The organism is Pontibacter korlensis (assembly GCF_000973725.1).
Classification (GTDB): Bacteria; Bacteroidota; Bacteroidia; order Cytophagales; family Hymenobacteraceae; genus Pontibacter; species Pontibacter korlensis.
Map to the genome: position 1 here is coordinate 4,041,717 of NZ_CP009621.1, position 230,686 is coordinate 4,272,402.

Below are 230,686 nucleotides of genomic sequence, written 5' to 3' on the forward strand. Positions count from 1 at the left end.
ACCTGTTTGAAATTAGAACAAGCGAAGTAACTGTAGACGATGCAGAGACAGCTGAAGTTCGCCAATTTGCGGAGCAAATGATAGCAGATCATACAGCCGCCACAAACGAATTGAAAGCTCTTGCTGATGCTAAAGGCTTGACCGTGCCGACATCACTTCCACAAGACAGACAAGCAATAGTGCAGAGATTAGAAGGTAAGGAAGGCGTGCCTCTTGATCAAGACTATATGGATGTTCAGGTTCAGTCGCATATAGAGTCAGTTGCACTTTTTGAGCAGGCTGCAGATGAGCTGGATGATGAAGAATTAAGAAACTTTGCCGAACAAACTCTTCCGTTACTCGAGGCGCACCTTGAAATGGCACGTGAAATAGAAGAAATGACGAACGAGCTGGAGTAAAACAACTTAAAATTGACACTCCCACGCCTAAAGGCAGTAGGATTCTTGGGCTACCGAACCATTGTCCTTGTATATCTCCCAAGCTGAAACGGTCTGCCCGACCGCCTTATTTCTTATATTACTAGCTGCGTTCACATCCCTGTCCAGGACGTGTCCGTTAACACAGGTCCAATACCTGTCTGATAGCTGCAGGTCGGTGTTGCGCCAACCACAAACCCAGCAGTCCTGGGAGGTATGGTTGGGGGCTACTTTATGAAACTCCCGACCATACCACCTGGACTTGTAGGCTAACATCTGCACGAACTGATACCATCCAGCGTCCGATATTGATTTGGCTAACTTGTGGTTCTTGAGCATATGCTGCACTTGCAGGTTCTCAACTACAATCGCTTGGTTCTCGCGAATGAGTTGCGTGGTCAGCTGGTGGTGGAAGTCCTTGCGGGTGTTGCTCACTTTCAGGTGCAGCCTGGCCAGCTTTGCGACAGCCTTGCGCCTGTTGCTGCCACCTTTCTTCTTCCTCGATACAGCACGTTGCGCTCTCCTTAACTGGTGCTGGTAGCGATACAGGTGCCTGGGATTATCCACCACCTGACCGTCTGAGGTGACCACAAAGGACTTGATACCCATGTCCAGCCCCAACACGTTTGTCACTGGTGGAAGCGGTGCTATCTCCACCTCACAGCACAGGGCCACATGCCACCCATCAGCTTCCCTGACCACGCTGGCTGTCCTGATAACCCCCTGCACATCCTGTGACTTGCGGTACTTGACTTTGCCGATTTTCGGTAGCTGGACTGTACAGGTATTCTCGTGCAGCTTCACCCCCTGCTTGTAGGTGAAGGAGCGATACTGGCCTCGCCTGGCGAACCTGGGGAATCCCTTGCCCTGCTTGAAGAAACCATCGTAGGACCTGAACAATCTATCTGTCACCTCCTGTAAAGTTTGTGAGTGTACGCACCCGATCCATTCCACGTCCCTGGCGATAGCAGAGAGCTCTTGCTGCATCTGGTTCTTGCCGATGGAAAGCCGGTGGTTTGTGTACAACTGCTTCTTATAGTCCAGGCAGAGGTTGTAGACATACCGGCACGAGCCAAGCCACTGTGCGAAAGCCTGAGCTTGCGCCCTGGTGGGTTTGAGTCGGAAGCGGTATGTCTTGATCTGGTTCACGGCTGCTTTTGGCGCCTTGCCCGGTGCAGGGCATGTTTGCTGCAGCAAAGGTAACAGCCGGCAAGTGCAGGCGGTAGAACATAGGGTAAAATCGAACCCAGCAAAAGTGAAGGGATGCTGCACCACATCGAGTGGTTCAAAAAGAAAACCAAATTCATCCCTTGGCTAAAGCCCCAAGTGTTAGGGCTTTCTTTGGCATTTTCTCGTAAATAAATTCTTGGCACCCGTATGAATAGGTACGGGTGCTTTTTTATGAGTTATTTTGTTCGATAGCCTTTGTATCTAAAATACCACCGAAGATAATCTTCACCAAACCGTCGAAAACAGCTCCAGGCGTTTTGGGCATATCCTGCAGTAGCTCTGCTGGCACTTGCTCGGTGAAGTCAGGGTTCAGGATAGTCTCTAAGGCGCTGGCATAAAGTAACACAGCCATAGTGCGGCTAATATCTGTGCGTACATAGCCCTTTCTGTAGCCTTCATCTAAGAGGGTGGTAAAGCGAAGGAAAGCCGCATCTGCCTTATATTTTTGTAATTGCTGCCAGGCAGAAGGAGCATTTTTCTTTATGTCCAGCACGAATCCCGGGTTTATGTCATGGAGTTTAGTAGCTACATAACTGAAAATATGACTGATCTTTTCAGGAAAGGGCATTTGCTCATTGGCTAAAGTATGCTCCACCTCGTGCTGTATATCCTGACCATGCTGCTTGATAATCACATTCAGAATATCCTCCTTGCCAGAAAAATATTGGTACAGCGTCTTTTTGCTCATGCCAAGCCTTTTTGCCAGGTCGGCCATAAGCACCTTGCTGTAGCCATGAGTAAAGAACATAACTTTTGCTTCGGCTATGATTCTGTCGCGGGGATTATCAGGATTTACCATAGGGAGTAAGCTTTTAGGGGAAATTTTACTGGCAGTGTCTTTCATGCCTTTTGAGAGCATTGAGTAATACTACTGTCGCAAATATATATATTAACTTATTAAACTAGTGGTTTTACACACAAGTTATACCACCTGGCTTAGTTGCTTCTGCCACAAAAGCTAATTTGCCGTAATTCAAAAATAAATGTACCTGTTGCACTAATTCCCTTATACATATGTTCTGCATGCAGCGCAAACTTTAGCAGGCCTGCTTTTGCAATACACCTACTTGGATTAAATTAGGTGAAGCAGAAAGAGATACTGAAATTTATCCTGTTGAAGAATAGATCATAAAATTCATATATATCTGAAAGCTAATTTATAAGGATTCTTTTTCAAGGAAATTTTATTAAATGTAATTTGTATTTTCAGCAGTAGTCTTCTAACTTGCGTCAAGCAATCCAGGATAAGACAACTGGGAAATGCTACATAAACAGACGACAGTTAGTTAAAACATTTAAAATAATGCTGAACAAAGTACAGATGCTTACTACTTGTGCAGCCTTCAGCCTTTATAAGACAATCTAACTTTTAGCCAATGCTAGACATTATCAACTTAATTGCATTCTCCGGTATTTTTAATGTATTGTTCTTTTGGTATGCATCTACCAAAATGAGCTCAAAGCCGGATCCAATTAAAACTTTGATTGTATCGTTTGTTTTCTCAATACCGCTTAGCTTCTTATTGATTGGTGTTTATACAACTATGCTAATTTACGCGGTTAAGAACGGAGCCAGCGAAGATGCCATGTGGGAATACATGGAGCAAGAGGAACTACAATAGCTTGAATTACTTTATTAATATACTTCTGAAACAAGAAAGCCACCCATGCAGGTGGCTTTCTTGTTTCAGGTAATTTATTTTGCTAGTAGCCTAACCCTAGTGGCTGCCTGCGCTGCTTCCAATATCAGAGCCGCCGTCCTGAACATCGGCGCTACCTCGGCTACCACTTTTTTGAGAAGGAGCCCCACCAAACTCTCCCCTAAGCACATCGTCATTGTCTACTTTTTTGCGCTCACCAGTAGGGTTGATGTGAGGTACTTTGTTTCCCTCATTGATGGTTTTGTTTAGATCTTCGTTCTTGAGCTTGTCTTTATTTCTATCGTTGGTGTTCATAATTATTAGTTTTAAAAGTTATTATACTTCTTAGGGTGTCCGCGTATAGCCTTAACCTATGGCTTAGTAGCGGTCATCCTTGTTATTTCTGTTTCTTTCATTCTGCTCCGGATGCCGACTGGTATAATTGCCATGGTAGCTATGTCTGCGTCCTGTCAATGGGTCATAATGTCTGTTCCAATCTCTGTCGTAGTTGCTGGACCCATCATATCCAAAGCTAAGGGAACCTGCCTGGTTGCCATAGTTTGCGCCGCCGCCTTGTCCGTAATAATCAGGACCGTAATCTGGATTAAAGTTACCTGAAGCGCTATATCCGTCGCGGTCACTTATGCGATCGTGTACACTGCGATGTTGTTGATTTGAATCACCGCCAAATCGGGTGCCATAACCACCAGTTGAACGATAATGCTCATCCCTGTTGTTAGAATCGCGGTACCGGCTGTTCATGTTATAGTTATCATGGTCGTAACCACGGTTGCGGTCGTTGCCGCGGCTATAGCTGTTGTAATCCTGGTTATAGTTGCGGTTGTAGTCGTTGTTATAGTTTTGATTATAGTCATTGCCTCTGCGGCGATTTTGATCACGGCTATCGAAACCATCCCAGGTAGACTCATTTCTGTGGTCGCTGGTAGTGTCTAAGCGGTAAGCGCCACGGTAACTATCCTCATCTGTCCTTTGCCGGTTATCGTAGCGATCCCTGTTATCTCTATCATCGTCTCGATTCCAATAGTTTCCTTCCATAATTAATAGCGTTTTGGTTGAATTGTATACTTTTTAACGCATGTCATGCCCTGAGGTTTAGGACATGCTTAACCTATTGGCAGGTCAATACCGTAATAACATATAGAAGTAATTTCATACTGTTAAACCTATTCAAGCTATGAGAGACGAGAGAAGAGATAATTACAGAGACAGAGATAGAGATAACTACCATACCGATCCGGATGCTCGCTGGCTGCATGGGCACCACCATGGGCAAAACTCAGACCGCGGAAATTTCACTGTAGATACCCATTTTAACCGTGGCTATGGTACTAATAGAGCTAGCCAGTATGGCGATCCTACAAGTTTTAATAGTAACGCCGATCAGTGGCAGATGTATCCACAGGGGCGTTTCCAGTCTGGTGGCGCCCAATATAGTGGCAAGGACTATACACGCAACAACAACAGCGACAATCCATATGGTATGACTTACGTGCCGAACGATGACCATAATTCCGGCCGACATTATGATCCACAAGCAGATTATTCAGATAGAGATTATGATGATCTGAGTAGAAGAGGTCAGTCAGACTACCGCTATGGCTTAGCGGACGAGCGGTTCGGCCATGATGTGCGCAGAGGAGACAATGAAGGCAATTGGGCCCGCGGATCACGTGGGGATGATGAATCGTATCGTCGCTATGAGCATCGCAACCGCATGTATGATAATGACTATAGTACAGGCTTTGCCGGCCGTAACTATGCTCGCGGTGAGCAACACTACCGTGAAGGACAGCACTATAGCGATATGGACACTTGGCAGGGGCAAAGCGACCAGAACTACGAGCGCTATATGCGAGACCGTGACAGACGCTAAAGCAGAATATTAGATTATGTAACTAATAGCGGCAGTGGGCTCATGCCCGCAGCCGCTCATACTTTTTAACTATGAGAAACGACAGAGATAATATGCATTACGGCGACTTTAGCCGACAGTACAGGCAGGAAGGCCATGATAATCACAACCATTGGCGCTTCCATGGTCGTGAACATGCCCACCTTGGTGATACCCGAAACGAGCCCGGAGAACGTTATCGCATTCAACACAGCGATGACTATGGTCGTAGGGGAGGCCCAGCAGGCACACGTGAAGACGCCTATAACGAAACTTATGGCATCTCTAACTATACGGACAATCCACGGTCAGTCGACTATGGCTTACCTAGAGGTGCAGAAAATGATTTAGATTATGTAGGTAACTTCCCTTACAACGAGGGTCCTTATGCTGGACGCCCGCGCCATTACGCTTACAACATGGGCTACAACCCTAATTACGATAATCCCGAGGAAGGTGACATGTACCGCGATTTTGATAGCCGGGGCAACCATGGTTACCGTCATGATCCAGGCTATGGCAACATGGACCAGTTCAGAGATTTCGGCGACGATCATTATGGCAGCCGGGACAAAACAGACAACAACTACTATGGCCACTTTGGAGGCTATAACAGGTAATTGCATCACTATTATGTAACCATTCTGAATGAGAAGGGGTACATTGTATAAATTTCCATCTGAGAAAAAGGCCGCAGCAGGAGCTGTGGCTTTTTTTATGCCTTTATTTTCTACCAAATCTGCCTACGGGAAAACAAGAGGTAAGAAAAAAGATTCTAATGTCCTTGACATCGGGAAAACTATGTCGTATGTTTACGTCATACTACACAATGTATGACTTATACTAAAGCCACACAGTTCAGCCAAGAGCAGCAGGAGGTAGCACGTATTGCCAAAGTACTGTCTCACCCGGCCCGTATTGCTATACTACAGCACCTTGCAGAAACCAAAACCTGTATATCAGGCGACATTTCAAATGCATTGCCGCTAAGCCGCACTACTGTATCGCAGCATCTGCAGGAGCTTAAAAATGCAGGACTGATAAAAGGAGAGATAGATGGCCTTACAGTTTGTTATTGCATCGACCAGGATCAATTTGAAAAGGCAAAGCATTTATTAGAAGCAATACTCTCAAATATAAAGAGTACATGCTGCGCAGATGGGTGTGGTTGCTAAACATAAGGAATCAACCAGAGTAAAAATTATGACTACTTCAGTTTTCCCTCGCATGCACGTGAGCCTCTACGTGTCCGACATAAGCAAAACAGCTGAGTTCTATACCGCATTCTTCGGGCAGGAGCCAGTTAAAGTTAAGCCACATTACGCTAAGTTTGTTCTCGATAATCCTTCACTTATTATCTCCTTTGTAGAGAACCCTGAAAGGGTACAGCAGAACTTCGGCCACTTAGGTTTCCAGGTTGAGACAAAGCAAGAGCTGGAGGAGCGACTGGAGGTAGCAAGAACCAATGGCCTTCTTTCGAAGGAGGAGATTGGCACCGCTTGCTGCTATGCTGTTCAAGACAAGTTTTGGGTTAATGACCCGGACGGGGTGCAGTGGGAGGTATACTACCTTCATGAAGATGCCGAATTCAACGACCCGCACTACGAGCTCTCAGATGCAAGTGCTTGCTGTATGCCACCAGCTAAGGATGAAAAGCCTAAGGTGCAGCTAACAGATATCAGCTTTATGTTTGACGATAATATTTCTTGCTGCGCACCTGATAGTGGCTGCTGCTAATCCTGTGATAACATTCGATTACCACTGATAAATAAACGATATCTCTTAGTCATACTTGAAATATGAAAATTGCTTTCTTTAGTGACGTACATGCTAATTTGCCTGCTCTTGAGGCTATACTACAAGATATGAATCAGAAGCAGCCTGACATGGTATACTGCCTCGGCGACCTAGTGGGGTATAATGTTTGGGCAAACGAAGTGGTTGAGCTTATCCGGCAACACCGTATTCCAACAATAGCAGGTAATTACGATGAGGGAGTGGGGCTAAACAGCGGTGACTGTGGCTGTGCCTACAAAACTGAAGAAGACAAAGACAGAGGTAACCAATCTATTGCCTATACTAACAGCATAATAAGTGAGGATAACAGAAGCTATCTTCGTCAGTTACCGCGCCACTTAAGAATTGAGTTTCAGCCTCAGGAGGGAGAAAAGCTAAGTATACTACTGGTGCATGGCAGTCCTCGCAAGATTAACGAGTACTTGTTTGAAGACAGGCCGGAGAAAAGCCTGCTTCGAATGATGGAGGAGGCTAATGCCGACATCATGCTCTTTGGGCATACGCACAAACCCTTTCACCGTCAGTTAGCATCTGAAGGGGGAGTATTTAGGCACGCCATAAACTTAGGTTCTGTGGGCAAACCAAAAGACGGTGACACCCGTGCCTGTTATGTTATGCTAGAGCTGGATGAGCGTAGTAGCTCTGCCGTGGCAGAAAGTATTAAAGCAGACTTTGTGCGAGTACCTTACGATGTGGAGCAGGCTGCTAAGGCTGTAGAAGACAGCCCGCTGCCTAATGCCTTTGCCGATATGCTACGGCAGGCATATTAATCTTTACCTCTTTTATTTCTGTGTCATGTCTACTTGTAACCCAACATACAAACGCAAGCGCCTTTCCTTTTTAGACCGCTACCTCACCCTTTGGATATTTCTGGCTATGGGAGTGGGCGTGGCATTTGGCTATCTTATACCAGGTGTAGAAGGCTTTATTAACCAATTCCAGCGCGGGACGACAAATGTTCCCATCGCACTTGGCTTAATCCTGATGATGTACCCGCCGCTGGCAAAAGTAAGGTACGAGCAGTTGGGGAAAGTATTCCGAAATTTTAAGGTACTATCTGTCTCGCTGGTGCTAAACTGGCTCGTGGGGCCTGTACTAATGTTTGCTCTGGCTGTTCTGTTTCTGCGCGAATACCCTGAGTACATGGTAGGCCTAATCATGATTGGCTTGGCGCGTTGTATTGCCATGGTAATAGTATGGAATGAACTGGCTGAGGGTGACAGGGAATATGCTGCAGGATTGGTTGCCTTTAACAGCATATTTCAGGTGTTGTTCTATAGTTTATTTGCCTATCTGTTTATCACAGTACTGCCACCTTATTTAGGAATCAAAGCGGAGGAGATAAGCATAAGTATGGGAGAAGTGGCAGAGAGTGTGGCCATATACTTAGGCATACCTTTCGCTGCAGGCTTTATTTCAAGACTTGTGCTCAAGAACTTGAGAGGTGAGGAGTGGTATCAGCAAAAGTTCTTACCAGCCATTAGTCCCATCACTTTGGTTGCCTTACTGTTTACTATAGTGGTCATGTTCAGCCTTAAGGGCAATACTATTGTAAGTATACCTTTCGATGTGCTGCTACTTGCTGTGCCGCTGTGTATCTACTTTGCAGTTATGTTTCTGGTAAGCTTTTTTGCAGGTAAAGCCGTGGGAGCAGACTATTCTCAGAACGCGGCCATTTCCTTCACAGCAGCAGGTAACAATTTTGAACTAGCTATTGCAGTGGCGATAGGTGTCTTTGGAATTGATTCAGGCCAGGCTTTTGCCGGAGTGGTAGGGCCACTGGTAGAGGTCCCGGCACTTATCCTTCTGGTAAACGTAGCCCAATGGCTTCGCAAACGTTTTTACACTCCTAAAGAGGGTGAAGTTTATACTTCATAAAGCTCCTGCATAGAATAAGCATTGAGTGGGTATCATCAATCTCCTAAATATAGGAGGTAGCTAAAATCTCTCCTTGTACAGAATTCCTTCAGACTTCTTCAGTAAATTACCGTTTCTGAAGAAATCTATGAAAGTACTTGTTATAGAAGACGAGGAGGCTCTAAAAGAATCTATTGTGGCCTACCTGCGGCAGGAGGGCTATCTCTGTGATGCTGCAGTAGATTATAAGAGTGCACTTCTTAAAACAGCTTCCCACCACTACGCCTGTGTGGTGGTCGATCTCACCCTACCTGACGGTAACGGTCTTAATATTGTCCGTTCACTTAAAGAAAACTACGAAAACACAGGAATTATAATCATTTCGGCTAAGAATGCGCTGGATGATAAAATAACTGGGTTGGAAGTAGGAGCAGACGACTATCTCACAAAGCCATTCCACTTATCTGAGCTCAATGCAAGGATAAAATCTGTGCTACGCCGAAGAAACTTTAACGGGCATAAAGTGCTGCGCGTAGGGGAAGTAGAGGTGCAGCCTGATGCAGCCGAGGCGACAGTAGCAGGAAAGCCTCTTACACTTACCCGCAAAGAGTATGATCTGCTGCTATACTTTGTGTCAAACCGCAACCGCGTTCTCACAAAAGAGTCTATTGCTGAGTACCTCTGGGGGGACCACATAGAAATGCTGGATTCTCTGGATTTCGTGTACACGCATATCAAAAATTTGCGTCGCAAAATAGTAGAGGCAGGCGGCGCAGACTATATTCATACCGTTTATGGGCTAGGGTATAAGTTTACGAGCCCATGAGAGTACTAACCAAGACCAGTTTATACTATCTGTTAGTGTCGTTGGTGGTATTTGCAGTAGGCGGTACCTCTTTCTACCTCATGCTTCGCGAGGAAATTTACGATGAGGTAGATGACCAGCTCTTCACGGATAAAGAAAACATCATTTCTTACATCCGGCAGCACAACAGACTACCAAATGTGACCTCTGGTATTTCCGAGGCTATACTTGTAAGGGACGCTGATCCAGATAACCTGATCATGGAGCAGCTTTCCGATACCCTCATTTATAGCTCCTATGATGAGGAGGATATTCCCTTCCGGCAATTGACGTTTACGGTGTACCGTCAGGGAAAACCTTATGAGTACACCATCTTTAAATCTTTGATGGATTTTCAGGACCTGACCGAAAGTACCGTTTTGGCTATGTTCTGGATTTTCCTGTTGCTGCTGGTGGGTTTGGTTTATGTAAACTACTACATTAACAAGTATACCTGGCGCCACTTTTACGATACACTGGCAAAGATAAAAAGTTATACCTTAAGCAGGCAGAAGCCTCTTGAGCTGCAGCCTAGTAGTACGAAGGAGTTTGAAGAGCTGAATCAGGTGCTTCAAAGCATGACAGGTAAAATCCATAGTGATTACCTGAATCTGAAGGAGTTTACAGAAAATGTGTCGCACGAGATTCAAACGCCTTTAGCCATAGTTAGCAGTAAGGTGGAGCTGTTTATGCAGTCAGAAAACTTGACGGAGGAGCAGGCCAAACTCTTATCGGATATGTATGGTGCTGTAAACCGCCTGGCCCGCCTGAACAAATCCCTTATTCTGCTTACCCGCATCGAAAACAGGGAGTTTAAAAGCAAAGAGCAAGTGCCTCTACACAGGCTATTGCAAGAGCAACTTACGCATTTACAGGACATCATAAGTATGCGCGGCCTAACGGTAGAGCTTGAGGCATTGGAGGAAGTATACTTGTACATGAATAGCGGACTGGCAGATATACTGCTTCAGAACCTCCTCAATAATGCAATCAAGCATAATCATCAAGGCGGCAGCATTAAGGTTATACTTACATCACATAAGCTCTGTATCAAGAACACAGGCGAAGCCCCACAGGATCAGCCCGAAAGGTTGTTCAACCGTTTTCATACCGGCCACGATACAGTAGAGTCGCTAGGAATCGGTCTTGCCCTGGTAAAAAAAATCTGTAACCTGTACGGCCATATTCCGAAGTATAGCTTTTCTGCTGGGGAGCATAGCTTGTGTGTTTATTTTACCTAAATGCTACTATAGCTCAATATCCTTCAGAATTTCTTCAAAATCTTCGCGTATACCCAATTACGAAGATAATCAAGAGTATGAGACTACAATGAAAACGAAAAAACTAAAGATAATATTAGGCTTATCCTTGGCACTTAGCACTACTGCCTGCGATAGCTTTCAGGAAAGCGTGGATGTGCCGGAAGTAGTGCAAACGCAGTTTGACAATTTGTACCCTGCAGTAGATAAGCTGAAGTGGGATGAGAACCCAGGTGGCTACCAAGCAGCTTTTGAGCTGAGCGGGAGATCCAGAACAGCACATTTTGACGCGCAGGGGAAGCTGCTAAAAATAGACGAGGAGATAGAAAGTCAAGGCCTTCCAGAGGAGGCGTTAGCACTTATGCAGCGCCAATACGACAAGTATGAACTGGAAGAAGCCCGCAGGGTTCAGACAGGAGAGCAGACTACCTATGTGGTTGAACTGGATTACCAGAAAGATAAGCTGGAGTTGACTTTCAATGAAAAAGGACAGCTGCTAAAGCAGGAAGAAATAGAAAACAGTAAAGTCTCTGCCCAATTTGCTTCTATTGCAGACTCTTTTGGTGCTGCCACGCTTAATGAAAATGCCTTTGCTAAGCCCGTAACAAAATGGGAGCTGCCGTCTAGGCTGAAGGAAGTATCAGGTATAGCCTTCTTGCCAGATGGCCGTATGGCCTGTGTGCAGGATGAACAGGGTACCATATTTATCTTTAACCTGGACTCTAAGAAAATTGAGGGCCAAGTCAGGTTCGGCAGCCCTGGAGACTATGAAGGTATAGCCGTAGATGGTAAAAAGGCTTATATCCTACGGAGTGATGGTACTGTGTTCGAGGTAGCTGACCTTACTACTAACGAGCCACAGGTAAAGAAATATGCTTCCGTTTTGGCTGGTAGCCAGAACACTGAAGGGCTGGCACTTGATAAGGAAAATAACCGGCTCTTGATTGCCTGTAAGGGCTATGATAAACGTCTTGGCCAAAACAAAGGTATCTATGCCATCGATTTAGCCTCTGGTAAAATGAATCCGAAGCCAGTGGTTACAATTCCGATGGACCAGGAGGTGCTGAAAAAATCAGCTGGAAAGAAGAAGAAAGGCTATGATTTACTACAGCCTTCCTCTTTGGAGGTGCACCCACAGACAGGCGATTATTACCTGCTAGATGCTGTGAACCAAAAAATCATGGTAGTGGAGAAAAATGGCAAAATAAGTCGTGCAGCTACTTTAGATAAAGACCTGCTCAGGCAGCCAGAAGGCTTGGCCATTACTCAGAACGGAGAGTTATACATCGCCAGCGAGGGTAATAAGAACAGCAGTGGCGTCATTCTTAAGTATGAAGGAGGCCTTTAACAGGATAGGTTTTTGTGTTGTTGAAAGCGGGATAAGAGAAGCTAATTCTCTTATCCCGCTTTTACTTTTATAAATCCAGCCACTGCTTGAAATCAGCCGCACGGCTACTGCTGACAGTTTGTTCGCTGTTTACTTTAGGGTGTAGTTCCAGCGCCAGGCGACCTTTGAAATAGGGTTTTACTTCCTGCACTGCATTTATGTGTACCATCAGGTGCCTGTTTGCCCTGAAAAAATCAGAAGAATTTAACTGCTCCTCCAATAGATCTAAAGTGTAGTTGATGATGTGGCGCTTTCCTGCATGTGTCACCAGGAAAACAACACCCTCTTCAGCTAAGAAATAAGCTACTTCCTCTACCGGTACTGCTTTGATAGATTGCCCAATTTTAACAAGGAAGCGAGAGCGGTTCTGCTGTTGTGATGGTTGCTGAACCAACTGGTTTAAATTGCTCAATTGCTGTGTCAGAGCCTGGTGCTGCAACTCCTCATGTTTTTTAAGTGCTTTGGCAACATCAACTGGCTTAATTGGCTTAAGTAAATAGTCGATGCTGTTTACCTTAAATGCCTCTATAGCATACTGGTTATAGGCCGTCGTAAAGATGACTGAACATTTGACCTCCACTTGCCGGAAGATTTCAAAGCTGTTGCCATCTGAAAGGTGTATGTCACAAAAGAGGAGGTCGGGGCTAGGCTGAAGCGTTAGCCATTCTACTGCTTCCTCTACGGAGGGAAGTATGGCCAGCACCTCAGCCTGTGGGCGTAACTTCTCTATGATTGCACCCAACGCTTCGGCTGCAATATCCTCATCCTCGATGATAGCTATTTTCATACTGCTCAATTTTTAGCAAAGGAAGTTTAACAATAAATTCATCCTCATTCTGTATTATTTCTACCTCTCGATCAGTCAGGAAAGCATAGCGCTTTTTTATATTTTCCAGCCCTAACTGAGTTGATTTAACTTCTTCGAGGCGTGGCTGCAGGTTGTTTTGGACAACAAGGGCTTCCTCTGAGGTATAGATATGTATATGTAGAGGTCTCTGAGCGGTTGAGCCGTTATGCTTGATAGCGTTCTCCAGGAGCATCTGTAAAGAAGTAGGCGGAAGTGATAAATGCATCCTTTCCTGCGGAACATCTAAATGAAATTCAACTTTACTTCCAAAGCGGGTTTTCATTAAGTACATGTATGCTTCCGCTAATTTCAACTCCGTTTGTAAAGACACCAGTGTTTTCTGTCCGTTATCCAGCAGCGCCCGGTATACCTCCGATAGCTGCTCCAGAAACTGTGCTGCCTGGTTCTGGTTTTTATAAATTAAAGAGTTTAATATATTTAAGCTATTAAACAGAAAGTGTGGATTTACCTGAGTCTTTAACGTTTCCAGCTGTGCCTTAAAGCTTTCCTTCTGCAACTGTTCTGACCTTATAAACTCTTCCTGAAGCTGCTTTCGCTCCCGATGCCGTTGTACAAAGTAGTAGAAGAATAAAGATATGATAGCACCTACTGTAGTACCGATCCTTACCCGAATTGGCAAGATCTCCATCTCAGGGTACAACACATAGGTGGGTATGTAGACAACCACTAAACACAGCAGCAGGCATACAGCTATAACAGTTGCTGCTTCAATAGCATCACTTAGGTAGGATGGGAGTCCAGGAAAAAGTTTTGAGCTGAAGAACCTAGAAATATGCTCATGCATCCAGAAGGTGGATAGTAAAAACAGGAATACTAGTATGAGTTCTTTCAAGATGCCCATATTTAAAACCCAAATGGTGCCAAGGTTTATAAAAACAAAGGTATAGTAGAAGGCTATAGCTGTAAGTGCTGCTATCCCTGCTTTTCTACCAACTGAGCTGAATTTTAAAGGCATTCCTGAATCCTTTTTATTTTGTGGTTTCTGCTGTACAAGTAAAGAATTCTACAGCTTATTACAAACCAACCATAAGGTATACAAGTAGCTTTGCTGCTCTCTGTTGCTTCTATATCAATCAAGCTAAAAACCGTATCTCCGTTTCATCTACCCGATATCCCATTTCAGTAGGCACTTATCCCATTTCATCAGAACCTGATTTCATATAGGCTTTGGGTACCACACCTTTGTACTGTCGGCAGCAAAACTGCCTTACAGGTTGTAAATCCTTAAAGCTATATAACTATGAAATCTTTACACATTTTGATTTTCCTTTTACTTCTCAGCCTGACCAATCAGGCACTTGCGGCAAAGGATGGCTCCTTGAAAGGGCAGGTTTTGGATGGTAGAAATCAGCCCCTTGGTTTTGTTAATGTAGCCGTGGTTAAGGCTGCGGACAGTGCCGTAGTGACAGGGGCAATTGCCGATATAGAGGGACGCTTTGTAATTGCAACTCCGTCTCCTGGCAAGTATAAATTAAAGATCAGCATGGTCGGGTATCAAACATTACTAACTGCCGGGTTTGAGATTACTGCTGCGAGTCCTGGCAGAGACTTCGGTACGCTGATAATGCAAGAGGATGCACAGCTGCTGCAAGAGGTAACAGTCCAGGCCATGCGCCCAACAGTAGTAGCCTATGCCGATAAAGTTGTGGTTAGTGTTGAGAATACTGCACTTGCAGGTGGCAGTACCGCTTACGAAGTACTCTCCAAGTCTCCAGGTGTGTGGGTAGACCAGGACGGAAACATAAAGCTGAACGGTAAGGCCGGAGTACAAATCATGATCAACGGTAAAATGTCTTACCTAAGCGGAAAAGAGCTGCAAAACCTGCTACAGAGCATGTCAGCCGATAACATCAAGGATCTGGAGATTAGAGCAAACACTTCTGCTAAGTATGATGCTGAAGGTGGAGCCGGTGTCATTAACATCAACCTGAAAAAACATGAAGGGACAGGGTTTAATGGCAGTGTGTATGGTGGCTACAGGTACAGTGAGTTGCATGGTTACACGGCAGGGGCTGAGATCAACTATAAGCTTAAAGCCTGGAGTTCTTATGCTACTGTAGATGTTGCAGAAAGAACCCACTTCCGCACAAATCTAATGCAGCGTGAGTTTGATGGGCAAAAAGACAGCCGTTTGAACCAGAACATACGTGAAGAAGGTACTCGTTTTGTTCCAACCATGCGTTTCGGAACAGACTATGAGCTGAACAAAAACCACTCCCTGGGACTACTCGCAGGTATTTCTATTTATAAGACGGAGGATAATCTGAGAACAAAAGCACTGCTGCATAATGGTGACACAGCGGAGGATATCTTTATTGATGCACGAAATATTTCCAAGTCTGCTAATACCAACAGCACGATTAACCTACACTACCTAGGCAAGCTTGACACATTGGGATCAATCCTTTTGTTTGATCTGGACTATGTGAGGCTAAAGAGCCAAGATAGAGCATCCTTCCTGAACCATTGGGATAGCCTGGGCACCGACTCTTTCGTGTTGGTGGAGCAACTGTTAACTGATAACCCTAATAGCTACGATATATACTCTGCCAAAGCTGATTTCTCTAAACGGATAGGTAAGGCGGGCAAATTAGATCTGGGTGCCAAGGTTAGCCATGTGGTTGCTGATAATGAGCTACAGTTCTATAGTGTATTTGATGGCAAAAAAACATTGAATGATACTAAAAGCAGCCATTTCATCTATAAAGAGAACATTTACGCGGCATACGCTTCTTATGCAACACAGCTAGGAGAGAAGTGGAAAATAAATGCCGGCTTACGTGCTGAGCAGACAAAGGCCACAGGAAACTCAACTACTTTAAATCAGAAGTCTGAAAGATCGTACCTCGACTTGTTCCCAAGCCTTTCTTTTCAACAGACGATAAGCAACAACTACCAGATCAATTACAGCTACAACAGAAGTATAAACAGGCCACGCTATGGCGCCCTGAACCCCTTCATATTTTACCTGGACCCATATACCTGGGTTACTGGCAACACAGGCTTAAAGCCGCAGTATACTAACTCTTTTGCAGTAACACAGGTAGTAAATCAAGCCTACAGTTTTACACTTGGCTATGCTGTCACTAAAGATTACATGACTGAGATTCCCGAGCAGGATCCTGAAGCTAAAACAACAGTTTTTATGCAGCAGAATGTAGAGGACCTGAAAACATGGAACGCGACACTGGTGGCACCTATACAGGTTTCCGTGAGATGGCAGATGAACAACAGTGCTACTCTTGCTTACCAGCACTTTAGCAAAGAAATAGAAGACATGACGCTGGAAAATGAGCAGCTCACATTCTCTGTGCAATCGAGCCACCATGTTCAATTGCCTAAAGAAGTACGGCTGGAGCTAAATGCTGCTTATCAGGGTCCCGTAGCCTATGGTATGTATCATATCGATGCTAATTGGGGTATAGATGCTGGTTTGAAGCGATCCTTCTTTAATGATAAACTGGATGTTGGCTTAAGTATAACGGACATCTTTAAGACACGCAGAATTAAGGGCGGTACGAACATCAATGGGAACATTATAGCCTCCAAACAATACACAGGTTCACAAAGCTTCAGGGTAAATCTTCGCTATCGTTTTAGTAAGGGGGCAGAGTTCAAAGCTAGTAAGAGGAACGTTAATCTAGACGAGGTAAATAGAGCAGGAGGTAATTGACATTCCCACCGCTAAAGCAGGTGGGATTCTTGGGCTACCTGGCTACTGCGACCGTATATCTCCCAAGCTGAAACGGTCTGCCCGACCGCCTTATTTCTTATATTACTAGCTGCGTTCACATCCCTGTCCAGGACATGTCCGTTAGCTCTGGGTCCAATACCTGTCTGATAGTTTCAGGTCGGTGTTACGCCAACCACAAACCCAGCAATCCTGAGAAGTATGGTTTGGGGCTACCTTCACAAGCTCCCGACCATACCACTCAGGACTTGTATTCCAGCATCTGCACGAACTGATACCATCCAGCGTCCGATATTGATTTGGCTAACTTGTGGTTCTGAACCATATGCTGTATTTGAAGCTGTTCAACAACAATCGCTTGGCTCTCGCGAATGAGTTGCGTGCTGAGTTTATGGTGGAAGTCCTTGCGGGTGTTGCTGACTTTCAGGTGCAACCTGGCCAGCTTTGCGGCAGCCTTTCGCCTGTTGCTACTACCTTTCTTCTTCCTCGATACAGCACGTTGCGCTCTCCTTAACTGGTGCTGATAGCGGTATAGGTGTTTAGGATTGTCTACAACAACACCATCAGACGTGACAACGAAGGATTTTATACCAACATCCAAACCTACCACGCTATCGGTTTGTGGAAGCGGTGCTATCTCCACCTCACAGCACAGGGTCACATGCCACCCATCTGCTTCCTTGACAACGCTGCCTGTCCTGATAACCCCCTGCACATCCTGTGACTTGCGGTATTTCACCTTCCCGATCTTAGGTAGCTGGACTGTACAGGTATTCTCGTGCAGCTTCACCCCCTGCTTGTAGGTGAAGGAGCGATACTGGCGAACCTGGGGAACCTGGGGAATCCCTTGCCCTGCTTGAAGAAACCTTCGTAGGATTTGAAGAGCCTATCGGTCACTTCCTGCAGTGTCTAAAGAGTGCACGCACCCGATCCATTCCACGTCCCTGGCGATAGCAGAGAGCTCTTGCTGCATCTGGTTCTTGCTGATGGAAAGCTGGTGGTTCGAGTAGAGTTGCCTCTTGTAGTCCAGACACAGGTTGTAGACATACCGGCACGAACCGAGCCACTGGGCGAAAGTCTGTGCCTGCGCCCTGGTGGGTTTGAGTTTGAAACGGTATGTCTTGATCTGGTTCACTGGTTCTTCTGGCGCCTTGCCCGGTGCAGGGCATGTTTGCTGCAGCAAAGGTAACAGCCGGCAAGTGCAGGCGGTAGAACATAGGGTAAGATCGAACCCAACAAAAGTGAAGGAATGCTGCACCACATCAAGCGTTGGGGAATAAAGCCGAATTCATCCCTTGGCTAAAGACCCAAGTGCGAGGGCTTTCTTTGGCATTTAATCGTAATATTTTATAATCTAAAAAAGGCGAGCTACTGCTAAAGTGGCTCGCCTTTTAAGGCATTAAATCAAGCTAAAACACAACCTTACTGCAACTATTGCTGATGGTTCTGCTCATCATTAACAACAAAGAGGGTACGGGTAGGATAGGCGAACTCAATTCCTCTGTGCTGAAACTCCTCAAATATGCGCAGGTTAATGCTTTGCTGTGTATCCATATAGACATTGTAGTCAGATGATAGCACATAATAAACTACCTCAAAGTCGAGGCTGGAATCACCATAGGAGGCAAAATGAGCTCTGTCGAAGCGGGTAAGCTGCTGCTCTTCCACAATTTGCCGCAACAAACCTGGAATGGTTTTTACCTGCTCATAGGAAGTTTGATAAATCACATTGATCTTAAAGACCACCCGGCGTTGCTGCATCTGCTTATAATTGTGGATCCGGGAGTTTGTAAGGTCTGAATTTGCAAACACCAGCTGTTCTCCAGATAAGCTTTTGATGCGGGTTGTTTTAACTCCGATCTTATCTACTACTCCCATCTTATCATCTATAATAATGAAATCCCCAACCTCAAATGGCCTATCGAAGAAGATTACAAAGTAGTTGAAAAGGTCGCCAAGTATGTTCTGAGCGGCTAAGGCCACAGCTATACCACCAATACCTAAACCAGCCACGACTGTCGTAACATCATAGCCAAGGTTATCGAGTAACGTAAGTAAGCCAATGCCCCAGACAATTATGTTAATGACCAGTATGACACCACCTAATTGTTTAACTTTTTCTTCGCCGTTTTCTTGCCGGCCAACGTAGGAGCGTAGCAAGAGCAGAATAGTATTAGATACAAACTGTATTGCCAGAATGGTAAGGGCTACTGTAGTGGCAAACTGTATAATGTTGTTAACCCTTACAGGAAGAGCCAGGTAATCTAGTGCCGCAAAGACTAAAGCTATATAGAGTGCAGGTACACCAAAGCGATCTATACTTTCTATAAGGTGGTTATCAAAGTTTGAGCTGGTTTTCTCGGTAAGTCGAGCAACACGTGTTAAGACACTGTTTTTAAAAAAGTTGATGAGCGCAACACCAATAATAATGAAGGCTATCAAAATCAAGTATGTCTGTAGAGAGTTGTGAAAAAATTCCCTTTCCAAAATGTCATTCATGAAGCATTCTGTTTTTTTAGTGAGGACGGATACCACCAAACAGGTAGTGGTGTAACAACAAGTAAGGCATACGGACAAAACTGTGAAAAGATAGTAACAGCTCTATGTTGATGTGCATAGTTGCAACTACGGCAAACTGTATATCCACACATTGTTGCTCCCAAAGCTGTTAAATATATTATTTTACCCAAAACAGATAAGTGTATAAGTTGTAGCTATTTAAACAAACAACCCTGGCTTATTTGCCGGAGTTGTTGAGATGCTTAAGCTATTTCAGTTCCAGGATAAGAGGTGCCTTGATCGGTAAGGCTAACTTTGACTGGTTAAGGTTATAAGCCTTGCCCGAAATTACATCGGTGGTTTGTTTGACGCCCTGCAGTTGCGGAGCAAACTTCTCCAGCTCCAACTCATATGGCAGCTCGTTCTTGTTCAAGATAACCATTACTTTTTCAGGGCCGTTGTGGCGGAAGTATACATATACACCTTTGTATGGTGCGTAGTGCGTCAGTTTTCCTGTATGGATTACCTTCGCATCCTTTCGCCAGTTAAGTAGCTTCTTCATATACTGCTGCATATCCAGCTGCTCCTTTGTTAAGCCTTTGCCTGTGAAAGCATTTACCTTGTCTCCAGACCATCCCCCAGGAAAATCCGTCCGGATAATACCATGGTCGCCTTTCTCGCTGTTGTGCATCAGAATCTCAGTACCATAGTATAGTTGTGGAATGCCTCGTGTTGTAAGAATATAGGCAATGGCTTGTTTAGTCAAATCTGCATCCTGGTTAAGCTGGGTGTATATTCGGTCCATGTCGTGGTTGTCAGGAAATACTACCAGGTTCTCCGGCTCTGGGTACAGGAAATCGGTTGCTAATGTATTGTAAAGCTTTAACCAGCCAGTGTCCCAGCTCTTTTCATCGTCTCGCAGAGCCTCAACCATTGCATTCTGCACAGGAAAGTCCATCAGGCTTGGTAGGTAAGACACATAACCGTTGTAATTCTTTTTGCCCCGCTGCCAGTAAGAAACAATGGCTGGGTTTAAAGACCACTCTTCGCCCACGATGTTGAAGTTAGGATACTCGTCCATTACGCGTCGGGTCCATTCGCTCATAAACTCCGGGTCAGGATAGGAGTAGGTATCCATTCTTATACCTCCCAAGTCTGCATATTCTATCCACCACAGCGTGTTCTGGATAAGGTATGTTGCCAAAAGCTCATTTTCCTGGTTCAGGTCTGGCATCGATTCCACAAACCAGCCCTCTGTTTGCAGCTGGTAATCATACTCAGAGGCATGCGGGTCTTGAATGGCCTCGCGGCGGTGGTTGGTGGTTTTATACTCATCCTGGAAGTTCAACCAATCTTCAGTGGGTAGGTCATCCATCCACCAGTGCTTAGAGCCAATGTGGTTTAAAACCATGTCCATTACCAACTTTATATCACGTTGCTTTGCTTGTTTAGAAAGCTCAAGGTACTCTTCATTGCTTCCAAAACGTGGGTCCACCTTATAATAGTCTGTGGTAGAGTAACCGTGGTAAGAAACTTTTGGCTGATCATTTTCGAGTACAGGGTTCACCCATAGCGCTGTAAAGCCCATATCTTTTATATAGTCCAAGTTCTGGATGATACCAGCAATGTCACCACCATGCCTACCACTTCTGTCGTTGCGGTTAAGCTTGTCCGCCATATCCTTTACAGAATCGTTCTTAGGGTTGCCGTTGGCAAAACGATCCGGAGTAATCAGGTACATAACATCTGAGCTTGTGAAGCCTTGCCGATTAGCAGATCCGGCAGCCCTTTGCTTCAGCTCATATGAATAGCGGTGAACAGTTTTGTTGCCTTGCTTGAGCTGAATGTTAAACTTTCCTGGTTTAGCACCAGAAATATTTAAGTTAAGGAACAAGTAGTTAGGGCTGTTTACTTTGACTACATCTTTAACTTCAACACCTGCGTAATTGAAGACAGGCTGCATAGTACTGATGTTATTGCCGTGCAGCATCAGTTGCAGGTTTGAATCTTTCATTCCGGTCCACCAAAATGATGGCTCAACGCGAAGCTTATTATTTTGGGCAAAAGCTGCTGTTTGCAGCAGCATGAGTAGTAGGGAAAGTAAAAATAACTGTTTCCGGTACATAAATAGAGTTGTTATAAATAAGGTTTAGTAAAAGCTGCATACGCTTAAACGTGCAGTTTTAAATACATAGCTGCAAAAAAGCTATTTTATCCCCTTAGAGAAAAGAAGCCTCATGCAGAACATGGGGGAAGAATTGTTACCCAGCACATTAATGCCGATAATTTTTCACCAGTATTTCAGATCTGCCTAAATAAAAACAGGCTTACCGATCTGGAAGCCTGTTCATTTAGTCTGTTCAGTAGCTACTTGAGTATAATTCCGTCTGCAATAAAACGAAGCTCTTCTTTAGGTGCTGTTATGGCAGCAATCTCAGCCTCCGATTTTCCGGCATCCTTAGCATAATGACGCTGGTCTTCTACTGAAATTACCTCTCTCTTTGCCGTTCCTGTAAACACCACTTGTCGCCCCTCCAGGTTCTCTAACGGTACAAAGAAACCATAGTCGCGGAAGGTAACTTTCATGTTGCTGCTATCGGCAAGCTTAACATCCATCCAACAGCCCTTGGCCTGGCAGCTTTCCTTTATCTCTGCCGCTACGGTAGCCTGTAAAGAGTCTTTGTCAGCTACAGCCTTTACCAGCTCAGAGGCAGGAATCACATTTTCTTCTTCGAAGGCGGCCCCATACGTAGTGCTAGTGTTGGCTGCTTGTTCTATTGTTCCTTCCTCTGCTATAGGCTGCTTCTGATTACAACCTTGTAGTAGAGCAATTGCAAGTAAAAGACAGAGATTTTTTTTCATTATAGCCGTTTTAGATTGTTAGTTAATCAAAATTAAGCCATCCTCTTGATAGAACAAGGGGCTGTGCAGATACTCTTTAAGATTTGTTGAATTTAGAGCAGAATAGATTGTAAGGGTTTTTATTTTGGGGTAACATGAACATATAGATCATGAAGATAAATGCTTACGCTTTTTTTGATTAAGTATAGCTTCAAGAGTACAAAATCATTTATTAACGTGGTTCGAGGTCTACCAGCCTAGCCCGATCAATGGTAATGAATATACGCCCTGTTAGAAGTGGCAGGTATGCAACAGGGAGTGAAGCCTGAAAATTATCCAGCATCAGGTCGAAAGAGGTAGAAAAGTACAAGGACCGGCTTTCGGTTATAAAGCTTACAGGAAGAACAGCCTGGTTTGTGATGCCCTGAAGTCTAATGGAAGTGGTGCGTCTCATTGTTTCGGGGGAGAGATTTCCTGCGTTGATCTCCTGAACGGGTGCTGCCATACTTATAAACAGCTGAGGATACTTCGCCTCAAATAACACTTCATTTGCCATGTTGGCAGGTATGGTATCATGAAGCGGCACCAGGGTAGAGACAGGTAAAATGCATTCTAGTTGTTGATTCTCCCTGTTGTAGCGTACCAACATCTGGTCAGACATAAACTCGTACCGACTCTCTGTACCCTCTAATGCCACTAAAACTCTGTTGCTGCCGGTATAAGGTGTCCGGTTTATTTGTGCTTCTGCCTGGTTATTTTGCAGGATTAGTAATGACAATAACAGGAGGTATATCGGGTGTAACTTTTGCTTCATAAGGAATGTGTTTAGTGGTAATAATCAATCCTATAACGCAAAAGATGTTACAATGGTGGTATGCAATTGGCTATACTTTAACTGTAAGATTTGGTACAACAAAAGGTTTCTTCAGTTGTTAAACAAGAGGATAAGGTAGCAGCATAAATTAACATGCCTTTTACAAAACTATAACTGGGCTGTAAAAGTATAAATTACTACACTTAAACAGGGTACAGCATGTGTTTTGGCTAAAGTAGCTGTAGTAGCGCATGATAACGGAGCAGAGGATGAACCAGGATAAAAAGAATCAAGTAAACCATAAGCAGCGATCAGCCTTTAAGAGGATTGAGAAAATGCATCCTATCCGGATGCTGCTGTACCTAAGTATGGTTGGCATTGGTGTACTATTTTTCATTTTGGTAGTTGCCTTTGCCCGCACAGGAGGTTTCCCCGAAGGGCAGTTTGAACTGCCAAAGTTTTTTAGCATCAGCACTGTCATTCTCTTATTTAGCAGCTATACTATCTCTAAAGTTCCCAGATTTTACAAGAAGGAAAAGCTTAAAAAAATGGCCCGTTATCTTAGTATTACCTTGGGCTTAGGTGTACTGTTTATTGGAGCGCAACTAATAGGCTGGAATGAGATGTCGAGTTCGGGGGTATACTTTACTGGTAAGTCCTCAGGTACCTATCTTTATTTGATATCTGCTTTGCACATTCTCCACCTGTTAGGAGGCATCATCTTCCTGTCTTTCATGGTATTTAAGACCATATACGTAAACAGCGATGGAGTGCGTAGCCTCATTTTTATCCGCGACCCCTACAGGCGCCTTCAACTCTCTATGCTGAACAGCTACTGGCATTTTATGGATTTCCTCTGGCTCGGCCTTTACCTTGTTCTCCTTTTTGTTGCTTAACTCTTGAGCTCAGAGGCCACTGCCTTGTTCCCTATAAAGTTTTAGGTTGGTGCATGAGGTAGTTAGCTAATTTATAATCTTATGTGCTATCACATGTAAAGCTTTACTGCCATCCATCTATGTATCATTTCCAACTAGCGTAGTAACGTTACACTTCCTTTATAGGATGTAGTGCCATAGTCGATGACGTAGAAGTAAACACCGTCATTTACAGCGCTTCCATCCCATTTAAAGTTACTGTTTGTACTCCTGTATACTTCGCGGCCCCAGCGGTTAAAGATACTAATGCTGGTAAAAGTGGCAGAGCAGAACTCTGGAGGCAGACCAGGAATCTCAAAGAAGTCGTTTTTGCCATCTCCATTTGGGGTAAAAATATTGGGTGGTATGTAGTCTGCCACCTTAGGTGTTTCCACTTTAAACTCCATCGTGATACGTTGCGGTCTAGGATCACATGCATCCTCCTGGAGTAAGAAGTTTACGCGTAGCACCTCATCCTCAGAAGCAGGGCAAATAGCTGTCCAGGTAAAAAGGCCTTTCGCCTGCCCAGCTCCATTTGTGCCGGTAAACTGCATTCCATAATCAGCTAAGTTGAACCCGTCACCTTCCGCAGTTATGATCAGGTTATTCAAGTCAATGTCTAAGCCATCAAAGTTAGCCTCGAAGGCTTCGTTCAACTGAAGTGTAAAGGCATTAAGAGACTGATCAGAGGTAAGTGTTGGTGCACTGTTTTGCGTCTTCACTACAAATTCCAGTGTCAGCTCCTTGTCAGGTGAGGAGTCGCAGGCATCTTCTGCCAGCGTAAACTTTACCCGCAGGTTGTTGTTCTGAAATGCTTCACAGGTCGGCGTCCAGGTGAAAATGCCATCTGCTTCTCCAGCTCCGGTTGAGCTGTTAAAGACCATTCCGTATTGCTCCAAAGTATAACCTTCGCCTGCTGCAGAAAGAGTAAGCATGTCCAGGTCTATATCACGGCCGAATACATTCGCCGTAAAAGGCTGGCCAACCACAAGTTCGATGGTAGTTACGGCTTGATCAGAACCTATGGTAGGTTCATTGTTGTCCGACCTGGTCCTAACCTCTATAGTTTCGGTTCTGGTTATCTCTTTATCACAAACCATACTCTTGACGACAAAGTCTAAAGTATAGTTTTCCTTCTTCAAGGTTTCACAGCCTATATCCCAGCTAAAAGGAGAGCTAACCTCACCAGGTGCACTTGTATTCTCGAAGTTGATTTGTTCAGACGCTACATCAAAGTCTCTTCCTTGTGCAGTCAGCGAAACAATATCTTCATCCGGGTCTAGACCTAGGACATCAAAGCTAATACGGTCCCCTTCCTGCACCTCGAAAACACGCCTGTTCGTTGAAAGTGAAATGGAAGGAGGTGCATCGGGTGCTGGCTCGATCACGAAGCTTACCCTAACAGTATCTTGGCGCGGGAGACTACAGCCATCATCTTTCACTATAAAGTCGATCATGTATACTTTCCCCTCGGTGTTAAAGCACTCGTTAAAGCATACTGTGGCACTTAATGTATCCTGACTAGAAGCCTGATTTATTGTGCCTCTTGTGGCACCTGAAAAGGAGTATTGGTTAGAAGAGAAATTTACCGGCCTTGCACGTAGCTCCACGTATTCCCCTCTGTCTGGGTCAGTGAATAAGACGTTAAGGCAGCGGTTTGTGTCCGAAGAGTTGATGCGTATTACCTGTCCTTCTTGGTAGAGGTTCTTTTTACCTTGCTCCTGAGCCACGACAACAGGTGTTTGGTTTTTAGGGCAGTCAAGCACCAGTACCTGGAAATCTCGACGCACTTCGCCCAGTTTTACCCCATTCCGGTACTCCTGAACCCTAATACCAAACACGAACAATCCTTTCTGCGATGGCCGCATAGTTAGCAACCCAGATTGCTTGTCAATGTCGATAGCCGGGCTGCCTTGTATTTGGTTCTCGGTGTTGTAACCGGTTAACCAGCGTATGGTGGCATACGGAGCTGGCATTGGAGGTGTACTATAAGCTGGTGGAAACGCCAAGGTATAATAATAGGCTGGCATGGCTGGAGTAGTATATCCATTCAATGGCGTAACCATGTCATAGACCAGAGAGTCACCATCTGGGTCTGTACCGTTAAACTCAAAGTAAAACAGCTCACCTACGCAGGCATAATCACTTAAAGGAGGAAAAAGAATAGGAGAGGAGTTCTGAAAGAACTGACCAGTTTTGATTACAGGCGGAAACTCCATATAGAACACCTGTGCAGCGTCCTGTGGGCGAATAATATTGTTGATGGTACTATTGCGGCAACATCTTTCCCAAGTTACATAATATCCGGCAGGATCATTATAAATGCTCGGGTCTAAGTATATATTTGAACTATAAATTAACTTATCTGTAACCAGTTGACCAACGGTACAATCTATGTTGGTGTAAGGTACCCTATTAGAGCTGGTAAGAGGCAGGTTTTGCCGGGATATATATCTATTGTTAGCTTTGCTGAAGATGTTTACTGAAACGTAGTTATCGCGGGCTCCCGGACTACCATTCACTACATCGAAATAGAGATTAAGGTTGAGCTTGTAGTTATAGCCACTCACGTGTTGCATCTCAAATTCTCCGCCCACAATATGCGTGGCACTTGCTGTAAGGGAGGTGCAAACAAACAAGAAGAACAGGAGTAGTATACGGTGCTGCATAGGCTTAACCAAGCATTAAGTATAATTCAGTGTTAAATATAACCTTATTCGGGAATTTATAACACTAATAACCAAAAGATTATACTTGACTGCGGTTGCTCCTGTTGCAGAAGGTGAGCTACTTCTTTTTCTCTTGTGGCCGTAAGATTTTTTCCAACAACTCCTCGAATGGGAGTGGCTTGGAGAAAAAGGTATCCTGGTAGCTGTTGGTAGCAAAACGGATATAGCCAGGATAGTTATTCACCTGTACATAATCGAGCAGAACATTGCCATAAAGCTGGTTGCATAAGCTGGAGCCAGGTACATCTGAAGCCGGAGGAGTAAACAAAAGCTTTTTTACTTGTTCAGTGTACCTTTCGTGGCGCACCTGCAGTTCATTCTCGCTATGCAAGGTGTATCCGTGCTGTTTTACACGGTCGCTCAGAAGTTCGAAGAAGAAGCCGAAGTTATGCGCTCCTATGGAAGGATCATAAAAAAAAACGGCCCCCCTCAGGCTTTCTACCTCAATCAGTTGAACTCTCAGTTTACAGGGTAAGCCAGCTTTTTTATAGTGGTAAGCCGTGTAAAACGGAGCAGTCCAGTTTAAATACGTTTGTGCTTCTACCCACTTGTGGTAGGTGGCTACATATTTAGCTGAACGCTTCACGGGGCTACACGTGAGTTTATTCCTTTTTAAGCCCAACAATCGCTTGAAAAAATCGTTAAATGGCATCTGATAATTTACCTGTTAAACACATGTCGCCCAAAATAGTTTACTGCTGTATTGATACCATTGCTTGTTCGGGCGGTATTACCTGTAAGAATCTTAGTTAATAACAGCTTAAAATCTATATATTAATGCCAGCTGCGTGCTTAATTGCCGGACAATTACCTGCGGCCGTGGCTAACGCTGCTGCAAACGCTGAAAAGAAATGGAAATACTGACACAAGAACTCGAGACAAAGAAGCGCCTGTTACAGGAGTGTACCAAGCTGCTTAGTGCGCAAATAAAGGCGGCAAAAGATGCGATGAATGAGGCCCAAGAGAGCGCGAATGACCACCAAGGGGCGATGGAAGACAAATTTGAGTCATTCCGGGAGAATTGTCAGATACAGCGCGACTTGTACGCAAGGCAGCTTGATGAACTGATGACTACACAGAGCATACTACGCCGAATCAATGCTACAAAGATAAATACAGATGTGTCGCCTGGGGCAGTAGTGCATACTGAGTTGCAGAATTATTTTATCGGCGTGAGTTTGGGTGAGATAAAACTCGATGGAGAGTCTTATTATGCTATCTCTGGCATGTCTCCATTATTTAAAGCAATGGTTGGCAAAACTGCAGGTGAAACCTTCACTTTCAGAGACAAAAGCTATAAGGTATTGCAGGTTTTCTAGAAAATTATTCTAATCTTATTTAATGCACAACCCAAAACCTCGATTTGGAGTTTAAAGGAAGGTAAAGGGTTAATAAAAAAAGGGTTAGCGAGGCTGTAAAATAAACTGTGTCAAAGGATTAGCAGTATTACCTTTAACACAGTCAACATGGAAGAGAAAAACGAGCTGGATCTGGAGAGGATCAAGCGCCAGTTCCTGGAGGAGTTCCGGAGCGGCAAACCCACCTTCGGCAAAGACGGCGCCCTGGGCCCTCTGCTGAAACACTTCTTAGAGGCCGCCCTGGATGCGGAGATGGACCTGCACCTGAATGCTGAGCAGCGCCAGCAAGGCAACCGCCGCAACGGAAAGGTGAGCAAGCAGGTCCGCACCTCAGACGGCGTGATCGAGGTGGAATCATCCCGCGACCGCTCGGCAAGCTTCGAGCCGCAGATCATCAAGAAACGGGAAACGGTGCTGGCCGAGAACCTCGAGCCCCGCATCCTGAGCATGTACGGTCTGGGGATGAGCTTGCGGGACATCTCTGCTCATCTCAAGGAGATGTACGACATGGACATCTCCCACGACACCCTGGCCGCCCTCACCGAGAAGATCGTGCCCCAGGTCAAGGAGTGGCAGGCAAGGCCGCTGGACAGGCTCTACTGCATCGTCTGGCTGGACGCCATGCACTATAAGGTGCGGCAGGAAGGGCGGACCGTCTCCAAGGCCGTCTACAATATTTTAGGCATTGACCGCCACGGCCACAAGGAGCTGCTGGGCGTGTACGTCTCGGAAAGCGAGGGGGCTACCTTCTGGCTCAGTGTGCTTACGGACCTGCAGCAGCGGGGCGTCGCCGATATGCTCATCGCCTGCATTGATAATCTCAAGGGCTTTGCCGAGGCCATTACCAGTGTCTTTCCAAAAACTGAAGTGCAGAGCTGCATCGTGCATCAGATCAGAAACAGCCTCAAGTATGTGGCCTCCAAGGACCAGAAGGAGTTCATGCGGGACCTCAAGCCCGTCTACCGGGCAGAGTCAAAGGAACTGGCCGAGCTGCGGCTGCTGGAGCTGGAGGAGAAGTGGGGCAAGAAATACCCCAAGGTGCTCGAGAGCTGGCAGCGGAACTGGGACAAGCTCTCCACGTACTTTAAGTACACCGAGCCGATTCGCCACCTGATCTACACCACCAACACCATCGAGGGCTTTCACCGCCAGGTGCGCAAGGTGACCAAAACGAAGGGAGCTTTCCCCTCCGACATGGCCCTGTTGAAGCTGATTTACCTCTCGCACCAGAACATCAGCCGAAAGTGGGTCATGCCCCTTGCCAACTGGAGCCAGACAGCCCAGCAGTTGTCAATCTGGTTTGGGGACAGGATGCAGCTGGACTTGAAGTGAGACGCACTTCAAAAGTTTGGCCCTGTTGCTGTAAGGATTCACACCAGTACACCAACAGGGCCAGTAAACGATATGATAAGGAAATGACACAGTTTAGATTACACTCCCGGGTTAGCTGTTCGGTTAACCCTTTTCATTTTTTGTATGGGAGGCTATTCTACTCTTGTCCAGTTTTGAGTGCGGCCAATAAGGGAAATGCCAATATATCCTTTTACCTCCATCTTATCTTTTCCTGTCATTTTCATGTAGCAGGAGTAAGTTTTGCCACTCTCCGGGTCATAAATAGTACCATCATCCCATTTGTTGTCACCTTCATACTCAAAACCCTGCATAAACCGTAAGCCAACCAGTGGTCTGTTGCGTAACTTTTTATCAGGGTTGTTCTCGTCAAGCTTTGGCTTTCCGTTGCGGAGCGGCTCTTTTAACGTTACAATCTTGCCACATAGTTTGTCACCGCATTTAAAGATTTCGAAACGCGCTTTACCTTCCTCATTTGTCCAGGTTCCAACAGGTGAAAGTTGCTGAGCCCATGCGCCTGAAGAAAACAACATGAGCATTACCAGAAGTAATAGGTGCTTTTTCATGGGAAATAGTTTTGATGTTTGTCTGCAACGAAATATAGGAAAAATAACGAGATGTTTTTTGCCTTAAGGTCCTGGGTAAACAAAATTTTCATTTATTTTCCAGGGCTTTCAAAGACCATCTCAGATCGATTTGAATTTGCACTTATTTATAGGCTTCTGCTAATCAGTAGGTTGAGGTTGCGTTCGATAACCCATATAATCATATGTCCATGATGTACAGGAGAAGGTCTTGCGAAAGGGTAAAAACAAAGCCCAACTTTGTGAACTTTTAACCGTTTTTTTAACTTTATACAAAAGTAAGTGGCGAGTGCCACGGCCTTCATACCTTAAACTGGTCAACAGATACAGTGGCAGGTTGTGAGGTTTATGTCGGACTAAAGAGAAAGGAGGTGCTATGTCTAATCCATCGGTCGTCTTAGTAAGCCAAGGTAATAATGTTCACGTAAAAGGTGAGCTGGCTTAGTAAGCAGTACTGGCTACTGCTTACGCAGATAGCGATTTACCTTTGGTCTTCTTAAGAAGATGGTAAACTGAAAAACAGGGCGCCGCTTGCTGAGAAATTGAAGGATTCCTGAAACACCTGGTGTACTTTGACGGGCTACACCAGGTGTTTCTTTTTTTCTGTCCAACTTAGGAGTTAAAGAGCGCCATTTAAAGAGAACTACGACTACAAATCATCCTTGTAAATGCTGTTATTGCGCATGCGCCGCTCTTGCACAAAGGTACCCACATAAAAGGCTACAGCAATAAAGCTGCTGAACCCCATCAGTAGCAGCAGGATACTCTGTCGATTCCACTCAAAATTTTCTGGCTCTATTTGCCACACCACCAGCAGACCTACAAGAAGGGTTAAGGCCGTAACCGTGTTGAACACAAAGCGATTGTGCTTTCGCAGGTGATGCGTACAAGCCAACAGTAAGAGTCCTATAAAAGGAGCAGTTAAATATGTTGGTGATCGGGCAGGATCTCCGAAATATAGAATGAGACCAGCCACTACCAGCACCAGTGCGTTGAAAGTATTAATTACGTAAGGATGTACCATAGCCAATAATATTTTACTGCCAGGCCTCTCTGCCTCTGCAAGCTATGATTGTTTGTACGAGAAAATAAAGAAGAGTTTTACAGACTACAATATGCGGCGTACTTGTAAGAAACGCAGATCATAACGGCTGCCCTCTACCTGGCTTACTTTTACACCACCATTAGAAGACGAATGCACAAACTCAATCGTGTCACTTGGCCCTGAGATCACTATACCAACATGCCCCGGTTCACGCACTTCTGGGTTAGTGCCTGTAAAGATAACCAGGTCCCCGGCGCGTGCCTCCTCCCTTGGCAGGTAGTTTCCTTCTTCAGCCTGTAGACCAGAAGAATGTGGTAAATCTATATTATACTTGTCATATACGTGGGTAATAAACCCTGAGCAGTCAAATCCCTCAGGAGTTTCCCCTGCCCAAACGTACGGAGATCCCACTAGCCTCATGGCATACTCAACAAGCTCTAATTGCTCAGGCTGATCTGGTTCTGCCGTTATATCAGCAATTGCTACTTCATTGCTGGGTGTGTATGGGGTAGTCAGGGTATCAGAAGAAGTTGCGGAAGTAAAATGGCTTGGCCTGAATAGTACAAGCAACGCCAGCAGGACTATAGGTGAGAGTATGATCAGCACGTTCTTTTTCATAGCAGTAGGTTTTTAGGAAGAAGTAAGAAAACTTCATGCCAATCAGATTTATGAAGAGCAAAAGTTCATACTTCCTGTTTCACTTCCATCATAACAGATTTCAGAAAGTATAAAGTTCTACCTACAGGTTTCCGGCATTGATAGTTAAAAGTTTAACGTTCACAAAGTAGCGCTATCAATAGCAAATAAAGAGAGTATACTACTATATAATATGACGTTTAAAATAGAGAGTATATGTTTCTTTCCAGCCTTAGTCATGAACGTCTACAAATCTGTCTCTCTTGAGGTAAGCACCGGCGAAAGCCACAGGCGACTGCTCCTGCGCTGTAGGGCCAAGCTGAATTCTATTGAGTTTAGAGAGGGAGTGGTAGAAGCGCTGCAGCATGCAGAGGCACACCAGATAAAACAATGGCTTCTGGACCTACGCGAGATAGGAGAGTTGGACGAGGAGGAAGAGGAGTGGCTTCAGCGCTACCTGTTTCCCTGTTTGATGAGTAAGTTAGGCACGGGTAATTACGTGGCTATGGTGCTTTCTAACAGATGCTACAGAAACATGGAAGAACAATCAGGTAGTTTTGGGTTAGAAAGCTATAATGAAATGGTCATTATCAAGGTTTTCTGTCATCTGGTTGATGCAGAAAGCTGGTTGGATGGTAAGGAAGCATCGCAGGCTTCTTAGGGCAGGGGAGCAGTTATAGCATTTTGAAAAGCACCGTAATTGTTGTAAAATGCCAGGCTATAACCAATCATCCTTAACTTAAACATGCTCAAACACAACCGATTTAAACTCCCGCTTTTAATAATCCTATTTATCTGTCTCGGCAACGCTGCCTCTGCTATTGCTGCAGAGTTGCGCTATACCTTATCTATGCCTGAGCCACACACTCATTACTTTGAAGTGGAGGCTGAGCTAAGTGGTACCCGTAAAAAATATATCGACTTTACTATGCCTGTTTGGGCGCCAGGCTCTTACCTGGTGCGCGAGTTTGCCAAAAACGTGGAAGACTTTAAGGCAACAGATGGCTCTGGAAAGGCGCTTAGAAGCGAGAAGATAGATAAGAACACCTGGCGCGTTTATAGCAATAAAGCTAACGTAGTACGTGCCTCTTATGATGTTTACGCCTACGAAATGAGCGTACGCACCAGCTTTTTAGATGCATCTCATGGCTATGTCAACGGCACGAGCATCTTTATGTACCCCGAAGGGTTCCAAAATCAGCACGGTACGCTTGTAGTAAAGCCATATAATGGCTGGGACAAAGTATCTACCGGCTTGAAGAGCACTGGCAAATTTACTTACACGTTCCCTAACTACGATATACTGGCAGACTCACCGCTAGAAATCGGCACCCACGAGGTGTATGAATTTACTGCTGCCGGAGTACCTCATGAAATAGCCATGTATGGTGGCGGCAACTATGAGCCTAAAAAACTGATGGCCGACATGACCAAAGTGATTGAGGAGGCTGTAAAGGTAATGGGAGAGCTACCTGTAGACCATTACGTGTTTATAGTGCATAACCTGGAGCGCGGTGGCGGTGGCCTTGAGCACCTGAACTCAACCACCCTGCAGACCTCCCGCTGGAATTATGGGAACGAGAGTAGCTACCATGGGTTTCTGGCATTAGTGGCACACGAGTATTTCCACCTCTGGAACGTAAAACGCCTTCGCCCTGAGCCACTTGGGCCATTTGACTATAATAAGGAAAACTACACACGCTTGCTGTGGGTTTCTGAAGGTATAACTAGTTACTACGATGACCTGATAGTTCGCCGTGCAGGTTTTTATTCTCCTGATCGTTATTTAGGTATAGTGGCCGGTAGCATCAACTCTGTGGAAAATACCCCTGGTAACAAAGTACAGACAGTGGCAGAATCTAGCTTTGATGCCTGGATTAAGTATTACCGCCGCAACGAAAATTCTAATAACGCTGAGGTATCTTACTACACTAAAGGTGGAGTGCTAGGGCACTTGCTGAACATGGAGGTAATGGAAGCGACCAAAGGGGAGAAGAGCCTTGATGACGTGATGCGCTTTATGTACCAGCGTTACTACAAAAAGCTAAATCGTGGGTTTACTGAAGCAGAGTTTAAAGAGGCAGTTGAGAAAATCTCCGGCCGTAACATGGACGAGTTCTTCCGCAGTTATATAAATGGCACAGAGACTCCTGATTATAACAAGTATTTTGATGCTGCCGGTCTGCAGTTGGTAAACTCAAATGAGGGCAGTACAGCTATCAACTGGGGAGCTTCTACCTCTATGTCTGGAGGAAAATTACTTGTTCGTGGTGTAAGCCGTGGCAGCAGCGCCTGGGAGGCCGGCCTCAACGTAAATGATGAGATAGTTGCTGTTAATGGTTACAGAGCAGGAGATGACCTGGAGCGACAAATTGCATCAATGAATGTGGGCGATACTGCCGAGGTTGTTGTAGCTCGCGATGGAAAGCTGATTACACTAAATGCTAAGATGCTGCAGGATAACAGTGTGCGCTATCATTTTGTACCTGTTGACAATCCTACACCTCTTCAGAAAAAAATTTTTACTACCTGGCTGAACTTAAGTAACAGCTAAATAAGGTTGAGCAAAACAAAAAGGCTGAAGTATCTACTTCAGCCTTTTTGTTTTAAGGCGGTTTTCTTACTCCAATCGAAAAGAAGCGCTTACGACAGCTGTAATCTCTTTATCAATCGAGGTAGCATCGTTGATGCCATAATCAGAGATCATGTTTGAGTTTGCTGGAGTAATTTGTATCACTCCCATTCGGGCATTGGTTATGGCTCCTAAATCACTGCCTGTTGCCTCAGCTATTTTCTGGGCACGATGCAAAGCGTCTTTTGCAGCATCAGCCTGTATCTCGATTTTCAAATCTGCTAATTTGGTGAAGTAGTATTCCGGTGGCATTACATTGATATCTATACCCTTGTTTACAAGAGAAGTCATATCCAGGGATACTTCTTTGATTTTCTGAACATCTGCAGAGGTAACTTCTACCATCTGATTAGCATTATACTGTATAATGTGGCTGGTGCTATAGCCTTGGCTTGTTATCTCATAAACAGGGTTCAGGTTGATTGTATTTAGGTTGATAGCGGTATCAGGAAACCCCTTTTCCTTTAGGTAGCTTAAAACAGCAGGCCGTTGCTCTAAAAGGCGCTGGTATGCAGCATCGGCAGTAGGGGCTGAAGCCTGGATACTGCTGCGAAGTATGCCCAAATCGGAAGTGATCTCCCGCTTAGCAGAGCCTGTTACATTGATGGTTTGGTTGGCCTGGTCGCGGGATTTAAGGAAAAGTGTTAGCAGGAGTGCACAGACAATAAAACTAATGCCTAGCACAAGCGATGGCAGCAAGAGGTTGTTTTTGTTCATAGTTTTTAAGGATAGTGAATAGTATAATACAAATAAGCAGGTATACCTCTGTATTTATAGGTGCTTCATCGCAAAGCTAACAATTTGCTGCACTGTAAGTATTTGTTTATTAATTTATAGGTATGTAAATTTAGACGTTATCAAGCTATAAATTAGCTATCATGGTAATATACGATACAGCTAGCGTCAATATTACTTTTCAAGAACAGGATAGCCTTATCCTGATTCGGTGGCTTCATCAGCCAGATATGGTTATGATGGCTGATGCATATCTTAATGGGTTGCAATTTGTATGCAAACACCCAAATACTTTATACTTCTGCACCGATCAATCTGTGATTGGGCCGTTAGACCGGGAGTTGGAAAACTGGCTACTTCACGACTTTTACCCCAGTGTATACCGATGCCTCGAAAGGGAAATATATGCTGCGGTTGTCTTTTCAGATGCACATTTCAAAGCCATTGTAACGCATTATCAAGCTACGACACCACTTCCACAACACTTCATTCATTTCAACTACTTTGCTTGCCTGCAGGAAGCTCTTCAGTGGTTATCAGACGTAAAAAAAGGCCAGGAGATAGCTGCACGTGCGCCATCTGCTGACCTTTTTAGAACTTCATACTAATCTACCTATACAGTATCAAGGGAAAATACCGAGCGCCTCATAGCTCACCCCAATTTTCTCTATTGCTGCTAGAAATGCTGCCGTACGTAAGCCTGGAGTGTTCTTCTGTATCATCACATCCCGTATCTCATGATAGGCGTTGATCATCGTGTCTTCTAAACCAGATCGTACTAGGCTAATTTCGTCCGCTCCCTGCGTTAGGAAGGCTCTTTCATTAGCCGTCATACTTTTTCCGGAGCTTGTTTCAATGGCATTTACCAAGCGGCGGTAGCTTGCTTCTTCTGCACGTTTGCCCATACGGCCAAAGCGTACATTAGACAGGTTCTTTAGCCACTCAAAGTATGATACGGTTACACCACCGGCATTTAAGTACAGATCGGGCAGTATTAGAATGTTATTTTGCAGTAGAACATCCTCCGCCTCACGTGTTACAGGCCCGTTTGCACCCTCTGCTACAATTTTGGCTTTTATGTTTCCTGCGTTGCCAATATGAATGACGTTTTCCAACGCAGCAGGTAGCAGTATATCACATTCAAGCTCCAGCATTTCCTCTGAGTTTTCGTAGTTCTTGCAGTCCTTGAAATTAAGTATAGAACCATTCTCACTACGGTGCTTAAATGCCTCCTTTACATCAATGCCGTTGTCGTTATAGATACCACCTTCGCGTTCGGCGATACCTGTTATAATCGCACCATCCTGCTGGCAGAAATACGCAGCATGATAGCCCACATTTCCCAAGCCCTGCACAATAATGCGCTTGCCTTCCATAGTGTTGCCGCTTAAGCCTCTTCCTTTCAGTATGTCAGAGTCGGCCAATAGCTCACGCAAGCCAAAGTATATACCCAAGCCAGTTGCTTCGGCTCTACCTCTTATACCTCCTTGCCCCACTGGCTTACCCGTTACACAGCCTAAAGCGTTGGTCTCACCATACTTAAGCGCCTGGTAGGTATCCGCTATCCAAGCCATTTCCCGGCTGCCTGTACCATAGTCAGGAGCTGGTACATCCATACCAGGTCCGATTAGGTTCTTTTTAATAAGCTCTGCTGCATAGCGACGCGTTACTTTCTCCAGTGTCTTTACAGAGCTGGTGCGAGGATTGATTTTTACGCCTCCTTTAGCGCCTCCAAAAGGAACATCCACTACAGCACATTTAAATGTCATAAGAGCAGCAAGGGCTTTCACCTCGTCCTCATCTACCTGCATGCTAAATCGAATACCACCCTTTGAGGGCAATTTGTGGTGACTATGCTGCACCCGTATTCCCTCAAACACCTCAATTCTTCCTTCTATCTCTACAGGAAATGAAACTTTGTATACACTGTTTGTTGCCTTTATCTGAGCCAGAATGCCTGGGCTAAGTTTAGAGTAACTGGCAGCGTGGTCGAAATACTGATGGACACTGTCTAAGAATTTTTTGCCTTCGTTAGCTGTATTTGCCATACAAGTGTTTTTTAAGGATGATAGATTAATGGGTTTATGAACGGTTGTGTACTTTATTTGTTCTATTCCCTTCTTTTCTTGTCACGAAAGAACCTATAGATCTTCTGTGTATGAATAAGTTAAGTCTATACTTTAAAATGCTTATATTATAATATTTAGCTAATAAATACAAAAAGCTTGTTTTATACATTTGTATTCCTCAATTTTACCGTACTTTCATTATATAATATCATCCCCGTGGTTACTTTTTAAGTAGCGGATGTTGTACAAAGCTTTCACAAAATTCCTGACGTTAATGTATCAAAGTAGTTAACTATGAAAAGTGTACATCCATATTGTTTTTCAGGAGTTGGGCCACTAGGTGAGACTCTTAAACTATTTAAGTCTGAAAAGCTGGTAGTGGAATACGTTGCAGAGGAAAAGACACTTATTGTGGGCTGGAAAGGCAAAGTTAAGTCAGAAGAACTGAGGAATGGGTATGATGAGCTGCTGGAACTTGTGCATAGGCTAAGACCACGAAAGTGGCAACTCGACTTAACCAAACGCGATAAGTTAAAGAAAAAGGATCAGCGCTGGATTTTTGAAAACTTCCTGCCTAAGGTACTTCGTGCTGTAAATGATGATGTCTTCATGGCTGTGATAGTCCCTGTTATTATGTTGAATGAACTTGTCAGTGAGTTGAGTGGTGATGAGTTAATGCATAAGGGTAACTTCCTGATTATGCAGAACTTTATGTATCGGGAGGAAGGACAGCGCTGGCTGAATGAAATGGAAATGATTAAGCTGGGGGCTAACAAAGTCTCCTAAAAAGATATAAATAAAGAAGCCCGGACCATTTAACTTGGTCCGGGCTATTATATAAAGTTTGTGTGGCTTACTTAACCTGAAGTAGCTCTACATCAAATATCAAAGTAGAGTGTGGCCCGATCACATCGCCAGCACCTTGTGCACCATAAGCCAGTTCTGCCGGAACGAAAAGTCTCCACTTAGCACCTTCTTTCATCTTCTGAAGAGCCTCAGTCCAACCTGCTATGACACCATTTACCGGGAAAGTAGCTGGCTGGCCACGCTCATAAGAAGAGTCAAAGGTGGTGCCATCAATCAAAGTACCGTGGTAGTGTGTTGTTACAGTATCGCTAGCTGATGGAGATTTACCCGTACCTTCTTTCAATACCATGTACTGCAGTCCGCTAGGCAGGGTTTGTACCCCTTCTTTGCCTTTGTTGTCAGCCAAGAACTGCTCACCGGCTTCTTTATTTGCGGAGCCAGCAGCACTTTGCTTTTGTGCCATTTCCTGTTGCAGCGCCATCATCGCCTCCTGAACCTCTTGCTGAGACAGGGCAGAAGCATTACCAGCCTGTATATCTTTCAGGCCTTTCATGAAAGACTCGGCTTCCACTTCAATGCCTTGTTTCTTCAGGTTGGTAGCCATGTCGCGGCCAATGATGTAGCTGATCTTTTCTTTTAAATCCATAATATGTGATTGTGCACCATTTGGTGCGGTTTAGTTTGAAAGTTCAAATGAAGTACGCAGTATATGCAAAGCTACCATTTTTGAGGCCGAACCCCAAGCCAGAACCAAAGTAGTGGCGGCTGTTGGCTAGCGTTGCTACACTAGAGTTTCTACGAAGAAATGTACGGGAGTGATATACAAGTAAGTATGCAGAGGTCGAATCTGCTATGTTGTTTAGAGGGTTACAAATAAAAAGAGCCGCAACAAGCAGTCGCGGCTCTTAGCATTTCTGCTTTGCTGTTGCTTACAAATACAGGTGATAATCTTCGTCTGATAAGTCAATGGATATATTAGAAGGCGCTAGCCAGTTTCTTACTACAAGCGCAACCGATGTGCTTAGTAAGAGCAGAGAGGAGATGGATGCGAACTGTCTCATAATTGTAGGAGTATAAGTGTTGAACTTGCATTTAGAACGCTTAACAGGTGCGAAGGTTGCTAAACCATATAACCTAGGTGTTACCATACAATTAAGCTTTTGTTTAGGGTGTTGAACCAGTGTTACCTGGTACTGAAAAGTAGAAAGCAACAATTATAAGTTTAGTGCGTCAGGCATGGTCTAATATTCCTAAAACATGCATAAAAGCTGGTTTTTAAAATATTTTGTGCAGCATTAACTGGTTTATCTCAGAAAGTTTATCATACCTTTGCAGCCTAAATCAGCTATGCATCCGCAGCGACTAAATATTGATAATATTAGTACTTGCCCCGCAAGTGCTACAGGTATGGTGTCTACCTCTCACCATGTGTCGCTTTGTGATAAGCTGAATGGTTATTGCCTACACTTCTACACTACCCCAAAAGACTTTAGCTGATATTTCCAGGGTTCCGTACAGCCGTATGTTGCATACGCTACTCTGGGTAAGGCATCTGATAAGAGATTATAAATACAAAGTCAGTTTTACATCCATTTTTATTTATGGCAACAAATATTAGCGTTAGGCGCACGTTTTCGTACGCCTTTGCAGGTGCTTACCTTGTGGCGCTTTTCCTTTCTATCTTCGACAGGCAGATGCTGTGGCTCCTGCTAGCAATAGTGCCTTTGCACCTGGTCTTCCAGTATAACTTGCGCCAGGCGAAGCACACTTTGCTGCGCAATTACCCGTTAATTGGTTACCTGCGGTACTTTTTTGAGAGTATCCGACCTGAGTTTCGCCAATACTTCTTCGAGTCTGACACAGATGGCAAACCTTTTAGCCGCCGTCAGCGCTCTATCGTGTATCAGCGTGCAAAAAATGTGCGTCAGACTGTGCCTTTCGGCATGCACAGTAATAGCTTGGAAGTAGGCTATGAGTGGATAGCGCATACCATGTTTCCAGTGCATGTAAAAGAGGAGAATCTTCGTGTGCTGGTAGGAAGCAGCCGCTGTAAGCACCCTTACAGTGCCAGTATTTATAACATCTCTGCTATGAGCTATGGCTCGCTGAGCAAGACTGCTGTTAGAGCTCTTAGTGCAGGTGCCAAATTGGGAGGCTTTGCTCATAACACAGGTGAGGGTGGTGTAAGCCCGTTCCATATCGAGGGCGGGGGTGACCTAATCTGGCAGATTGGTACTGGTTACTTTGGCTGCCGTGACAAGAAAGGCAACTTCTCAGAGGATTTGTTTAGAGAGCAGGTAGCACACCCGCAGATTAAGATGGTAGAGATAAAGCTGTCTCAAGGAGCCAAACCTGGTCACGGTGGTATACTTCCGGCAGCTAAAAACACGCCTGAGATTGCTGCCATCCGTAAGGTGGAGCCTCATACAACCGTTGCTTCGCCTCCGGCGCATTCAGCATTCAAAGATCAGTTCACCATGCTGCTTTTTATAGAGAAACTGCGTGTACTCTCAGACGGTAAGCCTATTGGCATAAAACTTTGTATTGGCAATAAGCAGGAGTTTGAGCGCCTTTGCCAGGAGATGATGCATAACAGAATACTTCCAGACTTTATCACTATTGACGGTGCAGAAGGAGGTACTGGTGCGGCACCACTAGAATTTACCGACAGCCTTGGAATGCCACTATACGATGCCTTGGCGTATGCTCAGTCTACGTTGCGCAAGTATGGTTTGCGTGATGAAATAAAGCTGATTGCGGCAGGTAAGATTATCACGGGAGTCGATATCATTAAAGCGGTGTCTTTAGGTGCTGATATCTGCTACAGTGCCCGAGGAATGATGTTCGCCTTAGGTTGTATTCAGGCGCTACAGTGTGACTCAGGACGTTGCCCTGTAGGAATTGCCACTCAAGATAAGAACCTGTACCAGGGGCTTGATGTAGCTGATAAGCGTGTGCGTGTTGCAAATTTCCATGGCAACACCATTAAGTCTACTGTAGAAGTAATGGAGGCATGTGGGTTTGAAAGCCTAGAAGGCATTACGCCAGATAAGATTTTCAGGAGGGTAGAGCAGGGAAGAAACATGAGCTTTAAAGAGCTGTACTTTCCTAAAAGGACAACAGCTGCTGATGTTAGCAGAAACTATGTTCTGAACTAAGGGGTTCAGTAACCTCAGTTTGGATATGACTTAAGAGCAGCCTGCCAGGTCACCAGCACCTGGCAGGCTGTGTTGTTTTTGGGAGATGCTTCTTCGCTCCACTTAATACAAAGAAGTTTTCAGAAGTCGCATTGTTAGAAGTAGTCTTCGGTATGCTCATCGTAAGTGTCGAACTCAAAGTCTTCTTCATCAAAGTACTTATAGATAAAAAAGTAGGCTGCCGTGCTTATTAGTAGGATAGTGCCGACAAAGTATAGGAGTGGGGCTTTTTCTGTTCTTTTCATAGTCGTAGAACTTTTAAACTGTTACTTACGACTACTGCAGCTTTCAGGTACAGCTGTTTAGTAACAAACTCAGGAGGTACACAAAAAGAAAAGCCGGATCTTTTGGTCCGGCTTTATACTTATGGTTTAACTGTAGGGCTACATATTTCTGCGGTACTGACCTCCTACCTCAAACAGAGCATTGGTGATTTGTCCAAGAGAGCAATACTTCACGGTTTCCATCATCTCTGCAAAGATGTTACCGTTCTCTATAGCCACTTGCTGTATTCTCTTCAGCATCTGAGCTGATTTATCGGCATTGCGCTCCTGCAGGGCACGCACCATCTTAATTTGGTACTGTTTCTCTTCTTCTGTAGCACGTATCACCTCAGTAGGTATGACCGTAGGTGAGCCTTTTGAAGAAAGGAAGGTGTTTACACCAATGATTGGATACTCGCCCGTATGCTTCAGCGTCTCGTAGTATAAACTTTCCTCTTGTATCTTACCGCGCTGGTACATAGTTTCCATAGCACCCAGTACACCGCCGCGCTCTGTGATGCGGTCAAACTCAGCCAGTACAGCTTCTTCCACCAGGTCGGTCAGCTCTTCAATGATGAAAGAACCTTGAAGTGGGTTCTCGTTTTTCGCCAAACCTAGTTCACGGTTAATGATCAGCTGAATGGCCATAGCACGGCGAACCGAGGCTTCAGTTGGTGTTGTAATAGCTTCGTCGTAAGCGTTTGTGTGCAGCGAGTTACAGTTGTCGTAGATCGCGTACAGCGCCTGCAACGTAGTACGGATATCGTTGAAGTCGATCTCTTGTGCGTGAAGTGAACGGCCGGACGTCTGGATGTGGTACTTCAGCATTTGCGAACGGGCGTCGGCACCGTACTTATGCTTCATTGCCTTCGCCCAGATACGGCGGGCAACACGACCGATTACCGCATACTCCGGATCAATACCGTTGGAGAAGAAGAAGCTCAGGTTTGGCGCAAACTTGTTGATATCCATGCCGCGGCTCACGTAGTACTCCACAAACGTGAAGCCATTAGCAAGCGTGAAGGCAAGCTGCGTGATTGGGTTGGCACCGGCCTCAGCAATGTGATAACCCGAGATGGACACCGAGTAGAAGTTGCGCACGTTCTTGTCGATGAAGTATTGCTGCACGTCACCCATCAGGCGCAGCGAGAACTCCGTGGAGAAGATACAGGTGTTCTGTGCCTGGTCTTCTTTTAAGATATCAGCCTGTACGGTTCCACGAACTGCAGCCAACGTACGTGTTTTGATTGGTTCGTATACTTCCGCCGGCAATACCTGGTCACCAGTCACGCCAAGTAGCATCAGGCCTAAGCCATCGTTCCCTTCCGGCAGGTTGCCCTGGTACTTCGGACGCTCAGCGCCTTTTTCTTTATAAATCGCCTCGATCTTCTGGTTCACCTCTTCCTCCAGGCCATTCTCTTTAATGTAGAGCTCGCACTGCTGGTCTATAGCAGCGTTCATGAAGAAGCCTGTTAGTATAGCAGCCGGACCATTGATCGTCATAGATACCGATGTCTTCGGATCAGCCAGGTTAAAGCCAGAATATAATTTCTTGGCATCGTCCAGGCAGCAGATGCTAACACCGGAGTTGCCAATCTTACCGTAAATATCTGGTCTGTAGTCAGGGTCTTCGCCGTAGAGGGTTACAGAGTCGAAAGCCGTAGAGAGGCGCTTGGCTGGCATGCCTAAGCTTACGTAGTGGAAGCGGCGATTCGTACGCTCGGGTCCACCTTCGCCGGCAAACATACGGGTAGGGTCTTCGCCTTCGCGCTTGAACGGGAACACACCAGCTGTGTATGGGAACTCGCCTGGCACGTTCTCCTGCAGGTTCCACTTCAGCAAGTCACCCCAAGCCTCATACTTGGGTGTAGCCACCTTCGGTAGCTGCAGGTGCGACAGCGACTCGGTGTGCGTCTTTATCTTAATCTCCTTGTCGCGTACTTTAAAGACATAGAACTCGTTCTTGTAGGCCTGTACTTTCTCTTTCCAGTTCTCCAGAATCTTTTTGTTCTGCCCGTCCAGGTTAAGCTCTACTTCGGCATAAGCATGCTCCAGCTGCTTCACCAGGCGGTCTTTATCTTCAACGTCTATACTTTGCACCGCCTCTATAGACTTTTTAATGCCGTACAGTTTCTGCGCTACCTCGGCCTGATCATTAGCCCATTTATCGTAGTTGCGGATGGTTTCAGAAATCTCAGAAAGGTAACGGGTGCGGCTAGGAGGGATGATAAACACCTTCTCCGACATCTCCTTAGAAGTATGCAGGTTAGAGTTAAATTCAACACCCGTTTTCTCAGAGATCTTCGCCATGATAGCACGGTATAGCTGATTCATGCCCGGGTCGTTGAACTGAGAAGCAATGGTACCGAATACCGGTATGTCATCGTCGTTCACATCCCACAGCTGGTGGTTGCGCTTGTACTGTTTTTTTACATCGCGCAGGGCATCCAGTGCGCCACGCTTGTCAAATTTGTTCAAGGCAATCACGTCGGCAAAGTCAAGCATGTCGATCTTCTCCAGCTGCGTAGCGGCACCGTACTCCGGTGTCATCACATACAGGCTCATGTCAGAGTGCTCGATGATCTCCGTGTCAGACTGACCAATACCGGAAGTTTCTAGGATAATCAGGTCAAAATCAGCAGCTTTTACAATATCCACAGCATCCTGTACATACTTGCTCAGGGCCAAATTGCTTTGGCGGGTTGCCAGCGAGCGCATGTATACTCTTTCGTTAGAGATGGAGTTCATACGGATTCTATCCCCCAGCAAGGCACCACCGGTTTTGCGCTTGGATGGGTCAACAGAGATAATAGCAATTTTCTTTTCTGGAAAGTCCAGCAGGAAGCGGCGCACCAGTTCATCCACCAAAGAAGACTTTCCAGCACCACCTGTACCAGTTATACCTAAAACAGGTGTCTTCACATCCTTAGCCTGTTCTTTTACTTCGTTAAGTATGGCTCTTGCCTCTTCCGAGAAGTTTTCGGCGGCTGAGATTAATTTGGCAATAGCTTTAGGATCCTTATCACGCAGATGCTTTGCTTCGCCGTTCAGGTCTTTGCCTGTTGGGAAGTCGCACTTCTGCAGCATATCGTTGATCATACCCTGCAGGCCCATGGCACGGCCGTCGTCAGGGGAGTAGATGCGGGCGATGCCGTATTCGTGCAATTCCTCAATCTCGGTTGGAAGTATAACACCACCGCCACCACCGAAGATGCGGATGTGTCCGCAGCCGCGCTCGCTGAGCAGGTCGTACATATACTTAAAATACTCCAGGTGTCCTCCCTGATAAGAAGTAATAGCGATGGCCTGTGCGTCTTCCTGAATGGCGCAGTCAACAATCTCCTGAACAGAGCGGTTGTGCCCCAGGTGAATTACCTCTGCGCCAGAGGCCTGTATGATACGACGCATGATATTGATCGAAGCATCGTGGCCATCAAACAGAGACGCGGCGGTAACAATACGGATATGGTTAACCGGCTTATATGGCTCTACTTTGGTAAATTGCATACTTATTTTAACAAGTTTTTTCCAGATTTGATGCGAATATAGTCATTTTGTAGCAGAATGCAGATGCTGCCAAAGGCATGGGAACTGCAGCATTTTGTACTCATTTATACTTACGCAGTAGCGAACAGGATAGGTAAGCCTCAGCTTTATGTCTAGTAAACAAGCGCACCAATTGAGGTAAAAAATTGGGTTCATATTTCAACTGGACTGAAAACCTGCAGCATGAGAGGTTGGATGTAAGTTGAAACCTAATAAAACAAAAAAGCCCGCTCCAGGGAGCAGGCGATATAAATTAATTAGTGATACTATATATTACTCTTTTGCCTTAGCGATGGCTCCGTAGAGCACAGGGCTAAAGAAACGGAGGTTCTCCAGGATACACGTCATACTGTAAAATTTATTCAGGTCAATTTCTGAGCTTTCTGCTATCGCCAGTAATAGCTCATCCAGCGTCTCCCTGAATCTTTCGTCAAACTCTTCTTGTGTCATGATGCTAATTTAGGATGCATTGCTTCATCTTAACCAATTTCAGGATGATTAAATTTCAAGAACTAGGCTTAACCTTGCTCTGGCACAGGTTGGTTTTAGAGGGATATTTGTCCTTGGATGCTCCTAAGCTATTTATTTGTTTTGATGTCGCTGCAAAATCTTCTGACAAGAGTAGAAGATTTCTTAACTTTGTTACTCGTATAAAGATTTATGAAGAACATTCGCAATTTCTGCATCATCGCCCACATCGACCATGGCAAGAGTACCCTGGCCGACCGCCTGCTGGAGTTTACCTCCACCGTGGCTGAGCGTGAAATGCAAAACCAGCTGCTCGATAACATGGACCTGGAGCGTGAGCGCGGTATTACCATTAAGAGCCACGCCATCCAGATGAACTATCATTATAAGGGAGAGGATTACGTGCTTAACCTGATCGATACACCAGGTCACGTAGACTTTTCTTATGAGGTTTCCCGTTCAATTGCCGCCTGTGAGGGCGCGCTCCTGATCGTGGACTCTTCCCAAGGTATAGAGGCTCAGACTATCTCTAACCTGTACCTGGCGATCGGAAATGACCTGGAGATCATACCGGTTCTGAACAAGATCGATTTGCCACACTCCATGCCGGAAGAGGTGTCTGACCAGATTATCGACCTAATCGGTTGCGACAGAGAAGACATTATCCATGCCTCCGGTAAGGCCGGTATCGGTATCGAGGAAATTCTGAATGCTATATGCGACCGTATCCCAGCTCCAAAGGGTGACCCTGAGGCTCCGTTACAAGCTTTGATCTTCGACTCTGTTTTTAACTCTTACAGAGGCATAGAAGTATACTTCCGAATCTTTAACGGAACGCTGAAGAAAGGGGAGAAGGTGAAGTTCATAAACACCGGTAAAACCTATGAGGCTGACGAGATTGGCGTACTGAAGCTGAACCAGGAGTCTCGCCAGGAAATGGCTGCCGGTAACGTAGGTTATCTGATTTCAGGTATCAAGAATGCCAAAGAAGTAAAAGTAGGTGATACCATCACGCACGTAGATCGTCCGGCTCAAGGTATTCAGGGCTTTGAGGATGTGAAGCCGATGGTATTTGCCGGTATCTACCCAGTAGAAACAAGCGAATACGAAGAGCTGCGAGCCTCTATGGAAAAACTGCAGCTGAATGATGCTTCGCTGGTTTGGGAGCCTGAAACTTCTGCTGCCCTAGGCTTTGGTTTCCGTTGCGGCTTCCTTGGCATGCTGCACATGGAGATCGTACAGGAGCGTCTGGAGCGCGAGTTCGACATGACGGTGATCACGACCGTGCCGTCGGTGCAGTTCCATGCCTATACTACTAAAGAGAAAATGGTGAAGGTAAATGCTCCATCGGAGATGCCGGACCCTAATTATATCGACCATATCGAAGAGCCTTTCATCAAAGCTCAAATCATTTCAAAGTCCGATTACGTGGGGCCAATCATTACCCTATGTATGGATAAGCGGGGTATTCTGAAGAACCAGACGTACCTAACCAGCGACCGTGTAGAAATGACTTTTGAGATGCCATTGGCAGAGATCGTGTTCGACTTCTTCGACAAGCTGAAAACTATTTCCCGTGGTTATGCCTCGCTTGACTATGAGCTGATCGGTTTTCGCGCGTCTAGCATGGTGAAATTAGACATCATGTTGAATGGTGAGAAAGTGGATGCTTTGAGTGCCATTGTTCACCGTGACAAAGCTTATGACTGGGGCAAGCGCCTGTGCGAAAAACTGCGCGAGCTGTTGCCACGTCAGATGTTCGAGATCGCCATACAGGCAGCTATTGGTCAAAAAATCATTGCCCGTGAGACAGTAAAAGCCATGCGTAAAAACGTATTGGCCAAGTGCTACGGCGGTGACATCTCTCGTAAGCGTAAGCTCCTCGAGAAACAGAAGAAAGGTAAGAAACGCATGCGCCAGGTAGGTAACGTGGAAATACCGCAAGAAGCCTTCTTAGCCGTGCTTAAGCTCGACTAACCTATAAACAAGCCCCGACGTGCCCCTGCGTGTCGGGGCTTTTTACTTAATATCAGTAAGTGTAGCACTGTGTATACCTCTGTTTCTTTCAAAGCCCGCCTATCTGATTTTGCTGAGGCCCAAACTATACTTCTGGAACAGGAGGTAAGGTTTTTGGATGCTGCTATGCAGTTAGAAACATATTATAAGGTGGAGCAGGGGAAGCTTAAGCTGATAAAAGGAGGTTTAGAAAACGCCTTAGTGCATTATCAGCAGCAAAAGCACCAGAATATGTTCTTCAATGAGGTGCTGCTATACTTAAAGCGTCCCTCTTCTGGTCTTGTGGAGACCTTGTACGGAAGTCCACAACCTGTAGTAGAGCTTAAAAAGCTACGGAAAACCTTTGTGTATGATAACCTGAAGGTACACCTGGACCAGCTTGAAACCCTTGGTTACTTTGTAGAGGTAGAGGCGCTGGATATAGACGGCTCCTATGGACTGGAGCACTTGCTGGAGCTGTGTGAAAGTAGGAAAGAGCTGCTTCAGCTGGAAGATGAGGACCTCGTACAGGAAGACTATCCTGTACTTCTTAACCAAATCACTAAATCAATCAATCCAAACAATAACTACAACAAATGACCCTGCTCGACGGAAAAAAGACATCCGAAGCCATTCAGAATGAAATTGCGGCCGAAGTTGCTGCCATTAAAGCAAAAGGAGGAAAGATACCTCATTTGGCTGCCGTACTTGTAGGTAACGATGGCGGCTCTGTTACCTATGTTACCAATAAAGTTGCTACCTGTGAGCGCATAGGTTTTGGCTCTTCACTTATTCGTTACGAAGACACAGTAACTGAAGAAGAACTCCTTAACAAAATCAAAGAGCTGAATGAGGATGAGGAGGTAGACGGGTTTATAGTACAGCTGCCCCTGCCAAAGCACATCGATACCGAAAAAGTGATCGAGGCAATTGACCCAAAGAAAGATGTTGATGGCTTCCACCCAACAAACGTAGGGCGTATGGTCGCTGGCTTGCCAGCTTACCTTCCGGCTACTCCTGCTGGTATTCTGCAATTGCTGCAGCGCTACGAAATCGATACCAAAGGCAAGCACTGCGTTGTTGTTGGACGCAGCAATATCGTAGGTACTCCTATGAGTATTTTGATGGCTAAGGGAGGTTACCCAGGCAATGCCACCGTTACGCTTTGCCACCGCAACACTGTTGATTTAGCTTATCATACCCGCCAAGCAGATATTATTATTGTTGCCGTTGGCCAGCCAGGCCTCATAACCGCTGACATGGTGAAAGAAGGAGCCGTGGTGATAGACGTTGGTACAACCCGCGTACCTGATGCTAGCCGCAAGTCAGGCTTCCGCTTGAGAGGTGACGTTGATTTTGATAATGTTGCAGAGAAGTGCAGCTACATAACGCCTGTACCAGGTGGTGTTGGACCACTCACCATTGCCATGCTGATGACAAATACCTTAAGAGCATCGAAAAAAGAAGTTTACGGGTAACCATTTCGAAGCCCTCTCTTTAAACAGGAGAGGGTTTTTTGTTGCCCCTACTTAACCAACTGTCATTGTACACGCTCATTCCAGCATCACCCCGGAACAGAACATACACTATGCCTTGTTGCTATTTTGATTAACTTTACGGGTTCTGCTTGGTTAAGCATAAATAAACTATATACACCACCAGAACAAGTATAAATGGCTGTACTTAACAAGTTAATACAGCCTGAGGAAGAATAGCATTGGAAGAGACAAAAACATTTAAGACCGCCTCTATACATCAGGTGCCGAAAGATGGCAGTCTGTTGCCACTAATGGAGGCTTTTTATACAATTCAGGGAGAAGGAGGTAACACTGGTACAGCTGCATACTTTATCCGTTTAGGAGGCTGTGACGTTGGTTGCCACTGGTGTGATGTAAAGGAAAGTTGGGATGCAGAACAGCACCCGCTTACACCTATAGAGGACATAGTGGAAACTGCAGCAGCATACCCTGGTAAGGCAGTTGTAATTACAGGTGGCGAGCCGTTGCTCTACAATTTGGCTCCTTTAACAGAGCAATTACAGGCACGGGGCATTAAAACGTTTATAGAGTCCTCAGGGGCATACGCTGTAAGCGGCAACTGGGACTGGTTCTGTCTTTCTCCTAAGAAATTTAAACAGCCTGACCCTTCTGTATATCCTTTTGCAGATGAGCTAAAAGTAGTTATCTTTAACAAGAGTGACTTTAAATGGGCTGAGGAGCATGCTGCCAAGGTAGGAGAGAGCTGTAGTCTTTACCTTCAGCCGGAGTGGAGCAAGGCCCAGGAAATAACGCCGCTCATTGTTGAGTACGTAAAAAACAATCCGAAATGGCGTGTCTCGCTGCAGACACACAAGTACATGGACATTCCGTAAATCCTGATGAAGTATAAACCGCTGCTAACCGCTTTCCTGCTGATGCTGGGAACAGCCTCCATGGCGCAAACATCAAAACTCAGCACCACCTCAGCTAAGGCAGAGCGTTTATACGAAAAAGCAGATGCCTATGTGCGGGCAAGAGATTTTGATAGAGCACTGCAGAGCCTGAACGAAGCTATTGAAAAGGATCCGAAGTTTGCAGAGGCATACATCCGCGCGGCCAGCTTATATAAGATTTTGGGCAACAAAGCAGCTGCATTTGAAAACCTGGAAAAAGGCCTGCCCTTGCTTCCATTTTCTAAGGGGCAGTCAAACAATTACTATGAGTTCGCTGAATTATATTTCGACAGAGGGAATTATCAGGCAGCGAAGGAATGGTATGAAACATTCCTGAAAACAGGCTCTACTAATGCAAAGCAAGTAGAGTGGGCGCGACGTCAGATTAAGACAGCCGCCTTTGCGCAGGAGGCAATGGAGCAGCCTGTACAGTTTAACCCGGAGCAGTTGCCAGGTACGCTGAACAGGTTTGGTCTTCAGTATTTCCCTTACACAACCGCCGATCAGCGTTATTTTATCTATACCGCCAGGCAAAGTGGACGCCCTGACCATGATGAGAATATTTATGTAAGCGAGAGGAAGGGAGAGGAGTGGCAGGCACCCGTTTCTATCTCTGATAATATTAACTCACCAGCTAACGAGGGTGCTGCTACAATTTCTGGCGATGGTAAAACACTGGTTTTTACTTCCTGCAACCGTCCTGATACCCAGGGTGACTGCGATCTCTATATTTCATTTAGAACAGGCAGTGAGTGGAGCAAGCCTCAGAATATGGGTAAGGCTGTAAATTCCAAAGCCTGGGATTCCCAGCCAAGTTTGTCTGCCGACGGAAGAACGTTATACTTTACCTCCACGCGCGGTGGCGGTGTAGGAAAAGAGGACATCTGGGTAACGCACCGCAACGATGATGGGTCTTGGCAGAAGCCGGTAAACCTTGGGAGAGAAGTTAACTCTACCGGGCGTGATATGGCTCCATCCATTCACATGAGTGGCTCAACTTTATACTTTGTAAGTGATGGCCACATTGGGCTGGGTGGGCTAGACATCTTTAAAACAAACCTAAAGGAGAACGGGAAGTGGACTGAACCACAAAATTTAGGCTATCCGTTGAATACCCATGCTGACGAGGGGTCCCTCTTCATTACTCCGGATAGTGAAATTGGTTATTACTCCAGGCAAGTAAACACAGATGCCGGTGTGCCAGGTATTCAGCTGTACCGCTTTGATGTGCCGACAGAATGGCGCAGCCGTGTTAACAGTACCTATGCCCAAGGCCGCGTATTTGATGCTGATTCAAAGAAACCTATTTCCGCACAAGTACAACTGTATGATGTAGAGGCAGATTCTCTGGTGCAGCAAGTTGGCTCAGATAAGGTTTCAGGCGAATATACTGTAGTACTAACGCAGGGTAAGCAGTATGCCTTATATGTGTCGGCTCCTAACTACCTGATGAATAGCCGAAGCTTCGATTATACTTCTTCCAAAGCTTTATCTCCTATAGCTTTGGATGTTTACCTGGAACCTATCAAATCAGGAGCTGCCATGGTGCTTAGTAATCTCTTTTTCGATACAGGTAAATATGCGCTTGAGAAAAAGTCTAAGACGGAGTTAGACAAGCTGGTTACCTTTTTGCAGCAAAACCCTAAAGTGAAGATTGAAATCTCTGGCCACACGGATAATGTTGGCTCCGATCAGGCTAACCAGGTCCTGTCAGAGCGTCGTGCCAAGTCTGTTGTAGACTACTTAGCCAGCCACGGTATCAGCAAAGAGCGCTTCCGACACAAAGGTTACGGCGAGACAAGGCCTGTAAAACCGAATAAATCCGAGGAAGATCGGCAGATGAATCGGCGGATAGAGATGAGAATACTATAAAACAGAAGGCGGTAAAGCATCAGATGCTTTACCGCCTTCTATTTTAAAAGTTCATATTTTAAACTATACTCCCCAGGTATTTGGAGATTTGCGCCATTCAGCCAAAGTATCCATAGCAGATTCCTGAATGTATCCTTGTTTAGCGGCAGCCTCTACTAATGCGCTGTAGTTGCTCAGGCAGTGCAGCGGAATACCAGCATTATGGAAGTTTTCTTCTGCCAGGGCAAAGCCATACGTAAATATAGCGGCCATGCCTACTACTTCAGCTCCTGCAGCTTTAACTGCTTCGGCAGCTTTGAGCGAACTGCCACCGGTAGAGATCAGGTCCTCGATCATTACCACCTTCTGGCCTTCCAGCAGGCGCCCTTCAATTTGATTACCCATTCCATGCTTCTTAGGCTCCGGACGAACGTAAAGAAAAGGCATTTCCAGTAAATCAGCTACCAGTGTACCCTGCGCAATGCCTGCAGTGGCTACACCAGCTATGGCTTCCGCATCGGGATACTGCTGTTTTACAAGCTCAGCTAGCTGTTGTTTAATGTAGCTGCGTATGTACGGGAAAGAAAGCGTAACGCGGTTATCACAGTAGATTGGGGAGTTCCAGCCGCTGCTCCATTTAAATGGCTGCTCCGGTCTTAACTTCACGGCCTCAGTTTCGAGCAGGAATGAGGCTACCTGATGTGCTGTTGTCGTAGAATCCATGGCCCGAAAATACATAAATAATCTTCCTTTTTAAGGCTGCGTATTTTGTTTGAGCCGATTTATTTTTTGTTTTGTATAAAATATGCTTCTGCTGAAGCACCCAAACTGAATGAACGTTTTTATCAACGATATTCCGCTAATCCTAAAAAAAGCTACGGACAAGGTTTATAAGCATGAGTATGACCTTATTCTTAAGTCCTCAGAACACTTTACCTCTAAAGACCTTGTAGGAGATGTGCTGATCAAAGATGCGGATCCGCAGCTGATAGACCGCCTGGTGCGGCTGATGGAAGTAAAGAAGCTAAAAAAGCTTCGGTCGCTTACGCTTGTGGCTGACAAGAAAAAGAAACTGATTGAGCACCTAAAAGATCAGTTTAAAATAGTAAAAGCTGCCGGAGGCTTGGTATTGAAAGACGGAAAGATTTTGATGATCTACCGCTTGGGCGTGTGGGACCTGCCAAAAGGAAAGCTAGAGAAGAAAGAGAAAGTACAACAAGGTGCCCTGCGAGAAGTAGAGGAGGAGTGTAATATAAAGGTTGAGATAGCAGAAAAGCTACCAAAGACCTGGCACTCTTATGCCTACAAGGGCAAAAAGATACTGAAGAAAACAAGCTGGTACCGGATGGAGTGTACCGACGACAGCTTAATGAAGCCGCAGGCGGAGGAGTTTATTGAGGAAGTACGTTGGATGAGTCCTGAAGAAGTGATGGAAGTGCTGCCAAAAGCCTATACTTCTATTGCCTTCATCATCCAACACTATCTGCAATCTCTGAAAACCGGAAAGGTATAAATTCGTCCACGTTGCCGCCAAAGCGATGAATCTCTCTGATGATTGATGAGCTGATGGCGGCAAGGTGTGGTGAAGTAATCAGAAATACACTCTCCAGGTCATGATTTACATGACGGTTTGCCTGCGCAATAGTGTTTTCATACTCAAAGTCGGTAGTGTTACGCAATCCGCGTAGCAAAAACTGAGCACCTATCTCACGGGCGTATTCAGCTGTCAATCCTTTGAAAGTCTCTACTTTGATGTTCGGCTGGTCTTCGAAAAGCCTTGTCATTACTTGGTGCATCCTCTCTATCGGGATGTATCGCTGCTTGCTGCTGTTATTACCTATAGCCACTACAACTTCGTCAAAAAGCTTCGCTCCACGCATTACCACATCATAATGACCATTAGTAAAAGGATCAAAGGAACCAGGAAAAAGGGCAATTCTTTTCATGAGCTAGGGTTTGTATGGAGCTAAAGCTGTTAAATCAGCATCTGCTACAAAAGCTTTAATTACTTAGAGGGTGATATTGTTTAAAAGGTTTCTCCTGTAACCTGAAAAGCATCAGCAGGCCTATTCACATAGATGAAGGCTGTAAAGCTCAAAGTACCGGTGCTCGAACAGGTCGTGAAACTTATAGCTATACTCTATATCTGAAGGTTTTTTGCCTAGCTTAATCTGGCGAATATACTTCTGCAGGATGTTGAACAGGGAAGAATCATGCGTGATGTCGCCCCAAACTGTTAAAGTCTCCTGCTCAGGGTTCATCTTCTGCTCCTGCATAATGAAGATGATATAGTATATAAAATCCTCAGGGCTTACATAATTGAAAATATTGCAAAACTCCAGTCCTCCCGGGCCAATCACCAGCAAGGTCACGTAGTTCCTCTCCACAAAGGCATACATGCTGCGAAGGTTAGTACGCGGTGTCTGGTGCAATATACTCCGGATTAGGGAGCTGGTGACGTGCACTATCTGCAGCGGCTGCTCCGGAAATAAATCCTGCAGTGCCTGGTGCAATCCTTTATCTATGGCAAAGATATTTATTGCCTCCAGGCCATTATGACGGTAGTAAAGCACCTCATCCTGCACAGGATTGATATCTGAATGCAGGCGCAGGTAGTCCTGCAGGTGTGCCGGGTCATAAAGGGTTTCCGGTACCAGGGTGAAATGCTGGTTACTCACCGAAACACGTACTAGGTTCCAGTTTTGCTCCTGTAGAAGTGGGTTTTCCTGCGCTATCAGGCGCAGCTGCTCGCCAATCTGCATTGGAGAAAAGATTGTTATCAACTCGTAATCCTCCAGCACCACAAACTTGTTACGCTCTGTGTTGGCTACTGCAATGCGTATTGCTTTTTGGCTGAGTGCTATGTAAAGATTACACTGACTCGCCTGTGAGGGCGAGAAAGCCTCATCTTGAATCTTGTGTGAGAGCCTGTAGTGTGTGTTGATGGTGTTCAAGGTATCCTGTCGTCCTGTGTAAGCGATGGTGGGCATAACCGCCCTAGTGCAAGTATATAAAAATTATGGCAAAAGGCAGCGGTAGGTATACTATGGCATAAAATTATGAGGCAATCCCAGTAAGTCGTCTAACGAAAGCAAGAGCTGCAGTACCCTGTGTTTGTCCTGTCTGGGTATGTTTTGTAGTTCTTTTACACTCATCCACTGCACATGTTCAATTAGCTGGCCTTCTGCTTGTGCCTCTGGGTCATAGCCAGTTGCCAGCTCGCCTTCAAGAGTCTGCACCTCGAAGAAAAATTCAACAGCGTGTAGCGGCGGGTGCAGAAATTCGTTCACATAAAGAAACCGGCCAACTTCTACCTGCAGTCCTGTTTCCTCTAAAAATTCACGTTTCAGGCAGTCCTGCATACTTTCGCCGTACTGTAGTCCACCTCCCGGTGGTGCCCAAAACGCATAGTTATCAATGGTTTTTCCGTGTCGTACTACTACTAATTTATCATCTTTAATGCAGATACCGCATACGCGTATTCTGAGTTTATCAGCATAGGCGGCAGCATTAGGGTTTAAATCTGGCATGGTTGGTTTACGGGTGTTTTGGTCGTAAATTTACAGTATGATTAAGACGTATAATCCAGAATTTGAAGCTGACATACGTGAGAAGCTAGAGCGGCAGGAATTTATGAAGCTCATGGGCTTTAACGTAACAAAGATAGAAGAAGGTAGGGTAGAAGGCGAATTAACACTGGAGCAAAAGCATCGGCAGCATAAAGGCTTTGCCCATGGCGGCGTAATTGCTACACTGGCAGACATTGTTGCAGGTTTTGCAGCTGTAAGCCTCGTGCCAAAGAATCACCATGTGGTAACTGCCGAAATCAAAGTTTCATACTTCCACCCAGGCCTGGGTGACAAATTGATAGCAAAAGGATACGTTGTGAAGCAAGGACGAAAGCTAAACTTTTGTGAAGCAGAGGTATACGCGGTTAAAGGCCAGGAGCAACCCTTACTGATAGCCAAGGCAAGTACAACTATGGCTACTATCACCCCTGAAGATATTGCGAGAGTTAAGAAGTCAGAAGGATAATTAAATAACATCTTTATAACAGGTTAAACTCCTTCTCCTGATTCTTTTAGTAACTAATTTTGTTGTACAGGCGAGGGTTCTATACTCAACTCTCTAACCCTTTAACTTTTTTAACTTACACCATGCGCCCGGTAGAAGCCTTACGAAATAATTTTCCGTTTGAACCGACTGAAGACCAGGCGAAGCTTTTTGCTAAACTCGATGAGTTCATTCTGAATAAAGGGGAGGAGCGACAGGTGTTCCTGCTGAAAGGATATGCCGGTACTGGTAAAACGACAGTTGTTACCTCCTTGGTAAAAATACTCAACTCGTTTGGGTATAAGTATGTGTTGCTTGCCCCAACTGGGCGTGCAGCTAAGGTAATGGCCAGCTATAGTGGCCGCGCGGCTTTTACGATCCACAAGAAGATCTATCGACAGACGGCTAATCCTTTTTCAGAAGGACTTTCCTTTACCCGCCAACCAAACAAGTCTGATAACACTGTTTATATAGTGGATGAGTCCTCTATGATATCTGATGAAAGTGGCTTCGGAGAAAACGGTTTACTGCAGGACTTGCTGCAATATGTATTCGACAAGAAGAACAATAAACTACTACTGATTGGCGACACAGCACAGTTGCCGCCGGTAGGGCAGGCCTTGAGTCCATCTTTAGATGCAGAGTACCTGAAGCAGAACTTCCGCTGCCATGTGCAGCAAATTGAACTGCGCCAGGTAATGCGTCAGGCTGAGGCATCGGGCATACTCATGAATGCGACGCAACTGCGCGACCGCATGAAGCAGGAAAAGCTGGATATAAAGCTCTTTACCAAGGGCTGGCGTGACATCTACCGGATGACTGGCGAGAAACTGGAAGACGGGCTCCGCTATGCTTATGACAAGTTCGGTATCGAGAACACCATTGTTATCTGCCGATCAAATAAAAATGCTAATCTCTATAACCAGCACATCCGCCGCAGAATCTTCTTTGCAGAAGATGAGTTAGGTGTAGGCGATTACCTGATGATTGTGCGGAACAACTATTTTTGGCTGCCAAAGGACTCTGATATTGGCTTTATGGCCAATGGAGACTTTGTAGAGGTAACCAAAATTATCCGCTACGAAGACATGTATGGCTTCCGGTTTGCCGATGTTCGTATTCGTTTTGTAGATTACCCTGATGCGCAGGAGGAAGAGGTGAAAATAATGCTTGATACGCTTTACTCTGACGCTCCTGCCTTGCCAGCTGACCAGAACAAGAAGCTCTATGAGGAAGTGCTGCAGGATTATATGGATATCAAGACGAAAAAAGAGCGGTATAAAGAGCTGAAGAAAAACCCGTACCTTAATGCATTACAGGTTAAGTTTGCCTATGCCCTCACCTGCCATAAAGCGCAGGGTGGTCAGTGGCAGGCCGTTTTTGTGGATCAGGGCTTTCTGAAAGAGGATATGGTGAACGAAGAGTTTGCCCGATGGCTTTACACAGCCCTTACTCGCTCATCAGAAGAGCTGTATCTGCTGAACTTTAACGAACAATTATTAGTTGACTGACAAAAGAAAATCTTATTTTGCATCGTTTTTGATATAAAACAAGTATATACTTTATCGCATAAACTTTAACCCTCTACATAGATGAAAAAAGTAATCCTTTCTTTTGCATTCGCAGCCCTTATTGCTGGTGGCGCTGTAGCGCAGGAAAAACCTAAGGCAACTGCCCCTCAGGAGCAAGCTACAAATGGCCCTGCCCTGACATTCGAAGAAAAAGAATTTAACTTTGGCGACATTACGCAAGGCGATGTAGTGGAGCACACTTTTAAGTTTAAGAACACAGGTACACAGCCTCTTGTAATTGAGCGTGTGGATGTCACCTGCGGTTGTACTACTCCAGCTTGGTCTAAAGAGCCAATTATGCCTGGTAAAACTGGTTATGTTACGGCTAAGTTTAACAGTGCAGGCAAATTAGGCCAGCAGAAGAAAGCGATTACAGTACACTCTAATGCCGCTGATGGCGCTAAGTACGTGTACATAGTAACGAACATCAAAGAAAAGACCACAGCTAGCGCTGCTAAGAACTAAGCCTCAAAGCTTATCAAAGTATAAAGGCCACCTGAAAGGGTGGCCTTTTCTTTTTCTTAACCTAGAGGTGACATACATATTGTTATCTTTATATAAACACAGTCCATCTCATGGTTAAGAACAGACTTATAACTGCCTTTCTATTCCTATCCTGTATCGCCACCAAGCCAGCCAAAGCTCAAAAAGCAGAACAGGACGTAAACATAGCCTATGGTTTTGCCTCTTCTCCACTTATTACTAATGCATTCTGGCACTTATTTAGTGACAATACAAGGTTAAAGGCACTAGGCCCAATTTCAGCAGAATATAAATACCATGTCTCTGACAGGATTGTAGTAGGAGTCACTGGTTCCTTTGTCCAGATCAGTACGCGGTATAAAACCTCTAACACGCTGAGCTATCGCAGCAAGTACTATACACTGATGCCACAGTGTCTCGTATTTTTTGGAAAAAAGAACAAAGTAGAGGCTTATAGTGGCATATCATTAGGTGTAAATTATGCTACGGCTGTCGATACAGATTATGAACATATAAGAGAAGAGGTAATACGTGCGTCTTATCACCTTACTGCTTTGGGAGTTAGAACGACAAAGCGCACCGGTCTTTTTGCTGAAATGGGCTATGGGTATAAAGGGCTACTGAACGTGGGGCTGAGCCACAGGCTGACAGGGAGCAAAAAAAAAGCAAAGTATGACGTACATACTTTGCCTTACAAGTGAAATCAGCAGCTTATGTTTAAAGTGCTTTCAAAATAGCATAAAACAACGCACCCCAGCCAACTATCAGGAGTGTTCCTCCAATAGGCGTGATGGCTCCCAGCCAGGTAATGCCTGTAGCGCATAGTACATAAAGAGAACCAGAGAATACCAGCACTCCAAGAAAGAAGCACCAAGCAGCTACCTGTAGCGCTGGCTGTTGTACCTGAAATAACAACAAACCTACCGCCAGGAGCGCCAAAGTATGGTACATCTGGTATTTTACGGCAGTCTCGAAGGTGTCAACGCGGTTGGTGGCTTGCAGCATAGGCGCAAGCGCATGAGCACCAAAAGCACCAATAGCAACAGTCAGTGCACCAAAGGCACTGGCAATAAGTAGTATAGTTTTCTGCGTCACTGTTTTAAATATTTGCGTATGCCTGCCTTATAACAGGTGCCTGTAAAGGTACAACAGTGAGGGCTAAAAAGCACCCAAAGCCTATTTATTACTCCGCCTCCAGGGCCTCAATCAGCTGTTCTTCAAACTCTTCCTGGCTATCGTACTGCGTAAACTCCAGTGTTTTGTTTTCTGCTTTGAGTTGTGTTACCACGTCCAAAGCTACTACAAGCGGTTCAGCTTCTTTTCCCGTTAGGTCACTGTCCCAATCGGTACCTACAAGCAGCTCATCGCCATACATGCCTACGCACCAGTTCTCCAGGAACTCAACCAGGGAAATTGACTCAGGTTTGTAGTCAGACCACTCATCATCGGCACAGGCTGCTGCACCATCTCTAGAAGACCAGAACAAAATTACTTCTGTATCCTCAAATTCTGAGGAGCTGGAAGTTGCCCATGTGTCATTCTTAGTTAAGCCCCACACCTCTTCTGTTTGTACAACATGCTGGATAAAGGCTTTATATTTTTGCTCAATTGTACTCGCATGCTGTGTCATGTTTGCGCTCTGTTTTTGGTGAGAAATTTTATTTGCAGGCAAAATACAAAAAATATATATACTTCAAACTTATGTGAAGGGGGAGTGGTTACAGCTGGCTGAACAAATTTGGATAGTCTGAGATGATTCCATCCACTCCTAACTGCTTTAATCGCTGCATTTCTTTGAGATCGTTCACCGTCCAAGGTACCAGCTTCATGCCTTGCTCATGTGTTGCCTTTATAAGGGAAGGAGTAACAAGTTTAAAGTATGGGCTGTAGATGGTAGGGGTAAACCCCAGCTGTTCCAGGTTCTTCTCTAGACCTTTCAGGTTCTCTACCAGTAAAGCCGTTTTTATATCCGGATGCTTCTGATGCAGCACTTTAAGCGTACGCGGATCAAAAGATTGAATGATGACATACGGTCTTATCCCTTTCTCATCAATAACAGCCACTAACTTATCTATAAATTCTTCAGGTGCTGGGTGGTATATTCCATCTCCGGAAGGTTTTGACTTGGTTTCAATGTTGTAGAATACCTGCGCTAGACCTTTTTCCTTAATGTATGCCTGAGCTGAATCAATCACCTCTGATAACAAAGGCTTGTATGCTTTCATCAGCTGTTGCTCCGGAAACTTGCTGTAGTATTTAGAGCCTACATCAAAAGTACGAATCTGGCTGTACGGCATTTGGTACAGCACATATTTTTTAGCGTCTGCAGCCGGAATCTCCGCACCCGAGGGCAGCAACTCATGCTCCGGATTTATGAAAGGGTCGTGGGAGAGAAGCACCTGCCCATCCTGGCTGATATGTGCATCCATTTCCAACGTAGTAACTCCTGAGTCCAAGGCCTTCAGCATGGCCGGAACGGTGTTTTCTGGCAACAGTCCACGCGCTCCACGGTGACCTTCCTTATCAAAGGCAGGTAACGCTACAGACGATTGCTGGGTTGGCTTGTTTTGTGACATACTACTGGTGGTGCATGCTATGAGCAGGAGTAGGGTAGCGAAAAAAAAGGATCTGATACGGCACATGGTTAAGAAGTTTGTTCTGGCACAAAAATGAGGTACTCTGCATCGAAATAAAACCTCAGGAGCTATACTTTACAATTACTTAACAAGTAGCAGTACCTATAGATATATCCTCGACTTCGCTGCTAAGTCCTTATTTCTTGCTGTAGTCTCTGGCACCAAAGATGCCGCTGCCTACCCGGATCATGGTGCTTCCTTCTTCAACTGCTATTCTCCAATCCGAAGTCATGCCCATAGATATCTCCTTAAAGTCGTTATTGGCGAAGAAGTAGGTTTCTTTTAAGCGGTCAAAGCAGCTACGCAATTGACGAAACTCCTGGCGAAGTTTCTCCTCATTGTCTGTGTTGGTTGCAATGCCCATCACACCCGTCAGGCGAATGTAGTGCATGCTGCGGAATTCTTCTGACTGTACTAGTGACTCGGCTTCTTTCAGTGTCATACCAAACTTTGTTTCCTCGTCAGCGATAGAAATTTGAAGCATACAGTTAATTGGATGTGTTCGGCCAAACATCTCAGCGCGCTTGTTTATCTCTTTCAGAAGCTTGAGGCTGTCAACAGACTGTATGGTATCAACAAACTCTGCAATGTACTTCACCTTATTTGTTTGCAGGTGGCCTATCAGGTGCCAGGCTATATCATGCGGAAGCTTTGCATATTTATCTATCAGTTCCTGTACCTTGTTTTCACCAAAAAGACGGTGTCCGGCATCATAAGCCTCTTTGATGACTTCTACAGGATGTGTTTTGGATACGCCCACCAGGCGGCAAGGAGTATTCTTTAGCTGTTCGTCGAAGTATAAAATGTTCTCTTTTATGCTCATAGTTTCTATAGGTTCTTTTTGTATCTCTGTAGTGCTTGGTTTAGTTAGTCTTCCAGCACATTGGCTAAAAAGGTGTTTTTCAGGAGCATCCAGATGAGTAGTAGTAGCAATGCCCATTTTAGGTACACCTGATAATAGTCACGGGTATCGCGGAAACGCTTTTCAGTAACCTCTGTTTTCTCCAGCCGGTTGATGTTTTGAAACACCTGCTGCAAGGCATCTTTAGAGTCTGCCCTAAAGAATTGCCCTTGGCCGATCTGTGCGATTTCTCGCAGGTTTGTTTCATCCATCAGCGTTTCTACATACAGTATCTGGCCAGAGCCATCAACGTCGTACGGTATCTGCCCATCTTTACCAATCCCAATGGTATAAAGTTTTATACCATATCCATAGGCCAACTGGGCGGCCAGCTCAGGGTCAAGACTCCCGGCTGTATTCTCTCCATCACTGATAAGAATAATCACCTTACTCTTGGCATCAGAATCCCGCATACGGTTAATGGCTACCGCCAGGGCACTACCGATAGCTGTACCATCATTTGGTATCATCTTAAAGCCAATAGAGTTTATACTTTCGCGCAGCAGGTCGTAGTCTGTTGTAAGTGGTGCAAGCGAATAGGCATCGCCGGCAAAAACAACCATACCGATCCTGTCCTGCACACGCCCATCTATAAAGTTGAGTGCCACTTCTTTAGCAGCTTCAAGGCGGTTTGGCTTAAAGTCCTGTAACTCCATAGAACCAGACACATCCAGTACCAGCACAATGTCGATACCTTCTGATGTAAGTTCCACCTGCTCATTTACCCGTTGAGGCCTTGCCAGCGCTAAAATTACCAGTATTGTAAAAAGCATGAAAATGATACGTGGCACAAAGCGCAACAGGCTGCTCCACTGCCAGCTTACCCGCCCCTCAAAAAGGGCCATATCAAGCTTAATGCGGGTGTTACGGCGCAGTATGGACTTCAGCAAGAACAGCAAAGGTATAGCCGGCAAAGCATAAAGTGCCACTGGGTATACCCAATCAAATGAAAGGAGTGTGCTTATACTAAACCATTCCGGGTTCAGCCATTCCCATAAATCACTATTTAGTTCTAGCATTCTTAATCTGTTCCCGGTGTAATTGGTACCGCTCTCGCGAGAAGCGGCGCAGCATACTTAGTGCAAGGTTGGCTTCACCTTCCGACTCTGTCTGTAGGTTACCATAGATGGCCTTATCGCAGATGCGGAGTGCTGTGTTCACTTCTTCATCGTCGTTATAAAATTCCACAATCTCTTTTGTTGTGAAGGAGTTGATGGCGCTTCGCTCCAGCTTCGTTAGATAGTTTTTCCAAAGCGACACGGCCTTTTCGAGGCTGGATTGTACTCCGGATTTCTGGAACCTGTCTTTATGAGAATTGAAGCGGGATGTATAGTAAATATGGTCTTTGCGTAAACGGTACAGCTTATACCTGCGCCTGATTGACTGTCCGAAAACAAGCCAAATTAAACCTACAAACGCTACAACTGTAACGAGCCACAGCAGCATTACAGGCCAGTTAAATCGCTCCTCAACCGGTAATAGCGTCGTGTCGGCACGAACGATTAGTGGCTCCTGGACAGACTGCACCATTTGCTGTAGATGAACTGCACGGGTAGGTGCGTAAAGGTGCAGCGTGTCCTGGTCGCGAAGTATATACACAGGTAACGATAGTTGCTGTACTGCATCTGTTTCGAAAGTTCGCAAAGTATAAACAGCACTATCAGTACTAAGTCCGTCCTTCGTTTTGGTAGGGAAATAGTTGTTTTGCACCAGCTCAAAAGGAGCGAAGTTGAACTTTGCGGAAGGCAGAACAACTTCCATAGAATCCGGGTGGCGGTGCACCAGCGTATACTGCACTAACTCTCCGAGCCGAACGGTATCCCGGCTAAAGCTGCCTGCAGGCTGTTGCGGCTGTTGTGCCATAGCTGCCGAGTAATAGAAACACAGCAGCAGAAGTATAAGCAGTTTATGCACTTTTCTTTGTAGACTTATTCCGTAACCTGAACAGGTTTACCAGCTGTGGCACATAATCTTCGTTTGTATCGATAGCAAGGTAATTTGCCTGGTACTTCTGGCAAAGGCGCATGAGTTGCTCCTGATTTTCCTGGTACTGCGCCAGGTATCTTTTCTGGAATTCCTCTCCCGATGTGTTTAGCCAGACGGTACGGCCAGTTTCTTTATCCAGTATAGGCACTATACCCATTGGCGGCAACTGCTGCTCCCGGATGTCGCGCAGGTGCAATACAATTAAGTCGTGGCGACGAGCCAGCATACTTAGCTCTTTTTCATAGTTGATGTCTATAAAGTCGGAGAGGAGCAGAATAATGCTGCGGCGCCTGATGATGTCGAGCGTGAGTTTTATACCAGCTGCCAGATCCGTTTTAGCAGATTTAGGCTCCAATTCGCTAACAGCTTTGATAATGGAATAAGCCTGCTGTATACCTTTGGCAGGTTTCAGGTACTTTTCTTTTCTGTCTGAGATACAGATTATGCCTATCTGGCTTTGCTGCCGTGCAGCTGACAGAGCCAGTACCCCGCAGATCTCTTTTCCCACATCCAGCTTTTGCTGCAGGCCAGTACCTATGCGCTGCGAAGCACTGACATCCAGCATCAGAAAAACAGACTGCTCTTTTTCCTCCCGATAAGTTTTCACGAAAGTACCATGGCCTTTGGCCGATACGTTCCAATCTATGGAGCGTACATCATCACCATACTGGTAAGATCTTACGTCATCAAACTCCAGGCCTGTACCTTTGAATACAGAATGAAAATCTCCCTGCATTTGAGTAGTGATGGCCTTTCGGATGCGTATTTCGTACTTTCGTAGCTTCTTTACAAGCTCTTTCATGAAAAGGTAAACTGCAGTCTGATTTTAAAATTAAGCTATAAACTCGTAATATGCATCCGTGAAAAAACTTTTCTACATACTTTTTTGCCTAAGCCTGCTTGGCTGCCAGAGCGAGAACGGACAAAAGCCGTCCAATAGGATACCAAAAGACAAAATGGTTAGCATACTGGCGGATATTCATACCATAGAGGCACTCATAGAAACCAAGGTAGTTTACCCAGATACGGCCCTGATGATATTCAACCAGGAGCAACAGGAAATATTTGAGAAGTATGATGTTACGCAACAACAGTTCAAGGATTCTTATAACTATTACCTGAAAAACCTGGCGGAAATGGATGCTCTTTACGAAACAGTAGTTGATACCTTGAGCATGCGCGAAACTAAGGCTCAGATCAAATCGGGTAGTAACCCTGAACAAGCCCAGCAGTAGTACCTCTTACATTAACTTACTGCCATTAGGCACTTTACTGGCAGGTTGAGCAAGTACAATAGCACCATTCTCATCAGCGAATCCTGTTACTAGTACCTCTGACATAAAGCTGCCAATCTGCTTCTTGCCCAGGTTGGTTACGCAAAGCACCTGTTTGCCTACGAGCTCATCTTTTGTATAGAGCTTGGTTATTTGTGCGCTCGACTTTTTTATCCCTAGTGGCCCTAAATCGACCTGTAGTTTATAGGCTGGCCTTCTCGCCCCCGGAAAGTCTTCTGCAGCTACAATAGTACCGACACGTATATCTGTTTTTTCAAATTCCTGCCAGCTTATCTGTTCCATCGTTTGTTCAGGTGCATGCATGTCTCAAATGGTTTAGTTATATCTCGGGATGAAGATAAGTATAAGTATGGAACGGCACCAAAAACACCTACTGATAATGCTTATCTACAGGTATAAAATATAAGCTTATTACTACTCAAAGCCTGTTTAGCAACATAAGCACCTCTGCATCGTAATCCTATGCATCCGGCTTTGCTGCCTAAGTAAAGCACTGTAATCTGCCATTTGTACAAAACAAAACTATGAAAAAGGAATCCGGAGCCACTCTACCTGTTTGGATGAACCATGAGCAAGCACCTGTCAGACAAGTGCTGCGCGAAAACATAGCCTGTGATGTTTGTGTGGTTGGCGGAGGTATAGCGGGGCTAACCACTGCCTACCTGCTGACAAGGGAAGGAAAAAAGGTCGTGGTGCTGGAATCAAAAGAAATAGGGGGTGGGGAAAGTAGTCGCACTACGGCTCACCTTTCAAATGCTTTAGACGAGCAGTATTACAACCTGATCAAGCTTTTTGGGAAGGATGGTGCCCGCCTTGCCTGCCAGAGCCATGCCCGTGCCATCGACAAAATTGAGCAGATTGCAAAAGAGGAAAATATAGACTGCGATTTTCACCGGGTTGATGGTTACCTGATTGCAACATCTCCGGAGGAACAGGATAAACTGATGCAGGAGTTAGAGGCGGTTCAGCAGATAGGGTGGCCAGAGGTTGTTTTGCGTAAGCATTGCCCTGTAGACTCCCTATCAACCTATCCTTGCCTGCATTTTCCTAACCAGGGCCGCTTTCATATTATGAAGTATTTGAATGGGCTGGCCAAATCGATTCAGGATAAAGGGGGGCAGATTTATTCCGGTGCACACGTTAAAGAATTCAAATCTGGTGCTGTCGCCACGGCTATTACAACAGAAGGTCATTCCATATCAGCAAATCATTTAGTGGTGGCGACTAATACACCTGTTAACGATAAGTTTGCTATTCATACTAAGCAAGCTCCTTACCGCACTTATGTAGTAGGAGTACAAGTTCCAAAAGACTCAGTTCCGGACGCGCTGTATTGGGATTTGAAAGATCCGTACCACTATGTGCGCTTGCAGAAAGAAACAGCGGGAGACGAGACCTTTGATTTGTTGATTGTAGGTGGTGCGGATCATAAGACAGGACAGCATGATAACCCGGCAGAATGTTTTGAAGAGCTAGAGCGCTGGACACGCCTAAAATTCCCGATGGCTGAACAGGTAATTTACCGCTGGTCTGGCCAAGTATATGAGCCTGTAGATGGGCTTGCTTTTATAGGCAGAAATCCTGGTGACGAAGATAACGTGTACATAGCAACAGGTGATTCTGGCCATGGTATGACACACGGTACCATCTCCGGCATGCTTATCACAGACCTGATTATGGAACGACCTAACCCTTGGGCAAAGTTGTATGATCCGGGTCGATCAGGACTTAAAGGTGTAGGGGAGTACTTGAAAGAGAACCTGAATGTAGCAGTTCAAATGAAGGACCATATTACCCCTGGTGAGGTAGATGATCAGATGGAGGTGCTACCAGGTACTGGTCGTATTTTAAGAAAAGGCGCTACTAAAGTTGCTGTCTACTGCGACCCAAATGGGGTACGTCATCAGCATTCAGCGGTATGTCCGCACTTAGGCTGCGTTGTTAGCTGGAACAGTGTAGAAAGCTCCTGGGATTGCCCATGCCATGGATCACGCTTTGATCCGTACGGGAAAGTAGTGACAGGCCCAGCCAATACCGATCTGGGCCCGGCTAAGTAATTTATTATAGAAGTTTGTGCAGCTAGAGGCTTATAGGTAGACCCTACTTGTAAGCCTCTAGCTTATTAAGACGCTCATTTATTGAGGCGGCCCAAGCTTGCTGTTGCTCTTTATCTAAACCGTGTCTGGAGGCTTCATCAAAAAGGTCCTGCTCTGCTTTCCACTTCTTAAAAGCATTGTTAACTACAGTGCTTAGGTTGCCTTTCAGGTTGGAGCAAGTAAGCTGTTGTAGGTCTTGGCGCAGTTGTCGGGCATGTACCTCGGTAAGATCGAAATGCAGTTGCTCATGCGCCAGTAATTTTTCAGATGTTTTGTTCTTGGTCCAGGACTGCTGTGGCAGGAAAACGCATTTAACTTCGTAGGTATACTGATTGTTTTTACACCCCGCATTAACAGCCAAGTTAGCAGCTGTGAGAGCGTGATGAGGGTTAGCATCATCGGGCATGCCTTTGAAATCGCTCCAGGTAAGCCTGCGATCTACAGACCATGTAACCTGCTCTGTAATAGCATTATCAAAGGAGGAGCTTGAAGTGTTACTTTTGTCAGTAGATGCATCCGCATGCAGTGCTGGTTGCAGTAATCTTGTCCATAAGGACAGGAAAAGGGTAATCGTAAACATCAGGACTTCGGCTAAAAGTTGATACTGTTTCTGGAGGGGGAACAGCAGCCAAATCTAAAAAGTGCCCTAAATTTGTACTTTACCTGACTAACAGTCTTTTGCTTAAAACTTTAAACCTTAGTGTAAGTAAAACGGCTGCTACGGAAAGCCCTACTAGCAAACCAAGCCAAATTCCGTTTACACCAAAGTCGGCTTTAAAACAAAGGATGTATCCCACTGGCAGTCCCACTCCCCAGTAAGCCAATAACGAAATTAAACTAGGAATTCGTACGTCTTCAAGGCCACGTAAGGCACCTAAGCCTACCACCTGAACTCCATCAGAGATTTGGAATAGAGCCGCTATGATAAGTAATCCTGATGCTAACTGTATTACTTCCTGATCATCTATATACAGTACCGGAATAACGTTTTTGAAGAGTATCATCAAAAGACCACTGCCTATCATAAAAATGATTCCCATCACCAGGTTGCTGTAGCCTGCCATGCGCATATCTTTATAGTTGCCCAGGCCTTTCTGATTCCCAACACGGATGGTTGCAGCAGCAGCTATGCCACTAGCCATCATGTAAGTAACAGAAGCCACGTTTATGGCAATCTGATGTGCTGCAAGCTCTTTGGCACCCAGCCAACCAATCATTACGGCCGAAAAGCTAAAAGCACCCATTTCAAAAATCATTTGTCCGGATATTGGAAGTCCCAGCTTAAATATCCGGTACATGTGGATGAACGAGAGGTGGCGCAGTTTTAAGAAGTGGCGGAAAACCTCAAAACGCTTTGCGTAAAGCACCCAAGCTGCCATGGCTATAGCCATTACTATTCTTGAGATTAAAGTTGCCCAGCCAGCTCCCAGGATACCCATGGGCTCAAAACCTAACTTACCAAAGATCAGGATATAATTAAGCACCACATTCAGACCATTCGCGATTATAGAAATATACATAGCCTGCCGCGTAAGCGATAAGCCTTCAGCAAATTGCCGAAAGGCCTGAAATACCATTAGCGGCACCATGGACAGGAACAGAATATTGATATAAGGAATCGCCAGCTCAACAACCTTTGGCGGCTGATCAAGCACCGTGATGTAAGGCGACAGAAAATACCCGGCAATGAACAGCAAAATCCCCAGCAGTATGTTTGATACTAGTCCATTTAAAAGCAGAAGAGATATGCGGGTGTAATTACGGCGGCCATCGGCAGCGGCAATCAAAGGTGTAATACTGTAGGAAACACCAAGGCCAAATACAAGGGTGATGGTAAAGATGCTATTGCCAAGTGAGGCCGCAGCAAGAGGCATAGTACCCGTTTGGCCTACCATCAAGCTGTCGAATACACTAACCAGTATATGCCCCAACTGGCTAAGCACAACTGGGTAGGCAAGTATAAAATTTCTGGAAAAGTGTTTTTTATATGCAACAGTATCCATGCGGCGCAAAATCTGGAGTAAATGGCCGCAAAATTAGCACAATTTACCGACACTAACCGCAGAAGAATAAAGATAAAGGGTATAGGCTTGATAGCTATGGTCTTATCTATACCCGAAATTTTAGCCCTAACCTGTTGTAGTTAATCCCTGCAAGTGCTTAATCTGCTAATAGAAGGGCAAGCCCCTGGCGGAGGCGTTGCATAGCATCCTTCACACGGTGTGTTTCAACGGCAAATGACATACGTACATGACCAGGCACACCGAAGCTATCTCCGGGAGCCAGTTCTAAATTGTAGCAAGTACGTAGATAGCGGCAGAGGTCAGGTGTTGTTTTAAGTTGTGCGCCGGTTATACTTGTTCGGTTTAGGTAGTAGCTCAGGTCCGGGAAAAAGTAATAGGCTCCTTCAGGTAAGAAGTATGTTACATGCGGTATTGCATCCAGGCCTTCTCGCATTATCTCTCGATTTTGCTCCAGCATTTCCAGCATCGGAGCCAACTCCTGATCACAGGCTTCTAAGGCGGCCAGAGCAGCCTCCTGTATAAAAGTACTCACCCCAGAGAGTGTAGCACCCTGAAAATCGATGCATTTATTTACCAAGTCCGCCGGGCCAAGTATAAAACCAAGCCTCCAGCCAGACATAGCGAAAGATTTTGAGAAGCCGTTTACGACGACTGTTCTCGCCGCTTTTGCCCCTTTACAGGTAAGGATACAAGTAACAGGGCTGCTGTAAGTAACAAGGTCATATATTTCATCGCAAATGACATAAAGGTTTGGGTACTGGTTAGTAACCTCTAACAAAGCTTCCAGTTCTTCTTTTGTATAAATACGGCCCGTAGGGTTTCCAGGGTTAGTTAACAGAAGTATACGAGAGCGCTCAGTAAGTACACTACTAAGCATCTCTGGCATAAGTTTATAGCCTTCCGCTAAGTGAGTAGGTAATGGAACAAGCTTACCTGGGCTGTACCTTATCAGTTCATGAAATCCAAACCAAGCGGGGGTAGGCACCACCACCTCATCACCCTGCCGAAGAAGTGTTATAAACAGGTTGTAAAGCGCCTGTTTGACACCCGGGGTTATCAGCACCTGCTCGGGCTGTACCTCTATGCCTTCTGCTTTATACTTGCTGCTAATGGCCCTGCGTAATTTTAGAATTCCTTCAGTTGGTCCGTAGGTTGTTTGGCCACTTTGTAAAGCCGTAATGGCAGCATTGGTAGCCGTGGTGGGTGATTTAAAATAACTGCTACCAGCAGCAAGTGAGATTATTTCCATGGTTTGCCTATAGCGTATTTGTGGTATAAGATAGGGTTTATGAGGTGAAAGATAGCAGAATACTATTTAAGGAATTAAACACCATGTGCATGAATTTCTTTACTGGTCAACAGCGAAAAGCACATCCGCAAAGAGCTGCTTACTGTCATAGAACACCTTCTCTATTCTGAAACCACACAACTGGCCCAGCATTTTGATCTGAGGGATTGTGTATTTATGGGAGTTCTCTGTATGTATGGCTTCCCAAGCATTAAAATGATACGTTTTGTTTGATCCCTGTATATGTACATCTTGATCTGACAGACTAATCAGGAAGCTGCGCATCACGCCCTCTAACGGGTTGTACATGGCATAATGTCGGAACTGATTGACGTTAAAATCTCCGCCCAACTCTTTATTTATGCGCTGCAACAGGTTAAGGTTGAAAGCAGCCGTGATACCCGAGGCATCGTCATAAGCTTTCAGTATCATCTCTGGATCCTTTCTTAGGTCAACACCCATAAGGAGCTGATCTCCGGGTTGCAGGTAACTGCGCACACTTGTCAGGAAACGTATACTTTCAGGTTCCTCAAAGTTGCCGATGTTGGAGCCTAAAAACAGTACGACTTTTCTTTCACTTTTATTTTCCTGTAGCCAATCCAGCGACTGAAAGTACTCACCAACTACTGCTTCCACTTTTAGGTTAGGAATTTCATTGTGCAGGCTTTTTGATAACTGCTGCATGGCATCGCCTGATATATCTACAGGAACATAATCAAAAGCCAGCTTTTGTTGCGTGAGCTCTGCTAAAAGTACTTTAGTTTTCAAGGCATCGCCAGCACCAAGGTCTATCAGGTGAAAATAACTCCCGCGGGCAAAGAGAGCCGCCATTGCCTGCTTGTTAGTTGTTAATACTTCCTGCTCGCATCGGGTAAGGTAATACTCAGGCAGCTCCATTATCTGCTGAAAAAGCCTGCTGCCAGTTCCATCATAAAAATAGCGGGAGGGAAGTGTTTTTTGCTCCTTGCTAAGACCTTCATCCACATCACGAGCAAAGGCAACCTTTGCCGGAATACTTACCTGCTGATTTACAAGTTCAGTAACACTCTCGTTTTTTATCATATTACCTTCTGGATGCTAGTCTTATGCCGCTGTATTGCCAGCGTTTGTCCGGGTGAAAAAAGTTACGGTAGGTGGTACGGATATGACTTTCTGGTGTGGCGCAGGAGCCACCTCGCAGCACCATCTGGTTAATCATAAACTTCCCATTGTATTCTCCCACGGCACCAAGCGCTTTGCTGTAACCAGGATAAGGGTGGTAAGCACTGTAAGTCCATTCCCACAGGTCACCGAAGAGCTGCTGCACCCCCTCAATAGCAGGGTTCGCTGCAGAAGGCTCCAGTAAGTCGGTTTCTACAAAGTTGCCCTCTTGCGGTGGGTATACTTGTGAGGCTGCCTCCCATTCAAATTCAGAAAGTAAGCGCTTTCCAGCCCAATTAGCATAAGCATCGGCTTCGTAAAAACTAATGTGGCAAACAGGGTCGTTCAGGTTAACTTTCTGTAGCCCATGCATGGTGAAACGGTGCCATTCATCATCCTGCTTCATCCAGTAGAGTGGCGCTTCTAGTTGATTTTGGTTTACCAGCGCAAATCCTTCATCCAACCAATGCCTGAAGTCTTTATAGCCACCGTCCTCCATAAACTCAAGGAACTCTCTATTGGTAACCAGGCGATTCATGATTTCGAAATCATCAATCTGAACCTCATGTACTCCTTGCTCATTATCAAAGCAAAAGCCCTCACCAGTATAGCCGATTGTATAGTGGCCGCCAGGCACTTCTAAAAACTTTCCCGGAGTAGCGTCTGAATTGATTGTTCCCGCTGGCTGCTCTTTATAAGTAGGGAGCAGAGGATTGGTGCCTAAAATATACTTTATATCAGTTATGAGCAGCTCCTGATGTTGCTGTTCATGCTGCAGCCCCAGCTCCAAGATAGGCAGAAACTTGACAAGCTCTTCCTCAGGTGTTTGCTGTAGTAGCTTATGTATATGCTCATCAACATGCTGACGGTAAGCATAAATATCTCGCAATGGCGGACGAGTAATAGTACTTCGCTGGTGGCGTAGTACTCGACTTCCGAGGCTGTTGTAGTAGGAGTTAAACAGGTAAGCGTATTGCGGGTGAAACACCTTGTATCCTGAAAGGTGAGGCAAAAGTATAAGTGTCTCGAAAAACCAGCTGGTGTGTGCCATGTGCCACTTGGGCGGGCTCACGTCCACCATAGGCTGCACAACTGTATCCTCAGGCTCCAGTGGTTTGCAAATTGCTTCTGTACGCGCACGTGTGTGGTGGTAACGCAGCAGAAGTGTTTGTGAGGCGGATGCGGTTAGCGTACTCATGGATGCTTAAGTTTAGGCCACAGTGGCGTGTGAATGGTTAGAGCAGACTTAAAGCTCTGAGTTAAAGTGAGGTTGAATATATAGTTTAGTAGCTGAATTTGTACTTCGTTCCTCATTTACGACAAATCCGGCAGGAATGGTTTATCTTGCCACCTCATATAGTATAAAAACATGAGCCTTCATCTTAGCTTTAGCCCGCATACTTTACAGTTTAAGTTTGATGCCCGTACATCCCGTGGAGCCATAAAAACGCACCAGGTATATTTCTTAAAAGTATGGAAACCTTCTATGCCCGGCGTTTATGGCTTGGGTGAATGTGCTCCTTTAGCGGGTTTAAGTATAGACTTTCGACCGGATTTGGAAGAGAAGCTTCAGCAGGTTGTTGACCTGGTGAATAAAGGTAAAGTAGCGCTGAAAGCAGGAGGGGAACTGCCAGAGGAATTAGAACTGCAGGAATGGCCAGCTTTGCGCTTTGCGCTTGAAACAGCATTGCTGGACCTTCAGCATGGCGGCAAACGCCAAATCTTTGATAATGCCTTCAGCCGTGGGGAGGTGGGAATACCTGTAAACGGGCTTATCTGGATGGGAGACAGGTCGTTTATGCAGGAGCAGATCGAAAAGAAACTGAAAGAAGGCTACAGTTGCCTGAAGCTCAAAATCGGTAGCCTCGACTTCAAGACAGAGCTTGAGATTTTGCAAAGTATAAGAGAAGTGGCAGGTGCAGATCAGTTAACAGTACGGGTAGATGCTAATGGTGCCTTTTCGCCTCAGGATGCTTACAAGAAACTGGAGCGTTTGGCAAAGTATGAGCTGCATTCAATAGAGCAACCCATCAAGCAGGGGCAGTTGCAAGAGATGGCGCAGCTCTGTGCTTATACCCCTGTACCTATTGCCTTGGACGAAGAGCTAATCGGGGTACAGGATGCACAGCTGCAGGCAGCACTATTGGAGACAGTTAAACCGCAGTACATCATCCTGAAACCAACTTTAGTAGGAGGATTCACGGCAAGTGCAGCATGGATACGAATGGCAGAAGAGCGCGGCATTGGCTGGTGGATGACCTCCGCCTTGGAGTCGAACATTGGGCTAAATGCCATTAGCCAGTTTGCTGCAGCGCACAACATTACTAAGCCCCAAGGCTTGGGTACAGGCCAACTTTATCACAATAACATTCCTTCGCCGCTGCATATTGTGAATGGAGAGCTGTGGTATGAGGATGAAAAAGAATGGGAGATAAGCCTATGATCTATTGAGCTATGGCTGTTTTACATAAACACCACTCTACAATGAAGGCTGAAAGCTTAGCTCACATTCGTCGTCTTGATCAGAAGCCTGCGATACTTGGTGAAAATACTGGATTTAGAAACAAAGCCCAGGTATTCATCTCCATGAAGTACAGGTAAGTTCCAGGCACCAGACTCATCGAATTTCTTCATTACATCGGCCATACTATCATCATACTGCACGGTGGCAGGAGGTTTCACCATCAGCTCCTTTACCTTTACCAGTTCATACTTTTCAGTCTTGAACATGATTTCCCGTACATTCTCAAGAAGTATAACACCATCCAGCTTTCCGCCTGCAGTTACGACCGGGAATAAATTACGGCGGGAGTGCGCAATAACCTCCACCAGTTCACCCAAAGTTGCCTCTGGCGAAACCGGCTGAAACTCAGTCTCTATCAGGTGCCGAATCTTCATGATGCGCAGGATGGTGCGGTCCTTATTGTGCGTGAGCAGCTGCCCCTTTTGAGCCAGCTTCTTCGTGTCGAGCGAGTAGGGCTCAAAATACTTCACCAGGGCAAAAGAAGAAGCTGCCACTATCATCAACGGAATCATTAAAGTATAACCACCGGTGATTTCAGCAATTAGAAAGACAGCAGTAAGCGGTGCATGCATAACCCCACTAAGTATGCCAGCCATCCCAACCATAGCAAAGCTGCTGGTAGGCAGATTGCTGATGTTAAGCAGGTTTACCAGACGGGAGAAAAAGAACCCGGTACTGGCCCCTACAAACATAGAAGGGGCAAAGTTTCCACCGTTACCACCTGAGGCAATGGTTATGGTAGTAGCAAAGACTTTAACCAGTGCCAATGCGCCAACAAAGCAAAGTATAAGCCACTCGTTTGTGCCGAAAAAAGCTAACCAGCTATCCTGTAAGAGTTGCTCTGCATGCCCAGCCTCCAGCAGTCGGATACTATCGTAGCCTTCTCCGAAAAGTGGCGGGAACAGCATAATAAGCAGGCCTAGTAAAGCACCACCTACAATGGCTCTGGTTAAAATTTTTGTTTGATACTCCTCAAATAGCTCCTCTACCCGTAGGGCTGTGCGGGTGTAATAGACTGATACCATGCCGCAAAGGATTCCCAGCAACACATAAAAAGGCACGTGCTCAGCAGCAAAAAATTCACGTTGGCCGATGTTGAAAAGAATGTCCTCCTGTAGAATTATCTTCGAGCAAAGAGCTCCGACCACTGCAGAGATAATCAGAGGAATGAATGCAGAAATACTAATATCGGTAAGCAGCACCTCGATGGCGAAGAGTACCCCTGCTATGGGAGCATTAAACACAGCAGCTATACCGGCTGCGGCACCAGATGCGAGTAATAAAGTTCTATCACGGTAATTTAAGTGGTACTCCCGCCCGTAGTTAGCACCAATTGCCGAACCAGTGACCACGATAGGAGACTCCAGACCAGCCGACCCCCCAAAGCCTGCTGTAATGGCACTGGTAAGTACATGAGAGTACATCTTGTGTCGCTCAACCAGGCTCGATTTTTGTGAAATATTGTAGAGTATATTAGCGGTACCCCGCCCAATACTTCCCCGGAAGAAAAAGGTCACCACCAGTACCGTCAGAAGAATTCCTATCAGCGGGAAAACAACCAGCCAGTAGGGTTGGTCTAACAAGCGGTTTCCGTAAGCGAGCAGAGCCTGTATGTAGTGCACCAGTGTTTTGAGCACAACAGCAGCAAAACCAGCTGTTAGCCCCACCAGCACACTCGACACTAGCATAAACTCTCTGTCGGAAGTATGGCGGCGAAGCCACAGTAAAGGAATCTTTATTTTTTTATAGGAATAAGGCATTTGGCAGGAGGACCTGATCTAATCGTGTACTTGATCCTACAAAATTAGGAAGAGCTAAGGCGAAGGCCAATTAATATTTGCACTCTTTTAACTTAAACCTACCAAAAAAATGTTTACCCGTAGCCTAACCTCAACCTCTATTTCACTGTTTAACTAAAGGCTACGTATATAAATGGGCATTTCAGGTGAGATATACTAATTTATGAATAATAATATAGAGCAAGAATTTTATAATCTCGAGCTCCCGGAGGAGCGTGGGCCTTTCCATATTATCGGCGATGTGCACGGCTGCTTTGAGGAGCTTGTTGAACTACTGGAGAATCTGGGGTACCAGATAGCTTTTGATAAGGATGAGGTAAAATACTTAGTCTCGTCCCCGGATAGCGGTAAAGCTGTTTTTGTAGGAGACTTAGTAGATAGAGGACCTAATTCCCCGGAAGTGTTGCGCCTAGTAATGGACATGGTGGAGCAAAAGGTTGCTTATTGTGTAACCGGTAATCATGACGATAAGCTACTTCGCATGCTTTTGGGAAGAAATGTGCAGATTAGACATGGACTGGAACTAACAAAGGCACAACTCGAGTCCTACGATGCCGTGTTTCGGGAGCGCGTAAAATACTTCCTTGCTAACCTGCCACACCACCTTGTTCTTGATGAAGGAAGACTTGTGGTTGCCCATGCAGGTTTAGAGGAAAGGCTGCACGGGCGCAATACAAAAGGAGTAAGAAACCTCTGCCTTTATGGCCCTACAACGGGAGAGTCAGATGAAAAAGGCCTTCCAGTGCGCTTAGACTGGGCAGCAGATTACTGTGGCAAAGCCATTGTAGTTTATGGCCATACGCCTGTGCATGAGCCTATTTGGCGGAATAATACGATTAACATTGATACCGGCTGCGTGTTTGGGGGTAGTCTTACTGCGCTTACCTATCCTGATCATGTTATTACCACTGTTGTATCACGCCATACCTATGCAGAGTCTGTAAGGCCATTTATTCGTTACCAGCAGCTTCATCCGCAGGCTTCTCCCTCTTAGGCGCCTCTTCCTTATACTTGTCGTGGCTAACTAGTTGCTCCAGGTGCTCTTTCGCTAAGTATTCTTCAAACTCACTGAGATCAGTTTTCTCCCAGAAGGGGATTTTGTTCTGTACAGCTGTGCGCCCTATAACATGAGCTGCCACAGGTGCCGTGATAGAGGTAAATACCCCGATAGCCACCACTTTCAATAAGATTCCGGGCTGATTAAAATAGATACCCATTCCTAGCAAAATCAAACCTAATCCCAGTGTTGCTCCCTTTGTGATGGCTGACATCCTGATGTAGAAATCAGGAAAGCGAAGCAAACCTATGGAGGCAATTAACATAAAGCATACGCCGGCCAGGATAAACACGCAGCTTATAATTTCTCTTACCAATTGCCAGTTTATACCTGTTTCCATTGCCTTATTTGGTTATCCTCATGATATAATACGCAAACGAGATAGAGCCCAGAAAGCCGAAAAGAGACAGGATCATTGCTACATCTATAAAGTCCTCATTTTGGGTTAGCTCTGTGTATATGATTATTATGCCAATGACATTGGCTACAAATAAGTCAAAAGCAGTTACGCGGTCAGGCAGGGTAGGGCCTATCGAGAAGCGGATGGCGGTGAGTAGCAAACAAATGCTGAGCATCACCATGGCAATGATCAAGGTAATATGAAATATGCTCATGCTGTCAGTTCTAAAATCTTTTTTTCAAACCCAAGCTTGATGTGCTGCTTTAGCTGCTCTATATCGTTATGCTTCAGGTACAAGGTGTGTACATAGAGTAGCTTTCGGTCTTCACTTACATCAATACTCAATGTACCGGGGGTAAGGCCTATAATGTTAGCCAGAATAGAAATTTCCAGGTCAGTAGTAACCTCAAGAGGCAATGCAAACACCGTGGGCTGTAACCGGTAACGAGGAGTTACGATGTCGTGTGCGATCTTAAGGTTAGCTAGCAGTAGTTCTTTCCAGAAGTACAGGATAAAAGAAATAAGCTTTGGGAGTTTAAAGAAATAGGAGCGATGGTAAAAGTATGAGCTGATCCAAAGCAAAGACATTAACAGCGAAAAAAGAATCAAGGTAGTGAGTGCATTGTACTCTATGCCTACATCAGCACGCTGGAAAAACGTGTAGGTAATAAGACCTGCAAGTATGCTATGGATGAGAAGTAACCTCATGTGCCTGCGCTTTATGTCTGTTTTGTTCAGTGCCTTTATTAGATAGTACTGTTTCTGTGTAGTTTTCGATGTGCAGCAGTCCCGCAGCTGCACGCTCAGACAAGCGAATGAGCGGACTTGCATAAATGCCAATAAACAAGATGAATACAAGTAGCATAACTATAGGCAGGTAGATCATACGTAGCCGTTGTGGGTTCACCGGGGTCATAGTTGTTTCTGCTTTATAGGTGTTTGGTCTTGGCTTCCAGAAAACCTCATTCCAAATTTTAGTCATTGAAAACAAGGTTATCAGGCTCACGCAGAGTGACACTGCTACCAACGTGAACTTCCCAGCCTCCAATCCCGCTCTGGCAAGCATCAGCTTTCCCCAAAAGCCAGAAAGTGGCGGTGTGCCTGCTAAGCTTAGTGCCGATAAGAGGAAAAGCAGGGCAAGTGTCGGCTGAAGCAGATACACTCCTCCGAGCCTTTTAAGGGAGAATGTACGGTGCCGCTGTGCCACCACACCGCTTATTAAAAACAGGTTGGTTTTTACCAGAATGTTGTGCACGATGAAGAAAATGCTTCCTGCTATGGCCAATGGTGTGTAAATGGCCAAACCCATAAGCATATAGCCAATCTGGCTGATGATATGAAATGATAGAATCTTCTTAAAATCAGTCTGGGCTGCAGCGCCAATCACACCAATCACCATTGTTAATCCGGACAAAACTGCCAGAAGTGGTAGAATAAAATCAGAGTTAGAAACAAAAAGCAGGGTAAATAGCCTGATCAGCGTGTACATTCCTACTTTAGTGATGAGCCCGGCTATAAAAGCCGAGATGGAAATGGGAGGCGTATGGTAGGAGGCAGGTAGCCAAAAAAACAAAGGAAAGATGCCAGACTTTATGCCAAAACCTACCAGGAAGAAAATGCTCGCCATGGAGAGCAGCGGCAGGTTCGGGTGGTCTGCTTGCCGCACGAGGACCGCTAGCTCAGCCAAGTTAAGCGAGCCATAAAGGCTGTACATAATACCTATACCGGTTAGCAGTAAGCCAGAGGCAATAAAGTTGATGGTGACATACTTTAGTGTACCCTCAAGCTGACCCTTTGTGCCACCCAGGCTTAACATTGCAAAGCAGCAGATAAGAATCACCTCAAACCAAACATACAGGTTAAAAAGGTCGCCAGTGAGGCAAACGCCGCTGACACCCATTTGCAGCAACAAGAGCAGCGGGAAATAGCCAAATCGCCTTCTGGTGACATCTAACCCTTGCAAGGAGTACAAGTAAACAGCAAACCCTATGATAGCGCCGCTCAGCAGGATAAGCACACTGAACATATCTGCCACTAACGTGATGCCATAAGGTGCAGGCCAATTACCAACTTGTGTGGAAACTACGTTTGTTTCTAACACCTGTCTCATGAGCAATAGGATTGAAGCAAGCCATAATACCTGCGACAGCCCCGCCGTAATTGCCTGCTTGCGTTCCTGCTGCCATAACATAAGGCACAACAGTGTCCCATAAAGGGGCACAAGCAAAGGCAGCATAAGTAGCAAGTCTGATGACATAAAAGGAGGGTGCTAGCTATCGTTTAATATTGCTTTTATCGGAGTCGAGAAAGTTAATGGAATTTGCATGACTAATGGTGCTCCTCATTTTCTTTCCTGAGCTCGTCTAAATTGTTGGATTTAAAGGTTTGGTATACCCGCCTAATAAGCACAATGGCAAAAGCCTGAATGCCGAATCCAATCACAATGGCGGTAAGTAGCAGGGCCTGTGTTACCGGATCAGCGTATGGCTCGGCTGCAACTTTTTGGTCTTCGCTGATGATAGCGCTACTGCCCCTGGTAATGCCCCCAATCACAAAAAGAAACAGGTTGGTGGCTAGTCCAAAAAGTATCAGGCCGAGTATAACTTTGAACAAGTGCCTGTGCAGAATAAAGTATAGCCCGGTGGCGAAAAGGGTGCCTATCATTATGGGGAGAAGTGTTTCCATGCTTATTCTTTAGACATTGTAAAGACCATCTTTAGCACCATACCCAGCACCAGTAGATACACACCCATGTCAAACAACAGGGGGGTTCCGAAGGCACCAATAATGGCTATTCCGTCTTCTGACCATAGAGCTGACATATAAGGCTTACCAAGGAACAAACCTACAACGCCACTTGTGGCAGCCAGAAATAAGCCTGCTGCCATCATGTAAGCTGGGCGCACTTTTATCAGGTGGTAGCGCCAAGGAATTTCCTTAAACCCTTTGGGTCGGTTCCAGGTGTTAGCCTTTAGCAGGTTCCATATATGCTCGGTGCGGTTGCGGTAAGCCTGCCTGCTTTTGTGGTACACATTCAACTGAAAGTAAGCATTAACTGTGCGCTCCGAACCATGAGCCAGTACATGAAACACAAATGCGATAGAACCAATTAACCCACCTATAAAGCCGCCGCCCGGGTGGTTGTGGCCCCTAAGCAGAATATAAACCGAGAATAACAGAAAGAGTGGGGTCAGGTATCGTATCGCGGTTGCTAGAATGATTGTTCTCATGGTTTATCTCCTTTCTCAGGGTTAAGGCGCAGAAGGGAGAAAATACCTAGTGCTGCTACGGCAAGTACTATTATCTCTCCGAGTGTATCTAATCCCCTAAAGTCTACCAGAATAACATTCACTATGTTGCGGCCATGCGCCTGCAGGTAACTTGCCTGCCCATAAAACTCCTTCAACTCAGAATCCACAGCTTGTTGCTGCACCAGCAACATAACGTAGGTCATCAGTCCACCAAAAAAGACAGAAATGGCAATAAACTTGTACTTCTTGAACTGATGTGACACATAGGTGAAAGCTGGAAGCCTGTGCAAGAGCAGCACAAATATTACCACCGTAAGCGTTTCGATAAGGAGCTGTGTGGTGGCAACGTCAGGAGCTCCAAACAGGATGTAAAATAAGGCTGCAGAGTAACCAATAAGCCCCATAACCACAATAGAGGTGAGGCGGGAGCGGGTACCGAGCAGGAAGAAGAGTGCTGCAATAACAAGAAACATCACTACCAGCTCATATAGCCGCATTTCGTGTAGCTGGTAAATCCGCTCTGTCATGTCTATACCAGGAGAGTGGAGCCAGAGCGTGTATAAAAGCAAACCGCAGAAAAAGTACATAATGTACATGACATAGCTGCGCAGGTAGCCATTCTGTAGCCAAAGAATAAACACTTTGGAGCTATGCAGAAAGAGCTCGAAAAGCTTATGGTATAAAGCATTTGGCCCATACCTGTAGATAGGTGCAAGAGCATTAGAACGCTGCTGTAGCCTTGGAAGCGCTAAGAAAAGTATGTATCCTAGTAGCAGTGTCAGCAAGCTTAAACCTAAAACAGGAGTAAAACCATGCCATAGGCTTAGTTCCATCTCTAAGGCAGGGTCGTCAAGAACATACCTATAGCTTTGCTGCAGCAGGGGCGCAGAAACAGAGCTGACCAATATCCCCAACAGTAATCCTCCCACTGATAGTACTACTGGCGGAAAGTATAAAGCAAAGGATGGATCATGTAGAAGCGGTGTTTTGTCTTGCCCTCTCTGCCAGAAAATACGGTAGCTCAGCAGCAGCGCTACAGTCACGAAGGTTATGCCCGTAAACATACTTACTGCAAGCAGAAGGTAATTAGAGAGCGACGCCTCGTACAGCAACTCCTTTCCTGTAAAGCCAAGAAAAGGTATAACACCTGCCATGGATAGAGCAGCTAAAGTGGCAGCCAAGCCCGAGATTTTCATATGGCTGCCCAGCCTGTGCAACTTATGCAGGTTTCTGGTGCCAGTGCTGTGGTCTACACCTCCTGCCACCAAGAATAAGGTTCCTTTATAGAGGGCATGCGCCAGCAAGAATACCAGCATGGCTTTTATGGCATAGTCTGAGCCAATGCCTATCATGATTACCATCAATCCCAGCGCACTAATGGTAGTATAAGCAAGTATAGCTTTCAGATCAGAATGTTGCAGCGCAAGCAGTGCGCCCAGTATAGCTGTGAGGCTTCCTGCTATCACCAGGGTGTAGTGCCATACATCAGGGCCTGCAAGTGCCGGCGAAAGTCTGGCAAGGAGATATATACCTGCTTTAACCATAGTGGCAGAGTGCAGGTAAGCGCTAACCGGTGTAGGGGCTGCCATAGCGTTAGGTAGCCAGAAGTGAAAAGGAAATTGAGCTGATTTGGTGAAGCAGCCCAGCAATATGAGCACCACGGCCGGCAGGTAGAAAGTGTGCTGCAGTAAAGCTGCACGCTGTTGTAGTAATTCTGTGAAGGTATAAGACCCGGCTGCAATACTTAATAAGAGAAGACCGCCCATCATGGCTAACCCACCACTACCTGTTACCAGCAGCGCTTGCCAGGCAGAAACACGCGCTTCCTTCTCTGCTTGTTTGTACCCAATCAGTAGATAAGAGCTAATACTGGTCAGTTCCCAAAAGACAAACAGGCCAAAGATATTGTCTGAGCTTACCAGCCCCAGCATAGCTGTCATGAACAAGGTTAGGTATAGGTAGAAGCGTCCAAGCAGCGGATCGTCACGCAGGTATCCGCTGGCGTAGAACATAACCAGCATTCCGAAAAAGGTGATAAGAAAGGCAAAGAGCAGGCTTAAGCCATCTATCCTGAACTGCAGGTTTATTCCCAGCTCCGGTACCCAGGTACATTGTTGAACCAGTGTATGACCTTGTAACACCTCGGGTAACAGGGTGCAGCAATAGACAAAAATACCAAGCGGGACAAGTACCATCGGAATCACGATTGCGCTTCTCAGGTAACGGTATAAAACCGGAGCAGAAAAGGCAGCGAAAAGTCCGATAAGGATAGCTAACAGCATCAAATAAAGTTTTTTAAATATATTTTAAGACAGTTGGCGTATGTACTAATAAACATACTTACCAGCCTGCGTTTATATAGTTACGGAGGTCGTACTGCCTCGGACAAGCCGACGGTGAATGAGGGAACCAAACCTACAAACGATATACTGCAATGAACACGATTAACCGACTGATGGTGGGGCTAGATCTCACTGCAATGGACCAGACAATGGTAGACTATGCGGCATTCCTAAGCCAGGTCTTGCAAATAGAAAAGGTGTACTTCATCCATGTGGAGAAGAGCCTTGAGGTTCCTGGCGAGTTAATGCGAAATCTACAGTTGAACAATGTGCCTGCCGATGAGGGAATCAGGGAAATGATCATGACGAAGGTAGGACCTGTATTCTCTCAGATACCTCATATAGAAGCTGAAGTGTTGGTAGAGGAAGGTACACCTGTGAAGGAGTTGCTACACTGGGCTAAAGTCAAGCACATAGACCTGATACTGATGGGGCGTAAACTACGCATGCGTGGCACAGGCGTTCTGGCCCAGAAGTTACTCCGTACAAGTAGAATAAGCGTGCTTTTTGTGCCTGAAACATTCCAGCCAAGGCTGAATAATGTCGTGGTAAGTGTCGATTTCTCAGAGTACAGCGAGATGGCACTTGAGCGGGTACTTAAGGTTGCAGCAGCAAAACCAGATATCAATGTGATATGCCTGCATGCTTACCAGGTGCCTACTGGGTATATTACCCTGGGTATGTCCTATGAAGCTTTTGATCAACGCATGCGTGATTTCGCACAGCAGAAGTATGATCAATTGCTTACACACTTTCCGGAGCTGCGTGAGCGCGCAAAGTTGGTGCTGGTGCGACAGGAAGGCGATGACGATATTGGCGAACTGGTAGTACTGGAGGCAAAGCGCCTACGAGCAGATATGCTCGTTATGGGAGCCAAGGGTATGTCGGCAGCGGCTCTCTTTGTTCTCGGTAGCGTTACCGAAAAGATCTTGCGACACGACATGGACATCCCACTGCTGGTATTCAAGAAGCGCAATGAAGATATGGGCTTTCTGGATGCGCTTTTATCACCTTGATATTCTTCCTATCACGAAAAGCCCTGGCTTTAGAGTTTAAAGCCAGGGCTTTTTTATACTGTGTCTGTTCTATTAGGTGATCTGCTGCCGGCATACCTTAATATGATGTAAGCTATAATTCCAGCTACAAGCGAAGCGCAGAGTATAGCTAACTTTGATAACGGCAGCATAGGGGAGTCGGCAAAGGCCAGGTTGGCTATAAAGATTGACATGGTAAAGCCAACGCCACCAAGCAAGCCTACACCTATCAGCTGTAGCCAGTTGAAAGACGTAGGTTTTGCAGCTATGCCTGTAGCCGAGGCGATCCAGGAAAACATCAAAATACCGATTGGCTTACCTAGTACAAGACCAAGTATAATTCCCATTGGGAGAGCTGCATTAAGGTTTTCTACTAAGTTTGCATCTATGGCAATACCTGCGTTAGCCAAGGCAAAAATTGGCATAATGGCGAAAGCTACCCATGGGTGTAGCGCATGTTCTAACCGGTGCATGGGTGAAAGCGCCTCCTCACAATTACTTTCTATGGTGTATACTGCCCCTTGATAATCCTCATCTGTGGGATTTGTATCAGGATCAGACATTTCGGCTTGCTGGCTAATTCGCAGCTCTTCCAGCACTTCATCAGTACTTGATACAAACTCTTCCTCCGATATTTTGGAACGTCCAGGTATAGTGATAGCTAATAATATACCTGCGATAGTGGCATGTACTCCGGATTTCAGAAAGGCAACCCACATAATCACCCCAATAAGTATGTATACCCAAATATTGCGCATCCGAAGTGCGTTTCCTATCAACAAAAGGCCAAACAACAGAAAGCCAATCCATAAGCTAAGAAAGTTAACTTCAGAAGTATAGAACAAAGCAATAACCAGTACAGCGCCAATGTCATCTACTATAGCATAGGCTATCAGAAAAAGCTTTAAGGACAAAGGTGCACGGTTTCCGAGTAGGGTAAGAATGCCTAAGGCAAAGGCGATATCGGTGGCCATAGGTATGCCCCAACCTGACAGCCCTTCGTCGCCTAAGTTAAGCAGCACGAAAACACCTGCCGGAACTATCATACCTCCCAATGCAGCCATAACAGGAAATGCGGCACCTTTTATGGAGGAAAGCTCACCTACCATTGTTTCCCGCTTTATCTCCAGGCCCACCACAAAAAAGAAGATAGCCATTAGGCCATCGTTAACCCAAAGTATCGTTGCCTTGGTAAGGCCATAGTCGCCTAAGGCAATGGTAAATGGGGTAGACCAGACCTTAGCATAGCTCTCTGCCCAGGGGGAGTTAGCCCAGGCAATTGCAATAATTGTGACCACCATCAGCAAAATGCCACTAAAAGACGCTGCCCTAATGAACTCCAGGAGTGGGTACAGAATGCGATTGTATAGTTTGGGTCTGGTTGTAGTTGTTTCGCTCAATTCTGCTTCTTTTAGTTGAACATGCACATAATGACGAGCCTGGTACTTTAAAAGTTATGCTACTCCCTTTAGTGAAGCACTCTGCCTGCATAAGGCTATTCTTCCGGTTGCCTTTAAAGCTCAACTAAACAAAACAGCCACAGCTCCTCTTGAAACTGTGGCTGTTGAATATGTATTACTCCTAGACTTTTATACTACCTCTTTGTTGATGTAGCGGGAGTTGAGCACACTTAGTGCGCCCATATAGCGCAGGTTAAACCTTAAGACATCACCCACTTTGTAATTGTCGCTGTTCACTCCCAACTCCACTACAAGCATATCAGAGCTTGCTCCAATTACTGAGATATTATCGTCTTTCGGGATCAAAAATTTCGGATTGATGTCTAGCAGACCTACGTCAATGATAGCACGGTGCGACTTTTTGCCGTAAAGGCTTTCATCAATCTCAAAGCTCTCGCCGCTTGGGTTCTCTGCCAATATGCCGCTTGGCACCATTGGCTTTTCCGTTAGCTCAATTATCTCAGTCTCCAGCTCGAATACATCATCTTGCATTCCTTCAAAAGTCTCGTTGGTGAACAGGTTAAGGCCAAAGAACAATGCCTCGCCAACCCTGAAATGGTTAACACCTTTAGGAAGTATGTGGTTGAAGAGAAGCGGGATTGTGACAGATGTGCCGCCTGAAACCCAAGGGATCTCACGGTTAAATTTAGCTTCGATAATCTGCTTGTACAGGCAAAGCTGAATCAGCTTGTCTTGGGTTGGCATTACACCGTGCAAACAGTTAAAATTAGCGCCTAAGCCAATGACAGAGATCCCCGGAAGCTCGAAGACCTTCTCGTAAAAGTCAACCAGCTCTTCGCCCATAACTCCCTCGCGCAGGTCGCCCATTTCGATCATGATGATGATTTTATGCAGCTTGTCCTGGCGCACCGCTTCCTCCGAAAGCATGTTGATGATATCCAGCTCTGTCTGAAAACTCACGTCCGCATACTGGATAATATCTGGTATACTTTTCTTTGGAGCTGGCTTGATGTACACGGTCTGTACATCAGGAGCCATCGTCTTGATAGTCTTCAGGTTTGTGACGCGGGAGTCGTGCACTTCTTTTAGGCCTAGCGCCAATACTTCCTTCAGGTATAGCTCATGGCCACACAACAGCTTTGTTACGATGCCCCAGCTAATATCGTGCTCCTTAAACACCTTGTTCAGGTGATTGTAGTTATGTTGTAGCTTCTGCCGGTATAGCTTCAGAACTGCCATCTTATCTAATTAGTCTATACTCTAAATACTTGTTCGTGAAGCCTACCTTCTCATAAAGGTGGCGAGCAGGGTTCTGCGGCTCTACGTGCAAGGCTATACTACCTTGTGAGTTATCAATAGCCATTTGCACCAGCTGTTTGCCCACGCCTTTTCCGCGGGTGCTGCCGTGCACAGCCACATACACAAGTATATTTTCAGGTATATAGCCGCTCATGCCGGTGTTGTTCAGAATCAGTGCGCCTACCACTTTACCATTCTCACGGGCAACGTGCACAGCACCGCCTTTACCTTCCGCATCAGATAAAGCATAATCCATGCACTTGGCTATGTCCTGGCGCTGATCGCCATATTCATCCAGATGCTCAAAAAGGAAGTCTAATACTTCGTCGCGGTTTAGCTCTTCGTGCTGGTTTGGGGTATAGGTGTGGTAGCTGACACCGTTGTTTTCTGCCATGTCTTCTTCTTAGTTTTATCAGGATATAAAAATGTTAACGAAATATAAAGCACTAGGGAAGCCGTAAGACCGAAAAGATTAGGATCCAGGTTGTACGGCAGGGCAAAAGTTACCTTAAGCCAGGGTATATGTACGATACTGTGGGCAGAAAGTGTATTTCCTACCAGTTCACGCAGTTCAAACTCATTCATTGCCAACCAGCTTTGATTTTCCGTCGCAGGGAAATATGGCTGTATTGCTTGCGCAAGGTTTATAATGTCTGACCCAGGAGCAGGCGTAGTTAGGGTAAAAACCTGCAGCACCACCGTTACGATACCTCCTACAAGCATGGCCCAAAATGCTGCAACACTACTACGGCGCTTCCAGAACAACGCACCTATCACTGGCACGAAGAGCCCGGACACCATAAAGGCATAGGAGTAAAGCATCAGGTCGAGCACGTTGGTCATCATGGTGGCCAGCCACAGGGCAAAGGCGCCAACCAGCAAGGTTACAAGCTGCGACAAACGCAAAGCTTTAGGAGAGTCCTGATCAAACTTAAAGAAGTGGCTTAGTACATCAGTTACAATATTACCAGAGGAAGCCATCAGGCAGCTGTCTGCCGTGGAGAGTATAGCAGAAAAGTAAGCTGAAAGCATCAGTCCCATCAACCCCACAGGTAATACAGAGCGAAGAAGCATCGGTAGCCCCGTCTCCGGGTCTACTACGGCACCAGCTCCCAGTGCTTCAAACATGCCTTGTTCTGCAGCAATACGTGCTAGTATACCCAAACTAACGCCCATAAAAGCCATGATAGGCCATTCAAACAGACCGGCTATATACCAGGCTTTCTTAGCCGTTTTTTCGTCGCGGCAGGCATAAATACGTTGGTACAGCGTCATCCCCACAAACCATATAGGAATGATGGTTATGCCCCAGTTTACCATTTGCTGCCAGGTAATGTTGGTAAGGCTAAGGAAATCTGGTGGCAGGGTGGTGCGTATGGCGGCTATACTTCTGGAGGACTGGTTGCTTAAATATTCAGGATTGAAAATTTGGGAGAAACTCAGCTTCTCCATCCCACCCACAGCCAGAAATGAAACCGGTATGCCAATAAATATAAGACCGCCCATCAGGATTGCCCACTGAACGGTATCGGTATAGATCACCGCCTTTAAGCCACCCATAACCGTGTAAACCACTGCAATAATCCCCATAATTAGCAGGGCTGTGTTCAAATCGAGGTTTATGAACGTACCGCTGGCAAGTTTGGCACCAGCCAAGATTTGCGAACTAGTAAAGCCGGTATAACCGATTGCGGAAATTATGCCTGCAAGTAGCGCTACTCTGGCATTAAAGTAGTAGCCGAAAATTTGTGGGAATGTAAGGAAACTAGCAAAAGCAGGATTGCTTTTAACCTTTGGGATAAGGAAAACTGCAGCTAACCAGGCTCCAAGCAGGCCTGTAAAAAGCATCCAGGACCCTGAGAGCCCCATGGCAAACCCAAGGCCGCCGAGGCCAATTGAGAAACCTCCACCCACATCTGTTGCCACCACAGACAAGCCTATATGCCCACTGCTCATGGAGCGGCCTCCTACATAATAATCTTCAGCACCTTCGTTCTTTTTCAGGAAATAAAAACCTACGCCAAGCATAGCCAGCATATAAAGGACGAAGATGGAAAGGTCTATGTAGTGCATCTATAAGAAAAGTCTAATTTAAAGATTAAGGGCAATTAAGGGTTATACGTCAATATAATAAATAAAAAAGGAATATTGAAGGTTTAAGCACGTTAACCTAGGCTTTCGGGAGAATTGGAAGAATCTAAAGTATAATTTTTGTGCAAAAAGCTGCTAACTGCCTTCTTCATTAGCTTTGTGCTTAGTTACAGCCAAGGCACTAACTTTATTAGATGAGTTCAATTATAATATAGGTTTAGCTAAATATTGATGCAGGGCTTAGAAGCCAATATAAAAGTCGATTCAAAAGGTCAGATTAAGTGATTAAATTGTAACTCAAGTGCTGCATTACTTTATCTGTTGCAACATCTTTTTTTTCAGGGTGTAAAATAGCCTGCATGAGAGGTAATATGCGTATACTTATAGTATGATGTAAGGAAAATTTTTACCCGTTACTTACTTGCCTATGAGGATAGCCGGTTATACGTCCCTGCTCTGCGCTTGCCTCTTGCTTTTGCTTACAGAAACTGTTGCGCAGGTGCAGCTCTCCCAATCCTCCGATACGGTTTACTTTACTTCTGACCGTAAGAAAATAACCATGCCGTTCCGGCTCGTGCACAACCTTGTTATTATACCTGTACAGATAAACAATTCTCAACCACTCAACTTCATCCTCGATTCCGGTGTCCGTAACACCCTCATCACGCAGTTATACTTCTCTGATTCGCTGGACCTGAAAGAGGCAAACCGAATCAAGATAAAAGGGCTAGGGCAGGGGCATAGCCTCGAAGCCATCCATAGCACCGGCAACAGCATGAGAATGCGTGGAATTCAGGGCGATCATCATACAGTATATGTGCTACTGGAGGATATTTTCAACCTATCACTGCGGATGGGAATGCCAGTGCATGGCATTATTGGATATGATATTTTCAAAAACTTTATAGTAAAGATTAACTATAGTACAGAAACCTTAACACTTTATAGGCCAGACCAAAAAGTTAAAAAGAAGAAACGTGCGGAAGAATACCCTTTGATTATAGAAGATGCCAAACCATACTTACATGCAACTGTAAAGCAGCACAACGGCGACTCACTAAACGTGAAGCTTATCGTAGACACGGGCGCAAGCAATAGTCTGTCATTATACCTGCCCTCAGACGAGCGTTTGAAACTACCTCCAAAGGTAATGCACGCTTACTTGGGCCGTGGTTTAGGAGGGGACATAAACGGTAAAATAGGGAGACTACCCAGTTTCAGGTTAGGCAAGTATGAGATGGAGAACCTTACGGCGTCTTACCCGGATGCTGAGGCTGTAAAGCTGGCTCTTAATGTGGCAGGGCGACATGGAAACATAGGGTCAGATATTCTAAAGCGCTTTACCGTGATTTTTGATTACCCGAACCAGCGCATCTCTTTGATACCGAACCGTAGGTTCAAGGAACCCTTCTACTTCAATATGGCTGGTTTTGAAGTAAGCACACCTCTTCCAGGCGCTAACTTTTACATCATCTCGAATGTGGTAGAGGACTCGCCGGCAAAAATGGTGGGCGTTCAACCCGGAGACCAGCTCTTGCACATAAACGGCCGCAACTGTAACGAACTCAAACTCTCCGAAGTGCTGCACATACTGGATAGCAAACCTGGTCGTAAGCTCCGATTACGACTTAAGCGGGAAGAAGAGATAATTGATGTAGACTTTGTGCTACAGAGCCGGATATGAACTAAACTGCCGCGCTACCACCAGCACGCTGCAAATCAAAAATAATCTGCACCCCCAAAAGCACAACCGCTAAAACTATCAGAAATATGGCGGTGTAGAGACGTGCTTTAGGTATTGGTTTCGCATATACATTTCCCTGTGCATCTGTTTCACTAAACCTCAAGTCAGAAAGAATTAACCCGTTGCCAAAGCTTAGCCATATGGCAGCAGTAAGAGCATCCTGTGTGATGAATAGTGAGACTAGTCCCACAGCAGAGAAAAGTAAACCGATGATTATTCTGATGGATAGGTTTTTCATGTGCGTATAACTTTGCAACCCTACCTGAAGGGATTAGCAGCTGCAAGTTACTCTTTTTGCCTTAAAAGCTAAGAAGAGAGCCTCCGGTATGTACACTATCGATCATTTAAACGCGTATATTATTGCATTATGCAGCGCAAACACATAAATTAATTATGAAGTTTAAGGTACGAGTTGGAATTATCAATTCTATTCTGAAACATTTGCATTGTAAATAAGGGTATAACAGAGACCCACTTTTCAAACAAGCAAATGAAAAAAAAGGCGTTTTTATCATCTGACGTGATAAAACACACTCCAACTACAGGGTGTGCGACTTTTTCTATCCTTTCTACAAGGGTAGTTTTGAGGGCTATCTCAACTGCGGTCCGCTACAGGCGGTAGCCTGCAGTTTTACCAACTGCCTATGCGGTAGTTATCATTCCACAAACCACTTATTGAATTCCGTAAATTATTGGCCGCGCTTTTAGCCTGAGCCACTTTTGCTGCATTCATTTTTTCTTCCGGTCAATTTTTACATGCTGATTCTTAGCTGTGCCCACACAAGCATAGCTGAACTTTTTATCTTTCAATGGATCAACCTGAATTCATCGTGACGGTTGCCCAAGGGCAACATATTATCCATGCACAGCAAATTTGCGACGAGATGGAGTCATCGGCTAAAGCACGCGGTACTGGCATTGCCAAGCGTTCACCGGATTATATTGCCCAGAAAATGCTGGAGGGTAAGGCCGTCATAGCTTTGCACCAAGACGGCACATGGGCTGGCTTCTGCTATATTGAAACCTGGGGCCACGGCAAGTATGTGGCAAACTCAGGTTTGATTGTAGCGCCCGAATTGCGTAAAAGCGGCTTAGCACGTCAAATTAAGAAGAAAATTTTTGAGCTTTCTCGTACTAAGTACCCGGATGCCAAAATATTTGGATTGACAACAGCCCTGGCTGTGATGCGCATTAACTCCAGCCTTGGCTATACGCCAGTTACTTACTCTGAGCTAACTGACGATGAGGAGTTCTGGAAAGGATGCCGCAGCTGTGTAAACTTTGATATACTGCAGAGCAAGAACCGCAGCAACTGCCTGTGCACCGCTATGCTCTATGACCCTGCTAAGGAAAAGGACTTTATGCCATTGCCAGTGGTAGAGAAAAAGGCTGCGCCTAAGCAGTACAGCGTAAATGAACGCTGGTTGCGCCACCGCAATAAACCTAACCGATTAGAACAACCGGGTTTCGGCAATTCAGCACAATTATAACTGTAACATCAGCAAAGATCATAAGAAATGAAAAAAGTAGTTTTAGCCTTTAGCGGCGGCCTCGACACTTCTTACTGCGCCATTTACCTGGCTCAGGAACTTGGCCTGGAAGTATATTCAGCCATTGTAGATACTGGCGGTTTTTCGGAAGAAGAGCTGCAGGAAATTGAGCGCCGCGCCTATGCTATGGGCGTAAAACAGCACACGCACCTCAACGAGACAGATAATTTCTATAATAGCTGCATCCGTTACCTAGTGTTTGGCAACATTCTTAAGAACAATACTTACCCCTTAAGTGTGAGTGCCGAGCGCGTAACGCAAGCTATCTCTATTGCTAACCATGCTAAAACTATCGGTGCTGATTACGTAGCACACGGTAGTACAGGTGCCGGGAACGACCAGGTGCGTTTTGACATGGTGTTTCAGGCGCTAATCCCGGAGGTAGAAATCATTACACCGATTCGAGACAAGCGCTTGTCTCGCGAAAAGGAGATCGCTTATCTGAAAGAGCATGGTGTGGAAATGGACTTCCAAAAGGCGCAGTATTCTATTAATAAAGGCATCTGGGGAACATCAGTGGGTGGTAAAGAAACACTGACATCACACTTGCCACTACCTGAAGAGGCGTACCCAACCCAGTTAAGCAAAACAGAGCCAGAGCGCGTAACGCTCTACTTTGAAAAGGGCGAACTAAAAGGTATAAATGAGCAGACATTTTCTAATCCGGTAGAGGCAATTCAGCACCTGCAGGAAATGGCTGCTCCTTTTGCTATTGGCCGCGACATCCACGTAGGCGACACTATAATTGGTATAAAAGGTCGTGTTGGCTTTGAGGCTGCCGCGCCTATGGTTATTATCAAGGCGCACCACACTCTAGAAAAGCATGTGCTAACAAAGTGGCAGCTGTATTGGAAAGATCAACTATCTGCTTGGTACGGTAACTGGCTGCACGAAGGACAACTGCTGGATCCAACTATGCGCGACATGGAAGCATTCCTGGAGAGCACACAGCAAAACGTTACAGGAAAAGTGTTCGTGCTGCTGGCGCCTTACCGCTTCCAGGTAGAGGGCATCGAGAGTGCACACGACCTGATGAGCGACAAGTTCGGAAGCTATGGCGAAATGAACCGTGCCTGGACCTCCGATGATGTGAAAGGCTTTGCCAAAATATTCGGAAACCAAACCAAATTGTATCACAGCGTAAACAGCACCGAGGAATGGGCGAAGTAAGAATTAAAGCAGGCGTAGTAGGCGGAGCCGGTTATACCGGAGGCGAGCTACTGCGCCTGCTTCTTAACCACCCGAATGTGGAAATTGCTTTCATTCATAGTAACAGCCAGGTTGGCAAACCGGTGTACGAGGTGCACAAAGACCTGCTCGGTGATACCGAGCTTCGGTTTACGGGGGAGTTGCAGCAGGATGTAGATGTACTGTTTCTGTGCGTGGGGCATGGTGCGGCCAAAGAGTTTCTGGAAGCACAGCAACTGGAGCCAAATATAAAAATCATTGATCTAAGCCAGGATTTCCGTTGGAATGAAAGCTTGAAAGAATCTGTGGTAACAGGCTGTGGGAGAGAGTTCTTATACGGTTTGCCAGAACTGCAGCGCAAAGCTATAAAAGAGGCACATAACATTGCCAACCCAGGTTGTTTTGCGACTGCCATTCAGCTGGCACTACTTCCATTAGCTGCTCAGAACCTGCTGACTGCTGAAGTGCATGTTAGTGGCATCACCGGTAGTACCGGTGCCGGGCAGAGCTTAAGCGCAACCTCACATTACAGCTGGCGCAGCGGCAATATCTCTAATTACAAAGTGCTAAGCCATCAGCACCTGCATGAAATTCGCCGCACCCTACAAAGTATGCAGCAACAGGAGCTTCAAAATATAAATTTTGTGCCTTATCGCGGGCCCTTTACCCGGGGTATACTTTCTACCAGCTATACTCTGAGCAACCTAAGCCAGGAAGAGGCAGAAGAACTGTACACTAACTACTACAGCGAGCATCCGTTTGTTAGCCTTAGCAAGAGTATACCAGACCTGAAGCAGGTAGTAAACACAAATAAATGCCTGCTGCATGTACAGAAGCAGGGTGATTACCTCGTAATTACGAGCCTGATCGATAATCTGCTGAAAGGTGCTTCTGGGCAGGCAGTACAGAATATGAACCTGATGTTTGGCCTGGATGAGCAAGCTGGGCTTAGGTTGAAAGCTTCTGCCTTTTAAAGTATAAAATATTAATTCATAACGATATGTACGTTAAGTATTTCATCTATTGTTTAACATCCTATCTCTAACTATACATCTCAGAAATGAACGTATTTGATGTTTATCCGCTCTTCGATATCACACCTGTCCGTGCACAGGGATCCTATGTTTGGGACGACAAGGGCAAGCGTTATCTCGACCTCTACGGCGGCCATGCCGTTATCTCCATAGGTCACTCTCATCCTCATTATGTAAAGCGCATTGCGCGCCAGCTATACGATATCGGCTTTTACTCCAACTCGGTTCAAATGCCCCTGCAGCACGAACTGGCCGAGAAGCTTGGTGAGCTAAGTGGCTACGAAGATTATAGCCTGTTCCTGTGTAACTCTGGCGCCGAGGCCAATGAAAATGCCCTTAAGCTGGCATCTTTCCATACTGGGCGCAAGAAAGTAATTGCTTTCAAAGGCGCTTTCCATGGGCGCACATCAGCGGCTGTAGCTGCCACGGACGATGAAAAGATACAGGCGCCGATAAATAAGACGGATAACATCATTTTCCTGCCCCTAAACGACTTGTCTGCTTTTGCCAACGCCCTGCAGCAACATGGCAATGACGTGGCCGCTGTTATAGTGGAAGGTATACAAGGAGTAGGTGGCGTACAAATACCTGAGCCTGCCTTCCTGAAGGCTCTTGCTGCAGGTTGTGAGCGTATAGGTGCCCTTCTGATTCTGGACGAGGTACAGTCTGGCTACGGCCGTTCTGGCAAGTTCTTCGCCCATCAGCATGCCGAAGTTAAACCACACCTGATAACCATGGCGAAAGGCATGGGTAATGGTTTCCCTGTGGGTGGTGTGCTGGTTCATCCTAGTATAGAAGCTAAACATGGCATGCTAGGCACCACTTTTGGCGGTAATTACCTTGCTTGTGTAGCCTCGTTGGCAGTGTTAGAGGTGATGAAAGATGAAAACCTGATGGAAAACGCCCGCAATATTGGTCAGCGCCTGATGAAGGAGCTGCGTAAATTGCCTTCAGTAAAAGAAGTGCGCGGCCAGGGGCTCATGATCGGTGTTGAGTTGGACAAACCTTGTGCTGGCATACGCAAGCAGTTGCTTCAGGATTACCAGATATTCACCGGGTCTTCATCAGATAAAAATACACTGCGCCTGCTTCCGCCACTTTGCATCGGCGCACGCGAAGTAGACAAATTCCTACAAGCTTTCGAAGCCATCCTTTACCAAACAGAACCGCAATCCATCTAATGAAAAAGTACACCTCAGTGCATGATGTTGCCGACCTTGACCAATTGGTTGAGGAGGCGCTGCACTTGAAAGCTAATCCATACAAGTATAAAAACCTTGGTGAAAATAAGACACTGGGGCTAATTTTCCTGAACCCGAGCCTTCGTACACGCCTGAGTACACAAAAAGCTGGTCAGAACCTGGGCATGAACGTGATAGTGATGAACCTTGACAAGGAAGGTTGGGCACTGGAGACACAGCAGGGGGCTATCATGAACGGCAGTACAGTAGAGCACATCAAAGAAGCTGCCGCTGTAATGGGCGAGTACTGTGACATTATTGGTATACGTTCTTTCCCAAAGCTGCAAAACCGAGAAGAAGATTATAATGAGGAGCTGCTGCAACAGTTTATACAATACAGCAAGAAGCCAATCGTAAGCCTGGAGTCTGCCACACGGCACCCGCTTCAAAGCCTGGCTGACCTGCTGACTATCAAGGAAAATAAAGTTGAAGGTAAGCGCCCCAAAGTAGTGCTAAGCTGGGCACCACATATCAAGCCTATACCTCAGTGTGTGGCAAATTCTTTTGCCGAGTGGATGGGGCAGGCTGACGTCGATTTTGTGATCACACATCCGGAAGGATATGGACTGGCAGATGAATTTTCCGCAGGTGCTACTGTGACCACAAATCAGCAGGAGGCGCTGGAAGGAGCGGATTTTGTGTACGTGAAGAATTGGTCTAGCTACACAAACTATGGGCAGGTTTTAACTGATGGAGAAGGCTGGATGCTGACTAATGAAAGGCTACAGGTAAGTAACAATGCCAAAGTAATGCACTGCCTACCGGTGCGTCGCAATGTAGAACTAAGCGATGAAATACTGGACGGACCAAACTCGCTGGTACTTGAGCAGGCTAACAACAGAACATACGCAGCCCAGGCAGTGCTAAAACGTATGCTGGAAGCTAAGTAGAGACAATCATACAGAATTTACGGGCACCAGTCTTCTTTTTCACCTGGACAAGCTGAAAGAAACCTTGTTCTTTGTCTTATAAGATTTGTCCATTGTCAAACCTTTCCTTGTCAACAAACATGTTTGTAGTAAAAATAGGAGGTAACATTTTAGATAGTCCGGAGCGGCTGCAAGCTTTTTTGGTTGATTTTGCGCAGCTGCCCGGGCCAAAACTGTTGGTGCATGGCGGGGGCAAAATTGCTTCCGCTTTTGGCCAACGTTTGGGCATTACCCCTCGAATGGTTGAAGGCCGCCGCATAACCGATGCAGAAACTCTTGAGCTGGTTACCATGGTGTATGGTGGCCTTGTTAATAAACAGGTAGTAGCCAAGTTACAGGCACTGGGCTGTAATGCCATTGGTCTTACAGGAGCAGATGCCAACATAATACCAGCACACTTACGGCCAGTCAGAACTATTGATTATGGCTTTGCGGGTGATGTAGAAGGACCAGAAACTATCAATGTGCAGGCCTTAGAGGCCTTCTTTCAGGTAGGGCTTACGCCTGTGGTGGCACCTCTGACGCATGATACACAGGGCAGTATGCTCAATACTAATGCCGATACAATAGCTTCAGTCTTGGCAACAGCTCTGGCTCAAAATCACAGCGTACAATTGATCTACTGTTTCGAAAAGAAAGGCGTACTACAAAATGCCGAAGATGAAGACTCTGTTATTCCACACATAAACGCTGAAAAATATCAGGCTCTTAAAGAGGATGGAGTGGTGAACGCAGGTATGGTGCCAAAACTTGATAATGCTTTTGCTGCTTTACAGCAAGGCGTGCAGGCTGTTCAAATATGTGATGCTGCAGCAATTAAGCAGTTGGTTGAAGGTAACAACGCTGGTACGCTCATCACTTTTTCGTAGTTCCTGTATTTACTTCTCATTCAATGAGAAAAGCTGCATTATAATAGCTATATTGCTTTAAGTAGATTTACTGGATCTTATTCAGATCTGGTGTTCTCTCAGCAATATAAAGACATTATAAACCAGCTAAATAAGTTTGGGCATGAGAAAAGTAGCAATTATCGGCAGTGGAAACATGGGAGTAGCACTTGCCAAGGGCATGGTGGCATCTGGTAAGCATCAGGCAAAAGATATAACACTTACCCGCCGTAACACCCGTGCGCTTGAGAACCTGTCTCGGGAAGGGTTTCAGGTTAGCAGCGACAATGCTAAAGCCGTTGCAGAAGCCGAGATTGTGGTGCTAAGTATCCTGCCCCAGCAGCTAAATGGAGTGCTGGATGCTATTGCTGCTAATATAGACCCAAAGAAGCATCTCCTTATCTCTATAGTAACCGGGGTTACTGTTGCTGATATTCAGCAGCGCCTGGGCAAGGAGGTTCAGGTGGTTCGGGCAATGCCTAATACAGCTATTGCTATCAGAGAGTCTATGACGTGTATTGCCGGCAGCAAGGCATCAGAGGAGAACCAGGAGCTGGTACGGGATATATTTGCAGCGGTGGGAGAAACAGTTGAGATCGAGGAAGAGCTCATGACTTCTGCTACGGCGCTTTGCGCCTGCGGCATTGCCTTTTTTCTACGCTCTATCAGGGCAGCTACACAGGGTGGCACCGAAATTGGTTTTCATGCCGCGGATGCACTTCGCATGGCTGCACAAACAGCGAAAGGTGCTGCTTCGCTGCTGCTGCACTTCCAAAGCCACCCAGAAAACGAGATAGACAAAGTAACTTCCCCGAAAGGATGTACCATCGCAGGATTAAATGAGATGGAGCATCACGGCTTCAGTTCAGCTTTGATCAAGGGCATCAAAACATCGTCCACCAAGGCTGAGCAACTGTACCAAAAGGATAATTAAGATATATCAAATAGAAATGACTGACGGAAACCTTTACAGTGAGGCTGTAGAACTGCTAAAATCATTGATCCAAACTCCTTCTTTTAGCAAGGAAGAAGACAAAACAGCTGATCTGATAGCGCAGTTTCTCAAAAGGCATGGCGTGGTGGAGGTGCACCGGCAGCTAAATAACGTCTGGGCTTTTAACCAGAATTATAATCCTCAGTTGCCAACGCTACTGCTCAATTCGCACCACGATACAGTTAAGCCGAACGCCAGCTATACCCGCAACCCCTTTGAAGCGAGTGTAGAGGATGGCAAGCTATACGGTTTGGGCAGTAACGATGCTGGTGGTTGCCTGGTGTCGCTTATTGCTACCTTTCTGCACTTCTACCACCAGCAAGACCTAAAGTATAACCTGGTTTTGGCAGCAACTGCTGAGGAAGAAATCAGTGGCCAAAATGGTCTGGAAGTCATACTCTCTCAGCTAGGAAACCTGGAGGCAGCCATAGTAGGTGAGCCAACAGAAATGCATTTGGCAGTTGCAGAGAAAGGACTGATGGTTCTAGACTGCACAGCCAAGGGCAAAGCAGGACATGCTGCCCGCGAGGAAGGTATAAATGCTATTTATGAGGCACTCACAGATATTGAGTGGTTCCGGAACTATACTTTCCCGGAAGTATCAGAGCACTTGGGGCCTGTTAAAATGAGTGTGACAATAGTGCAGGCAGGCTCACAACATAATGTAGTACCAGACTCCTGTACCTTCACCGTTGATGTTCGCCTTACAGATGCTTATACTATGGAAGAAGTGCTGGAGACAATACAGCAACATGTGAAGGCGGAGGTAAAGCCTCGCTCTATGCGCTTAAGGCCATCGAGTATACCCATGGAGCATCCGTTGGTGCAGACAGGTATAATCATGGGCCGACAAACTTACGGCTCGCCTACTACTTCCGATCAGGCGCTACTGCCTATACCTTCGCTTAAGATGGGACCAGGCTTCTCGGGCCGTTCGCACATGGCTGACGAGTTCATCTACCTCAGGGAGATCGAAGAAGGTATTCAGCTTTACATTCAGTTGCTGGAACAGGTCCTTGTCAATAAATAGCAATCCTGCTACTAGAAATAAATACTTTCAGAATTACTCATCCCAAACATTAGCATGAAACTTTGGCAAAAAGACACGGCTGTAGCCGCTGAGATAGAAAAATTTACTGTTGGCCGCGATGCAGAGCTCGATCTGGAGTTAGCCCGTTTTGATGTGCTAGGTTCACTAGCTCATACCAGGATGTTGCAAAGCATTGGTCTGTTATCTGAAGACGAGCTAGCGGTACTTCAGGCTGAATTGAAAAACATCTACCAAAGTATAGAAGCTGGTGAATTCACCATTGAGCCTGGTGTAGAGGATATCCATTCTCAGGTAGAGCTAGAGTTAACTAGAAGGGTAGGAGATGCCGGCAAAAAGATTCACAGTGGCCGCTCTCGCAACGACCAAGTTCTTGTAGACCTGAAGCTATACTTTCGTCACCAGCTAAAGGAAATAGTACAGGAGGTGCAGGCATTGTTTAATGTGCTGCAGGCACAGAGCGAAAAGTATAAGCATGTGCTGCTGCCGGGTTACACACACCTGCAGGTGGCCATGCCATCCTCTTTTGGTCTCTGGTTCGGTGCCTATGCCGAGAGCTTGGTTGATGACGTTCAGATGCTCTTAGCCGCCTATAAGATCACAGACAAAAACCCTTTAGGCTCTGCTGCTGGCTACGGTTCTTCATTCCCGCTAGACCGCCAGATGACCACCGACCTGCTAGGTTTTGAAGCTTTGAACTACAATGTAGTTTACGCACAGATGGGTCGAGGTAAAACGGAGCGCACCGTTGCCACAGCATTAGCGGCCGTGGCTGCTACTGTAGCCCGTATGAGCATGGACCTTTGCCTGTACATGAGCCAGAACTTTGGCTTTATTACGTTGCCCGACCAGCTGACTACAGGCTCCAGCATTATGCCACACAAAAAGAATCCGGATGTTTTTGAGCTGTTACGCGGTAAATGCAATAAGCTCCAGGCTTTGCCAACAGACATCAGCATGCTCCTGATCAACCTGCCATCAGGCTACCACCGTGATCTGCAGCTATTAAAGGAGAATCTTTTCCCGGCCTTTCAGGAGCTAAAAAGCTGCCTGCAAATGATGACCTATATGGCAGAGCAGGTGCAAGTACGAAAAGACATACTGCAGGAGGAGAAGTACAAATACCTCTTTAGTGTGGATGCTGTAAATGAACTGGTGCTACAGGGAGTGCCTTTCCGGGATGCATACAAAGCCATAGGTGAAAAAATTGAGGCGGGCACTTTTGAAGCACCTGCTGAAGCAACACATACCCATGAGGGAAGTATTGGCAACCTATGCAACGACAAAGTTGCAGAGCAAATGCAGCGCCTGGTGCAAAGCTTCCGTTTCGAGCGTGTGCAACAGGCTTATGAAAACCTAACCGCTTCCTAAACTCACTTATACCTGCGGGTTATACAGGCTACTCTAGAAGGTAATGTATGACCCGCAGGGTAATTCCCCTTTTAATTAAGGTGATATTTCTGCGGCTTAATGTTCTTCATCTTTCTGGAGGATTGTAGCAGAGTTCCAACCAGTAGAGCAAGTATAACTGCCAGGGCAATCACGAGGTAGGAGAGAACCTTCAGGATTTTCATGTGCTGATCAGCATTGGCATACAGCTCATGTCCCACTTTTTCCTGTAGCTGGCTAAGTGCATGCAGTGGCAGCAAGAGCTCCTGAAAGGCTTGCATGCCTTCCTGTTTATACATCCTCATTGCGGCAGCTTTATCGCCCGTGTGGCTAAGTACAAGTATTGTTTGCTGTACCTTAGTGTACCGTTCCCCCGCTTGCAGGTAGTTCTGCAGGTCTATGCCTTCCTGATTTGTTAGTAAAGTACCTTTAAACTTTTGTTCCAGGGAGTCCAGGTCAGCCTCGTTCTGCTCTATAGCCTGCAGTATGCGCTGCTGCTCTTGCTCCGATTCTGCCAAAAGATGCTCCTCCAATAGCAGACGGTTCTGGTAATAGCGTTCCTGTATAGTGGAGATATCCAGCGAGGGTACCAGCCTGTCCTCATAAACAGACCTAAACTGGGTACTGACCTTCGTCATGCTGTAACTTACAAACCAATTAGTCAGCACAATTATCAGAAAGACTGCACCCAGGACAAGGGCAATTCTGTCTCGGTTTCCAACTCTGAAGCTCCAACTCATAGGATCAGCTGCTTAATCAGTTTAAGTTAGCAAAAACTAATATAATTTACTAATGACTAGCCACTTACTTCTTTAGAAAAAAGACTGTCCTTTAACACGTTTTATCTTTATAATATTCAAGAACTTCTGAGTGCTACAGCGTATATAAGACACACTGTTGTACCATCATAACTCAGAAGCGATAGGTGATCCCGATAAAGATACATACCCAGCCCGACGACTCTACCTGTGGGCCTACAAGTTTACACGCCGTCTACCGCTACTTTAAAGATCCTATTGCGCTAAGTGATGTGATAAAGGAGGTGCCTTCTTTAGATGAAGGAGGTACTCTTGAAGTGCTTCTTGCTTGCCATGCCCTTAAGCGTGGGTATCGAGCCCGAATTTATACGTACAACATGTTCATCTTCGACCCAACCTGGATTGGGCTAAGTAATGAAGAGATCATCGAGAGACTTGAAGAACAGCTAAAGTATAAGAAAGGACAGAAACTACACCGAGCTACGCATGCCTACATAGAGTACCTGCGACTTGGTGGGGAGTTGCGGTGCAGGGATTTGAACAAGCACCTGCTGCGTGGCTTCTTTGAGCAAGGGATACCGCTGCTTACAGGCTTGAGTGCCACTTATCTTTATCAAAGTGCCCGAGAATATGCCGATGAGGCCGGTAACTCAATTTATGACGATGTCAGGGGGTATCCTATGGGACATTTTGTGGTGCTGTGCGGATTTGCCGAAGACCAGAAAAGTATAGTAGTAGCCGACCCTTATCCTGATAATCCTTATTTTAAAGACAACTACTACGAAGTAAAAGCAACACACCTGATCAATTCCATAATGCTTGGAATGGCTACCTACGATGCCAATTTACTTGCCATACTGCCCGCACACTATGAACCCCTGCAGGACTAAAACATGCGTAAAATAATTATTGTGGACTATCCCAAAGATTGGGAGGAAGCAATTGAAGATACAGAGGTGGTTGATGCCCAAACGTACCTCACCAACTCAACCTACACCGACATCCGGAGTGCCAGGATTTTTAACCTTTGCCGCTCGCACCGTTACCAAAGCGCCGGTTATTACGTGTCGTTGTTGGCAGAAGCCCGGGGTCATAAACCAATACCGAGTGTCACCACGATGCAGGACCTTAAAAGCCCAACCATTGTGCGTGCCATCACCGTGGAGATAGAGGACCTGATACAGAAAAGCCTTGCCGGGCTTAAATCGAAGAGCTTTACACTGAGTATTTACTTTGGCCAAAACCTGGCCTTAAAGTATGAGAAGCTCTCTAAAGCCTTGCACGATCATTTCCAGGCACCGTTACTCAAGGCGCAGTTTGTGTACAAGGACCATTGGGTGCTACAGAGCATCTCACAAGTACCGATCAATGAGGTGCCCGAAGACCATAAGAAATACCTAAAGAGTTTTGCCAAAGCCTACTTTGCACGACACAGGTTCTCCGGTGCCCGCAGATCCCGAAAGGCATACGACCTGGCAATTCTGGTAGATCCTCAAGAGAAAGCACCGCCCTCTAATAATAAGGCTATTCAGCAGTTTGTAGAGGCTGCCGAAAGCCTGGGCTTCTATACAGAACTCATCACAAAAGACGATTACCGCCGCCTGCCGGAATTTGATGCCCTTTTTATAAGGGAGACAACAGCCGTTAACCACCATACCTACCGCTTTGCCCGTAAAGCCTTTGCCGATGGACTGGTGGTGATAGATGATCCCGTATCTATACTAAGGTGTACAAACAAGGTGTACTTAGCCGAACTCCTGACGAAGGCGAGGGTAACAGTGCCTAAAACGATGATCATCCACAAGGATAACAGGTGCAAGGTTGAGACAGAACTCGGTTTGCCTTGTGTGCTCAAGAAGCCTGATAGCTCTTTTTCGCAGGGTGTGGTAAAGGCGAAAGACCAGGAAAGCCTAAAGCAGGAATTAGATAAGCTACTTGATGATTCAGAGCTTATCATAGGGCAGGAGTATATCCCTACAGATTTTGACTGGAGAATAGGTATTCTGGACAAGCAGCCGCTTTACGCCTGCAAGTACTACATGGCTAAAGGGCACTGGCAAATCTATAACTGGAACGGCAAAAGGAAGCAGGATGAGGAAGGAGCCGGCGAAGTAATTCCTTTTGAACAGGTTCCATTTCACGTACTCCATACTGCTCTGAAGGCTGCCAATTTAATTGGCAACGGTTTATATGGCGTGGACCTGAAGGAGATAAATGGCAAAGCCTATGTGATCGAGGTGAATGATAATCCAAGTATTGATGCCGGAGTAGAAGACCGCATCCTGAAAAAGGATCTCTATACATCCATCATGAAAACAATAAAACAACGCATAGATAACCAAAAAACCGGAAACGGCAGAACTGATGGATAGCCCAAGAACACCACTACACCTGTTCAAAGGATTTGGTGTAGAGCTTGAGTACATGATCGTGCACCGCCAGACTCTGCAGGTGCAGCCCATCACAGATAAGCTCATTTATGATGAGGTGGGAGAGTATTTATCAGATGTTGAGTTCGGGGATATAGCTTGGAGTAATGAGCTGGTACTGCATGTGGTGGAGCTAAAAACGCAGGGGCCGGTGAAGACCCTGGAGCACCTGCACCACAACTTTCAGGAGCATGTGCGTAAGATCAACGACATGCTTGAGAAGCATAACGCTATGCTACTCCCGACAGGAGCACATCCGCTCATGAATCCCTACACCGATACAAAGCTGTGGCCACACGAACACAATGCGGTTTACGAGGCATACAATCGTATTTTCGACTGCCGGGGCCATGGGTGGGCAAATCTGCAAAGCACACACTTGAACCTGCCATTCTACAATGACAAGGAGTTTGAAAAGTTGCATGCTGCTATCAGGGTGCTGCTACCCATAATGCCTGCCCTTAGTGCTTCCACACCGATACTGGATGGCAAAGTAACCGGTCTGGCAGATTCTCGCCTTGAGGTGTACCGCCATAACCAGGAAAAAATACCTGCCATAACAGGCAAAGTGGTACCGGAGGCCGTGTTTACAAAAGAAGCTTACGAGCAGCAGATACTACAGCAGATGTATCAGCAGGTAGCTCCATACGATCCGGAGGGTACTTTGCAGGAGGAATTTTTGAATTCGCGGGGAGCCATTGCCAGATTTGAGCGCAATACCATTGAAATCAGGCTACTGGATATACAGGAAAGCCCTGTGGCTGATCTGGCTATACTTCAGGCGGTGGTAGCGGTGCTTCAGGCGCTTGTTTCGGGGCGGTGGGTAAAACTGCAGGAGCTAAAGGAGTGGCACGAAGACCGTTTAGCTGCCATTTTGCTTCAGGTTATAGAGAAGGGGCAGGAGGCTGTGCTGCGGGATCATGAGTACGTTAGCTTGTTTGGCTATAACTGTGAAGAAGATTGCACCGCAGGCGAGCTTTGGAAACACCTGGTGCAAGAAGTAATGGCGCTGGAAGAACAGCCAGAAATAGAAAATGCACTAAATGTTATCATATCCAGAGGCAACCTATCTAAGCGAATTCTGGAAGCAATAAACCATGAACCTTCTGAAAACCAAATAAGGCAAGTATACCATCAGCTTGCAGTATGCCTGCAGCACGGTGGTTTATTCTTACCCAAGGAACCATGCTAAAACTACTGATTACCTGCGAGCATGGCGGCAACCAGATCCCTTCCGCCTATGCAGCACTATTTGAAAACAAACAAGAAATACTCCAGTCCCACAGAGGCTATGATATAGGCGCACTGGAGCTTTATGAGAAACTGGAAGATATGGCAGATAAGGCTTTTTGTTCCACCACTTCCAGGTTGCTGGTAGAGTTGAACCGGTCGCAGCACCACAAAAGCCTTTTTTCGGCTATCACCCAATCTTTACCAGACAAAGAGAAGAAAACGATACTGAAGAATTATTACTTCCCGTACCGGAACAGGATTGAGGAGCTGATTCAGGACCTTGTAATGGTAGGGCATAGGGTGCTGCACATCTCTTTGCACAGTTTTACCCCGATTTTGGATGGAGAGGTGCGAAAAGCCGATATTGGATTACTTTATGATCCTAAACGATCAGGAGAACATACTTTTTGCCGTCTCTGGAAGAAAGAGCTTCAGGACCAGCAAAAAGAATTACTAGTTCGGTTTAATTACCCATACTTGGGTATAGCAGATGGTTTTGCGACATATCTGCGTAAAAAGTTTACTGATGAACAGTATATAGGTATTGAACTGGAGGTGAATCAGAAGTATGCCGAGGAGGGAGGAGAGGCCTGGCTGAAGCTGCAACAGCTTATACGGCGTAGCTTGAAAAATGCACTTTTACAATTCAGTCCTGAAGAAAAGAATCGTGCATCAGCTTAAAAGTGCTATATAGCAAAACAAAATATGTTCGTTTAAAGTATCATATCAAGAATCAGCCTTCCAGAAAAAGGTTATACCTTTGCGCGTGGTTGAGACCATTCATTATTCCGACACATTAATAAAAACAAAACTATGAGAATCAAGAGTTTACTCCATTTGGTTGTGGTACTGGCACTAGGACAATTCCTCTTTTCCTGTAGCTCAGCAGAATACTACAAATTTTCTCCAGACAAACCGGAAGCTTATAATACAGTAAAGCAAAAGCCTGCTCCTGTTGTTGAGGAAGTTGAAGAGGTAGAGCCGACCATAGCTGAAATAGCGCTTGCCGCTAATGAAGAAAAAGAGGCTAAGGCTGCTGCTGAGCCTATCTTAGAAGCAAATGCCAAAACTACACCAGCAGTGGCGCCTCGTAAAAGTGCTGATGTAGCAGCAGCTCCTGTTGCCAAGGAAGAAGTAAGATTTGAGAAGCGCGAAATGACTGTGGCAGAAGCTGAGGCACTGGCCATGGCAAAGGAGCGGCTATCAAAAATGACTAAGGCTGAGAAGAAAGAACTGAAGAAAGAGGTGAAGGAAATGATGCGCCAGAGCGGTTCACGTACCTCGGTGGTAGAAATCATCCTGGCTATCCTGCTTCCACCTTTGGCCGTATTCCTGCACGATGGTATCGGAACTTCTTTCTGGATCAACATTATCCTGACGCTACTGTTTGTGCTGCCAGGTATTATACATGCCCTGTTAGTTGTAACAGATACAATTTAAAGAATCCTTTAACTTAACTATAAAAAAAGAAGCCCTGCGTTCTCAGGGCTTCTTTTTTTATAGTATACGATCTCTTTCTAAATCAGCACCTACTGTATGGCGTTCAGATCTTTGGAATCTCAATGTAGAACGTGGTGCCTTTGTTTTCTTCGCTTTCAAACCAGATTTTCCCATTATGCCACTCTATAATGGTCTTGATGATGGACATACCCAGTCCAGTTGATGGTTCGCCTCTAAGCCCTTCGCGCCTGGCCCTTGTAAACTTATCGAAAAGCTCGTCGTGGTAACGCTTTGGTATACCTATACCATTGTCCTTCACAGTAATCAGTACAGAGTCCTCTTGTTCAACCAGGTCGATACCGATGATACCATTCTCAGGCGTGAATTTTATAGCGTTAGAAAACAGGTTGTTGATTACCTGCATAAATTTATTCTCATCTATATAAACATAGAACTTATCTGTGGATGAGGTAAACCTGATATCCTTCTTTATGTGGTTTTTGCCCTCCTTATACTGCTCAATAATGTCTTGTATTCTCTTTACAAGGTCAACGCGTCTTTTTACCATATCTGTGTTAGACGATTCCAGAAACTCCTGCTGTACAAAGTCTCTGATAAGGCGTACACTTCTGGCACTACTCTCCCTGATTATGCGAATCACATTGTCGAGTTCGGCGTTGGCATATTCAGCTGTAGTTTCTGATAATATGTCTGTAAGCGACTGAATATTTGCCAGAGGGCCAGCCAGGTCGTGCGAAAGAATCTCGAGAACCGAATTTTTCTTTGCACCAAATTTCTCAAGGTTGCTGATATTGTTTTTAACAGAAGTTATGTCATCAACTAGTCCGGCTATGTAAGTTCTGCCTTTTCCTAAAAACACAAGATAAGGGTCTAATATCAGCCATCTTGTTGTTCTATCAGGTTTTAGTATCCTGAACTCTACATTATGCTTAATGATGCCGTGCAGTAGTTGAGAATACTCTTGCAGAATATACTCCTTATCATCAGGGTGTATGGAATCCAAAATCAGGGCTGGGTTAGCCATAACACTTTCTTTTGTGCGCCCCCACATTCTGTTGAAAGCATTGTTCAGGAAAGTTATTTCATCAGTTTCAACGTGGTAGCAAAAGAACACCTTGTTTGTCTGTCTTGTTAGGCTTTCAAATACTTCAAGTTTATCTTTCTCGTCCATGTTCAATTCTCAGTATATCAACTCTTTTACTGGAATCACATACACAACGTTATCAAGCTGCAGGCAAAGGTTTGCACGCTAGCGATAATTCCTTACATGTCTGTAAACTTGAGGTTAAGCTAAAAACTGCTGCATTTTAAAACTAAGGGCATCAAACATCTGAAGCAGGATAATACCAGGTGGAGCAGCAGGATGTGGTTATATTTGTACTTACAACAATCTAAAACCAGATGATTCTGTTTGAGAACGGGGTGATAAAATTAGAATACCTGCCTGCTTCTGATATACTGGAGCTTGCTTATCCTGATTTGCACGAATTTATTCTGCCAGAAATAAAAAACAGTGTTGATGTTCTGGTGGGGAATGCCATCAACTATGATGTAAAGAAAGTTCTTCCCGACTCGTCAAGAACTCTTGTTGAGGTGAACGATGAAAAGTCCAGAGAAACAACTGTTTATCTTATTGAGGGCCTGATGAAGACGCGCATTTCAAAATTGGCCAAGCTACAATCCGGTAATTCTGTTGTAGAAATCACGGCGCAGAATAATATAAGTCACGTATTACAGTCCATGCCGTTAACATTCGATCTCCGAAGCTTTTCAAATAAGGCAGATGCATTAAAATGGCTTGAGGGTTAGTACAGTTTTAGGCCCCTTCAGGTTATTATAATAGATTATAATAGATTATAATAGATTTTAATAGATAATTGAGTACAGTCAGCATATGATGATTGATAATACCACAGAGGATAAGATGCATGGCTCCATATTTGTCCTGCTGAAACGTTTTGTAGAAAGTACAGGAGATTACAGCACCTGGATCCGTTTACTGGAAGAAGCAGGTATAGAACGCTCCTCCTACCAAATGAATGAGATGTACCCTACTGAAGAGCTGTTTTCCATTGTGCGTAAAGCCTCTGAATTTACCGGTATACCTACATATGATCTGATGGAAAAATATGGAGAATTCCTGGTGCCTGACTTGCTTTTGGTTTACAAAAAGTACATCAACCCAAATTGGCGTACTTATGATATGCTGCTTAACACCGAATTATCCATGCATGGGGCCGTTAGGAGAGAGGATAGCAGAACAAATCCTCCTATGCTTGTGGTTACTGCAGAAGGGGATAACCAGCTGACAATTGAGTATAGCTCTAAGCGCAGAATGGCTGGCGTTGCAGTGGGTATCATCAGAGGAATAGCCAAGTACTACAACGAGAGCGACCTAGTAAAAGTAACTCGTCTATCTCCCGCTGACGAAGAAAAGGTACAGATTAGGGTTGATTTCGCAGGATTATAAGACCGACAACTGCTTTCGCCGCGTATCGCAAAAGGAGTATCAACTTACTTTGTTTGTTCAGCGGCTAGGGAAATACAGTATTGATTTAAACATACCCTACAACTTAATACTACCCTACGTTCTTATCGTATCATACTAGCAGGTAATAATGATCCACTACACATACTACAAAAATGGTGTAGTGGATATAGTCATACGGAGCCATATTTCTAAAACTAAAGTATATGGAGTACAAGGACTACTATAAGATTCTAGGTGTTGACAAGAAAGCATCGCAGGCCGATATCAAAAAGGCATACAGAGGCTTAGCCAAGAAGTATCACCCAGACAAAAACAAGGATAATCCAGGCGCTGAGGAAAAGTTTAAAGACATCAGCGAGGCTTATGAAGTGCTGGGAGATGAGGAAAAGCGTAAGCAGTATGATCAGTTAGGTGCTAACTGGAGGCAGTTTCAGCAAGCAGGCCCCGGTGGGCAGTATTATGGCCAACCTGGCGGAGGTTTCACAGGCAGTTACCAAACAACCGGAGGCTTCAGTGATATTTTTGGCAGCAGTGGAGGAGGCTTTTCCGACTTCTTTGAACAGTTCTTTGGTGGCGGAGCAGCTGGAAGCTTTGGTGGGCAACGTCGGGGCAGTGGAGCACATAAGGGGCAGGACTACCAGGCAGAGATGGAAATTACGCTGCAGGAAGCCTTTTCTGGTACAAGCCGACTGATAAACCTGGATAACCAACAGCTGCGCATTACCACAAAGCCAGGTGTAGCCGATGGGCAGGTGCTTCGTATCAGGGGCAAAGGCGCGGCATCACCTGCAGGAGGACAGGCTGGCGACTTATTTATCACCGTTCACATAAAGCCTGACCCTCGCTACGAGCGGCAGGGCGATGACCTTACCACCACCTTGCCGGTAGATATGTATACGGCTATTTTAGGAGGCGAGGCGCAAGTACAAACAATGAGTGGCCTGTTGAAACTTAAGATACCGGCTGGCACTCAAAACGGCAAAACACTGCGCCTGCGAGGTAAAGGCATGCCCAAGTATGGGCAGCCCGACCACTACGGCGATCTATACGTAAAGATAGAAGTATCCTTGCCTACAAACCTAAGTACGGAAGAGCGGCAACTGTTCGAACGCCTTCGTGATATGAGCAGAGCAAGGGTTGTTTAATTGATGTTTACCAGCAAATCCTTTACCCCATGTTAGTGACCATAGACCAAACCCGGACATCAACTCCACTGGAGAACTTTCTGGACAGCCTTGCCGACAGGCAGCTAACATGCTATGCATCGGACCTGCTGCAGCAACATGGTTGTGAAACCATGGATGAGCTGAGCCAGGCCGTAAAACGAGCTACCGAAGTATGTAACTGCATGCATTTGCCCCTGCGTGAAAACTTTAAGCCGGTTTATCGCTCCAAAAACGGAGAGGTAGTGCAGGATTGGCGTTTGTCTCCGATGGCCTACATGCTCACAGTGCTCAATGCTGATGCTAAAACAGATTTGGTTGCGCGTACACAAATAGAGATGGTGCGTCGCTTTTTCAATCAATAAGCTCAGGCAAGGGCTGTGGCAGCGTCTCCTGATCAGCCACTACATCATGCCAGCCGAAGTCTTTGCACAGGCGCAGCGTGTTCTGAGGCAGCTGTGCCTTTATACTTATATTTTCCCCTGTAAAAGGGTGCTGGAAGCGCAGTTCTGCTGCATGCAATAGCAGGTACGGACTTCCTAGCTCTTCCAGAAACATCTTATTGTGGCGCCAGTCGCCATGGCGCTTATCACCTACAATGTAGTGGCGTATGTGAGCAAAATGCTTTCTGATCTGGTGCATACGTCCTGTTTCGGGCTTTATTTTTACTAAGCTGTAGCGAGCTGTTTGGTAAGGGCCAACAGGAATAGGTAACTCCACTGTTGCCAAGCGCTCATAATGCGTAATAGCGTCTTGAGGCTCTTTATGCTTATGGTCTTTATCAGGCCGTATGGGGTTGTCGATGGTAGCAGCTTCAGGAGTATAACCTCGTACAACAGCAAAGTATGTTTTATCTGGTTCACGTGCCTCAAAAGCCTGCACAATAGGAGTAGCAGCCTCAGACGACTTTGCAAACAGCAATACACCTGATGTGCCACGGTCCAGGCGATGTACGGTGTACAAGTGATAACCCAGCTGGTCACGAAGCATTTGTAAGGCAAACTCCTTTTTTTCCTCTGCTATGCGCGTCCGGTGCACTAACAGGCCATTTGGCTTGTTAATAGCTACATAGTGCGCATCTTCATATATAATCTCTAGCACGCTTGATCCTTTTTTACAAAGATAGGCAAAGATGCTTCTAGAGGAAATTTGAACACAGGCGTGAGCTTTGGTCCTATAACTTAACCGGAGCGACCTCGATTAATTTCTACTGGCTACGCGTTTTTGCTTGGGAGGCGCGTATATTTGTTTCAATACACGATTCGCAGAGCAAGATTTATGGCAATTTCAATAGATAATCTCCGCAAGGGCAAAAAGTACAGATTAACCAATTTTGGGGAGAAATTTGACTTTCAGGTAATGGAAATGCTGGAGGAGAATGTGTTCCGGGTAAAAGACTTGCTTACGCTGGAAACATATTTTCTGAATGACCTGATCATGTATGGCAAAGGCAAAGATTTTGACCTGGAGGAGTTATAGCATTAGCTGCGGCTAACACTTCCTTTCTTTTCCCAGTGGCTTTTCAAGATCTTTTCACTTGCTGGCTGTCTTACGATTCTTCTTACAAACCTTTCCCCGGCAATACTGCCGTCTTCGTTTCGCCTTCCGATGAAAAGCGTAACTGGTTCTCCCAACTCATTAGTAATATAGGTGATGTCTTTGGTGCCGTATTTTTTGTCGTAGCGCTGCTTTGGCTCATACACCTTTTCCAGCAGCTGCTCTAGCTTAGGGTTTAGCGACATAGTTTAATTTATTTCTGTGATCAGTACTGAGGTACATTATTTGTACTTCCTGGATGGTTTATTAGCATGTTTCTGGTTTTCAAATAGCCATTTCTCCGCCTCATCCATGCGGTAAAATACTTTTAGCTCCAACTCTGCAGATGCCTGGTGCTGTGTTACGTAATCAAACATTTTGTACGACACCACCTCTTGCATGGCATCTGGTGGTATGACACGAGCATACCGTTCCAGCTTTAACTTATCCGATATTTCAGTTCCGAAATTTGCAGCCCATCGCTGCAGGGCCAGATCCATGTTAATGCCAACTCGGTTATCGGCCAGGAAAAACCTTAGCTCATTCTCGCGCACTGTTTCCATACTTACTGAAAAAGCTTCTTTAAACTCCTCCTCATTAGGTTGCCTTAGCCAGGTAAGCTTTAGCCGGCTCTTTTTTATATCAACCTCTGCGGTAGCATAATCTTTTTTCAGTACGAACATCGGGTGCTGCCTTTGGTATAGATTTTATACTTACGTAAGCCCGTAATGGATGGTGGCAGACATACTTGATCACTAGTGGTTAAGGTTGGAAAAATAATAATTGATTAAGACAGCTATGAAAAACGTAGCTGTTGCAGCATCGTATATGCATTATGCAAAGGAGGTAGAGTTATGGAAGCACAAGAGCCACATTATTTTGTATATATCTTTGGGGATCAGCCCCGTGAGGAGGTAGAGATTGGGGTAGCAGGAGACCTGTATCAACTAACACACTCTAAAGTAGTGTCAGCTGCACCTGACGGCAGCAGTGCGCATCATCCGGCTAAGCTGGTGTATTACGAGCACTACCAGGAAGAGGATGAAGCCCTTTCAAGAGAAAGGCAGCTAAAGGAGGAAAGCAGGGATATGACTATCAGCTTGATTGAATCCATGAATCCTAACTGGTTGGACCTGAGTGATACCTTAGACGATTGATAAATTTAAGCTAAAGAGGAATTTGTAAAAGAGCAGGAGAAGGAGTGAACTTTGAGCATATTCTATAGCCTGTTAGCATATCCTGTAGACTTTGGCGCCATAGATGTGTACCTTTGCACATGTCTCTAGGAAGAGGCTAACTGTACTTTTTGTACACCCACAAAGAAGCAACTAAACTTTTGATCAATAAAATCAATAACCTGAGCGAGAATATCCGGCTGCAGGTGTTTGTGGTGCTGGTAGGGGGGCTGTTGCTGGTGGCAAAGTTTATGGCGTTCTTGCTCACAAACTCCAATGCCATATTAACGGATGCCCTGGAGTCTATTATCAATGTAGTGGCTGGGGCTTTTTCATTGTACAGTCTGATGCTATCAGCACGTCCTCGCGATGAGAACCATCCTTATGGTCATGGTAAAATAGAGTTCGTGGCTGCTACCCTGGAAGGCTCTCTTATACTTGTAGCAGGAAGCGCCATCATTCTGAAGTCCGTTTTCAACCTCATAAAACCGATACCTCTGTACCAGCTGGACCTGGGTATTGTTTTAATTGCCGCCACAGGAGTAATAAACTATGGTGTAGGGTATGTAACAGAACGCAAAGGGAAACAGAACAACTCTCTGGTTTTAACTGCAGGCGGCAAGCACCTTAAAACAGATGCCTACTCAACCGCAGGTATATTGATTGGCCTTCTGCTCATCTACCTCACCGGCATGGTCTGGCTGGACAGTGTGGTAGCTATAGCTTTCGGGCTGATGATCGGTTATACTGGCTACCGTATCTTACGCTCCTCCATTGCTGGCATCATGGACGAAGCAGATTATGATCTGTTAAAACGGATCGTAAGCGTACTCAACGAAAATCGACGCGCAAACTGGATTGACATACATAACCTGCGGGTTATCAAGTATGGCTCAACCCTACATATCGACTGTCACCTTACTGTTCCTTGGTACCTGAATGTTATGGAGGCGCATGATGAGGTAGAGGCTGTGGCTACTGTCATTCGTGAAAAGATTGACCCAAGTATAGAACTGTTCGTCCACACTGATCCCTGTATTGCGCCCTCCTGTGCTGTTTGTACCAAAGATGGCTGCAACTCCCGTATTAAGCCTTTTCAGGAGAAGGTAGAGTGGGAGTTCGACAAAGTTATTGCAGATCGCAAGCACGGAACTTATTAGTAGAAACTGATCAAGGAAATCTTTACCTAACATGAGGTATAGATGGTGATTTCAGCATACTATGATATTTTTACATATACTAAAATCAGCAGATGACTTTGTTGCTTTTCTACTAAAACCTTCAATACGCTTTAAAAACAGATACACACTTGAACTATGGAAAAATTCAGAATAGCAGTTGTTGGCATGGGCGGGGTAGGCGGCTACTATGGTGGTAAACTTGCCCAACGTTTTGCCAGTGATGAGAATCATGAGGTTATTTTTATTGCCAGGGGTGCGCATAAACAAAGAATAGAACAAGAGGGGCTAAAGCTAAGGTTAGAGGGTGAGGTAGAAGCGATACGCCCTACAGTGGTAACTGATAAACTTGAAGACTTGGGGAAGCTTGACCTGATTCTGTTCTGTGTGAAGAGCTATGGTTTAAAGCAGGTGGCTGAGCAGCTGGCCCCAAGTATCACCTCTGACACTATATTGCTGCCACTGCTAAATGGCGTGAATGGTATAGAGTATTTGCAGCAGCGCTTCCAGGAGGCAAATACCTTGTGGGGATGCGTGTACATCATTTCCAGCATAAAAGAACCCGGCGTAGTGCAGGTTCAAGGTAAGTATAACAGGCTTGTTTGGGGAAATCCTAAAGTCTCAGAAAAGTTGCTGAAAAAGGTAAAGTTCTTGCTCGACGAGTCTGGTATCAACCATGAATATTATGAGCAGGAGGTAGAAGCAAGGGTTTGGGAAAAGTTCTCTTTTATATCACCAGTTGCCAGCCTTACCTCCCTTACTCATAAAACGATGGGAGAGATAGCAGCAAGTGCTGATTTAAAGAACCAGCTACAGCTACTCATTCAAGAGCTTGTTTCTGTTGCCAAGGCAAAAGATGTTATGTTGCCTGCGGATATGGTAGAAAGAAATCTTGAAGTGCTCCAAAGGCTCCCACAAAACGCTACTTCATCCATGGAGCGCGACTTTAGCAGTGGCAATGCTACTGAACTAGAAAACCTGACAGGCTATATCGTTAGAGAAGCTCAAAATTATGCTGTAGAAGTTCCGCAGTATCAGCAGGTATATCAGGAACTGCTACAAAAAGTGTAGATATTAAATCCAGAAAAAACAAAAAGGGGGACTGTAATTAGTACCCCTTTTTGTTTTAGTGAAGAAGCTCAGGCTACTGCCTCTACTGCCGGTTCGCTTCTAAAACGCTTCAGGTTTAAGAGTGTAGCTATCATAAGTATAAGAGCGACAGAAACACCCACTGTATAAGATATCTCTGGTGTTAAGCTAAAACCTTCCGGTGCCACTAGAATATAGGTTGTAGCCACAGCAGTCATAAAAACGGCAGGTACAAGCGTAATCCAGTAAGGTTTCCGCTCTTTAATAAGATAGGCTGTCACCGTCCAGAGCACCACTGTTGCTAACGATTGGTTTGTCCAGGCGAAATAGCGCCATATAATGCCGAAGTCTATCAAGGTAAGGCCATAGCCAATTACAAAAAGAGGAGCACTTATCAGCAGCCTGTTTTTAATGGAGCTTTGCTTTGACTTCATAAAGTCTGCTACTATCAGGCGGGCACTTCGAAAAGCCGTATCGCCGGAGGTTATTGGCGCAGCAACTACTCCGAGCAGTGCCAGTATGCCGCCTACCTTACCTAATAGAGAGTTGGAGATAAGATTAACCACGTAAGCTGCATTGCCGCTTTGGGCTACCAGGACATCATTCAACTCCCGAACACCACCAAAAAAGCTCATGCTAATGGCAGCCCATATAAGAGCCACAACACCTTCAGTTATCATAGCCCCGTAAAATATTGGTCTGCCCTGTTTTTCGCTAGTCATACAACGAGCCATCATAGGAGACTGAGAGGCATGGAAACCAGATATAGCACCACAAGCGATTGTAACAAACAGCATTGGAAACAACGGAAACTTTTCTGGGCTAGCATGCATGTTGCCCAAATTATCCCAAGTAAGTTCTGGTATAGGTAGCCCTCTACTGAACATTACAGTAGCAATACCAATGGCCATGAATAGCAAGGCTATGCCAAAAAGAGGATATATCTTCCCGATTACCTTATCAATGGGCAGCACAGTAGAGAGAACATAGTAGACGAATATGATCCAGACCCAGGTCGACACGCTAAAAAAGCCACCGGTCATGTCGTTCAGGATTTTTGCCGGCCCCATAATGAAGACTGCTCCAACCATTACCATTAGAAGGATGGTAAATACACGCATAAACTGCTTCATGCCTGTTCCGAGGTAACGACCAGTAATCTCCGTTATACTTTCTCCTTTATGTTTTAAGGAAAGCATGCCGGAAAAATAATCGTGCACACCACCCGCAAAGACCGACCCCAGCACAATCCATAGAAAAGCAGAAGGGCCCCACATGGCTCCAGCCACGGCCCCGAAAATTGGCCCAAGTCCTGCAATGTTCAGAAATTGTATCAGGAAGATCTTCCATACCGGCATGGGAACATAATCAACCCCATCCTGCATAGAAACAGCAGGAGTCACACGATTAGGGTCAATAACAAAAATCCTCTCCATCAGGCGGGAGTAGATCAAGTAGCCCAATAGAAGGGCTAATACAGACAGGCAAAAAGAAATCATGCGAAAACTAAGATTCAGGCGGAAATAAATTACGAGAGGTACTTTATATTCTCTTACAATACCAATGAAGAGGTAGCTTACTTCTTAACCTTCAAAAAAGCCAACAGAAGACCCTCTCCTAAGTAAATGTAAAGAAAAACAGTGAAGGAAGTTCGGGGAGGAGGAAAAATATCCCACAATGATTTGTGGAGGTATTCTCTATGCGCTCTTTTAGCTAAGAAGAACAAAGCGTTTACCTGGTAGAGCTTTCACTACTCCTTTAAACTCCAGCCCTAAAAGCACCGAAGCTAAGAGCCTTACAGGTACCTGGAATTTCCAGCTAAGATTATCTATGTGCTCCTCCCGGCTTTGCTGAAGCACCTGCAGTACTTTGTGTTCATCTGCGTTGAAGTCTGAGGGGTTGAATGCCTTTTTCTGATTTGCCTCATCCTCCAGATCCCAGTTCAAAAGCTCTACCCGGTCCTTTGCCGAAGTATAAGGCACAGCTTTCAAAGACTTGATAAGGTAATTAGTGCCTTGAGAAAGAGGGGAGGTGATGTTGCCAGGCACAGCCATCACTTCCTTGTCGTAGCTGTGCGCAATGTCGGCAGTAATAAGTGTACCGCTTTACCTGGCAGCCTCTACCACTATAGTGCAGTCGCTCATGCCGGCTATTATGCGGTTGCGGGCAGGAAACCGGGGTGCATCGGGTTTTGTGCCGAAAGGGTTCTCCGTAAGCAGACCTCCCTGCAGGAGCATACGCTCTGCATATTTCCGGTGCACTGCCGGGTATACTATGTCAGGGCCACTGGCCATCAAGCCGATAGTAGGTAAGCCTGACTGTAGTGCGGCACGGTGGGCAACTATATCCACGCCACTCACAATCATGACCTTATAAGGCCATAGCTCTTCAATAATGCGCTCTGTTACCCTTTACCCATAACTCGTTATCTGCCTGGTGCCTACCATGCTACTAATACGGCGATGATTGAGACTAACATTGCCTCTAAAGTATATCAGGGTAGGCGCATCTGGTATCTGCTTCAAGCGGTCAGGGAACTTCGGCCAAGTATAAACCAGCATCTGCAGATCCAGCTCCTCAGCCAGCTATAACCCACTCCTCTGCCTGTAAAAGCGCAGAGGTTTTACTCTCCTGTATGTTTTTTACCAGCTTGGGTCCTACACCCGGAATCTGAAGCAATCTGCCTGGGGGAGCCTCAAACACTGCTTTAGGTGAACCGCAGTAGCTGACCAGCATGCGGGTGAGCTACTGCCCCTACACCTGGGAGTTTTGTAATAGCTATCTCGTAGATGTTTTGATTCTCTACCATAGGTAAAGAACATACCGGGCTTTTAGTCTTTAGTATTCAGCTGTTCCTTTATGCCCAGCAAGAATGCCTTTACTTTCTCCAAAGACTCAATAATTTCCATCTTGTCCTTGGCCTGCACAGGCTTGTTTTTCATTACCTCGCGGGCACCCTGTATGGTGTAACCACGTTCTTTTACAAGATGGTAAATGGTGCGTAGCGTTTCAATGTCTTTAGGAGTGTACTGTCTGTTCCCTTTCTTATTCTTTTTCGGCTTTATCTGCTCAAATTCAGTCTCCCAAAAACGGATGAGTGATGGCGCTACATCAAACATAGTGGCCACCTCACCAATGGTGTAATACTGCTTCTCTATTTCTTTTTCTTTGTATGGCATAGTTTATGGCTGATTAGTTGGGCAAGGGCAGCAGTAATTTTCGGCTAAATGTTACTGATTACGGCTAAAAATGCTACTTTTGCCTCTAATGTGCTATCCGGACAGCGCTAAAAGTACAGCGTTACCGATTGGCAAAAATTAGATATTTTTCTCTCTTAAACAACAAGTATAGCACTTAGTATCTAAAGGCTTAACACTCATACATGAACTCAGCTGAAATAAGACAAAAGTTCCTGGACTTCTTTGCTTCAAAGCAGCACCAGGTTGTGCCTTCTGCTCCAATTGTGGTAAAGGATGACCCGACCCTGATGTTTATTAACTCAGGAATGGCGCCTTTCAAAGACTATTTTTTGGGCAACAAGCCCGCACCCTCTAAGCGTGTGGCCGATACGCAGAAGTGTCTCCGTGTGAGTGGCAAGCATAACGACCTGGAAGAGGTAGGCTATGACACCTACCACCACACCATGTTCGAGATGTTGGGTAACTGGTCGTTTGGTGACTACTTTAAGAAGGAAGCGCTGGAATGGTCTTGGGAACTTCTGACGGATGTATACAAACTGCCAAAGGACAGGCTGTATGTTTCTGTTTTCCAGGGAGACCAGGCTGAGAATTTGCCGATGGACCAGGATGCCTATAACATCTGGAAGACTATGATTTCTGAGGACCGTATCCTGATGGGTTCTAAGAAGGACAACTTCTGGGAGATGGGCGATACAGGTCCGTGTGGTCCGTGCTCAGAGATTCACATCGACTTACGTTCTGAGGAAGAGCGCGCCAAAGTGGATGGCAAAGAGCTCGTGAACAATGATCACCCGCAGGTAGTGGAGATCTGGAACAACGTATTCATGGAGTTTAACCGTTTGGCTGATGGCTCATTGGTTAAACTGCCTGCACAGCACGTGGACACAGGTATGGGCTTTGAGCGTTTGTGCATGGCCATACAGGGCAAGCAGTCTAACTACGATACCGATGTGTTCCAGCCGCTGATCCAGTATGTAGCTAATGAGGCAGGTATAAAGTATGGTGATGATGAGAAGAAAGATATTGCCATCCGCGTGATATCTGATCACATCCGTGCGATCTCCTTCACTATTGCTGACGGTCAGCTACCATCCAATAACAAGGCTGGATATGTAATCCGTCGTATCCTGCGTCGTGCGGTTCGATATGGATTCACTTTCCTGGATTTCAAAAAGCCTTTCCTGTACAAGCTGACAGAAGTACTGGCAGAGCAGACAGCACACGTATTCCCGGAGCTGAAGCAACAACTCGGCTTTGTGCAGCGCGTAATTGAGGAAGAAGAAAACGCCTTCCTGCGTACGCTGGAGAATGGCCTGAAGCGACTGGATGCACTTGAGGAGAGCTTTAAGCAGCACAACAATACTATCGACGGCAAAACCGCTTTCGAACTATACGATACTTTTGGCTTCCCGCTTGACCTGACTGCTTTGATTGCTCGTGAGAAGGGATTGAAAGTAGACGAGGAAGGCTTTGGCAAAGAAATGGAGCAGCAGAAAAACCGCTCCCGCAATGCCTCAGCCACTGAGCAAAGCGACTGGGTAATTCTTCAGCCGGACGTAGTAAACGAATTTATTGGTTACGACTGTGATGTGACTGATGCACAGATAGTACGCTACCGTCAGGTAAAGGCTAAAAACAATAGCGAGTACCACATCGTGCTTGATAAAACGCCTTTCTATGCTGAAAGCGGTGGTCAGGTTGGTGACGTAGGCTATCTTGTTGCTGATGGTGAGCGGGTAGAGGTGCTGGATACGAAGAAAGAGAACGACCTGATTCTTCATATCACCAAAAACCTTCCGAAGAACCTGGAGGCAGGCTTTAGTGCTGAAATAGATGCAGAGCGTCGCAACCTGATTCGTAAGAACCACTCTGCTACACACTTACTGCACGCTGCTTTAAGAACAGTGTTAGGCGACCACGTGCAACAGCGCGGTTCCTTGGTCAATGAGAAAGTGCTACGTTTTGACTTCTCTCACTTTGCCAAAGTTGAGGAGGCAGAACTGCGCCAGATTGAGCACATCGTAAATGAGCGTGTACGCCAGGCTATACCTCTGGATGAACGCCGCAATGTGCCTATTGATGAAGCAAAGGAGATGGGCGCAACTGCACTGTTTGGTGAGAAGTATGGCGACTTTGTTCGTGTGATTACCTTTGGCAGTGACTATTCAGTGGAGCTTTGCGGTGGTACGCATGTGTTCAACACAGGTAATATTGGTTACTTTAAGATCATTTCTGAAAGCTCTGTGGCAGCTGGTGTACGCCGCATTGAAGCAGTTACAGCAAGTGCCGCTGAAGAGTACATGCAGCAGCAGTTGAACGAACTGAACGCAGTGCGCGAAGTGCTGAATACGCAAAGTAATGTTTCGGGTGCTGTACAGAAGATGCAGGAAGACTTGAAAGTACTGCAAAAGCAGTTAGAGGCTTTCGAACTAAAGCAGCTAAGCAGCCTGAAAGATTCACTGGCACACAAAGCTCAGCAACTCGACGGCATCAACCTGATTACAGAGCGTGTGGAGTTGAGCTCTGCTGATTACCTTAAGAAGCTAGCGTTTGATATGCGTCAGGTAGTAGATAACCTGGTGCTGGTACTTGCAGCTGAGATAGATGGCAAACCACAAATTGCCGTGATGCTGTCTGATAACCTGGTGCAGGATAAGAACCTTAACGCAAGCCAGATGGTGCGTGAATTAGCCAAAGAGATCAAAGGCGGTGGCGGTGGCCAGCCATTCTATGCAACAGCCGGTGGTAAGGATGTTGCTGGTCTGGATGTGGTGCCAGGTAAAGCGCAGGAACTTGTAAAGTCGATTATTAAAGGATAATAATGCTAAACAAAATGGAGAGTAACTAATTTACCTTTGGTAGATGGGTTACCCTCCATCCCTCTATAAAGAAATGGATAAAGCAATAAGAGATAAGTATCAGGCCATTATTGGTTTAGAAGTACACGCACAGCTGCTTACCAACAGCAAAGCATACTCTTCTGACTCAACAGAGTATGGTATGCTTCCTAACACAAATCTGAGCGAAATAACATTAGCTCACCCAGGCACACTGCCGCGCGTAAATAAGCGTGTTGTGGAAATGGCTGTTAAGATGGGTTTGGCCACGAATAGCGAGATCACCAAGTATAATGTGTATGCTCGTAAAAACTATTTTTACCCAGACCTCCCAAAGGGTTACCAGATTACGCAGGACAAAACTCCTATCTGCACCAACGGTCATATCCTGATCAAAGACGCCGCTGGCGAGGGAAAGCGTATTGGCATTACCCGTATCCACATGGAGGAAGATGCTGGTAAATCCATGCACTTACCAGGTGAGGTAGAAACGCTGGTTGACTTTAACCGTGCAGGAGTACCTCTGATCGAGATTGTATCCGAACCAGATATCCGTGACTCGGAGGAAGCTTACAACTACCTGATTGAAATAAAGCGCCTGGTACGTTACCTGGATATTTGCGATGGTAACATGGAGGAAGGTTCACTGCGCTGCGATGCCAACATTTCGGTGATGCTGAAAGACTCATCGTTATGGGGTACCAAAGTGGAAGTGAAAAACATGAACTCCTTCCGCAACGTGCAGCGCGCCATTGAGCACGAAATCGAGCGCCAGATCATGGTGCTGGAGAACGGAGGCAAAGTAGAAGGCCAGACACGCAACTTCGATGCTAATACCGGTACTACTACGGCTATGCGTTCTAAGGAAACCCTGAACGATTACCGTTACTTCCCGGAGCCGGATCTTCCGCCATTAGTAATTGAGCAAGAATGGCTGGAAACCGTGAAAGCGGCAATGCCAAGCTTACCACAGGAACTGTACAACCGCTTCGTTAATGAGTTGGGTCTGCCTGAGTACGATGCAGCTGTTTTGACTGATGCGAAGGAGATTGCCCTATACTTTGAGGAGCTATCGCAGCACACTACCAACTATAAGGCAGCATCTAACTGGGTTATGGGACCCGTAAAGTCTTACCTAAACGAGCTTCAGCTGCACATTAAAGACTTCCCGTTAAAGCCGGAACAAATTGCGCAGTTAATCTCTTTAGTAGATGAGAACAAGGTAAGTCACTCTGTGGCTGCTAAAAAGATATTCCCGTTCATGCTGGAGCAACCGGAGTACACAGCTCAGCGTGTAGCCGAAGAGCAGAACTTGCTGCAGGAATCTAACGCTGATGAGCTGCTGCAGGTAGTTCAAGAAGTGTTAGCTGCAAATCCAGCCAAGGTTAAGGAATATAAAGCCGGTAAGCAGTCGCTGATTGGCATGTTTATGGGTGAGATCATGAAGAAAACAAAAGGAAAGGCTGACCCTAAAGCGACGAACCAATTGCTTCGTGAACAGTTAAACGCATAATGCTGATACTATGAATTTGAAAAACATGCTGGCGGTGGCTTCGGCTGCCGCTGTGCTTGCCAGTTGCCAGGGCAACAAGTCTGCCACTAACGGTGAAGACAGCTATACCATACAAGGTAAGCTTGATAACGCCACTGCAGGACAGGTATACCTGTTTGAGCTAGGAGAGCAGAACTTTGTGCCCCGCGATACTGCTGAAGTTAGCGATGACGGCACTTTTACTTTTACTGGTAAGATAAACGAGCCAACTTTTTACCGCATCACCATGGATCAGCAAAATGGACTGATGCTGGTTTTGGACCAGGGTAAAATTGCTGTAGAGGCCGATGCTGCAGATATAAATGGCACTGCTAAAATTGAGGGTTCTGAGGATTCACAGCTGTTTCAGGAGCTGAACAAGCTCGTGAATGAGAACCGCAAAAAGCAGATGGAACTGGAGCAAGCTTTTGCCCAGGCTATGCAGAATGGTAACGAGGCAGAGGCCGAGCGTTTAAGAGGCGAGTACTTTAAGCTGCAAAACCAGATAAAAGACTTTATTGCACAGCACCCTAAGTCTGTGGTTTCTGCTTTTGGTACAGCAAGCCTGGTAGATCTGGTAAATGATTTCGCTTTTGCAGATAGCATGGCCAATCTGTACAACCAGCATATTCCCAATTCAAAGTATACAGCCAAGCTGAATGAGCTCCTGAAGCCTCACCGTAGTACAGCCATTGGACAGACAGCACCAGACATTACTTTGCCAAGTCCGGATGGAGGTACTAAAACGCTTTCTTCCCTTCGAGGAAAGTATGTACTGATCGATTTTTGGGCAAGCTGGTGTGGTCCGTGCCGCAAAGAGAACCCCAATGTGGTAAAAATGTACAACAAGTATAAAGAAAAGGGTTTTGAGATCTTCGGCGTGTCTTTGGACCAGTCTGAAGAAAAGTGGCTGGCTGCCATTGAGAAGGATAAGCTAACCTGGCCACAAGTGTCTGACTTGAAGGGCTGGGAAAGCAGTGCTGCTCAACTTTATAATGTAACAGCAATCCCACAGACAGTATTGGTTGATCCGGAAGGAAAAATCATTGCTAAAGGCCTGAGAGGACCAGACCTTGAAAATAAACTAGCAGCGCTTCTTCCTTAAAAGCCACTGCTAAAACGTGCAAAAACAAAAAGAGCGGCCTTGTCAATCAAGGCCGCTCTTTTTGTTTTATTAGTAGTGACATTAGACGGTAAAGACCTTCTGAAGTGCTCCCCAAAGTAGCTTTTTATGCTCAACATTATGCTCCAACATATTTAGTGCCTGCGAGAACACGACCGGTATATTGCCCACCGTTACGGGGTTGTACAGTGTAAACTTCTCATGAGGCAGAGCAGTGTCGATGCGGCTGGCAAAGCTGATAATGTAGTTTACCTGCAAGTGCTGTAGCAGGTCTTCGAAAAGGGCGATAGATCCGGAAACATTGTTCACATACGCCACATCCTCTGGTCTAAGCCCAATAGCAGACAGTATTTTTTGAAGAAACTGCAACTGCGGAAGCTGAGCAAACTCATCATCAGGCAGGGTAACTAGTATGGCTACCCCTTTCTGATTCTGCCCCGTTATCTTATACTTCTGTTGCAGCGGCGAAGCCTCTTTCTTCGGAAACTTAGGCAGGGCAGGAGCAGGAGTTTTTCCTACAGGAGCCTCCGGCACGGCAGGAGCGGCAACGGTTGCCGGAGAAGTAGCATTTAGCTCAGTATGTACCTCAACTGGCTGAACAGGAACTGAGCTGGTTTCTTCAGGAGCGGATACAGGTATTTCACCCTCCACCAAATACACTGTTTCGGGTATAAAGTTTTTCAGAAACTCAGCTGATATATCTACTTCTAATCCTGCCATTTGTAATTCTATTCAGGTGCGTCTTCCTTGATATCAAATATAGAGCGCAGTTCGTTTGCTTCGCTAGGCTTCATACGGCCAGCCAATACAAGGCGAAGCTGGCGACGACGCAGTGCGCCATCATAAAGGCTAATCTCTTCTTCAGTTTCAGGTATCGCTTCTGGCACATCGATTGGATTTCCAAGTTGATCCACGGCTACAAAAGTGAAGAACGCCTGGTTCGATTTTACTTTCTTACCACTTGGAATGTCCTCGGCATACACAACAATATGTACCTCCATGGAGGAGTTGAAGGCGCGGGTAACCTTTGCCTCCAGGGTAACAACATTACCCAGTTTTATACTCTCTGCAAAAGATACATTGTCTACCGAAGCTGTTACCACAATGCGGTTAGAGTGCTTCTGAGCTGCAATAGCAGAAACAATGTCCATCCAGTGCATCATTTTGCCACCCATTAGGTTGTGCAGGGTGTTGGTGTCGTTTGGCAACACCAGTTCCGTCATAATTACGTAAGACTCAGATACTTTTTTTTGTTTACGCATTCTTGTTATGCTAAATGAGTCGCAAAGATACGCTACTGAGCCCAAAGGTTAAAATCTGACCGCAAGTAGCTGCTCCTGCAGAAGAGTTGAAGTGCGTTTTTGCAGGTGAAGCGCTGGATAGTTGTGTCTAGAATTTCTCGCCTCCGTCCCAGCCAGAACGGCCTAGCAGTGGAACGAACTTAAAATTGCTGAACTCCTCTTTTGTAAACTCATTTTCTTCCACACGTGTGATGCGCAGCATTTTCTGCGACTGTTCGTCACCGACTGGTATCACTAACACACCACCAATTGTGAGCTGTTTCAGGAGTTCTTTGGGTACAATAGGTGCACCTGCCGTCACGATAATCTTGTCAAAAGGCGCATGTGCTGGTAAGCCCTGTGAACCGTCTCCATGAAAAGTATGTGGGTTAAGACCATGCTTACGGAAGAAAATGCGCGCCTTTTCATAAAGAGGACGGTTGTACTCTATAGTATAGACATTGGGTGTAATCTGTAGCAGGATCGTACATTGATAACCTGAGCCTGTACCTATTTCCAAAACCTTATCAGTGGGCTTAAGTAGCAGTAGCTCCGTCTGGAAGGCAACAGTATAGGGCTGGGAGATAGTTTGCCCTTCACCAATCGGAAAAGCCTTGTCCTGGTAAGCCTGCTCCAGAAAAGCTTTGTCGAAAAAATAATGACGCGGTACAGTTTCGATGGCTGCAAGCACGCGCTCATCGCGTATGCCCTTCTCGCGAAGCAGTTTTACTAAAGCCCGGCGCATGCCTTTGTGCCTGTACGAGTCTGTTTGCATGTGGTAATTAGTAGGTGTTTCTAATTTGATGTACTACCTCTAAAGGAGGCAGGTTTGCGAAAATAAGCATCTAGCTTTAATAAAGCCCGCAAAAAGTGAGCTTTTCAGGTTCTTTATTTTAGCATAGTGCTGCGCCAAAGGCAGAATCTCTTAATTTTGATAATCAAATTACATTGAATGTGGTTATATACTAATTAGTATCTTACAGAGGATATAACTACCGCAGAAAAGAGAAAAGAATGTTTACAGGAATAATAGAAGCACTAGGTCGCGTGACCGATATACGTGAAGAGAACACGAACAAACATTTTACTATCACATCTCCATTCACAAATGAGCTGAAAATAGACCAAAGTGTGGCTCATAATGGCGTTTGTCTTACAGTAGTAAGTATAGACGGAGATAACTATACTGTTACAGCCATTGATGAGACGCTAAAGAAAACAAACCTTAATTACCTGAAAACAGGTGATGCTGTAAACCTGGAGCGTTGCATGCAGGCGAATGGCCGTTTTGATGGCCATGTGGTGCAGGGGCACGTAGACCAAACAGGCATATGCGAAGAGGTAAAGGATGAGAACGGGAGCTGGATCTTTACCTTCGGCTATGATGGCAACAAAGGCAACGTAACAGTAGAGAAAGGTTCTATTTGTGTAAATGGCATCAGCCTCACAGTGGTAAACTCAAGAGAGGATAGATTTTCTGTTGCTATCATTCCTTATACTTATGAGCATACAAACCTGCACCAGGTAAAACCAGGTGACACAGTAAACCTGGAGTTCGACATTATCGGCAAATATGTGGCAAGGCTGCTAGGAAAATAATAAAAGACACGGAAAAGCACAAAGTACAAGTCAGTCGATCTTTGCTTTGTGCTTTTTGGCTTTTTAGAACCTGCGCTCCTGGTTTGCCATACTTTGGTCAACGCTTAGCTTGCCAGCACCGCCCACCACCAAGGCCCAGGCCATGCCTATTACCAGCAGGTGGTATTCATAGCCTTCGCCCGCTTGGTTGCCGCCCCAGTTCATAAAGAACCCGTAGGGTAGTTGTATCGCCAGGATAATACCTGCAAAGAGACCGATGATGCAAAGTCCCCAAAACCGTACCCAAAAACCAAGTATGAGACAGAGGGCCCCGATAAACTCAATAATGATCACAAGCCAGCCCAGCCATCCTGGTAATCCAGACATCTGCTCAAACCCTTGCATAAACCCGGCAGCTCCTTGCCCACCAAACCAACCGAAGAGCTTTTGAGCGCCATGCGGAAGAATTACTAACCCCAGCATTACCCGTACAATGGTCAGGCCCCAGGTATCGTGCGTGAAGAGTAATCTGTCTTTGAAAAAGCCCATAGAGCAGCTATCTTGATAATTTCACATAACCACATTACGGAAGTTTCAACAAATAGATAAAAAGGCTCTTTGGCGCGAGAACTTTCAGTGCAAGCGGTAAAACTTAGGTAAGCTTAGATTATACTTGATAGCTATAAGCCTGATTGTCATAATCAGCAACACAGAGGCTATAAAGTTAGTATTCCGGTCAACCTGCAGATACTCGAGCCCAAGGTAAAATGTGGCACCAAGTATACAGGCACTGGCATAAAATTCTTTGCGGAGAAGCACAGGCACCTCATTGGTAAGTATATCTCTTATTGCGCCTCCCATCACAGCGGAGAACATACCCATGATGGCAGCTATTATTGGGCTCACCCCCAGGCTCAAAGCTTTTTCTGTGCCAACTATTGTAAACAGAGAGATGCCCAGCGTATCGAACAGCAGGAATGTGCGTCGCAAGCGAAGTAACACGCGGTAAAACAGTCCACAACAAACTACAGATGCTATAATGACATACAACACCATTGTGTCCTGAATCCAGACGAGCGGGTAGCTGCCAAGCATAATGTCCCGAAGGCTGCCCCCTCCAATGGCAGTTACAAACCCCGTAAATGCGGCACCAAACCAGTCCTGCTCTTTATCCCTTTCGCTTGCAGCCAAGGCACCCGACATGGCAAAAACCACTGTTCCTAATAATTCAAGTATATATTGTATGCTCACGTTGTAGGCTTAAGTACGCCACCAATATAAGCGGCTTGTATCACACAAGAAAATCTTAAGCTTTTATGAGGCACTTCTTCAAGTGAGTAAGTATAGTCCTCGTTTATGGTAGCCAATTAAAAAACTTCCTCTGCAGCAACATAAGCCATTTTAACAGATAAGAAGGTGCAAACTATAACAGGCCAAACTTAACCCCAAAAAAGAAAGTGCGCGGCCGTGCCGGACCATAAACATAGTTGCTGTCGCGGTAAGGACCCGTATCAAAATCCTTCTGGTACTGGTTAAACATGTTTTGTATACCGGTATTAAACTGCAGGTCCTGCTTTATACTTTTAAGGGGGATGCGGTAAGACAGTTTCAGGTTGTTCTCTATGAATGATGGCGAAGTATAAAGCTCGTCTTCCACCACACCGGGAGCACCAGCAAAGTGAGGTACTTCCATGGGCCCAGTAAGCACCCCAGATAGGGTAGCATTGAAACGCCCCTGCGGCAGTAATGTTAGCACATAGTAGCCATAGATGGCTGGTGTACGCAGGTATTGTCGGGTACCGGAAATTTCCGAGGACCAGGCAACCGGCTCATCGTAGCGGGAGCTCTGATAAGTCATACCTGCTTCTATCTGAAATCGCTGGTCATAATTTAGCCGCCCCTCCAGAGTAACTCCCTTTACTGTTGAGTGGCTTCCGTTTTTGCGCAGTAAGCGCTGATTACCCTGTTCATCTGTTCCAATCTCCTCCAGCACAAAAGCATTCTGCAAGCGGGTATAGAAAGCATCAACCGTAAACCCAAAGATCATGTGCTCGCTGGGCTTGTTAAAATCTACCGAGGCATTGTAAGCATTGGAGGTTTCCTCTTCCAGCTCCGGATCAATCTGTACATAAGAGATACCGCCTCCGGCAAAAGCGATGTGCATGTCTGCCTCAAAAGCCTGCGGTGCTCTGAAGCCACGGGCATAGGAGGCACGGAGCTGTGTGGTGCTGCCTAATTTGTATAAAGCACTGACTCGGGGCGTCAGTATAGTTTCATCTACGTTGTTGTGCTTATTTGCCCGCACACCGGAAAGTACAGTCAGGGCAGGAGTTAGATCCCAGTCGCTCTGCAGGAACAATCCTGTCAGGTTGTTCTCCTGGTCTATCAGGTAACTGTAGGCTTCAATTTCATCGAATGTGTAGTCGTATTGATGTTCGGCACCCAGTGTAAAAGTATTACTGCCTCCCAGAAAGTTGTGGGAGGTATAGTTGTACTGTAAGCCTCCCTGAAACGTATGGCTCTTTGTCTGGCCCCAACCATCTGATTGCTCCATTCCTGTATAATGTGTGCGCTTGGTGTTTTGGCCTGAGCCATAGACACTAAAGGAAGACCTGCCGTTTTTTAAGCTATGGTCCCAGTTAAAGCCGCCAACCAAAATGTTGTGCAGGCGGTACTCAGACTGATCAGCCTGGTCGGCGGGTTTATCAAGTTTATTCCCGCCTTTGCGCTCCTCATGTATGCTCCAGGCATTCACATCAATCTTATCTCGCTCTGTTGGCTTAAAGAAAGCGTTAAAGCCAAAGGAGTTATTCTTCAGCTGTGCCAGTTCCGAAAATCCGTCTTCGTTGGCGTCATAAGCTTCCCTGTCGCGGTGCGATGCAAAGAATGAAAGGCCTGCATTCTTAAGCTCATTAACTGTGTTCACGTTTGCATTCAGGAAATGATCCCATGCTTCGCCGTCCACTACTGATGAGCTTGTGGAAAGGGTGTAGGTGCTGCTGGTTGGTTCTTTGGTAATGATATTAACGGTACCTGCAATGGCACTGGAACCATATAATACAGAGCCTCCACCTCGAACTACTTCCACACGCTCTACCATATTAGCAGGAATCTGCTCCAGACCGTACAAACCCATGATCGAAGTGAATATAGGACGGCTATTCACCAGTATTTGAGAGTATGCACCTCCCAGTCCATTCATCCGCAGTTGGGTATAATTACAGGTTTGGCAGTCAGTTTCCATCCGGAGGCCAGGCTGAAAACAGAGCCCTTCGCTAAGTGTGTTGGATTGAGTGAACTCAAATGTGCGGCTGTCGAGTACATTAACAGCAACAGGACTCTCTAACCTGCGCCTCTCGGTACGGGTACCTGTTACCACCACCTCATTAAGAGTAGCGTGTGCTTCTTGTAAGGGTATAGTAAGAGTAGAGGTGGAGTCGGGTAACACCTGTACTGTGCTTTGCGTTGGCTTATAGCCTATTGCTGTTACCAATACGACATGGCTGCCTTCTGTAACGTCCTTAAGCATAAACTCTCCATACTCATTTGTAGGAGTGCCTTTCTGTGTTCCTTTCAGCATAACCGTAGCATAGGGTACAGTGGCTGTGCCTGCTGTAACTTTGCCCTTTATACTTCCATTATTCTGAGCAACAGCAATTATGGTAGTATAGCTAAATAACAGTAGAATTATGATTCTCATAGCATTGCGTAAGATGACACATATTTATTCGAAACGCTAAATTATAGATTTAGGTTTGTCTAAAATAATAATTAGATAATTTATGATCCCGATTGAGGTTTTAGCAACTAAAAAGCCCCCATGGTTTCATCCATAGGGGCTATAAAGCTTTAAGCAATTCAGCTAAGGCTATCAAAAACCAGGTAAGATGGTGGCGATTTATATATACTTCTCGCGGAGTAGTTGTGCTACCTTTTGCATACCTGTACTGGCTTTTTCTTCAAACCGATGTACGTTATCTCTTACACGCATACTAGGTAGGTTAGGGTCCACCACGAAAATTGGCGCATCAGAAGAGACATAGTCCACCAATCCGGCGGCAGGATAAACTATCAGAGATGTACCTACAACTAAAAAGATATCTGCCTGAAGAGTTTCCTCTATGGCTTTCTCCATCATTGGCACAGGTTCGCCAAACCACACAATATTCGGCCTGAGCTGAGAACCTCTTTCACATTTGTCACCTTTCTTCAGCTCCCATCCTTCTATAGGGTAGACCAGAGTCGGGTCTAAGGTGCTGCGGCTTTCAAATAACTTTCCGTGCAGGTGAATGACATTGGTAGAGCCAGCTCGCTCGTGCAAGTCATCTACGTTTTGGGTAATAATGCGCACGTCAAACTCTTTTTCCAGATCGGCCAGCGTTAGGTGGGCTGCGTTTGGCTCTACAGTATGTGCATTTTTACGGCGCTGGTTATAAAAGTCCAACACAAGCTCAGGGTTTCTGTGCCAGCCCTCAGGTGAGGCGACCTCCATTACATCATGGCCTTCCCAAAGACCGTCTGCGTCCCGGAATGTGGCAATACCGCTCTCTGCACTTATGCCTGCACCTGATAATACCACCAGTTTCTTCTTCATAAGTTTTATAGTTTATAGTAAGCTACTACTCCTGTAAAGTATATGCATTGCAGCTGTTAAAGTTACAGTAATAGCCTAAAGCACAACCCCAACACCAATGCTTGCTTATACTTTTAGAAAGCCGATACACTTACTATGCAAGCCATTATTTTTTGTGGAATTCAAGCCAGCGGGAAATCAACCTATTACCAAAGACATTTCTTTAACAGCCATGTGCGCATAAGTATGGATCTCCTGCGCACTCGTAACCGCGAGCGTCTGTTTCTGGAGGCTTGCCTGAAAAGCCAGATGAGATTTGTAGTTGACAATACTAACCCGACAAAAAATGATCGTGCAAAATATATCAGCATGGCACAACAGGCAAGGTATGAGGTAATAGGCTATTATTTTGAATCAACTTCCAGTGATGCTGTAAAGCGCAACAGCCAGCGCAGCGGGCGTTTTCTAGTACCTCTAAAGGGTATTTATGGTACAAACAAGAGGTTAGAGCCACCTGTACTGTCGGAAGGTTTTAGTAAGCTGTATATAGTCCGGCTACTGCCTTCCGGAGAGTATGATGTCAGGCTTGCAGATGGCAACGAAGACAAATGAGCGTGCACTCTGTTAAATTAAGTAGTAAACCTTGTACAGGGAATGTGCTACAATGTTATATTCGCTAAATTTTACCTGTATGATAAAGAGGAGCGAAAGACTGAACAATGTGTCTTATGACCTGTGCGGACCACTGTACGAGCGGGCAAAAGAACTTGAGAAACAGGGACACAAGGTTACAAAACTGAACATCGGTAACCCGGCACCTTTTGGTTTCCAGGCCCCACATGAGGTGGTGCAGCATGTTATCCGGAACCTAACGCATGCCCAAGGCTATTCAGACCATAAGGGGCTTGTGAGTGCCCGCGAGGCCGTAAAGCATCATTATGCAGCAAAGGGTATAAGCAGGATAAGTGCAGATGATATTTTCCTGGGCAATGGCCTTAGCGAACTGATTATGCACGCTGTGGAGGCATTGCTAAATGATGGAGATGAGGTGCTGATTCCGTCACCAGATTACCCACTCTGGACAGCTGCCGTGCGCTTTGCTGGCGGCAAGGCCGTTCATTATACCTGCGACGAAGAGTCTGACTGGAATCCAGATGTACAGGATATCCGAAACAAGCTAACCAGCCGCACAAAAGCTCTGGTGCTCATCAACCCAAACAACCCAACGGGTGCGGTATATGCCAAAGAACTGCTGCAGGAGCTGGTACAGTTAGCTGAGGAACATAACCTGGTTATTTTTTCTGACGAGATCTATGATAAGATCCTGTATGATGATACTGAATTCACCTCTGTAGCAACTCTGTCTGATACTGTGCTCTTTGTAACGTTCAGCGGTTTATCTAAGAACTACCTGGCTGCCGGTTTCAGGGCGGGCTGGATGCTGGTTAGCGGAGCAAAGCTAAAAGCCAAAGACTATCTTGATGGCTTAAATACCCTGGCAAGCCTGCGCGTATGCAGCAATGTGCCGGCACAGTTCGCGATTGAGGCAGCCTTAGAGGGACAGCAAAGTATACGTGAACTAACCAAACCAACAGGAAGGCTTGGGCAGCAACGGGCAATCTGCTATGAGAAGCTTACAGCCATACCAGGTATCACCTGTGTGAAGCCCAAAGGTGCCTTCTATATGTTCCCGAAGTTAGATACAGCAAAATTCGACGTAAAAAACGACCAACAGTTCGCGCTTGATCTGCTGTCGGAGCAACATGTGCTGCTAGTGCCCGGCTCAGGCTTTAATTATCAGCACCAGGATCACTTTAGAGTAGTATACCTCCCGGAGCCAGTAGAACTGAGCGATACGCTTGATAGAGTTCAGGTTTTTCTTCAGACCTATCAGCAACTTGAGTTAGAGAAGGCTTGAGTTGAGGAGTTAGAAGGTTAAGAAGTCAGAAGGTTAGAAAATAAGAAAGCCTCAGCAGATACATTTGCTGAGGCTTTCTTATTTGAGGATTATTGATAAACTCTGTAACTCCCAAACTCTTTAACTACAAAGTATACTTGCGGCCTTTGTTTTGCTCTTTCAGGTAGTCCATTAGCGGCTGGAAGTAATCTACCATGGCTCGGGCACTAAATTCTTCGCCTGTTTTGTCTTTCAGCATCTGGCGCCAATCTGCGGAGGCTCCTGGATACATGATGTCACGCAGGAAATTACCTACTTCTTTGCTGCCATAGTAATTGGTTGCGTGCGGGTCCTGCTTCAGAAAATTTTTAGCAATATGGTCGTGCAACTGGAACAGAATAACGTAGCTCATGGCATAGTCATAGTACTGTGCTGCATCGTCGTATATATGTGTTTTAGTGGCGGCATCCAGGTAGTTCTCGCCACGATCAGACGGTGGCACAATGCCTTGGTACTGCTTTTTGAGCTCCCACCAACGCTTGTTCAGCTGGTCTGCCGGTAAGCTCTTCGCATAGAAATCATGCTCCCACTCACTCATTACGCCCGAAGAAAAAGGTATGAACACCACATAGTTTAGCGCCTCCTTTAAAAGCGCCTGTACTTCGTCTGTTTGTGTGTTTTTATGGATCAGGTTGAGCTCAGCCAGGAAAGGCTTTTGCATAGCTGCCAAGCCCATCAATGAGCCAATACCTTCGTGATAAGCACGGTTAGCGCCTCCACGCAGCAGCACAGGTACATCAGGGTTAGTATAAGTCATGTAGTATTGACATTCCCACCGCTAAAGCAGGTTGGATTCTTGGGCTACCTGGCTACTGCGACCGTATATCTCCCAAGCTGAAACGGTCTGCCCGACCGCCTTATTTCTTATATTACTAGCTGCGTTCACATCCCGGTGCAGGGCATGTTTGCTGCAGCAAAGGTAACAGCCGGCAAGTGCAGGCGGTAGAACATAGGGTAAGATCGAACCCAGTAAAAGTGAAGGAATGCTGCACCACATCCAGGGCGTCTTTGCCCACATCGACGCCCAGGTTCTGACAGAGTAAATTCTTCATAACTGAAAGGGACTAAAGTGGACAAAAACATTCATCTTCCGGGCCTACACTCACTCATGCCTGCGGATGGGGCAGCCTCTAGGTACTGTCCAGGCTTTTAAGATGAAGAGAAAGGGAAGGGCTTGCTTGGGGGCGACATCATCAAAGTGTCTAGTGCAAGGGCTTTCTCCTTCCCTTTCTCTTAGCTTACGTTTAAGAGCTTGATAAAATTGCACATACGCTTATACTGCCAAAGATATGAGTGCCAGGGCTTTCTTTGGCATTTACTCGTAAATAAGCATTTACCCTATAACACAGAAGGAGGCGCTGTTATAGTGCCTCCTTCTGTGTTATACCTAGTCAGTTAAAACTATTCCTGTTCAGCCTCTTCAGGTAACTGCGCTTCCTGCAGTAGGTTCTCATCTATGGTTTTACTTGTTTTGGCTCCTAGCTCACGCAGTATTTCAACACGGCGGATTAAGTTGCCGCGCCCCTCCGTTAGCTTGTTCATAGCTGCATTATAAGAGCTTTGGCTGTTTTCAAGGTGCTTGCCTACAGTTTTCAAATCGTCTACAAAGCCCACAAACTTGTCGTATAGCTTACCGCTTTCCTCGGCTATTTTAAGCACATTGCGCTTCTGGTCTTCCTGTCGCCAAACACCGGCAACAGTGCGCAAGGTAGCCAAAAGGGTAGAGGTAGTTACCAGAACAATATTTTTATCAAAGGCATCTGTAAACAGATCGTGATCGTGCTGCACAGCCAGGTTAAAAGCCGGCTCTATCGGAATGTACATCAGCACAAAATCCGGTGAATTGATGCCATTCAAGCGATGGTAACTTTTACGACCTAGATCGGTATAATGGGTGCGTACAGAATTGATGTGGCTTCTCAGGTATACTTCCTGCTGGTGCTCGTCTTCGCAGCTGCAGAATGCCTCGTAGGCTACCAAAGACATTTTAGAGTCGATGATAAGGTGCTTGCCCTCTGGCAGCCGCACAATCACATCCGGGCGGTATACTTTACTTTCGTCGTTCTGGCGCACTTCTTCGCGCTCGTAATGCACCCCCTTACGCAAACCGGATTTTTCCAGCAGGCTTTCCAAGAGGTACTCACCCCAGTTACCCTGTGTCTTGCTTTCGCCCTTTAAGGCTTTGGTTAGGTTCACGGCATCCTGGCTCATCTGCTGATTCAGGGACGCAAGCTGGGTGATCTGCTCTTTCAGGGAGATACTATCCTTAAGGCTCTTCTCATACGTCTGCTCCACCTTGGTTTCAAATTCCTTGATGCGTTCTTTAAGCGGTGAAAGTATACGCTCCAGGTTCTCAGAAGAAGCCTTGTTGAAGTGCTCAGCATTAGTCATAAGCACCTGGTTTGAGATGCTCTGGAACTGCTGCAGAAATTTTTCGCGTAGCTGCTCCAGTTCACGCCCTTGCTCCTGCAGGCGAGCTTTCAGGTGCTCGTAGTCTGTTTCTGTTTTAGTAAGGGCATTTGTAAGGTCAAGCGTTTCTGTTTGTGCTTCCCGCAGCTGTGCCTTTAACTGCTCCAATTCCTGAGCTTTCTGCCTTGCCTGCCCCTCAAGTACCCCTTGCGTAACAGCTGCCTGATTGGCAACTTGCTGCAGGGCATTTAGTTTCCCCTTCAGCGCCAGGAAGGCAATCACTAATCCTCCCAAAAATGCTGCAATGCCTACAATGATCTCCATAGGAGTAAAGGTAAAGTTTTTTAGTATGGCAGCAAACGTATTTGCTAATGAAATTAGTTTTTTCAGCTATACGCTAAAATAAAGCCGCCATACTGGCAAAAGGTATGGCGGCTTTTAGTGTTTCGCAACAGCACATCTTTGGTATTTGCAGCAAGGCCTATCGCACAAAACTGACTTTATACTTTCTTCCTTTTATCTTAGCCTCATTCAGCTTGCGTACAGTTTGATTGGCAAACTCTTCTGGTATGGCTACAAAGCTATGCCGGTCCTGAATCTCAATCTTGCCTATTGCGGAAGCCTTCAGACCGACTTCCGCAATCAGTACACCTACAATATCCCGTGGACTTAATTTATCTTTTCGGCCTCCACTTATGTGCAATGTTGTGAACGTTGGTGTATAGGAGCTGGCCGAGGTATCAGCTGCTGTAAGTCTATTCAACTCAAGCCATTCATTTACCTGAACATCAGGCCACTGCTCTAGTTTACTAACTTCTCTGGCACTTAGAAGAGAATAAACTGTTCCAGATTTACCTGCCCGTCCGGTTCTGCCGCTTCGGTGCAGGTAGGCATCCTCATGTTGCGGTAGCTCATAATGAACGATCTGTTGTAGCACGTCGATGTCTAGTCCGCGGGCTGCAAGATCTGTGGCTACCAATACGGCAACTGTGCCATTACGGAAAAGCGTCATCGTTTTGTCCCGCTCCCGCTGATCAAGCTTGCCATGTAGAGCCCTGGCAGCAAAGCCCTGCTCTTGCAGTTGTTGTGCCACTTCTTCTGTAGTAAGGCGCGCATTCACAAAGACTACTGTTCCGGCAGAGTCTATACTTTGTAAGAGTCGTACCAGCGCCTTAGGCTTTTCCGGCTCCTGTACCTTTATGCCATAGTAAGTTATTCGCTCTGGCACGGCAGCTGCGGTAGCCTGCACAAACCTGGGGTCTTGCAACGAGTCTGCAATCAACTGCTTTACATCTTCTTCCATAGTGGCAGAGAAAAGTATCGTTTGCCGCTTGCCGGGAAGAGCTTTCATGACTTTATCCAGTTCCTCTTCAAATCCCATCTCCAACAGCTTGTCTGCCTCATCCAGCACAATCTTAGTGGTTTTGCTAAGGTTTAAGGCCTTACGGCCGAGGTGATCGGTTAAACGCCCAGGTGTGCCTATAAGCACCTGTGGGGGATGCTCTAATGAAGCTTCTTCTACTTTGTAAGAATGGCCACCGTAAAATGCACTTATCTTCAGGTTTGGTATATACCGAGCGTATTGTTTCAGTTCCTGCCTTACCTGCACTGCCAGTTCCCGTGTGGGTACCACTACCAAAGCCTGCACCTGCTGCAGATTAGGATCTACACCTTGTAAGAGAGGTAAACCAAAGGCTGCTGTTTTACCACTGCCTGTTTCTGCCTGCCCAGCAACATCAGCGCCCTGCAGTAACAGGGGAATTGCCTGCTCCTGAATAGGAGTTGGCGAAGAATATTGCAGTGCCTCCAGCGCCTGAAGCAGGGCTTGATTAAGTTTTAATTGCTGAAAAGTAGCCATGGTATGTTTGTACGTATGCTGCAAAGGTACGGCAATTCTTCTAGTATCAGGCTTTACCAAGGCTGCCCATGTATAGATAAACCTTAATTCTATAAAACTTAAACAGGCGCAACATCAGTAGTAAGAGTATGGAGAACAAGTACAGTAAGCTGCAGCATTACACGCTGGTGCTTCTTTTCGGTATTTTGTTGGTATTTGTATTGGTAGAGGCAAGGGAGTTTTTGTATCCTGTCTTTATGGCTATACTTTTTTCTTACCTGCTTTACCCTGTGGAGAATATGCTGGAAGGGTGGGGCCTGCCACGTATCCTGGCAAACTTTATAATTGTAATAGCAGCTATGGCGCTGTTTGTTGGGGCGCTTATACTGCTCTACAAGCAGCTGACTTCATTTATGGGAGACTTTCCGAGCCTACAGGAGGAGGCTATGAAAAACCTGGACCGCCTACAACATAGTATTGATGAACACTTTGGATCTACCAGCCCGGATAATGAGCACTGGTTGCAGATGCAGGTAAGCAATGCCTTAGAGTTCAGTGGCAATTTTCTTCGTGATATCTTAATGGCAACAACTGGTACTGTAGCGAAAATTGGTTTGATGCCGGTATACATCTTCCTGATACTCTATTACCGAAACAAATTTGAGAACTTTATTTACCGCCAGTTGCCACCTGCCAGACACCCTAGGGCAAAGCAGATAATCGATGAAATTTCCAATGTTACCAAGCATTACATGGCTGGAGTGGTGATCGTCATCCTTATACTTTGTGTGCTCAACTCAACAGGCTTGTATCTGATAGGAGTGGAGTACGCTTTGCTCCTGGGTATCATTTCTGCGTTCATCAACTTTATACCATACTTTGGTACACTTATCGGTGGTGCAGTGCCCCTGCTTTATACGCTAATGGTGCAGGGCGACCCAAATAAAGCACTCATGGTACTGATCTTTTTTCTGGCTGTGCAGTTTACAGAAAACAACATCCTCACGCCGAACATCACCGGGAGCAAGGTAAATATAAACCCGCTTTTCACCATCTTGAGCATTATTGTTGGCGGAATGATTTGGGGACTACCAGGCATGTTTCTAGCAGTCCCATATTTGGGTATGTTTAAGGTGTACTGCAACTACAATGAAAGCCTTTCTGGTTGGTCGTACATGCTGGGTACAGAAGGCACTGAGGAGCACGCACTGACCTTAGGCAAGATTAAACGCGCATTAGGGTTAGGTAAAGAAAACTAAGAGGATGCTCCCTTCTAATACTACTCTTCGTACTAGTGTGTTTCATCTATACTTTTGAGAATTTACGAGTAAATGCCAAAGAAAGCCCTCGCACTCATATCTTTGGCAGTATAAGCGTAAGTTCAATTTTATCAGGCTCTTAAACGTAAGCTAACAGAAAGGGAAGGAGAAAGCCCTTGCACTAGACACTTTGATGATGTCGCCCCCAAGGAATCCCTTCCCTTTCTCTTCTTCTTAAAAGCCTGGACAGTACCTAGAGGCTGCCCCATCCGCAGGCATGACCTCGTATCAGACGTGAGTGTAGGCCCGGAAGATGAATGTTTTTTGTCCACTTTAGTCCCTTTCAGCTATGAAGAATTTACTCTGTCAGAACCTGGGCGTCGATGTGAGCAAAGACGCCCTGGAGGTGGTCCTCTCCACCCTGGACATGGAGCGGCGGGTGAAGGTGAAAGCCTCCCGAAAATTCACCAACACCCCCACAGGCTTCAAGCAGCTGCAGCGCTGGCTGGAGGGCAAGCGCGCAGCGGACGTGGAGCTGCGCCTGCTCATGGAGGCCACGGGCGTGTACTACGAGCAGCTGGCCTGGTTCCTCTACCACGAGGGCTACCAGGTCTCGGTGGTGCTGCCCACCAAGGCCAAGCGCTACCTGCAGGCCCTGGGAAACAAGAGCAAGAACGACAGGATCGATGCCAGGGGCCTGGCGCAGATGGGCCTGGAGCAGCTCCTGGAGCTCTGGCAGCCCTTGTCGAAAAACATCTACCGGCTGCGCCTGCTGACCCGCCAGCTGGAGGACTTCTCCAACCAGCGCACCGTGTGCCTGAACCAGCTCCATGCCCTGCATCACGGTGCGCTGGTGGTCAAGCAGGTGGAGCGAAACCTCCAGAAGCTGGTCGGCACCCTGGACAAGAGCCTCCAGGAGCTGGAGGAGGCTATTGGGGAGCTGCTCTACCAGGATCCGCTGCTGGCTGAGCGGGTGGAGAAGATGCGCTCGGTCAAGGGGGTGGGGCTCAAGACGGTGGCCGTGCTCCTGGCCGAGACCAACGGCTTTGCCACCTTCGAGCGGCAGGGCCAGCTGGTCAGCTACGCCGGCTATGACGTGGTGGAGCACCAGTCGGGCCAGCGCTCGGGCAGAAGCAGAATATCAAAGAAAGGCAACGCCCACATCCGGCGGGCCATGCACCTGCCGGCCTTTACAGTAGTACGTTATAAAGAGCCTGTCTTTACTGCCCTCTACGAGCGGCTCGTGAAAAGGGGCAAGACCAAGATGCAGGCGTATGTGGCCGTGCAGCGCAAGCTGCTGATCCTGCTCTGGACGCTGTGGCGCAAGAATGAAGCCTATGATCCACGTTATGGGCAGCAGCCAGCGGAACCCAAAAATAACATCCAAATCCAGGAGGCCGGAGCCTCTCTTTCAGGTGTCAGCGCAGCTGACAAAGACGCAATAACGCAGGAAACGCAGCCAGAAACAGCAGAAAAAGAAATAGCCCCAGCTCAGGCCAGGGCTACGCAAGATGAACTTCCAGTACCAGTCGGCCCGGGAGCTCTCTTTCAGGTAGAGTGAAGATAAGAAACAAATAAGAAAAATGCAACCAAAATCCTTGACTTTGAAGACAGTACCTTGGGGCTTTAGCCAAGGGATGAATTTGGTTTTCTTTTTGAACCACTCGATGTGGTGCAGCATCCCTTCACTTTTGCTGGGTTCGATTTTACCCTATGTTCTACCGCCTGCACTTGCCGGCTGTTACCTTTGCTGCAGCAAACATGCCCTGCACCGGGCAAGGCGCCAAAAGCAGCCGTGAACCAGATCAAGACATACCGCTTCCGACTCAAACCCACCAGGGCGCAGGCACAGGTTTTCACTCAGTGGCTCGGTTCGTGCCGGTATGTCTACAACCTGTGTCTGGCCTACAAGAAACACCTCTGGACCAACTATCAAATCTCCGTATCGAAGAACCAGATGCAGCAAGAACTTGCAGCCATTGCCAAGGAGGTCGGGTGGATTGGCTGTGTTCACTCACAAACTTTACAGGAGGTGACAGATAGATTGTTCAGGTCCTACGATGGATTCTTTAAGCAAGGCAATGGATTCCCCAGGTTCGCCAAACGTAGCCTGTACAGGTCATTCACATTTAAACAGGGGGTGAAGCTGCACCAGAACACTTGTAAAATTCAACTACCTAAGATCGGCAAGGTCAAGTACCGCAAGTCACAGGATGTGCAGGGGGTTATCAGGACAGCCAGCGTTGTCAAGGAAGCCGATGGGTGGTATGTGACGCTGTGTTGCCAGGTGGATATTGAGCGACTACCACAGATAAGCAATGTGGTAGGCTTGGATGTCGGTATAAAATCCTTCGTTGTCACGTCTGATGGTGTTGTTGTAGACAATCCTAAACACCTATACCGCTACCAATACCAGCTAAGGAGAGCGCAACGTGCTGTATCAAGGAAGAAGAAAGGTGGCAGTAACAGGCGCAAGGCTGCCGCAAAGCTGGCCAGGCTGCACCTGAAAGTCAGGAATACCCGCAAGGACTTCCACCACCAGCTGACCACGCAACTCATTCGCGAAAGCCAAGCGATTGTCGTTGAGAACCTGCAAGTGCAGCATATGGTCAAAAACCACAAGTTAGCCAAATCAATATCGGACGCTGGATGGTATCAGTTTGTGCAGATGCTGGAATACAAGTCCTGAGTGGTATGGTCGGGAGTTTCACAGAGTAGCCCCCAACCATACCTCCCAGGACTGCTGGGTTTGTGGTTGGCGTAACACCGACCTGCAGCTATCAGACAGGTATTGGACCCAGAGCTAACGGACACGTCTTGGACAGGGATGTGAACGCAGCTAGAAATATAAGAAATAAGGCGGTCGGGCAGACCGTTTCAGCTTGGGAGATATACAAGGACAATGGTTCGGTAGCCCAAGAATCCTACTGCCTTTAGGCGTGGGAGTGTCAACACTTTGTTAGCTAGCCTACAGTTTTCAGGCCTGCTGCAGGTTCTGGAATATCTGCTATTGCTACAGCATGTTTTTCTTGTGCTTTCAAGCCAAAAGGAACCCGCAGCCAGTTTACCTGCATGATCACATACTTTATCAGCACAAAGCAGATCAAAAAGGTAATCAGGCTTATGAAGGTAAATTTGAGCCCGATACTCCAGTTCAGCTCACGCAGGTAGAACCCTAAGGCTACTATAATTGTCTGGTGCAGGATGTAGAAGGGATAAACCATTTCATTTGCCTGTGCGAGGTATTGGCTTCTTCTATTCAGGTGCTGCATGGCAAAACCGAGTATAGCCATTAACCAAAACCAGCGGTTGCTTTGCTTCAGCACATAGTATACATCCAATTCTAATCCTGCAATATCTACATCTTGCAGCCAGTAAAAAGCATAGAGTACAGACACAAAGACAACAGCGGCTGCCAGGCTGTACCAGCGGACCTGCCTCACTTTTTCCTGTAGTGAAGGGAGCTTCATCAGTAAAAAGCCAATCAGAAAAACTGTGATGTATAGAAAATGGTTTGCCCAATCGTTTACCAGCGCATTGGTAGCAGGAAAGCGCTCGTTCAGGAGTACACCACCTAAGCTAAGCCATAGCGCTGGCAGTACCAGTACCATCCAGCTCTTGATTCCTTCTGCACTAATACTGACACGACGGATGTACATTAGCGCAGGTATAAGAAGCAAGCTATAACAGAAGATGTAGGTCAGGTACCACAGGTGATGCCAGCTGAAGTTGCCCTCCGGATAGGGCACAAGCTCAAAAATAGAAGGATAGAAGCTAAAGTAACTGGAGACAGTGCCTTGCACAACACGCTCAAAATATACTTGTGGCGGCACCACAAGCAGCATACCAATTACCAACGGAAGCAGTATCCGTTTCACACGATCTTTGGCAAAAGTGCCAGCGCTGCGGTAGCCCATAGCAAAGTATACCCCAACACCCGAGACTAAGAATATTAGGGACATGCGCCACTGACTGAGGAACATCATGGGCCATTCCATGGTCTCGCTGAGCTCAGGGTTTTTAACATGCCAGTCCCAGCTGACAAAGTACATGCCTGTGTGGTAGAAGATGAGCAGTGAAAAGGCCAGCACGCGTAGCCAGTCGAACTCATAACGTCTGATTTTAACTTGTTTTTCCATAGCGTTTCGTTTTAAACAAACATCGCTCTAAATAGCCGCAAAAGAAGAATCTGCCGGTAAGAACGAGGTGCTAACTTATAGGGAAGTACTAAACAGCACCAGGAACAGCCATTTTTCGGTACTGACCCGGGGTTTGCCCTGTCTGTTTTTTGAAGGCAGCACTAAAAGCAGATTTAGAAAGATAGCCTACCTGCTCCGCCACTTCCTCAACTTTCATGTGCTGTTGGCTTGGGTCTGATAAGATTGTTTTAGCCTCTTGTATGCGTAGCTCAGCCAGGTACTCAAAAAAGCTTTTGCCCAGACACTCATTAAGACTCTGGGAAAGGTAGTGTGGCGAAGTATGCAGCTGTTTAGCTAAAGCCGGAAGAGAGGCAGATGGCTGTACGAAAAACTTATCAATCTCCGCATTTCTCAACTTCCGCAGCAGATCCTGTTTAGCCTCACTACTCAGCGCCGATTTCTCATACTTCACCTGTACTACCGGCTGGAAAAAGTTTGAACCCGTCAGCAGCCGGTAGGAGATAAAGAATAACTGCAGTACTACAAAAGCAGCCAGAAAATGGTCGCCCAAGTCATCTTTGAAAGTGAGCTTTACAAAAAGAAATATTGCAAGCGTGGCAGCATAAAAGTACAGTAGCTGCTTTGTCCAGGTGTAGAAGTAGGCGTTGGGAGCGTCTGCTACTTTAAATTTCTTTAATAGCAAGAATCCTAGCAGCATATACACAGCTATGTGTGTGAGTGTCAGCTCATTGATGTACCGTACTAGGTAAAGAGGATCAGGATTGATTATGTAATTACCAGCAATATGCTCTGCCTCCGGAAAATAAGCACCTAAATAGGCATTATACTTTACATCAACCGGTTGCACCATAAAAAGCAGGTGATAAATAAAGTAAAGACCGAATGCCAGCAAGTGCACCCAAAGCTTATTGTTCCAGTTTCTGCCAGTCAGGCTTCTCAACAACAGAAAACAAAGCGGACCAATAGCAAAGTTGAGCGGCTCTGAAAAGTCTACTATAGGCAGCATGCGGAACATCAGCCCTGTGTAGCATAAGAATATCTCCAGAACCACACTTGCAAAAGTAAATACCAACCCGGCTAATAACAGATGGTGGTAAGGCTGCCGGTGGGGGCGTTTGGCTAGGAACAAAAGTGACAGGAAATACCCCTGCACCACACCTGCCAAAAGTATGGCTGCATATAAATCAAACCTTAAAAAAGTCTCTGATAGGGGCATAGTATTTTCTTTGTACCTATGTTTAAGGCTCTAAAACTATGAAAATTCTTTAAAGATGTATATCCATCATATACTTATTCCAGATACACAAAAGCAAAAAAGCCCAGACCTAGAAGATCCGGGCTTTTACCTTAATCAAACACTATAAAATCATTTACTATGGGCGACCACCCCAGTTGCCACGGCCTTGGCCACTGTTCGGGTCTTCCGGCGCTTGTCCGGTAAACTTTTTAAGGTTGTAAGTAAAGGTGAGCATGAAGTAGCGCTGTAGCACTGAAGACTGTACATCCTCTACATAGTCTGATGCGATATTACGTTGTATGCTTAGGTTCTGCTTTAGCAGGTCGTTTACACTAAGGCTAATCTCACCCTGCTGATTTTTGAAGACTTTCTTGCCTAAGCTCATGTTCCAAAGCACATAGCTGTTATCCACGCCTTCAGAAAGGCCAGAGTTATACTGATGGTTTAGCTCTGTGCGGTACACCAGTCCTTTCCAGAAAATCGTGTTAAGGCGAAGGTTTGTACTATGGTTGTAGTAGTTGTTGTTTTGTGTGGTGCGCAGCGTATTCTCTACCAAGTTATAGCTACCAGTGGTAGATATGTTAAAATCTACCTTCTCACTAATGTTACTGCTCAGGTTCAAGCCCACTCTGAAGTTCGTGTTGTTTGCGTAGTTAATCAGCTCGTCGATCATACCAGGTGTTCTGGAGTAGCCTACTGAACCGTTCACGTTAAAGTTAGAGCTGATGATGTTGAGTGGCTGACCATAGTTAAAGAATGAGCGAACGCTCCAGTATCCATCCAGGTTTACCGGGCGGTAGAAACGTGCACCAGATTGTCTGTTATAGCTCTCTGGCAGCTCAAACGGTATATCTTTGGTGTAAATGCTGTTTGCTATGTAATTCTGCGTCATGGTACCGAAAATGCCCATGAAGAAAACTTTGTTAGTCTCCTGATTAAAGCTACGGAAACGCATAAACAGCCTGTTCTGATACTCCTGGTCCAGACGCGGATTACCTATACTTGGGTTCAGTGGGTTAGAAATGTCCAGCACGTTCTGCAGTTGCTCTACCGAAGGCACTTCGGTGCTGGTACGGTAGTTAATTCTTAAGTTGGTAGACTTAGAGAACTTATACTCATACTCCGCCGACGGAAGCACATTGTTGAAGCTTCTTTTCAGGCTGTAGTTTTCCGGAAATTCGCTTTGGCTTTGCAGCGTAGCATACTGGTACCTGGCGTTTACCTGCAGGCTAGACTTCTCTGACCTGTATTGGTAGCTAGGGCCAAAGCTCTGTGCCAGGTAATTACTCTGGAAGGTATTGCTAAGAGGAACATTAAAGTCGCTGTAGGTACCTTCGCCTTCTGCATAGTCATAGGTTCTTTTGTCGGAGTCGTTGTCCTGATTCCTGATGTTGTACTCCAACTGCAGGCGCGATTTCTCTCCCAGTCGCTGAGAATAATCAAGGTTACCAGACCACGCGAAGTTAGTCCTATCGAGGTTAATGTATTGGTTACGGCTTACGTTACGCTCTGAATCAATTAGGTTCTGCGTGTTCTCCAATTGGTAAGTATCACCATCGGTGTTATTGTAACTGGTGTTAATCTCTGTTGTCAGGATTCGTCCGGAATCTCCAAAACGGTGTGAATACAGTATGTTGTTGCTAAAGTTAAGGCTTGCATTATCAGCGTTGTTTGAGTTAAGCGAGTTACTGATCACGTCGCTATCAGCTATAGTGCTGGCATTACGATCCGTCAGGCTTTCTCTTCGCTCTAAGGTCAAACGCGGTGTTATAAGTAATCTGTTGTTTTCATTGATGTTGTACTGCAGCCTGAAATTCAGACGGTGGCTTTCTGTAATGTCTTTATTAATGCTATTTTCGGTGTAGGTTGTATCACTGTTTACAAAATCGCGGAATCGGTACTGGTTGTTAACTACATCGCGGTTAGAGTAGTCGTAGTTACCACCTACAACCATTTTCTTTCCCCAGTTGTCATTGTAGTTCAAGCCAAAATTGTTTGTGTTGATGATACCGTTTGGAGAGGCACCACCCCAGCCTCTGCGGCCACGCATACCCCCACCAGGTGTTTCCCCGATAGAGAAGTCGAACATGTTAATGTTGTTTGTTAAACCTGTGGCAGTGATGCGGCGGTCTCCGTTAAAGTAGTTCACGCTGGCGCCTACCATATATCGCTCATCAGTACCGTAGCCAGCAGATGCCTTGCCTATATAGCCTTGGCGCTTGTCTTTCTTCGTTACAAAATTGAGTGTTTTTATCCTGTTGCCATCGTCGAAGCCACTAAAGGCTGCTCTGTCGCTCTGCCCATCAAATACCTGTACACTTTCAACCATATCAGCTGACAGATTACGAACAGCAGAATTTACATCCTCGCCTGTATAGCGTTTTCCATCAATCATAACCTGCTGCACATCTTCACCTTGTGCTTGTATCTTGCCGTCCTGCACTGTCACACCTGGCATTTTTGTTACCAGGTCTTCGGCGCTGGCATCAGGAGCAGTCTTGAAGGCTTTCGCATTAAATTGAGAAGTATCTCCTTTCTGCTCGCCAAGCGGTGCTCGACCAATGATTTGTACTTCCTTTATGGCTGTGGCACCATCCTGCAAAAGCAGTGGCCCTAAGTTTACAGGAGAGCCGCTTACCTGAAAGGTGCGGGTAAAATTCTGAAAGCCCAGGTAGTTTATTTCTAAAGTGTATTGACCATTGGCTACCCGGTCGAAGCGGAAGTGGCCTTCGGCATCTGTGGCTGTTACCGATTTGGTGGCGTCAGCAACACGTGTCAGTACCACATTGGCAGCCGGAAGCGATGTTTTGTCGCTGCTGCTCTGCACTACTCCTGTGACTGTTGTCGTTTGAGCAAATGCCTGCGCTACTGCTACAAGCATTACAAGGATTGTAAAAAGCCTCTTCATGTTTTGGTTGTGAAGTCATATAGTATGTCGAGTGTTTAGACATAGGCTTTTTATAATGGTTTAAGTCACAAGCAAAATATTAGCATAAAATTTTTAAGATAATATTATCTGATAATGAATGTAAATACCCGAAACATTATCCGAAACAGCAGGTTACTTTTATGCCCGTATACGTATAAAGAGCAGCTACAGAAATTCTGACATGGCTGGCTTTCTGAGGTCATACTTTGCCATCTGCTTTATCCGTTTGTAGCAACAAATCCATACTTTAAGATTTAAAACATTTGTCTGCCCTAAGTGTCATATCTGCTTTTGTAAAGCGTAGGCTTGTACAGCCTGTTTCTAACCTGCTGCGGCAGGGTATGACACCCCGTAGCTTATCGGCTACGGTTGCTGTGGGCAGTGTAATAGGAGTGGTGCCTGCTATTGGTATTACTACCATTCTTAGCACTGCTGTTGCGGCAAGGTTCAGGCTGAATATTGCCGCAACAGTACTGGTAAGTTATCTGGTGCAGCCCCTGCAGTTTTTACTGGCCATACCTTTTATCAGGTTAGGCATTACCATTTTTGGGCTAGGGGAGTTACGCTTGACTTTGCCTGAAATGCAGGACATGTTCAGGAAAGACTGGGTAGATGCCATTAGTAAATTATGGATGGCAAACTTGGCAGGCATTGCAGCCTGGGCTATGTTGTCTGTTCCGTTGGGTGCAGCACTGTACTACATACTTTTACCTATTTTCCGGCGAGTGCTTCCTAAGCCAAAGTTGGTAGTAGTGGATGCTCCTGCTGCTACTGCAGAAGTATAAGTAGAAATCAGAACTTAAGTATAGTCTTTCCTTTCTGTGAAGATCATCTATAAATAAGAAGGCCAGCTTCTAGATTAGAGGCTGGCCTTCTTATTATTTACAGTTTCAGACGCTTAGGTGGTTTCTAAGATCTTGAACAGCTCGTCAAGCTTCGGAGTCAGGATGATTTCTGTACGGCGGTTCTTCTGGCGGGCTTCTTTGGTCTTCGCCTCATCCAATGGCACATACTTCGATCTACCTGAAGGTGTTACTCTTGTTGGGTCTACGCCAGCATTTGCCAAGATACGAGTGATTTCTGTGGCACGGAGTACGCTCAGGTCCCAGTTGTCCTGCATCCCTACAGTTCCTCTTGCTATCGGCACATCATCTGTGTGGCCCTCTACCAATACGTTAACATCCTGCTGCTCTTTCAGTACAGACGCCAGCTTACGCAGGGCATCAACACCTTTAGGGTCTACTTTGGTAGAGCCAGAGTTGAATAGCAGCTGCTCTGCCAGGGATACGTATACTTTACCGTTACGAACATCAATGGTCAGGTCCTTATCGTTAAAGCCAAGCAGGGCCTTGCTAACGCGGTTGCGCAGGTTAGTTACAGCAGCATCTTTCTCATCCAGAATTCGCTGCAGCTCTGCCAGTCTCGCCTCACGAGCTTTCAGGTCAGCGTTCAGGCGCTCGATCTGAGACTTGCTCATGTTCAGGTTCTCACCCAAGGTTTTACCTTCTTTCAGAGCTTTTGCAAGGCTTTCCTCATATTCACGCTTCTGTTGCTCCAGTTGCGCACGCTCTTCTTCGAGGCTTGCTTTAGCAGCTTCCAGATCAGCTTTCTGTTGCTCTAGTGTAGACTTTTCCTGCTGAAGCCCAGCTTTATCTACTTCCAGCGCGTTTTTACGAGCCATCAGGTCATCGTACTTCTTCTTAGAAACTACACACGACGAAAGCGACATGCTGCCAGCCAACAGAATAACTGAGGCTTTAAATAGATGTTTCTTCATATACTTAAGCTAAAAGTTTATTGCAAGGTTGTTAAGCAAATATAAGGAAAAACCGTAGACTGCATCCTTCTGTACAAGCTGTTTGGAGCCAGACAAAGGATTTCCTTTATAAATCTAAATCATTCAAGCTTAGATTATAGCAGTGCTAAAGCAGCTGTTTTTACTCAAGAATAGTTACTTGCAGTAAGCTTTTAGCACCCTCAGGCGAGTTCTTCGCTTTTTGTGTTGCTTGCAGCTTCCCAGCCAATCATCGCCATTTTGCGTTCGCTACCCCATCTGTATTCACCTATCCCGCCTACACTTTTGATTACCCTATGGCAGGGAATCAAAAAAGCAATAGGGTTGCTGCCAATAGCTGTTCCCACGGCCCGACCTGCTGTAGGGTGGTTTATCTGCCGGGCCAGGCTTGCATAGGAGCTAAGATGACCCTCCGGGATACGCAACAGTGCTTCCCATACTTTAAGCTGAAAAGGAGTCCCGCTTAGGTGCAGTTTAATTGGCTTTATATCCGGAGAGAGTGCATTATCAAAAAACGCCTTTACCTGCCGATGGGCGTCTACTTCCTGCTGGGAGATTATAGCTCTGGGCCAGACCTGCTGCAGCTCCTCTACCGCCTGAACCTCATCCTGGTAAAAGTGCAGGTAGCATATACCTACATCAGTAGAGGCTACTATGTACTTACCAAACTGGCAGGTACCAAAGCTATACCTCAGCAGCATCTGCTCACCCTGACTTTTGTACTGCCCTGGAGTCATGCCCTCTATGCTTATAAAAAGATCATGCAGACGGCTAGTACCGGAGAGGCCGGAGCTGTAAGCTGCTTCTAACACTGAAGCGCTCTGCTCTAATACCGCTTTAGCATGGTGCAGCGTTAGGTACTGCAGAAACTTTTTCGGACTTACGCCTGCCCACTCCGTAAACACCCGCTGCAGGTGGTGTGGGCTAAGACTTACCTGTGCTGCCACCTCATCCAGGCTGGGCTGAAGCCGGGCTTGTTGCCTTATATAGGCTAAAGCCTTTGCTATTGTCTCATAGTGATTCATGAAGGCAATTACTTAAAACAGCGCAATACTATCAACCCGATTCTTGCGGATTTTCTGACCTCCCCTAAAAGAAAAAATCCCCGGCCGGTAGGGCTGGGGATCTACTTTAGTTTGCTGTGCCTTCTGCTGAGGAGGCGTTGAAAAAGCCTTTCGGATCCGGCATCTGCGCTACCAACTCCATTATGTAGCCATAGTCGATTACAGACATATTGATGTTACGGCTCTTGTGCAGGTAATCCCATGCTTCTCCGTACTGCTTCTCGTAATATTTTACAACAGAGAGATTATAGAGCGCATACGCGTTAGATGAATCGGCAGAAGTTGCAGTATTTAGGTATGAGGAAGCCTTCTTCAGGTTCTTTTTCTTCTTCTTCTCTTTATAGACTGCCAAGTATGAAGAGGCCGCATCAGATAAAAGCAGCGAGTTTTTAGGATCCAAGGCAATGGCTTTCTCATACATGTCTACAGCAGTTTGATGGTCGCCTCTTGCTGAGGTAACTAAGCCAAATGCCCAGTAGGTATCTTTGTTGTCCGGGTTCAGCAGCCAAGCAAGGTTAAAGCGGTACATGGCAGTATCAACCTGTCCTTCGTTCAGATACTCCCAACCGCGTTCTAAAAAGAACTTACTTGCTTCCTTGCGGTCTCTGAAGTTCTTATCACAGCTTGTCAGGAACTTCTCATCCTGTTTTTGCTCTGCCTCTGTTTTTTGTTTCCCGCCAAACATAGGCAGTACTCTTGGGCTTAACTCTGCTGTTGCCTCTTGAGCCAAGCTTAGCGTGGTGGCACAGAAAAAGGCCAGCGCAGCTACTAATATTCTTTTCATAAAAAGGAGGTATTACGTACTATTCTTATCATGTTACCGGCCACTCCAGGACCAGGTATTGCTCAATCTTAAAGAATAAATGTAGCATAGTTACTTAATACTTGCAAGTTACTGTGCCTGCTGTTGTACATAAACACCCTGCGGGTCGCTTTCTTTCTCCAAAAGGGCTGAAATGAAGGTTCTATCTTCCTTATTCTTATCGTGTCTGATGCTTTGATGCAGGTAATCCCAGGCTTGCCCAAAATCAAGCAAGTAGTAACTGTTCACGGCCAGTTTGTAGTATGTATCAGCTGCATGGTCGGGGTTCAATTGCAGGGCACGCTCCAGTAGCTTTTTGCTTTGCTGCAGATCCTCCGGATTGCTGCGCTGGTAAAAGCGTGCCAGATGTGTGGTAGCTACATCAGTAAGCAGGCGCGGATTCTCCTTGTCCTTATCAAGTGCTCGGTAAAGTATATAAAGGGCCTTATCGTATTCTTCCTGTTGTCCATACACTAAGCCGTACCCCCAGTAAATACTGTTATTGCTTCTGTCCATTAACCAGGCACGGTTAAAGAAGATCATAGCCGAATCGAGCTTTTGCTCATTAAAAGTTCTTTTTGCCTGCAGCACGTAATACTCGCTGGCTAGCTGACGGCTTTTAAATCTATCCACGTTTTCTTGGAGAAACTTGTTCTGCTTAGCTACAGCCTCCGGTGTGGCTGGTGCCATAGGCGGAATTACCTCCTGCATTGTTAGCCTTGGTTGCTGTGGCTGCTGCTCTTCGGTGATGGCGTTTTGTGTGTTGCAACTGCTCAATCCTATAGCTACTACAGCTGCCGCTGCCTTCCACTGTCGCATGTTGTTTTATTCTTGTTTGGCTTAGTAACGCTTGGCTGTTGGCTTTAGTGCAAACCTGTGGCAGAGAGAGGATCGTAAAACTATTCCATGACAATTGGCGTTTTATTTCAGACAACTTTCGTATATTTGAAAGTATAAGCAATTAATGCCATGGGACAAGCCTTAAGCGTAGATAGTAGCCTGAGCTACAAACTAATAGATGATAAAGATGTATTTATGCTCATCAGCACGGTGCGCGAAGGTATAAAGTATGCCCTTTTTCAGAGCATTGCCGATAAGATACCTTTTAGCGTAAACGAGTGGTCAAACTTTCTGCACCTGTCAGAGCGTACTTTTCAGCGTTACAAAAAAGAGAAGCGCACATTCGACCCGCTACACTCTGAAAAGATTTTGGAGATAACACTGGTGTACAACAAGGGGATAGAGGTGTTTGGAGACAAGGCCAACTTCGATGCCTGGTTAGAAGCTAAAAATGTAGCCTTGGGAGGTCTTAAGCCCAAAGAATTGTTGGATAGCACCTTTGGTATTGGCCTGCTGCGTGACGAGCTCACGCGCATAGAGCACGGCGTGCTGGCATGATAGTGTACCGCCTCAGCAGAGGGCCATACCGAAATGACCTATCGGGCAAGGGAGCGGAGTTAGCAGGAGGTCGCTGGAACAGCAAAGGCACAGCCATACTTTATACCAGCGAGTCCATAGCACTATGCACTGTAGAGATAGCCGTACACATGCCACTGGGCATCGTACCGCGGGATTACCACCTGGTGCGGATACAGTTCCCGGATACGGCAAGTATAAAAGAATTTGCTGAAGATGAATTGCCTGAAGATTGGAAGTCCTTTCCGCATGCCAACAGCACACAGGAGTTAGGTGATGCCTTTGTGCAGGAGGCAGAGCACCTTGTTTTAAAGGTACCGTCTGCCACCGTACAAGGAAACTTTAACTACCTCCTGAACCCCCGCCACCCAGACTTCCGGCAGGTAACTGTTGTAGATACCGTACCATTTGATTTTGATAAACGGCTATTTGTAAAGTAGCCTCAAATAAAAGAGCCGCACCAGTTAAATTAGGTGCGGCTCTTTTATTTAATGTTATGGCTGTTCTAAGGAGCTATGTTATATACATTGTTCGACTTATTACTATCAGGAACATAAGTACCGCCTAACTCCAGCTTTTTCGCTTGTTTCTGTGCTGAAAAGCTTAGGACAACCGTACGGTTTCCTTTTTCCCACACCGATACATTACGCTGGATTTTTTCGGTAGAACCATCCGCATAAGTAACAAATAACTCTACCGGCACAGGCTTAGAGCCAACAGCTTCAACGGCAACTTCATACTTGCCATTCTGCTGCTTTACGTCTTTTATAGCCAGGTCAGGATATCCATCTTCGAAGAACCAGCGCTGCCAGAACCAGTTAAGGTTGCGGCCGGAGCCAGTGTTCATAGCATTAAAGAAGTCGTATGGCTGCGGGTGCTTTCCGTTCCATTGTTCAATGTAGAAGTGCAGTGCCTTTGTAAACAGTTTATCACCCAGCAAATCCTTCACATACAAATAACCCAAAGCAGGCTTAGGATAAGAGTTCAGGAACATGGTGGTGCCATTTTGCTGTGTTGTAAGCGTGCTGATTGGCAGGTCTATCTCTGTGCCAGCCAATGCTCCATAAGGAGCTACGCCATAATCATCCACAATGCTTGGGTCTATGATAGGTGTCACAATCCATTCTCCAATAGTTGCCCAGCCTTCGTCCATCCAGCCATACTTGGTTTCGTTGGTGCCCATGTAGAAAGGAAACATCGTATGGAAGATTTCATGATCTGTCAGCATAATCACATCTGCACGGTCCTCCAGTGGGTTATCATTTACCATCATGGGGTATTCCATCTGGTCCAAGCCATCAAAAACGCTGATGTGGCTGTAAGGGAAAGGCCATTTAGGGAAAGTATAGCTCATCGCCTCCACGGTTTTGCGCCCAAAGCTGGCTACTTCCTCAAAATCTTTGTGCTGCGGGTTATAAGCCACATCCACGCGTGTACGGCGTTTTGTTTTAGGGTCAACCACTAAACTGGTTGCTTGCCACAGATAATGGTCGCTGGTGGCAAAGGCAAAATCTACAACGTTTTTGGCATCGAACTTCCAGGTGTTGCTAGCCTGCTGTGCGGTAATGTTACCTTGCTTCAGGTCTGTAGAATCTACTACATAGATTATCGCGTCTTTCTTGCCAGCCTGCTCCAGTCGCTTTGCGTATTTTTTCTGCAATACTTCTTTTGCATTTACCAGATCACCAGTGGCCCATACTATAAAATCTTTTGGAACTGTAATCTCTGTATGGAAATTGCTGAAGTCGTTATAGAATTCTTGCGCACCATTGTAAGGGATGCGGTTCCAGCCATCTATATCATCATACACGGCAACTCTCGGGAAAAAATAAGCAATAAAGGCAGCGCCTTCTTCATTAACCTGTCCCGTTCGGTTATGGGAGCCTTCGTTCAAAGTATAGCTATAGGCAATGGAGATGTTTACTTTACCTTTAGGAGCCAAAGGCTGGATGCGCACGGGCACGGGTAAATTAGTGCCGTCCACGCGAAGTTTACTCAGATCTTCTGCCTGGTTATTTATGCTTAACTTCGAAAGTTGTACACCATCCGTTACATCTGTTGGAGCTATACTTCTGGCACGGGCGGCGCCTTTCTGATAAAAGTTGGGGTAAAGCTTAAACAGGATCTGCTTAAGCGTATCAGGGCTGTTGTTGGTATACGTAATGTCTACAGTGCCACTTAACAAGCGAGTATCAGGGTTGTAGCTTACTTTAATGTTGTAATCAGCCGCATTCTGCCAATAGTTTTTACCTGGTCGCCCGTCGGCAGAGCGAGTGCCTTTAGCATAAGCCTGCTCTATGTTGCGTGGCATTTGCAAATCCTGTGCAAAGGTGCCCAAGCTAGTGACAAGCAGAGCAGCAGTTAAAAAAGGTTTTAAGTTTAGCATAATAGATGTTGGATTTGGGTACAAAACTATGCTTTTATACTTTATGTCGTGATGAGGCAAATGGATGGCAGACGATGTCTTAACATTAAATTAAACATAAGCCATACTTCTTTTTTATCGGATGCGACTATCTTAGCAGCATGAAACGCATAAAGATATTTTTTGTAGCACTATTGTTAGCTGCACCTGCCTGGGCACAGGTAGATACCGCGCAGCGGGTAGAGGAGGGGCGCAGCAACAGCCCTGAGCAAATGCAGAAGCCTTACGTCATCATGATCTCGGCCGACGGCTTCCGGTATGACTACGCTGATAAGTTTGATGCAAAAAACTTAAAGGCTTTGCGGGCACAAGGTGTAGAGGCGGAATCAATGCTTGCGTCTTTCCCCTCAAAAACCTTCCCGAATCACTATACCCTGGTAACAGGCATGTACCCGGCTACGCATGGCCTTATCAATAACTACTTTTATGATCCGCAGCGTAAGGAGCATTATTCTATGCGCGACCGCGGTAAGGTAGAAGATGCCAGCTGGTATGGCGGTGTGCCGCTGTGGGTGCTTGCAGAGCAAAACCAGATGCTTACTGCAAGCTTTTACTGGGTAGGTTCTGAGGCCCCTGTTCAAGGTGTTCGACCAACTTATTGGTACAAGTACAACGAAAGCATTCCTTTTGAGGAGCGCGTACAGGTTGTTGTGGATTGGTTGAACTTACCTGAGGTGAAACGCCCACACCTGATTACCTTTTATTTGCCTGAAGTAGACCACGCCGGCCACCGCTTCGGACCGGATGCTCCAGAAACAAAGCAGGCAGTATTGGAGCTTGATCAACGGTTGAAAGAGCTTACAGAGGCTGTTGCCACAACAGGTCTTCCAGTAAACTACGTCTTCGTGTCAGACCACGGCATGACAAAAATTGACCAGAAAAACACCCTGCCCTTACCAGCAGCGATAGACACTGCGAAGTTTATGGTTTCAGGTGGCGGTATGGTAGTAGAACTACATTCTAAAGATAAAAGCGCCATAAAGCCAACTTATAAAGAGCTTAAGAAAGAAGCCAACGGCGCTTTCAAAGTATATACAAAAAACAAGCTGCCAAAGCACCTTCACTACGGCACGAAGGACGATAAGTATAATCGTGTTGGTGATATACTGCTGTTAACTGATGCACCTAAAATATTTCATTTCTCCGACTACAAACCTTCGCCAGGAACACATGGCTATGACCCTGCCACAGTAAAAGACATGCACGCCGTATTTTATACCTGGGGACCAGGAGTGAAGAAAGGAATCAAGATTCCTTCATTCCAGAACATACACGTTTACCCAATTGTGGCCGAGCTACTAGGTCTTAAGTACACGCACAAAATTGACGGAAACAGGAAAATAGCTGAGGAGATACTGTAACGCTAGCAATACACTTATAAAAGTAAAGGGAGCCGATTTACTGCATCGGTTCCCTTTTTTATTGATCAATGAGCATTTACCGGGTTCTGGAAGGCAAGTATACCTGCAAGCCTACAGCCAGGTTCAGGCCAGATTCGCCGCTGCCTACCGATATGTCAGCGCTTGTACGGGTGTAGCCAAGTATGCCCTCCAAAGCAACGTTCTGAGCCACAAAGTGGGCATATCCTGCGCGCAAACCTACAACGCCAGAGAATACCGAGTCGCCCTCACTGTCTTCTTCGGAGCTACCGCCAATACCTGCTAACAGTTCTCCAAACCATCGGTGTGTTGGGGCCGCACCTTCCGGAAAATAGTACCGCACGAAAGGAGTAAGGCCATAGCGGAAGGTTTCGCCTCCATCATAGATGTCCAGCCCTAGTTGCACTTCTGTACCTATGGCGGCATTATCACTTAAAAAATAACCGGCTCGTGGATTAACGTTTAGAGTAAAAAAGTCAGACTTAAAGTTAAAGCCTATATTCCCTATACTGGCCCCGACAATCCAGTTTCCTTCTCTCACAGCGTCAGCAGAAACGGGAGCCGTGGTCTGTGGTGCTCGCTGCCTAATCTCCTCTTCGATCTGTGCTGATACTGAAATATTTAGTACTGTTAAAAATGCTGATAGTAATAAAATATTTTTCATAGCCTTTAAATTCATAGGTTTTCAATAAATAAATTGTACTCTTTAAAATGCTGTACATCAATACTTTAAACGCTTTATAAAAAGTCAGGTTTAGAATATAAAACCATATCCCTGTGAAAAGAAGTAAACAAGGTGTCTCTAAGAGTAGGCACCTTTGCGCATGAGTAGCAATGCTTTATTTATGTATGATCAGCTTATATAAGGCTATAATTCATAGACTTTATCCATCTCAGCTACCGTAACTGGCCAGCCATACTGCTGTTTGATTTTTTCTTTGAGTGCAGAAGCAGCATCTTCCTCGCCGTGGTTTAAGAAAATCTGGGCAGGGGCTTCTTTTAACGCACCCAAGCACCACAGCAAGTCTTCCTGGTCAGCATGGGCCGAGAGCGAACCTATTTGCGTTATTTCGGCACGCACGTCATAATGCTTTCCATCAATTTTGATTGACTCAGCACCGTTACTAAGTTTATTGCCACGGGTGCCTTTAGCCTGATGACCTACCAGCAATATGGTGTTCTTTTCGTCACCTAGAAGCTGTTTCAGGTAGTATAGCACCCGGCCACCTGTTGCCATACCGCTACCAGCTATAATAATCTTCTGTTTTGGCACATTTTCGTCCAGCACATGAAGGGTCTCTTCAAACTTCTGCACGATGTGTACATTCTCTGTGAGGCGCTCCGCTTCAGAATCTGTAAGGTTATGCCAGCCGGTATGCTTCTGGAAAAGCTCTGTAACATTAATACCCATAGGCGAGTCAAGGTAAATAGGAAGGGCAGGAATACTTTTCTCGAGCATGAGGTCATTCAGGAGCATGATGATCTCCTGGGCGCGCTCTACAGCAAAGCTAGGTATAACAAGAGAGCCTCCTTTCTCAAAAGTCTTGTTTACTACCTCCTGCAGCGCCTGAAACGGAGACACCGTTTTATCATGCAACTTATCACCATAGGTAGATTCCATAATAAAATAATCTGCCTGAGGGCAACGGGTAGGGGTGTCTAGTATCAGCGGTGACTGTTGCCCCACATCGCCAGAGAATAGGAAGGTTTTACCTGCCACCTCCAATTCTACGCTTACAGAGCCTAATATATGACCGCTTTTCAGAAACCTGAACCTGAGGCCTTCCTTGGGACTTATCCATTCTTTATCGGGATGCGTCTCAAATAATTCCATGGTTTTGCGCACGTGCTTGAGCTTGTAGAGCGGTTTTACAAGCTTTTTGCCTTCTTCTTCGCGGCTCTTGTTAGCCTCCTTAGCATCTTCCTCCTGTATATGGGCGCTGTCGGAGAGTATAATCTCGGTAATGTCTTTTGTAGGGGCAGTAGCGTAGATTGGACCAGTATAGCCTTTCTTAACCAGTACCGGCAAGTATCCACTGTGGTCCAGGTGACCGTGTGTCAGAATAATAGCATCTAAATCTGCTGGTTTAAAAGGGAGGCGTTTTACCTTATTTAGCTTGCGCTCTTCTTTGTTGCCCTGGAACAGGCCGCAGTCAATAAGTAGTTTGTAGTCTCCTATGCTAAGTAAAGTACGAGAGCCTGTTACTACACCTGCCGCACCAAGAAATTGCAGTGCAACAGTAGGGGTATTTTTAGACATAAATTCAGGTTAAGGATAATAGTAAAAAAGCGGGTGCCGGTGGAGGTTCATACGCACAAAATACACGTATGGATGCTTCTCCACCAGCACCCGTTCCTGTGTTGGATAATTTAAGTATGACAGCCCTAAGCTTATGCTATGGCTTTCAGTCCATGCCCTTTATACACGATATTGCTTATCTCGATGCCACTTTTAGGCTTGGTCGGAATTTGAACTAAACTTATGCTGAGATCCTGCTGCGGCACCTCATACTGAACTTCCAGCGTCAGGAATTTTAGTGCAACCTTCATGGCCTCAATTGTGATCCATTCTCCGGCACAACGGTGTGTGGTATAGAAATCATCTCCTCCGCCTTGTGGTATAAAATCGAAGGGGCTGCCAGACCAGTTGCTGAACCGTTCAGGCTTGAATTCATAAGGCTCTGGCCAGATTTCCGGGTCGTGCAGCATGCCATAGGCGTCCAGTAAAACGAGTTTGCCCTCATCAAACTGGTATCCGTTCCACTCAAAGCCCTTGCGGGTTCTGGCACCCAAGAACGGCGTGAAAGGGTAGAGGCGCCGTACTTCCTGCACAAAGTACTGGCTATACTTGTCTTCTCCGGAGGCTAGTTTATTACGTTGCTCGGGGTGCTCATGCAGGGCAAGTGCGGAGTAGGCCACATAATTAGCAATCGCTACTATGGGTCTTATCACGTTTATCAATTCTACACTGGCTATTTTGGTGTCGAGCAGTTCCCCATCCAGGTCACGGAACCAGGCGATCTGGTAGGCAGCCGTGTTTTTAGGCACATCCAGCTTACCACTCCTGATGTTTTCTATTACCTGCCCAATCTCTTGCTCCCTCTTATTCCGGGCTTTTACACCACGCAGGTAACGCATAGCCACCCCTCCAAAACCAAAAATCATGTTGATGTACTCTTGTGCATGCTCACGCACCTTTGTTGGGTCTACAGCAACACCTGCCCATTCGGATGCAGCCAGGTACATAACTTCGCTAGCCTCGTCAAACAACACCACACGCTCCATTTTCTCCCATTTCTGAGCATAAGCCCGCCAATAGCGCAGCATCAGCTCCATCAGCCGCTGAATCTTGTCGCGCGACATAAACGACATGAACAAGGCTTTGCGGTGGTGGTGCTGTTCATCGTCGAGCATTTGCACCCCATTTGTGCCCATCAAAGTGTTCTGCACTCGTTTGGGTATTACATTCTGCCGCCAGAAATAACTGTTGTCATACATTAGCGCGGCTGCCTCTTTGCCATAGAGGCAGATCACCTCTTCTCCCAGTAGTCGCGTTTTGAAGATCTTGGAGTTAAACTTCTCCATGCGCTTTGTCAGGAAGGGATAGCCATCCATCAGCACTGCCAGTGTATTATCAATGGTCCTTTCTTTCGGGATTTTTCTCATGTTCGTGTGTAAGTTGTTTCTAGCTTATTATGTGGTTGAACCAGTCTTAAGCCTACGGAAGAGCCCTGCATGAGTTAAGAGCGTGTGATGCTCAGGTATTTAGAGGGCAGAAATAATAAGGTACAGATACAATGAAGCCCTGCAAGTATACAGGGCTTCATTTACTAATTAGCAACCAGATAGAATATTATTGCATTACTGAGATTGTGACAGACTGCTCTGTTGTGTTATCCTGCTCGTCTATGGCTTCTATCGTGATAATGTAGGCGCCATCCTGTGCCTGAGAGTCTATGGTGATATCAACTTCCAAATCTTTCTCCCTATTGTCGTTTAGAAAATCGCTGATATTATCATCGTCAACTTCACGAGATGTGCCACCCGGATCTGTAACGTGCACCCTAATTGTTTCCAGGCCAAGGTTATCACGTATCTCGGCTCTGAGTTGTACTTCATCACCTGGCGCAAATACAGCGTTTGGAGCTGGCGAGGTAATATTGATTGTTGGAGCGGTTACATCTAATTCTACATCTTCGTCATCATCATCACACGAAAACGATGCAAAAGCGAGAAGCATCAGAAACAGCCAGTTTGTTTTATTCATAGCCTTAAAAAATCAAGTTTGTGGGAAAAATACTATCATCATCGTTCTATAGCGATATAGGAACTAAGCCAATCACTATAACCAGTCATCTTCTTCTTAAACGCCAACAGGTAATTTAAGTTGATATCTGATGTTATAGTACAATTGAGTTTGGACTCGTTTTTCGTTTACCTAAAGTACTCTTACTAAAAAACTACCCGACTTCGCTAGAAAGCAGGAACAGGTACATTGAGGCAGCGTAACCTCTAAGAGCAGTAATGTATCATTTAGCCTGAACGATATGAATAATTTTGTTTTGCTTTACCGATTTGACACACAAGAGCAGGAGCAGCAGTTTGAGGAAAGTATAAAAAAGGCCTTCCTGCGCCATAAAGTAGAAATGAACGGCCCTTTCAAGTATTTTGGGTTTGCAGGCAGGGCAGAGCCGGAGGTAGTAGATATAGTCAGTTCCATACTTGTTTCGATGGGCATGGGTCGCGATAGAGACTTCGGACCAAGAAACTATGTCGCGCTATACTTCTCACGCGAAAAAGATCCGGATAATATAAAAAGACAGCTACTCATAGGTACAGAAGACATGGTCGACAAAGAAGCAGAAACCACAAGCACAGATGCGCACCAAAGTAGTATCCAGAACCTGTTGGTGTTTGATTATGCAAAGGCAATGCCTAGCCAATCGAACAGCTGATTATAAACAAGGAAGGAGGCTTTATTAGGCCTCCTTCTTTGTTTAATTGATTCGACGCTAGTTGCTGGCTTTGTAATCAGCTATAATACCATCACAGAGCCAGTTTGCCAAAGCCTGTCGGTTATTTGGAATAATAAAACGGCGCTGATCTTTATCGTTTTTAATATTTCCGAGCTCAACAAAAACTGTAGGAGGATGGCTATACTTTACAACGTATAAGCTGCTTCGAGGTGTTACTGTACCAAAGTACTCTCTGTTAGGCTGGTGGCGGTTATACTTGGTAGTGAAAACTTCGTGTATTCGCTGTGCTAAAGCCAATCCTGGAGCACTGCTTTCGTGGTGGTAAAAGAATACATCTATATTCTGGCCCTTGCTACGGCTGTCTATATGAATGGACAGCATGCGTTGGTGTGCACCTTTATGCTTTAAGTACAGCTGGTTAACATCTGCCACTCTGTTACGCAGACGCTGCTTTTGATCGTAAGGTATAGGCCTACCAAAGTAGCTTACTTCATCCGTATCCATCTTCAGAATGTTCTCGTCACGAATTCCGTCGTCAGGGTCCTGGATGATCATGTACACAGTAGCACTATGCTCCATCAGCCGGCGAGCCAAGCGTATTGTTACATCGTAGGCATATTCATCTTCGCTTAGCTGATAGGCTCCATACTTTCCTATAGCCCCTGGATCTGGGCCGCTATGGCCTGCTATAAGATAGTATACCGCTCCCTGTAGCTGCTTATCCTTTATTTCAACGCGCTCATAGCTCTTGCCGAAAAGTGGCTCCACAAGCACGGCAGGAGAGGAGGTAGCTTTTTCAACAGGGCTGCTCTCAACAGCTGCTTCAGCTGCAGTCGAAGCCGTAGGAAGCAGATAGGTTCTGCCAGCATAAAGGCTATTATCCTGCCCAAGGTTTTCCTGGTTTAGCTCCAGAAATGGCTTTAAATGCTCTGACGGATCCAGCCCATGACGGCGGAGCAGCAAGTATATACCATCACCAGATTGGGCAATAACTTTAGGGTAACTTTGGCCAAAAAGGGTAGAGGCACTAAGAAAAAGGGCAAAAACAAACAAAACTATTCGCAAGGCTTTCAGGTTTAATGTCACACTATTCTTACGAAGCGATAGCATAGAAAATTTTACAACGCAGAAATATTCGGCTGCAAGAGAATTAAAGTTATACTTTTTCTGTGACTTTTTCTCAATCTGAAATCAGCCAATCAGTTATGCTTGCTCTTTTTTGTATTCACTGGTATAGGGCACATAAAAGAAAAGCCTCAACAGAAGGAGTGAGGCTTGCTCTTTTATAGTATGGCAAAAGTGATTTAAGGGCTTACCAGTTTAATCATGGTTCCTCTGTCGACACGATCTGTTAATTGTAATCCGTTCAGAATTGCCAGTTCTTGCATGCGCTCCTTTTTTACATTCTGCTGTTCAAATATCTGAGAAAGGGTGGAGGCCTGCTGCACGGTATAAAGTTTTATTCGCTCCGGCTGGCGGTTTAGTTTATCAGCCTCGTTAAGCACGGAGAAGCCTTCCATGGTGTTGGTAAACGTCTGGAAGTAATTGTTAAAGTCATTAGCAGTAGTTATTCCCATCAGGCTATAATTATTGCCATTATACTTAATAAGGTATGTTAGTGTGCGAATAACTTGCTGCTGCTGCTGTTGCTGTTGCTGATCCTGCTTTTGATCGGCAATAATGGCCAGGGCAGGCAAACCGTTTACTGTCGTGCTTTTAGACTCTACTGGTTGTAAGTTATATCCCTGAAGCATCTGCTGGGCTGCTGCTTCTAGTGTCTCACCAGGTACTAAAGTTAAGTTCATGATAGCTTTTCCATCTTTAGGACCCATCTGGAACACTTGCGGAGAATTCATATAACCCCAACCGGAAGGTATAGGGAATTTAAACTTCAACTCAGGATGATAGAAAGCGTTGTTTTCTACAAAACCTTGTCGTGGATCTTCTCCATACACCATGCCTTCGATGCGCTTCAAGTACCTGTTACGCTCAACCTGGGCGTTTGTAAGGTTCAGCTTCTTTTTCCATTCAGCTGCCATTTCATGCACCGTAGCATAGCGGTCGGCAGGGTTGGGGTGCGTTGAAAGAAAGTCGGGGATGGCTGCGCCACTGCCTTCCTGCTGGCGCTGTAGCGTCAAGAAGAAGTCGGCCATTTCACTTGCGTCATATCCAATCTTGCTCGAATATTCTACGCCCAAACGATCTGACTCACGTTCATCATCACGGCCAAACTTCAGAAACAAGAGTCCGAGCCCTTGAGAAGCAGCATCTCCAAGCTGAGCAATCTCTGGGGAGATAACCATACCAGCAATAAGGCCAACCTGCGCCAAAGTAGCTTTCGATTGCTGCTGTACCGAATGTCGAGCAGTGATGTGGCCGATTTCATGGCCCAAAACTCCAGCAAACTGTGCTTCATTGTTAAAGTGAGCCATAATACCTCGTGTAAAGTATACATAGCCACCTGGGAGCGCAAAAGCGTTGATGACAGGTGAGTCAACAACCTTAAACTCATACTTAAGGTTGGGTCGGTGTGATATGGCCGCCATGGCCTGGCCTTTTTCTGTGATGAATTGTTGTAGCGCCTTATCTTCGTACAGGCCAAATTGTGCTAAAACAGCCGGGTCTGATTGAGCGCCCAAAGCGATTTCCTGTTCTTCAGACATCAGCACAATGTCTCTTTTACCGGTAACAGGGTTTGTAGCGCAGGAATTGAAGAGCAGTATGATTGCGGCTATACATGCACTTATTGAATATTTTTTCATTTTGATCAATTTTAAGCTCCGTGAGTAAATCTGTTGCACATCCTTATATAAGGAATGTTTAATTTTTATTTTGAACGGCGCGCAAAATTGAATAGTTACAGCGGCAGGAGACTTGCTCGCCAATCCTGGATCTTATAAGTATTGTTGCATCGCTTTAAACTCTAAACCGGCTACACAATCAATGATCAGCTAAATCAGTAAATTTCCGTGCACTTTTGGCGTGCTGGAAAACACTTTTCTCTATTTAACATAAAGTACATTATAAGTGACACTTAAAATAGATGATTATTCATCGTACATTATAAGTCTTATAATTTATATTATGTTAAATAGATAGTATAAAAGCACGTAATGAACCTATCCGTAAAGCTACTTACACTTCCTTCACAAAACCTACAACTAGCTTATTGCTAACAATGAACTGCCAGTAACTTTTTCTCTCCTGTTTTTTGTAAAATAAAAAAGGAGAAACTTATCGCTTCTCCTTTTTCAATGTTTCTTGTAGCTATGCTATTAGTTCAGCTTCGCAGAGATTTTCTCAGCATCTGCTTTACGGCCTAGTCTTGTATAAACGTTTACCAGGTTTTGAACTGTTGCCTTATCATCTGGGCGAATCTCGTGAGCTTTCTCGAAGTATGGCAAAGATGCCTGATAATACTTCTTGGCCTCAGCCTCTAGCGCTTTACCTTTCTTCTGGTAAGTAGCATAGTCCATTTTAGCTGCACGGTTGTTTACTTCTGTACCTCTGTTGTACTCAAGTACACCTAGGTTGTAGTAAGCATCGAAGTTAGTTGGATCAGCCTCGATAGCTTTCTTGTAAACTTCTCTTGCACCGTCCATGTCTTTCTTGCGCTCAAGCAAGTTTCCTTTTACAGCGTAAAGGCTACCATTTTTAGGATCAGCAGCAATTGCTTTATCCAGTTTGGCCATTGCTTCATCAGCACGGTCGTTCTTCAGGTAGTACTTCAGTTCTTCCTGCATCAGGTATACACTGTTCGGATGCTCTTTCAGGCCATTTGCCAAAGTCTCCATTACAGCTTCGTCGCTTGCTTCAGTAGCTTGCTGCAGCTGCACTTTTGCCTTGTATACATCTTCTGTTTTGTGGCCCATTTTCAGGAGCTCATCGTAGAAGCCGATTGCCTGGTCATACTTGTTGTCAGCTGTAGATGCGTAGGCTGCATAAAGTACAGCTGTTGTATCTTCAGGGCTGATCTTGTGAGCTAGCTCATACTTTTCAATGGCCTTAGGCCAATCCTGGTTGTTGTGGAACTCAACTGCCTGGTTCAGCACCTGGCCATAAAGCATTTGCTTACGCTCTGGTACTTGCTTAGCAAATTCACCGTTCTGACCGTCCAGCTCAACAGTTTTGTCAAAAGACTCAAGAATAACCAGTGGAGTATTCTCATCAGTCAATTTGCCATAAATCGGGTTGCCGATCATGTCTTGATAGATAACGCCACGGTAGAACCAAGTTTTAGCTTTATCTTTTGTCTTTTTATGCTCGGTGGCCTTCTCAATGTCAGCCAGTGCTTTGTCAAGCGTACCATTTTTATGGTTTAAGACTGCACTGTTCACAGCCGAATTCTGAGCACTTGCAACCGAAATGGTACCGGCTACTAAGGCTGTCAAAAGTACTTTTTTCATACTTAAATAATGGTTTGAGGTTGTTGTTTGCTTAACGTATTATATTTGTAAATAATTCGTTCTGAATGACTTAAGCCTCGTCGGCAGCTTCCGGATCAATCATGGTGTCTGGCTGCAGTGAATCTTCCGGAGAAAGTTCAGACTGTTCCATTACAGCCTCCTCAACTTGCTCCTCGTTATCAACTTCAACTTTTGCCACAGATGAAATCTGATCGCCTTCGTTCAGCTTTATCAGTCGTACGCCTTGTGTCGCACGGCCAATCACACGCAGGTCGCTAACACGCAGCCTGATGGTGATACCTGAACGGTTGATGATCATTAGGTCATCAGTATCCGTTACGCCTTTGATGGCTACTAGTTTACCTGTTTTATCGGTAATGTTCATGGTTTTTACACCCTTACCACCGCGGTTCGTGATACGGTACTCCTCAAGCGGCGAACGCTTGCCAAAGCCTTTCTCAGAAACCACTAACAGGTCAGTGTTATCATTCTCTACACAAACCATACCAACCACTTTATCGTCAGGTCCGGCAAGTGTTACGGCACGCACGCCAGCGGCTGTACGTCCCATTGGGCGCACCTGTGTTTCGTTGAAGCGGATAGCTCTCCCCGACTCCAGCGCAATTACAATCTCGCTGCTGGTGTTGGTCAGTTGAACATCAAGCAGGCGGTCTCCGTCGTTAATCGAGATAGCATTGATACCGTTCGTTCTTGGGCGAGAGTAAGCCTCCAGCACTGTCTTTTTGATGGTACCTTGCTCTGTAATAAACACCAGGTTGTGGTTGAGTACGTAATCCTGGTTTTTAAGGTCATGCACATTTAACACGGCACGCACTTTATCATCACGCTCGATCTGGATAAGGTTCTGGATAGCACGTCCTTTTGTCGTCTTCCCTCCTTCCGGAATCTCGTAAACCTTCAGCCAGAACACACGACCAAACTCTGTAAAGAACAGCATGTGGTGATGCGTATTAGCGATAAACAAGTGTTCGGTAAAGTCACTTTCCTTAGATGCAGCTACACCTCTGGAGCCAACGCCACCACGGCTCTGGCTACGGTACTCATTCAGGGAAGTACGCTTGATATAGCCTTCATGGGAAATTGTGATTACCATGTTCTCCTCTGGGATCATGTCCTCATAAGAGATATCGCCTGTGCTAGCTTCAATGCTGGTACGACGCTCATCGCCATAACGATCGCGAATCTCGATCAGCTCATCTTTGATGATCTTCATACGCAGCGCTTCGTCGTTCAGGATAGAAGTCAGGTAATCGATCAGCTTCTTGATTTCATCGTACTCCTGCTGAATCTTGTCACGCTCCAGGCCAGTAAGGCGCTGCAGACGCATATCAAGTATAGCACGAGCCTGAATCTCTGTCAGAGCAAAGCGCTCCATCAAACCGTTACGCGCAATCTCAGGGTCACGCGAAGAACGTATCAGGTTGATTACCTCGTCTAGGTTATCCAGGGCAATAAGCAAGCCTTCCAGGATGTGCGCACGTTTTTTAGCCTCGTCCAGCTCATACTGCGTTCTGCGGACAACAACCTCATGCCTGTGATCTACGAAGTGCTTGATCAGGTCCTTCAGGTTCAGTGTCATCGGGCGACCTTTAACCAAGGCCACGTTGTTTACACCGAATGAAGACTGTAGCTGCGTATACTTGTACAGGTTGTTCAGTACAACGTTTGGTATAGCATCACGCTTCAGATCGTACACAATGCGCAAACCATCGCGGTCAGATTCGTCTCGAAGGTCAGAAATTCCCTCAATCTTCTTCTCATTAACGAGCGCAGCTGTCTTCTCAATCAAAGAAGCCTTGTTCACCATGTAAGGAATCTCCGTTACGATGATCTGCTCTTTCCCACTTGGAGTAGTTTCGAAGTTGGCACGGGCACGCATCAGCACACGACCACGTCCTGTCTCAAATGCAGTTTTTACACCATCGTAACCGTGTATGATACCTCCTGTCGGGAAGTCTGGGGCAGTGATAAACTGCATCAGCTCGGCTATGGTAATCTCTCTGTTGTCGATGTAGGCAACAATACCGTCCACTACCTCTCTAAGGTTATGTGGCGCCATGTTGGTTGCCATACCTACCGCAATACCAGATGTGCCGTTAATCAGCAGGTTAGGCAGTTTGGCAGGCATTACGCTCGGCTCTTTTAGCGAGTCGTCAAAGTTAGGTACAAAATCTACCGTGTTCTTGTCCAGGTCTGCCAGCAGTTCGTCTGCTATACGCTTCAGGCGCGCCTCCGTGTAACGCATAGCGGCCGGAGAGTCACCATCGATAGAACCGTAGTTACCCTGCCCGTCTACAAGCGGATAACGCAGCGACCAATCCTGAGCCATACGCACCATCGTATCGTACACTGAGGAGTCACCGTGCGGGTGGTACTTACCGAGCACCTCCCCTACAATCCTGGCAGATTTTTTATAGGGCTTGTTATACGATACCCCCAGCTCGGACATACCATAAAGCACCCGACGATGCACTGGCTTTAATCCGTCCCGAACATCGGGTAAGGCTCTGGAAATGATAACAGACATTGAATAGTCGATATACGCACCGCGCATTTCGTCTTCAATGTTTATCGGTATTATTCGTTCGCCTTCTGTCATTTTAAAAGGTCTAAAATAATGTTAATTGTGTGTAAGAAAAGGCAAGTTAGGCAAAAAAGGCTTTATCGCCTATATAGCTTAATCCTTATTTTTGGCTTTAGAGTGCCCCTCGTGGGTTTTCTCCTGCGACACTTTATCCAGCTTCTCTCCCATCTTTGGATTCTGTTTTTTCCAAAGAGGCTGGCCACGATACTCCGTGTCGCCATGGATGTGCTCCATGCGCACGTGGCAAGGGCCAATAGGACAAGCTGGTTTACAGGAAACTATACTAGCGGAGAGCAGCGCGAAGCCAAGAATAAATAGAGGTCTTTTGTGTGTCATGGGTTCAGTTTATGGGAGCCTTGCTAGCTTGCTCAGCTCCCAAATCCATATCATACAAAAATAAGCATTTTTACTTACATTCAACAGTATTTTACCACATAATTACTACTTAGACAGGTGCTAAAACACAGGTTAAAGTGGGTGAAATCCGTTCACAGTAAAACCACCATCAACTGCTATGGTTTGACCTGTTATATAGGCTGCTGCAGGCAGACATAAGAAGGCAATAGCACCGGATACATCCTCTGGTTTTCCTACCTGTCGCATAGGTGTACGGCCGATGACGTTGTTGTAAAACTCCTCGTTTTGCAGCACAGCTTCTGCCAGTGGCGTGCTGATGTACCAAGGTGCAACTGCATTTACCCTGATACCATCTTTAGCCCACTCAGCCGCCAGATTGCGTGTAAGCTGGTTTAAAGCGGCCTTTGTCATGCCATAGATACTGCCGGTACGTACGTGCACCAAACCGGCCACAGAAGTAACGTGCACTATGTTTCCCTGCTCCGATTTCTGCAGCAGCGGGTACATTAAACGGTTCAGGTCAAAAGCAGACTGAAGATTGGTTTGCATGATGAAAATGTATTCTTCAGAGCTGTATTCAGCTGTAGGTTTGCGTATATTGGTTCCAGCATTATTCACCAGTATATCCAGCACGCCCCACTCCTGCTGCACCCAATCTGCCACAGCTGCTCTGCCTTCTTCTTTGCTAACATCAGCCGACAAAGTATCTAGCTGTTTCGGGTACTGCTCCTGCAAGCGCCGTAAATCCTCTTGCTTACGTGCTACTGCCAGTACTTCAGCGCCGAGATCTATAAACTCTTTAACCGTTGCTTCTCCAATGCCTTTGGAACCTCCGGTAACTACCGCTTTTTTGCCGGTCAGCTGCCATCTGTTTTGTGTCATAGTTTCGTTATCTTTTGTTTAGTCTTTCATCAAACGGATACTGGTACTCCAAGTATAGCATTTCCGACTGATCTGGTTCTTTAAGTGTGTTCTCCTACTGCTTTTGGCCCAGAATGCGGTCCCGGTATGCCTTCAGGTATTCTTTATCTACTTTAGGGCGATTATTTACCTCCTCAAACTGCAACTCCCCCTGATCGTTCTGCCACATCTTATACACAAAGACGTATCCGCCCCCACTCTTCTGCCAGCCATCAAACTTTCCAAAGCGCAAGTCATTTATCAGGATTGCACCTGCACGGTCTTTTTCAACGGAATAGTATCCTTTGGTGATGTATAGCAGGCGTTCCAGCTTTGGATGTCCTCGGTAAGGCTCTAAAAGCTCAGCGTTTTGTGGCTCATATCCATAATTTACCTGCATATTATCATCCAGCAGCGAATAAAAGCCGTTGTAAAAGCCATCCTCACCTTTAGCCGTTACAGACCAGAAAATAGTATTCATGGGTGTAGGTTTGCTGATATAAGAAGCATACTCTATACCCTCCTGCTGCATACTCTGCTCAAAGGTATTATCGGCTATGCCTTTGGCAATAAATGCCCACAGCAAATATGCAGAACTTACAGCCAGGCCAGTGTAGTTGAGCAAGGCACGGGTGCGGCTGCGGCGGTTGTAGAAGGCCGCAGCTGCTACCAATACAAGAAATGGCACGGTATAGAATGGGTCAACGACAAAGACGTTGTAGAAGGCTACGCCATAGCTTGAGAACGGCCAGAAAAGTTGCGTACCCCATGTGGTGCAGCTATCGAGCAAGGCATGCGTTACAAAACCCAGAAAGAAAAGCAGCGTCCAGTCTCTGAAAGTCGCCTCAGAGTTTCTGTAAAACCGGTATAGCAACCACCCCAGCAATGGTGAGGCAACTACTGCAAACACAAACGAGTGTGTTAGAGAACGGTGAAAACTCAACTGTTGCACTGTGTCCAGCCAGGGGTTCAGCAGCACATCCAAATCAGGAATAGTTCCTGCTATGGCACCCCATAACAGGGCTTTGTTGCCAAGCCGTTTTCCAGCTACAGCCTCACCAACTGAGGCCCCTAAAACTATCTGTGTTAACGAATCCATGTAGTAATCCTAGTATTCTTGAGGCGCTACAGTACAATCAGCACTTGCAACCCAGCCTGATGCGTAAAGGTATAAACTAGCAACTGCGCTACAAAAGCTAAAACTGCTGCATTCAATTTAATGGAAGAACCAACCTACCTGATCTTGGGCGTAGTTCTACTTTGCCTCGGAGTATACGACCTGCTTTATACAACCTTTGCTCCAAGAGGCGCCGGCATTATTACCGGTACCGTCTCTAACCTGATCTGGAGAGTCTATACAAAAACTAGCAGGATGATGGATAACCGGAAAGTCTTGAACGGTGCTGGCATTATGATCATCATGGCGACGCTTGCTACCTGGGTAATTATACTTTGGGCGGGGCAAACGCTCATCTACATGAGCCAGGCAGAAGCTGTAGTAAACAGCACTACGAATGTACCTGCCACACTTAAAGAGCGGATTTATTTTGTTGGGTACAACCTCTCAACTATGGGCAACGGCGACTTTAAAGGAGGTACAGAGGAGTGGCTGATTTACTCCGCCATCATCTCCTTTTCAGGATTAATCATGATTACGATTGCCATCACCTACATGGTGCCTATACTTTCAGCTGTTACAGAGCGCCGTTCCTTGAGTGTTCGTATTGCTTCTATAGGTGACAGTGCACAGCAAATGTTGCTGAAGAATTGGAACGGAAGGGATTTTAAGGCCCTAGAATCACACTTGAATGGTTTGGCTCAACCTTTGGCGAAACAGGGCCAGATGCATCTTGCCTACCCTGTGTTACATTACTTTTACCACTCAGAGAAGAATGTCGCTTTACTACCCAACATAACAGCGCTCGACGAGGCCCTTACAATCTTGCTGCTGTATGTTCCTGCTGCTAGCAGGCCCAGTAGCCAAACCCTAATACCGGTTCGGAATGCCCTTACCACCTTCCTTAGCTCACTTATTGCTATCACGCCTAGTCCTGAAACTACTGAGGAGCCAGAGCATGATGTAAGTGAGCTGGAGGAAGCGGGTATCCTCCTCCAGCGGCCTGAAACAGAGGTTATGTCTAAGCTGACCAAACGCCGCAAGTTATTGAGGTCTCTGCTGCATTTTGATGGCTGGGACTGGAACGAACACAACACACCAAAATTTACCTCTGACTTGGATGCCCAGGATATATTTAGTGGATAATCTTAGAGCGCTTAAACTCTTTTGTTCTATCAAACAAATAGCGGTATGTTGCGTGTGTTTTGTAAATCCGGCCACCAATCTGCTCAACAACTTTCATCATTTTCGGGTTAAAGTCGCCGATCCAGTTCATCTGCAGGTCCTTGTAAGGGATGCTTGGGTTATTGATTACCTTTTTGCCAGCAGCCACAATCATAGCCGCCTCTACGCCCTTGCCCTGGTGCTCTGGTGTAATGCCAAAGACGATGCCGTACATGGTTTTGCAGGCACCTCTCCAGCGGTGAAATAAAAACTTTAGCTTACCCCACAGATCAAGCTTACCGTTTGCATACTTAAACAGCTGGTTAAGCTCCGGTATGGCAATGAAAAAGCCTACAGGCTTGTCCTCATAGAAGGCAAACCACATGATGCGCTCATCTAAAATAGGCTTCAGCTGGTTCATGATAGCTGCTGCCTGCGCTTCGCTCATTGCTTTTACACCCTCGTGTTTTGCCCACCCTTTGTTATAGACTTCGCGGAAGTATTCTGTATATTGCTTAAGCTCCTTTTTATTCAGGTGCCTGAAGGTATAGCGGGAGTCGCTAAAAATACGCTGTGCTTTCTCGTGGTATTCAGGAGAAAGCTCGTCATGTACTGTACGGTAGTAAGTATACTGCTTGAAGAATAACTGGAAGCCATAATTCTCCAGCAGTTGCTGGTAATAAGGGAAGTTATACGGCATACAGTAGGTGGGCTGATAAAAGCCGTCAATCAGTACGCCCCACCACTTGTCTCGCTCTCCGAAATTGATCGGGCCGTCCATAGCTTCCATGCCACGTTCTTTGAGCCATTCACGGCAGGCATCCAGCAGCATGTTCGCTGCAGCCTGCTCATTGATACAATCGAAAAAGCCCATACCACCTGTAGGCTGCTCATTTGCATTGGCTGTGCGCTTGTTTACAAAGGCTGCTACTCTACCTATCGAGTTTCCTTTATCATCCTGAAGTATCCAGCGAATGGCCTCCCCATCGCGAAGCAGCTTGTTCTTCTTCGGGTCAAAAATATTATCAATGTCTTTGTCCAGCGGCCGAATATAGTTTGGGTCTTTTTTATACATCCGCACCTGCAGCATCAGGAATTGCTGGGCAAGCTCGGGTGTGTTTACCTCTATCAGTTTCATAGTATGCATTAAATAGGAAATGCTAAATAAACTATAATCCGCTAGAAAAGGAAGTTTTAAGCAGCATGCGCCTTAAATGGGGGGCTGCAAAGTGCGAAGCGGATGGAAAGTGCAAAAACAAAAAAAAGCCTTCAGAAAAATCTGAAGGCTTTCTCACTTATGAGCCCCCTGCCGGGATCGAACCAGCGACCTACTGATTACAAGTCAGTTGCTCTACCAGCTGAGCTAAGGAGGCTTGTACTTTATGTTACCAGGGAAGCAGATGCAGTACAAACATTTGCTTTTGGAGTTGAGCCCCCTGCCGGGATCGAACCAGCGACCTACTGATTACAAGTCAGTTGCTCTACCAGCTGAGCTAAGGAGGCTTAACCTTTTTTTGTGCTGCTTTATTGTGTTAAAGCGTTGCAAAGGTATGTGTAAGATTTTATAATGCAAACACCTGTTTCAAAATTTTCGCCTGGCTCTCTCTAAAAAATTGAAAGTCAGGAGGAAAAATTTTATCCTCTAAAAGCATCGAGTTGGTGTTGCAGCTGAGAGATGCGTTTTTGAGCATCCGCAATACGCCCTTCATACTCTTCGCGTAGCTTGTCGGCATTTTTAGAGCGCGCAAAGAATTCGATATTGGTGCGCAGTGTCTGAATATCGTTTTGCAGCTGTGCAATTTCGCGGCGCAATGTGTTTTCGCGCTGATGAAGCTTCTGGCTGGCATCCGGGCTATGCTTTATTCGCTCAACCTGCAGTTTTACCAGAAGCTCCGAACGCTCCTCCAGGCTTAGTGCTGGCACTCGCTCCAGGTACTTCTCCATCAGGGAAATGAACTTATCCTCAGCTTTAGGGCTTGTGCGGCGGTTACCTTGATCCGTATCACGCCACTGCTGCACTAAGCTGTTGAATTCCTCAACTGAGCCAGTAGCATTTGGCTGCGATAGCTTGTCGGCTATTTTATCGCAGATTTCCATCTTCTCAGCTGAGAGTTTTTCTAGCTCAGCAGAACGGTGCTGTTCATTTGCCTGCTTTCTGTCGAAGAATTCGTTACAGGCAGAGCGGAAACGTTGCCAGATTTTGTCTGAGTATTTGTCAGGAACACGGCCAATGGTTTTCCATTTTTTCTGCAGCTGGATAAGCTTCTCTTTCGTGCTTGCCCAATCGTTACTGTCCTTCAGGCTTTCAGCTTCTTCGCAAAGCTGTGTCTTGAGCTGCAGGTTATGCATTTTTTGCTCATCGAGCGCCTTAAAGAATTGATTCTTGCGTTGGAAGAAAGCTTTATAGTTGCTCCAGAAGGTTTTATTAACTTCCTCAGCATACTCTTTAGGTACCAGACCTGCTTTGTCCCACTCCTCCTTCAGCTTCTGAATTTCATCTGTTTTATCGCGCCACTCGTTTATGCGGTCAGTATTGAAGGATGCAAATTCCTGCAAACGCTCTAACAGCCCACGCTTAACGGTTAGGTTTTGCAGTTCCCGGGTAGAGCGCTCTTCATGGTAGGCACGGCGGCGCTCATGCACCTTCTCAGATGCCTGTGTGAATTGCTCCCAGATGGCATCACGCTGATCGTTGGGTACAGGCCCAAGATTCTTCCACTCTTCGTGCAGGTGGCGTAACTCCTGCAAGGCTTTATTTATACTTGGTTCGTTCTGAAGCGCTTGTGCACGTTCTATGAGCTGGTGCTTTGCCTCCAGGTTGCGCCTGCGGTCAAGCTCCTTCATCTCGAAGAACATGCTGCGGTTGTTGTAGAAGATATCGAGCAGCGCATGGTAGGAATCCCACAGCTCCTGAGCTTCTCCGGCCGGCACTGGTCCTATAGCCTTCCATTCCGCCTGAAGCTTTTTCAATTCCTCTCCGCTGTTCTTGGTCTCAGCAGATTCTACGAGCTGGCGAAGCTGGTTCAGCAGCTCCTGCTTGCGCTCCAGATTGCGCTGTCGTTGTTCTTCCTGGCTTTGGCGCTGCTGATATCTTGAATCACGGTATGCTGTCAGCAGTTTTTCCAGATTTTGATGCTCTTCAGAAGCATGGTAATCAAACCCTTCTTCAGTGCCTCCCTCCTCTTTGTACTTCTCAAATGCTTCGTTGCGCTGTACCTGAAACTTAGCATCATAATGGCGGAAAAGCTCATTTACCGCACGGTGCTTACGCATCGCATCCGGACCTCTTAACACTGTATTCAACTGCTGGCGCAGCTCCTCTAGCGAAAGCTGGCTGTAGTCAGTATGGTCTTCCTCGTCATCCTCATCGTAGTCATGATGGCCTGGAGCAACGGAGCTACCTGTTTCTTGAGCGGTAGCAGCTGGAACTGTAGTATTTGCCTCATCAGAACCTGCCTGTGCTGTGCCTCTTGGCTCAGCTGTACCCTCATTTGCTTCAATAATAGCATCAGCCATCACATCAGTGCTATTGTTTGCTACATTGCTTTCCTCTTCTGAGGAAATAGAGGGATTTATTTCGGGCTGCTCTTCTTTTGGCACTCCTGCGCCGGTGCTTCCGGCAGGTGCAGGTTGTGCTGCAGCATTTTCATTTGGCATGGCTGTGTTTTGCTCGTCGGCAGCAGCCTGGTTCTCTGGTTTGTTAGCCTCAGCTCCGGTGGTGTCCATATGCTCTTTATCAGTTGTCATATCTACTCTGTTAAGTACAACGTTAAGCGTTTCAGTTCAGGCGTGGGTCATCAGGGTAATTGCTTAGCACCTTGAACTTTCCACCCATCTCGCGGAGAATGCTCCGCCAAAGGGTTTCAGTATCCAAAGTAAATAATTTATTCGCAGCATTGTTATTAACTATCCAAACATTTTTATCAATTTCCTCCTGTAACTGCCCAGGTGTCCAGCCAGAATATCCCAGGAAAAATTTAATTTCATCAGGGTTCACCAATCCTGTATCAATCATGGTGCGCAGTGCCTCAAAATCACCTCCCCAGTATAGGTCTTCAGACAGCTTTACAGCTTGTGGTAAGTCCGGCAATCGGTGTATGTAATGCAAGGTGTTATACTGTACAGGCCCACCAATGCCAAGAACCATATCAAAATCATCATCAAAAACATCCAGCACATCAGACAAGTGCAGGTTGGATGCTCTGTTCAGAACCAATCCGAAGGAGCCTTCTTCCTCTTGATGGCTGCACAGGAGTATCACGCTGCGCTCGAAATTTGGATCGCCCAGATATGGTTCAGATATAAGTATGCTCCCGCTCTGCGGTTTTATTACCTTGCTTTCAGCCATTAGTCTTTCTTCACGTTTACAATTCAGGTGCCGGTATTAGCACAGGGTGATGTCGTTTAAAACAAACGTATCAATACGGTATTTATCCTTTTTATTTACGAAAACCAAAGGATATAGTAACACTACGGCACACTGAACCGCTTGTTTTGATTGCTATACATAAATAAAGTGAACACTCTTGAAGCTATTGCCATAGAGCATCCAAGCAGAATTGTTTAGAGGCAGCAGATATTTTTATAATTTTGAACAAAAGACCAAAACCATGGCACTAACGCATAACATTGCCGATATACGGACAAACTATACAAAACAGGCGCTCACTGAAGACTCTGTAGCAAAAGATCCTGTGCAGCAATTTAAGGCGTGGCTGGAGGAGGCCATACAATCAGAGGTAGATGAACCGACAGCTTTGGTTTTGTCTACAGTTAGCGCTGCTGGCAAACCATCTGCCCGCGTAGTGTTACTAAAGGGGTTTAATGAGCAGGGTTTCAAGTTTTATACGAACTACCAGAGCCGCAAAGGGCAAGAGCTTGCAGAGAACCCCTATGCCTCGCTCACCTTTTTCTGGCCAGCCCTGGAGCGGCAGGTACGTGTAGAAGGTAAGGTTGAAAAAGCAAGCCCAGAGGACTCAGATGTTTATTTTCATAGCCGCCCAAAAGGAAGCCAGATAGGTGCCTGGGCCTCACCACAGAGCCAGGTAATTGATAAGCGCGAAGTACTGGAGCAGCGCGAAAAGCAGTATACAGAACAGTTTTCTCATGTGGACCAGGTGCCACGTCCACAGCATTGGGGTGGCTATGTTTTAGTGCCCCATTATATCGAGTTTTGGCAGGGTCGCCCAAGTCGCCTGCACGACCGCATTGCCTTTGAGTTGGAGACTAATGATTGGAAAATAAAACGCCTGGCCCCCTGATACCGCAGCGCTTACGCTTTGGTGAAGTTTATACTTTGTAACAAGAACACATGGCTGAGATATTACCCCTACGCGCCTGGCGCTATAATGACAGTTTAAACGAGAGTATAGATCAATTAACCTCACCACTTTTTGATGTGGTGTCGCAGAAGCAACGGGAAGCACTCTACCGCAACCCCACCAACAGCATTCACTTATCTGTACCACGTGGCGAGGCACCAGCGAAAGATGCAGCCCGCCTTTTACAAGTATGGAAAGAAAATGGAGTGCTGTTACAGGACGGCCTGCCAGGCCTCTATGTCTACTACCAGTACTTTCGCTTACCAGGCAATGAAAAAGAGTATGTACGCAAAGGGTTTATCTGCAACATCAAAGCTTATGATTGGCATGAGAAGGTATTGCTGCGACATGAGAATACTATACCGAGTGCAGTAAACGACCGTATTGAGCTACTTGAGGAGACTGAGCTAAACACCAGCCCTACGCACGGCCTCTATTCAGACGCAGGATTCATCCTGGAGCCTTACATGGATGAAAGTATACGCACTCCCATTTATGAGACAGAAGATTATCAAGGAGTACGCGATGTGCTGGCCGTCATCCATGACCACGAAATCATACGCCTGTTTCTGGACACGCTCTCTGACAAGCAGATACTGTTAGCAGACGGGCATCATCGCTATGAAGGCTCCTTAGCCTACCGGCGCAAAATGACAGCTTTAAACCCGAACCATACCGGATACGAGCCATACAATTACCACCTGATGTACCTGACAAATGCGGAGCACGACGACCTGCGCATTCTGCCTACACACCGCCTGCTACAGCACTTGCCTATGTCAGAAGAGGAGTTTATGGAGCGACTTCAGGAGTATTTTACCATCATCCCTAAAGAAGATCCTTTCGAGCTGAACGAGGTTATAGTAGGCAAGCTATGGGCTTTTGGCTTATACTTGAACGGTAATGCCTATAAGCTACGCTTAAAGCCGGAGGTGCACGCAAGTATAGACTGGAATTTTCCGGATGAGGTAAAACAGCTCGACCTGACTGTTATGCACTACTTCATTTTTGAAAAGATTCTCGGGATTTACCGCCAGCAGCAACGCGATTACAAAGGCCTCAGCTATGAGCGCAATTTCACAGCCTGCATCCAGAAAGTAGATAAAGGCGAAGCACAGCTTGCCCTTATCACAAATGAAGTTTCGATGGACCAGGTAAAACGTGTGTGTAATAGTGGAGCCGTCATGCCTCAAAAGTCAACTTTCTTTTACCCAAAAGTTATCTGCGGATTTTTATTTAGCTCAATTAAAGAAGATGAATTTACAACGGCCACTTCTGCTTGCTTCTAACTCTCCACGCCGTAAAGAGCTGCTTGCCAGCCTTGGCTTAAAATATGAGGTAATGGTAAAAGAAGTGCACGAAGATTTCCCCGAGCACCTAAAACGAGAAGAAGTAGCGGAATTCCTCGCTTCGCATAAAGCCGGTGCCTATACTGCTGACATCACCAACGAAGCACTCATTACTGCTGATACCATTGTTTGCCTTGGAGAGCGGGTCATGAACAAGCCAGCTAATTACGATGAGGCGAAAGAAATGCTGGAGGCGCTTTCCGGCACTTCACATGAAGTGATTACAGGGGTATGTATACTTACAAGCAAAGGCAAAGCCGTATTTCACGATAGCACCAAAGTATACTTTAAGAAGCTTTCTGCTTCCGAGATAGATTACTACATAACACACTACAAACCTTTCGATAAGGCCGGTGCTTATGGTATACAGGAGTGGATTGGCATGATTGGCATAGAGCGTATTGAGGGCTCATACTTTAACGTGATGGGATTGCCTGTACAGAAACTCTATACAAAGCTGGTAGACCTAGAGATACTACACGCTTAAAGTAAAACGGAACAAATTAGCTAACTTGCGCGCTTTGCTATACTACAACTTTACTTATTAGCATACTTATAGATAGATGTCGTTTATTAAATTATACTTAGCCCCAGGCAAAGAACACTCGCTAAAGCGCCAGCACCCATGGGTATTTTCTGGTGCTATTAAAAAAGCTGACGGAGAACCAGCAGAGGGTGATGTAGTAGAGGTTTACTCCAGCAAACGCGAATTCTTAGGCATGGGGCATTATGCTCCGGGCTCTATTGCTGTGCGTATTTTCTCATTCGAGCAAAGAGAACCAGACTATACTTTTTGGAAAAGCAAAGTACAGCAGGCATACGATTACCGCCAGCGGCTTGGCCTGGTAGACAATCCTACCACTAATGTTTACAGATTAGTATATGCTGAAGGCGATGGCGTACCAGGTCTTATTGTAGACTTTTATAAGGATACAGCCGTTGTGCAGACACACACAGTAGGTATGTATAACGTGCGGGAGTATGTGGCGCAGGCGCTGAAGGAAATCTATGGCGACAGGTTGCGCGCTGTATATGATAAAAGTGCAGAGTCGCTGCCACCAAAAGCACCAGTACAGGCACAGAACGGCTACCTCTATGGCCAGTCTGAAGGAGCAGTGGTTGTGAATGAGTATGGTAACGAGTTTTATATTGACTGGGAAACAGGCCAGAAAACAGGTTTCTTTATAGACCAGCGTGAAAACCGAGACTTGCTTGCACGTTATGTGAAAGATAAATCGGTGCTGAATACTTTCTGCTACACCGGTGGCTTCTCTGTTTATGCACTTAATGCTGGTGCCAAAGAGGTTCATTCGGTAGATGTGTCCAAGAAGGCAATTGAGTTAACGGTAAAGAATGGTGACCTAAGCCAGGCTCCTGAAAAGCATGAGGCTTTCGCTGTAGATACCTTTGAATTCCTGAAGGGCAAAGAAGACAGGTATGATGTGATCGTACTGGACCCTCCTGCTTTTGCAAAAAGCCAAAACGTGCGCCATAATGCTTTAATGGGCTACAAGCGATTGAACGCTGAGGCCATGAAAAAAATCAAACCAGGAGGCATCCTGTTTACTTTCTCCTGCTCACAGGTGGTAGATAAATACCTCTTCAACAACACGGTAATGGCTGCTGCTATAGAAGCTGGGCGCAACATTAAAATTATGCACCACCTCTCTCAGCCAGCTGATCATCCTATCTCTATTTTCCATCCAGAAGGGGAATACTTGAAAGGATTGGTGCTGTTTGTTGAATAACAGCTGTAGGACAATTCCTGATCAACAGAAAAGCCGGAGCAAAAATTAAGCTCCGGCTTTTCTGTTTATTCACTTACAATAGTAGTTTCTAAGAGTTCTTGAGGCAGCTCCATGCGTATGCGCCATTCTTTGGGATAGTAGTTGTTCATCCGGTTGCCGATTTGCTTTGCCCAACCCAAAGGAAGTCCCTTATACTGGAGCAGTACCCAATCATTACCATTTGTTCCAAGGCTGATATCTTCTTTGCGCAGATAACGCAGCGCCTGCTCCAGATCTAAGTCTGCTGTAGAAAAAGCTTCTTTGTTTATATGCTGGGAGAGAGCTAAGCCCTGCAGTGGTTTAAGCTTTTTACCTTTCACTTCAGCTACTTCTGTGCCAGCGTAAACAACATACAGGTTCTGGTACACTTCATCAGCTGCTTCGAATAGATGCTCTGGCAAAGCCGAGACCACATCTCCATACTGAAGAAAAGAATACTTTTCGGGTTGCAGAAACCAATCCTGTACCAGAGATTTCTCCTTTTTCCCTGCCTCGCTAAGCTTATACTTTTTCTTCTTACTCTTGCTGTGATTAGTAAAGCTTTCATCGATACCCGCTTTACGTACTACAGCCATAAAAAAGCCTTCTCCTTGCACCCGGTGCGGATAAAACCTGTATCCTTCCACGCCACTTAACTGCGTAGGCACAACACCCCATTCTGGCTGAAGTTGCAGCTTTATACTTTCAGCACCTTCCTGTTCCGACAGCCATGCAATATTCTCTTCATTCTCCTGCTCATTCCAGGTACAGGTGCTGTAAATTAGCAAGCCACCAGGTTTCAAGGAGTCCCAGACATCCATCAGAATACGCTGCTGACGCTGGGCACAAAGTTTCACATTCTCCTCCGACCACTCTCCTACAGCCTGTGGGTCTTTACGGAACATGCCTTCTCCGCTACAAGGGGCATCCACTACCATCACATCGAAGAAGTTCTTTAATCTGCCAAAGTCGCGAGGGTCGTTACAGGTGACAAGCACATTTCCGCTGCCCCACTTGGCAACGTTTTCTGCTAGTATAGAAGCACGGCTTCGGATAACTTCATTGGAGACTAGCAAGCTATCTTCAGAAATAAGGCTTGCCAGGTGTGTTGACTTGCCTCCGGGAGCTCCACAAAGATCCAGCACCTGTAGTGGCTCTTCTAAGTGTACTGCCTGCTTAAGGGCCTGCTCAATAAACATAGAGCTTGCCTCCTGCACATAGTAAGCACCAGCATGAATGGCTGGGTCCAATGTAAACAGAGGTCGCTCTGGCAAGTAATGCCCCGTCTCTGCCCAGGGAACAGGTTGTAGAGTTGCTACAGCCATAGCCTTAGCTTTATTTATGCGCACGCTCACCGGCGGGGTTGCCTGCAGCGCCTCTAAGAACTGTGGGTACTCCTGCGGCCCTAACAGGCGCTGCATACGATCGGTAAAAGAAACAGGAAATTGCATACACAAAGGTACGGCTAAATTGCAGGTTCTGAAAGTTCGGCTATTGCCTGCTGCGGCATACCTGCAAGTACTCTTCCACTATCGGCACATCAGCCGGACACCAGGAGTAATTGGGCAAGTCCTCTGGCAGCACCCAGTGGTAGGTTTTATGCTCCAACAGCTGCACCACTCCGCCATTAAACTTGCAGAGGTATGGGATAAGCTCTATGGTGTAATTTGGGTAAGGATGGATTATGGGTTGGAGGCGTTTGTAAGGTTGTACCTCAATGGCCAGTTCTTCTTTGATTTCCCGTACCAGGCTGTTCTTCTCGGTTTCATGTGGCTCCACCTTACCTCCCGGAAATTCCCACAGCAAGCCCTCCCGCATCTGCTCACTGCGCTGCGTTAACAGTACCCGATCATACTGCTCTACGATGGCACATACTACCTTTATCATCCTAAGCGGTATACCTGCAAATAAAGAATACTTTATTAGAAATAAAACTTTAAGCAGCGAAGTTCTGCAACGACAGAGAGTTATGAACCGAACAACAACGTAGGCTCATACTTGAAAAACAAGTATCCTAATACTATTGGTACGCTCAGGTTAAGCAACAGTGGCAGGTCCTGATCGGCTAGACCAAAGTATACCACCTGTATTAGAAAAATGTGGTAAGAGGCTTTTCCCAACTCAGCGAGCAGGCGTAACGGAATAAAGTTGGAAAAGGAAGGAAGTAATTTGATAGTTAACCATACGATAAAAGCAGCATAGCCGAAGGTAAGCAACTGTTGCGACTGCCACTCTGGCCTCAGTAGGCTTTTTAGCTCCAGCCCCTGATAAACAAGAAAATACATACAAAAGGCTGCCACCACAGCAAGGGTTGCTAAAACAGCAAAATACCTCCACCGAAAAGGAGCCCACACTAGGGTTGATAACCATAAACCAAAGGCAACTGCAGTGAAATATCGTGGAAAGGCAGCATCGTAGAGGTAGTTGTTTTCTTCAAAGTATGAAAACTGAGCGGCCCACAGCTGAAACAGAACTTCCAGCACTACCAAGCCAACAGTAGTAAGTCCCGGCCATCGGCTAAAAGTGTAGCCAATCACTGGTAAAAGTAGAATTGACTGTAGCAGCAGCGTGATAAAGTAATTGCCTCGGCCAGTTACTGGAAAAACACCGACCCAGGTATAAAAATTAAACTCCAGTACACTTTCCTCCTGCAGCCATTCCCATATTAGCCCAGCTACTATAGAAAGCAAAAACACCATCACGAAAGGCACAAAAATACGTGCAGCCTTTTTTGTGAAGTACTTGCGTGTATACAGTTGCTGCAGCCGCTGAGTCTTACCTCTTAGCGACAGGCCCAGGTTTAGCCCCATCACAACCATAAACAACGGTACAGCCTGCCATATATGGTAAATAGCATAGCTCTGCTCCAGCTCCTTCCGACTAAGCGAATGCAGCAGCAGTACAGCCACAATAGCTACACCTTTTATAACATCAATCTGCTGCAAGTGCTGTTTCATTTTGTACTTATTTGTGCGGCAACTTAGCGTGTAAAACTTTGTTAATGACCCTCAGGGACTACTTTACTGTATTTTTAAAACCCAGCATATTTTCTATTGTACATCCTTATACACGTTTATAAAGTATAAGTAATTGGAAAATACAAAATTAGACACATGCAGATAAGCCTTAACTATAGGTTTTTGATCGCGCTGTTAGCTTTACTGGCAGTTGGTTCAGGCGCCATTAGTATACTTCTTACAATGATGCTCTGGCTTCCTTCTGCCGGGGTTCCGCTTTGGGGGCAGCAAAGCGTTTCTACCCATTTATTTGCCTACAGCGTCGTGTTTGGGTTTATACTTGGATGGATAGCCACTAAAGCTACTCGGCGGGCGCTACGTACACGCCAGGTTTTACCCTTACATTGGCACCTGAAGAGCCAAACGCTCATTGATAGATTGCCTTCCAGAACGTTTAACAGAGCCTTCATGTTTGCCCTAGCCGGTGCTTGTATGGCAACTATCATGGTGCTGCTTATAGATTTGCGGCAACTACATTTTATTCCTTTTGCAGAATACTTGGTTCTAACAACTGTTTACAGCATCTGTTTTACTGCTGCTATAACCGTGATGAGTGTGTACCGTGCCTTAGGCGATGATACCATGCGTCATTCCAAGGTATAAAAAAAGCACACCTTATGTGGGTGTGCCTTCTGGTAACTGATTATACTACCTGAATTTATCTTTCAGAATTTCAAACTCCACTGTCGGAGAGATACGCTCGTAGAGGATATGGTAAACTGCTCGGGTAATAGGCATATCTACTTTTAGCTTTTTGTTCAGCTCGTAGATACTCTGAACCGCATAATAGCCTTCAGCCACCATGTTCATTTCAACCTGCGCTGATTTAACAGTATAGCCTCGCCCAATCATGTTACCAAAGGTACGGTTGCGGCTAAACTGTGAGTAGGCTGTCACCAGTAAGTCTCCTAAATACGCAGACCCGCTAAGGTCACGGTGTAGCGGCATAATAGCATCCAGAAAGCGTTCTATCTCAAACATAGCATTTGATACCAGCACCGCCTGAAAATTATCACCGTAGTTCTGTCCGCGGGCTATACCACAGGCCAGAGCTATAATGTTTTTCATTACGGCACAGTACTCCACGCCATCCAAGTCATCTAACGGGTTAGCCTTAACATAGCGGTTGCGAAGCAGCTCGCAGAAGTTCTCGGCCGTGGCTAAGTTGTGAGAGCCAATGGTAAGGTAAGACTGTTTCTCCAGGGCAACCTCTTCCGCGTGGCAGGGGCCGGCAATTACCAGCAGGTTCTGATCAGGTACACTAAACCGGCACTTGATATAGTCGGTAATCAGGATGTTCTCTTTCGGGATCATCCCTTTGATGGCTGAGATCACCACCTTACCTTCAAAAGCATCTGGCGGTAAATCGGCAAGTGCCAGCTGCACGAATGCGGCTGGCACTGCTAATATTACCCAATTCGAAGAGGCTACAACAGCCTGTATGTCTGTGGATGGTTTAACATAGTTCAGGTCAAACGATACCTGGCTTAGGTACCGTGGGTTATGCCTGAATCTGATCAGGTGTTGCACATCGTTTTCGTTGCGCATCCACCAGTTTACCTGAGACTTGTTTTCAGAGAGGATCTTAACTATGGCTGTTGCCCAGCTCCCCCCTCCCAGTACTGCTATTTTTTCCAATCCTGTTAATCTTGTTTCGTATCTGCGGCAAGGGCTTGCTTGTTAAGCGTGTTTTCATCCTTTACCGCCACCTTAGCTCCATCTTTTAGTACGCTCGACACTGCTCTGAACGGGCCAGCCACTACTTTCTGACCTGAATCAACCCCGCTAAGAATCTCAATATTCTCAAAGTCGCTGATGCCTGTTTTTACTTTCACAGATTTAACGGTGTTAGAAGCCTCATCATACACAAAAACAACCTCTTCTACCACGGCAGCAGGAGCAGTCGTCTGCTGCTGTTGTCCCTGGTTCTGCTCAGGAGCATCTTCTTCCTCTGGTTTACTTACACCTTGTGCGTTCGCAGAGCGAGTAGTTACTGCCGACAAAGGTACAGATAAAACATTAGATTTTTTATCTGTGATGATATCCACAGAAGCCGTCATACCAGGTCGGAACGGACGGGATGTGTTTTCACGCAGATGCTCGTATGAGTTATTAAGCAGGCGAATACGAACCTCAAATTCTGTAACGGCTTCCAGTGTAGTAGCGTCCTTTGCAGTGTTGGCAATAGCTGTTACAATACCCTTGAATTTCTCATCACGGCTGGCATAAGAATCTACCTCAACATCAACAGAGTCGCCAAGCGCAACGCGGATGATGTCGTTCTCATTCACGTTTACGCGTACTTCCATGTTGTTCAGGTTGGCGATACGCATAATCTCCGTACCAGCCATTTGTGAAGTACCTACTACGCGCTCGCCCTGCTCAACGTTCAGCTTGGAAACAGTACCGCTTACAGGAGCGTAAATGGTGGTCTTGTTCAGGTTCTCACGGGCATCTTTAAGCGATGCTTGTGCGTTCTGCACGTTGTACTCAGCTGCTCTTACACTTTGGCGAGCAGACTCAACCTCTGACTTGGTAGCTAAATAATTAGCCTCGATCTCCTGCCACTCCGACTGAGAGATTACTTTCTGTTCGAACAGGGGCTTATTACGCTTATAGCTCTGCTCCACCTGTGCAAAGTTAGCCTGAGCCTGAGAAAGCCTTGCTTTAGCTTGTGCCAGATTAGCACGTTGGGTATTAACAGCAGCTTGCTGCGCATCAACCATAGACTGGTAATTATCAGGGCGAATGCGCAGCAGTAGCTGGCCTTTTACTACCGAGTCGCCCTCTTCTACATTAAGCTCAATAATCTCCCCAGAAACGTCAGGGCTAATTTTTACTTCTGTTTCCGGCTGCACCTTACCTGAGGCACTAACTTTTTCTACAATGTCGGCAGGTTTTGCTTCAGCAAGCACTACTTCTGTGCCTTCATCCTGGCCAATCCAGCCAGATTTTTTTGCTACAACAATACCAACTATTAACAGTGCAAGTACACCAATCAGGATAGGGATAAGCCTAGATTTTTTCTTAGCCATAGTTTTAGAAAGATATGTCTTTACCCTGGTAGAAGTCCAGAACTTTTAGTTTGAAGAAGTAATCGTATTTAGCCTGCAGCAGCTCAGACTGAGCACTACGGAAGGTGTTTGCCACAATCACATACTCAACTGAGTTGATGATACCTGAGTTAAGTCGTAGTTCTGCATTACGTACGTTACGCTCTGTGGCTCTTACCTGCTCACGGGCAGCAGTGTACCTTCTTCTGGCTGCAACGGCATCAACATACGCCTGCTCTATAGTCTGGCGCAGGTTGTTTCTGGCAATATCGGCACTCAAGTTCGCATTCTCTTGCGACACAATGGCTCGCTGTACGCTGTTCCGTACCTGAAAACCATTGAATATCGGTATAGATAGCTGTAAACCATACTGCTTACCGATGTTGTCTTTAGCCTGATCAAAGAATGAATAGTCGCTGTAGATAGGCGAAGGTTGCAAAATGTAGAAAGACTGCTGCTCAGTACCCTGCGGGTTGGTGTAGAAAACCTGCTCAATGTACCGATCTTCCCGGCCTACAAGAAAGTTTGTGGTGCTGGAGTAACGGGTGCTAATACCGGCACCTAAGCTTAGACGAGGGAAGTAATTCCCTCTTGCAGCGGCTACTCCTTTTTCTGCACTTTTCACCCTAAGGTCAGCTGCTTTGATAGCAGGCAAAGTCTGCACAGCCGCATCATATACCTGTTCACCATCTACGATCAGAGGGTTTTGTTCAGGCTCTGGTAACTCAGGAATTTGAATAGAAAACTCCTCGCTTGTTTTCAGGTTGAGCAGCTGCATCAGATTCAGGCGAGACACATCGCGCTGGTTAATAGCATTGATCACATTAAGCTCATCTGTGGCCAGTTGCGACTCCAGGTCCAGTACAGAGTTTTCTGCTACGCTACCAGCCTCAAAAAGCTTTCGCGTACGCTCTAACTGCTGGCCAGTAGCGTCGCGCTGCAGTTCCGATGTCTTTATAAGCTCATCAGAAAAAAGAATGTTCAGGTAAGAGGTGACAATCTGCAGCGTGATGTCATTCTGTGTAGATAACACATCCTGCTGGCTTGCCTCCAACTCCAGCCTTGTTTGCTTTATTAAATTTGTTTGCCTGAAGCCCTGGAAAAGAGGCATAGAGGCACTGCCAGAGAAATTTGCCGTCTGTGCTTCCTGGGTCTGCACCGAAAAGGTTACCGGATCCTGGAAGGAACCTGTATTGAAGAAATAGCTGCCATTAGCGTTTACGATTGGCAATCGGTCTAGCTGCGCTTGCTTATACTCTATCTCGTTTAGTTTACGATTTAGGTTACTTTGGCGCACCTGCAGGTTATTTACCCGAGCATACTCCACAGCCTCCTGCAGCGACCATACGCCATCGCCACTGGGGTCCTGTTGGGCCCAGGCACCGGAAGTACCTGCAACAGACAGTCCCAGCGCCATTAAAAGGACTTTTGATGTTTTTTTCATAGTAACAGTACTTGTTATAGGTCTATGTTAGGGATGTAAACCACATGCTTCACCCAGTCCAGCTGCCTGAGGTACTCTAGTGTGATTGGTTTTATGCCTGAGTCCATTTCAATAAACTGCCGAGCGCGCTCATTTTTTCCTTTGCGCGACACGCTCATGGTGGCAATATTACAATCGTCGTGCGCCAGAACCGAAGCAATAAAGGCTATACTTCCCTTCACATCAGCCGCATCAATAATGAGGGTATGGAGCGTAGCTGAGAAGTTTGCTGAAAATCCGTCCACTTCAGAAATATTAATGACACCTCCGCCACGGCTTTGGCCAACCACTTCCACCTCTCGGGCACCGGCTTTCAGGTTAAGCCTTATGGTATTGGGGTGCATGGTAGAAGCATTGCCTACAGATCTGAAAGTATACTTCAGCCCACGCTCTTTCGCATAATCAAAAGCCTCTTTGATGCGCTTGTCATCAGTCTTGAAATCCAGCAGACCGGCTACTATGGCCCTGTCGCTGCCGTGGCCCTCATAAGTGCGGGCAAAGGAGTTGTAGAAAGTAACGATCGCCTCTTCCGGGGCGGCACCCAAAATTCGGATGGCAGCTCTTGCAATTCGTACCACGCCAGCTGTATGAGAACTGGATGGTCCTATCATCACGGGCCCAATCATATCAAAAACACTGCTCTTCTCAGCCATATTCTCATTATATCGTAAAAACCAAATTTAGCAATTTAGCGGCATTTTTGCGCTTTTTAGGGGTTAATTTAGCTTTATTTCTACAAATACCAGCTTTACATCTACAAAACCTGTATCACCTCCTACTAAGCCAAAATTGAAAGCTGTAATAACAGCCTCTTTAGTATTTGTTTTCATTCTTTTTTTGATGAAAGCGGTATAAGTATAGCAGGAGCCATATTCTTTGAGACACCACTCCTAAATGTTTTCTTATTTTTGCGAGAACCACCTCAACTACACGTCTTACAAATGGAGCATTCGTTCAAACCTGAAGTGCTGGAACAACTGAAGCGGCTGGAGGAAAAGTATGTGCCTCTTGGGCAGGATTTAGCAGCTTACCTTGAAGGCCTCTATCATACCAGCTTTCTTACCTATTGGGATTACATTCACCTCGACACGCTCCTGAGTTTGCAGAACCCTCGCACCAATATTCCGGATGAGAAGATCTTTATCATGTACCACCAGATTACGGAGCTGTACTTTAAACTTTGCCTGGAGGAGTATAAACAAATAGGTGAGGATAAAGAACTTACTACCGACATGCTCCTGAGACGCTTAAAGCGCATTAACAGGTACTTTGATAACCTGATCAGTTCCTTTGATGTGATGGTGGATGGTATGGACCCAAAGCAGTTTCTGCAGTTCAGAATGGCTCTGATGCCAGCCAGTGGTTTTCAGTCGGTACAGTACCGGATGATAGAGATAGCATCTACTGACCTGCGCAACCTGGTAGATAAGGCTAAACGAGCCGCTTTAGGTCTGCAAAGCACACAGGAAGAAATGATCGGCTGCATTTACTGGAGAGAAGGCGCTACAGAAGTTGCCTCAGGAGCCAAAACCCTTACGCTGCTGCAGTTTGAGGAAAAGTATACAGCACACCTCATCAGCTTTGCCAAAGAATACGAGCACAAGAATGTCTGGCATGTATATAAGAATCTGCCGGAGGCTGACCAGCAAAACCCAAAGCTAAAACAAGCGCTGCGCGACCTTGATAGTAATGTAAATGTAAACTGGCCGCTGATGCACTACAAATCTGCCGTACGCTATCTGCAACGCGACCCTGAGGTAATTGCTGCAACTGGTGGCACTAACTGGCAAAAATATCTGCCGCCACGCTTCCAAAAACGCATTTTTTATCCCGAAATTTGGAGCGAAAAAGAGCTGCAAGATTGGGGTAAGGGCTGGGTTGATAAAGTATTGAATGGAGACATCTAGTCTTTAAGCTCTTATTCCACTAAAATTTCAATGAAGCCATAGTGCAAGCTTTTTTATTGAATAATTGAATTAGCCACACTACTATATTGTTACATACCTACAGCTGAATGATTAGATTAACCCTTCAGCCTACTTACATCAACCAAGTTTAAGGCTAACTACCTTACCTACCGTACATGAGAAAGAAAGAATTGGATCTGGTGCTTCCGCCAGAGCTGGCTTTTGATGCCCAGCAATTAGAAAGGGAGATTTTAAAAAGCGCCAAGGTGCAGCCAGAAGATGTAAAATTTCTGCACCGCGTTAAACGCTCTATCGATGCCCGTGGCCGCCAGGTGCAGGTGCGCGTCAGAGCCGACGTATACTTAGACAATCCTCCGTCTGATATTATATCCCCAAAGTATTATTACCCGGATGTTACCAATGCTAATCGCGTTGTGATAGTTGGAGCAGGCCCGGCAGGTCTTTTCGCAGCTTTACGTTGTATAGAGCTAGGCTTAAAGCCGGTTCTATTGGAACGAGGAAAAGATGTACGCAGTCGCCGCCGCGATTTAGCAGCTATCAATAAAGAGCATACTGTAAACCCTGATTCAAACTATTGCTTTGGTGAAGGTGGAGCAGGCACATACTCTGATGGCAAGCTGTATACCCGCTCAAAAAAGCGTGGCGATCTACAGCGCATTCTGCAGATTTTGGTACAGCATGGAGCCACTCCTGATATTCTTTTTGATGCTCATCCGCATATTGGCACAAATAAACTGCCTAAAATCATCGAGGCCATCAGGGAAACCATCAGAAACGCTGGAGGTGAGGTGCACTTTGGTAAGCGGGTGACTGATTTTATTCTGGAGCAGGGCGAAATGAAAGGTGCCGTAACGCAGGATGGCCAGGAGTATACGGGTGAAGCTGTTATACTTGCTACAGGCCACAGCGCCCGCGACATATTTGAGTTGCTGCATGAAAAAGGTGTTACTATAGAAGCAAAGCCTTTTGCTATGGGCGTGCGTGTAGAACACCAGCAAAGCCTTATAGACAGCATCCAGTATAAGTGTGAAGATCGTGGACCTTATTTACCTGCTTCCTCTTATGCCTTGGTGCACCAAACCCACTACAAGAACAGACAGCGCGGCATATTTTCGTTCTGCATGTGCCCTGGTGGGTTCATTGTTCCGTCAGCTACAGCACCTGGTGAAGTTGTTGTGAATGGTATGTCGCCGAGCCGTCGGGATTCCCGCTTTTCGAACTCAGGAATTGTAGTGGCCATTGAACTCGAAGATATGGAGTTGCAAAAATATGGCGCTTTAGCAGGCTTACGCATGCAGCAGGCCCTGGAACAGAAGGCATGCCAAATGGCAGGTGGTACACAGGCTGCCCCAGCACAGCTACTTCACGATTTTACCCGCTTCAAATCGGGCGGTGAACTACTGGAAACGTCATACCAGCCAGGTTTGGTGCCAGTAGATATGAACGACCTGTTCTCTGACGATATGGGTTTCAGACTACGGGAAGGCTTCAAAACTTTTGGTAACAAGATGCGCGGCTACCTGAGCAATGAGGCGCAGATCGTAGGCGTTGAAAGCCGCACCTCCTCTCCTGTTCGCATTCCTCGTGACCGCGATACGCTGGAGCATGTGCAGGTAAAAGGACTATACCCTTGTGGGGAAGGTGCTGGTTTTGCAGGTGGTATCGTATCAGCAGCAATGGACGGTGAGCGTTGCGCTGAAAAGGCTGCGCTTAGAGCAGGAGTCACTATATAGAAATTAACAAAAATACCTGCAGTATAACCCTCAGTAGCTAGAACTTCTGAGGGTTATTTTTTGCACTGTACTTGGTGTGAAAATTTACATTAATTAACTTTTTAACCGCATACAGGTACAATAAGTATACTCAATGTTGAACTTGAATCAATTAGTAATATGAAAAAGACAGTTGTGTTGGGTGCGACTGACAACCCTACCCGCTATGCCTACAAAGCTGTACATAGACTGCAGCAGCACGGGCATGAGGTAGTACCAGTCGGCATCAAGAATGCTGAGGTAGGTGGCAAGAAGATCATCACAGATAAATCTGAACCTATACAAGATGTAGATACAGTAACCTTGTATGTTGGCCCACAAAACCAACCGTTTTGGTATGATTACATCTTAAGCCTTAAACCTAAGCGTATCATCTTCAATCCCGGTACAGAAAACCGTGAATTAGAACAAATGGCAGAAGACGCTAATATCGAGACGCTGCACCACTGTACGTTGGTTATGTTGGCCACTGACAGCTATTAGTAAAGTATAAAAATTTGTTCTAAGAGGCATAACCTCCTAAATGGCTATACGTATAAATGATTAAGAAGGACAGATGGCATTTGTTGTCTATGTTCTAAATAAGCAGGAACCTCCATACAGGTTCCTGCTTTGTTTTTAGGAAGTAACCAAAAGGCCTCAGCTGTAGCTAAAGTACAACGGAGGCCTTATTAGTGTTTATCCCTCTGTTACTTATAAAATGTCTTCCTTAGAAGGACTTTCGTCATCCTCTTCTTCCATCATATGGCGCATAGTAGCAGCGAGAGCCATATCAGGTAAGAAATTAGAACCTGCTGCCTGTAGCTTGTTCATTAAACCTGACACTACTCTAGTTTCCCCATGCATTAGAGCCTTATAACCGTCTAAAGCAACATCAGCAGGCTCAGAAAGAGGGCCATTGGCTACACGACTATGAGCCGCTCCCGCTCTGCGGAAGAACATGGTATTACTTGGGCCCGGGCATAGGGCAGTCACTGTGATTCCTGTGTCTTTCAATTCGTTCGTTAGCGCTTCTGAGAAAGATAATAAGAAGGCTTTTGTAGCACCGTAGATGGCCATCAGTGGCGAAGGCATGAAGGAAGCTGTTGAGGCCACATTCAGAATCTTACCCGAATTACGGCGCTTCATGCCATGCAAGAAGAGTTTGGTCAGTTCTACAGGAGTAGTGATGTTCAGCTGGATAATCGCTTTCTCACGCTCCAGGTCAGTCTCGTAGAAGAGGCCGTGCACACCCGCACCTGCATTGTTTACCAGTATATCGACCTCCTGCCCACTAGCTTTAACTTCGTTATAGACCTCTTTAGGGGCTTCTGGTCGTGTTAAATCGGCACTAAGTACACAAACATGCTCAAGCTGGTGCTCATCCTGCAGGTAGTAGCCTAGTCTTCTGAGGCGCTCGGTACTGCGTGCCACCAGAATCAGGTTAAAGCCATCTTTGGCAAACAACTTTGCAAACTCCATTCCGAAGCCATTGGAGGCACCGGTGATCAAAACTGTTTTTCCTCTGTTCTCTTCTTTCATCGTTTTCATAGTTTAATGTGTGGGTACCTACTACACAGGCATAAGCATTTGTTTTTACCAACACATTTAGGTTTAGGTTACCAACAGTGGAACAGAGACAACAATCTTTCCCAAGCCTAATCTTACTATGCAGCCTCCCTTCTGAGCACCTCTAGCGGTGGGCGGTTCAGAATTCCACGGCTATTCAACATTCCGATAAACACCGTAAGGGTGGTTATACCAGCAAAAACTGGCAACAGCGGAGATAAATCTGGAACGAAGGCTACCTCAAAGCTAAATACAGCCAAAGCCCAGCTAGCTCCTAATGAAAGTATAATGCCTGTTCCGGCAGCTAATGCACCCAGCAACAAGTATTCGAAAGCATTTATACTTAATATCTGCTTTCTGCTAGCGCCAAGGGTACGTAGCAGCACACTCTCCTGCACCCGCTGATACTTACTGTTATTGATCGAGCCGATGAGCACCAGTAATCCAGTACTTATACTAAACAGGGCCATAAAGCGAATCACAAAGGAAATTTTGCCAAGAATATCATCCAGAGTCTCCAATATCAGTCCCAGGTCAATGGCAGAAACGTTCGGGAACTGGCGCACCAGTGTCTGCTGAAATTGAGCGGCCTCGTCATCTGTCTGCGTACGCGTCATGAGCACATGAAACTGTGGCGCCTCCTCCAGCACTCCTTTCGGGAAAACAATCAGGAAGTTTGTCTGCACCCGGTTCCACTCTATCTCACGGAGGTGTGTGATAATAGTTGGCACCAACGCGCCATGCACGTTGAACACAAGCGTATCGCCAAGTCCAGCTTTAAGGCGCTCAGCATAACGACCTTCTACTGAGATAGGTATAGGCCTATCAGGATCAGTAACGGTTCCTTTCCAGGTTCCTTCCACTGATTTCTCTGAATTAATAAGAGAATCGCGGTAAGTAACACGGAATTCACGGGTAAAGGCCCGCTCTGATATCTCAAGTGTCGTATCAGCACGTACATCAGCTCCTGTAAGGCCATTCACTTCTTCCAGGCGCATTGTTACTACAGGCACCATCTGCAGAATAGGCAGCCCCTGCTCTTTTGTCAGCTGAGCAACTTCCTCCTTTTGGGAATTCTGAATATCGAACAGTACCATGTTCGGCTGGTTCTCGCTGGCAGCAAAGGCAACCTCACTTAACAGGATGCGCTGCATCAGGAAGAGCGTAGCAATTAGCGCTGTGCCCAAGCCAATGGAAACAGTAAGCAACAGGGTCTGGTTGTTCGGCCTGTAAAGGTTTGCCAGGCTCTGTCGCCACACGTAGCCCCAGTTTACCGGGAAAAAGCGCTTCACCAGCCACATCATCAGCCTTGCAATTAAAGCTAGCACCACAAAAGCAACCAGCACACCTCCTGTGAAGGATAAAGCCTGTAGCCAGGTACCAAGCTGGAAGTATGAAAACAAGAAGATAAAGGCAATAATCAGGAAGTATACTACCCATCTTAACTTGTCAGGCTGCTTAGAGACATGCTCAATACCTGCACGTAGCGTGATGAGCGGTGATATCTTGCGAATAGAAAGCAATGGCAGCAGCGCAAACAGCACGGCTACAACCACACCAATAGCTATACCTTGCAGTATAGCTGCCCAGGACACAGCCACTGTCACCTCCACAGGTAGGAAGGCTTTGAACAGTTCTGGCAAGTATAGCTGTATGAGGCTCCCTAGTACGGCACCTACAACGGAGCCAATCAAACCCATAGCCATTACCTGAAACAGATAAATCAGGAACGCCTGTTTACCACTGACACCCAGGCAGCGCAGCACCCCAATTGTTGCCAGCTTCTCTCGGATATACACATGTACAGCACTTGCCACACCTACGCAACCTAGCAGCAGGGCAACAAAACCAACCAGTGCCAGGAAACGAGCTAAATCTTCGTAAGACTTACCAGTGCTTTCTTTGCGACTTTCGATGGTATCATAGCCAAAGCCTGCCTCATCAAATCTTTTTTCCAGCTTCTTTACCAGCTTATCCGGATCTGTATTTTCGGCCAGCTTATAGTAGTGGTAGTAGCTAACACGGCTCCCTTTTTGCACCAGGCCTGTTTCTTTGAGGTATTGACGCGGAATATAAACTGCTGGGGCAATAGTGGCCGTCATGGCTGATTGGCCAGGAATTTTATGAAGTGCACCAGCTATGACGAAGGTCTGGTTACCGACTTGTATAGAATCGCCGGGCTTAGAGTTGTACTGCAGTAAGAGCGTCTGATCTACCAATGCCTTTCGGCCGCCCTCCCTGAAAGTACGGCTCGCAACCTTGGGCTCTGTTTCTATGGCTCCGTAATACGGGAAACCTCCCCGCTCGAGCGCTCTGACCTGCACAAGCCTTGTTCCGCCAGAGGCTTTAAACTGCACCATCGACACAAAGCGCACTTCATCGGAGCGGTCACCGCCGATGGCGATAGAATCCAGCAGTTGCTGTTGGTTCTCCTCTATTTCCTTATTAGAGGCAACCACTAAGTCAGCCCCAATGAGTGATTTTGCCTGGCTATCGATATCTGCTCTAAGGTTGTCCGCAAATGAATTGATAGCGACCAAGGCTGCAATACCCAAAACTATGGAGGAGATGAAAAGCGCGAGCCTACCTCTGTTGCGGCGGCTGTCGCGCCACCCCATCTTCAGCAGCCAGCGAATGTTTAAGGACCTCTTTTCAGGTAAATGTATGATGGTGTCTGACACTGTTTTTAGTTTAAAAGAGAGTGATGTAACATATGAGCAGGCTAGCCCTTACTCATCGTTCACGATAGACGTTACCTGATCAGATACGACTGTGCCACCTTTTATACGAATGATTCTATCAGTTTTAGCTGCCAGATCCAAGTCATGGGTTACCAGCACCAGCGTAGTGCCTGCCTCATGGTTTAGGTCGAAGAGCAGTTTCTCTACACGATCACCCGTTTCCTCGTCTAAGTTACCGGTTGGCTCATCGGCAAAAAGTATGGTAGGCTTGTTAGAAAACGCCCTGGCCAATGACACCCGCTGCTGCTCCCCTCCAGACAATTGTGTTGGGTAGTGGTCGTGGCGCTCGGCCAAACCTACCCTGGCCAACAGCTCCATAGCTTGCTGCTGTACATTTCTTTCGCCCCGCAGTTCCATCGGCACCATCACATTCTCCAGTGCTGTGAGTGTAGGGATTAGTTGAAAGTTCTGAAATATAAAGCCTACATATTTATTGCGCACCTGCGCCCGCTCATCCTCCGACAGGCTATCCAGCTTAATGCCATTGAGTATAACTGAGCCGGAAGAGGCACGGTCTAGCCCGGCACAAAGACCCAGAAGCGTGGTTTTACCGCTGCCCGATGGCCCTACAATGGAGCACACGTCGCCAGCCTGAAGCGAAAAATTTATACCTTGCAGCACTGTCAGGTGTCGGTCGCCGCTATCGTAGGTCTTTTTCAGATCCTGTATATGTAGTATGGTAGGCACTTTGTCTCGTTTGATTTTAGAAGTTGATGTTGCTGAGAAGGAGCACATAAAGCCATCTTAAGCCTTGTGCTTACTCAAAACCAAATAACTCTTAGGGTACGTTATAGGTTTAGCTTTAGGTAAGTATAAATTTAGTAAAAAATACATGATGACGATAAAGAATCAATTTTTAACTCTTGGTATAGCCGTTCTTGCCGCCCTTTCCGGGTGTGGCGACACAGCAACAAATCAGAAGATTAACCAGGAGCAGGAAGCGCGATCGACAGACCGCAATTCCAAAAAACCTGCTGCCGAGGCTGAGACAAAAACCATTCTATTCTTTGGAAACAGCCTGACCGCAGGGTATGGGCTGGATGATCCGGGCCTGGCCTTTCCAGCACTAATCCAACAGCGCATCGATTCGCTCGACCTCCCTTACAGGGCAATTAACGCGGGCCTCAGCGGTGAGACTACTGCTGGCGGTAAAAACAGGATCGATTGGCTTCTGAATAAACAGCCTGTGGATGTATTTGTACTGGAGTTAGGTGCAAATGATGGACTAAGAGGCATCGACCCGGAGGAGACATACAGCAACCTTAAGACAATCATAGAAAAAGTGAGAGCCAAGAACCCTAAGGTGGAGATAGTTTTGGCAGGTATGCAGGTTCCACCAAGTATGGGGCAAGAGTATTCGCAGAAGTTCAGGGAGGTATTTACCCGTGTGGCTGAAGAAGAGAATGTTGCTTTGATTCCTTTCCTGTTGGAAGGTGTAGGCGGAGAGCCAAAGCTGAACCAGGCAGATGGCGTTCACCCTACCGAAGAAGGACAAAAGATTTTAGCTAAAAATGTATGGCAAGTGCTTGAGCCAATATTAGAGGAACAGGCGGGCGTTTAAGTTTTTTAAAAAAATAAAATATTTTCAACGAACTCGTAACCTTATTATTGCCACCTCCGTTTACAAGAGTGGCTAAAAGTTGAAAATTTGATTTTCATAAAACATGAAACGGCTCCTCTTTAGCGGGGAGCCGTTTCTCTTTTTTAGGGTGTTTATAATATCCTATTCTTCTGCCACTTCTGACTTCATCTTCTCAGAAAGTATAAATGAGGCACCTTTCTGCACTATCTGCGCGTTCTGAGGCAACGCTTCTTTCAGCATAACCTCTGTATATCCATCTTCAGTCACACCTGCCTCTACAGGAATCATTTTAAATGATGTTTCGTCAAACTGTTGAAAGATAAAAGGCTTGCTCTTATAAAGCACAATAGCCTCTTCAGGAACAGCTGACGTAAGGCGTTTGCCCGTCATAATCTGTCCGTTGATGTACATGCCCGGCAGTAGTCCTTTATTCTGGTTGTGCTTGATCTCTGCGTGTACAGGCACAACACGGGTCTCCCCTTCAAAGGATTTACCAATGGCAAATATCTCAGCCTCTACCTGCTGGCCAGAAACATTAGGAATCGAGAAAACCACCTTCTGCCCTTTATCCAGCTTTGCGAAATCTCGCTCAAACACGCTCAGGTCAAGGTGTAGGTGGCTGTCGTCGATTATTTGCAAGATTGGCTGGTTAGGCTCTGCATATGTTCCTAAGTTTACACTCACAGACTGTACATAACCTGCAATAGGGGCTCTAAGCGTAAGGGTGCGGGTAATTTGCCCGCGCTCTACATTTTTTGGCGATATACCTAAGGTTTGCAGTTGCTCACCCAAGGATTTTAGCTTTGCCTGTAGTACCTGCACATCAGAAGTAGCCTGTTGGTACCTTTTAAGTGCACCTACCTGCTCATCTGAAAGCATTTTTTGGCGCTCAAACTCCTGTTGAGCCATACCCAGTTGGCTGTTGGCAGAAAGGTATGCCTCTTGCAGCTCTAGTAGATCGGGGTTTTCGATGCTAGCCAAAACTGCACCCTTCTGCACATAATCCCCCTCAATCACCTTAATGCTGCGCACCATGCCTCCTATCAAGGGGCTGACACTGGCCATACCCTGGGGTGGCAAAGAAAGCTGTCCTTTAGCTGGCACACGTGTAGACAGTTCGCGTTCCTGCAAAGGCCCCACCTGTATCTGGCTTACCTGCTGCATTTGTGCAGGAAAATGTACGATGTCGCTAGCTTCTGTATCTGTACTTGCCTGGTTTTCCTCTGCAGTTGTTTCAGCAGGTGTTTCTTTCTGATCAGCACAGCCAGTGCTAAGTATCAGAGCAGCCAATGCTGCTGGTAAAATATATCGTTTCATGGTTGGTTATTCTTCTCCGGTTAAGTACTGTAAGTGAATGATGCTTTGGTTGTAATCAAGCAGGGCATTGAGGTGCTGCAACCGCAGAGCATACGCCTGCTCCATTGCCTGCACATACTCCATATAGTCTACCTGGCCAAGTCTGAAGCTTAAGTCTGCGGCTTTCTCTAATTGCTTTGCCTGCTTAAGTGCTCCCTGCTCAAAATATTCCAGCTGCTGCGCCTGTTTCTGTACCTCCTGAAGTACAGTTAGCACCTCCGTCTGCAGCTGCTTCTCTTGCGCTTGAGCCTGCTTTTGCACAGTCTGCCGATTTAGCTGGGCCGCTTTTATTTTTGATTTCTGCGCCCCGAACCACAGCGGCACAGAAATACCTGCTTCTACACCCGAGAACCTATCTGAATAAGTATAAAAATGAGAAGGGTCTCTTGCAGGATTCTCTCCAACAAATGTCTGGTTAAAATAGCCAATGCTGAAGTCTGGCAGTAGCTTTGCTTTCTCAAGCTTTGTCTGCTGTTCTGCCACGTTTACTTCACTCTGCAGCAACTTCAGCCATGCCTGCGCGGCGGCTGTGTCGGCCACTACTTCTGAGCTATATACCTGCAGTGTGTCTGCATTAAATCTAACCGAACCTTTAGGGGCATTCAACAATTGCATCAAGCGTAGTTCAGTAATGGCAACATCAGCATTAACCTGCGCCAGCTCAGCTTTTAGACTCAAGCGCTTAGCCTCTGCTGTAGCTCTCTCCAAGGCACCTGTCTCACCGGCACGCTCCCGTACCTGGGCTGCTCTTTCGAACTTGCTGTACAGTGAGTCCTGGGCTAGTATAAGCTGCCTTCTGTTCTGCATATGCTGCAGCAGCTCAAAGTTAAGCTTTACATCCCGCAAGACCTGCCGCTCTGCGAGTTGCAGCTTTGCCTCCGCCTGCATCACTTGTGCATCAGCTAGTTTCGCTTGTCGCCCATACACTGTCGGGAAGGCAAATTCCTGCGATATTGTAAGCTCTTCATCAGTCTCGGCAGTGTTGATTTGTCCTCTCCTATAGTTAAGCTTCGTTTTAGACAGGTCAAGGGCTGCTCCTTTTAGTGCCTGTTGGCGGTTAGCTTCTAGTTGCGCAGCGCGCAGCGTAAGATTATGTTCCCTGGCATACTGCAGTGCTCCATGCAGATCCAACTGCTGTGGAGCCTCCTGTGCCATTGTGGAGAAACTGCTTCCAAAGTATAAACCTGTACTTAACAGCAGCAATACAACTGGATGTACTTTAACGGTTTGTGCTTTACTTTCTTCCCTTGAAGTAAAAACAAAGTATAGCACCGGAAGTACCACAAGCGTGAGCAATGTCGAGGTAACCAAACCACCAATTACGACGGTAGCGAGTGGCTTCTGCACCTCTGCACCGGCCGATGTAGAAAGGGCCATTGGCAGGAACCCTAGTGCAGCCACAGAGGCTGTCATGAGCACAGGGCGTAAGCGCACTGTAGTGCCTTCTATCACGCGCTCATACACGTTGTCCTTACCATCTTTTTTGAGCTGGTTAAAATAACCGATAAGCACGATGCCATTAAGCACTGCCACACCGAAAAGCGCAATAAAGCCAACTCCTGCTGATATACTGAAAGGCATATTGCGTAGCCACAGGGCAAAAATACCGCCTATAGCAGCCAGTGGAATGGCTGTAAAGATGAGCAGGCTTTGCATCACGGATTTAAACGTAAAGTATAACAGCACCAGGATAAGCAAAAGGGCCACTGGTACTGCTAGCTGCAGACGCTGTTTCGCGTTGATCAGGTTTTCGAACTGTCCTCCGTAGGTAATATAATAACCTGCAGGCAGCTCTAGGCCTTGATCCAGCTTCTGCTTTACTTCCTCCACGATCGACTCCACGTCACGGTCGCGTACATTGAAACCTACCACAATGCGGCGCTGCCCCTGCTCGCGGGAAATCTGCATTGGCCCATTTTCAAAACGGATATCAGCAACCTGTACTAAAGGCACCTGCCCACCAGCTGGCAGCGGCACATATAAATCCTGTATATCACCGAGGTTCTGACGGAAGTCTTGCTGCAGACGCACTACCAGGTCAAATCGCCGGTCACCCTCATACACTGAACCGGCAGCCTCTCCGGCAAATGCCGTGCGGAGTACTCGGTTTACGTCCTGCACATGCAAACCATACTGTGCCAGGCGGTCGCGCTTGAAGTCTACTACAATTTGAGGAAGGCCCGTCACTTCTTCCACGAACATATCCTGGGCACCACGCACCGGGCGAATGATTTTCTCTGCCTCTCCAGCTAGTTCACTTAACTTGTCCAGGTCCTCTCCGTATATTTTCACGGCAACATCCTGGCGGGCACCGGTAATCAATTCATTAAAACGGAGCTGTATAGGCTGCTGAAAACCGTAGTTTACCCCTGGTAGTACCTGCAAGGCGGAATCCATTTTGGCAGCGAGTTCCTCACGTGTACTGGCGCTGGTCCACTCATCGCGATCTTTTAACAGAATCATCACGTCAGCAGCCTCAATCGGCATCGGGTCTGTAGGAATTTCTGCTGTACCGATCTTACCAATTACCTCCGTTACCTCCGGGAAATTCTTTTGAAGTATTTCGCTGGCTTTTAGAGTTGTCTGTATGGTTTGTTCAAGTGAAGCTCCAGGCACGAGGCGCAAGTCCATTGCAAAATCACCTTCATCCAGCTGCGGAATAAATTCACCTCCCATACGGCTAAACACGACTAAACTAAGCGCCAGCAGTCCTACTGCTACTCCAACTATCAAGGCTTTGCTACGCAGCGCAAAACGTATAACAGGCTGGTACAGGTGCATGATCTTATCCATGATCCGGTCGGAGATGTTGCGCTTGTGCTTTGTTTTCTTGCTCAGCGCAAGCGTAGAAATCATCGGCACATAAGTAAGCGACAGGATGAAGGCACCCATGATGGCAAAGCTCACAGTCTGCGCCATTGGCTTAAACATCTTACCTTCTATGCCTACCAGTGCCATAATTGGCAGGTAAACAATCAGGATGATGATCATACCGAATGCTGCGGAATTCATGATCTTAGAAGCGGCACTTTCTACTTCATTGTCCATCTCGCGCTGCGTGAGCTTCCGCAAAGGCAGGTTAGCATTTTTCGCGACTATAAAGTGAAGCACCGATTCCACTATAATAACAGACCCATCCACAATCAACCCAAAGTCGATTGCTCCAAGGCTCATTAAGTTACCCGAAACGCCAAACAGGTTCATCATGGTAATGGCAAACAGCATGGAAAGCGGGATAACGGAAGCTACCACCAGGCCTGCACGTAAATTGCCAAGCAACAGAACCAGTACAAACACCACTATCAAGCCACCTTCAATCAGGTTCTTGGTAACTGTGCTCACTGCCCTGTCAACTAGCTCGCTGCGGTCAAGGTAAGCTTCTATTACAAGGCCTTCCGGCAACGTGGATTGGATTTCCTTCACACGTTCCTGTACCAGACGAATAACCTGTGATGAGTTGGCATCCTTGTACATAAGCACGATGCCACCCACTACCTCGCCTTCGTTATTGCGGGTAAGGGCGCCATATCGCACCGGATGTCCATACTTTACTTCAGCAACATCGCTCACCAGCACAGGCACTCCCTCGCGGTTATTTACCACTACCTGCTCTATGTCCTCCAGCTGGTTAACCATACCCAGGCCACGGATAAAGAAGGCGCTGTTGTTTTTCTCAATGTAGGCGGCACCTGTGTTCTCGTTGTTGGAACTAATGGCCTCCAGTACATCCGGAACAGTGAGGTTGAGGCTGCGCAGGCGGTCCGGGTTCAAAGCCACCTCATACTCTTTCAGAAACCCGCCAAAGCTACTCACATCGGCCACGCCGGGTGTGCCCAGCAGCTGCCGGCGCACGAGCCAGTCCTGAATAGTGCGCAGCTCCATAGGGCTGTATTCTTTGTTGCTGCCTTCTTTTGTATGGATGGTATACTGGTAAATTTCACCAAGGCCTGTACTTACAGGTGCCATTTCCGGTGTTCCTACTCCGGGCGGGATTTCTTCTACAGCCATATCGAGCCGTTCTTTTATGAGCTGCCGGGCCAGGTAAATATCTACGTCGTCCTCAAAAACAACGGTGATTACAGAAAGGCCAAAGCGCGACACTGAACGCATTTCGATGGCATCAGGCACGTTAGCCAGGGCAATTTCTATGGGTGTGGTGATAAAACGCTCTACCTCCTGGGCTGCAAGCGTAGGTGAGGAGGTTACTACCTGCACCTGGTTATTGGTTATGTCGGGGACGGCATCAACAGGCAATTTGGTAAGGTTGTATACGCCAACCACCACCAATGCCAGCACCATCAGCCCCACCACCAACTTATTATGGATGGAGAAACTAATAATATTCTGAAACATGATATTACACTAATTAGCTTGTGTGAATGGATATGCCGGTCCAGGTGCAACAACAGTGGCCCCAGGCACAACTAAGGGTAAAGCCATGTCATGTCACCTACTGAGATGTAGCAACAGTGTAAACCGGAAGTATAAATTGGTTAAACCAACACCCGGGGAGGGTGCCACAAGCTAAAGGAAATGCTTTTTACCTCCTGCTCATCGAAATGCAAAGGTTTTGCCTGCGGCTCTACAAACTCCCTGAAAACGAGTTGCACAAATTCGTTGGACACAATCGTGAGGGTAACACAGCAGTGGCAGACGCAGAAAATCGGGCAGGTATCTTCATGAAAGGGACTCTCTCCGGTCGTATCGGCCGGGTCCACTACCAACACATGCTCATGCTCCCCCACAATTTTGTCTGTACATGGCTGCCAGGCAGACCAGGTAAGCAACAGGGACATAAGCAGTGCGAGTAATCTCATGCAGGCAAAAATAGAACACCAGCTTTAAAATTCTAAACCGGTGTACTTATTCAGAATAGATCTTAACAAAATCATGAAAGTTTTATAGCTGATGTTCAGCTATTTATAGTGTAAGGGTTGGGCATAACGAAAAAAAGATTAAAATTTATATATCCTCAGGCAACCTCCCCACGGGTACTTTGCATCTAAGGGGTAAAGAGCAGCAAATGCTCCCTCATGACGACAACGGAAATACACTATAGGTTAAATCTTTACTAATCGTGACAGAAGCAGAACTGATAGCAGGATGCCGCAAGGCAGACGGGAAAGCACAGAAGCTCCTGTACGAGCGGTATGCCTCCCAAATGTATGGCGTTTGCCTGCGCTATCTGAAAAACCAGCTGGATGCAGAGGAGGCACTGCTAAACGGGTTTATGAAAATCTACCAGAACGTGGACCGTTTTGAGGGAAAAGGCAGCTTTGAAGGCTGGATTCGTCGCATTATGGTGAACGAAGCATTAGCTTTCCTGCGCAAGAAAGAGCCATTGCATATGGCTATCGAAGACACCTACATACAGGTAGCCTCTACTGCAGGCGCAGATCAGGATCTGGCAGAAGAAGAACTGCTGGAGCTGCTAAGAACTTTACCCGCTGGCTACAGGGCGGTTTTTAACCTGTACGCTATAGAAGGTTATTCACACAAAGAAATAGCTGATATGCTTGGTATCACCGAGGGAACCTCAAAGTCACAGTTAAGCAAGGCTCGCACCATGCTACAGCGCAGACTTGAGGGACAGGAAGCGGTTGCCAACTAAACAGGAGGATGACATATGAGACCAGAAGACATAGACAAATTATTTAAGGAGCGCCTGGGCAATAACACTCCCACCCCTCCTGGTGACCTCTGGAGCCGCCTGCAGGAACGCATGGAAGCCGAGGAAACACCTGCGCCGGTAGTGCTCACACCGGAGGCAGAGCAGAAAGAAGGGAAACGCCGCTTTATGTGGGTGTACTCTTCTGTGGCAGCTACTCTGTCGCTGCTGTTGGCTGTGGGCGTGGTGTTTTATAACATCAACACGGGCACTCCGGAAATTAACGAAACAATAACCAAGTATGATGTAAAGCTACCTCAGGAGACTCCTGCGAACGAACTTGTGGAGCCTAAGCAAAAAGCAGCCACTACAGAAGGTATGATGGCGGAAAACGAGGAAGCCACGGAGGAAAATCCAGAAACTGAAAAAAATGTTGCCACCCAGGCAACCGCCGATCAAAACGCTGCATCTACCATAACAAACGATCCAATCAAACAGAAGGCAATAGCCGAAGCAAGACCTAAAGCTATAGAGCAAAAGCAAAACGCTAAAGCCCCTGTAGGAAAGCTTGTTAAACAAGATGCGCAGACGGCCATCGCAGCCCATACTACACCAGAAACTTCAGCAATTGAGGTTGCCCCGGCAAAGGAATCTGCAGGCTTTGCCAAAGCTGACCTAAATGCTGAGCCAGTTGAAATTATCATCAAGCGTGCCCTAGCCACTCAGACTGCCCTGGCAGATGAAACTGAAGCGGTTAAAGGCAGCAGCAAGAAGAAAGAACTGGCCAAGAACATTTTTAAGCAGGTGCGCAACCTGGCCTCCGGCGATGGTGTGGAGCTGGAAGAACTGGGTATCCGGGCCGACCGGGTAGCTCTGGAAACACAGATCGGCAAACAGAAAATTTCAAAAGTGATCAACCTCTAAACCCAAAGACATGAAACGGATACTACTACTCGTCATGGCCATTTTCATGGCCGCCGCTACCGGTGTGTCTGCCAAAGGCGGTAACACCCTGAAAGAACGCTTAAATTCAGCTGAACAGGACACTATTGTGGTGAAAATGGCTAACGGCGCCACCATGATCCTGCACCTGCAAAATATACAGCAACTACAGGCTTTCCAAAACTACAGCCTCGATTCCCTGATGCGCGAACTAAACAAGTATGTGGAGCGCGTGGACCAAATGGAGAACTCAAACCAGGAGTCGAAAGAAATGACGGTGACTTTTAACAAGTCGGAGGCCGAAGGAGGCAAAGGTGAGCAGGTAACTATTACTGTGCAGGAAGAAGATCCTAAAACAGGTAAGGTGAACAAGGAGACGCACGAGGTTATCATCAACAAAAACTTTAAAATAAAAGTGGATGTGGAGGAAGACGGCGGCAACACCAGAGTAAACGTGGATGTGCCTACCAAAGCAGAGCGAGACAGCGTAAAGCAGGCCAAAGCAGTGGAGAACTATAAATCTACCCACTTCGGCTTCGACATGGACCTTGGCTTTAACACCTTCACTGAGCAAGGCCGCAGCATGGTAGACCTTAGACCATGGGGATCACGCTACGTAAGCCTCAACCTACGCCTGAAGTCGCAAGTAGGTGGCCGCAAGAGTCCTTTCCACCTGGTGTCTGGTTTGGAGTTTGCCTTCAACAACTATATGTTCGACGACAACATTATGGTGCAGGAAGTAGACAATGTGACCTACTTTGTACACCAGCCTGACATGAACTATGAGAAGTCCAAACTGACCCACTCTTCTATAAACCTGCCGCTGATGGCAACCCTGGAGTTTGACAGAGAGAACGGCAAAGATGGCTTTAAGATTGGTGCAGGACCATTTGTAGGCTACCGCCTGGGCAGCCACACTAAACTGAAGTATGAGGAGAACGGCAAAACAGAGAAAGACAAGACCCGCGACAGCTTTAACCTCAGCGATTTCCAGTACGGCATAGAAGGTGTAATTGGCTACGGTGGTATTGACCTCTTTGCCAAGTATAACATGAACGACCTGTTCAAAGACAACCGCGGACCTCAGACCAATGTGGTAAGCTTTGGATTCAGATTATTCTACTAAGTATAGAGTTTACAATTAAGGTGAGAGTAAAAAAGGGGCTGCTGGCTCCTTTTTTATTTTTAGCTGTTACGCTTAAAGTTATCGATTATGATGGCTGTTGCCGTTGCTACATTCAGTGATTCCGCCCCGCCAAAGGCTGGTATCTTGATCAGGTGGTTTACCTGCTTTGCCACCTCCGGCCGGATGCCATTAGCCTCGTTGCCTAACACAACGATACCTTCAGGTTTCAGCTGCATTTGGTGCAGGTTCTCTCCATTAAGAGCCGCTCCATATATATTAAACTTGCTGGTATGCTGCTGCAGCCAATCCGGCAAGTCGAGATAGTGAACCTGTATGCGTGTAAAGGAGCCCATGGTAGAAGAAATAACCTTTGGGTTATAGAAATCGGCACAGCTTTCGGAGCAGACCACATGCTTTATACCATACCAGTCGGCAATACGGATGATAGTACCCAGGTTACCAGGATCACGGATGTCATCAAGGGCAATGATCAGGTCAGATGGCTTAATTTGCAGCGCCGGTAACTTACGCATACTTGCAACGGCCAGAGCAGCGTTGTTACTGGCAAAGGTGCCCGCCTTTATGAGGTCTTCTTCCTTCACGACCTCGTAGTTCAAACCTTTGCCAAGTATAGCGGTATGTTCCCGCAGGAAGTCCTCGGTAACAAGAAGGTGTTGCAGCTCAAATTCAGATTGCAGCAGCTCAAGTACACTTTTGGCTCCCTCCACCACAAAGGCTTGGTGTTGGTTGCGGTATTTTTTTACTTGCAACGATTTAATATACTTTACAACTGCTTTCGATAACATAGCTGGTTACACGTTTGAAGTCACGATTATACATAGCTGCCCTGAGTTTTACAATGCTCGGGCTGAATGCTTGCATTCCAACCCGGAACCTTGGAGAAAACGAGAAGCTGCTTGTGAGTATGGAGCCCAAAGGGCTTAAGACCGTACAACCTTCTGCCATTCAGAGCCTTTACCAGCAGGAACCAAACCGTATGGTGCTGGGCTCAACTCCCTACCTGGTGCTTTACAATTTCGGTAAAAAGTTTTACGATCCGCAAAATATTCAGCGGCGCATCGAAAAGCAGGAGAACCGGATGGTTCGCAAAATACAGGAGGCTGGCACTGATACCGTGCGCATAAACAAGCTGCGGGATAAGTATAACAGCCGCATAGAGCGCCTGAAGGTAAAGCTGCGGGAGGGTAACTTTGTGATGCAGCTTGGTGAACCACCTGCCATTTATGACTCGCTGCGCATGCAGGAGACGATGGACCAGATTGGTATTTACCTCAATTCGAAAGGCTACTTTAACAATCAGATAAGCTACACTAAAGAGGAAAGGAAAGACAAGCTCGTTTATATTGACATCAATATTGATGAAAAGCAGCCTTACCACTACTCTGAGATTAGCTACGGTATTGAAGACCCGCGCATCCTGGAGATTGTGCAGCGCACCGAAAGCAGGTCGCGCCTGAAGTTAGGAGAACGCTATGATGAAGAGCAGATAAGCCAGGAGCGTGATCGCCTGTACGATTTGTTGAAAAACCGTGGCTATTACGACTTTGCACGTGCCTATATTGAGTTTGAGGTAGACACCAGCTATGCTGAAAACACTGCTCGCATCAAAACAATCATTGAGAGCCCGGAGCAGGATTCTGCCCATAAAGTATACACCATCAAGAATGTATACTTCAAAACCGATGCCGACCGCTTTGGAATACCACGGGATACGATGGTCTATAATGGTGTAGAATATGTGGCCTATGACCACAAGTATTCGCCGTTGATACTAGACAAGAAGGTTGATGTATATCCAGGACAGCGCTATAGCCAGCTGCGAACACTTACAACACAGCGGAAACTTGCTGACCTGGATGCTTTTCAGTTTAACAACGTCTTCTATAGTAAGGTAGAAGCACCGACAGATTCAAGTTACGAGTTAAATGCTTTGGTAAATGCTCTTCCTGCCAAGAAATTCCAGGAAACGGCAGAGCTGGGTATGAACTTTACAGAGAAAAGGCCTGGTCCTTTTTCGAGCCTTAGCCTGCGCATTCGTAACGTATTTGGCGGCGCAGAAAACCTGGACTTCGGAGTGAGAGGCGGTATTGAGTATCAAGCTAGCTTGGCAGACCCTGACGAAGCAGTAATGATCAAGGAGTTTGGCCTGAACTCTTCGCTTTCGTTCCCGGTTATACTTTTCCCATTCACAAATAAGAATCTTTTATCGGATTTTAGTCCCCGCACGCGCTTTTACACTGGTTATAACAGTGAAGACCGCCAGGAGTACGTCCGCTCCACTTATGAACTGGGACTTGACTACATCTGGCAGCGTTCACGAAACCCGCTACAGCCGCCAGTAATGCAGTTTATTTTCTCGCCTGTTAACTTTAACATCGTTCAGGGCGAGATAAGGGACCTGGAGTTCAGGAGCAGATTAGAGAACAACAGCGCTGGTAGCAGATCTCTGTTAGGTAGCTTTGATGACGGTATCATCTCGTTTGTAGGTTTTAACTTTATCTACAACACCAACGACTTTACGCAAACCCGCGATGCCCGATTCTTTAGAACTTTGATAGAAGTTGGCGGTCTTACAAAAGAGCTGGGGTTAAATCTGGACATAAACAACCTGCGTACCTACCAATACGGCCGAATAAACCCAGACTACCGGCGCTATATACCACTTGGCAGGCAGCGCTACTTTGTTTATAGAGTAAATGCCGGTGTAGCCTCTGCTATGTTCAGCGGTAACACTATTCCCTACGACAAGTTTTTCTTTGCTGGGGGCTCTTCCAGTGTAAGGGCCTGGCAGTCGCGCAGATTAGGCCTCGGTTCCTATGCCGCCCTTACGGTTACGGAGGATAAGGAAGGAAATAAGATTATCGTGCGAGATTATAATATTGAGCAGCCCGGGGAGGTACTGCTGGAAGCGAACATGGAATACCGCTTCAACATGTTCAGCTTCATTAACGGAGCCTTTTTTGTGGATGCTGGAAATGTATGGCTGCTGCGTCCAGATCCAATCAGACCTGGTGCAGACTTTAGCTTCAATCGCTTTTACAGAGAGCTGGCAGTAGGAACCGGTTTTGGTCTCCGCTTCGACTTATCTGTGTTGATCCTGCGATTTGACTTTGCTACGAAGGTATACGACCCGGCTGTTTGGAAAGAGGACCGTTTTGTACTGCCTAAATTTAACATTGCCGATTTCTTTACCAGAAGCAACCAGAGCACCCTTCAGATTGGCATTGGTTATCCTTTCTAATAATTTATACTTTCAGATGAGTCAAACAAGAAGCCCTGGCAGAAGGTATCTGCCAGGGCTTCTTGTTTGACTCTTGATACTGACTAGTAGTTTAACAGCTCCTGTATCTGCGCTGCTACTTTCTCGGCATTAGGTAGCATCATTTTCTCCAGCCCCACATTCAATGGTATTGCAGGTAAGTTGGCAGCACCTAAAGTATAGATAGGCGCATCCAGCTTTTGGAAGCAGTCCTTCGACAAGCGCCCTGCCAGTGATTCCGCAAAAGAGTTCATCAAAGGTTCCTCCGTCAGAACAAGTGCTTTGCCGTGGCGCTCAACCGCTGCCTTAACCGTTTCATAATCCAGCGGGTTAAGGGTGCGCAGGTCAACTATCTCCACACTGCCTGGGTACTGTTTAGAGGCTGTTTTAGCCCAGTATATACCCATCCCGTAGGTGATTACGGCCAAGCTATTCCCCATTATGATTTCCTTCTCATCGGCATGCTGCACAATGTTTGCTTTGCCTAAAGGCAGCACGTAGTTCTCATCAGGCTCCACGGTTTTGGCATCTTCCGTACCTGGCACTTTAGACCAGTACAACCCCTTGTGCTCCAGCATAACAACCGGGTTCGGATCCAGGAAAGCAGCCTTCATCAATCCTTTTATATCGGCCGCATTGCTTGGGTAAACTACTTTTATGCCCCGGATATTAAGAAGGGTAGACTCTATACTTCCGGAGTGGTATGGGCCACCCCCACCATAAGCGCCAATTGGAACCCTAATAACTGACTGTATAGGAAACTTGCCCTTAGACAAGTAGCAGCTTTTAGAAAGCTCCTCTACCAGCTGGTTTATACCTGGCCAAATATAGTCAGCAAACTGTATCTCTACTATAGCTTTAGCACCAACAGCAGACATTCCAGCAGTTGAGCCAATTATGTACGCTTCCTGTATCGGTGTGTTAAAGACACGAGCGTCGCCATACTTCTTTGCCAGTAAGGCAGCCTCCCGGAAAACGCCTCCCAACTCACCTCCTACATCCTGCCCGTAGAACAGCGCCTCCGGGTAAGCCTTCAGAATTTCGTCAACTGCATGCAGTGCTGCATCTACCATAATGGCTTTGTCGGCACCAGAAGGGCTACGTTGCCCTTGCTCTTGTGTAACCGGAGTTGGGGCAAATTCATGTGTATCAAAAGTAGCAGGATCAGGATTAGGAGCATTTAAGGCACGCTGGTAATCATTGGCTACAGTATTCATAGCATCCTGCTCCAGCAGCTTTACCTCATCCACAGCAACACCTGCAGCCAACAGTACCTCGCGCAGCTTGGGTATCGGATCGTCTATACTATGCTGCTGCAGGTTTTCGCCGCGGTACCACTCCCGCCTCACGCCTGAAGTATGATGCCCTAGAAGCGGCACCTTGGCATGAACCAGTACAGGGCGGCGTACTTTACGAGCATATTCTATTGCCACACGCATTCCTTCATACGACTCTTCAAAGTCAGAACCGTTCACGCGCAGGCGTTCCATACCTTTAAAACCAGCGGCATATTCGAAGGCATCCATGGCCCGCATCTCCTTACCGGTAGCAGATATACCCCAATCATTGTCCTGCACCAGGTACACAATTGGCAACCCCTTCAGCACAGCCATCTGAAAAGCCTCTGCTACCTCACCCTCTGTTACAGAGCCATCACCAAGAGAGCAAAGCACGACAGGCTTCTCCTCGCCATTCAGAAGCCCCTGCCCTTCCAGGTAAGCCAACCCATGCGCCATGCCTGTAGCGGGAATAGCCTGCATACCTGTGGCAGAACTCTGGTGCGGAATGGTAGGAAACCCTTCCCTTTCAAGGGATGGGTGGCCATAGTAGGTGCGACCGCCTGAGAAAGGATCATCCGCCTTGGCCATTAGCTGCAGCATGAGCTCGTAGGGTTGCAGGCCCATACCTAACAGCATAGAATCGTCGCGGTAATAGAGAGAAGCGAAGTCGTAAGGCTTTAATTGCAGGGCAGCAGCCAATTGAATGGCCTCATGTCCACGGGAGGTGCTATGCACGTACTTGCTGCAAATTGCCTTATTTTCTTCGTAGGTATCTGCCATGGTTTTGGCAGTAATCATTAGTCGGTAAGCCTTTTTTAGTAGTTCCAGATCGAGTTTTACGGCTTCCAGGGTTTCTTTAGACATAGGTTGCGTTAAGGTTTGCTCTAAGGTACAAATTTTAGGTTTTTTAGTAAAATATGAAATGGGCTCGGTAGAGAAAGCTTTATTAGGTACTTTTGCAGCGTAAAACGAGATAAAAAGAAACCTAAACCTGATCAACCGAGGAGACAAAAACACCTCCAGATTCTTTTGAAAGAAGATATTGGCTGTTCAGGTTTTACTCCTGCACGGATGTATGGTTTCGTTAAAAGTATAGCATTTGCCATGTTTAAAGAAGAAGTTGAGGCGTTTATGCGCCAGTTCCAGTCCGACCTTTGCCATGCCCTTGAAACCTGCGACGGCGGGGCCACTTTCAGTTCAGAAATCTGGCAGCACGAGGGCGGCGGCGGTGGAAGCACCCGCGTTATTGAAAATGGTAATGTGCTGGAAAAAGGCGGTGTAAACTTCTCTGCTGTACAGGGAGAACTGTCACCTCAGTTTCTGAAAGCTTTACAGATGCCCGACCCGGCATACTTTGCTACGGGCGTTTCAGTGGTGATGCACCCGCACAGCCCGATGGTGCCTATCACGCATATGAACGTGCGTTACTTTGAAGCAGGCAACGGGCAGGCATGGTTTGGTGGAGGTATTGACCTTACACCCATTTACGTCGATTTAAAACAAGCACGCGAGTTTCATGAACAGATGAAGGCAGTGTGTGATAAACATCACCCTAGCTATTACCCTGAGTTCAAGAAATGGGCAGATGACTACTTCTACAACGAACACCGGGACGAGACACGCGGAGTGGGTGGTATCTTCTTCGACCGCCTGATGGCTACTGATGAAATCAGCATGGAAAAAAGGTTCGCCTTTGTGCGTGATGTAGCCTATGCTTTTGCACCTTTTTATACTTCTATCATCAATCAGAACCGAGGTTTACCTTATGGGGAGCGCGAGAAACAGTGGCAGCTGATACGTCGGGGCCGGTATGTGGAGTTTAACCTGGTATATGACCGCGGCACAAAGTTTGGCCTGCTAACCAAGGGGCGCATCGAGTCCATCCTGATGAGCCTGCCAACCCATGCATCCTGGGCTTATAATTTTAAGCCAGAGCCGGGCAGCGCCGAAGAGCAAACCCTCAGCTACCTTAAAAAGGACATCGACTGGATTAACACGGGCAAGTAATGGTGGAGACACTTAAGCAGCTGGACCGGGACCTGTTTATCCAGCTGAACGAGATGCATGGTCCGTTCTGGGATGCCGTTATGGTGTTTATGTCGGATAAGTACGTTTGGATACCATTTTACCTGGCACTTATTGGGTACCTGGTATGGCGCTACCGCAGGAAAAGTATACTAATGATCCTGTTGGTGCTAGTAGCCATTGGTCTTTCAGACTTTGTAGCCTCAGGAATCATGAAGCCATACTTTATGCGCCTGCGGCCTTGCCACGACCCTACGCTTACGGGACTGATAAATATAGTAGAAGGCTGTGGTGGTAAGTTTGGCTTTATATCATCACATGCTGCCAACACTTTTGCACTTGCAGCTTTCTTTAACCTCATCCTCTCCGATCGTTACTTTATTTTCAAGATCCTGCTGGTGGTCTGGGCCGTAATTGTTACGTACAGCAGAATCTACTTAGGGGTACACTTCCCGGGAGATGTGCTGCTGGGAGCTCTGCTAGGGATGCTCATGGCTTACCTGTGCTCGTTAATGTATACACGGCTAGTAAACAAGTATACTTACTTCCAGCGTTAAACCTTTACACGTCATTGCTGTTTCTTACATACTTAACAGCAACAGGTTTTGCGGATATTAAACTACCTTTTTCTACTTCTTACAAGTACGCTGTGCCTGCTTCACCCTGCAGCTGCACAATCAGTTTATACCCTTTCTGGTAGTGTAAGAGATGCCGCTACAGGCGAAGCACTAGCCGGTGCTGCTGTATCGCTGAAAGAACGGCCTTCTGCAGGTGCTATTACAGACAGCTTTGGCAGATATAGCTTTGCGGCTCCGGCAGGCGTGTACACGCTGGTAATAAAGTACATTGGCTACGATACGCAGCAACAGCCGCTGAATCTTAACCAGTCCCAGTCAATATCCATTAATCTAAGGGCTACAGCGTACCAGGTACAGGAAATAGAGGTTGTCACGGAGCGCAAGCCACCTATTACGGAAACACCTAGCATGGGCCGGATAGAGCTGCCGCTGGAGACAATCAAGACCCTGCCGGTGCTTTTTGGTGAGGTGGATATTCTAAAAGCTGTTCAGCTAATGCCTGGTGTGAAATCGGCAGGTGAAGGAAGTACCGGCTTTTATGTACGTGGCGGCGGGGCTGACCAGAACCTGGTACTACTCGATAGAGCTACCGTTTATAACCCGGGCCACCTGTTCAATTTCTTTTCTGTCTTCAACAGCGATGCTATAGACCAAACCACCCTGATCAAAGGCAATATGCCTGCTTATTACGGTGGCCGCCTCTCTTCAGTGCTGGATATTGGCCTGAAAGAGGGCAGCTACAATAACTGGAGGGTAGATGGTGGCGTTGGCTTGATCGCCTCGCGCCTGTCGATACAGGGGCCATTGGTGGAAGACAAAGCTGCTTTTATACTTTCCGGACGGCGCACTTATGTGGATGTGCTCATGAACCCTTTCCTGCAAAATACAGAACAGGGCGGTGTACCCTATTATTTTTACGACCTCAACGGAAAGTTAAGCTTTAAGCTATCAGAAAAAGACAAACTGTACCTGAGTGGCTACTATGGCCGCGATGTAGGCAAGCTTACCTTATCTGACGGAAGGTTCACGGGTGACTTCTTCTGGGGCAACTCCAGCGCCACAACCAGTTGGCAGCATGTTTTTAATGATAAGCTGGAGATGGATGTGTCGGGAGTCCTGAGCAACTATGACTTTGAATTTAGCTGGGACTTTGGAGGCTTTAACACCGTTGCACAAACAGGTGTAGAGGACAAAAGCGCAAACATAGACTTCAGCTATAAACCAAATGCTCGCCACCAGGTGCAGTATGGTGTACAGTATACGTACCATAAATTGCGTCCGAGAGCTGGCCAGGCTGTAGGTGAAAGTGGCCAGGTTTTCGGTACCGAAAGGCTGCGAAACAAATTTGGGCATGAGTATGCCTTCTATATCTCAGATGATGTTTACCTTACTGATAAAATGCTCTTTAGCTTTGGTCTTAGAAACAGCTACTTTAAGCAAGTAGGACCATTTAATTTGTACCAGTTTGATGAGGAGCAAATAGCCACGGACTCTACCATATATGCACGAGGTGAGAAGGTAACTTCTTATAGCGCCTGGGAGCCACGCCTTTCCCTGAAGTATGAGCTAAATAAAACTTCTTCCGTAAAAGCAGCTTATGCAAGATCCACACAGTACCTGCACCTGGTTTCCAATGCCTATACCACCTTACCACTGGATGTGTGGGTGCCAAGCTCGGCACTGGTAGAGCCACAATATGCCTCACAATATGCGTTAGGTTATTTCAAGCGTATTAAGGAAAATCAGTATGAAGGCTCGGTAGAAGTATATTACAAGGAGCTGGAAAACCAGCTGGAGTACAGAGAAGGGTTTGCGCCTGGCCCAAGCAACCGTGATTTAGAGTATGAGTTTGTAACAGGCAGCGGCAAGTCTTATGGCGTAGAATTGTTTATACGCAAAAACTATGGAAACCTGCAAGGGTGGCTCGGCTACACACTGTCCCGCACAACCCGCAATTTTCAGGATCTAAACAGAGGCAAAACATTTCCGGCACGCTATGACCGCCGCCACGACCTTTCCCTTGTTGCCAGCTACAAGTATAACGACCGCTGGATCTTGGCTGGTAGCTTCGTGTATGGAACTGGCGAGGCTACAACTATGCCCGTAAGGCGGTATTTCCTGGAGGGATCTGTAAACTATCAGTATGGTGACCGCAATAGCTTTCGGATGCAGCCAACGCATCGGTTAGACCTATCAGCCACCCTGGAGGGTAAAAAGTGGAAGAATATCGAAAACAGCTGGACCTTTTCTGTCTACAATGTTTACGGCCGCAGAAATCCGTACCTATACTACATCGACAACGAGGGCAATGCTTATGAGTCTAATGTAAAGCTTCAGGCTAAAAAGGTATCAATTGTACCTTTCCCTCTGCCTGCTGTTACCCTAAACTTTAGCTGGAAATAAGTCATGGCACGAATTATATCCCTATTAGCCATTCTGAATACCCTGCTGCTCTTCAGCTGTGAGGAAGACATCACCCTAGATTTGCCTGAAGGTGAAGAGCAGCTGGTGGTAGAGGGGCATATAGAACAGGGTGCCCCCCCTATTCTTATCCTTACCCGTACTGTACCTGTTTTTAAAGAAATATCCAAAGAGGGACTAGAGAACAGTTTTGTGCATGATGCACTTGTAGAGGTCCGTGTGGATGGTCAAACTTATACATTAGAGGAAATTCCATCTCATGCTTTTTCTGAAGAACTTAAGAGATGGGTAAGCCTGCAGTTCGGTTTACAGCCGCAGCTACTGAACAACACGGCAGGCATGTCAGTTTATGTCTATACCTCCGAAGAATTGAAGGGAGAAGTAGGTAAAAGTTATAACCTGCACATCAGTCACCAAGGGCGCTTACTAACATCCACCACTTCAATCCCGCAGCTTAACCCTTTAGATTCGCTCTGGACGGTGCCTCACCCCAATCCATCAGAAGATAGTCTTGTTTCGCTCTACTACCGCTACTCTGACCCCGATACCATTGGCAATAGCATCCGTTATTTTACCAAACGAGACAGCGAGCCATTCTACCCTGGCCTGCTAGCCTCCGTCTTTACTGATGAGTTTGTGAACGGCAATACTGTTGATTACCCCCTGGACAGAGGAGAGCCTGGAGGGCAGGCTGAGATAAACAAGGACCTGTACAGCTACTTTGGCAAAGGTGATACTGTAACCGTGCGCTGGGAAGCCATTGATCTGCCGCATTACCGTTTCTGGTTTACACTGGAGAATGAGCAAAACAATAACGGTAGCCCTATCTCCTCGCCTAACATCACACAGTCAAATATAAATGGCGGCTTGGGTATTTGGGGTGGCTACGCTGTAACCTATCACAGTATTGTTATAAAGTAGGGCGCAATTAACGATCAAACTTAAAGCCGCAGTTATAGCAGAAGTGCGCCCCAAGGGGATGTCCCTCGGTATGACAGTTGGGGCAAACCTGCGTGGCTACCTGTTGCTTGTCTGATCTGCTCATCTCTACAGTAACAATGCCAGTAGGCACCGCAATGATACCGTAGCCCATAATCATCACGAAGCTTGCCAGCACCTGCCCTAGTGCCGTTTTGGGAGCAATGTCGCCATAGCCAACGGTGGTTAGGGTAACTATAGTCCAGTATATACTTTTAGGAATACTTGTAAAGCCGTTAGCTGCCCCTTCAATTATGTATATGGCCGAACCTATAATAACTACTAAGAGTAATACTGTGCCAAGAAAAACAGCGATTTTGGTAGCGCTTGCACGAAGCGCATTGCTGAGCACCTGCCCCTCATTAATAAAGCGGGTGAGCTTAAAAATACGGGCAATCCTTATAAGTCGAAGTACCCTTACCACTAACAGATACTGCGATCCGAGAATAAACAAACTTAGATAAGTAGGCACGATAGATAAAAAATCTACCACACCAAAAAACGAGAAAATGTACTTAAACGGCTTTGAAGTACTGTAGATACGAAGCAGGTATTCTACAGTAAAAATGATCGTAAAAATCCACTCCAGAGTTACGAAGATATACAAATAATCTCGTCGGAGAGATACCACACTTTCCAGCGTAACTACAGCTACACTGGCCAGTATGAGCACCAGCAACACTATGTCAAAAGCTTTACCGGCTGGCGTTTCTGCCTCAAATATGATGGTATATAGTTTCTTTCTAAGGGTGTTTTTAGGTGGCATGAATTACAAGCACATATAGTTTAGTTCCTATACGAAAAAAATCACCCTTAGCTGTATTAGCTGATTTGACCTATACTAACAGCTTTATTGCTAGAGCTTAATAAGATGAGATTACCTGCACTGAGTCGCGCTGCAATTTATAGCTAAGATAACTGCGAATTCTGTTTTCGTACTCCTTCACCTGTTGCGCCTGAATTTTAGGCTTAGAAGGCCGCTTCTTATTCTTAGCACTTGCTGCCTCTTCTTTGGCAGGCTGTTGCTCTTTCCAATCAATCATCACCAACGTAACCGTATCTGGCCTGGCAGGATTTGCTGTGTTGATCATCTCTCCTACCTGCACTTTCTGGATCTCCGGGAATAGTGTCTTCAGATCTTGGGTTGCATTACTATTCAAGGAAAGTCGCTGTCTTCTGCGTAAGCTGTCAGCATGTTGTTCCTGCATCTTCTGCAGTTCCAGCGTTTTAAGTAAGTCCTGGGTCAGGTTGTTGGTTATGTCGTAGGCAATTTGTTCCATCTCCTCGGGCGACACATCCAATTGTACCATTTTCACTCTAAAGTTAAGAAGGTCATTATCTACCAAAACTTTATTATAGTGCTGTACCAGACCTTCATCCACCTGCTTACCTATACTGTAGATCTTAATATACTGCAGGGAGTCGCCAGGCTGCACCTCCCACTTAATGATCTCGTTGTTGCGCTGCGTAAAGTCCGTGATTACCAGCTGCTCTATCTGCTTCTTGGTCTTAACGTCGTGGTAGATGTTGTATAGAAAGTATACGCTCGGTAGCACTACAATTACCAGCACCACCACCATGGCTTTAGCCACCCGCTTCTGCTTTGCCTGGTCTACATAGGCTTTTGTATGGAAGTGCAGGTACTTGACGATAACGTAAGTAGACAAGCTGATAAAAACAGCGTTGATAAAGAACAGGTAAAAACCACCAAGGAAGAAGTCGTATCGGCCTACTGCCAGACCATAACCAGCTGTACAGAGCGGCGGCATCAGGGCTGTGGCAATAGCCACACCTGGTATTGCGTTCGATTTATCTGAGCGGGAAATAGAGATAATACCAGCAACTCCACCAAAGAAAGCCACCATCACATCAAGCAAGGTAGGTGTGGTTCGCGCCAGAAGTTCGTTGGTTGGCTCCCCAAGCGGTGTTATACTGAAGTAAAAAGTACTTACAAGCAATCCGGCTGCCGCTGCTACCGCTAAGTTCTTGATGGAGTCAATCAGCATCTCGCGATCGTTAATACCCACCGCCAGTCCAACACCAAGTATTGGGGACATCAGAGGCGAAATTAACATGGCCCCGATAATAACCGCACCGGAACCTGTATCAAGGCCAATAGAGGCAAGCATAGCCGAGCAAATGAGCATCCAGGTGTTGTTTCCACGAACCGGAACCTTATCATTTATTTCGCGGATGGTACCGGCTTCATCTGTTTGGTGCTGGATATTCAGGATGTTATCCAGCATCTTTTTTATTGAGTGTAAGAGCATTCTTGATTTGTAAAGGAGCTGCAAAAATAAGAATTTTAATTTATGCCTCTATGGCTGCTCCTTTAGCGAGGGTAAGACCTTGTCGAGCTTGTGCATGTTGTTGATTTGCTCAAGCACGAGATTGATTCTTTTTCTATCACCCGGGTTGCTGATATTTTCATCGGCATCATGCAGCAGCTGCAGGGCTTCCTCACATAAAACTGGCTTTAAGTGGGGGTAAGATGACACCAGGTGCAACAGGCTGTGCAGCAAGGATAACAGCTTCAGAACAACGACACTGTCTTTCTTGCCAAAATGACGTATCGGGCCAAGACACATGGTATAAAGATCCTGAAAGGTCTCGTGCTCAAACCTTATTCTTCCGGCTCCTTCTTTATCATAAATCACCTTCTCATCAGTAAGCTTCATGCGCTCGGCAAACAGGGCCGTTAGGTAATCAATGGCTTTTAAGGCAGTGCCTGGGTCATTTATTCCAGGACTTAGCGCCTTTACAGCGCTTTCTGTGATGTGTTTAAAACCGAAAATGTAGTTGAGGCTGGCTCTCTCTTCACGGTAGAAACCTACATGGGCAACTAGCTTGTCAGTAAACTCGTCCAAATCTTCAAGCTTTTTGTTAATGCGGGCAAAAGGAACCCCCTCTACCAGAAAGCTTCCAAGTGGCTGCTCAAAATCCAGCACTACATCATATTCCTTGAGAATACGCATGACTGCTTCAATATCCAGGTGCTGTAGGTAGCCTGTTCTTGGACTTTTGAGTTGCTGCCAATCCTTTTGATTGAACACATTCGGAACTCCGGCATTTTTATCCAGCTCAACTTCCTCCTGAAGCTGCCGGTTCGTTACCGTATAAATCCCCTCCAGTATACTCTCTATTTGAATAGACTGAGAGATAGAATGAATGAAATACACAAAGAAGCCAAGGCAGATTATAGCAAGGCACATTCCCAGAAAAATGGCAAAGCCTGGTAAAGAGACACTATAGTATTCCGAACGTATATTCACCATCACCACCAAAGTATAAATCAAGGTGCCAAGGTAAATGCCCATTACCGTCTGATTTGATTTATTAGAGATAAGGCCTGGAATTACCCTTGGGGAGAAACTGGAGCCAGCTTGGCTTAGCACCTGTAGCACCATAGTAAAGCTGAATACTGTAAGCGAAATAATACCAGTGGCAATAGAGCTTAGGATGAGGCGTGCCGTTGAACCATTGCTGATGATCATGAATGGCAGGTTGTCTTTTAGCATTTTGCTAAGCCCCATGGTCTCGAGGTAAAGGATAAAAAGCGCCAGTAAGAAAAAACCTAGTGAGATAAGCGTGGGCAGAAAGCCTATACTGCCAATAATGTATTGGTAAACAAACTTAACACGGCTATAAATTTTATTCATAGGCAACAGCAGCTACAGCAAGTCAGGTGCAGCACAAGCTATTAGCTCATACTAAAACATGCAGGGAGGGGTTATAAAACAAATCAGCAGCCCCTTGAACAGAGGCTGCTGATTTGTTATGATTCGTGTTTGAGAATTCAGATAAGGAGATGCAAGCAAGCTCCTCGAAATTGGCTACTTTACCACCAATACCCCATTCATTCTTTTCCAGTAGCCGGGGTAAGTACATACATAATCGTACAGGCCTGGCTCGGTGGGAGCGGTAAATTCCAGTTCTACAGTTTGTCCCGGTAATGCCATAGGGGTTGCGGCCAAAATTAGATCGCTTTCCGGCACATAATTACCAGATGCACCCACTTTGGCACCTGCAAGGGCTACCTGTTTATACTTGCCTGAGGCTGTAAACACCACATTATGTACCATGGGCATATCAACTCCTTCGTTTATGAAGGTTAATTTAACCATGGCCCCTGCTTTAGTTTCAAGAGTGTCTGTACTATAGCGGATCTCATCAATAGTGTTGCCTAAAGCCCGTAGCTCCAGGTGCTGTACAGGCTGCAGTGTAGTATCCGGGTCTTCTACCAGCGGAGCACTTGCAGCCGTAGCAGTATCCTTGTTTGTACCTGCTGTACTTGTTTCACCATCTGTTTGAGGCGGATCGCAGCCAAGGAGCACAACCAGGAGGGGCAATATATATAATAATAACTTGTTCATTCTTCTGTTACTACTTTAGCAAACAGGAGCAACCGCTCTGGCTGCTCCTGTTTCTTTATCCGAAATACTCCTGCTTTAGCTTTTTATCGTGCCCGTACAGGTCTTGCCTAAAGTGCACATTACCGCTATCGTCTACCCAGCTTGTAAAGTACACCAGGTACACCTGCACCTTTTTAGGCAATGTCACCCATTCTTCTTCGCCGCCATTCATCGTTTCGCGGATGCGCGTCTCGTTCCACTCTGGCATATCTTTAAGAATATACTTTGCCAGCTCAACAGGCTTCTCCAGACGCACGCACCCGTGGCTGAAGTTTCGCTCTGTCTGGCTAAACAGGGCATCTGCCGGTGTATCGTGCAGGTAAATAGCGTGTTCGTTCGGGAACAGGAATTTTATCTGGCCTAAAGAGTTCTTTGGTCCCGGCTTCTGGCGAACCATGTACTGGAAATTCTTCTCTGTGACACTTTCCCAGTCAATTTCATATGGAGAAACGGGCTGAGGATTCTTCTCTTTCGTTACAATTTCCATATTCTGAGAAGCCAGCCAACCTGGGTTGTTCAGCATCTTAGGCTTAATCTCTCTTTCTACAATACTGTTTGGTACGTTCCAATATGGCGCCATGACCACATACTCCATCTTATCGCTGAAGATCGGAGTGGCGTTCATGGTTTTACCAACCACCACGCGCATATTCATTACTTCTTTATACTCTCGTTCGGCCTCCGGGTCGTTATTAGGATCTTCATAGATATAAAGCTTGTATTCTGGTATGTTAACCCAAATATATTTTTGGTCTAAGCTCTTAGGTACCATACGCTTAGGTATCCAGCGCCAACGCTCCATGTTGATCATAATCTGGTCGATCCGGTCCTCAATCGGAATGTTCATGGTAGAAAGCGTACCTCCTCCTACTATGCCATCCTGAGCCAGGCCATGCAGCATCTGAAACATCTTTACCTGTTTCTCAAGGTGCTCATCAAATACCCATAGGCGCTTATCATTTACATCAATAGGCTGAGTAGGATTCAAACGCTTGCGTAGCACAGCTACTGCTTGGGCAGAATCACCTTTCTGCAGCGTTTTTTTGCCGCCGAGTTCTACCTTAGGCCATCCTCCTTTTTCCTGAAGATCCCTGTAATTATTGAGTGCATCTCGTAAGCGGGTGTATCCCGCGTGAAGGGCCTCAAACTCATAATAGGGATAGGTACTCTCACGCTCCTGAAGAATAGTTTGCAGCGCCTTGTGCAGCTTTATTTTATTCCGCTTTACAGCCCAATGCACATTGCTTTGGGTTTGAGGATTTACGCGCCCTCTGTAAAAATCTGACGCATAATTGAAGTACGAAGCTGTGAGGGCCACATCAATCTGCTGCTGTAGCACCAGGCGGGCAGAGTCCTGCGGGTCCATCTGCTCATACTTTTGAAATAACTCGTTGAAGTTTACAATCTTATACTTGTCAGGATTAAGTCCTTCTACAGAGGAAGAATCAATTACATTCAAAAACTTCTCTACCTGAGGTACCAGTTCGTTATCGCGGAACCAGGCTAGCTCGTAGTCTCGATCACCATAAAACAGGTACATAAGCTCCGCATGCTCGTTGAATTCGGGCTCTTTAGATATGTATTGTTTGATAAACAGGCTATCTGTGCTGGCTTGTGGTAGCTCCTTTTTACCAAAGAGGCTATCAGTAATACTTCCGGAGTCGTCTTTTGAATCCGACTCATTATTGTTACATGCTGTTAAGGCCCCAAACATGAGTGGCAATAACAGGATCAGGATATATTTTTTTATTTTGTAAGGGCTCATGTGCTATCTTTTTAGCTCAGGTACACCTATACTAAGCTTAGGGTACATACTGTACTTTTCTTTATTGTTTTAATCTTGCTTTAATACAATACAGGTGTAGCTGAGTAGGTCATATACGCATTTTAGCTTTTTGTACTCCAAAAACAGGCAAAATGTTTTGCTGCATAACGCACCTGTCTTTATAGCTTTTTATACTCTACAGCTAAAATCGTGCTTGTGTGGCCAGTTTACTCTTACAAACTCCCGCTAAGCGTATTTCTTCGACGAGTATGTTGCACTGCCCCTTTTTCAGGATTCACACTTATTCCCTATCTTACACCTGAATGAACCTATACAAACCCATGAGACTATATAACCGTTTTCTTCTTGGTTTGGGCCTGACAGGCAGTTTATACCTTGCCTCCTGCTCATCTACCACCACAAACGACAATGAAACTATGACAACAGAACAAAGTGCCATGGAACGTACTTCAAACGACGTCCATAGCTTTGCCAAGCCAGCAGAGGCCGTAGCCAAACACCTGGACCTGAACATCGATGTGAACTTTGACCAAAAAGTACTCAGCGGCACCGCTTCTTACCTTATCGAAAACAAAACCGGTACAGACCAGATTATCTTCGATACACGAGGGCTTCAGATTGAAAAGGTTTTTTTGGGAGATAGTAACGAGGAAACAACTTTTGAACTGGGTGATGAGAAAGAGTTTCTGGGACGTCCTCTTACTGTTAAGATCAAGCCAGATACTAAAAAGGTAACCATACTGTATCAAACATCTGCGGATGCCGCCGCTCTGCAGTGGCTGAACCCACAGCAAACAGCGGGCAAAAAGCACCCGTTCCTGTTCACGCAGTCTCAAGCTATACTTGCCCGTACCTGGATTCCTATTCAGGACAGCCCGGGCATCCGAATTACCTACAATGCGCAGGTAAAAGTACCTAAGGAACTGCTGGCTGTAATGAGTGCTGAGAACCCGGTGGAGAAGAATGCAACCGGCGTTTATACTTTCGAAATGAAGCAACCGATTCCGTCGTACCTGATGGCACTGTCGGTAGGTGACCTTGCGTTCCGGGAAATAGGTCCGCAAACTGGTATCTATGCGGAACCCGCCACCATTGAAGCAGCGGCATATGAATTTGCTGAAATGGATAAAATGCTGGTAGCCGCAGAAAAGATTTATGGCAAGTATCGCTGGGAACGGTATGATTTGCTCGTGCTTCCTCCTTCCTTCCCTTTTGGAGGTATGGAAAACCCCCGCCTCACTTTCGTGACGCCAACAGTGTTGGCTAAAGACCGTTCTCTCACCAGCCTAATTGCGCATGAGCTGGCGCACAGCTGGAGCGGCAACCTGGTTACCAATGCCACCTGGAATGATTTCTGGCTAAACGAAGGCTTTACAGTCTACTTTGAGCGCCGTATTATGGAGGAGATTTATGGCAAAGAGTATGCTGACATGCTCAACGTGCTTGGGTATCAGGATCTTGAAAGCACTCTCAACGACATTGGTGCAGAAAGTAAAGACACCCATCTGAAGTTGGACCTGGAGGGACGCGATCCGGATGAAGGCTTAACTGACATAGCCTACGAGAAAGGTAATTTCTTTCTGCAGAACATTGAAAAAGCAGTGGGGCGTGAAAGATTTGACGAGTTTGTAAATAACTACTTCAACACCTTTGCCTTCCAAAGCACAGATACTGATAAGTTCCTGAACTTCCTGCGCTCAGAACTGATAAAGGGAGACGAGGCGCTAGCTGAACAAATCAACATTGAGGGCTGGGTATACTCTCCAGGTTTGCCTGAAGGATTTGAAGCACCGACCAGTACGCGATTTGCCAATGTGGAAGAAGCTTGCCAAAGCTGGAAAAATGGTGAGCCAGCGGCAAAGCTTAACACCAAAGACTGGTCGAGCCATGAATGGCTGCACTTTATTCGCATGCTCCCAGAGAACATGACCCAGCAGCAAATGGCTGAATTAGACAAGGCATTTAACTTCACCAACTCTGGCAATTCCGAAGTGTTGGCGGCCTGGTTCATTCATGCTATTCGCAACAACTACACAAGGGCAGATAAAGCGTTAGAAACGTTCCTTACCAATGTTGGCCGCCGCAAGTTCCTTGTGCCGATTTACAAGGCACTAACTGCCACACCGGAAGGCAAGAAAAAGGCACTGGCTATTTATGCCAAAGCCCGTCCTAACTACCATGCGGTATCAACAGTTACCTTAGACGAAATGCTCAAGTAGGCACGTTCACTAAAGGGTATAAAGCAAAAGCGGCTGCCAAAATACGGCAGCCGCTTTTGCTTTAAATTAGCCTTAAAACAGGAAAGCTCTGTGACCTTCTGACCTGCTTGGTGGAGCCAGGCGAAGGTACAGAGCCTTCCAAACATATTTTACCGATTAATTATCGTTCAGCTCGTTGGTTAATAGCCTCTTCAGCCATCATGCTGAGACGCTCATCTGTTGCTTTCTCTTCCTCTAGTGTTGTGTGTAGTTGCTCCAGAGCTTCGTCCATACCTAGCTGTTTCGCATAGGCACATACTGTACCATAGGCAGCAATCTCATAGTGCTCCACTCGCTGTGCACAGGCAATAAGCGCTGCGTCCATCACAGTAGAGTCAGCATTCTCACTCATCATCATCTCACATTCTCTGATGATTCCTTCCATGGCTTTACACTTCTCACCGGTAGGTTTCTCGCCAATAGAATCGAACACCCTGTCAAGTCGCTGAATCTGATTTTCTGTTACACGCAGGTGCTCCTCAAAAGCTTGTCTCAGTTTGTCAGAAGAGCAAGCTTCCATCATTTTAGGAAGCGCCTTGGTAATCTGCTGCTCAGCATTGTAGATGTCTTTCATCTCGTGGATCATCAGATCCTTTAAGTTGTTTAGTTTCATAGCTTGGAAAGGTTACGCGTTATTGTTAAAAGCTTTTTTGCTTGTTACAGACCTACTATACGGGGCATATCGACTCGAGTTTAAGTATATGATTTTTTATTTGTGAAAGGTGTAAATTCAAAAGTTATAACCTTTTAAAATATAATTTATTATATATAGCTAGATATAGACTTTAGTATAAAATGCGTAAAAACAGTAGGTGGAGCAGCATACTTTTGCTTGAGTGAAACGAATTTGCCTAAAAGCTGTACTCATATTGTAAATGCACCACAACAGCATTAATCGATATAACAGCAAAATAAAGACATAGCATCACCCGTGGAGATACCTAAAGGAAAACTTATTGCAGTAGGTGGAAACGAAGACAAAGGCAGTTACCCAAACCCCAAATCTAAAAAGAAGTATTATCTCGACTTCTTTGAGTTAGGTATCCTTAAACGTTTCCTGAAGGAGATCCCCACTAAAAACCCACATATAGAAGTAGTTACCACAGCCTCTATGATTCCGGAAGAGGTTGGTGAGCGTTATACCAGCGCCTTTGGTATTTTGGGTGTAGAAAACGTGCAGTTAATGCACATCCGCAACGAGGAAGACGCTAAAAATCCAGATTACATGGAACGCGTGAAGCAATGTGATGGCATCATGTTTAGCGGTGGTGACCAGTCCCGCATTACCAGGATGTTTCTGAATACGGAGATTCTGGATTTGCTTAAAAGCCGTTACATAAACGAAAATTTTGTGTTAGCCGGAACCAGTGCTGGCGCGATGGCCATGTCTAAAGAAATGATAAAGGGCGGTAGTGCGCCGGAGTCGCTATTACGTGGAGCTGTCAAAATGGGTCAGGGGCTCAACCTGTTGGAAGGGGTAATAATAGATACTCACTTTGTTGTACGCGGTAGGTTTGGCCGTTTGATGGAAGCCGTGGTGACTCACCCCAAATCCATTGGCATCGGGCTTGGAGAAGATACAGGCGTACTGATAACAGAAGGCCATATGATCGAAACAATTGGCTCAAACCTGGTGGTCATAGTAGACGGGCATGAGGTAAAATATACTAATGTGAAAGAAGTTGAAGCAGGACGACCTGTGGCAATAGATCATATGGTGATGCACGTGCTAGCCAAAGGCAACCTCTACGACATTAACTCGCGCACCTTTTACCAGAGCGAAGAAGCATACAAGCATGCTCAGTTAACTGCCGAGGTGAATAAAGTCTAAAAGTTTAACCCTTTCTAATTGAACAAAAAACTACCTTAAATGAATAAAAAAGCGCTTATCCTAGATCTCGACAACACCATTTACCCCGTTCCGTCTATAGGTGACGAATTGTTCAAGCCCCTTTTTGACCTAATTACTGATTGCGGAGAGTATAAAGGTGAGTTTGAGGAGATAAAAAAGGACATGATGAGAATACCTTTTCAGAAAGTGGCTAAAAAGTACGAGTTCAGCGAGCAGCTGACAGAAAAAGGGGATCAGTTGTTAAAAGATCTGACTTATGACAAAGAAATGTCTCCTTTTGAAGACTACGCTACTATCAGAGATATTTCCTGTAAAAAATTTTTGGTCACTACCGGCTATACTAAAATGCAGCAAAGCAAAGTAGATAGGTTAGGCCTGGAAAAAGACTTTGACGAAGTACACATAGTAGACCCAAGCATTTCAGGTAAGACCAAGAAAGATATTTTCAAAGATATACTTGACCGTCATGGCTTTGATGCTACCGATGTGCTAGTGGTAGGTGATGATCCTGAATCAGAGATAAAAGCAGGCAAGGAATTAGGTATAGATACTGTACTGTACACCAAGAATGTCACAAAAACCGAAGGGCAAAGCATATCCGATTTCAGCCAACTGAAAGAGTTTTTGTAGTAGCCAACTCATTCAGTTGGCTCTCAACCTCTAGGAACAAACATTCTACTTTAGCTCTTATAAATCTCTACGTATGTAGCCTGCTTCCCTACTTTACAGGCGCGGTACATTCCTTCCGAATTAAATGGCATAGCTATATCCCCTGCCGCTGTAACTGCTATTAAACCTCCTTCACCACCCAGCTTAACCAGCTTCTTCATAACAACCTCCTCGCAGGCCTCCTGCAATGTATAGCCTTTGTACTCCATCAGGCAGGATACATCATAGGCTACAACTGCACGCATAAAGAATTCACCATGCCCGGTACAGGAGATGGCGCAGGTACTATTGTTGGCATAAGTGCCCGAGCCAATAATTGGGGTGTCTCCAATGCGGTTGTAACGCTTGTTCGTCATGCCGCCGGTAGATGTAGCTGCCGCCAAATTTCCCTCCATGTCTACAGCCACAGCGCCAACAGTGCCAAACTTCTCATCGCGTTGCTCAGCATGGTCGAGCATAAATATATCCGAATCCCTTACCTCGCTCCATTGCTTATATCTGTACTTGTCGAAGAAGTATGTTTCTGGGGCAAACTCTAAGCCATAGCTAAGGGCAAATTCCTCTGCCCCATAGCCGCTTAGCATAACATGGTCAGAGTGCTCCATAATAGCATTCGCTAACTTGATAGGGTTCTTTATACTTCTGACTCCGGCTACTGCTCCAGCTTCTAGGGTTTTGCCGCACATAATGGCAGCATCCATCTCATGTTTCCCTTCTTTGGTGAAAACAGAGCCTTTGCCAGCATTGAAGAGTGGAGAATCCTCTAGCAGCACAACCGAAAGCTCTACTGCCTCCAGTGCCGTGCCTCCATTTTCTAGTACTTTATGGCCTGCCTCCACTGCTTTTGTAAGTGCTAACCTGTAGGCTTTGTCTTGTTCTGCTGAAAGTGAGGCTTGTGTGATAGTACCGGCTCCACCGTGAATGGCAATAGCTGTTTTTGGCATGTTGTTTATACTTAATGTTTGTTTCGCTACCCTCTACGCCTGTTGTTCAGAGGCAGTTCGGGAGGCACATTTTTTTACGGATTCCGGTACATTTGAAACGGCATAATGGACCTAAATCTGGATAAAAACAGTTATCTTTGTCTACAGTAAAATAATCACAATAACTTTTTATTATGTCTTTTGATATCCAAGGTAAACTGTACGAGGTCTTTGAAGAGCAACAGATCAGCGATAAATTCAGAAAGCGTGAGTTCGTGCTGGAGATTCCGGATGGTTCTTACACGCAGTATGTAAAATTTCAGCTGACGCAGGATAAGTGTAACCTGCTTGACTCTTACAAGAACGGCGACGAAGTGAAGGTAACGTTTAACCTAACAGGTAAGCCTTTCACTAAAAATGGCCAGACCATGTACTTTACAAACCTGCAAGCCTGGAGAATGGAGCCTGCTTCAAATGACCTTGGCGGACCTTCCGGTGCAGCAGCCCCTCAGCAAGATGCTCCTTCGTTCTACAGCAGCGATGTTGATAACGACTTGCCGTTCTAACGTACAGCAAATTCTTTCATAAAATACAGCAAAAGCGAGCTAAAAAGGCTCGCTTTTTGTTTATCTTAAGTAGCCAATCCAGTTCTTCAGCAAGGTCTAATGGTGGCATTACACGCCCCTTAGTCAACAAAGCTAATTTTGCAGCAACATTGGCTTCAAATATCTAGTTATATACACACCACCCTACCTTCTACTATGGACGAACTACAGCGCCTTATCTGGGAAGGCGAGAACGACAAAGTCGATTTCAAACAACGTGTAACCAAACCTGAAAAAATTGCCCGTACTATGGTTTCCTTCGCCAATACACATGGTGGGGTTATTCTGGTGGGTGTGAAGGATAATGGCTACGTAACAGGTGTGGACCCGGAGGAAGAAAAACACACCTTGCAGCTTGCAGCCGATTTTTACTGCGATCCGCCCGTGCAGCTCCAATATGAGGAGATTGAGCAGGACAACCGCACGGTGCTGATGGTAATTGTGCCTGAGAGCAAACAAAAACCGCATTTTGCCAAATTAGGCAATGATGACTGGCGCGGGTATGTACGCGTGAAAGATACAAGTGTGCAGACCAGCAAGATGGTGAACAAAGTGCTGGAGCAGGAACCGGAACAATTTGAGCAGCTTCCGTTAAACCGCCACGAAAACGCTGTGCTTGACTACCTGCAGTTACACCCACGTATCACGCTCCGGCAGTTTATGAAAATAGCTAACCTCTCGGAACGTAGGGCCTACCGTATACTGGTAAAACTTGTAATTCACGGATATCTTTTGCTCCACGACAAAGAGAAAGAAGATTTCTATACCTTAGTTTAACAGTAGGATAAGTAGGTAAGTCTAGAGTATTTAGAGTAGGCCTAAAGATAGTATACTTTGTGCCTGTTTTATTTAACCTGTACCTGTGAATTACTTTTTGGTGCTGCTTACCAGATTCCCACTCTTATAAGTTTCAGTGTGGGAGAAATTTCCTTTGAGATCATATACTTTCCAGTCTCCAAACCAATAGTAATGATCTTTAAAGGAGGAGCGGATAATACGCGCTGAGCCCTCCCTGGCTTTCTTGCCATTTTCGTGGTACTTCTTAACCAGAATAACGTTATCACGGCGGTTATACTTCTCTACCATGTAGCGAACACCATCAGGATAGTAGTACCTCCATTTGCCTGTTTCTACACCATGCCTGAACCGTCCACTACGAATTACCGTCCGCCTCTCACCTATGTATACTTTCCAGCGGCCATGGTACTTACTTTCTTTATCAAGACGGTTAATTCTGAAAAACAGGAAGCCATGCTTCTCAGGCTGCATCTTTGAACTAGCTAACTCCTGCCCTTCTCCTGCCACCGGGAGCAGCATTACAAGTATAAAGCAGATAATGAGATTCTTGTTTTTCATTGCAGGCGCTTAAATAAAGAGAGCTGAATAATGTTAGCAGAGAAAAATTAAAATATTTTACGCATGACTAATACTTTAGTTGTAGAATCAATAGGCACTAACTTTTTATTTATCAGGTATATATAGAAATACAGAATATTATTCTGTAAATTAAGATGGAGCAATCATAAACTCAGCCCCTCAGCAACCTCAGCCCCTTCTGGATTAAAAACGTAAAAAGCTATATATGCGCAACTCATAACTGCGCGAATCAGCGTATTCTTAAGAGAAGGTTTCACCCTAACCCCTACGCCTATGCCTAAAGCATCACCCGAAACCATGGCTGCCACTGCTAAAAGCACCCGTAAGCCTGCAGCCAGCAAAGCAAAAACCGCTAACGCAACTACTACCCCTAAAAAGAAAGCCACAGAAGTTCAGGAGAAAAAAATCTTTGTATTAGACACCTCCGTAATCCTCTACGACCACAGCGCCATTCAGAATTT

The 230,686-nt window shown here is 46.0% G+C and carries 215 protein-coding genes, 2 tRNA genes and 1 pseudogene (2 of these 218 only partly in view); 97 read left to right on the forward strand and 121 right to left on the reverse strand.

Annotated elements, in window-relative coordinates; translation table 11 throughout:
- A protein-coding gene (locus PKOR_RS17375; RefSeq protein ID WP_046312403.1) for a DUF4142 domain-containing protein crosses the window boundary here: on the forward strand, positions 1 to 398 show its 3' portion. It extends 145 nt beyond the left edge of the window; 398 of the gene's 543 nt are visible here — the last part of the coding sequence; the start codon falls outside the window, past its left edge; its stop codon occupies positions 396 to 398.
- Between the two features lie 27 nt (positions 399 to 425).
- On the opposite strand, the gene PKOR_RS17380 is transcribed toward PKOR_RS17375, so the two are convergent.
- Together PKOR_RS17380 and PKOR_RS17385 are read right to left on the reverse strand one after the other, a co-directional pair.
- Entirely contained in the window at positions 426 to 1,691 is a 1,266-nt protein-coding gene (locus PKOR_RS17380) for an RNA-guided endonuclease InsQ/TnpB family protein (RefSeq protein ID WP_084694826.1), read from the reverse strand.
- A gap of 124 nt (positions 1,692 to 1,815) precedes the next feature.
- Positions 1,816 to 2,490, reverse strand: coding sequence for a TetR/AcrR family transcriptional regulator (locus PKOR_RS17385; RefSeq protein ID WP_235336674.1), 675 nt, complete (start codon positions 2,488 to 2,490; stop codon positions 1,816 to 1,818).
- A 637-nt stretch (positions 2,491 to 3,127) separates the two neighbouring features.
- On the opposite strand from PKOR_RS17385, the gene PKOR_RS25680 reads away from it, so the two are divergent.
- Complete coding sequence (locus tag PKOR_RS25680) at positions 3,128 to 3,268, forward strand: hypothetical protein (protein ID WP_235336676.1); 141 nt, start codon at positions 3,128 to 3,130, stop codon at positions 3,266 to 3,268.
- 96 nt (positions 3,269 to 3,364) lie between these two features.
- Here the strand turns inward: PKOR_RS25680 and PKOR_RS17395 are convergent, their stop codons facing one another.
- Positions 3,365 to 3,601 carry a hypothetical protein gene (locus PKOR_RS17395; RefSeq protein ID WP_046312405.1) on the reverse strand — a complete coding sequence of 79 codons (237 nt, stop codon included), beginning with the start codon at positions 3,599 to 3,601 and terminating at the stop codon, positions 3,365 to 3,367.
- 63 nt (positions 3,602 to 3,664) lie between these two features.
- The gene (locus PKOR_RS23645) at positions 3,665 to 4,342 is read right to left on the reverse strand and encodes a hypothetical protein (RefSeq protein WP_052738930.1); all 678 of its coding nucleotides are present in this window, start codon (positions 4,340 to 4,342) and stop codon (positions 3,665 to 3,667) included.
- A gap of 139 nt (positions 4,343 to 4,481) precedes the next feature.
- Here PKOR_RS23645 and PKOR_RS17405 point away from each other — a divergent pair, with 139 nt between their 5' ends.
- From PKOR_RS17405 to PKOR_RS17450, 9 genes are all read left to right on the forward strand, one after another.
- Complete coding sequence (locus tag PKOR_RS17405; protein ID WP_046312407.1) at positions 4,482 to 5,180, forward strand: hypothetical protein; 699 nt, start codon at positions 4,482 to 4,484, stop codon at positions 5,178 to 5,180.
- Positions 5,181 to 5,251: 71 nt separating this feature from the next.
- A complete protein-coding gene (locus PKOR_RS17410) occupies positions 5,252 to 5,818 on the forward strand; it encodes a hypothetical protein (protein ID WP_046312408.1) in 567 nt (188 codons plus the stop codon).
- 213 nt (positions 5,819 to 6,031) lie between these two features.
- Complete coding sequence (locus PKOR_RS17420) at positions 6,032 to 6,373, forward strand: ArsR/SmtB family transcription factor (protein ID WP_046312410.1); 342 nt, start codon at positions 6,032 to 6,034, stop codon at positions 6,371 to 6,373.
- 28 nt (positions 6,374 to 6,401) lie between these two features.
- Positions 6,402 to 6,935 (forward strand): ArsI/CadI family heavy metal resistance metalloenzyme, encoded by a 534-nt coding sequence (locus tag PKOR_RS17425; RefSeq protein WP_158453793.1) that lies wholly within the window; start codon positions 6,402 to 6,404, stop codon positions 6,933 to 6,935.
- Positions 6,936 to 6,997: 62 nt separating this feature from the next.
- Positions 6,998 to 7,765: a metallophosphoesterase family protein gene (locus PKOR_RS17430; RefSeq protein ID WP_046312411.1), complete on the forward strand. Its 768-nt coding sequence runs from the start codon at positions 6,998 to 7,000 to the stop codon at positions 7,763 to 7,765.
- A gap of 25 nt (positions 7,766 to 7,790) precedes the next feature.
- Positions 7,791 to 8,873, forward strand: a complete 1,083-nt coding sequence (gene arsB, locus PKOR_RS17435) for an ACR3 family arsenite efflux transporter (protein ID WP_046312412.1) — start codon at positions 7,791 to 7,793, stop codon at positions 8,871 to 8,873.
- Positions 8,874 to 9,000: 127 nt separating this feature from the next.
- Entirely contained in the window at positions 9,001 to 9,678 is a 678-nt protein-coding gene (locus tag PKOR_RS17440; RefSeq protein ID WP_046312413.1) for a response regulator transcription factor, read from the forward strand.
- Positions 9,675 to 10,937 carry a sensor histidine kinase gene (locus tag PKOR_RS17445; RefSeq protein WP_046312414.1) on the forward strand — a complete coding sequence of 421 codons (1,263 nt, stop codon included), beginning with the start codon at positions 9,675 to 9,677 and terminating at the stop codon, positions 10,935 to 10,937. The genes PKOR_RS17440 and PKOR_RS17445 overlap by 4 nt, the downstream gene beginning before the upstream one ends.
- Before the next feature lie 88 nt (positions 10,938 to 11,025).
- Positions 11,026 to 12,303 (forward strand): SdiA-regulated domain-containing protein, encoded by a 1,278-nt coding sequence (locus tag PKOR_RS17450; RefSeq protein WP_046312415.1) that lies wholly within the window; start codon positions 11,026 to 11,028, stop codon positions 12,301 to 12,303.
- Between the two features lie 67 nt (positions 12,304 to 12,370).
- On the opposite strand, the gene PKOR_RS17455 is transcribed toward PKOR_RS17450, so the two are convergent.
- Both PKOR_RS17455 and PKOR_RS23650 read right to left on the reverse strand, forming a co-directional pair.
- The gene (locus PKOR_RS17455) at positions 12,371 to 13,129 is read right to left on the reverse strand and encodes a LytR/AlgR family response regulator transcription factor (RefSeq protein WP_046312416.1); all 759 of its coding nucleotides are present in this window, start codon (positions 13,127 to 13,129) and stop codon (positions 12,371 to 12,373) included.
- Positions 13,104 to 14,165: a sensor histidine kinase gene (locus PKOR_RS23650; protein ID WP_052738932.1), complete on the reverse strand. Its 1,062-nt coding sequence runs from the start codon at positions 14,163 to 14,165 to the stop codon at positions 13,104 to 13,106. The genes PKOR_RS17455 and PKOR_RS23650 overlap by 26 nt, the downstream gene beginning before the upstream one ends.
- A gap of 285 nt (positions 14,166 to 14,450) precedes the next feature.
- Between PKOR_RS23650 and PKOR_RS17465 the strand changes: the two genes are divergently transcribed.
- Positions 14,451 to 16,883 carry a TonB-dependent receptor gene (locus tag PKOR_RS17465; RefSeq protein ID WP_046312417.1) on the forward strand — a complete coding sequence of 811 codons (2,433 nt, stop codon included), beginning with the start codon at positions 14,451 to 14,453 and terminating at the stop codon, positions 16,881 to 16,883.
- 141 nt (positions 16,884 to 17,024) lie between these two features.
- On the opposite strand, the gene PKOR_RS26140 is transcribed toward PKOR_RS17465, so the two are convergent.
- The 7 genes from PKOR_RS26140 to PKOR_RS17490 all read right to left on the reverse strand — a co-directional run bounded on the left by PKOR_RS26140 (position 17,025) and on the right by PKOR_RS17490 (position 23,055).
- Positions 17,025 to 17,186, reverse strand: a complete 162-nt coding sequence (locus PKOR_RS26140; RefSeq protein WP_084694827.1) for a zinc ribbon domain-containing protein — start codon at positions 17,184 to 17,186, stop codon at positions 17,025 to 17,027.
- Complete coding sequence (locus PKOR_RS23655; protein WP_084694828.1) at positions 17,143 to 17,778, reverse strand: RNA-guided endonuclease TnpB family protein; 636 nt, start codon at positions 17,776 to 17,778, stop codon at positions 17,143 to 17,145. Before PKOR_RS23655 ends, PKOR_RS26140 begins: the two co-directional genes overlap by 44 nt.
- A gap of 9 nt (positions 17,779 to 17,787) precedes the next feature.
- Positions 17,788 to 18,162, reverse strand: coding sequence for a helix-turn-helix domain-containing protein (locus tag PKOR_RS23660; protein WP_158453795.1), 375 nt, complete (start codon positions 18,160 to 18,162; stop codon positions 17,788 to 17,790).
- A 170-nt stretch (positions 18,163 to 18,332) separates the two neighbouring features.
- Positions 18,333 to 19,400 (reverse strand): mechanosensitive ion channel family protein, encoded by a 1,068-nt coding sequence (locus PKOR_RS17475; protein WP_046312418.1) that lies wholly within the window; start codon positions 19,398 to 19,400, stop codon positions 18,333 to 18,335.
- A gap of 268 nt (positions 19,401 to 19,668) precedes the next feature.
- Complete coding sequence (locus PKOR_RS17480; RefSeq protein WP_235336678.1) at positions 19,669 to 21,414, reverse strand: glycoside hydrolase family 13 protein; 1,746 nt, start codon at positions 21,412 to 21,414, stop codon at positions 19,669 to 19,671.
- Between the two features lie 353 nt (positions 21,415 to 21,767).
- Positions 21,768 to 22,262, reverse strand: a complete 495-nt coding sequence (locus PKOR_RS17485; protein WP_046312420.1) for a DUF4920 domain-containing protein — start codon at positions 22,260 to 22,262, stop codon at positions 21,768 to 21,770.
- Positions 22,263 to 22,473: 211 nt separating this feature from the next.
- Entirely contained in the window at positions 22,474 to 23,055 is a 582-nt protein-coding gene (locus PKOR_RS17490) for a hypothetical protein (protein ID WP_046312421.1), read from the reverse strand.
- Positions 23,056 to 23,306: 251 nt separating this feature from the next.
- Here PKOR_RS17490 and PKOR_RS17495 point away from each other — a divergent pair, with 251 nt between their 5' ends.
- Complete coding sequence (locus PKOR_RS17495) at positions 23,307 to 23,951, forward strand: cytochrome c oxidase subunit 3 (protein ID WP_235336693.1); 645 nt, start codon at positions 23,307 to 23,309, stop codon at positions 23,949 to 23,951.
- Positions 23,952 to 24,085: 134 nt separating this feature from the next.
- Here the strand turns inward: PKOR_RS17495 and PKOR_RS23665 are convergent, their stop codons facing one another.
- Positions 24,086 to 26,638 carry a T9SS type B sorting domain-containing protein gene (locus PKOR_RS23665; RefSeq protein WP_052738936.1) on the reverse strand — a complete coding sequence of 851 codons (2,553 nt, stop codon included), beginning with the start codon at positions 26,636 to 26,638 and terminating at the stop codon, positions 24,086 to 24,088.
- Positions 26,639 to 26,756: 118 nt separating this feature from the next.
- Positions 26,757 to 27,284 carry a hypothetical protein gene (locus PKOR_RS17505; RefSeq protein ID WP_046312422.1) on the reverse strand — a complete coding sequence of 176 codons (528 nt, stop codon included), beginning with the start codon at positions 27,282 to 27,284 and terminating at the stop codon, positions 26,757 to 26,759.
- 265 nt (positions 27,285 to 27,549) lie between these two features.
- On the opposite strand from PKOR_RS17505, the gene PKOR_RS17510 reads away from it, so the two are divergent.
- Together PKOR_RS17510 and PKOR_RS17515 are read left to right on the forward strand one after the other, a co-directional pair.
- Positions 27,550 to 28,017 carry a hypothetical protein gene (locus tag PKOR_RS17510; RefSeq protein ID WP_046312423.1) on the forward strand — a complete coding sequence of 156 codons (468 nt, stop codon included), beginning with the start codon at positions 27,550 to 27,552 and terminating at the stop codon, positions 28,015 to 28,017.
- Positions 28,018 to 28,164: 147 nt separating this feature from the next.
- Positions 28,165 to 29,388: an IS256 family transposase gene (locus tag PKOR_RS17515; RefSeq protein WP_046312155.1), complete on the forward strand. Its 1,224-nt coding sequence runs from the start codon at positions 28,165 to 28,167 to the stop codon at positions 29,386 to 29,388.
- Positions 29,389 to 29,540: 152 nt separating this feature from the next.
- On the opposite strand, the gene PKOR_RS17520 is transcribed toward PKOR_RS17515, so the two are convergent.
- From PKOR_RS17520 to PKOR_RS17530, 3 genes are all read right to left on the reverse strand, one after another.
- Entirely contained in the window at positions 29,541 to 29,972 is a 432-nt protein-coding gene (locus PKOR_RS17520; RefSeq protein WP_046312424.1) for a DUF2147 domain-containing protein, read from the reverse strand.
- Between the two features lie 667 nt (positions 29,973 to 30,639).
- Positions 30,640 to 31,014, reverse strand: a complete 375-nt coding sequence (locus PKOR_RS17525; RefSeq protein ID WP_046312425.1) for a hypothetical protein — start codon at positions 31,012 to 31,014, stop codon at positions 30,640 to 30,642.
- 84 nt (positions 31,015 to 31,098) lie between these two features.
- On the reverse strand, positions 31,099 to 31,653 hold the full coding sequence (locus PKOR_RS17530; protein WP_046312426.1) for a C40 family peptidase: 555 nt from the start codon (positions 31,651 to 31,653) through the stop codon (positions 31,099 to 31,101).
- Positions 31,654 to 31,909: 256 nt separating this feature from the next.
- On the opposite strand from PKOR_RS17530, the gene PKOR_RS17535 reads away from it, so the two are divergent.
- Both PKOR_RS17535 and PKOR_RS17540 read left to right on the forward strand, forming a co-directional pair.
- The gene (locus PKOR_RS17535; protein ID WP_046314616.1) at positions 31,910 to 32,332 is read left to right on the forward strand and encodes a hypothetical protein; all 423 of its coding nucleotides are present in this window, start codon (positions 31,910 to 31,912) and stop codon (positions 32,330 to 32,332) included.
- Positions 32,333 to 32,416: 84 nt separating this feature from the next.
- Complete coding sequence (locus tag PKOR_RS17540; RefSeq protein ID WP_235336704.1) at positions 32,417 to 34,225, forward strand: M61 family metallopeptidase; 1,809 nt, start codon at positions 32,417 to 32,419, stop codon at positions 34,223 to 34,225.
- A 66-nt stretch (positions 34,226 to 34,291) separates the two neighbouring features.
- Here PKOR_RS17540 and PKOR_RS17545 read toward each other — a convergent pair whose 3' ends face one another.
- Entirely contained in the window at positions 34,292 to 35,020 is a 729-nt protein-coding gene (locus PKOR_RS17545) for an SIMPL domain-containing protein (RefSeq protein WP_046312427.1), read from the reverse strand.
- 161 nt (positions 35,021 to 35,181) lie between these two features.
- Between PKOR_RS17545 and PKOR_RS17550 the strand changes: the two genes are divergently transcribed.
- The gene (locus PKOR_RS17550) at positions 35,182 to 35,646 is read left to right on the forward strand and encodes a hypothetical protein (RefSeq protein WP_046312428.1); all 465 of its coding nucleotides are present in this window, start codon (positions 35,182 to 35,184) and stop codon (positions 35,644 to 35,646) included.
- Between the two features lie 15 nt (positions 35,647 to 35,661).
- Here the strand turns inward: PKOR_RS17550 and PKOR_RS17555 are convergent, their stop codons facing one another.
- On the reverse strand, positions 35,662 to 37,086 hold the full coding sequence (locus PKOR_RS17555; RefSeq protein WP_046312429.1) for a Glu/Leu/Phe/Val family dehydrogenase: 1,425 nt from the start codon (positions 37,084 to 37,086) through the stop codon (positions 35,662 to 35,664).
- 315 nt (positions 37,087 to 37,401) lie between these two features.
- On the opposite strand from PKOR_RS17555, the gene PKOR_RS17560 reads away from it, so the two are divergent.
- Positions 37,402 to 37,893 (forward strand): hypothetical protein, encoded by a 492-nt coding sequence (locus PKOR_RS17560; protein WP_052738937.1) that lies wholly within the window; start codon positions 37,402 to 37,404, stop codon positions 37,891 to 37,893.
- A gap of 67 nt (positions 37,894 to 37,960) precedes the next feature.
- Here PKOR_RS17560 and PKOR_RS17565 read toward each other — a convergent pair whose 3' ends face one another.
- Complete coding sequence (locus PKOR_RS17565) at positions 37,961 to 38,560, reverse strand: BamJ family beta-barrel-assembly machinery protein (protein ID WP_046312430.1); 600 nt, start codon at positions 38,558 to 38,560, stop codon at positions 37,961 to 37,963.
- Between the two features lie 955 nt (positions 38,561 to 39,515).
- On the opposite strand from PKOR_RS17565, the gene PKOR_RS17570 reads away from it, so the two are divergent.
- On the forward strand, positions 39,516 to 41,072 hold the full coding sequence (locus PKOR_RS17570; protein ID WP_084694830.1) for an FMN-binding glutamate synthase family protein: 1,557 nt from the start codon (positions 39,516 to 39,518) through the stop codon (positions 41,070 to 41,072).
- A 134-nt stretch (positions 41,073 to 41,206) separates the two neighbouring features.
- Here PKOR_RS17570 and PKOR_RS25105 read toward each other — a convergent pair whose 3' ends face one another.
- The 3 genes from PKOR_RS25105 to PKOR_RS25330 all read right to left on the reverse strand — a co-directional run bounded on the left by PKOR_RS25105 (position 41,207) and on the right by PKOR_RS25330 (position 45,370).
- Positions 41,207 to 41,356, reverse strand: coding sequence for a hypothetical protein (locus PKOR_RS25105; protein WP_158453796.1), 150 nt, complete (start codon positions 41,354 to 41,356; stop codon positions 41,207 to 41,209).
- A 138-nt stretch (positions 41,357 to 41,494) separates the two neighbouring features.
- On the reverse strand, positions 41,495 to 44,881 hold the full coding sequence (locus PKOR_RS17575) for a methylmalonyl-CoA mutase family protein (protein WP_046312431.1): 3,387 nt from the start codon (positions 44,879 to 44,881) through the stop codon (positions 41,495 to 41,497).
- Between the two features lie 312 nt (positions 44,882 to 45,193).
- Positions 45,194 to 45,370: a hypothetical protein gene (locus PKOR_RS25330; RefSeq protein ID WP_200897387.1), complete on the reverse strand. Its 177-nt coding sequence runs from the start codon at positions 45,368 to 45,370 to the stop codon at positions 45,194 to 45,196.
- A gap of 210 nt (positions 45,371 to 45,580) precedes the next feature.
- Between PKOR_RS25330 and lepA the strand changes: the two genes are divergently transcribed.
- The 5 genes from lepA (at position 45,581) to PKOR_RS17600 (ending at position 51,686) form a co-directional block, all read left to right on the forward strand.
- A complete protein-coding gene (gene lepA, locus PKOR_RS17580; protein ID WP_046312432.1) occupies positions 45,581 to 47,365 on the forward strand; it encodes a translation elongation factor 4 in 1,785 nt (594 codons plus the stop codon).
- A gap of 69 nt (positions 47,366 to 47,434) precedes the next feature.
- Positions 47,435 to 47,983: a CYTH domain-containing protein gene (locus PKOR_RS17585; protein WP_046312433.1), complete on the forward strand. Its 549-nt coding sequence runs from the start codon at positions 47,435 to 47,437 to the stop codon at positions 47,981 to 47,983.
- A complete protein-coding gene (locus PKOR_RS17590; protein WP_046312434.1) occupies positions 47,980 to 48,861 on the forward strand; it encodes a bifunctional 5,10-methylenetetrahydrofolate dehydrogenase/5,10-methenyltetrahydrofolate cyclohydrolase in 882 nt (293 codons plus the stop codon). Before PKOR_RS17585 ends, PKOR_RS17590 begins: the two co-directional genes overlap by 4 nt.
- A 239-nt stretch (positions 48,862 to 49,100) precedes the next feature.
- Positions 49,101 to 49,754, forward strand: coding sequence for a 7-carboxy-7-deazaguanine synthase QueE (locus PKOR_RS17595; RefSeq protein WP_046312435.1), 654 nt, complete (start codon positions 49,101 to 49,103; stop codon positions 49,752 to 49,754).
- Positions 49,755 to 49,760: 6 nt separating this feature from the next.
- Positions 49,761 to 51,686, forward strand: a complete 1,926-nt coding sequence (locus tag PKOR_RS17600; protein ID WP_046312436.1) for an OmpA family protein — start codon at positions 49,761 to 49,763, stop codon at positions 51,684 to 51,686.
- Between the two features lie 63 nt (positions 51,687 to 51,749).
- Here PKOR_RS17600 and pyrE read toward each other — a convergent pair whose 3' ends face one another.
- Positions 51,750 to 52,388, reverse strand: a complete 639-nt coding sequence (gene pyrE, locus PKOR_RS17605) for an orotate phosphoribosyltransferase (RefSeq protein ID WP_046312437.1) — start codon at positions 52,386 to 52,388, stop codon at positions 51,750 to 51,752.
- 109 nt (positions 52,389 to 52,497) lie between these two features.
- Between pyrE and PKOR_RS17610 the strand changes: the two genes are divergently transcribed.
- Complete coding sequence (locus PKOR_RS17610; RefSeq protein ID WP_046312438.1) at positions 52,498 to 53,178, forward strand: NUDIX hydrolase; 681 nt, start codon at positions 52,498 to 52,500, stop codon at positions 53,176 to 53,178.
- Here the strand turns inward: PKOR_RS17610 and coaD are convergent.
- The 3 genes from coaD to PKOR_RS17625 all read right to left on the reverse strand — a co-directional run bounded on the left by coaD (position 53,135) and on the right by PKOR_RS17625 (position 55,195).
- The gene (gene coaD / locus PKOR_RS17615; RefSeq protein WP_046312439.1) at positions 53,135 to 53,611 is read right to left on the reverse strand and encodes a pantetheine-phosphate adenylyltransferase; all 477 of its coding nucleotides are present in this window, start codon (positions 53,609 to 53,611) and stop codon (positions 53,135 to 53,137) included. The genes PKOR_RS17610 and coaD overlap by 44 nt on opposite strands.
- A 120-nt stretch (positions 53,612 to 53,731) precedes the next feature.
- On the reverse strand, positions 53,732 to 54,655 hold the full coding sequence (locus PKOR_RS17620; RefSeq protein WP_235336706.1) for a DUF3822 family protein: 924 nt from the start codon (positions 54,653 to 54,655) through the stop codon (positions 53,732 to 53,734).
- A 54-nt stretch (positions 54,656 to 54,709) separates the two neighbouring features.
- Entirely contained in the window at positions 54,710 to 55,195 is a 486-nt protein-coding gene (locus PKOR_RS17625) for an NUDIX domain-containing protein (protein WP_046312440.1), read from the reverse strand.
- Positions 55,196 to 55,232: 37 nt separating this feature from the next.
- Between PKOR_RS17625 and PKOR_RS17630 the strand changes: the two genes are divergently transcribed.
- The 4 genes from PKOR_RS17630 to PKOR_RS17645 all read left to right on the forward strand — a co-directional run bounded on the left by PKOR_RS17630 (position 55,233) and on the right by PKOR_RS17645 (position 58,473).
- The gene (locus PKOR_RS17630) at positions 55,233 to 55,700 is read left to right on the forward strand and encodes a PaaI family thioesterase (protein ID WP_046312441.1); all 468 of its coding nucleotides are present in this window, start codon (positions 55,233 to 55,235) and stop codon (positions 55,698 to 55,700) included.
- A gap of 122 nt (positions 55,701 to 55,822) precedes the next feature.
- Entirely contained in the window at positions 55,823 to 57,229 is a 1,407-nt protein-coding gene (locus PKOR_RS17635) for an ATP-dependent DNA helicase (RefSeq protein ID WP_046312442.1), read from the forward strand.
- 81 nt (positions 57,230 to 57,310) lie between these two features.
- A complete protein-coding gene (locus PKOR_RS17640) occupies positions 57,311 to 57,754 on the forward strand; it encodes a DUF1573 domain-containing protein (RefSeq protein ID WP_046312443.1) in 444 nt (147 codons plus the stop codon).
- Positions 57,755 to 57,864: 110 nt separating this feature from the next.
- Positions 57,865 to 58,473 carry an outer membrane beta-barrel protein gene (locus PKOR_RS17645; RefSeq protein ID WP_046312444.1) on the forward strand — a complete coding sequence of 203 codons (609 nt, stop codon included), beginning with the start codon at positions 57,865 to 57,867 and terminating at the stop codon, positions 58,471 to 58,473.
- A 16-nt stretch (positions 58,474 to 58,489) separates the two neighbouring features.
- Here PKOR_RS17645 and PKOR_RS17650 read toward each other — a convergent pair whose 3' ends face one another.
- The 7 genes from PKOR_RS17650 to PKOR_RS17680 all read right to left on the reverse strand — a co-directional run bounded on the left by PKOR_RS17650 (position 58,490) and on the right by PKOR_RS17680 (position 64,097).
- On the reverse strand, positions 58,490 to 58,867 hold the full coding sequence (locus PKOR_RS17650; protein ID WP_046312445.1) for a DUF423 domain-containing protein: 378 nt from the start codon (positions 58,865 to 58,867) through the stop codon (positions 58,490 to 58,492).
- An 88-nt stretch (positions 58,868 to 58,955) separates the two neighbouring features.
- Positions 58,956 to 59,402, reverse strand: a complete 447-nt coding sequence (locus PKOR_RS17655) for a DUF2750 domain-containing protein (RefSeq protein ID WP_046312446.1) — start codon at positions 59,400 to 59,402, stop codon at positions 58,956 to 58,958.
- An 88-nt stretch (positions 59,403 to 59,490) separates the two neighbouring features.
- Complete coding sequence (locus PKOR_RS17660) at positions 59,491 to 60,348, reverse strand: glycerophosphodiester phosphodiesterase (RefSeq protein WP_046312447.1); 858 nt, start codon at positions 60,346 to 60,348, stop codon at positions 59,491 to 59,493.
- A gap of 196 nt (positions 60,349 to 60,544) precedes the next feature.
- On the reverse strand, positions 60,545 to 61,231 hold the full coding sequence (locus PKOR_RS17665; RefSeq protein ID WP_046312448.1) for a YggS family pyridoxal phosphate-dependent enzyme: 687 nt from the start codon (positions 61,229 to 61,231) through the stop codon (positions 60,545 to 60,547).
- A 44-nt stretch (positions 61,232 to 61,275) separates the two neighbouring features.
- Complete coding sequence (locus PKOR_RS17670) at positions 61,276 to 62,328, reverse strand: vWA domain-containing protein (RefSeq protein WP_046312449.1); 1,053 nt, start codon at positions 62,326 to 62,328, stop codon at positions 61,276 to 61,278.
- Complete coding sequence (locus PKOR_RS17675; protein WP_148561738.1) at positions 62,312 to 63,172, reverse strand: hypothetical protein; 861 nt, start codon at positions 63,170 to 63,172, stop codon at positions 62,312 to 62,314. The genes PKOR_RS17670 and PKOR_RS17675 overlap by 17 nt, the downstream gene beginning before the upstream one ends.
- Positions 63,173 to 63,215: 43 nt before the next feature.
- Positions 63,216 to 64,097 (reverse strand): DUF58 domain-containing protein, encoded by an 882-nt coding sequence (locus PKOR_RS17680; protein ID WP_046312451.1) that lies wholly within the window; start codon positions 64,095 to 64,097, stop codon positions 63,216 to 63,218.
- A 58-nt stretch (positions 64,098 to 64,155) separates the two neighbouring features.
- Here PKOR_RS17680 and PKOR_RS17685 point away from each other — a divergent pair, with 58 nt between their 5' ends.
- Positions 64,156 to 64,530 carry a DUF4296 domain-containing protein gene (locus tag PKOR_RS17685; RefSeq protein ID WP_235336708.1) on the forward strand — a complete coding sequence of 125 codons (375 nt, stop codon included), beginning with the start codon at positions 64,156 to 64,158 and terminating at the stop codon, positions 64,528 to 64,530.
- 6 nt (positions 64,531 to 64,536) lie between these two features.
- Here the strand turns inward: PKOR_RS17685 and PKOR_RS17690 are convergent, their stop codons facing one another.
- Positions 64,537 to 64,872, reverse strand: coding sequence for a tRNA-binding protein (locus PKOR_RS17690; RefSeq protein ID WP_046312452.1), 336 nt, complete (start codon positions 64,870 to 64,872; stop codon positions 64,537 to 64,539).
- A gap of 242 nt (positions 64,873 to 65,114) precedes the next feature.
- On the opposite strand from PKOR_RS17690, the gene PKOR_RS17695 reads away from it, so the two are divergent.
- The gene (locus PKOR_RS17695) at positions 65,115 to 66,647 is read left to right on the forward strand and encodes an FAD-dependent oxidoreductase (protein ID WP_046312453.1); all 1,533 of its coding nucleotides are present in this window, start codon (positions 65,115 to 65,117) and stop codon (positions 66,645 to 66,647) included.
- Between the two features lie 43 nt (positions 66,648 to 66,690).
- Here PKOR_RS17695 and PKOR_RS17700 read toward each other — a convergent pair whose 3' ends face one another.
- The 5 genes from PKOR_RS17700 to egtB all read right to left on the reverse strand — a co-directional run bounded on the left by PKOR_RS17700 (position 66,691) and on the right by egtB (position 72,336).
- Entirely contained in the window at positions 66,691 to 67,266 is a 576-nt protein-coding gene (locus tag PKOR_RS17700) for a DUF922 domain-containing protein (protein ID WP_046312454.1), read from the reverse strand.
- A 79-nt stretch (positions 67,267 to 67,345) separates the two neighbouring features.
- Positions 67,346 to 68,689: an MATE family efflux transporter gene (locus PKOR_RS17705; protein WP_046312455.1), complete on the reverse strand. Its 1,344-nt coding sequence runs from the start codon at positions 68,687 to 68,689 to the stop codon at positions 67,346 to 67,348.
- A 157-nt stretch (positions 68,690 to 68,846) separates the two neighbouring features.
- Positions 68,847 to 69,959: a pyridoxal phosphate-dependent aminotransferase gene (locus PKOR_RS17710; RefSeq protein ID WP_046312456.1), complete on the reverse strand. Its 1,113-nt coding sequence runs from the start codon at positions 69,957 to 69,959 to the stop codon at positions 68,847 to 68,849.
- 99 nt (positions 69,960 to 70,058) lie between these two features.
- Positions 70,059 to 71,060 (reverse strand): L-histidine N(alpha)-methyltransferase, encoded by a 1,002-nt coding sequence (egtD, locus tag PKOR_RS17715; protein WP_084694832.1) that lies wholly within the window; start codon positions 71,058 to 71,060, stop codon positions 70,059 to 70,061.
- Position 71,061: 1 nt separating this feature from the next.
- Positions 71,062 to 72,336 carry an ergothioneine biosynthesis protein EgtB gene (egtB, locus tag PKOR_RS17720; RefSeq protein WP_046312457.1) on the reverse strand — a complete coding sequence of 425 codons (1,275 nt, stop codon included), beginning with the start codon at positions 72,334 to 72,336 and terminating at the stop codon, positions 71,062 to 71,064.
- A gap of 171 nt (positions 72,337 to 72,507) precedes the next feature.
- Between egtB and PKOR_RS17725 the strand changes: the two genes are divergently transcribed.
- Positions 72,508 to 73,581 (forward strand): o-succinylbenzoate synthase, encoded by a 1,074-nt coding sequence (locus tag PKOR_RS17725; RefSeq protein ID WP_046312458.1) that lies wholly within the window; start codon positions 72,508 to 72,510, stop codon positions 73,579 to 73,581.
- Positions 73,582 to 73,637: 56 nt separating this feature from the next.
- Here PKOR_RS17725 and PKOR_RS17730 read toward each other — a convergent pair whose 3' ends face one another.
- Positions 73,638 to 75,422 (reverse strand): chloride channel protein, encoded by a 1,785-nt coding sequence (locus PKOR_RS17730; protein ID WP_046312459.1) that lies wholly within the window; start codon positions 75,420 to 75,422, stop codon positions 73,638 to 73,640.
- Between the two features lie 202 nt (positions 75,423 to 75,624).
- Between PKOR_RS17730 and PKOR_RS17735 the strand changes: the two genes are divergently transcribed.
- Positions 75,625 to 76,455: a metallophosphoesterase gene (locus PKOR_RS17735; RefSeq protein ID WP_046312460.1), complete on the forward strand. Its 831-nt coding sequence runs from the start codon at positions 75,625 to 75,627 to the stop codon at positions 76,453 to 76,455.
- Here PKOR_RS17735 and mnhG read toward each other — a convergent pair.
- The 7 genes from mnhG to mbhE form a co-directional block, all read right to left on the reverse strand.
- Positions 76,412 to 76,858 carry a monovalent cation/H(+) antiporter subunit G gene (mnhG, locus tag PKOR_RS17740; RefSeq protein WP_046312461.1) on the reverse strand — a complete coding sequence of 149 codons (447 nt, stop codon included), beginning with the start codon at positions 76,856 to 76,858 and terminating at the stop codon, positions 76,412 to 76,414. The genes PKOR_RS17735 and mnhG overlap by 44 nt on opposite strands.
- Before the next feature lie 4 nt (positions 76,859 to 76,862).
- Positions 76,863 to 77,132, reverse strand: a complete 270-nt coding sequence (locus tag PKOR_RS17745) for an MrpF/PhaF family protein (RefSeq protein ID WP_046312462.1) — start codon at positions 77,130 to 77,132, stop codon at positions 76,863 to 76,865.
- Entirely contained in the window at positions 77,129 to 77,626 is a 498-nt protein-coding gene (locus PKOR_RS17750; RefSeq protein WP_046312463.1) for a Na+/H+ antiporter subunit E, read from the reverse strand. The genes PKOR_RS17745 and PKOR_RS17750 overlap by 4 nt, the downstream gene beginning before the upstream one ends.
- Entirely contained in the window at positions 77,604 to 79,028 is a 1,425-nt protein-coding gene (locus tag PKOR_RS17755; protein ID WP_235336710.1) for a proton-conducting transporter transmembrane domain-containing protein, read from the reverse strand. The genes PKOR_RS17750 and PKOR_RS17755 overlap by 23 nt, the downstream gene beginning before the upstream one ends.
- A 218-nt stretch (positions 79,029 to 79,246) precedes the next feature.
- Positions 79,247 to 79,603: a Na+/H+ antiporter subunit C gene (locus PKOR_RS17760; RefSeq protein WP_046312465.1), complete on the reverse strand. Its 357-nt coding sequence runs from the start codon at positions 79,601 to 79,603 to the stop codon at positions 79,247 to 79,249.
- A 2-nt stretch (positions 79,604 to 79,605) separates the two neighbouring features.
- On the reverse strand, positions 79,606 to 80,148 hold the full coding sequence (locus PKOR_RS17765) for an MnhB domain-containing protein (RefSeq protein ID WP_046312466.1): 543 nt from the start codon (positions 80,146 to 80,148) through the stop codon (positions 79,606 to 79,608).
- A complete protein-coding gene (gene mbhE / locus PKOR_RS17770; protein WP_046312467.1) occupies positions 80,145 to 82,451 on the reverse strand; it encodes a hydrogen gas-evolving membrane-bound hydrogenase subunit E in 2,307 nt (768 codons plus the stop codon). The genes PKOR_RS17765 and mbhE overlap by 4 nt, the downstream gene beginning before the upstream one ends.
- Before the next feature lie 152 nt (positions 82,452 to 82,603).
- Here mbhE and PKOR_RS17775 point away from each other — a divergent pair, with 152 nt between their 5' ends.
- Complete coding sequence (locus PKOR_RS17775; protein ID WP_046312468.1) at positions 82,604 to 83,527, forward strand: universal stress protein; 924 nt, start codon at positions 82,604 to 82,606, stop codon at positions 83,525 to 83,527.
- A gap of 53 nt (positions 83,528 to 83,580) precedes the next feature.
- On the opposite strand, the gene nhaA is transcribed toward PKOR_RS17775, so the two are convergent.
- From nhaA to PKOR_RS17795, 4 genes are all read right to left on the reverse strand, one after another.
- Positions 83,581 to 84,945 (reverse strand): Na+/H+ antiporter NhaA, encoded by a 1,365-nt coding sequence (nhaA, locus tag PKOR_RS17780; protein WP_046312469.1) that lies wholly within the window; start codon positions 84,943 to 84,945, stop codon positions 83,581 to 83,583.
- A gap of 189 nt (positions 84,946 to 85,134) precedes the next feature.
- Entirely contained in the window at positions 85,135 to 86,205 is a 1,071-nt protein-coding gene (locus PKOR_RS17785) for an alanine racemase (RefSeq protein WP_046312470.1), read from the reverse strand.
- Between the two features lies 1 nt (position 86,206).
- On the reverse strand, positions 86,207 to 86,659 hold the full coding sequence (locus PKOR_RS17790; protein WP_046312471.1) for a GNAT family N-acetyltransferase: 453 nt from the start codon (positions 86,657 to 86,659) through the stop codon (positions 86,207 to 86,209).
- The gene (locus tag PKOR_RS17795; RefSeq protein ID WP_071843164.1) at positions 86,599 to 88,338 is read right to left on the reverse strand and encodes a sodium:solute symporter family protein; all 1,740 of its coding nucleotides are present in this window, start codon (positions 88,336 to 88,338) and stop codon (positions 86,599 to 86,601) included. Before PKOR_RS17795 ends, PKOR_RS17790 begins: the two co-directional genes overlap by 61 nt.
- Positions 88,339 to 88,831: 493 nt before the next feature.
- On the opposite strand from PKOR_RS17795, the gene PKOR_RS17800 reads away from it, so the two are divergent.
- Complete coding sequence (locus PKOR_RS17800) at positions 88,832 to 90,040, forward strand: aspartyl protease family protein (protein ID WP_235336713.1); 1,209 nt, start codon at positions 88,832 to 88,834, stop codon at positions 90,038 to 90,040.
- Position 90,041: 1 nt separating this feature from the next.
- Here PKOR_RS17800 and PKOR_RS17805 read toward each other — a convergent pair whose 3' ends face one another.
- Entirely contained in the window at positions 90,042 to 90,338 is a 297-nt protein-coding gene (locus tag PKOR_RS17805; RefSeq protein ID WP_046312472.1) for a hypothetical protein, read from the reverse strand.
- Between the two features lie 571 nt (positions 90,339 to 90,909).
- On the opposite strand from PKOR_RS17805, the gene PKOR_RS17810 reads away from it, so the two are divergent.
- The 9 genes from PKOR_RS17810 (at position 90,910) to argH (ending at position 100,342) form a co-directional block, all read left to right on the forward strand.
- Positions 90,910 to 91,590 carry a GNAT family N-acetyltransferase gene (locus PKOR_RS17810; protein ID WP_046312473.1) on the forward strand — a complete coding sequence of 227 codons (681 nt, stop codon included), beginning with the start codon at positions 90,910 to 90,912 and terminating at the stop codon, positions 91,588 to 91,590.
- 27 nt (positions 91,591 to 91,617) lie between these two features.
- Positions 91,618 to 92,820, forward strand: a complete 1,203-nt coding sequence (locus tag PKOR_RS17815) for an argininosuccinate synthase (RefSeq protein WP_046312474.1) — start codon at positions 91,618 to 91,620, stop codon at positions 92,818 to 92,820.
- Positions 92,808 to 93,812 (forward strand): N-acetyl-gamma-glutamyl-phosphate reductase, encoded by a 1,005-nt coding sequence (gene argC, locus PKOR_RS17820; protein ID WP_046312475.1) that lies wholly within the window; start codon positions 92,808 to 92,810, stop codon positions 93,810 to 93,812. Before PKOR_RS17815 ends, argC begins: the two co-directional genes overlap by 13 nt.
- A gap of 86 nt (positions 93,813 to 93,898) precedes the next feature.
- Entirely contained in the window at positions 93,899 to 95,053 is a 1,155-nt protein-coding gene (locus PKOR_RS17825; RefSeq protein ID WP_046312476.1) for an aspartate aminotransferase family protein, read from the forward strand.
- Entirely contained in the window at positions 95,053 to 96,003 is a 951-nt protein-coding gene (locus PKOR_RS17830; protein WP_046312477.1) for a Rossmann-fold NAD(P)-binding domain-containing protein, read from the forward strand. The genes PKOR_RS17825 and PKOR_RS17830 overlap by 1 nt, the downstream gene beginning before the upstream one ends.
- A 119-nt stretch (positions 96,004 to 96,122) precedes the next feature.
- Positions 96,123 to 96,911: an acetylglutamate kinase gene (gene argB, locus PKOR_RS17835; RefSeq protein ID WP_046312478.1), complete on the forward strand. Its 789-nt coding sequence runs from the start codon at positions 96,123 to 96,125 to the stop codon at positions 96,909 to 96,911.
- A gap of 142 nt (positions 96,912 to 97,053) precedes the next feature.
- The gene (proC, locus tag PKOR_RS17840; protein WP_046312479.1) at positions 97,054 to 97,863 is read left to right on the forward strand and encodes a pyrroline-5-carboxylate reductase; all 810 of its coding nucleotides are present in this window, start codon (positions 97,054 to 97,056) and stop codon (positions 97,861 to 97,863) included.
- A 16-nt stretch (positions 97,864 to 97,879) separates the two neighbouring features.
- Positions 97,880 to 98,953: a M20 family metallo-hydrolase gene (locus PKOR_RS17845; RefSeq protein WP_046312480.1), complete on the forward strand. Its 1,074-nt coding sequence runs from the start codon at positions 97,880 to 97,882 to the stop codon at positions 98,951 to 98,953.
- 54 nt (positions 98,954 to 99,007) lie between these two features.
- A complete protein-coding gene (gene argH / locus PKOR_RS17850) occupies positions 99,008 to 100,342 on the forward strand; it encodes an argininosuccinate lyase (RefSeq protein WP_046312481.1) in 1,335 nt (444 codons plus the stop codon).
- Positions 100,343 to 100,413: 71 nt separating this feature from the next.
- Here the strand turns inward: argH and PKOR_RS17855 are convergent, their stop codons facing one another.
- Positions 100,414 to 101,100: an MCP four helix bundle domain-containing protein gene (locus PKOR_RS17855; protein ID WP_046312482.1), complete on the reverse strand. Its 687-nt coding sequence runs from the start codon at positions 101,098 to 101,100 to the stop codon at positions 100,414 to 100,416.
- Between the two features lie 185 nt (positions 101,101 to 101,285).
- Here PKOR_RS17855 and PKOR_RS17860 point away from each other — a divergent pair, with 185 nt between their 5' ends.
- The 5 genes from PKOR_RS17860 (at position 101,286) to PKOR_RS25990 (ending at position 106,220) form a co-directional block, all read left to right on the forward strand.
- Entirely contained in the window at positions 101,286 to 102,008 is a 723-nt protein-coding gene (locus tag PKOR_RS17860; protein WP_046312483.1) for a peptidase-C39 like family protein, read from the forward strand.
- 3 nt (positions 102,009 to 102,011) lie between these two features.
- On the forward strand, positions 102,012 to 103,490 hold the full coding sequence (locus tag PKOR_RS17865) for a RimK family protein (RefSeq protein ID WP_046312484.1): 1,479 nt from the start codon (positions 102,012 to 102,014) through the stop codon (positions 103,488 to 103,490).
- Positions 103,483 to 104,739: a carboxylate-amine ligase gene (locus tag PKOR_RS17870; protein ID WP_046312485.1), complete on the forward strand. Its 1,257-nt coding sequence runs from the start codon at positions 103,483 to 103,485 to the stop codon at positions 104,737 to 104,739. Before PKOR_RS17865 ends, PKOR_RS17870 begins: the two co-directional genes overlap by 8 nt.
- The gene (locus PKOR_RS17875) at positions 104,733 to 105,461 is read left to right on the forward strand and encodes an N-formylglutamate amidohydrolase (protein WP_046312486.1); all 729 of its coding nucleotides are present in this window, start codon (positions 104,733 to 104,735) and stop codon (positions 105,459 to 105,461) included. The genes PKOR_RS17870 and PKOR_RS17875 overlap by 7 nt, the downstream gene beginning before the upstream one ends.
- 132 nt (positions 105,462 to 105,593) lie before the next feature.
- Complete coding sequence (locus PKOR_RS25990; protein ID WP_338047495.1) at positions 105,594 to 106,220, forward strand: YqaE/Pmp3 family membrane protein; 627 nt, start codon at positions 105,594 to 105,596, stop codon at positions 106,218 to 106,220.
- Between the two features lie 103 nt (positions 106,221 to 106,323).
- On the opposite strand, the gene PKOR_RS17885 is transcribed toward PKOR_RS25990, so the two are convergent.
- Positions 106,324 to 107,412 carry a PAS domain-containing sensor histidine kinase gene (locus PKOR_RS17885; RefSeq protein WP_046312487.1) on the reverse strand — a complete coding sequence of 363 codons (1,089 nt, stop codon included), beginning with the start codon at positions 107,410 to 107,412 and terminating at the stop codon, positions 106,324 to 106,326.
- Positions 107,413 to 107,642: 230 nt separating this feature from the next.
- On the opposite strand from PKOR_RS17885, the gene PKOR_RS17890 reads away from it, so the two are divergent.
- The 4 genes from PKOR_RS17890 to PKOR_RS17905 all read left to right on the forward strand — a co-directional run bounded on the left by PKOR_RS17890 (position 107,643) and on the right by PKOR_RS17905 (position 110,260).
- Positions 107,643 to 108,050, forward strand: a complete 408-nt coding sequence (locus PKOR_RS17890; RefSeq protein ID WP_046312488.1) for a hypothetical protein — start codon at positions 107,643 to 107,645, stop codon at positions 108,048 to 108,050.
- A gap of 85 nt (positions 108,051 to 108,135) precedes the next feature.
- Positions 108,136 to 108,711: a heme NO-binding domain-containing protein gene (locus PKOR_RS17895; protein WP_046312489.1), complete on the forward strand. Its 576-nt coding sequence runs from the start codon at positions 108,136 to 108,138 to the stop codon at positions 108,709 to 108,711.
- Positions 108,712 to 108,935: 224 nt separating this feature from the next.
- Complete coding sequence (locus PKOR_RS17900; RefSeq protein ID WP_046312490.1) at positions 108,936 to 109,877, forward strand: DnaJ C-terminal domain-containing protein; 942 nt, start codon at positions 108,936 to 108,938, stop codon at positions 109,875 to 109,877.
- 29 nt (positions 109,878 to 109,906) lie between these two features.
- Positions 109,907 to 110,260, forward strand: a complete 354-nt coding sequence (locus PKOR_RS17905) for a hypothetical protein (protein WP_148561739.1) — start codon at positions 109,907 to 109,909, stop codon at positions 110,258 to 110,260.
- Here the strand turns inward: PKOR_RS17905 and PKOR_RS17910 are convergent.
- Positions 110,250 to 110,996 carry a pseudouridine synthase gene (locus tag PKOR_RS17910; protein ID WP_046312491.1) on the reverse strand — a complete coding sequence of 249 codons (747 nt, stop codon included), beginning with the start codon at positions 110,994 to 110,996 and terminating at the stop codon, positions 110,250 to 110,252. The two genes, PKOR_RS17905 and PKOR_RS17910, sit on opposite strands and share 11 nt — an antisense overlap.
- Before the next feature lie 177 nt (positions 110,997 to 111,173).
- Here PKOR_RS17910 and PKOR_RS17915 point away from each other — a divergent pair, with 177 nt between their 5' ends.
- Entirely contained in the window at positions 111,174 to 111,374 is a 201-nt protein-coding gene (locus PKOR_RS17915) for a hypothetical protein (RefSeq protein WP_046312492.1), read from the forward strand.
- A gap of 2 nt (positions 111,375 to 111,376) precedes the next feature.
- On the opposite strand, the gene PKOR_RS17920 is transcribed toward PKOR_RS17915, so the two are convergent.
- Positions 111,377 to 111,637 carry a hypothetical protein gene (locus PKOR_RS17920; RefSeq protein ID WP_046312493.1) on the reverse strand — a complete coding sequence of 87 codons (261 nt, stop codon included), beginning with the start codon at positions 111,635 to 111,637 and terminating at the stop codon, positions 111,377 to 111,379.
- A 36-nt stretch (positions 111,638 to 111,673) separates the two neighbouring features.
- Positions 111,674 to 112,114, reverse strand: coding sequence for a hypothetical protein (locus PKOR_RS17925; RefSeq protein ID WP_046312494.1), 441 nt, complete (start codon positions 112,112 to 112,114; stop codon positions 111,674 to 111,676).
- A gap of 171 nt (positions 112,115 to 112,285) precedes the next feature.
- On the opposite strand from PKOR_RS17925, the gene PKOR_RS17930 reads away from it, so the two are divergent.
- From PKOR_RS17930 to PKOR_RS17940, 3 genes are all read left to right on the forward strand, one after another.
- Positions 112,286 to 112,588: a GIY-YIG nuclease family protein gene (locus PKOR_RS17930; protein WP_046312495.1), complete on the forward strand. Its 303-nt coding sequence runs from the start codon at positions 112,286 to 112,288 to the stop codon at positions 112,586 to 112,588.
- Positions 112,589 to 112,767: 179 nt separating this feature from the next.
- Positions 112,768 to 113,766: a cation diffusion facilitator family transporter gene (locus PKOR_RS17935; RefSeq protein WP_235336714.1), complete on the forward strand. Its 999-nt coding sequence runs from the start codon at positions 112,768 to 112,770 to the stop codon at positions 113,764 to 113,766.
- Positions 113,767 to 113,922: 156 nt separating this feature from the next.
- Entirely contained in the window at positions 113,923 to 114,855 is a 933-nt protein-coding gene (locus tag PKOR_RS17940; protein ID WP_046312496.1) for a ketopantoate reductase family protein, read from the forward strand.
- Positions 114,856 to 114,923: 68 nt separating this feature from the next.
- Here PKOR_RS17940 and PKOR_RS17945 read toward each other — a convergent pair whose 3' ends face one another.
- From PKOR_RS17945 to PKOR_RS17955, 4 genes and pseudogenes are all read right to left on the reverse strand, one after another.
- Positions 114,924 to 116,372, reverse strand: coding sequence for a carbon starvation CstA family protein (locus tag PKOR_RS17945; RefSeq protein WP_046312497.1), 1,449 nt, complete (start codon positions 116,370 to 116,372; stop codon positions 114,924 to 114,926).
- 210 nt (positions 116,373 to 116,582) lie between these two features.
- Entirely contained in the window at positions 116,583 to 116,855 is a 273-nt protein-coding gene (locus PKOR_RS25995) for a DprA-like winged helix domain-containing protein (RefSeq protein ID WP_476704247.1), read from the reverse strand.
- A 21-nt stretch (positions 116,856 to 116,876) separates the two neighbouring features.
- Positions 116,877 to 117,434, reverse strand: a pseudogene (locus PKOR_RS26000) (DNA-processing protein DprA); the annotation flags it as partial.
- 270 nt (positions 117,435 to 117,704) lie between these two features.
- The gene (locus PKOR_RS17955) at positions 117,705 to 118,052 is read right to left on the reverse strand and encodes a MerR family transcriptional regulator (RefSeq protein ID WP_046312498.1); all 348 of its coding nucleotides are present in this window, start codon (positions 118,050 to 118,052) and stop codon (positions 117,705 to 117,707) included.
- Positions 118,053 to 118,255: 203 nt separating this feature from the next.
- Between PKOR_RS17955 and alaS the strand changes: the two genes are divergently transcribed.
- From alaS to PKOR_RS17970, 3 genes are all read left to right on the forward strand, one after another.
- Positions 118,256 to 120,892 carry an alanine--tRNA ligase gene (alaS, locus tag PKOR_RS17960; RefSeq protein WP_046312499.1) on the forward strand — a complete coding sequence of 879 codons (2,637 nt, stop codon included), beginning with the start codon at positions 118,256 to 118,258 and terminating at the stop codon, positions 120,890 to 120,892.
- 73 nt (positions 120,893 to 120,965) lie between these two features.
- Positions 120,966 to 122,423: an Asp-tRNA(Asn)/Glu-tRNA(Gln) amidotransferase subunit GatB gene (gene gatB, locus PKOR_RS17965; protein WP_046314628.1), complete on the forward strand. Its 1,458-nt coding sequence runs from the start codon at positions 120,966 to 120,968 to the stop codon at positions 122,421 to 122,423.
- Positions 122,424 to 122,433: 10 nt separating this feature from the next.
- Positions 122,434 to 123,546, forward strand: a complete 1,113-nt coding sequence (locus PKOR_RS17970; protein WP_046312500.1) for a TlpA disulfide reductase family protein — start codon at positions 122,434 to 122,436, stop codon at positions 123,544 to 123,546.
- 81 nt (positions 123,547 to 123,627) lie between these two features.
- On the opposite strand, the gene PKOR_RS17975 is transcribed toward PKOR_RS17970, so the two are convergent.
- The 3 genes from PKOR_RS17975 to PKOR_RS17985 form a co-directional block, all read right to left on the reverse strand.
- Complete coding sequence (locus PKOR_RS17975; RefSeq protein ID WP_046312501.1) at positions 123,628 to 124,284, reverse strand: hypothetical protein; 657 nt, start codon at positions 124,282 to 124,284, stop codon at positions 123,628 to 123,630.
- An 8-nt stretch (positions 124,285 to 124,292) separates the two neighbouring features.
- Positions 124,293 to 124,826 carry an acyl-CoA thioesterase gene (locus tag PKOR_RS17980; protein ID WP_046312502.1) on the reverse strand — a complete coding sequence of 178 codons (534 nt, stop codon included), beginning with the start codon at positions 124,824 to 124,826 and terminating at the stop codon, positions 124,293 to 124,295.
- A 127-nt stretch (positions 124,827 to 124,953) separates the two neighbouring features.
- Positions 124,954 to 125,619 carry a protein-L-isoaspartate(D-aspartate) O-methyltransferase gene (locus PKOR_RS17985; RefSeq protein WP_046312503.1) on the reverse strand — a complete coding sequence of 222 codons (666 nt, stop codon included), beginning with the start codon at positions 125,617 to 125,619 and terminating at the stop codon, positions 124,954 to 124,956.
- Between the two features lie 239 nt (positions 125,620 to 125,858).
- Here PKOR_RS17985 and PKOR_RS17990 point away from each other — a divergent pair, with 239 nt between their 5' ends.
- Positions 125,859 to 126,443: a riboflavin synthase gene (locus PKOR_RS17990; protein ID WP_046312504.1), complete on the forward strand. Its 585-nt coding sequence runs from the start codon at positions 125,859 to 125,861 to the stop codon at positions 126,441 to 126,443.
- A gap of 63 nt (positions 126,444 to 126,506) precedes the next feature.
- On the opposite strand, the gene PKOR_RS17995 is transcribed toward PKOR_RS17990, so the two are convergent.
- From PKOR_RS17995 to PKOR_RS18010, 4 genes are all read right to left on the reverse strand, one after another.
- Positions 126,507 to 126,971 carry a DoxX family protein gene (locus PKOR_RS17995; protein ID WP_046312505.1) on the reverse strand — a complete coding sequence of 155 codons (465 nt, stop codon included), beginning with the start codon at positions 126,969 to 126,971 and terminating at the stop codon, positions 126,507 to 126,509.
- An 84-nt stretch (positions 126,972 to 127,055) separates the two neighbouring features.
- Positions 127,056 to 127,673, reverse strand: a complete 618-nt coding sequence (locus PKOR_RS18000; protein ID WP_046312506.1) for a trimeric intracellular cation channel family protein — start codon at positions 127,671 to 127,673, stop codon at positions 127,056 to 127,058.
- 172 nt (positions 127,674 to 127,845) lie between these two features.
- The gene (locus tag PKOR_RS18005) at positions 127,846 to 130,122 is read right to left on the reverse strand and encodes a TonB-dependent receptor (protein WP_046312507.1); all 2,277 of its coding nucleotides are present in this window, start codon (positions 130,120 to 130,122) and stop codon (positions 127,846 to 127,848) included.
- Between the two features lie 198 nt (positions 130,123 to 130,320).
- Entirely contained in the window at positions 130,321 to 131,016 is a 696-nt protein-coding gene (locus tag PKOR_RS18010; RefSeq protein WP_046312508.1) for an SIR2 family NAD-dependent protein deacylase, read from the reverse strand.
- 135 nt (positions 131,017 to 131,151) lie between these two features.
- On the opposite strand from PKOR_RS18010, the gene PKOR_RS18015 reads away from it, so the two are divergent.
- Together PKOR_RS18015 and PKOR_RS18020 are read left to right on the forward strand one after the other, a co-directional pair.
- Positions 131,152 to 131,607 (forward strand): AAA family ATPase, encoded by a 456-nt coding sequence (locus PKOR_RS18015; RefSeq protein WP_046312509.1) that lies wholly within the window; start codon positions 131,152 to 131,154, stop codon positions 131,605 to 131,607.
- A 79-nt stretch (positions 131,608 to 131,686) separates the two neighbouring features.
- Positions 131,687 to 132,913, forward strand: coding sequence for a pyridoxal phosphate-dependent aminotransferase (locus tag PKOR_RS18020; protein WP_046312510.1), 1,227 nt, complete (start codon positions 131,687 to 131,689; stop codon positions 132,911 to 132,913).
- A 124-nt stretch (positions 132,914 to 133,037) separates the two neighbouring features.
- Here the strand turns inward: PKOR_RS18020 and PKOR_RS18025 are convergent, their stop codons facing one another.
- The 4 genes from PKOR_RS18025 to PKOR_RS18035 form a co-directional block, all read right to left on the reverse strand.
- Positions 133,038 to 133,709, reverse strand: coding sequence for a M2 family metallopeptidase (locus PKOR_RS18025; RefSeq protein ID WP_235336716.1), 672 nt, complete (start codon positions 133,707 to 133,709; stop codon positions 133,038 to 133,040).
- A gap of 115 nt (positions 133,710 to 133,824) precedes the next feature.
- Positions 133,825 to 134,004, reverse strand: a complete 180-nt coding sequence (locus PKOR_RS24835) for a hypothetical protein (RefSeq protein WP_148561740.1) — start codon at positions 134,002 to 134,004, stop codon at positions 133,825 to 133,827.
- 349 nt (positions 134,005 to 134,353) lie between these two features.
- Positions 134,354 to 135,685, reverse strand: a complete 1,332-nt coding sequence (locus PKOR_RS18030; RefSeq protein ID WP_046312511.1) for a DNA recombination protein RmuC — start codon at positions 135,683 to 135,685, stop codon at positions 134,354 to 134,356.
- A gap of 157 nt (positions 135,686 to 135,842) precedes the next feature.
- A complete protein-coding gene (locus PKOR_RS18035; protein WP_046314630.1) occupies positions 135,843 to 137,219 on the reverse strand; it encodes a DEAD/DEAH box helicase in 1,377 nt (458 codons plus the stop codon).
- Between the two features lie 128 nt (positions 137,220 to 137,347).
- On the opposite strand from PKOR_RS18035, the gene PKOR_RS24160 reads away from it, so the two are divergent.
- The 4 genes from PKOR_RS24160 to PKOR_RS26145 all read left to right on the forward strand — a co-directional run bounded on the left by PKOR_RS24160 (position 137,348) and on the right by PKOR_RS26145 (position 141,264).
- On the forward strand, positions 137,348 to 138,457 hold the full coding sequence (locus PKOR_RS24160; RefSeq protein WP_046312512.1) for an AI-2E family transporter: 1,110 nt from the start codon (positions 137,348 to 137,350) through the stop codon (positions 138,455 to 138,457).
- A 349-nt stretch (positions 138,458 to 138,806) separates the two neighbouring features.
- On the forward strand, positions 138,807 to 140,018 hold the full coding sequence (locus PKOR_RS18045; RefSeq protein WP_052738940.1) for an IS110 family RNA-guided transposase: 1,212 nt from the start codon (positions 138,807 to 138,809) through the stop codon (positions 140,016 to 140,018).
- 108 nt (positions 140,019 to 140,126) lie between these two features.
- Positions 140,127 to 141,146, forward strand: a complete 1,020-nt coding sequence (locus PKOR_RS18050) for an RNA-guided endonuclease InsQ/TnpB family protein (RefSeq protein WP_084694833.1) — start codon at positions 140,127 to 140,129, stop codon at positions 141,144 to 141,146.
- The gene (locus PKOR_RS26145; RefSeq protein WP_158453797.1) at positions 141,118 to 141,264 is read left to right on the forward strand and encodes a zinc ribbon domain-containing protein; all 147 of its coding nucleotides are present in this window, start codon (positions 141,118 to 141,120) and stop codon (positions 141,262 to 141,264) included. Before PKOR_RS18050 ends, PKOR_RS26145 begins: the two co-directional genes overlap by 29 nt.
- A gap of 156 nt (positions 141,265 to 141,420) precedes the next feature.
- On the opposite strand, the gene PKOR_RS18055 is transcribed toward PKOR_RS26145, so the two are convergent.
- From PKOR_RS18055 to PKOR_RS18065, 3 genes are all read right to left on the reverse strand, one after another.
- Entirely contained in the window at positions 141,421 to 142,596 is a 1,176-nt protein-coding gene (locus PKOR_RS18055) for an acyltransferase family protein (RefSeq protein WP_052738942.1), read from the reverse strand.
- A gap of 88 nt (positions 142,597 to 142,684) precedes the next feature.
- Positions 142,685 to 143,833 (reverse strand): helix-turn-helix domain-containing protein, encoded by a 1,149-nt coding sequence (locus tag PKOR_RS18060; RefSeq protein ID WP_046312513.1) that lies wholly within the window; start codon positions 143,831 to 143,833, stop codon positions 142,685 to 142,687.
- 157 nt (positions 143,834 to 143,990) lie between these two features.
- Positions 143,991 to 146,762, reverse strand: a complete 2,772-nt coding sequence (locus PKOR_RS18065; RefSeq protein WP_046312514.1) for a TonB-dependent receptor domain-containing protein — start codon at positions 146,760 to 146,762, stop codon at positions 143,991 to 143,993.
- Between the two features lie 284 nt (positions 146,763 to 147,046).
- Here PKOR_RS18065 and PKOR_RS18070 point away from each other — a divergent pair, with 284 nt between their 5' ends.
- Positions 147,047 to 147,568, forward strand: a complete 522-nt coding sequence (locus PKOR_RS18070; protein ID WP_046312515.1) for a DUF2062 domain-containing protein — start codon at positions 147,047 to 147,049, stop codon at positions 147,566 to 147,568.
- Between the two features lie 113 nt (positions 147,569 to 147,681).
- Here the strand turns inward: PKOR_RS18070 and PKOR_RS18075 are convergent, their stop codons facing one another.
- The 4 genes from PKOR_RS18075 to PKOR_RS18090 form a co-directional block, all read right to left on the reverse strand.
- Complete coding sequence (locus PKOR_RS18075) at positions 147,682 to 148,560, reverse strand: OmpA/MotB family protein (RefSeq protein WP_046312516.1); 879 nt, start codon at positions 148,558 to 148,560, stop codon at positions 147,682 to 147,684.
- 200 nt (positions 148,561 to 148,760) lie between these two features.
- Complete coding sequence (locus PKOR_RS18080) at positions 148,761 to 149,603, reverse strand: bifunctional transcriptional activator/DNA repair enzyme AdaA (protein ID WP_046312517.1); 843 nt, start codon at positions 149,601 to 149,603, stop codon at positions 148,761 to 148,763.
- A 106-nt stretch (positions 149,604 to 149,709) separates the two neighbouring features.
- Positions 149,710 to 150,426 carry a tetratricopeptide repeat protein gene (locus PKOR_RS18085; protein ID WP_046312518.1) on the reverse strand — a complete coding sequence of 239 codons (717 nt, stop codon included), beginning with the start codon at positions 150,424 to 150,426 and terminating at the stop codon, positions 149,710 to 149,712.
- 108 nt (positions 150,427 to 150,534) lie between these two features.
- The gene (locus tag PKOR_RS18090; RefSeq protein WP_046312519.1) at positions 150,535 to 151,263 is read right to left on the reverse strand and encodes a tetratricopeptide repeat protein; all 729 of its coding nucleotides are present in this window, start codon (positions 151,261 to 151,263) and stop codon (positions 150,535 to 150,537) included.
- A gap of 150 nt (positions 151,264 to 151,413) precedes the next feature.
- On the opposite strand from PKOR_RS18090, the gene parS reads away from it, so the two are divergent.
- Complete coding sequence (gene parS, locus PKOR_RS18095; protein WP_046312520.1) at positions 151,414 to 151,842, forward strand: type II RES/Xre toxin-antitoxin system antitoxin; 429 nt, start codon at positions 151,414 to 151,416, stop codon at positions 151,840 to 151,842.
- Entirely contained in the window at positions 151,839 to 152,300 is a 462-nt protein-coding gene (locus PKOR_RS18100) for an RES family NAD+ phosphorylase (protein WP_046312521.1), read from the forward strand. The genes parS and PKOR_RS18100 overlap by 4 nt, the downstream gene beginning before the upstream one ends.
- Before the next feature lie 65 nt (positions 152,301 to 152,365).
- Here PKOR_RS18100 and PKOR_RS18105 read toward each other — a convergent pair whose 3' ends face one another.
- On the reverse strand, positions 152,366 to 154,246 hold the full coding sequence (locus PKOR_RS18105; RefSeq protein ID WP_046312522.1) for a M1 family metallopeptidase: 1,881 nt from the start codon (positions 154,244 to 154,246) through the stop codon (positions 152,366 to 152,368).
- A gap of 140 nt (positions 154,247 to 154,386) precedes the next feature.
- Here PKOR_RS18105 and PKOR_RS18110 point away from each other — a divergent pair, with 140 nt between their 5' ends.
- Positions 154,387 to 155,646: an alkaline phosphatase family protein gene (locus tag PKOR_RS18110; RefSeq protein ID WP_046312523.1), complete on the forward strand. Its 1,260-nt coding sequence runs from the start codon at positions 154,387 to 154,389 to the stop codon at positions 155,644 to 155,646.
- A gap of 76 nt (positions 155,647 to 155,722) precedes the next feature.
- Here PKOR_RS18110 and PKOR_RS18115 read toward each other — a convergent pair whose 3' ends face one another.
- The 4 genes from PKOR_RS18115 to PKOR_RS18130 all read right to left on the reverse strand — a co-directional run bounded on the left by PKOR_RS18115 (position 155,723) and on the right by PKOR_RS18130 (position 159,931).
- Positions 155,723 to 156,328, reverse strand: a complete 606-nt coding sequence (locus PKOR_RS18115; RefSeq protein ID WP_046314633.1) for a hypothetical protein — start codon at positions 156,326 to 156,328, stop codon at positions 155,723 to 155,725.
- A 204-nt stretch (positions 156,329 to 156,532) separates the two neighbouring features.
- The gene (locus tag PKOR_RS18120; RefSeq protein ID WP_046312524.1) at positions 156,533 to 157,924 is read right to left on the reverse strand and encodes an MBL fold metallo-hydrolase RNA specificity domain-containing protein; all 1,392 of its coding nucleotides are present in this window, start codon (positions 157,922 to 157,924) and stop codon (positions 156,533 to 156,535) included.
- Between the two features lie 131 nt (positions 157,925 to 158,055).
- Positions 158,056 to 159,330: a cytochrome P450 gene (locus tag PKOR_RS18125; protein ID WP_046312525.1), complete on the reverse strand. Its 1,275-nt coding sequence runs from the start codon at positions 159,328 to 159,330 to the stop codon at positions 158,056 to 158,058.
- A 187-nt stretch (positions 159,331 to 159,517) separates the two neighbouring features.
- Positions 159,518 to 159,931 carry a DUF4625 domain-containing protein gene (locus PKOR_RS18130; RefSeq protein ID WP_046312526.1) on the reverse strand — a complete coding sequence of 138 codons (414 nt, stop codon included), beginning with the start codon at positions 159,929 to 159,931 and terminating at the stop codon, positions 159,518 to 159,520.
- A 280-nt stretch (positions 159,932 to 160,211) separates the two neighbouring features.
- Between PKOR_RS18130 and PKOR_RS18135 the strand changes: the two genes are divergently transcribed.
- Complete coding sequence (locus PKOR_RS18135) at positions 160,212 to 160,619, forward strand: hypothetical protein (protein WP_046312527.1); 408 nt, start codon at positions 160,212 to 160,214, stop codon at positions 160,617 to 160,619.
- Positions 160,620 to 160,676: 57 nt separating this feature from the next.
- Here the strand turns inward: PKOR_RS18135 and PKOR_RS18140 are convergent, their stop codons facing one another.
- From PKOR_RS18140 to PKOR_RS18165, 7 genes are all read right to left on the reverse strand, one after another.
- Positions 160,677 to 161,705 carry an N-acetylmuramoyl-L-alanine amidase family protein gene (locus PKOR_RS18140; RefSeq protein ID WP_235336718.1) on the reverse strand — a complete coding sequence of 343 codons (1,029 nt, stop codon included), beginning with the start codon at positions 161,703 to 161,705 and terminating at the stop codon, positions 160,677 to 160,679.
- Positions 161,706 to 161,944: 239 nt separating this feature from the next.
- A complete protein-coding gene (locus tag PKOR_RS18145; RefSeq protein ID WP_046312529.1) occupies positions 161,945 to 163,402 on the reverse strand; it encodes a M48 family metalloprotease in 1,458 nt (485 codons plus the stop codon).
- Positions 163,403 to 163,915: 513 nt separating this feature from the next.
- Complete coding sequence (locus PKOR_RS18150; RefSeq protein WP_046312530.1) at positions 163,916 to 165,046, reverse strand: tetratricopeptide repeat protein; 1,131 nt, start codon at positions 165,044 to 165,046, stop codon at positions 163,916 to 163,918.
- Positions 165,047 to 165,116: 70 nt separating this feature from the next.
- Positions 165,117 to 167,666 carry a DNA gyrase subunit A gene (gene gyrA, locus PKOR_RS18155; RefSeq protein ID WP_046312531.1) on the reverse strand — a complete coding sequence of 850 codons (2,550 nt, stop codon included), beginning with the start codon at positions 167,664 to 167,666 and terminating at the stop codon, positions 165,117 to 165,119.
- Positions 167,667 to 167,744: 78 nt separating this feature from the next.
- Positions 167,745 to 167,987, reverse strand: coding sequence for a hypothetical protein (locus PKOR_RS24840; RefSeq protein WP_148561741.1), 243 nt, complete (start codon positions 167,985 to 167,987; stop codon positions 167,745 to 167,747).
- A 132-nt stretch (positions 167,988 to 168,119) separates the two neighbouring features.
- Positions 168,120 to 168,890 carry an SDR family oxidoreductase gene (locus PKOR_RS18160; protein WP_046312532.1) on the reverse strand — a complete coding sequence of 257 codons (771 nt, stop codon included), beginning with the start codon at positions 168,888 to 168,890 and terminating at the stop codon, positions 168,120 to 168,122.
- Between the two features lie 94 nt (positions 168,891 to 168,984).
- On the reverse strand, positions 168,985 to 170,007 hold the full coding sequence (locus PKOR_RS18165) for a metal-dependent hydrolase (protein WP_046312533.1): 1,023 nt from the start codon (positions 170,005 to 170,007) through the stop codon (positions 168,985 to 168,987).
- A 120-nt stretch (positions 170,008 to 170,127) separates the two neighbouring features.
- Between PKOR_RS18165 and PKOR_RS18170 the strand changes: the two genes are divergently transcribed.
- On the forward strand, positions 170,128 to 171,171 hold the full coding sequence (locus tag PKOR_RS18170) for a hypothetical protein (protein ID WP_046312534.1): 1,044 nt from the start codon (positions 170,128 to 170,130) through the stop codon (positions 171,169 to 171,171).
- On the opposite strand, the gene PKOR_RS18175 is transcribed toward PKOR_RS18170, so the two are convergent.
- The 5 genes from PKOR_RS18175 to PKOR_RS18195 form a co-directional block, all read right to left on the reverse strand.
- Positions 171,161 to 172,327, reverse strand: coding sequence for a GNAT family N-acetyltransferase (locus PKOR_RS18175; RefSeq protein ID WP_046314634.1), 1,167 nt, complete (start codon positions 172,325 to 172,327; stop codon positions 171,161 to 171,163). The two genes, PKOR_RS18170 and PKOR_RS18175, sit on opposite strands and share 11 nt — an antisense overlap.
- 162 nt (positions 172,328 to 172,489) lie before the next feature.
- Positions 172,490 to 172,562 (reverse strand) — tRNA-Thr (locus tag PKOR_RS18180).
- Between the two features lie 57 nt (positions 172,563 to 172,619).
- A tRNA-Thr gene (locus PKOR_RS18185) sits at positions 172,620 to 172,692 on the reverse strand.
- 132 nt (positions 172,693 to 172,824) lie between these two features.
- Positions 172,825 to 174,936 carry a DUF349 domain-containing protein gene (locus tag PKOR_RS18190; protein WP_046312535.1) on the reverse strand — a complete coding sequence of 704 codons (2,112 nt, stop codon included), beginning with the start codon at positions 174,934 to 174,936 and terminating at the stop codon, positions 172,825 to 172,827.
- Positions 174,937 to 174,967: 31 nt separating this feature from the next.
- Positions 174,968 to 175,537, reverse strand: coding sequence for a YqgE/AlgH family protein (locus tag PKOR_RS18195; RefSeq protein ID WP_046312536.1), 570 nt, complete (start codon positions 175,535 to 175,537; stop codon positions 174,968 to 174,970).
- Between the two features lie 262 nt (positions 175,538 to 175,799).
- Between PKOR_RS18195 and pdxH the strand changes: the two genes are divergently transcribed.
- The 4 genes from pdxH to PKOR_RS18215 all read left to right on the forward strand — a co-directional run bounded on the left by pdxH (position 175,800) and on the right by PKOR_RS18215 (position 179,607).
- A complete protein-coding gene (gene pdxH / locus PKOR_RS18200; protein ID WP_046312537.1) occupies positions 175,800 to 176,450 on the forward strand; it encodes a pyridoxamine 5'-phosphate oxidase in 651 nt (216 codons plus the stop codon).
- Between the two features lie 50 nt (positions 176,451 to 176,500).
- Positions 176,501 to 177,799 carry a DUF1015 domain-containing protein gene (locus PKOR_RS18205; protein ID WP_046312539.1) on the forward strand — a complete coding sequence of 433 codons (1,299 nt, stop codon included), beginning with the start codon at positions 176,501 to 176,503 and terminating at the stop codon, positions 177,797 to 177,799.
- On the forward strand, positions 177,765 to 178,346 hold the full coding sequence (locus tag PKOR_RS18210) for a Maf family nucleotide pyrophosphatase (protein ID WP_046312541.1): 582 nt from the start codon (positions 177,765 to 177,767) through the stop codon (positions 178,344 to 178,346). Before PKOR_RS18205 ends, PKOR_RS18210 begins: the two co-directional genes overlap by 35 nt.
- A 76-nt stretch (positions 178,347 to 178,422) precedes the next feature.
- On the forward strand, positions 178,423 to 179,607 hold the full coding sequence (locus PKOR_RS18215; RefSeq protein ID WP_046312543.1) for a class I SAM-dependent rRNA methyltransferase: 1,185 nt from the start codon (positions 178,423 to 178,425) through the stop codon (positions 179,605 to 179,607).
- A gap of 65 nt (positions 179,608 to 179,672) precedes the next feature.
- Here PKOR_RS18215 and PKOR_RS18220 read toward each other — a convergent pair whose 3' ends face one another.
- The 3 genes from PKOR_RS18220 to PKOR_RS18230 all read right to left on the reverse strand — a co-directional run bounded on the left by PKOR_RS18220 (position 179,673) and on the right by PKOR_RS18230 (position 182,582).
- Positions 179,673 to 181,076, reverse strand: a complete 1,404-nt coding sequence (locus PKOR_RS18220) for a methyltransferase RsmF C-terminal domain-like protein (RefSeq protein WP_046312544.1) — start codon at positions 181,074 to 181,076, stop codon at positions 179,673 to 179,675.
- A 40-nt stretch (positions 181,077 to 181,116) separates the two neighbouring features.
- Positions 181,117 to 181,512, reverse strand: a complete 396-nt coding sequence (locus PKOR_RS18225; protein ID WP_046312545.1) for a (deoxy)nucleoside triphosphate pyrophosphohydrolase — start codon at positions 181,510 to 181,512, stop codon at positions 181,117 to 181,119.
- Positions 181,513 to 181,592: 80 nt separating this feature from the next.
- Positions 181,593 to 182,582: an acyltransferase family protein gene (locus PKOR_RS18230; protein WP_046312546.1), complete on the reverse strand. Its 990-nt coding sequence runs from the start codon at positions 182,580 to 182,582 to the stop codon at positions 181,593 to 181,595.
- A 156-nt stretch (positions 182,583 to 182,738) separates the two neighbouring features.
- Between PKOR_RS18230 and PKOR_RS18235 the strand changes: the two genes are divergently transcribed.
- On the forward strand, positions 182,739 to 183,245 hold the full coding sequence (locus PKOR_RS18235; protein WP_046312547.1) for a hypothetical protein: 507 nt from the start codon (positions 182,739 to 182,741) through the stop codon (positions 183,243 to 183,245).
- 45 nt (positions 183,246 to 183,290) lie between these two features.
- Here PKOR_RS18235 and PKOR_RS18240 read toward each other — a convergent pair whose 3' ends face one another.
- From PKOR_RS18240 to sdaAB, 4 genes are read right to left on the reverse strand one after another with little or no spacing between them, the layout of a single operon-like run.
- Positions 183,291 to 184,280, reverse strand: coding sequence for an NAD(P)H-dependent glycerol-3-phosphate dehydrogenase (locus PKOR_RS18240; RefSeq protein WP_046312549.1), 990 nt, complete (start codon positions 184,278 to 184,280; stop codon positions 183,291 to 183,293).
- A 5-nt stretch (positions 184,281 to 184,285) separates the two neighbouring features.
- On the reverse strand, positions 184,286 to 185,677 hold the full coding sequence (locus tag PKOR_RS18245; protein WP_046312550.1) for an efflux RND transporter periplasmic adaptor subunit: 1,392 nt from the start codon (positions 185,675 to 185,677) through the stop codon (positions 184,286 to 184,288).
- 4 nt (positions 185,678 to 185,681) lie between these two features.
- Positions 185,682 to 187,139 (reverse strand): TolC family protein, encoded by a 1,458-nt coding sequence (locus tag PKOR_RS18250; RefSeq protein ID WP_046312552.1) that lies wholly within the window; start codon positions 187,137 to 187,139, stop codon positions 185,682 to 185,684.
- A gap of 14 nt (positions 187,140 to 187,153) precedes the next feature.
- Positions 187,154 to 187,831, reverse strand: coding sequence for an L-serine ammonia-lyase, iron-sulfur-dependent subunit beta (gene sdaAB, locus PKOR_RS18255; RefSeq protein ID WP_046312553.1), 678 nt, complete (start codon positions 187,829 to 187,831; stop codon positions 187,154 to 187,156).
- Between the two features lie 288 nt (positions 187,832 to 188,119).
- Between sdaAB and PKOR_RS18260 the strand changes: the two genes are divergently transcribed.
- The 3 genes from PKOR_RS18260 (at position 188,120) to PKOR_RS18270 (ending at position 191,361) form a co-directional block, all read left to right on the forward strand.
- Positions 188,120 to 189,085 carry a tryptophan 2,3-dioxygenase family protein gene (locus PKOR_RS18260; protein WP_046312554.1) on the forward strand — a complete coding sequence of 322 codons (966 nt, stop codon included), beginning with the start codon at positions 188,120 to 188,122 and terminating at the stop codon, positions 189,083 to 189,085.
- A 176-nt stretch (positions 189,086 to 189,261) separates the two neighbouring features.
- The gene (locus PKOR_RS18265) at positions 189,262 to 190,839 is read left to right on the forward strand and encodes an NAD(P)/FAD-dependent oxidoreductase (protein ID WP_046312556.1); all 1,578 of its coding nucleotides are present in this window, start codon (positions 189,262 to 189,264) and stop codon (positions 190,837 to 190,839) included.
- Between the two features lie 159 nt (positions 190,840 to 190,998).
- Entirely contained in the window at positions 190,999 to 191,361 is a 363-nt protein-coding gene (locus PKOR_RS18270; RefSeq protein WP_046312558.1) for a CoA-binding protein, read from the forward strand.
- 210 nt (positions 191,362 to 191,571) lie between these two features.
- Here the strand turns inward: PKOR_RS18270 and PKOR_RS18275 are convergent, their stop codons facing one another.
- From PKOR_RS18275 to PKOR_RS18285, 3 genes are all read right to left on the reverse strand, one after another.
- Positions 191,572 to 192,408, reverse strand: a complete 837-nt coding sequence (locus PKOR_RS18275; protein ID WP_046312560.1) for an SDR family NAD(P)-dependent oxidoreductase — start codon at positions 192,406 to 192,408, stop codon at positions 191,572 to 191,574.
- A gap of 116 nt (positions 192,409 to 192,524) precedes the next feature.
- On the reverse strand, positions 192,525 to 195,107 hold the full coding sequence (locus PKOR_RS18280; RefSeq protein WP_338047496.1) for an ABC transporter permease: 2,583 nt from the start codon (positions 195,105 to 195,107) through the stop codon (positions 192,525 to 192,527).
- A gap of 48 nt (positions 195,108 to 195,155) precedes the next feature.
- Positions 195,156 to 195,854 carry an ABC transporter ATP-binding protein gene (locus tag PKOR_RS18285; protein ID WP_046314635.1) on the reverse strand — a complete coding sequence of 233 codons (699 nt, stop codon included), beginning with the start codon at positions 195,852 to 195,854 and terminating at the stop codon, positions 195,156 to 195,158.
- Between the two features lie 148 nt (positions 195,855 to 196,002).
- On the opposite strand from PKOR_RS18285, the gene PKOR_RS18290 reads away from it, so the two are divergent.
- Positions 196,003 to 196,728 (forward strand): arylesterase, encoded by a 726-nt coding sequence (locus tag PKOR_RS18290; RefSeq protein ID WP_046312563.1) that lies wholly within the window; start codon positions 196,003 to 196,005, stop codon positions 196,726 to 196,728.
- A gap of 162 nt (positions 196,729 to 196,890) precedes the next feature.
- Here the strand turns inward: PKOR_RS18290 and PKOR_RS18295 are convergent, their stop codons facing one another.
- The 3 genes from PKOR_RS18295 to PKOR_RS24845 all read right to left on the reverse strand — a co-directional run bounded on the left by PKOR_RS18295 (position 196,891) and on the right by PKOR_RS24845 (position 202,922).
- Positions 196,891 to 198,066, reverse strand: coding sequence for an efflux RND transporter periplasmic adaptor subunit (locus PKOR_RS18295; protein WP_046312565.1), 1,176 nt, complete (start codon positions 198,064 to 198,066; stop codon positions 196,891 to 196,893).
- Between the two features lie 6 nt (positions 198,067 to 198,072).
- Positions 198,073 to 202,458, reverse strand: a complete 4,386-nt coding sequence (locus tag PKOR_RS18300) for a CusA/CzcA family heavy metal efflux RND transporter (protein WP_046312566.1) — start codon at positions 202,456 to 202,458, stop codon at positions 198,073 to 198,075.
- 140 nt (positions 202,459 to 202,598) lie between these two features.
- Positions 202,599 to 202,922, reverse strand: a complete 324-nt coding sequence (locus PKOR_RS24845; RefSeq protein ID WP_148561742.1) for a DUF6660 family protein — start codon at positions 202,920 to 202,922, stop codon at positions 202,599 to 202,601.
- A gap of 260 nt (positions 202,923 to 203,182) precedes the next feature.
- Between PKOR_RS24845 and PKOR_RS18310 the strand changes: the two genes are divergently transcribed.
- From PKOR_RS18310 to PKOR_RS18320, 3 genes are read left to right on the forward strand one after another with little or no spacing between them, the layout of a single operon-like run.
- The gene (locus tag PKOR_RS18310) at positions 203,183 to 203,716 is read left to right on the forward strand and encodes an RNA polymerase sigma factor (RefSeq protein WP_046312569.1); all 534 of its coding nucleotides are present in this window, start codon (positions 203,183 to 203,185) and stop codon (positions 203,714 to 203,716) included.
- Between the two features lie 15 nt (positions 203,717 to 203,731).
- Positions 203,732 to 204,637: an anti-sigma factor gene (locus PKOR_RS18315; RefSeq protein ID WP_046312570.1), complete on the forward strand. Its 906-nt coding sequence runs from the start codon at positions 203,732 to 203,734 to the stop codon at positions 204,635 to 204,637.
- A 10-nt stretch (positions 204,638 to 204,647) separates the two neighbouring features.
- Complete coding sequence (locus PKOR_RS18320) at positions 204,648 to 205,781, forward strand: outer membrane beta-barrel protein (RefSeq protein ID WP_046312572.1); 1,134 nt, start codon at positions 204,648 to 204,650, stop codon at positions 205,779 to 205,781.
- 59 nt (positions 205,782 to 205,840) lie between these two features.
- Here the strand turns inward: PKOR_RS18320 and PKOR_RS18325 are convergent, their stop codons facing one another.
- A complete protein-coding gene (locus PKOR_RS18325; RefSeq protein WP_046312574.1) occupies positions 205,841 to 206,587 on the reverse strand; it encodes a TrmH family RNA methyltransferase in 747 nt (248 codons plus the stop codon).
- A gap of 53 nt (positions 206,588 to 206,640) precedes the next feature.
- Between PKOR_RS18325 and tamL the strand changes: the two genes are divergently transcribed.
- The gene (gene tamL / locus PKOR_RS18330) at positions 206,641 to 209,043 is read left to right on the forward strand and encodes a translocation and assembly module lipoprotein TamL (RefSeq protein WP_476704248.1); all 2,403 of its coding nucleotides are present in this window, start codon (positions 206,641 to 206,643) and stop codon (positions 209,041 to 209,043) included.
- Between the two features lie 83 nt (positions 209,044 to 209,126).
- Here tamL and PKOR_RS18335 read toward each other — a convergent pair whose 3' ends face one another.
- The gene (locus tag PKOR_RS18335) at positions 209,127 to 211,205 is read right to left on the reverse strand and encodes an alpha-ketoacid dehydrogenase subunit alpha/beta (RefSeq protein ID WP_046312577.1); all 2,079 of its coding nucleotides are present in this window, start codon (positions 211,203 to 211,205) and stop codon (positions 209,127 to 209,129) included.
- Between the two features lie 240 nt (positions 211,206 to 211,445).
- Between PKOR_RS18335 and hemF the strand changes: the two genes are divergently transcribed.
- Genes hemF through PKOR_RS18355 form a run of 4 tightly spaced genes read left to right on the forward strand, consistent with a single transcriptional unit; the run spans position 211,446 to position 216,286 of the window.
- Positions 211,446 to 212,348: an oxygen-dependent coproporphyrinogen oxidase gene (gene hemF / locus PKOR_RS18340; RefSeq protein WP_046314636.1), complete on the forward strand. Its 903-nt coding sequence runs from the start codon at positions 211,446 to 211,448 to the stop codon at positions 212,346 to 212,348.
- Positions 212,348 to 212,923, forward strand: coding sequence for a phosphatase PAP2 family protein (locus tag PKOR_RS18345; protein WP_046312579.1), 576 nt, complete (start codon positions 212,348 to 212,350; stop codon positions 212,921 to 212,923). The genes hemF and PKOR_RS18345 overlap by 1 nt, the downstream gene beginning before the upstream one ends.
- 48 nt (positions 212,924 to 212,971) lie before the next feature.
- A complete protein-coding gene (locus PKOR_RS18350; RefSeq protein WP_046312581.1) occupies positions 212,972 to 215,347 on the forward strand; it encodes a TonB-dependent receptor in 2,376 nt (791 codons plus the stop codon).
- Between the two features lie 3 nt (positions 215,348 to 215,350).
- On the forward strand, positions 215,351 to 216,286 hold the full coding sequence (locus PKOR_RS18355) for a DUF4249 domain-containing protein (protein ID WP_046312583.1): 936 nt from the start codon (positions 215,351 to 215,353) through the stop codon (positions 216,284 to 216,286).
- Positions 216,287 to 216,293: 7 nt separating this feature from the next.
- Here the strand turns inward: PKOR_RS18355 and PKOR_RS18360 are convergent, their stop codons facing one another.
- The 5 genes from PKOR_RS18360 to PKOR_RS18380 all read right to left on the reverse strand — a co-directional run bounded on the left by PKOR_RS18360 (position 216,294) and on the right by PKOR_RS18380 (position 222,520).
- The gene (locus tag PKOR_RS18360) at positions 216,294 to 217,109 is read right to left on the reverse strand and encodes an ion transporter (protein WP_046312585.1); all 816 of its coding nucleotides are present in this window, start codon (positions 217,107 to 217,109) and stop codon (positions 216,294 to 216,296) included.
- Positions 217,110 to 217,206: 97 nt separating this feature from the next.
- Positions 217,207 to 218,589: a TIGR00341 family protein gene (locus tag PKOR_RS23675; protein WP_052738944.1), complete on the reverse strand. Its 1,383-nt coding sequence runs from the start codon at positions 218,587 to 218,589 to the stop codon at positions 217,207 to 217,209.
- A 72-nt stretch (positions 218,590 to 218,661) separates the two neighbouring features.
- Complete coding sequence (locus tag PKOR_RS18370) at positions 218,662 to 220,002, reverse strand: DUF2254 domain-containing protein (RefSeq protein WP_046312586.1); 1,341 nt, start codon at positions 220,000 to 220,002, stop codon at positions 218,662 to 218,664.
- 174 nt (positions 220,003 to 220,176) lie between these two features.
- Complete coding sequence (locus PKOR_RS18375) at positions 220,177 to 220,716, reverse strand: plastocyanin/azurin family copper-binding protein (RefSeq protein ID WP_046312588.1); 540 nt, start codon at positions 220,714 to 220,716, stop codon at positions 220,177 to 220,179.
- 55 nt (positions 220,717 to 220,771) lie between these two features.
- A complete protein-coding gene (locus tag PKOR_RS18380; RefSeq protein WP_046312590.1) occupies positions 220,772 to 222,520 on the reverse strand; it encodes a L,D-transpeptidase family protein in 1,749 nt (582 codons plus the stop codon).
- A gap of 341 nt (positions 222,521 to 222,861) precedes the next feature.
- Between PKOR_RS18380 and PKOR_RS18385 the strand changes: the two genes are divergently transcribed.
- Positions 222,862 to 224,760: a M1 family metallopeptidase gene (locus PKOR_RS18385; protein ID WP_052738945.1), complete on the forward strand. Its 1,899-nt coding sequence runs from the start codon at positions 222,862 to 222,864 to the stop codon at positions 224,758 to 224,760.
- Positions 224,761 to 224,920: 160 nt separating this feature from the next.
- Here the strand turns inward: PKOR_RS18385 and PKOR_RS18390 are convergent, their stop codons facing one another.
- Positions 224,921 to 225,412 carry a YciE/YciF ferroxidase family protein gene (locus PKOR_RS18390; RefSeq protein WP_046312591.1) on the reverse strand — a complete coding sequence of 164 codons (492 nt, stop codon included), beginning with the start codon at positions 225,410 to 225,412 and terminating at the stop codon, positions 224,921 to 224,923.
- 318 nt (positions 225,413 to 225,730) lie between these two features.
- On the opposite strand from PKOR_RS18390, the gene PKOR_RS18395 reads away from it, so the two are divergent.
- The gene (locus tag PKOR_RS18395; RefSeq protein WP_046312593.1) at positions 225,731 to 226,630 is read left to right on the forward strand and encodes a cyanophycinase; all 900 of its coding nucleotides are present in this window, start codon (positions 225,731 to 225,733) and stop codon (positions 226,628 to 226,630) included.
- Positions 226,631 to 226,669: 39 nt separating this feature from the next.
- Positions 226,670 to 227,281 (forward strand): HAD family hydrolase, encoded by a 612-nt coding sequence (locus PKOR_RS18400; RefSeq protein ID WP_046312595.1) that lies wholly within the window; start codon positions 226,670 to 226,672, stop codon positions 227,279 to 227,281.
- A 50-nt stretch (positions 227,282 to 227,331) separates the two neighbouring features.
- Here the strand turns inward: PKOR_RS18400 and PKOR_RS18405 are convergent, their stop codons facing one another.
- Complete coding sequence (locus tag PKOR_RS18405; protein ID WP_046312598.1) at positions 227,332 to 228,264, reverse strand: isoaspartyl peptidase/L-asparaginase family protein; 933 nt, start codon at positions 228,262 to 228,264, stop codon at positions 227,332 to 227,334.
- Between the two features lie 173 nt (positions 228,265 to 228,437).
- On the opposite strand from PKOR_RS18405, the gene PKOR_RS18410 reads away from it, so the two are divergent.
- Positions 228,438 to 228,809 (forward strand): DUF3127 domain-containing protein, encoded by a 372-nt coding sequence (locus PKOR_RS18410; RefSeq protein WP_046312599.1) that lies wholly within the window; start codon positions 228,438 to 228,440, stop codon positions 228,807 to 228,809.
- A gap of 195 nt (positions 228,810 to 229,004) precedes the next feature.
- Positions 229,005 to 229,625, forward strand: a complete 621-nt coding sequence (locus tag PKOR_RS18415; RefSeq protein ID WP_046312601.1) for an AlbA family DNA-binding domain-containing protein — start codon at positions 229,005 to 229,007, stop codon at positions 229,623 to 229,625.
- A 90-nt stretch (positions 229,626 to 229,715) separates the two neighbouring features.
- On the opposite strand, the gene PKOR_RS18420 is transcribed toward PKOR_RS18415, so the two are convergent.
- A complete protein-coding gene (locus tag PKOR_RS18420; RefSeq protein WP_052738946.1) occupies positions 229,716 to 230,204 on the reverse strand; it encodes a toxin-antitoxin system YwqK family antitoxin in 489 nt (162 codons plus the stop codon).
- Positions 230,205 to 230,498: 294 nt separating this feature from the next.
- Here PKOR_RS18420 and PKOR_RS18425 point away from each other — a divergent pair, with 294 nt between their 5' ends.
- Positions 230,499 to 230,686: the 5' portion of a PhoH family protein gene (locus PKOR_RS18425; protein WP_235336737.1), read on the forward strand. 1,252 nt of this gene lie beyond the right edge of the window; 188 of the gene's 1,440 nt are visible here — the first part of the coding sequence; it begins with the start codon at positions 230,499 to 230,501; the stop codon falls past the right edge of the window.

Excerpts from the sequence above, each read along its gene's own strand:
- PKOR_RS17430 (WP_046312411.1), top strand. The coding sequence starts at position 6,998 with ATGAAAATTGCTTTCTTTAGTGACGTACATGCTAATTTGCCTGCTCTT.
- PKOR_RS17925 (WP_046312494.1), bottom strand. The coding sequence starts at position 112,114 with ATGTTCGTACTGAAAAAAGATTATGCTACCGCAGAGGTTGATATAAAA.
- PKOR_RS17705 (WP_046312455.1), bottom strand. The coding sequence starts at position 68,689 with ATGGATACTGTTGCATATAAAAAACACTTTTCCAGAAATTTTATACTT.
- PKOR_RS25330 (WP_200897387.1), bottom strand. The coding sequence starts at position 45,370 with ATGACACAAGAAGAGTTTGACGAAAGATTCAGGGAGACGCTGGATGAG.
- PKOR_RS17465 (WP_046312417.1), top strand. The coding sequence starts at position 14,451 with ATGAAATCTTTACACATTTTGATTTTCCTTTTACTTCTCAGCCTGACC.
- PKOR_RS18260 (WP_046312554.1), top strand. The coding sequence starts at position 188,120 with ATGGAGCATTCGTTCAAACCTGAAGTGCTGGAACAACTGAAGCGGCTG.
- egtD (WP_084694832.1), bottom strand. The coding sequence starts at position 71,060 with ATGATAAAAAACGAGAGTGTTACTGAACTTGTAAATCAGCAGGTAAGT.
- PKOR_RS17665 (WP_046312448.1), bottom strand. The coding sequence starts at position 61,231 with ATGAGCATAAAAGAGAACATTTTATACTTCGACGAACAGCTAAAGAAT.
- PKOR_RS18345 (WP_046312579.1), top strand. The coding sequence starts at position 212,348 with ATGGTGGAGACACTTAAGCAGCTGGACCGGGACCTGTTTATCCAGCTG.
- PKOR_RS17745 (WP_046312462.1), bottom strand. The coding sequence starts at position 77,132 with ATGAGCATATTTCATATTACCTTGATCATTGCCATGGTGATGCTCAGC.
- PKOR_RS17900 (WP_046312490.1), top strand. The coding sequence starts at position 108,936 with ATGGAGTACAAGGACTACTATAAGATTCTAGGTGTTGACAAGAAAGCA.
- PKOR_RS17690 (WP_046312452.1), bottom strand. The coding sequence starts at position 64,872 with ATGGAACAGATAAGCTGGCAGGAATTTGAAAAAACAGATATACGTGTC.
- PKOR_RS17475 (WP_046312418.1), bottom strand. The coding sequence starts at position 19,400 with ATGAATGACATTTTGGAAAGGGAATTTTTTCACAACTCTCTACAGACA.
- PKOR_RS17495 (WP_235336693.1), top strand. The coding sequence starts at position 23,307 with ATGATAACGGAGCAGAGGATGAACCAGGATAAAAAGAATCAAGTAAAC.
- PKOR_RS17610 (WP_046312438.1), top strand. The coding sequence starts at position 52,498 with ATGAACGTTTTTATCAACGATATTCCGCTAATCCTAAAAAAAGCTACG.
- PKOR_RS17970 (WP_046312500.1), top strand. The coding sequence starts at position 122,434 with ATGAATTTGAAAAACATGCTGGCGGTGGCTTCGGCTGCCGCTGTGCTT.
- egtB (WP_046312457.1), bottom strand. The coding sequence starts at position 72,336 with ATGAGTACGCTAACCGCATCCGCCTCACAAACACTTCTGCTGCGTTAC.
- parS (WP_046312520.1), top strand. The coding sequence starts at position 151,414 with ATGGGACAAGCCTTAAGCGTAGATAGTAGCCTGAGCTACAAACTAATA.
- PKOR_RS23665 (WP_052738936.1), bottom strand. The coding sequence starts at position 26,638 with ATGCAGCACCGTATACTACTCCTGTTCTTCTTGTTTGTTTGCACCTCC.
- PKOR_RS17940 (WP_046312496.1), top strand. The coding sequence starts at position 113,923 with ATGGAAAAATTCAGAATAGCAGTTGTTGGCATGGGCGGGGTAGGCGGC.
- PKOR_RS17395 (WP_046312405.1), bottom strand. The coding sequence starts at position 3,601 with ATGAACACCAACGATAGAAATAAAGACAAGCTCAAGAACGAAGATCTA.
- PKOR_RS17795 (WP_071843164.1), bottom strand. The coding sequence starts at position 88,338 with ATGCACTACATAGACCTTTCCATCTTCGTCCTTTATATGCTGGCTATG.
- PKOR_RS17670 (WP_046312449.1), bottom strand. The coding sequence starts at position 62,328 with ATGCTAGAACTAAATAGTGATTTATGGGAATGGCTGAACCCGGAATGG.
- PKOR_RS18195 (WP_046312536.1), bottom strand. The coding sequence starts at position 175,537 with ATGGCTGAAAGCAAGGTAATAAAACCGCAGAGCGGGAGCATACTTATA.
- PKOR_RS17385 (WP_235336674.1), bottom strand. The coding sequence starts at position 2,490 with ATGAAAGACACTGCCAGTAAAATTTCCCCTAAAAGCTTACTCCCTATG.
- PKOR_RS17695 (WP_046312453.1), top strand. The coding sequence starts at position 65,115 with ATGAAAAAGGAATCCGGAGCCACTCTACCTGTTTGGATGAACCATGAG.
- PKOR_RS17565 (WP_046312430.1), bottom strand. The coding sequence starts at position 38,560 with ATGGATTTAAAAGAAAAGATCAGCTACATCATTGGCCGCGACATGGCT.
- PKOR_RS18005 (WP_046312507.1), bottom strand. The coding sequence starts at position 130,122 with ATGAGAATCATAATTCTACTGTTATTTAGCTATACTACCATAATTGCT.
- PKOR_RS17975 (WP_046312501.1), bottom strand. The coding sequence starts at position 124,284 with ATGGCAGGATTAGAAGTAGATATATCAGCTGAGTTTCTGAAAAACTTT.
- PKOR_RS24160 (WP_046312512.1), top strand. The coding sequence starts at position 137,348 with ATGGAGAACAAGTACAGTAAGCTGCAGCATTACACGCTGGTGCTTCTT.
- PKOR_RS17455 (WP_046312416.1), bottom strand. The coding sequence starts at position 13,129 with ATGAAAATAGCTATCATCGAGGATGAGGATATTGCAGCCGAAGCGTTG.
- PKOR_RS17450 (WP_046312415.1), top strand. The coding sequence starts at position 11,026 with ATGAAAACGAAAAAACTAAAGATAATATTAGGCTTATCCTTGGCACTT.
- PKOR_RS17575 (WP_046312431.1), bottom strand. The coding sequence starts at position 44,881 with ATGCAATTTACCAAAGTAGAGCCATATAAGCCGGTTAACCATATCCGT.
- PKOR_RS24840 (WP_148561741.1), bottom strand. The coding sequence starts at position 167,987 with ATGACACACAAAAGACCTCTATTTATTCTTGGCTTCGCGCTGCTCTCC.
- PKOR_RS18300 (WP_046312566.1), bottom strand. The coding sequence starts at position 202,458 with ATGTTTCAGAATATTATTAGTTTCTCCATCCATAATAAGTTGGTGGTG.
- PKOR_RS18010 (WP_046312508.1), bottom strand. The coding sequence starts at position 131,016 with ATGAAGAAGAAACTGGTGGTATTATCAGGTGCAGGCATAAGTGCAGAG.
- PKOR_RS17955 (WP_046312498.1), bottom strand. The coding sequence starts at position 118,052 with ATGCCATACAAAGAAAAAGAAATAGAGAAGCAGTATTACACCATTGGT.
- PKOR_RS25105 (WP_158453796.1), bottom strand. The coding sequence starts at position 41,356 with ATGAAAAGAACAGAAAAAGCCCCACTCCTATACTTTGTCGGCACTATC.
- PKOR_RS17530 (WP_046312426.1), bottom strand. The coding sequence starts at position 31,653 with ATGAAAAAGAACGTGCTGATCATACTCTCACCTATAGTCCTGCTGGCG.
- PKOR_RS25990 (WP_338047495.1), top strand. The coding sequence starts at position 105,594 with ATGAGAATCAAGAGTTTACTCCATTTGGTTGTGGTACTGGCACTAGGA.
- PKOR_RS18100 (WP_046312521.1), top strand. The coding sequence starts at position 151,839 with ATGATAGTGTACCGCCTCAGCAGAGGGCCATACCGAAATGACCTATCG.
- PKOR_RS17845 (WP_046312480.1), top strand. The coding sequence starts at position 97,880 with ATGACTGACGGAAACCTTTACAGTGAGGCTGTAGAACTGCTAAAATCA.
- PKOR_RS17420 (WP_046312410.1), top strand. The coding sequence starts at position 6,032 with ATGACTTATACTAAAGCCACACAGTTCAGCCAAGAGCAGCAGGAGGTA.
- PKOR_RS18120 (WP_046312524.1), bottom strand. The coding sequence starts at position 157,924 with ATGTCTAAAAATACCCCTACTGTTGCACTGCAATTTCTTGGTGCGGCA.
- PKOR_RS17600 (WP_046312436.1), top strand. The coding sequence starts at position 49,761 with ATGAAGTATAAACCGCTGCTAACCGCTTTCCTGCTGATGCTGGGAACA.
- PKOR_RS18385 (WP_052738945.1), top strand. The coding sequence starts at position 222,862 with ATGAGACTATATAACCGTTTTCTTCTTGGTTTGGGCCTGACAGGCAGT.
- PKOR_RS17630 (WP_046312441.1), top strand. The coding sequence starts at position 55,233 with ATGATTAAGACGTATAATCCAGAATTTGAAGCTGACATACGTGAGAAG.
- arsB (WP_046312412.1), top strand. The coding sequence starts at position 7,791 with ATGTCTACTTGTAACCCAACATACAAACGCAAGCGCCTTTCCTTTTTA.
- PKOR_RS18380 (WP_046312590.1), bottom strand. The coding sequence starts at position 222,520 with ATGAGCCCTTACAAAATAAAAAAATATATCCTGATCCTGTTATTGCCA.
- mnhG (WP_046312461.1), bottom strand. The coding sequence starts at position 76,858 with ATGGAAACAGGTATAAACTGGCAATTGGTAAGAGAAATTATAAGCTGC.
- PKOR_RS18355 (WP_046312583.1), top strand. The coding sequence starts at position 215,351 with ATGGCACGAATTATATCCCTATTAGCCATTCTGAATACCCTGCTGCTC.
- PKOR_RS17620 (WP_235336706.1), bottom strand. The coding sequence starts at position 54,655 with ATGCCCACCATCGCTTACACAGGACGACAGGATACCTTGAACACCATC.
- PKOR_RS17570 (WP_084694830.1), top strand. The coding sequence starts at position 39,516 with ATGGCAACAAATATTAGCGTTAGGCGCACGTTTTCGTACGCCTTTGCA.
- mbhE (WP_046312467.1), bottom strand. The coding sequence starts at position 82,451 with ATGCTGTTAGCTATCCTTATCGGACTTTTCGCTGCCTTTTCTGCTCCG.
- PKOR_RS18135 (WP_046312527.1), top strand. The coding sequence starts at position 160,212 with ATGAATAATTTTGTTTTGCTTTACCGATTTGACACACAAGAGCAGGAG.
- PKOR_RS17730 (WP_046312459.1), bottom strand. The coding sequence starts at position 75,422 with ATGCCTTATTCCTATAAAAAAATAAAGATTCCTTTACTGTGGCTTCGC.
- PKOR_RS18370 (WP_046312586.1), bottom strand. The coding sequence starts at position 220,002 with ATGAATAAAATTTATAGCCGTGTTAAGTTTGTTTACCAATACATTATT.
- sdaAB (WP_046312553.1), bottom strand. The coding sequence starts at position 187,831 with ATGGCTGAGAAGAGCAGTGTTTTTGATATGATTGGGCCCGTGATGATA.
- PKOR_RS18150 (WP_046312530.1), bottom strand. The coding sequence starts at position 165,046 with ATGAAAAAAGTACTTTTGACAGCCTTAGTAGCCGGTACCATTTCGGTT.
- PKOR_RS18210 (WP_046312541.1), top strand. The coding sequence starts at position 177,765 with ATGAATTTACAACGGCCACTTCTGCTTGCTTCTAACTCTCCACGCCGT.
- PKOR_RS18245 (WP_046312550.1), bottom strand. The coding sequence starts at position 185,677 with ATGGCTAAGAAAAAATCTAGGCTTATCCCTATCCTGATTGGTGTACTT.
- hemF (WP_046314636.1), top strand. The coding sequence starts at position 211,446 with ATGTTTAAAGAAGAAGTTGAGGCGTTTATGCGCCAGTTCCAGTCCGAC.
- PKOR_RS17990 (WP_046312504.1), top strand. The coding sequence starts at position 125,859 with ATGTTTACAGGAATAATAGAAGCACTAGGTCGCGTGACCGATATACGT.
- PKOR_RS18420 (WP_052738946.1), bottom strand. The coding sequence starts at position 230,204 with ATGAAAAACAAGAATCTCATTATCTGCTTTATACTTGTAATGCTGCTC.
- PKOR_RS18125 (WP_046312525.1), bottom strand. The coding sequence starts at position 159,330 with ATGAGAAAAATCCCGAAAGAAAGGACCATTGATAATACACTGGCAGTG.
- PKOR_RS17535 (WP_046314616.1), top strand. The coding sequence starts at position 31,910 with ATGAACGTCTACAAATCTGTCTCTCTTGAGGTAAGCACCGGCGAAAGC.
- PKOR_RS18275 (WP_046312560.1), bottom strand. The coding sequence starts at position 192,408 with ATGAAAACGATGAAAGAAGAGAACAGAGGAAAAACAGTTTTGATCACC.
- PKOR_RS17425 (WP_158453793.1), top strand. The coding sequence starts at position 6,402 with ATGACTACTTCAGTTTTCCCTCGCATGCACGTGAGCCTCTACGTGTCC.
- PKOR_RS17550 (WP_046312428.1), top strand. The coding sequence starts at position 35,182 with ATGGTAATATACGATACAGCTAGCGTCAATATTACTTTTCAAGAACAG.
- PKOR_RS18170 (WP_046312534.1), top strand. The coding sequence starts at position 170,128 with ATGGAAGAACCAACCTACCTGATCTTGGGCGTAGTTCTACTTTGCCTC.
- PKOR_RS18085 (WP_046312518.1), bottom strand. The coding sequence starts at position 150,426 with ATGAAAAGAATATTAGTAGCTGCGCTGGCCTTTTTCTGTGCCACCACG.
- PKOR_RS17510 (WP_046312423.1), top strand. The coding sequence starts at position 27,550 with ATGGAAATACTGACACAAGAACTCGAGACAAAGAAGCGCCTGTTACAG.
- PKOR_RS17885 (WP_046312487.1), bottom strand. The coding sequence starts at position 107,412 with ATGGACGAGAAAGATAAACTTGAAGTATTTGAAAGCCTAACAAGACAG.
- PKOR_RS17870 (WP_046312485.1), top strand. The coding sequence starts at position 103,483 with ATGGATAGCCCAAGAACACCACTACACCTGTTCAAAGGATTTGGTGTA.
- pyrE (WP_046312437.1), bottom strand. The coding sequence starts at position 52,388 with ATGGATTCTACGACAACAGCACATCAGGTAGCCTCATTCCTGCTCGAA.
- coaD (WP_046312439.1), bottom strand. The coding sequence starts at position 53,611 with ATGAAAAGAATTGCCCTTTTTCCTGGTTCCTTTGATCCTTTTACTAAT.
- PKOR_RS18325 (WP_046312574.1), bottom strand. The coding sequence starts at position 206,587 with ATGTTATCGAAAGCAGTTGTAAAGTATATTAAATCGTTGCAAGTAAAA.
- PKOR_RS17825 (WP_046312476.1), top strand. The coding sequence starts at position 93,899 with ATGAACGTATTTGATGTTTATCCGCTCTTCGATATCACACCTGTCCGT.
- PKOR_RS18335 (WP_046312577.1), bottom strand. The coding sequence starts at position 211,205 with ATGTCTAAAGAAACCCTGGAAGCCGTAAAACTCGATCTGGAACTACTA.
- PKOR_RS23650 (WP_052738932.1), bottom strand. The coding sequence starts at position 14,165 with ATGCCTTTAAAATTCAGCTCAGTTGGTAGAAAAGCAGGGATAGCAGCA.
- PKOR_RS17440 (WP_046312413.1), top strand. The coding sequence starts at position 9,001 with ATGAAAGTACTTGTTATAGAAGACGAGGAGGCTCTAAAAGAATCTATT.
- PKOR_RS18235 (WP_046312547.1), top strand. The coding sequence starts at position 182,739 with ATGCAGATAAGCCTTAACTATAGGTTTTTGATCGCGCTGTTAGCTTTA.
- PKOR_RS17735 (WP_046312460.1), top strand. The coding sequence starts at position 75,625 with ATGAATAATAATATAGAGCAAGAATTTTATAATCTCGAGCTCCCGGAG.
- PKOR_RS17635 (WP_046312442.1), top strand. The coding sequence starts at position 55,823 with ATGCGCCCGGTAGAAGCCTTACGAAATAATTTTCCGTTTGAACCGACT.
- PKOR_RS18190 (WP_046312535.1), bottom strand. The coding sequence starts at position 174,936 with ATGACAACTGATAAAGAGCATATGGACACCACCGGAGCTGAGGCTAAC.
- PKOR_RS17905 (WP_148561739.1), top strand. The coding sequence starts at position 109,907 with ATGTTAGTGACCATAGACCAAACCCGGACATCAACTCCACTGGAGAAC.
- PKOR_RS18315 (WP_046312570.1), top strand. The coding sequence starts at position 203,732 with ATGAGACCAGAAGACATAGACAAATTATTTAAGGAGCGCCTGGGCAAT.
- PKOR_RS18055 (WP_052738942.1), bottom strand. The coding sequence starts at position 142,596 with ATGGAAAAACAAGTTAAAATCAGACGTTATGAGTTCGACTGGCTACGC.
- PKOR_RS18410 (WP_046312599.1), top strand. The coding sequence starts at position 228,438 with ATGTCTTTTGATATCCAAGGTAAACTGTACGAGGTCTTTGAAGAGCAA.
- PKOR_RS18025 (WP_235336716.1), bottom strand. The coding sequence starts at position 133,709 with ATGACTTATACTAACCCTGATGTACCTGTGCTGCTGCGTGGAGGCGCT.
- PKOR_RS17790 (WP_046312471.1), bottom strand. The coding sequence starts at position 86,659 with ATGGCAGAAAACAACGGTGTCAGCTACCACACCTATACCCCAAACCAG.
- PKOR_RS17760 (WP_046312465.1), bottom strand. The coding sequence starts at position 79,603 with ATGGAAACACTTCTCCCCATAATGATAGGCACCCTTTTCGCCACCGGG.
- PKOR_RS17765 (WP_046312466.1), bottom strand. The coding sequence starts at position 80,148 with ATGAGAACAATCATTCTAGCAACCGCGATACGATACCTGACCCCACTC.
- PKOR_RS17640 (WP_046312443.1), top strand. The coding sequence starts at position 57,311 with ATGAAAAAAGTAATCCTTTCTTTTGCATTCGCAGCCCTTATTGCTGGT.
- PKOR_RS18225 (WP_046312545.1), bottom strand. The coding sequence starts at position 181,512 with ATGATAAAGGTAGTATGTGCCATCGTAGAGCAGTATGATCGGGTACTG.
- PKOR_RS18145 (WP_046312529.1), bottom strand. The coding sequence starts at position 163,402 with ATGAAAAAATATTCAATAAGTGCATGTATAGCCGCAATCATACTGCTC.
- PKOR_RS17785 (WP_046312470.1), bottom strand. The coding sequence starts at position 86,205 with ATGGCAGTTCTGAAGCTATACCGGCAGAAGCTACAACATAACTACAAT.
- PKOR_RS18090 (WP_046312519.1), bottom strand. The coding sequence starts at position 151,263 with ATGCGACAGTGGAAGGCAGCGGCAGCTGTAGTAGCTATAGGATTGAGC.
- PKOR_RS17540 (WP_235336704.1), top strand. The coding sequence starts at position 32,417 with ATGCTCAAACACAACCGATTTAAACTCCCGCTTTTAATAATCCTATTT.
- PKOR_RS17655 (WP_046312446.1), bottom strand. The coding sequence starts at position 59,402 with ATGACACAGCATGCGAGTACAATTGAGCAAAAATATAAAGCCTTTATC.
- PKOR_RS18415 (WP_046312601.1), top strand. The coding sequence starts at position 229,005 with ATGGACGAACTACAGCGCCTTATCTGGGAAGGCGAGAACGACAAAGTC.
- PKOR_RS18160 (WP_046312532.1), bottom strand. The coding sequence starts at position 168,890 with ATGACACAAAACAGATGGCAGCTGACCGGCAAAAAAGCGGTAGTTACC.
- PKOR_RS17980 (WP_046312502.1), bottom strand. The coding sequence starts at position 124,826 with ATGCGTAAACAAAAAAAAGTATCTGAGTCTTACGTAATTATGACGGAA.
- PKOR_RS18320 (WP_046312572.1), top strand. The coding sequence starts at position 204,648 with ATGAAACGGATACTACTACTCGTCATGGCCATTTTCATGGCCGCCGCT.
- PKOR_RS24845 (WP_148561742.1), bottom strand. The coding sequence starts at position 202,922 with ATGAGATTACTCGCACTGCTTATGTCCCTGTTGCTTACCTGGTCTGCC.
- PKOR_RS18075 (WP_046312516.1), bottom strand. The coding sequence starts at position 148,560 with ATGAAGAAACATCTATTTAAAGCCTCAGTTATTCTGTTGGCTGGCAGC.
- argH (WP_046312481.1), top strand. The coding sequence starts at position 99,008 with ATGAAACTTTGGCAAAAAGACACGGCTGTAGCCGCTGAGATAGAAAAA.
- alaS (WP_046312499.1), top strand. The coding sequence starts at position 118,256 with ATGAACTCAGCTGAAATAAGACAAAAGTTCCTGGACTTCTTTGCTTCA.
- PKOR_RS17515 (WP_046312155.1), top strand. The coding sequence starts at position 28,165 with ATGGAAGAGAAAAACGAGCTGGATCTGGAGAGGATCAAGCGCCAGTTC.
- PKOR_RS18030 (WP_046312511.1), bottom strand. The coding sequence starts at position 135,685 with ATGGAGATCATTGTAGGCATTGCAGCATTTTTGGGAGGATTAGTGATT.
- PKOR_RS18230 (WP_046312546.1), bottom strand. The coding sequence starts at position 182,582 with ATGAAACAGCACTTGCAGCAGATTGATGTTATAAAAGGTGTAGCTATT.
- PKOR_RS18375 (WP_046312588.1), bottom strand. The coding sequence starts at position 220,716 with ATGAACAAGTTATTATTATATATATTGCCCCTCCTGGTTGTGCTCCTT.
- PKOR_RS17915 (WP_046312492.1), top strand. The coding sequence starts at position 111,174 with ATGGCAATTTCAATAGATAATCTCCGCAAGGGCAAAAAGTACAGATTA.
- PKOR_RS18110 (WP_046312523.1), top strand. The coding sequence starts at position 154,387 with ATGAAACGCATAAAGATATTTTTTGTAGCACTATTGTTAGCTGCACCT.
- PKOR_RS18105 (WP_046312522.1), bottom strand. The coding sequence starts at position 154,246 with ATGCTAAACTTAAAACCTTTTTTAACTGCTGCTCTGCTTGTCACTAGC.
- PKOR_RS17520 (WP_046312424.1), bottom strand. The coding sequence starts at position 29,972 with ATGAAAAAGCACCTATTACTTCTGGTAATGCTCATGTTGTTTTCTTCA.
- PKOR_RS18290 (WP_046312563.1), top strand. The coding sequence starts at position 196,003 with ATGACGATAAAGAATCAATTTTTAACTCTTGGTATAGCCGTTCTTGCC.
- PKOR_RS18270 (WP_046312558.1), top strand. The coding sequence starts at position 190,999 with ATGAAAAAGACAGTTGTGTTGGGTGCGACTGACAACCCTACCCGCTAT.
- PKOR_RS17995 (WP_046312505.1), bottom strand. The coding sequence starts at position 126,971 with ATGGGCTTTTTCAAAGACAGATTACTCTTCACGCACGATACCTGGGGC.
- PKOR_RS18115 (WP_046314633.1), bottom strand. The coding sequence starts at position 156,328 with ATGAAAAATATTTTATTACTATCAGCATTTTTAACAGTACTAAATATT.
- PKOR_RS17405 (WP_046312407.1), top strand. The coding sequence starts at position 4,482 with ATGAGAGACGAGAGAAGAGATAATTACAGAGACAGAGATAGAGATAAC.
- PKOR_RS18080 (WP_046312517.1), bottom strand. The coding sequence starts at position 149,603 with ATGAATCACTATGAGACAATAGCAAAGGCTTTAGCCTATATAAGGCAA.
- PKOR_RS18250 (WP_046312552.1), bottom strand. The coding sequence starts at position 187,139 with ATGAAAAAAACATCAAAAGTCCTTTTAATGGCGCTGGGACTGTCTGTT.
- gyrA (WP_046312531.1), bottom strand. The coding sequence starts at position 167,666 with ATGACAGAAGGCGAACGAATAATACCGATAAACATTGAAGACGAAATG.
- PKOR_RS18220 (WP_046312544.1), bottom strand. The coding sequence starts at position 181,076 with ATGCAATTTCCTGTTTCTTTTACCGATCGTATGCAGCGCCTGTTAGGG.
- proC (WP_046312479.1), top strand. The coding sequence starts at position 97,054 with ATGAGAAAAGTAGCAATTATCGGCAGTGGAAACATGGGAGTAGCACTT.
- PKOR_RS18130 (WP_046312526.1), bottom strand. The coding sequence starts at position 159,931 with ATGAATAAAACAAACTGGCTGTTTCTGATGCTTCTCGCTTTTGCATCG.
- PKOR_RS17890 (WP_046312488.1), top strand. The coding sequence starts at position 107,643 with ATGATTCTGTTTGAGAACGGGGTGATAAAATTAGAATACCTGCCTGCT.
- PKOR_RS17725 (WP_046312458.1), top strand. The coding sequence starts at position 72,508 with ATGAGCCTTCATCTTAGCTTTAGCCCGCATACTTTACAGTTTAAGTTT.
- PKOR_RS17750 (WP_046312463.1), bottom strand. The coding sequence starts at position 77,626 with ATGAGGTTACTTCTCATCCATAGCATACTTGCAGGTCTTATTACCTAC.
- PKOR_RS17700 (WP_046312454.1), bottom strand. The coding sequence starts at position 67,266 with ATGTTTACGATTACCCTTTTCCTGTCCTTATGGACAAGATTACTGCAA.
- PKOR_RS17930 (WP_046312495.1), top strand. The coding sequence starts at position 112,286 with ATGGAAGCACAAGAGCCACATTATTTTGTATATATCTTTGGGGATCAG.
- PKOR_RS17675 (WP_148561738.1), bottom strand. The coding sequence starts at position 63,172 with ATGGCACAACAGCCGCAACAGCCTGCAGGCAGCTTTAGCCGGGATACC.
- PKOR_RS17805 (WP_046312472.1), bottom strand. The coding sequence starts at position 90,338 with ATGAAAAACCTATCCATCAGAATAATCATCGGTTTACTTTTCTCTGCT.
- PKOR_RS23675 (WP_052738944.1), bottom strand. The coding sequence starts at position 218,589 with ATGCTGGATAACATCCTGAATATCCAGCACCAAACAGATGAAGCCGGT.
- PKOR_RS17660 (WP_046312447.1), bottom strand. The coding sequence starts at position 60,348 with ATGTCACAAAACAAGCCAACCCAGCAATCGTCTGTAGCGTTACCTGCC.
- PKOR_RS17560 (WP_052738937.1), top strand. The coding sequence starts at position 37,402 with ATGAAAAGTGTACATCCATATTGTTTTTCAGGAGTTGGGCCACTAGGT.
- PKOR_RS17485 (WP_046312420.1), bottom strand. The coding sequence starts at position 22,262 with ATGAAAAAAAATCTCTGTCTTTTACTTGCAATTGCTCTACTACAAGGT.
- PKOR_RS17490 (WP_046312421.1), bottom strand. The coding sequence starts at position 23,055 with ATGAAGCAAAAGTTACACCCGATATACCTCCTGTTATTGTCATTACTA.
- tamL (WP_476704248.1), top strand. The coding sequence starts at position 206,641 with ATGCTCGGGCTGAATGCTTGCATTCCAACCCGGAACCTTGGAGAAAAC.
- PKOR_RS17775 (WP_046312468.1), top strand. The coding sequence starts at position 82,604 with ATGAACACGATTAACCGACTGATGGTGGGGCTAGATCTCACTGCAATG.
- PKOR_RS17855 (WP_046312482.1), bottom strand. The coding sequence starts at position 101,100 with ATGAGTTGGAGCTTCAGAGTTGGAAACCGAGACAGAATTGCCCTTGTC.
- PKOR_RS18205 (WP_046312539.1), top strand. The coding sequence starts at position 176,501 with ATGGCTGAGATATTACCCCTACGCGCCTGGCGCTATAATGACAGTTTA.
- PKOR_RS17710 (WP_046312456.1), bottom strand. The coding sequence starts at position 69,959 with ATGGAAATAATCTCACTTGCTGCTGGTAGCAGTTATTTTAAATCACCC.
- lepA (WP_046312432.1), top strand. The coding sequence starts at position 45,581 with ATGAAGAACATTCGCAATTTCTGCATCATCGCCCACATCGACCATGGC.
- PKOR_RS18020 (WP_046312510.1), top strand. The coding sequence starts at position 131,687 with ATGATAAAGAGGAGCGAAAGACTGAACAATGTGTCTTATGACCTGTGC.
- PKOR_RS23645 (WP_052738930.1), bottom strand. The coding sequence starts at position 4,342 with ATGGAAGGAAACTATTGGAATCGAGACGATGATAGAGATAACAGGGAT.
- argB (WP_046312478.1), top strand. The coding sequence starts at position 96,123 with ATGTTTGTAGTAAAAATAGGAGGTAACATTTTAGATAGTCCGGAGCGG.
- PKOR_RS17815 (WP_046312474.1), top strand. The coding sequence starts at position 91,618 with ATGAAAAAAGTAGTTTTAGCCTTTAGCGGCGGCCTCGACACTTCTTAC.
- PKOR_RS18035 (WP_046314630.1), bottom strand. The coding sequence starts at position 137,219 with ATGGCTACTTTTCAGCAATTAAAACTTAATCAAGCCCTGCTTCAGGCG.
- PKOR_RS17895 (WP_046312489.1), top strand. The coding sequence starts at position 108,136 with ATGATGATTGATAATACCACAGAGGATAAGATGCATGGCTCCATATTT.
- PKOR_RS17920 (WP_046312493.1), bottom strand. The coding sequence starts at position 111,637 with ATGTCGCTAAACCCTAAGCTAGAGCAGCTGCTGGAAAAGGTGTATGAG.
- PKOR_RS18265 (WP_046312556.1), top strand. The coding sequence starts at position 189,262 with ATGAGAAAGAAAGAATTGGATCTGGTGCTTCCGCCAGAGCTGGCTTTT.
- PKOR_RS17555 (WP_046312429.1), bottom strand. The coding sequence starts at position 37,086 with ATGGCAAATACAGCTAACGAAGGCAAAAAATTCTTAGACAGTGTCCAT.
- PKOR_RS17945 (WP_046312497.1), bottom strand. The coding sequence starts at position 116,372 with ATGATTTCTTTTTGCCTGTCTGTATTAGCCCTTCTATTGGGCTACTTG.
- PKOR_RS18390 (WP_046312591.1), bottom strand. The coding sequence starts at position 225,412 with ATGAAACTAAACAACTTAAAGGATCTGATGATCCACGAGATGAAAGAC.
- PKOR_RS18045 (WP_052738940.1), top strand. The coding sequence starts at position 138,807 with ATGAAGAATTTACTCTGTCAGAACCTGGGCGTCGATGTGAGCAAAGAC.
- PKOR_RS17445 (WP_046312414.1), top strand. The coding sequence starts at position 9,675 with ATGAGAGTACTAACCAAGACCAGTTTATACTATCTGTTAGTGTCGTTG.
- argC (WP_046312475.1), top strand. The coding sequence starts at position 92,808 with ATGGGCGAAGTAAGAATTAAAGCAGGCGTAGTAGGCGGAGCCGGTTAT.
- PKOR_RS18065 (WP_046312514.1), bottom strand. The coding sequence starts at position 146,762 with ATGAAGAGGCTTTTTACAATCCTTGTAATGCTTGTAGCAGTAGCGCAG.
- PKOR_RS18175 (WP_046314634.1), bottom strand. The coding sequence starts at position 172,327 with ATGAAACTGATAGAGGTAAACACACCCGAGCTTGCCCAGCAATTCCTG.
- PKOR_RS18215 (WP_046312543.1), top strand. The coding sequence starts at position 178,423 with ATGTCGTTTATTAAATTATACTTAGCCCCAGGCAAAGAACACTCGCTA.
- PKOR_RS17480 (WP_235336678.1), bottom strand. The coding sequence starts at position 21,414 with ATGAAAGATTCAAACCTGCAACTGATGCTGCACGGCAATAACATCAGT.
- pdxH (WP_046312537.1), top strand. The coding sequence starts at position 175,800 with ATGGCACTAACGCATAACATTGCCGATATACGGACAAACTATACAAAA.
- PKOR_RS17830 (WP_046312477.1), top strand. The coding sequence starts at position 95,053 with ATGAAAAAGTACACCTCAGTGCATGATGTTGCCGACCTTGACCAATTG.
- PKOR_RS17865 (WP_046312484.1), top strand. The coding sequence starts at position 102,012 with ATGCGTAAAATAATTATTGTGGACTATCCCAAAGATTGGGAGGAAGCA.
- PKOR_RS24835 (WP_148561740.1), bottom strand. The coding sequence starts at position 134,004 with ATGAAGAATTTACTCTGTCAGAACCTGGGCGTCGATGTGGGCAAAGAC.
- PKOR_RS18360 (WP_046312585.1), bottom strand. The coding sequence starts at position 217,109 with ATGCCACCTAAAAACACCCTTAGAAAGAAACTATATACCATCATATTT.
- PKOR_RS17985 (WP_046312503.1), bottom strand. The coding sequence starts at position 125,619 with ATGCAAACAGACTCGTACAGGCACAAAGGCATGCGCCGGGCTTTAGTA.
- PKOR_RS17525 (WP_046312425.1), bottom strand. The coding sequence starts at position 31,014 with ATGGTACATCCTTACGTAATTAATACTTTCAACGCACTGGTGCTGGTA.
- PKOR_RS17545 (WP_046312427.1), bottom strand. The coding sequence starts at position 35,020 with ATGAACAAAAACAACCTCTTGCTGCCATCGCTTGTGCTAGGCATTAGT.
- PKOR_RS18015 (WP_046312509.1), top strand. The coding sequence starts at position 131,152 with ATGCAAGCCATTATTTTTTGTGGAATTCAAGCCAGCGGGAAATCAACC.
- PKOR_RS17590 (WP_046312434.1), top strand. The coding sequence starts at position 47,980 with ATGACCCTGCTCGACGGAAAAAAGACATCCGAAGCCATTCAGAATGAA.
- PKOR_RS18295 (WP_046312565.1), bottom strand. The coding sequence starts at position 198,066 with ATGAAACGATATATTTTACCAGCAGCATTGGCTGCTCTGATACTTAGC.
- PKOR_RS17410 (WP_046312408.1), top strand. The coding sequence starts at position 5,252 with ATGAGAAACGACAGAGATAATATGCATTACGGCGACTTTAGCCGACAG.
- PKOR_RS17755 (WP_235336710.1), bottom strand. The coding sequence starts at position 79,028 with ATGAGACAGGTGTTAGAAACAAACGTAGTTTCCACACAAGTTGGTAAT.
- gatB (WP_046314628.1), top strand. The coding sequence starts at position 120,966 with ATGGATAAAGCAATAAGAGATAAGTATCAGGCCATTATTGGTTTAGAA.
- PKOR_RS17875 (WP_046312486.1), top strand. The coding sequence starts at position 104,733 with ATGCTAAAACTACTGATTACCTGCGAGCATGGCGGCAACCAGATCCCT.
- PKOR_RS18405 (WP_046312598.1), bottom strand. The coding sequence starts at position 228,264 with ATGCCAAAAACAGCTATTGCCATTCACGGTGGAGCCGGTACTATCACA.
- PKOR_RS17810 (WP_046312473.1), top strand. The coding sequence starts at position 90,910 with ATGGATCAACCTGAATTCATCGTGACGGTTGCCCAAGGGCAACATATT.
- PKOR_RS18400 (WP_046312595.1), top strand. The coding sequence starts at position 226,670 with ATGAATAAAAAAGCGCTTATCCTAGATCTCGACAACACCATTTACCCC.
- PKOR_RS17680 (WP_046312451.1), bottom strand. The coding sequence starts at position 64,097 with ATGAAAGAGCTTGTAAAGAAGCTACGAAAGTACGAAATACGCATCCGA.
- PKOR_RS18165 (WP_046312533.1), bottom strand. The coding sequence starts at position 170,007 with ATGGATTCGTTAACACAGATAGTTTTAGGGGCCTCAGTTGGTGAGGCT.
- PKOR_RS17645 (WP_046312444.1), top strand. The coding sequence starts at position 57,865 with ATGGTTAAGAACAGACTTATAACTGCCTTTCTATTCCTATCCTGTATC.
- PKOR_RS18060 (WP_046312513.1), bottom strand. The coding sequence starts at position 143,833 with ATGCCCCTATCAGAGACTTTTTTAAGGTTTGATTTATATGCAGCCATA.
- PKOR_RS17625 (WP_046312440.1), bottom strand. The coding sequence starts at position 55,195 with ATGCCAGATTTAAACCCTAATGCTGCCGCCTATGCTGATAAACTCAGA.